Genomic DNA, 230686 nt, shown 5'->3' on the forward strand with positions numbered 1-230686 from the left:
GATGATGTCTGAAAAGATCGTCTCCGTGTTCGGCGTCATATTTGTGACCTCCTACGTGGCAAAATCCTTTGGTCCAACCATCTTTGGCCAAATGGCGTTTTCGACCTCGCTGTTTTCCATGGTGCAGACCGTGGCGATTTTCGGTACGGAAACCATTCTGTTTAAACGTATCAGTAAGAGTGCGCCGAAAGGGCTGCGCCTGATGACCGTAGCGCGCAACATGCGCATGGTTTTGCTGTTGCTCACATCGCTGCCCGTCTTGATTTGGGTCTGGTACAACATGCAGGAAAACTTCCTCGCCTTTGCACTGGCCTCGTTTATCTCTTCGGTTTTCGTGACGCAGGACACCTTCAGTGTCTACAACAATGCGCGCTTAGCGTCGCGACTGAACACCATCGCCAACTCTGTCGGTTTGCTGCTGGGCTTCAGCTTAAGTTTTGCCATTGCCTGGCTGCACCTCAATCCGCTGTGGCTGACCGTATCGATTGTCGCCGTCACGCTGGTGCCGTATGTGATTAAGCGTTTTAACTTTTACCGCGAAAATCAGGACGTGGCGCCGCCGCAGGATAAGCGCAACACCTATCTGCGCTATTTGCTGTATGCCGGATTACCGCTGGCCATCTCCAGCATCTTTATCTCGGTGCAGGTGAAAGCGGCACAGATGTTCCTGGCGGGCATCGCCTCGGCGCGCGATCTCGGGCTGTTTGCCGCCGCCAATACCATTTCGGCCTCCTGGATTTTTATCCCGGTCGCCATCATCACTTCCTGCTTTTCGGAAATCTTCCGCGAGCGTGGAGAAGCCGCCATCAAGCTGACAGCACGGCTTAATGGTTATGTCATGGGTGTTTCATTGTTGTTGTTAGCGGTGATCGCAATGTACGGCGAAAAAATCATCATCGCTTTATATGGTCACGAGTACACACAGTCAGGAAGTCTCATTACGTTGTTGTCGTTAGCGACCTGCTTTTCGGCGATGGGGACCGTAGCGTATCGCTACATGGTCAAAGAAGGCGGGTTTAATTATCTGTTGAAGAAAATTGTTTGCCTGATGGTGATCAGCTTGCCGCTGTCGTGGTGGCTGATCCAGGGCTACGGCATCATGGGTGCCGCATGGAGCGTTTTCATCTCAGAATTGCTGTCTCTTACCGTAATGAATTACTCCTTCAAAAACGGCGTCATCCAAAAAATCCAGGTTTCCTCACTCAACTACAAAACCTACAAATGAGGTCAGATATGCTCAAGTTGAAAGATGAACTCAGAAGAAGCGTGCAGTACTTCATCAAGAAGATGCCCTGGGCATACCAGGATCGTATCTACTATTTTCATAAGTTCCGCAAACTGCCCAATTTGCGTGAGCCGAAAGTGTTTAACGAGAAGGTGCTGTACCGCAAATTCATCCATGGCGATTATCAGATGTATGGTCGTCTGTCGGACAAATATTCGGTGCGCGAATATATCGCCGAGAAAGTGGGCAGCGAATACCTGATCCCGCTGGTGTACGAGACCAGCGATCCCAGCTCTTTGCACACGCTGCCGAGCTGGAAAAATACCGTCATCAAGCCGAATCACGCCTCTAACATGGTGGAGATTTTGCTGGAAGAGCCGGATGCCCTGAAGAAGCAGCAGATTATTAGCGACTGCCATCGCTGGCTGAAGACCGATTTCGCCAACGAAGCGCGCGAGATTCACTATCGCTACATCAAGCCGCGCATTCTGGTGGAGCAGTACATTGGCGATGGTAAATCGGCGCCGATTGACTACAAGTTCCACATGTTCAACAAGCGCGACGGCAGCTTTGAGTATGTGTTGCAGGTAATCTACAACCGCTGCAATCCGCTGTTGTCGATGAACTTTTACGTCAACAACCTCAACGAGGCGTATCATAAAATTCGTGATACCGGTCTGGACGTGACGCCGCAAATGGCCTCGTTGCAGCACGCGTTGGCGTTGAGTAAAAAGCTGGCGAGTGATTTCGATTATGTGCGCGTGGATTGGTACATCGATAAAGAACAGATCTACTTCGGCGAGTTGACCTTTACGCCGGGCGCGGGTTTGGTGACCGGTCTGGATCGCGGGCTCAATCAGATGATGGGTGATATGTGGATTCAGGATCGTCGCGGTACGAAGATACCGGGCATCACGGTGACGGAAGTGACCATTCCGGCCGTATTGAAGAAAATTTAAGTATCACACAGCAAAATAAAAAACCCCGCTTCGGCGGGGTTTTTTATTGGCGGCGATTAAGGCATTGGCCAATCGGTTGGCGTCTGGCTCATCACTTCAATAAAGGCGTTTTTGGAGATTTCCATGAAGTTATGCAGATTCTCCATGCTCAGCGTGATACCGAGCAGGCCGGTGACAAACCAGCAAGACATGCCCACGCCAATACCACCGCACAGCAGCGCCATCACGTGATGACTGTTCTGACGCAGTCGAATTTTCATGGTGCTGGCGAAGAACATCATTACCGCACTCAGGAGTTCCCAGCGCATAACAATTAAACTGGTGGTTAAGGTGGCCATCTGCAAAAACCTCTTAGAATCAGTGATATCCCCGACATTCAATCGACATCACTGGCGGCGAAGAAGGAAGGTCAGGGAAGTCCTTCAGGCCGTCTTACTGAATACAGGAAAGTGTGACTTGGCTCACATTATATCACTCGATTTTAAATTTTGAACAAAATTTATACCGGGTCAGGTAGAAAGATTTTTATCGAACTGGAGGCTGAAGCAGGCAGGAAAAGCGAGGTGCGCCCGCAAGGGGCGCGCAGTAAAGGTTAGCTAACCGGGCAGCACTCGCCGGTTGTACGCTGGGCAAAACTGGTCATGTTGTTGTCTGCACAGTCAAAACTGAGCAAGCGTGGACGCTGAATCATCGCCTGGCGACGCATGGTGTGACGATAAGCGGTAGGCGTTTGTGAGAACTGACGGCGGAACACGCGCGAGAAAGTCTGCTGCGAGTCATAACCGTATTGCATCGCGATATCGAACACCGGACGCTGAGTTTGGCGCAGCGCTTCAGCGGCCAGCGTCAGACGACGTTCGCGAATATAGCCACCCAGCGTTTGTTTCGTGACGGCACGGAACATACGCTGCAGGTGCCATTTTGAGTAACCTGATTTTGCCGCGACTTCATCAATAGACAGCGCTTTATCCAGATTCTGATCGATCCAGTTGGACAGCGAATGAATGATTTCCTGTTGCATCATAGCCTCATCCTTCTGATGTTGTTTGCCTGGTGAGAAATTCGAAGTTTTGCTGGGGTGCGAGTATAATTCCTCAAGTTAACTTGAGGTAAAGGCCCTAAATGAAAAAAGAACGCAATTACCCGAAGCCGGTTTTAACGCCGGGTGAAGTGGCGAAGCGCAGCGGCGTGGCGGTGTCGGCGCTGCACTTCTATGAGACCAAAGGATTGATTTTCAGCTCGCGCAACGGCGGCAATCAACGTCGCTACAGCCGTGACGTGCTGCGTCGCGTGGCCATAATCAAAATTGCGCAACGCATCGGCATTCCGCTGGCGACGGTGAGCGACAGCCTGACACATGTGCCGGCCAATAAGCGCATGTCGACGCAGGAGTGGGACGCGTTGACGCAACACTGGCGCGAGGAGCTGGATAAACGCATCGAAACCCTGACGCGCCTGCGTAACGATCTGGATGGCTGCATTGGCTGCGGCTGTTTATCGATGCGCGATTGCCCGCTACGCAATCCGGGTGACCGCCTGGGCGAGCAAGGTTCGGGTGCGGTGCTACTCGATCCGGAACAAGACGAGCAAAAACGCTGATCGACTATACTTGGCGGAACACTTTTACCGGCAAGGAAACCGTATGATCACCGTTCACCATCTGGAAAACTCCCGCTCGCATCGCGTGTTATGGCTACTGGAAGAGCTCGCGGTGCCTTACCAAATCAAACGCTATCAGCGTGAAAACACTCTGCTGGCACCCGATTCGTTAAAGAAAGTGCATCCGCTGGGTAAATCACCGGTGATTACCGACGGCAATCGCGTGATTGCCGAGTCGGGCGCGATTCTCGAATACCTGCAACTCAAATATGACAGCGAGCATCAGCTGGCGCTGAGCCATGAAGATGAACAGATTCAGGCGCGTTACTGGCTGCATTACGCGGAAGGATCGCTGATGCCGCTGCTGGTAATGAAGCTGGTGTTTGCGCAGTTTGGCAAAAAGCCGGTCCCGTGGCTGCTGCGTCCGGCGGGTATCGCGCTGAGCAAAGGGATTCAGAAAGCCTGGCTGAATAAGCAGCTGGCTTTGCACGGCAGCGTGATTGAAGAGCATCTTACGCAGCATCCATTTTTTGCCGGTTCACGTTTTAGTATCGCCGATGTGCAGATGAGCTTTCCGCTGCTGGCGCTGCAGTTGCGTGGTTCACTGCGCGATATGCCCGCCACCGCCCGCTGGCTGGAAACCATGCAGCAGCGCGCTGCCTGGCAACGTGCAATCCAGCAGGGTGGTGAGATTGAGTTGAGCCGCTAAGTTCAGCCAGGTCGCCATGAATGGCGACCCTACGGGGCGAAAGCCTGGATTTATCCTGTCATGCCCGCGATTAGGAGTTGAAAACCCCATGGCAAACGCCAGATAATCGTTTGCCTTTTTTCAGCGTCCCCCTTTACGACCTGGAATACGCGGCGACGTAAACGTTTGCCTGGATTTTCGTCATGAAAATCCGCCATCAGGGAACAGCAAACGTGCGCCGCGCGGCGACTCACATCACAAAAATATTGAGGAAGAATTATGTCTGGCGAATCGCGCCCGGCCAGTGGAAAACTGGACGCCTGGTTCAATATCTCTGCACGCGGCAGCAGCGTGCATCAGGAAGTCTTGGCGGGTCTGACAACGTTTCTGGCGATGGTGTATTCCGTCATCGTGGTGCCCGGCATGCTGGGCAAAGCGGGCTTCTCGCCAACGGCGGTGTTCGTTGCCACCTGCTTAGTCGCTAGCTTTGGTTCGATTGTCATGGGCTTGTGGGCCAACCTGCCAATGGCGATTGGTTGCGCCATCTCGCTGACAGCCTTCACCGCCTTCAGCCTGGTGCTTGGCCAGCACATCAGTGTGCCGGTGGCGCTTGGCGCAGTGTTCCTGATGGGCTTACTGTTCACGCTGATTTCGGTCACCGGCATCCGTGCGTGGATTCTGCGTAATTTGCCGATGGGCGTGGCGCACGGAACCGGTGTCGGTATCGGCTTGTTCCTGCTGCTGATCGCCGCTGACGGCATTGGTTTGGTGGTGAAAAACCCGGCTGCGGGTTTGCCGGTGGCGCTGGGTCAGTTCGCGTCGTTCCCGGTGATCATGTCGCTGGTCGGCCTGGCAGCGATTTTCGGTCTGGAAAAACGCCGCGTGCCGGGCGGTATTCTGCTGACCATCATCGCCATCTCGATTCTTGGCCTGATTTTCGATCCAGCAGTGACCTACCAAGGCCTGTTCGCCATGCCGAGCCTGAAGGATGCCAACGGGCAATCGGCGATGTTTAGCCTTGATATCATGGGCGCGCTGCAACCTGTGGTGCTGCCAAGCGTGCTGGCGCTGGTGATGACCGCAGTCTTTGATGCCACCGGCACCATTCGCGCGGTAGCAGGCCAGGCGAATCTGCTGGATAAAGAGGGGCAGATCATCAACGGCGGTCGTGCGCTGACCACCGATTCCGTCAGCAGCCTGTTCGCTGGTTTGGTTGGCGCTTCGCCGGCTGCGGTCTACATCGAATCGGCGGCAGGCACGGCGGCGGGCGGTAAAACCGGTCTGACGGCGATTGTGGTGGGTTTGCTGTTCCTGGTAATCCTATTTATGTCACCGCTAGCCTATCTGGTTCCCGCTTATGCGACGGCTCCAGCATTGATGTACGTTGGCCTGCTGATGCTGAGCAACGTGGCAAAAATCGACTTCAACGATTTCGTTGATGCGATGTCCGGCCTGCTGACCGCAGTGTTCATCGTGCTGACCTGCAACATTGTCACCGGCATCATGCTCGGCTTCGCTTCACTGGTGATTGGTCGCCTGTTTGCCGGCGAGTGGCGCAAGCTAAACGTTGGCACCGTGGTGATTGCTGTCGCACTGGTGGCGTTCTATGCCGGTGGCTGGGCCATCTGACCTCAAAGTTGAATAATTCCAGGATTATTCGCTTTCTGCGCCACGCCGCACATCGGGTTGCCCCGCTGTGCGGCGTTTTGTTTTACACTTTCCCACGCAACAACATCGCTTTAATGAAATTGATTCGCCTAAGGAAAGCATGGAAATCTTCTTTACTATTCTCATCATGACGCTGGTGGTTTCACTCTCCAGCGTGGCGGCACGTATTCTGCCGTTTCAAATTCCCCTGCCGCTGGTGCAAATTGCCGCCGGTGCACTGCTCGCGTTTCCCGTCTTCGGCCTGCATGTCGATTTTGATCCGGAGCTGTTCCTCGTGCTGTTCATTCCGCCGCTGCTATTCGCGGATGGCTGGAAAACGCCGATTAATGAGTTCCTGCATCACGGTCGCGAAATCATGGGGCTGGCGCTGGTTCTGGTGCTGATCACCGTGGTCGGGATTGGCTACCTGATTTACTGGCTGGTGCCAGGCATTCCGCTGATTCCCGCCTTTGCGCTGGCGGCGGTGCTGTCGCCAACCGATGCCGTGGCGCTGTCCGGCATTGTCGGTGAAGGGCGCATCCCGAAAAAAATCATGTCGATTGTGCAGGGCGAAGCCCTGATGAACGACGCATCGGGTCTGGTATCGCTGAAGTTTGCCGTCGCGGTGGCGATGGGCACCATGGTGTTTACGTGGGGCGGCGCCAGCGTCGAGTTTCTCAAAGTGGCGGTCGGCGGTTTGGTTGCCGGTGTGGCGATATGCTGGCTGTATGGCCGCTCACTGCGTCTGCTAAGCCGCTGGAGCGGTGATGACCCGGCAACCCAAACCGTGCTGCTGCTGCTGTTACCGTTCGCCTCATACCTGATTGCGGAACACCTTGGCGTGTCGGGCATCCTCGCCGCCGTCGCCGCCGGTATGACCATCACGCGTTCCGGCATTATCCGCCAGGCACCGCTGGCGATGCGTCTGCGTGCGAACAGCGTGTGGCAGATGCTTGAGTTCGTGTTCAACGGCATGGTGTTCCTGATGCTCGGCCTGCAACTGCCCGACATCCTTTCCACCTCGATTGCGCAAGCGCAAGCCGATCCCAACGTCGAACTGTGGATGCTGTTTACCGACGTTCTGTTGGTCTACGCCGCGCTGATGGTAGTGCGTTTCGGTTGGTTGTGGATCATGAAGCGCACCAGTATGCGTCTGCTGAAAAAGAAGCCGCTGGAGTTTACCAACTACTCGCTGCGTGAACTGCTGATTGCCTCTTTTGCCGGGGTACGCGGCGCCATCACGCTGGCCGGTGTGCTGTCGATTCCGCTGTTCCTCAGCAACGGCGATCCGTTCCCAGCGCGCTATGAATTGGTGTTCATCGCCACCGGCGTAATCCTGGTGTCGCTGCTGGTGGGTGTGGTGATCTTGCCGATTCTGCTGCGTGACGTTGAGAGCATCGACAAGGTTGGCCATCGTCGTGAGATTCAGTTCGCACGTGCTGCGATGGCGGGCGTGGCGATTGAGAGCCTGCATAAAATGGAGCAGCGTCTCGAAACCGACACCGAAGAGAACATCGATCCGGAACTGCTGAAAGAGGTCAGTTTGCGCGTGATTGGTAATCTGCGTCGCCGCGCGGAGGGCAAAAACGATATCGAACAGGCGCAATTTGCCGAAAACCTCGAACGTCGTTTCCGCCTCAATGCGCTGCGTGCCGAGCGTGCCGAGGTTTATCATCTGCGCGCCACGCAGGAGATCTCCAACGAGACGATGCAGAAACTGCTGCACGATCTCGATCTGCTGGAAGCGCTGCTGATAGAGAAAGAGGAATAGCAGCAAGCCAAACGTAGGGTCGCCATTCATGGCGACCTATCGACATTAATGCGCTGCGGCCGTTTTCACACCGACAGCCGCGGCGCACTATCCGGCCAATGTTCACGGCAACACTCAATCCACGCCTCGGCGCTGCGCGACAGATAACTGCCTTCCCGCCAAATCAACCCTAAACTCCACTGCAACTCCGATTCCAGCGGCAGCCACAGCAGCGATTGTTTATCCAACCGCTGACAAATGGGCTCCGGCAGAATCGCCAATCCCATGCCCGCCTGCACCATCGCGGCGAGAAAATCCCACTGCGCGCTGCGCAGCGCAATCGTCGGCGTCAGGTTCTGACGTTGAAACGCTTTGCGGATCTGGCGATTCAGCGCGAACTCTTCATTGAGGATCAGCAACGGATGTTCAGCTAACTCCGCCAAACCGACTGTGTGGTGATCGTGCCATTGTTCACTGCGCGGCAGCAGCACGCACAGCGGATGGTGCATCAGCTCCAGCGTATTGAGCGGCAGTTCTGGCTCAATCGGCAGCGCGGTGAGGGCGATATCCAGCGCGCCACTCAGTACCGCTTGCTGCGCCGTCAATCCACCGAACTCGGATATTTTCAGCTGTACGCCCGGATAACGGCGGCGAAAGGCGGAGATCGATCCGGCCATCTGCATGCCGACCATCGGCGGAATACCCAGCCGCAGCTCGCCGGTTTTCAACTGGTTAATGTCGCCCAACTGCGCTTCGAGCTGGTGGAATTCCTGCAGAATCACCAATCCGCGCTGGTAAACCGCCTGGCCGCTATCAGTAAGATGCAGTTTGCGACCTTCACGCAGCAGCAAGGTGCAGCCGAGCTCCTCTTCCAGCTGGCGCAGCATTTTGCTGATAGTCGGCTGCGTCACGAACAGCTTCTCAGCGGCGCGGGTGAAGCTTTGCTGACGCACCACTTCAGTGAAGTAGCGCAGGGCGCGCACGTCCATAAACATTCCTTTTTGGCATAGTTTGAATGATTTTAATTCATTTCTTTCACCGTTTGCGGCGGATTTATACTGGACACCTCAATTCTTCCTCAGGGTGCAAGGCAATGATGGCATTAAGTCCGCGCAGAACGGATCTCCTGCAACGTACGTTTGTTCCGCTGCAGCTGGTGCTGTATGTCGGGTTGTTTATTTTTAGCGACAGGCTGGTGAGTTGGCTGCATCTGCCGCTGCCGGCCAATGTGGTTGGCATGGTGCTGCTGCTGGTGTTAATCATGACGCGCATCGTGCCGCTGCGCTGGGTGAAAGCCGGTGCTAACTGGCTGCTGGCGGAAATGCTGCTGTTCTTTATTCCGGCAGTGGTGGCGGTGGTGAACTACAGCGATTTGCTGCGCAGCGAAGGCTGGCGCATCTGCGTGGTGATTGGCGTCAGTACCTTGCTGGTGCTGGCTTCCACTTCACTGGTGGTCGATCGTTTATACCGCTTCGAACTGGCGCGCGCCGCGCGTAAGCAGGTGCATCATGAATGATCTGTTGATTAGCCTGCTGTGTCTGACGTTCACGCTGCTGGTCTATTACCTCAACAAGATTATCTATCGGCGCTGGCGCACGCTGCTATTGATGCCGCTGGTGTTGACGCCGCTGGTGCTGGTGGCGCTGCTGCTGCTCACTCATGTCAGCTGGAAAAATTACATCGCCGAAAGTCACTGGCTGATTTGGTTGCTCGGTCCGGCCACGCTGGCATTTGCCGTGCCGGTGTATGAGAACCTCGACATCATCAAGCGCCACTGGCTGTCGCTCAGCGTGGGCGTGCTGACGGCCACGCTGGTGGCGGTATGCAGCTCGGTGTGGCTGGCGCGCTTGCTGACGCTGCCGGAAACCATCCAGCGCAGCCTGGCAGTACGCTCGATCACCACGCCGTTTGCGCTGGCAGCCGCGCAGCCGATTGGCGGGCAGCCGGATCTGGTGGCGCTGTTTGTGGTGATCACCGGCGTGTTTGGCATGGCGGTGGGTGATGTACTTTTTCTGCGTATCGCTATCAAACAAGGCGTCGCCAAAGGCGCGGGATTTGGCGCCGCATCACATGGCGCAGGTACCGCGCGCGCTTACCAACTCGGCCAGCAGGAAGGCGTGGTGTCCAGCCTGGTGATGATGCTGTCTGGCGTCGTGACGGTGATTCTGGCGCCGCTGCTGAACCATTTATTATGGGTGTCATAATGCCTTTGTTTTGAGTCATTGCTCATACTGCAACCACATCGCTTTGCTTATTGTTTGCCCGCTTAAACGATAAGGAAGCGAAAAAATGAAAAGTCAGTATTTTGCAATGGGGCTGCTGTTGGCCTCCGCTGGGGTAATCGCTCAGGAAATCGGCGTAAAGGGTGGGAGTGATTTCTTTGCTGCCGCAATCAATAGCCAAAAAACCGCGCCAGGCCTGCAATATGGGATTGAGTATGTGAATGCAAAACATCAGTCAGAATTAGTGGACGCGAATCTGGGGTATGGTGTCGCTATGGGCGCACTGCGTATTGTTCCTCGCGTGGGCTTATTCTGGGCTGAGTTGAACCATGATAAATCCTCCAGCTTCGGGGCAAATGCAGGTATCCGTGCGATGGCTCCGCTGCCGCAAGCTAATCATACCTGGCTCTACCTCGATTTCAGCATGTCGCCAAATGTCGGCAATTATAACCTGGAGCACCTGCATCAGTTTGAGGCGGGAATTTACTACCAACCAGCCCACTGGTTAACGCTAAGTTCCGGTTACCGCTACTTGGGCAGTGGCTTGAGCAGTAATACTACTCATCGTTCGGTTGATGGTCTTTTTCTTGGAGCAGCCTGGCGTTTCTAGTCTTACAAATGGCCCCTCGGGGCCATCTTCCCCCCGCTGTAATCCATTTTTACGTAAAGCTTTCCAAATAATGTTGTCTCTCGTCGCCAGGCTGGTACCCTTGCCGCCGAATTAATTGTCCTTCATGGAGTGGAATCACATGTTAAAGCAACTTGTTACTGGAAGCGTTTTGGGTCTGGCACTGCTGAGCAGCGGCGCGCAGGCAATTGAGGGCAGTGTTGACGTGGGTGAGCATAGCACCAACCTGAACCTTGGCCTCGGCACCACTTCACCTGGCCTGTTCCTGAAAGGCAACTGGCTGCGCAGCGATCACGATGGCAGCACCTACGGCGCGGGCCTCGGCTATAACATCGACGTGGGCGATTTCCGCATTGCACCTACTGCGAAAGCGCTGTTCACCCATCCGGAAGATGGTCGTGATGGCTTCACCGTGGCAGTCGGTGGTGCAGCGCAATACAGCTTCAACAGCATGTGGGGCCTGTACGGCGAATATTACTATGCGCCAGAAGCCTTCTCCGATCGTCTGGATAGCTACCAGGAAGCCTCGGGCGGCCTGAGCTTCACGCCGATCTCTCTGCTGAACCTGCGTGTGGGTTATCAGTACATCGAGCTCAACAATAAAGGCAGCCGCAAAGATAACGTACTGGTCGATGGCCCGTACGTCGGCGCGTCACTGCGTTTCTAATCATCTGAATTAAAATGAAAAATGGCGGCCCAACGGGTCGCCATTTTTGTTTGGGAGCGGTCTGTCCCTCATCCCGGCCTTCTCCCGCAAGCGGGAGAAGGAGAAAAACGCGCCGATCGGTTCCCTCTCCCATTTATGGGAGAGGGTTAGGGTGAGGGGAAGCCAGCACGGACTTAATGCGATTTACCCTGCGAAATCCCAATCCCCGTCTGCGAGCGAATAAACTGCCCACGGAAGCGCGCACGTTCCTGCGCCCCGCGTGCTGAATGGTCGGTAATCGAGAACAGCCAGATGCCGATGAACGCCGCCAGCATTGAGAACAGCGCCGGATACTCATACGGATAAATCGGCTTCTCATGCCCCAACACCTGCACCCAAATCGTCGGGCCAAGGATCATCAGCAGCACCGCAGTAATCAGTCCCAGCCAACCGCCCACCATCGCGCCGCGCGTGGTCAGTTTCGACCAGTACATCGACAGCAAAATGATCGGGAAGTTACAGCTGGCAGCAATCGAGAACGCCAGGCCGACCATGAAAGCAATGTTCTGTTTCTCAAACAGAATCCCCAGCGCAATCGCCACCACGCCCAACACCAGCACGGTGATCTTCGAGATGCGCAGTTCATCGCGTTCCGTCGCCTTACCTTCGCGGATCACGCTGGCATAAAGATCGTGTGAAACCGCCGACGCGCCCGCCAGTGTTAAACCGGCCACCACCGCCAGAATGGTGGCGAAGGCCACCGCCGAGATAAAGCCGAGAAACAGGCTGCCGCCGACCGCATTCGCCAGATGCACCGCCGCCATATTGGTGCCGCCGAGCAATGCGCCGCTGGCGTCTTTGAAGGCGGGATTCGCTCCCACCAGCAAAATCGCGCCGAAGCCGATAATAAAGGTCAGGAAGTAGAAGTAGCCCATAAAGCCGGTGGCCCAGAACACGCTTTTACGCGCTTCACGCGCATCAGCCACGGTGAAGAAGCGCATCAGAATATGCGGCAAACCGGCGGTACCGAACATCAAACCAAGACCTAATGAGAGCGCCGAAATCGGATCTTTCACCAGCCCGCCAGGCTGCATAATCGCCGCGCCTTTTGGGTGCACCGCCATCGCTTCGGTGAACAGCGTATTGAAGCTAAAGCCAACAGCTTTCATCACCATAATCGCCATAAAGCTGGCACCAAACAGCAGCAGCACCGCTTTGATGATCTGCACCCAGGTGGTCGCCAGCATGCCGCCGAACAGCACGTACAGCACCATCAAAATGCCGACCATCACCACCGCGATATGGTAGTCGAGGCCAAACAGCAGCTGGATCAGCTTACCGGCACCCACCATCTGCGCAATCAGATAGAGCGCCACCACCACCAGCGAGCCGCAAGCCGACAGCGTACGGATCGGTTTCTGCGCGAGGCGATAAGAAGCCACATCGGCAAAGGTATAGCGCCCGAGGTTACGCAACCGTTCGGCAATCAAAAACAGGATCATCGGCCAGCCGACGAGGAAGCCGAGCGAGTAGATCAGCCCGTCGTAACCCGAGGTGTAAACCAGAGCAGAAATACCGAGGAAGGAGGCGGCGGACATAAAGTCACCGGCGATGGCGAGGCCATTCTGGAATCCGGTGATATTGCCGCCTGCGGTGTAATAATCGCTGCGTGAGCGGGTACGTTTGGAAGCCCAATACGTGATGCCAAGCGTCGCGGCGACAAACACCACGAACATGATAATGGCTTCATAGTTGGTGGCTTGCCGTTGCACCGCGCCGGTAATGGCATCGGCGGCAAACACGCTGGCGGGCACTACCGCGAGAAATATTGAAAGCAGGCGCTTCATGATTTCACCTCGCTCAGGATCTGTTTGGTCAGACGATCAAACTCGCCGTTGGCGCGCCACACGTAGACGCCGGTCAGCACGAATGACATCACGATTAAACCGACACCAATCGGAATACCGCGCGTGACGTTAGTGCCGGCGTGCAGCGGCGTACCGAGCCAGCCGGGTGCGAAGGCGATCAACAGAATAAAGCCGATGTAGAGCACCAGCATGATCACGCTGAGCAGCAGCGCAAACGCCTGGCGCTTGTGCACCAGCTCATGAAAGCGCGGATTATTCTCGACTTGTTGCCAGACTGCTTCCTGTTCAGGGGTTTCGTTCATCACATTTTCTCCAGAGGCAAGGCAGACAGCAATCTCACAATAAAGTGATTTAACCATCTGAATATTCTAGTTATATAGGTTGTGCGATGGTGAAAAGCATACGGCGTAAGGTAAAGGTGACGGAGAGGAGCCTGCCGGGGACAGGCTGACACTCTCCGTCGGGTCAATGCCGCTTACGGCATTGAGATGGACTGTTTCTCCTCCAGCAATTTCTCTACCACGCCCGGATCGGCCAGCGTAGAGGTATCGCCGAGATTGCTGGTATCGCCCGCAGCGATTTTGCGCAGAATGCGACGCATAATCTTGCCGGAGCGGGTTTTTGGCAGCGAGTCGGTCCAGTGCAGCACATCCGGCGTGGCAATCGGGCCAATCTCTTTACGCACCCAGTTACGCACTTCGGTATACAGCTCTGGCGACGGCTCTTCACCGTGGTTGAGCGTGATATACGCGTAGATCGCCTGGCCTTTGATGCTGTGCGGAATGCCCACCACCGCCGCTTCGGCAATCTTCGGATGCGACACCAGCGCCGACTCAATTTCGGCGGTGCCAAGACGGTGACCGGAAACGTTCAGCACGTCATCGACGCGACCGGTGATCCAGTAATAACCCTCTTCATCACGGCGCGCGCCGTCACCGCTGAAGTAGCGATTTTTGAAGGTGGAGAAGTAGGTTTGCTCGAAACGATCGTGATCGCCATACAGCGTACGCGCCTGGCCTGGCCAGGAATCGACGATCACCAGGTTGCCTTCGGTCGCGCCCTCGAGCGGATTGCCTTCGTTATCCACCAGCGCAGGCTGCACGCCGAAGAACGGTTTGGTGGCGGAACCGGCTTTCAGTTCAGTTGCGCCCGGCAATGGCGTGATCATGAAGCCGCCGGTTTCGGTTTGCCACCAGGTATCGACGATTGGGCAACGGCTGTCGCCAATCTTCTTGTAATACCACTCCCAGGCTTCCGGGTTGATCGGTTCACCCACCGAACCCATGATGCGCAGGCTGCTGCGATCGGTGCCTTCAATCGCTTTATCACCTTCGGCCATCAGCGCGCGAATCGCGGTTGGCGCGGTATACAGCAGCGTCACCTTATGTTTATCCACCACTTCCGCCATGCGGCTCGGCTTCGGCCAGTTCGGCACGCCTTCAAACATCAGCGTGGTTGCGCCGCACGCCAGCGGACCGTATATCAGATAGCTGTGACCGGTGATCCAGCCGACGTCGGCGGTACACCAGTAAACATCATCCGGATGATAATCAAATACGTACTTAAAGGTGCTGGCGGCATACACCAGATAACCGCCGGTTGTGTGCAGCACGCCTTTCGGCTTGCCGGTGGAGCCGGAGGTATAAAGGATAAACAGCGGATGTTCGGCATCAACAGCAACCGGCTGGTGCTGATCGCTGGCCTTCGCCATCAGATCGTGCCACCACAGATCGCGGCCTTCGCGCCAGCCGGTGTCTTTACCGGTGCGCTTAAACACCACCACATTTTTCACCGTGGTGACGTTGGGATTGTTCAGAGCATCATCGACGTTTTTCTTCAGCGGAATGCTGCGACCAGCACGCACGCCTTCATCGGCGGTGATGATCAGTTTGGCGTTGGAATCGACCACGCGTCCAGCAACCGCTTCCGGTGAGAAGCCGCCGAAGATCACCGAGTGCACCGCACCAATGCGCGCACAGGCCAGCATCGCTACGGCCGCTTCGGGCACCATCGGCATATAGATCGCGACCACGTCGCCTTTCTTCACTCCCAGGCTGCCGAGCACATTGGCAAAGCGGCAGACGTCCGCATGCAGTTCGCGGAAACTAATGGTTTTGCTTTCGCTGGCGTCGTCGCCTTCCCAGATGATGGCAGGATGGTCGCCGCGCGTGGCCAAATGGCGATCAAGGCAGTTAGCGGCGAGGTTTAGCTCGCCATCTTCATACCAGCGAATGGAAATATTGCCGGGGGCAAAGGAGGTATTTTTCACTTTGCTGTAAGGCTTAATCCAGTCGAGGATTTTGCCTTGCTCACCCCAAAAGGTGTCGGGATCGTCAACCGATTGTTGATACAGCGCCGCATACTGATCGGCATTAATGAGAGCATTCGCTGCAATGGCAGCGGGTACGGGATGCTTGTGTATTTGGCTCATGGCTGACCTCCTTGAAGATGTTAATCATATGTCAATCAATGGTTAATTGAAGACCGCAACAGGGCTTTGTTTCTGTTTTGTAGTCTGGATCACGACCTGTTATCACCGCCAAATGCCTCACGAACGCAGAGTCAAAACGCCGCGCGATCAGTCCGATTTTCTGCTTTAAGCCTAAGAGATTTCTGGTTCTTCTGTGCAAATAATCAGCAAACGCGCCGGGCCGCTTTTTGCGCAATATTGCATAGCTATGCTGAAAATTATCGAATTAACACTTTTCATAACAGCGAGTTATAGCTGTTAACCTTTGTCAGCATTTTATGCTACTAACCTGAATAAGATTTGCGCTATCACGCCGGGGGTTGCATTTACCGTAGTGAAAATGGTACTTATCTCGGCCCTGTTCAGCAGGTATCAACTCAGACTGCATCACTCCGCAGGCGCAAAATGCCTGCACAGCTGTAACCGACGTAGTCATAAATAACCCTCTATTTTATCGGGCTTTTGCTCACTTCCCTGTGTGACATTTCTCCTGCACCTTCGCAGCAGAGCAAAGGGGTTTTTAACTGAGGAAATAACGCGTTATGAAAGGTTTTAAGTTCACCCTTGCATGGCAAATCCTCGTCGCGCTGATTTTGGGCGTGATTGTGGGAACCGTGCTGCATAATCAGCCCGACGATCGTGAATGGTTAATCACTAACATTCTGACGCCAGCGGGTGACATCTTTATTCATCTGATCAAGATGATTGTGGTACCGATTGTTATCTCCTCACTGATTGTCGGCATTGCTGGCGTGGGTGATGCGAAAAAGCTCGGACGTATTGGTGTCAAAACCATTATCTATTTTGAAGTGATCACCACCCTTGCCATTGTGGTCGGCATCACGCTGGCCAACGTATTCCAACCCGGCAGCGGCATTGATATGTCAACGCTGGCAACGGTGGACATCTCTAAATACGAAGCCACAACCGAAGCCGTTCAGGGCGCACCGCACGGTCTGGTCACCACCATTCTGTCGCTGATCCCGCAGAACATCTTCGCCTCGCTGGTGAAGGGCGACATGCTGCCGATTATCTTCTTCTCGGTGCTGTTTGGGATGGGCTTGTCGGCGTTGCCATCGGAACATCGCGATCCGCTGGTCACGGTATTCCGTTCGATTTCCGAAACCATGTTTAAAGTGACGCACATGATCATGCGTTACGCGCCAGTCGGCGTGTTTGCACTGATTGCGGTCACCATTGCGAACTTCGGTTTTGCTTCGCTCTATCCGCTCGCCAAGCTGGTGCTGCTGGTGTACGTGGCGATTCTGTTCTTTGCTTTCGTGGTGCTCGGCACGGTGGCGCGCTTCTGTAAGCTGCGCATTACTACGCTGATGCGCATTCTGAAAGACGAGCTGATTCTTGCCTATTCCACCTCCAGCTCAGAAACCGTGCTGCCGCGCATCATGCAGAAGATGGAAGCCTACGGTGCGCCGAAAGCCATCACCAGCTTCGTGGTGCCAACCGGTTACTCGTTTAACCTCGACGGTTCAACCCTGTACCAGAGCATCGCGGCGATCTTTATTGCCCAGCTGTATGGCATCGACCTGTCGCTGACCGACGAGATTATTCTGGTACTGACGCTGATGGTGACCTCGAAAGGTATCGCCGGCGTGCCGGGCGTCTCCTTCGTGGTGCTGCTGGCGACGCTGGGCAGCGTGGGCATTCCGCTGGAAGGTCTGGCGTTTATCGCCGGTGTGGATCGCATCATGGACATGGCGCGTACCGCGCTGAACGTGATCGGTAACGCGCTGGCGGTGCTGGTGATTGCGCGCTGGGAAGACCAGTTCGACACCAAACAAGCCGCCGCCTACGAGCAACAGCTGCGCACCCAAAGCGCCAGTTAATAACGTCGTAGGGTCGCGATTAATAGCGACCGCTACGCACTGAAACCCGCTTCGGCGGGTTTTTTTATGCCTGCTGTGGCAAAAGCAAAAAAATCACACGCAGCAGAGGAATTAACAATTCTGTGTGATATATAGTTTTACGAATAAATTATTCTCTCACAGGAGTGTCGCATGCAGATCGATCTCAGCCAGATGATCACCGAAGGTCGTAATCCCGCCAGTCAGAACATCGATGAGCTGTCCACCGAAGCCATGCTGCGGGTGATTAATGATGAAGACAAAAAAGTGGCGCTGGCGGTAGAAGCCATCGTGCCGCAGATTGCGCAGGTGGTGGATGGCATTACCCAAGCCTTCAGCAAAGGCGGTCGCCTGATCTATTGCGGCGCGGGCACGTCGGGTCGTCTGGGGATTCTGGATGCCAGCGAATGTCCGCCGACCTTTGGCACGCCGCGCAGCCAGGTGGTTGGGCTGATTGCCGGCGGCCACACCGCGATTCTGCAGGCGGTAGAAAACGCCGAAGACAATGTGGGGCAGGGCGCGCAGGATCTGCGGGATATCCAGTTCAATGCTAATGATGTGCTGGTCGGCATTGCCGCCAGCGGCCGCACGCCGTATGTGCTGGGCGCGCTGGCGTATGCGCGTCAGCAGGGCGCATTTACTGCGGCGTTAACCTGCAATCCCAACAGCCCGATGTCGCAGGCCGCGGATGTGGCGCTAACGCCGGTGGTGGGCCCGGAAGTGGTTACCGGTTCATCGCGCATGAAGGCCGGAACGGCGCAGAAGCTGGTGCTCAATATGCTCACCACCGGCGCGATGATTCGCAGTGGCAAGGTGTACGGCAATCTGATGGTTGATGTCGAAGCCACTAATCAGAAGCTGGTGCAGCGCCAGGTGAACATCGTCAAACAAGCCACCGACTGTGACGATGCCACCGCGCAGCAGGCGCTGGCGGCGTGTCAGGGACACTGTAAAACCGCGATTGTCATGGTGCTGGCGGGATTAACGGCCGCTGAAGCGAAATCGCTGTTAAGTCAGAATCAGGGCTTTATTCGCAACGCGTTACGTGACGCAGGAGCGCAATGATGGCGGCCATTACTGAAGGTCTGGTGCGCGACATTCTGCAGGCGGTGGGCGGCGCCAGCAACGTGCAGCAGTGCGGCAACTGCATGACGCGTCTGCGTCTGACGCTTAACGATGCCACGCGAGTGGACAGCACCACACTCAAAACGCTGCCGGGCGTGCTGGGCGTGATCGACAGCGATGCGCAGTTGCAGATTGTGCTCGGCCCCGGCAAAGCACAAACCGCAGCGGAGAAGATGCAGGCGCTGCTCAATCAACAAGCGCCAGGCGATCTGCAGGCCATCGCCAGCGCGCAAAAGCAGCAGATGAAGGCGAAACAGACCAGCGCGCTGCACCGTTTTCTCTCCTGCTTTGCCACCATTTTTACGCCGCTGATCCCCGGTTTTATCGGTGCCGGTTTACTGCTGGGTTTTGCCACGCTGATCGAGCAGATCTTTCACCTCAATCAGCCGGGCGATCATGCACGCTGGCTGCTGGATACCGTGGCGTACATGAAGGTGTTCGGCAAAGGGCTGTTTACCTTCCTGAGTATTTTGATCGGCTACAACGCGCAGAAAGCCTTTGGTGGGACCGGCGTCAACGGCGCCATTATCGCCTCGCTGTTTGTACTCGGTTATGTGCCTGACGCCAAAGTTGGCTATTACAGCGGGATGCAGGATTTCTTCGGTATGGTAATTGATCCACGCGGCAATATTATAGGCGTGCTGCTGGCGGCGATATTTGGTGCCTGGATTGAGAAACAGCTGCGAAAAATCATTCCCGATAATCTCGATATGATCCTGACGTCGTTGCTGACGTTATTAATTACCGGTGCGGTGACTTTCCTGGTGATTATGCCGATCGGCGGTGAACTGTTTAAAGGCATGTCATGGTTGTTTATTCATCTCAATAACAATCCATTTGGTTGCGCTATTTTGGCCGGACTGTTTTTGATCGCGGTGATGTTTGGCATTCATCAGGGCTTTATTCCAGTCTATTTCGCGCTGATGGAAACCCAGGGCTTTAACTCGCTTTTTCCCATTCTGGCGATGGCTGGCGCGGGGCAGGTGGGCGCCTCGCTGGCGTTGTGGTGCAAAGCGGACAAACACTCGCTGCTGCGTAAACAGATCAAAGGTGCGATTGTGCCGGGGCTGCTTGGTGTCGGTGAACCGCTGATTTATGGTGTGACGCTGCCGCGCCTGAAGCCGTTTATTACCGCTTGTTTTGGCGGCGCGCTGGGCGGCTTCTTTATCGGGCTGGTGGCGTGGCTGGGATTACCGGTGGGCATGAACACCGTGTTTGGCCCTTCCGGTTTAGTCACGCTGCCACTAATGACGTCATCGCAGGGCATTTTTGCCGGAATGGCGGTGTATCTCGCCGGTCTGATTGTGGCGTGGATTGGCGGGTTTGCCTTTACCTGGTGGGGCGGCACCCGCGATGTGGATTTGAGTTAAGTAAAATGCGGATATCGACCAGGTCGCCATTCATGGCGACCTGGTATAAACGTGATTTCGATCACGCTTTAAGATTCTCTCGTCTCGCTCACCCTGGCACTGCCCCATTAATCCATTAAGTGCCATCTGTAAGTTAAGTGTCAGTAAAAAATAAAGGATTTATTAAGGAGATAGATAACCAGAACTTAAATTTATATTGGTATTATTTATTTTTAAATATTTAATGCACATCGCAACCATTTGTCCGATTTCACAATTAGTTGCCCGAAATTGCTTTTTGCATCGGCAAGCAAAAATGTCTATACCTTAAGCCAATTAATCTATAACAATAATTCCATCCCTTTTTTCGCTGCACCGTATTTCTTCACACAGTTGTTCTCAAATTAGATTGCTACACGGGATTGGTATTCACCTGCCGCTTTATCCCCTCGCGATGAATTTAACGCTGTTGCAATAACAGCGCGGACGCTGCACGCCCATTGGAGGAAGTATGAGGTTTACATTAAATCCTATCGCATTAGGAATGTTGGCGGCGCAATTGCTGGTTTATCCAGCCATGCAAAGTCAGGCTGTTACATTAGGGACTTACACACCACAAAATAATGACAACCAAATAGGTAAAATTACCGTCAGCAGCGGCAATGAAACCCTTACCGGGAATCAGGCGTTCACGGCAGGAACAGATGGCGCAGTCACCACCACGCTCGGACAAGTAGCAATCACCTCGGGATCGCAGTATCTCAATCAGGATCGCCTTGATCCCGGCCCGCAAAACTTTGCCATCACCACGCCCGATGCAGCCACCGGCACCAACAGCACGTTCCAGGTTTACAACTCTGCGAGTCTTGTCGCATTAGCGCCCGTCACCAGCGCCACCAGCGTGCCGGATGTGCAAAACGTCAATAATGGCCAATATATCGACGCGCGTATTGCCGATGTGACAGGTGGCACGCTGGACGTGAATATCGGCCAGGCCAATGCGCTCAGCAGCGCCAGCACCAACAGCTGGACCATGGCAGCCAAGCAGACAGCGCTTTTTGATGTGAGCGGCACCGGCACGGTAAACTGGAACAGCAACAACCGCATTAGCTTCTTCGGCTCAACCGCTACGCCAGACGGCGCAGGCTCGGCCACCAGCAGCTATCAGGTGCAAAATCTCGCCACCTATAACGGGGCCTTCAGCGTGCAGACGCTGGATGGCAACAGCACCAGTTTTAGCGTCACTAACGCCAGCCAACTGCAAAGCTACAATAACTGGCTGATCAGCCAACTTCAGTCAGGCAACCTCGATAAAACGCGCTATCTCACCGAATTCAACAAAGCCGTCACCTTCACCAATGCCAACATTGTTTACAACGTCAGTGCCACACCGCCCGATGAAGTCACGCAACCGATACAAAATCGCATTGTGATTAATGCCAATGGCGCGGGGGCGAAAGTGAATCTGGCGGCGGGTAAAACGCTGGAAGTGGTGGGCGCAACCGGCGGAGCGATTAAAGCTTCGAACGGTGCGCAGGCGGTGATTGATGGCAAGCTGGCGAGCCGAGGCAGCATCACCAATAACGGCACGGCGCTGGTGCTGACCGACAACAGCAGCGGGATTAACAATGGTGTGATTAACGGCGGATTTCTCAACCGTCAGGATGGCACCGGCATTGGTTCGACCGGCTACGGTGCCAACGGCGTAGCCGTGCAAACTGGCAGTACCTTCAACAACAACGGCATCCTCAATTTCGCCACCACCGGCAGCAATTCGCAGTATGGCGTGGCGGGCATCAATCTGGGTGTGTCTTCCAGCGCCAATAACAGCGGCAATATCAACGTCGGCGTTAACGGTTCCAGTGCGCGCGGCACCGCATCCGGCGTATTGCTGACCGATGCCACTTCAAGCTTTACCAATAACGCCAGCGGCAATATCTACATTGGTCGCGGCCCGCAAAACAGCCTGGGTGAGGCGACGGCGGATACCGCGATGAACCAGAGCGGGCTCACCAGCGGTATCGCCTTGGTCGCCAACGGCAACGCGGTCAACGAGGGCAGCATTACCATCGGGACGAAAACGCAAAACGCAGCGGGGATGTCGGCGACAGGTGCTAATAACGCCACCATGATTAATAACGGCACCATCAATGTGAACGGCGCGGCTGCCACCATACCGCGCGAAAACGTCGGCATGCTGGTGACCAACAGTGCGGGCAACATCAATAACGCGGGCACCATCAATCTGAATGGCGTGAACGGCACCGGCCTGAAAGTGCTGGCCACCAATGGCAACACCGCGAGTGCCACCTCAACCGGCACCATTAACGTGGCGGGCGGGGCCGATCCGGCCAGCGGCACGCGCAACTACGGCGTGTGGGTGGAAGGGCAAGGAACGGGCACGGCGCAAGCCACCGTCGATGGCCCGATTAACCTTAGCGGCAATGGCGCGATTGGCGTGCATGCGCGCGGTAATTCCACTGTTACGGTGGATCCGGCTGCCGTACCGACTTTCTCCAATGGCACCAACCAGATTGCCTTCTTCGCCTACGGCCCCAATGCGCTGATCAACGTGCTGGGCAATAATCCGTTTGATGTCACCACGCAGAACTCCAAGCTGTTCCGCGTTGAGCAGGGCGCAGACTTTAACGGCAACGCCTTGTCGCTCACCGCTTCCGGAGCAGGTTCAACAGCGGTGCTCGGCAGCGGGGCGGGCACCGATGTCAACAGTGGTGCGGCGGTGATCAACGTCAGCGGCAGCGGCGCGAATGGCATCACGGTGGAAGGGGGCGCAAATGGCGTGATTAACGCGGCAACCACCATGAACCTCACCGGCAGCAACGCGATTGGCGCGATCGTTGACGGACAAAAACACGATATCTTCGGCAGAAACAGCGGCTCGCCGGTGACCAGCACCAGCCTGAACTCTGCGGCGTCTTTAAATGCTGCGCAGAGTGGATTGACCGGCTATGTGGCGCGTAATCGCGCGCAGCTGACCAACACTGGCGATATCACTTTCACCGGCGCCAATTCAACCGGCATCCGCGTGGAGAGCGGTGCAATCGGCACCAACAGCGGCAACATCAATATCAACGATGGCGGCACCGGCATCGCAGTGAACAGTGGCAGCAGTACCTTTGCCACCACCGCCAATAATACCGGCACCATCAACGTTAACGGCGGCAGCACCACCAACCGCAGTCGCGGCGTTAGCGCCAGCGGCAATCGTGCGGTAGCGAACCTGAATGGTGGGACGTTGAATTTGAACGGCACCGGCGCAATCGGGGCGGAAGCGCTCAACGGCGCGCTGGTGAATATCGCTGCTGGTTCAGCGCCGGTATTCAACAACAGCGACCAGATCGCCTATCACGCGGCGGGCAGCGGATCGCGCATCAGCTCCGCCACCAACGCCTTGGACGTTAACACCAGCGGCTCAACCGGTTATCGCATTGATGACGGCGCAGCGCTAAGTTTCGCCTCTCCAACAACCCTTACCTCCAGCGCCAGTAACAGCACCGGCGCGATCATCTCCGGCAGCGGCAGCAGCCTGAATAGCCGCAACGCCAACTTCACCGCCAGCGGCCAGGGTAGCACGGCAATCCGCGCAGAAGGCGGCGCGAGCGCCACGCTGGACAGCGGCAGCAGCATTAATCTCAGCGGCAGCAACGCGGTCGGCGTGCTGGTGAATAATCTGCGTACCGATCTGAGTAACGCGCTGGATGGCACGTCAGCGGCTACCCGCGTCACCAGCAACGGCAACGTCAGCGGCGCGGGCAATGGTGCGATTGGCTTTGACGTCACCAACGGCGCAGAGTTGGTCAACAACGGCAATGTGAATCTTACCGGCAGCAACAACATCGGTATCCGTTCGCGCGCTGGCAGTACGCTGACCAACAACGGCGTGGTCAACGTGGCCAACGGCACCGGGCTGGATGTCTCCGGCAGCGGCAGCACGCTGGCGAAAGGCGGCACCATTAATGTCGATAACGGTACGGCGGGCGTGCGCATCAGCGATGGCGCGCAGCTGGCTTTAACCGGTAGCGACACGGTGATCACCACGCGCGGCAACGCGCACGGCATCTTGCTGGATAGCGGCGCGACCGCACTCAGCGCCAGCGATGCCACGGTTAACGTGCTGGGCAGCGGCAACGGCATCGAAAACCGCGCCGAACTGAGCAACGTCGGCCTGCGCAATCTCACCATTAATGTCGGCGACGGCAACGGGATTCGCACCGCCGTACCGTTCGATCCGGCTTCAACCGTGACCACCAACGTGAACGGCAGCGGTACCGGTTTGAACATCGCCAACGCCGATGGCTCGACCACCGGCGGCGATCTTACGCTGGGTTCGGGCTATCAATTTAATGTTACCGGCGCGGGCGGCACCGGTATTCGCGCCAACACCACGGGCAATGTCACCACCGCCGCTAATGTGAATATTGATAATGCGGCGGGTGGATCGGCGCTGGTCTCAAGCACCGCAGGCACCATCGTCAATACCGGCAACTTCACCTCCAACAGCCTGACGGCGCCGGTGGTGGATCTGCGTGGTGGTAAAACCATCTTCGAAAACCTCGGCAGCATCATCACCGCCAATCCACAAACCGTGGCGGTGGCGGGCAGCAACGCCGATGACGAAATCCTGCTGACGGAAGGCGCAGTGCAGGGCGATATCAACCCAGGCGGCGGATCGGATCGGTTCCGCTGGACGGGCGGTACGCTCAACGGCAGCCTGACCATGGGCAATGACAACAACAACACCGCTGAAGTGAGCAATGTCGATCTCGGCACCACCTACCATCTCACCAGCGGCACCGGCACCGGTAACACCTTAACCTTCAACCAGATCGATTCACGCGGCGGTAGCTTCAGCGCCGACGATCTCAGCAAAGGGGTCAACCTCGGCAGCGGCTGGAGCACCATCAACTTCGCCAACACCCAATGGACTTTGACCGATAACCTGCAACTGGCGCACAGCACTATCAACGTGGATGCTGACTCTACGCTGTTTGCCGGCGATAACGTGCATCCAACGCTGTCGGGTGGAACGGCGGATTCGCTGGTGGTGAACAACGCCGGTACGCTGGATCTCACCAACGGCGCGGGTTCGCCGGGCAACACGCTGGATATTGCGGGCTCACTGGCATCAAGCGGCGGCCAGCTCAATCTGGTCACCAATCTGAATGAGGGCGGTGCGCTGAGCAACCAGTTCACCGACCATCTCAATGTCACCGGCAATGCCAGCGGTACCACGCTAGTGAATGTGGAGCTTGCCGATGCCAGCACTGGCGCACTGACCGATCTCAATCAAAATGGTGGCGTGGAGGGCAACGAAGGGATCTCGCTGGCACAGGTCGGCGGTAATGCCAGCGCTAACAGCTTCGCGCTGAAAGATGGCTATCTCGGCGCCGGGCCGTGGCAATATCGCCTCTACACCTTCGCGCCGGGCAGTAGCGATCCCAATCAACGCTTAGTCAGCGGCAGCGGCAATAACTATTGGGATTACCGTCTGGCGAACTACTACGTGTGTGAAGATGGCAACAGCTGCCAGCCGACCTTCATCACTGATGCCTTTGGTACGCCGCAAAGCTACGATTCGCGCCCAGCGGTGGTGCCGCAGGTGCCTTCCTATGTGTCGGCACCGGTTGGCCTTGCCTATTACACCTCGGCGATTATCGACGATCTGCATAAGCGCCTCGGCGAACTGCGCCACGAGCAGACGCGTCCGGAAGGCAACGGCGGCGAGATGTTCCTGCGCTACATCGGCTCGAACCTGAAGTACAAGAGCGATAAGAGTTTCCGCGACTTTGGTTATGACTTTGATCTTGATTACAGCGCGGTACAGGTGGGCGGCAATCTGTTGCGCCTCGACGGCGAGCAAGACAGCTTGCGCGGCGGTTTGGCCTATACGCGCGGTAATACACGCATTCGTCCACACGCGGCTGACGGTTACAGCAGCACCACGTTCGACAGCGATAGCCTGGCGTTTTACGGCACCTGGCAGCGTCAAAGCGGTTTCTATCTGGATGGCGTGTTGTCGTTTGACTGGCATCGCGGCGAAACCGACATTGCGCGCACGCAAGAGGTGGCGAAGTTGAAAGGCAACGGCTGGACGGCATCGCTGGAGAGCGGCTATCCGTTCGAGTTGGGCGATGGCTATAAGCTGGAGCCGCAGGCGCAGCTGATGTACATGAAGCTGGATATGGACGACTTCACCGATAAAGACGGCAACAAGGTACGTTACGGCGATTACAACCAAACCATTGGTCGTTTGGGCGCGCGCCTCGATCGCACGTGGACCGACGACAGCAATCGCCAATACACCCCTTATCTGCGCGCTAACTACTACAAAGGTTGGGGCGGAGCGGCGGATACGTCGGTGTCTTCGGTGGATAATCCGGCGTTTGGCGCCACCTTCAGCAGCGGAAAATTTGGTCAGATGTGGGAAGTGGGTGCCGGCGGCACTGCCACCTTGCAGAAGGATGTATCGCTGTACGCCGAGGCGGATTATCGCAAAGAGATTGCGGGCAACGGTGCTAAAGGGTGGCGGTATAACGTGGGGGTTCGCTGGCAATTCTGATTTCCCTGCGCCCTTTGCGCTGCAGGTGCGTTTTAAATTAAAAGATTGATTGGGTTTACTGTAAAACCAGGTTAATAGATGACATCAGTAACCAAAGTGTGAAAGCCGCTGCAAAGCGGCTTTTTTATTGCTTTGAATGTGAAACTGGCGCTAAAGCTCAAGCCGTGCGCTGCCGAAAAGGTAAAAAAGCATAATCGATTTTTCTTTTCGCCTGCGTTTTGCAAGGACACACACATGCGTAATAACCAGCCCGTCACTCAGCGCGAATTCGCGTTTGAGGATGACGCCACTTTGATGTCGACCACCGATCTCAACAGCTATATCACCTACGCCAACGACGCCTTTATTGACGTCAGCGGCTTCAGCCCGGAAGAGGTGAATGGCCAGCCGCATAACATGGTGCGCCATCCGGATATGCCACCGGAAGCCTTTGCTGATATGTGGGCGACGCTCAAGCAGGGCGAGCCGTGGACGGCGCTGGTTAAGAATCGGCGTAAGAATGGCGATCACTATTGGGTGCGCGCTAACGCCATTCCGGTGGTGCGCGAGGGCAAAGTGCAGGGCTTTATGTCGGTGCGCACCAAGCCGTCAGCGGAAGAGGTGCGTCACACCGAAACGCTGTACCGCGACTTCCGCGAAGGGCGCGCCAAAGGACGTCGTTTCCATAAAGGATTGATCGTTGGCACCGGCTGGCGTGCCCTTGGCTCGATCCTGAAAACCCTGCCGCTGCGCTGGCGCATTCGCTCCACTTTATTCACGCTACTGCCGCTTTCCGTGCTGGGTGTTTGGCTGCTTGATGTGACACCGCTGGCGATAGGCTGCTTTGCTGGCGGCATGGCGGGCCTGTTGCTGCTGGCGAGCCTGTGGCTGGAGCAGCAAATTTCACGTCCAATGGAACGCATGTGCCGTCAGGCATTAAGCGTGGCGACCGGCGCCAGCCATAAAGTGGAACAGATCGATCGCGTCGATGAGATTGGCGTCACGCTGCGCGCCATCGGCCAGCTCGGCCTGATGTTCCGCTGGCTGGTGGATGATGTTAGCGGTCAGGCAATTAACGTGCTCAGTGCCAGCGATGCCATCGCGCGCAGCAATGACGAACTCAGCCGCCGCACCGAACAAGCTGCCGCTAACGTGCAGCAAACCGCTGCCACCATGAACGAAATGACCGCCACGGTGAAGAGCAACACCGATACCGCCAAAGAGGTGAATGGCTTATCGGAAAATACCAGTCATGCGGCGATCAAAGGTGGCAAGGTGATGCAGGAGATGGTGGGGATGATGGCGGAAATCGCCGACAGCTCGAAACGTATCGCCAATATCACCAGCGTGATTGACGGCATCGCCTTCCAGACCAATATTCTGGCGCTGAATGCGGCAGTGGAAGCGGCGCGCGCCGGCGAGCAGGGAAAAGGATTCGCGGTGGTGGCCGGTGAAGTGCGCAGCCTCGCGCAGCGCAGCGCCAAAGCCGCCAGCGAAATTAAAAATCTGGTGGAAACCAGCGCCAGCCGCGTCCAATCGGGGAGCGATCACGCTGATGCGGCCGGTCACACCATGCAGGAGATTGTTGATCAGGTGCAGAATGTCACCGCGTTGATCGCGCAGATCAGCGGCGCAACTGCCGAGCAGGCCATCGCGCTAACGCAGGTCAGCACCGCGGTGGAAGATCTCGACGACATCACCCATCAAAACGCTGCACGCGTGGCAGAAGGCGCTGAAGCGTCCGGACGCATGAAGCACCAGGCCAATCGTCTGGTGGAAGCGATCAGCGTGTTTCGTTAACGCATTTCCCGTTCGGCGCGCAGTGCACCGGGCGGTGTGCCGACAATGCGTTTGAATGCGCGGCTAAATGCCGCCAGCGAACCGTAACCTAGGTGGAAGGCGACGCTTTCCACCGCTTCGCCTTCATGCACGATACGTTCCACCGCCAATCGCATACGCAGCTCAGTGAGATAGCGCAGCGGCGTCATGCCGGTTGCGCTCTGAAAACGAGCAGCAAACACCGAACGCGAGCTGCCGGATTCCCGCGCCAGCCGTTCCACCGTCCAGTTTTCACCAGGTTCACGATGCATCGCCGCCATCGCCAGGCTGAGACGCGGATCGCGCAGCGCCTGCACCAATCCGCTGCCTTTGCCACAGCCGTTCTCCACCCAGCCGCGCACAATCTGCGCCGCCACTACATCTGCCAACCGCGACAGAATCCCGGCGAATCCGGCTTTGCGCTGCCGCGTTTCGCGCTCCATCGCATCGAGAATCGGCTGGATTTCCGGGTACTGCGCCAGCAGCGTACTCACCAGCATCACATCCGGCATGGTATGGACCAGCGGCTGCATGCCGCCAAGCTCAAACGCCATGCAGGCGCTGAACAGAATCACATCGCTGTCATCCGGGCAGACGTCTACGCCGTCGCCGATGGCACAGACGCTGTCGCAAATTGGGCGACTGTTAAAAGTCGAAATGGGTTCACAGATTGCCTCTTCGCTGGAAATCAACGCATGTGGTTTGCCGTGCGGGATCAGCAACGCATCGCCCGCCTGCAGCGGATAGATCACGCCCGATGCCGAGCGGATCAGTAACGATCCGCGCCCAACAAAGTGCAGCTGCGCCTTGCCTGGCGCGTCCTCATATTGCAGGCCAAAGGGCGCATGCAGCGCGATTCGCTGGTATTTGACGCCGTACAGGCGCATGCCCATCAGCAATTCACTGGTCAGGTCTTCATAGCGGCTCATGGTAATCTCAGACGAATAATCAAAAAACAAAGTTTCTGCATCATAGATCGTCTGGTGATCCGTCACTATGCTTAACGCTAAATATTTTGTGATGGGGATCACAGATGAGCCTGGATACTGACGTTATCGAAACACCATTAGAAGTGGATAAACCGGCGTGGGGCGCCGTGTTTGCCATGGCCTTTGGCGTGTTCGGCCTGATTACAGCAGAATTTCTGCCGGTCAGTTTACTGACGCCGATTGCTGACACGCTGCACATCAGCGAAGGGCAGGCGGGACAAACCGTTACCGTGACGGCGCTGGTGGCGCTACTCACCAGTCTGGTGATCGGCAACGTGACGCGTCAGCTTGACCGTCGTGTGGTGATGCTGGCCTTTACGCTGCTGCTGATTGCCTCCGCACTGCTGGTGGCCTTTGCTGAGAATCTGCCGATGATTCTGCTGGCCCGCGTGCTGCTGGGCGTGGCAATTGGCGGCTTCTGGACGCTCTCCACGGCCATTACCATGCGTCTGGTGCCGAGTGATCAGGTGCCGCGCGCGCTGTCCATCGTGTTCAGCGGTATTTCGCTGGCGACCATTATTGCTGCGCCGCTCGGCAGCTATCTGGGCGGCATTATTGGCTGGCGTAACATCTTTATGCTGACCGCCGCGCTGGGCGTGCTGGCGCTGTTGTGGCAGTTCTTCACCTTGCCCGCGATGCCGCCGATTAATAAAGCGCGCAGCGGTGGCGTGTTGGATCTGCTGCGTAAAAGCGTGATGCGCTGGGGCATGCTGGCGGTGATCATGATGTTCACCGGCCACTTCGCCTTCTTTACTTACCTGCGTCCGTTCCTCGAAGGCAGCGCGCAGCTCAACGTCAATCAGCTGTCGCTGGTGCTACTGGCGTTTGGCGTGGCGAACTTCTTCGGTACTTCGCTGGCCGGTTATCTGGTGACGCGCAGCGTATCGCTGACGTTAACCGCGATGGCGTTGGTGATGAGCGTGACCGCGCTGCTGCTGGTGAGCTTCGGCGAGGTGTCATGGCTGGTCGCGGCGGGCGTGGCGCTGTGGGGACTGGCGTTTGGTTCGATGCCAACCGGCTGGTCAACGTGGATTTCCCGCGCGGTGCCGGACGATGCCGAATCGGGCGGCGGTTTGCTGGTCGCTACCATCCAGCTGGCAATCACCGCCGGTGCCGCCGCCGGTGGCTGGATGTTTGATCTGCAAGGCGCAGGCGGCGTGTTCCTCGCCAGCGGCGTGCTGATGCTATTAGCCGCCATCACCATCTTCACCCGCGTCCGCCACCACGGTTAACCCGTAGGGTCGCCATTTATGGCGACCTTGCCATCAACCGCATGAATCAAAGGTCGCCATAAATGGCGACCCTACGAAACCTTACCTATCACAGCCATAAATCCTGCCTTTTAATTAAATATCAGATTTTTAACCTTTTGCACAAAGGTTAACCTAAATGTGCTTTTTAGGTTCAAAATATTCGAACAACAACGGCAAATCTCTCCGCTTTTTACTGATCGATTCTGCGCCTATTATATCTCTCAACAAGGCGATGACGCCTTACTCAATCAAACATACATTAAGGAATTGACCATGAAATCTATCAAAACTTTTGCTGCTGTTATCGCTCTGACCGTTCTGCCATTCGCTAGCTTTGCGCAAAGCATCACTGCAACCGCTTCAACGCTGGATGGTGCAGAAGCGCAAATCGCTGCTCAGGCGCACGAAGCTGGTGCTTCCTATAAAGTGACCGAAGCCAATTTCAACAACGGTGTGCACATGACTGCCGAACTGACCAAATAAGTTGCGTTAACGTTCTGTGCTGACAGGGTGCCTTCGGGCGCCCTGGCGGCGTTGGTAACCTGATAAAATCCTGTCACTTTCCCTTCGAAATGATTACTATTCTCAAAAAGTAGCACCCTTCGTCGGCTCGCCTCGGGCTGTCTTTTTAAATATTGGTTGTAATGTCGAGCTTTCACTTCACTGCCATCAGGCGGTGTTTTTGCTATGGAGAAGTTATGAAGACGAATAAAAAATCGTGGGCGCTGCGTCCACTGCTGCTGGCAACGGCGCTGTTCTCGACCTATGCGGTGATGGCGGCAGAATCTCAGCCGCTGAATCAGGTGATCTCAAAAGGCGCTTACGAACTGGCATTCAGCAACAGCGATAACGCGCTGTTCCTCGCCACCGCGCAGAGCACAACCGACAAAAAAGGCGGCACCGTTTATCGTCTCGATCCGCAAGATCTGGCGGTGAAGCAAACCATCAATACCGATCTGCCGACCTTTGGCGCGGCGATTAACCAGAAAACCAACACCCTGTACTTCGGTAACACGCGTGACGGTTCACTGACCGCAGTGGATGCCACCAGCGGCAAAGTGATCAACACGCTGGTGCTGGATGGCCGTCAGCGCAGCGAAACCGTGCGTCCGCTGCAGCCGCGTCAGCTGGCCGTCGATCCAGCAACCGATCGCGTTTACATCACCGGCCTCGGTGAGCAGAGCGTGGTGTGGGTGGTGGATGGCAAAACCCTGAAACTGATCAGCACCGTGCCGAACACCGGCAAAATGGGCACCGGTTTGGCCATCGATTCAGCGGCGCAAAAACTGTATGTCACCAACTCCGACGGCGAACTGGTGACCATTAACACGCGCCTGAATGCGATTGAAAAGCGCCAGAAAATCGATGGCGATAAAGATCACTTTTTCCTGAATATCTCGCTGGATACTCAAGGCCATCGCGCCTTCCTCAGCGACTCAAAACAGTCGCAGGTGCTGGTGCTGGATACCCGTACGCAGCAGGTGATCCACAAGATCGATGTGCCGGAATCGCTGGCGGTGCTGTTCAATGCCGATCGTGATGAGCTGTACGTTACGCACCGCAAAGCGGGCGAAATCAGCATCATCGACGCCAGCAACTACAAAGTGAAACGCACGGTGAAAGCGCCGGGCCTGCCAAACAGCCTGGCGGTTTCCGCCGATGGTAAAACCCTGTTTGTCAGCATCAAGCAGCCGGGTTCACGCAAAGAGCCACCTAAAAATCCCGATAGCGTTTTGCGCATCGAACTCTGATCGGTAGTTTTCTGAAACTGAGAGGCGGCTTATGCCGCCTTTTGCATTTCTGCCCTCTGCGCCGTTTTTATCGCCACACATACGCTACCTTGTAGAGCAACAACACCAATGGAGAGGATGCAATGAGCCAGTTTTTTATGCATGAGAAAAACGATCTGGTTAACGAAGCCATCGAAGGGGTTTTGCTGAGCACGCCGTGGCATAACCTCAGTCGCCTCGATCTCGGTGATGAGATTCGCGTGGTGGTGCGCTCGGACTGGGATAAAAGCAAAGTGGCGCTGATCTCCGGCGGCGGCTCCGGACATGAACCGGCGCATGCCGGGTTTGTCGGCAAAGGCATGCTGACGGCGGCGGTGTGCGGCGATATCTTTGCGTCGCCGAGTGTCGATGCGGTGCTGAACGCCATCGTTAACGTCACCGGCGATGCCGGTTGCCTGCTGATTGTGAAGAACTATACCGGCGATCGCCTCAACTTTGGTCTGGCGGCGGAGAAAGCCAAAAACCTCGGCTACAAGGTTGAGCTGGTGATGGTGCAGGATGATATCGCGCTGCCAGAAAACCCGCAGCCGCGCGGTATCGCGGGCACCGTGCTGGTGCACAAAATCGCGGGCTTTGCGGCAGAGCAGGGACAATCGCTGGATGAGGTGAAAGCGCTGGCGCAGCGGGCGATTGATGCCACATCGTCCATCGGTTTGGCTTTTGCCACTTGCCATGTGCCGGGCGAAAAACGTGATGAACGCGTCGAGCCTGGTCACAGCGAGCTCGGCATGGGCATTCACGGCGAGCCGGGCGTCATCACGTTGGATACGCAAGACAGCCGCAACATCACCAGCATCATGACCGATAAACTGGCGCAGGCGCTGCCGGACGGCAAACAGGCACTGCTGCTGATCAACAATCTCGGTGGTTTCTCGCAGCTTGAACTGGCGCTGCTGACGCGTGAAGTGTTGCAATCGCCGCTGGCGGCGCGCATCACGCATTTGCTGGGTCCGGCAACGCTGGTGAGTGCGCTGGATATGAAGGGTTTCTCACTGACGCTGCTGGCGCTGGAAGAGCCGTTCCTGGAAGCGTTGAACGCGCCGGTTCAGGTGCTGGGTTGGGTGCCGGTGTATGACTTTGCGCCGATCAGCCTGCAACGTGCCGAGAAGATCGGCAGCGTGTTGGATTTTGATGCCTCTGAGAATGCTGAGGTGGCGAAGATTGTCGCAAGCGTCACGCAGACGCTGATCGATCTGGAAAGCGAGCTGAACGCGCTGGATGCCAAAGTGGGCGATGGCGATACCGGTTCAACCTTTGCCGCCGGGGCGAAGAAAATTCAGCGCGGTTTGCAGGAAAAACAGCTGCCGCTGGATGAGCTGCCAACCTTGCTGGCGCTGATTGGCGAGCAGCTGGCCACGGTGATGGGCGGATCGAGCGGCGTATTGATGTCGATTCTGTTCACCAGCGCCGGTCAGCAGCTGGAAGAGGGCAGCGCGCTGCCGCAGGCGCTGATGCACGGGCTGGAACGCATGAAGCATTACGGCGGCGCGCAGCCAGGTCATCGCACTTTAGTGGATGCGCTGCAACCGGCGCTGGAAGCGTTAGTGGCAGGCGAGTCGCTGGCAGCAGCGGCACAAGCGGCGCAGAAAGGCGCTGACGCCACCGCGCAGATGCAGAACGCCAAAGCGGGGCGTTCCGCGTATCTGAATCAGCAGAGTCTGGATGGGGTGAAGGATCCGGGCGCGTACGCGATTGAGAAAGTGTTTGCGGTATTGGCGGGCTAAACAGAGTGCGCCTGGCCCCTCACCCTAACCCTCTCCCGCAAGCGGGAGAGGGAACCGATCGAGCCTATGGCAGCGTCTCCCTCTCCCCGTGGGAGAGGGCATCAGACCGCACCTTACTCCGCCGCTTCGCGCATCATCTCTTCGTGCGGAATATCCTGCAAAATCTGCTCGAAACTGCGCAGACGTTTGTAGATCGACATCAGCGTAATCAGCGTTGACCACGAGGTGATCAAATACTGGAACGACGAACGCACCTGATCAAACACGTTGGTAATCTGGTTCAACAGGCCGAGCGTAATGGTGCCCGCCACAATCGACGGGAACAGCACAAACAGCCCGAACACGTTATCCACCTGCAGATACATAATGCGCGTGATGTTGAAGTACAAATAGTGGAAATAGAGGCGGAAATAGTTCTGACGCACGCGGCTAAACAGCTCATGCACCGTCGGCGGTGAAGCGCGTTCGGGATCGTCTTCGCCGTACACCAGCTCTTTACGATAGGCCGCTTCTACCCGCTGATTACGGAACTCCAGCCCCGGCAGTTTAATCCCCACCAACGCCAGCAGCGCGGTACCAAACAGCGACCACAGCAGCGCGGCAATCACCAATGCATACGGAATGCTGCCGAGAATCGGTACCTCTTTCACATGGTGCGACAGCGTGACCAGCACCGGCAGAAACGCCACCAGCGTCATAATCGCCTGAATAAAGTTGATGCCCCAATCCTGCAACGTACCCGCGAAGCGCATGGTGTCTTCCTGCACACGCTGTGCCGCACCCTCAACCAGACGCAGACGCTGCCAGTTGTGCATGTAGTAATTGTTCATCGCAGTACGCCAGCGGAACACCCAATGGCTGACGAAGAACGAGTTCATCACGCCAATCACCACCGCGATCAGCGCGATACCGAGAAACGCCAGCACTTGCACATAGAACTGGTGGATGGCGACGGAACCGGCTTTGGTCAGTGCCTGCTGAATCATGTCGTAGAACGGGCCATACCAGGCGTTGACGCCCACGCCGACCTGCACCCCAAACCAGGTGACAAAGATGATCAGAATCGATCCCCAAACCGACCAGCGCTGCCACGGATGGTTATCAATCACACGCCAGGTGAGCGCGAAGATGCCGGCAATAATCCAGTAATAGGCGTAAAACCACAGTTGGCTGATATGAATAAAACGGCTGGCATTGGTTGGCAAAGGTTCGTGCATCGCCGCCTGGAGCGCAGGCCAGCGCGCCGGGAAATCACTGAAAAAGCCGAACCAGGCAAAAATTGCTACTAAACTCCAAATCGCAGCTGAGCTGAAAAACAGCGTTGGCCGCGGAAAAAAGGACTTAAACATAGGCACTCCGCTGTTGTGTGTACTCTTTTATACCGCTTCAGACCTCTATCTGTCTGTTGTCGGTTGTATCTGACGATGACAGCTTCGCCGCTGCGATGTAAAGCGACAGCGGCAATTGTTAAGTAATTAGTGCGAATTTGTTTCTAAGAACTAAATTATCCACAGCAATGGTGTTACAATATTTGCACTGTTACCGGTAACAGTGCTGCTGTATCCCTTAAGTTATCAATTAAAAAAACAATACAACGCAACTACTTAACTTTCATGCCGCATTATATGTGGTACTAAGGCAATGTCATGTCAGAACAAAAAAATGGTCACACTCGCAGGGATTTTCTGCTGAGAACCATCACCCTGGCGCCGGCAATGGCGGTGGGCAGTACAGCGATGGGCGCACTGGTGGCACCGATGGCCGCTGGGGCAGCAGAACAAAACGCATCACCACAACAGGCGCGTAGCTACCAGCCCACCTGGTTCACCGCCGAAGAGTTTGCCTTTATCACCGCGGCCGTGGCGCGCCTGATTCCCAACGATGAACGCGGTCCTGGCGCACTTGAAGCTGGCGTGCCGGAGTTTATCGATCGTCAAATGAACACGCCGTATGCCACCGGTAACAACTGGTATATGCAAGGCCCGTTCAATCCCGATCTGCCGAAAGAGTTGGGTTATCAGCTGCCGCTGGTACCGCAGCAGATCTACCGTCTCGGCCTCGCCGATGCCGATGGCTGGAGCAAAAAGCAGCATGGCAAAGTGTTTGCTGAGCTGACGGGCGAGCAGCAAGATGCGCTGCTGACCGCGTTTGAAAGCGGCACGGCCGAATTCCCGCAGCTGCCAGCGAAAACCTTCTTCTCCTTCCTGCTGCAAAACACCCGCGAGGGTTATTTCAGCGATCCGATCCACGGCGGCAACCAGGGCATGGTGGGCTGGAAGCTGATTGGCTTCCCCGGCGCGCGCGCTGACTTTATGGATTGGGTGGAACGCGGTGAACGTTATCCGTTCCCGTCAGTGGATATTCGCGGGGAGAGGACGTAAGCGTGGCAAATGAATTGAAAAAAGTGGATGCGGTCGTCGTCGGTTTCGGCTGGGCGGGCGCCATTATGGCGAAAGAGCTGACTGAAGCAGGCCTGAATGTGGTGGCGCTGGAGCGCGGTCCGCATCGCGATACCTATCCGGATGGATCTTATCCGCAGTCAATTGACGAACTGACCTATAACATCCGCAAAAAGCTGTTCCAGGATCTGTCGAAAAGCACCGTCACCATCCGTCACGATGCCTCGCAAACCGCCGTACCTTATCGCCAGCTGGCGGCGTTCCTGCCTGGCACCGGCACCGGCGGCGCCGGTCTGCACTGGTCAGGCGTGCATTTCCGCGTTGACCCGGTTGAGCTGAACCTGCGTAGCCATTACGAGCAGCGTTACGGTAAAAATTTCATTCCGGAAGGCATGACGATTCAGGATTTCGGCGTCAATTATGACGAGCTGGAACCCTTCTTCGATCAGGCCGAGAAAGTGTTCGGCACCTCGGGCAGCGCCTGGTCAATTAAAGGCAAGCTGCTGGGCAAAGAGAAGGGTGGTAACCCGTACGCGCCCGATCGTTCCAGCGATTTCCCGCTGCCGGCGCAGAAGCGCACCTACTCGGCACAACTGTTCGCGCAAGCGGCGGAATCAGTGGGTTATCACCCTTATGATATGCCGTCGGCCAACACCTCAGGCCCGTACACCAACACTTACGGCGCACAGATGGGCCCGTGCAACTTCTGCGGTTTCTGCAGCGGTTACGCCTGCTACATGTATTCCAAAGCCTCGCCGAACGTCAACATCCTGCCCGCGCTGCGCCAGGAACCGAAGTTCGAGCTGCGCAACAACGCCTACGTGCTGCGCGTTAATCTCACCGACGATAAAAAGCGCGCCACCGGCGTGACCTATCTCGATGGTCAGGGCCGAGAAGTGGTACAACCTGCGGATCTGGTGATTCTGTCGGCATTCCAGTTCCACAACGTGCACCTGATGCTGCTCTCCGGCATCGGCAAGCCGTATAACCCGATTTCCAACGAAGGTGTGGTCGGTCGTAACTTCGCCTATCAGAACATTTCGACGCTGAAAGCGCTGTTCGACAAAAACACCACCACCAACCCGTTTATCGGTGCCGGTGGCGCAGGTGTGGCGGTGGATGATTTCAACGCCGATAACTTCGATCACGGCCCGCACGGCTTTGTTGGCGGTTCGCCATTCTGGGTCAATCAGGCCGGTACCAAGCCGATCTCTGGTTTGCCGACGCCGAAGGGCACGCCAAACTGGGGCAGCCAGTGGAAATCGGCGGTCGCGGATACCTACAACCATCACATCTCGATGGATGCGCACGGCGCGCACCAGTCTTATCGCGCCAACTATCTCGATCTCGATCCTAACTACAAAGATGCCTACGGCCAGCCGCTGCTGCGTATGACCTTTGACTGGCAGGATAACGACATCAAGATGGCGCAGTTCATGATCGGCAAAATGCGCAAAATCACCGAAGCGATGAACCCGAAAATGATCATCGGCGGCGCGAAAGGACCGGGCTCGCACTTCGATACCACCGTGTATCAAACCACGCACATGAGCGGCGGCGCGATCATGGGTGAAGATCCGAAAACCAGCGCAGTGAACCGTTATCTGCAGAGCTGGGATGTGTCGAACGTGTTTGTGCCAGGCGCTTCGGCGTTCCCGCAGGGACTCGGCTACAACCCAACGGGCATGGTCGCCGCGTTGACCTATTGGTCTGCCAAAGCGATTCGTGAACAGTATCTGAAAAACCCCGGCCCGCTGGTACAGGCATAAGGAACACGGCGATGATCAAAAGCATTTTAGCCCTGTTTCTGGGCACGATGACGTTCGCCGCAGTGGCGGACGAAGCAGGTTCGGACGCGCTGGTGAAGCGCGGTGAGTATCTGGCGCGCGCGGGCGACTGCGTGGCCTGTCACAGCACCGAAGGCGGTAAACCCTTTGCCGGTGGACTGCCGATGGCGACGCCGATCGGCACCATTTACTCCACCAACATCACGCCGGACAAAGCCAACGGGATTGGTGATTACAGCTATGACGACTTCCAGAAAGCGGTGCGTCACGGCGTAGCGAAAAACGGCGACACGCTCTATCCGGCGATGCCCTATCCGTCTTACGCGGTGGTCAGCGATGACGACATGAAGGCGCTCTACGCCTACTTCATGCACGGCGTGCAGCCGGTGGCGCAGGCGAACAAAGAGAGCGACATTCCGTGGCCGCTGTCGATGCGTTGGCCATTAGCCATCTGGCGCGGCATCTTTGCGCCGGACGTGAAAGCGTTCCAGCCGGCGGCACAGGAAGATCCGCAATTGGCACGCGGTCGCTATCTGGTGGAAGGTCTCGGTCACTGTGGCGCTTGCCATACGCCGCGTAGCATCACCATGCAGGAAAAAGCGCTCAACAACGGCGAAGGCAACAACTATCTCGCTGGCAGCAGCGCGCCGATTGATGGCTGGACCGCCAGCAACCTGCGTGGCGACAACCGCGATGGCTTAGGTCGCTGGAGCGAAGAGGATCTCAAGCAGTTCCTGCGCTTTGGCCGCAACGATCACACCGCCGTGTTTGGTGGCATGACCGATGTGGTGCAGCACAGCCTGCAGTATCTGAGCGATGACGATATCAGCGCGATTGCTAAGTATCTGAAATCCCTCGGCGCGAAAGATCCAAATCAGGCGGTGTTTAAGCAGGATGATGCGGTGTCTCAGGCGTTGTGGAAAGGTGACGACAGCCAGCCAGGCGCATCGACTTATGTCGATAGCTGCGCGGCGTGCCACAAAACCGACGGCAGCGGCTATCAGCGCTTCTACCCCGCGCTGCGCGGCAATCCGGTGGTGATGGCAGACGATCCGACCTCGCTGATTCACATCGTATTGGTTGGCGGCACTTTACCTGGCGTGAAAGGCGCACCCACGGCGATCACCATGCCGGCGTTCGGCTGGCGCCTGAACGATCAGCAGGTGGCGGATGTGGTGAACTTTATCCGTGGCAGCTGGGGCAATGGCGTGAAGTCGAGCGTGTCGGCGAAAGATGTGGCCGAACTGCGTAAAGACGAAACCGTGCAGCCGAAGCAGGGTAATGCAGATATTAAGGTGTTGGAAGGGCAGTAAAATGGCAGGAGGCCAGTGTGGCCTCCTTTCTACTATTTTTTAGTACTCATCATTTCATTAATGAATAATCCTGTTTCATGGTCATTTTTAAATTCTGTATTGTTTAACCTCCCGCAAAACACATTTCTAAATATTATTTAATTTCTCATTGGTAAATGAATAAAAATTATCGCTTAATTGTCGAAAGACTTGTCTTGTGTATAATTTCTGTTGAGTTTTTTTATTGCTTTCAAGACCTTTCTGTTTTAATACCGAATGTTAATTATTTAAAAATCCTTTTGCTATTGCTGTTTTTCATATTTTCAACGCTTTAATTAAAAGGAATTTTTATGTCAACTGCCTATGATCCTATGTTGCCTGGTTTTGAAAACTGGGTTAATACGCCCTATCAATACTGGAAATCTAATGCTCCCGATGCTAAGGATGGCATCGTCGAGCTCGTTATTAATGGGAAAAAATTCACTTCAAAAATAGACGCTAATGGCGATTGGGAATTTCAGTTGCCACTGCAATTAGCTGAAGGCGGCCATAATCTTTCCATTCGCTATGTTGATCTCGCCGGGAACTATGGCGATGTTTATCAGACACGCATTAATGTCGATCTTAGCGCACCGGATAAGCCGGGTATTACGCGCATTATGGATGATGTTGGGAGCGTTAAGGGGCCCGTAGGAGACAAGGGATTTACTGATGACCGTAAACCGACGATTTCTGGCTATGCCGAGCCAGACAGTATTGTTCGTGTGTACAGCAATGGCTTCTTGTTGGGTAGTGTACAGGCGGCGAAAAATGGCCAGTGGACAATGGAACCTAAATTGCGTGATGGCGAACAGCGCATCTACGTCACCGCTACCGATCGTTTTGGCCAGGTCAGTGAAGATTCTGATGTCTTCACGCTGTTTGTAAATGTACCCACCATCAATAAACCTCAATTGCTGGAGGTGTATGACAATTACGGCCTGGAAACCGGTGTCATCAAACATGGTGAGAGCACGGATGATCTTCGTCCATCATTGCGAGGTAATGCGCCAGTTGGCGCCGAATCCGTTCATATTTATGTCAAAGGAAAACGCGTTGGTATTGCTCCGGTTGAGAATGGAAAGTGGGCTTGGGAAGCAAGCTCAGATGTACTGCACTATGGCAAAAACAGCATTACTCTGCGTTCGCAGAATAGTCGAGGTGAATTAAGCCAGCCAACCGCAGCGTTTGACGTGATTGCAGTTGCCCCCACTACGGTGAAGATTGAGTATGCATGGGATAATTTTGGTGATGCACAGGGTAAACTCGCTTCTGGTGCTGATACCGATGATTTAACCCCAGCCTTTAGTGGCAGTGCTGAAGCTCACAGTATTGTCTACCTTCATGCGCGTCATCAGAATGGCAGTTGGTCCCTCAAAGGCAGTGCCGTAGCCGATGCAAACGGATTCTGGAATATTGAAGTAGCCAAACTGACTAACGGCAATGGCGTCTATGATTTTCAGGCATCCAACTCAACAAGTTATAACGGTAAGAGTGGCGAATTCTCTCTCCAGATCAATACATATGTGCAACCCGTCATTGAATCTGCCTACGACAACAATGGTCTGAAACAGGGCACCATCCAGAATGGTGGCCGAACCGACGACCTGACGCCAACCCTGAAAGGGCATGCCTCTGCGGGCGCGATTGTCTACATTCATGTGAAGTATGAAAGCGGCGCATGGTGGGTAAGCGGCAGTACGAAAGCGGATGCCAAAGGTGAATGGTCATATGATATGCCGCAGTTGCCTTACCACAGCAACTACGATTTCCAGGCATCCGGCAGCACGGTACGCGATCCAAAAGCGTCGACTTTCACGCTGTATGCGGGTCCAGACGCGCAGATTGCGCCGGTCATTGATTACCTCATCGACAACAACGGGCTGAAACAGGGCACTATCCAGAATGGTGGCCGAACCGACGACCTGACGCCAACCCTGAAAGGGCATGCCTCTGCGGGCGCGATTGTCTACATTCATGTGAAGTATGAAAGCGGCGCATGGTGGGTAAGCGGCAGTACGAAAGCGGATGCCAAAGGTGAATGGTCATATGATATGCCGCAGTTGCCTTACCACAGCAACTACGATTTCCAGGCATCCGGCAGCACGGTACGCGATCCAAAAGCGTCGACTTTCACGCTGTATGCGGGTCCAGACGCGCAGATTGCGCCGGTCATTGATACCGCATATGACAACAATGGTAAGCTTCAGGGCACCATCCAGAATGGTGGCCGAACCGACGACCTGACGCCAACCCTGAAAGGGCATGCCTCTGCTGGCGCGATTGTGTACGTTCATACTAAGCATGAAAACGGCAATTGGTGGATAAGTGGTAGCACGAACGCCAACGCCAAAGGAGAGTGGGCATATGATATGCCGCAGTTGACTACCTACGGCACCTACACATTCCAGGTATCCGGCAGTGCGGTACGTGATCCAAGCTCCGCCTTTCTCTCGCTGTATGCAGCGCCTGACAGCAGGATTGTCCCGGTCATTGTTACTGCCCATGACAACAATGGTCTGCTCCAGGGCAATATTGTTAATGGTGGCCGTACTGATGATCTGACGCCAACCCTAAAAGGCTATACATCGGCTAATAGCACCGTCTACATTCATGCCAGACATGACAACGGCAAATGGTGGGTCAGTGGCAGTACCAAAGCTAACGCCAATGGCGAATGGACATTTACTACACCGCAGCTCACCTCCTACGGCACGCACGATTTCCAGGTATCCGGTAGCACGGTACGTGATCCTAACGCGGCTATGTTCACCTTTGACGCTAAACCCGATAGCTTTGCATCCAAAATGAATGAAATTTCATCCGATTACTTAGCTGACTTAATCGCAGCCAGCAACCAAAAATCGGTAGTGAATATGGTCAAAATCAGCTCTGGGAATACGCTCAACATTAATGTCAGTGACATCCTAAGTGCGGGTAGCAAAGATCTCTTTATTCAGGATGGAAAAACGCAATTGGTGGTGAAAGGAAACAAAAATGATGTCATTAAGCTAGATGACTTATTAGGCAATGGCATTGATGAAGGTGATTGGCATCGCCAAAAGGGTAAGGTGTCAGTGGCTGGTTTGAAATATCAGGTATACAGCCACGACGGTTTGGATGTGGAATTGCTGGTACAACAGGGCGTGAAAATCGATCTGATTTAACCACTTCTCATCATGGCGGCCAAGTTGGCCGCCATTTTCTTTAATACTTTTCAAATATTCTCCAAATCCATCCCACGGGTTTTCGGCCCATAAATGCCCACCGAAAGCATCACCATCAACATACTCAGCACGATAAAGGCGATCACGCCCTGGCTGCCGGCATACTGCAAAATAATGCCAATCAAAATACTGCTGAACACCGTCGACAGGCGGCTAAACGAGTAGCAGAAACCCACCGCGCGGGCGCGAATGTGCGTCGGGAAAATCTCGGTCTGATAAGCGTGATAGCTATAGGTCAGCCACGCGTTGCTGTAGGTGATCAGGAAGCCGCAGATGATCATCAGCACCGGATTGGTCATAAACGCAAACAGCGTGCCGAACACCACCGTCATCAGCGATGAAAACACGATCTGCCATTTGTTCTCGAGCTTGTCGGCGTAGCGACTGCAAATCAGCGAGCCGAGCGGGTAGGCCAGCGTAATGAAAAACGCATACAGCAGGCTATGCGTGACGGTCGCGCCTTTGCCCGACAGCAGCGCGGGCAGCCAGTTGCCGAAGCCAAAAAAGCCAATCGCCTGAAAGAAGTTCATCACCACCAGCATCAGCGTGCGCTTGCGATAGGCGGGTGCCCAAATCTCACTGAAACGCCCTTGCTTAGGTTGCTCAGGTGCGAACTGTCCCCCATCCCGGCCTTCCCCCACCAGTGGGGGAAGGGGAGAAGAAATACCACAGCGCTTTTCCATCGCGCTCAAAACCTGATGCGCTTCCTGATGCCGTCCTTGTTGTGCCAGCCAGCGCGCGGATTCCGGCAGATTTTTACGAATCAGCCAGATCACCAGCGAGCAGACCGCACCGGCAATCACCACCCAGCGCCAGCCTTCAAGGCTGAGAATGGTTTGCGGCACCAGCCACCACGACATCAGCGCCACCGCCGGTACCGACAGGAACTGGATAAAGAAGGAGAAGGCGAACGCGCGGCTGCGCAGATGCGCCGGTACCCATTCGGAAAGATAGGTATCGATGGTCACCAGCTCGACGCCAAGGCCAATGCCGACCAGGAAGCGGAACAGGATGATCATCTCCGCGCTTTGCTGGAACGCCATCAGCAGCGAAAACGCGCCGTACCACGCCAGCGCGCACATAAAGGTCAGGCGGCGGCCAAAACGGTCGGCGTAGGGCGCAAGCAAACTCGCGCCGACAAACAGGCCAAGGAAAGTCGCGGAGGCAAATGCCGCCTGATCGGCGACGCCGAACACGCCGGCAGAACCGGTATGAAACACGCCCGCCGCCACCAGGCCGGAGCTGATGTAGCCGGTTTCAAACAGATCGTAGAGCTCAAAGAAGCCGCCCAGCGCCAGTAGCGTGATAAAGCGCCACAGACCGGCAGAAGAGGGCAGCGCATCAATGCGCCCGGCTAAGGTGCGGCGATCCGCACTGATGTGGTCGTTCGCCATCCCTGTCGACGTGATTGTTGTCATTGTTGTGTAAACCTCGGTGTTTGCAGAACCCGCTGACGGCTGAGATGGGTTTTAAAAATAATTAACCGTTAGCAAGCGAAGGAATAGCAGGATAATAAATTCGCTGAGCGTTGCCGAGAGGCGGGACGGTGACATTTTGGCAACATACGTTGCAGTTCACAGAAAAGGAGTCGCCATCCGTGGCGCAGGCTTAGTGCAGGCTCGGATAGACGCCCGGACCGATCGGTAAACCGAGCGCATACCACGCCAGCAGCAGCACAATCCAGGTGGTGAAGAACACCAGCGGATAGGGGAAGATCAGCACGTAATAGGTGCCCAGCTGTGCATCTTTTTGATAGCGCTGCAGAAAGCCGAGGAACAGCGGCAGGAACGGCGACATCGGTGCCAGCGGCAACACCGCAGAATCGGCGATGCGGAAAATCATCTGCGCAAACGCCGGATGGAAGCCCAGCAGCATAAACATCGGCACAAATACCGGTGCCAGAATCGACCAGATGGCTGAGCCGCTGGCGATAAACATGCACAGGAACGCCGAGAGGAACATCAAGCCCATAAACGCCGGTGCACCGCTAATGCCCGCGCTTTCCAGCACATCGGTCAGGCCGATAGCCATGAACTTGCCCATGTTGCTCCAGTTGAAGAAGGCAACAAACTGCGACAGCGGAAACACCATCACAATAAAGCCCGCCATGCTCTTCATCGGATCCACCAGCAGCTGCGGGATATCATCCGCGTGGCGAATCTGCTTTGTCACCGCGCCATAGGCAATCGCTACCACAAAGAAGAACAGGATGATGATCGGCACAATGCCCTGAATAAACGGCGACGGAATGATACCGCCGGTTTTCGGATTGCGCAGCGGCGCGTGTTCCGGCACCACCAGCAGCGCCATCAGCGCGATAAACACCAGCGCGGCGATACCGGCAGCTTTCAGGCCGCGATTCTCCAGCGCAGTGAGCGGCGGCAGGCGATCGTTGTTGCCGCCGTTCCACGCGGGCAGGCGCGGCTCGACAAACTTGTCGGTCAGTAGCGCACCGGCGATGGTCAGCACAATCACCGAGCTGGCCATAAAGTACCAGTTGTCGATCACGCTAACGTGGACGGTATCGCTCACCGCTTTGGCGGCTTCGCTACTGATGCCGGACAGCAGCACATCGGTGGTGACAATCAGCAGGTTGGCGGTAAAACCGGACGCCACGCCGGCAATCGCCGCCATCAATCCCGCCACCGGATGGCGTCCCACCGCGAGGAAGATCAGCGCGCCGAGCGGCGGCATCACCACCAGCGCGGCATCGGACGAAATGTGGCTGAAGAAGGCGATAAACAGCACCATGTAGCTGGCGTAGCGACGACTCACACGCGACGCCATTTTTACCATCAGTGATTGCAGCAGGCCGACTTTTTCCGCCAGGCCCGCACCAATCACCAGCGCCAGAATCGATCCCAACGGCGTAAAGCCGCTGAAGTTTTTGATGATGTTGGGCAGGATCCACTGAATCCCGGCGACGCTTAGCAGGTTGTTTACCCGCACCAGTTCGCCGTTGGCCGGATTTTTCACCGCCACGTCGAGGCTGCTGAGTATGGCGGTGGCCACCATCAGCACCACGATCAAATAGACGAACAGTAAGAATGGATTCGGCACTTTGTTGCCGACGCGTTCAATCCAGCTAAACAGCTTTCCGGGGCTGCGGTTCTCCGTGGTCACTTCCATTGCAGGTCCTCATCTCGTCTTGTTATGTTTGCATGCCCGTTGGGGGCTATATTTTTGTATTTTTTTTGGTATTTCAGTGGTCGCCATGAATGGCGATATGTTTCGTGCGTTCATGGTGATGGTCGCCATGAATGGCGACCCTACGTCGTAGGGTGCGCATTTATGCGCACCGTGTTACGAATCGCACGATTACTTCAACTTCGACGGTGTGACATCCGCTGGAATCGGGCAGACGTAAGGCTGCTCGCGGCGCACGCGCTGGAACTCATCGCGGCAGCGCGCCAGCGCTTCATTATCCTGCAACAAGGTCAGCGCGGTGGCGGCCATCACTTTGGCGGCCAGACACATGCCTTTGTGCGCAATGGACGTGCGGCCCTGCGCCACCAGCTGCCAGGTGTGCAGCGGCGTGCCGAAGGCGAAGCAGGGCGCAAAACACTGCGCGGTGGGCGTCACCCAACTCACATCGCCGACATCGGTTGAGCCGTAAAGGATCTCGCGCGTCACTGCATACGGCGCCACTTCATCCATCAGAATTTTGTCGCCGAGCGCTTCACTCCAGGCAACGCCCGCTTCACCGCCGGTGCGCGCTGCATTGAGACGCGCGTTGCGCAGATCGTCTTTGCTTAGCGTGGATCGCATCTCGGCGGCAAACGCCTGTTCCGCTTCACTGTAATCAGGCAAACCAAACTGATGCAAATAGCGCTCCATCACGCTTTCCAGCGCGCGATTCGGCACGTAATTGGAGCAGGCTTTATCGAAGCGCACCGTCATCTGCGTGTCGGTCATCAGGGCCGCGCCTTTGGCGATGTTGATGACGCGCTGATAGATATCCTGCGCCTGATCGAGCTGCGGCGCGCGAATCAGATACAGCACTTCGGCGTCGGCTTGCACCACATTGGGGGAGACGCCGCCGGCATTGGTCACTGCGTAGTGCAGACGCGCTTCCTGCACGATGTGCTCGCGCAGGAAGTTGGCGCCGGTGTTCATCAGCGTCACCGCATCCAGCGCGCTGCGTCCTAAATGCGGCGAGTTGGCCGCGTGCGCCGCCACGCCTTTGAAGCGGAAGGCGGCCTGAATATTTGCCAGCGTGCTGAGGTTGAACATGCCGCTGAAACCTTCGGGATGCCAGGTCACGGCCGCATCAACATCGTCGAATAAGCCTTCGCGCACCATAAAGGTTTTGCCGGAGCCGCCTTCTTCACCCGGACAGCCGTAGAAGCGCAGCGTGCCGCGTTGGCCATGCTCCGCCCACCAGGCTTTGATGGCGAAAGCGGCAGCCAAACCGGCGGTACCGAGCAGATTGTGGCCGCAGCCGTGGCCGTTGCCGTTTTCCACCAGCGGCTGCGGCGTGGCGCAACCCGATTGCTGACTCAAACCCGCCAGCGCATCGAACTCGCCGAGAATGGCGATCACCGGTTTGCCGCTGCCAATGCTGGCGATAAACGCGGTGTCGATGTTGCCGACGCCGCGCTCAACGCGAAAACCTTCCTGCTCCAGCGCATCGGCCAGCAGCGCGGAAGACTTTGTCTCTTCAAAGCGGGTTTCCGGTACGTCCCAGATGGCATCGCTGAGGGCGGTAAAACGCGGTTGGTTTTGGTTGATGTAGTGATCGATAAATTCGCTGTGGCTCATCGCTGGCCTCCAACCTGCGCTTGATTGAGGGCCAGCGTCGCCAGCGTTTGTACGGCGGTCGCCATGATCGCTTCGTCGAAATCGAACTTCGCGTTGTGATGGCCTGCCGCCAGATCGCAACCGAAAATCACGTAGGAGGATTGGCCGCCGCGCTGCTGCACGCGCTCCAGCATGTAGGTGGCATCTTCCGAGCCCGCCGCCTGCTGTTTGGTATCGATCACCGAGTTGAAAATGCCCAGCGCCTCGGCCTGCTGGTGGATGAATTCCACCCACGCCGGGCTCGGCGTACAGCTGCGTGCGCCGCCCATCAGCTTGACGTCATACTCCACGCCGTACATCGCCGCCGCACCGGCAATCACACGCAGCGCCTGCTGATAGATATCGTCGTTAACCTGATTGCTGACGCCGCGCGTTTCCACCTTCATCAGCGCGCAGTCGGGCACCACGTTGCGTCCGGTTCCGGCTTGCAATACGCCGACGTTAACGCGCGCCACGCCGCCGCTGTGCTGCGGCAGATTGTGCAGCGCCAGCGTAGCCTGCGCCGCAGCCAGCAGGGCGTTGCGACCCTCTTCCGGTTTGCCACCGGCGTGCGCGCCGACGCCGGTGAAATTGACGTCGAGTTTGGTGGTGGCGAGGAAGCTGTCGCTGCCACAGACGATTTCTCCAGCGGGCACGCCAGTACCAAGATGGATGGCGGTGAACAGATCGACATCATCCACCACACCGGCCGCGACCATCGCTTTCGCCCCGCGCACGCCTTCTTCGGCGGGCTGGAAAATGAGTTTGATGGTGCCGCTCAGCTGCGCTTGCATCTCCATCAACACGCCCGCCAGCGCCAGGCCGATAGTGGTGTGGCCGTCGTGGCCGCAGGCGTGCATCATGCCGGGATTGCAGGAGGCAAAGCCTTCGCGCGTTGGCAGATGATCGGCGGCGCGGCTTTCGTTCTGATCGAGCGCATCCATATCCACGCGAAAACCCATCACCGGGCCCGGACGACCGGTTTCCAGCGTGGCGACCACGCCACAAAAACCGCCGGAGAAGTGCTTAATCCACTGCGGCAGCGCGCCTTGCTCCAGCGCGCGTGCTTCCTGCTGCACCAGCACCTCATCAGAGGGCAATCCCATGCGCGAGTCGGCATCGATCACCTCGCGGCCCAGTTTGAGTTGATAACCAAGACGATGCAGCTCTTCAGCCACCAACGTGGCGGTGCGGAACTCCAGCCAGCCCGATTCGGCAAAGTGGTGCAGATCGCGTCGCCAGGCCTGCATCTGCGGGATGCGCGCGTTGACGAGGTCAGAAAGGGTTTTCATCGGCATGTCCTTTGTGTTGGTTTTTTATGCATTCATCCGAATCTACACATTGGTTTTGCCGCGCATAAGATGCGAATATCTTGCTACTGATAAACAACGGTTATCATCAAACTATGTCTGCGAACCTCAAACTTCATCAGCTGCGCGCGTTTGTTGACGTGGCACGTCAGGGCAGTATTCGCGCCGCCAGCCGCTTGTCCGGGCTTTCACAGCCTGCGCTGACCAAAGCGATTCAGGAACTGGAGCTGGCGCTGGGCGCACGCCTGTTCGAGCGGCGACAGCAGGGCGTAACGCTGACCGATATCGGTGATAACTTTTTTCAGCATGCCAGCCTGATACTGGAAGAGTTGCGGGTAGCGCAGGAAGATATTCAGCAGCGGCTGGGATTAGCCGGCGGGCGCGTTAACATCGGCGTGGGCGGCAGTATTGCGCGCACCGTCATGCCGCAGGTGATTAATCAATTTCATCGCGAGTATCCGCTGGTTAAGGTGCGGATTGTTGAAGGTCAGCTGGTTTCGATGGTGCATGAACTGCGCCAGGGCGAACTGGATTTCACCATCAATACCTATGATAAAAATCATCTCGATCAGGAATTGGTGTTTGAACGGCTGATGGAGCGTGATTATCAGGTGGTGATGCGCAAAGGACATCCGATGGCGCACGCGCGCACGCTGGCTGAGTTGCAGCACTGCGACTGGACCATGCCGACGCCGCAGGGAAGCTATTATCGGCTGCTGCACGATCTGTTTGGCGAGCGCGGCATGGCACCGAAAATCGTCGTCACCTGCGAGACCTTTATGGCCTGCACCAGCCTGGTGGCACAGAGCGATTTCGTCAGCATTATTTCGCGCGATGTGATTGAAGACCCGACGCACGGCGGCCAGCTGATCTCCCTCGAGCTCGACGAACCCTTACCGAAAGCCACTTTCTACCTTATCCAGCGCAAAGACACCGCGCTGACACCGATGAGCGCCTACATGGCGCAGCTGTTTCGGCGCTACTGTCAGCAAAGGTAAGAGTGCGGCCTGGCTCGCAACGGTATAAATAATGTGCACTACACTTGCAGGGGACGTTCCCTTTATGGAGTACAGAGCATGCAAGTTACCCCGTATGTTTTTTACAGCGGTCGCTGCGAAGAGGCGATTGCCTTCTACCTCGACGCCACCGACGGCGAGCTTCTGTTCAAGATGACTTATGGCGATATGCCGGATGAAACGCCGGTGGAGGACGAAGGTTGTATCTCGGGCGTGAGCTTTTCGCCGGAGCAGATTATGCATGCCCACCTGCGCATCGGTCAGGGCGAATTGATGATGAGCGATGGCGCACCGCAGGCGGCGTATGGCGGTTTTGCCGTGAGTTTATCCACGCCGGATGAGGCGCAAGGCAAGCGTTGGTTTGAGGCGTTGTCAGCGGGCGGTGAAGTGACGAAAAGCTGGGCACCGACGTTCTGGGCCAATGGCTTTGGCATGTTGACCGATAAGTTCGGCGTACCGTGGATGGTGAATGCGTATAAGCCGCAGATTTGAGTATAGGGTGCGCGCTAGCCCTCACCCAGCCCTCTCCCGCAAGCGGGAGAGAGAGTAGGTAGGGGCACGATCTGTTCCCTCTCCCACTTGTGGGAGAGGGTTAGGGTGAGGGAAACCAACAACTTAGAAGTTGTAACCCACCACCAAATAGTAACCCCAGCCAGTCGATTTCACTTCAAACGGACCGTTACCGAAGTTCACCTCCTGGCCGTCAGCCCACTGGCCGCCGTTGTGGAAATAACGCGCCACGGTTGAAACATGCCAGTGATCGTAGTTCAGCGACAGAATGTGGCTCGATGCAATCGAGTTGCTGGTGCGTGAACGATCGGACTTATCACGCAGATCGGAACCCCAGTCGAAGTTGGTGAAGCCGATGTAGCTCAGCTTGCCGCCCCACAGATCGGTAATCGGCACAAAGTATTTCACCTTGAAGCGGTAACCATCCCAGCTGTTTTCGTTCGCCGCACCGTAGTTTTCCCACTGGTATTTCGCGTAAACGTTCAGCGACAGGCCGATATCGCTGTGCGTATCGATGTCAGTGCCGAGACCCATGTACCAGGTGTTCTGACGGCTATCGCTGTTGCGACCCATGTCATAGATGTAGTTGTTGGCGAAGTACCACTCTTTAAACGGACCAAAGGAGAGATCGGTGCCGGTCAGCTTATCGATGGAGAAACGTGGCTCAATTTCCATGAACATCGGCGAACCGTGGTCGAACACGCCGTTGGCGTTGCTGTTGCCCACGCCGAAGAAGTTGGTCAGATCGAGGTAGCCGTAGAAATCGAACCAATCCTTTTTAGCAAAGGCTTCGTATTCCAGATACACGTCGTTGTTGAACTGGGGTCCAAAACGGGTGTGGTAGCTGCCCACCACGTTCACGCTCTGATGCCACCAGTCAGAAACGTACTGCGGATCGCTGTCTGCCGCTTGTGCCGCACCAGTCCAGCTGCTGGCCAATAAGGCCCCTGCTATCAACGCTTTATATTTCATTATTGTTAACCACATGCTTTTGATCGCCGGGCCGTCGCCGCGATCGGGTGAAATTGATCCCAGGGGATGGGCAGTGAGTTGTCGTATCCGGTCTGTGTCGCCAGATTTTCAAGCTTGCGTAATGTGCCTGTAACAGAGGCATAGAAAATAGATTTTGGTCACGTTTGTCAAAAAGTGTTGCAGTTTGATTCACTGGAAATGTGATCGTTATCACATAAAGACCGTGAGGCGAACGGAACCCCGCAACCGTTTACGTGTCGCGTTCGTCGGGAAAAAGGGGTTGAGAGAATGGTGCGATAGGTTGCATGGTCGCCATGAATGGCGACCCTACGGGTTATGGGAGGGTAACGCGTACCTGCAGGCCGGCAATCTGGCCCTGTTGATCGTGGCGGTTCGACAGCGCAACTTGCATCTGATGCTTTTGCGCCACACTGCGCACAATCGATAAGCCCAAGCCGCTGCCTTGCGCCTGCACGTCCGGCGAACGGGTGAAGCGGTCAAAGGCGCGTTCGATAAAGGATTCCGCCATGCCGGGCCCGTTATCGACAATATCCACCACGGTGTGATTACCGACGCGATGCAGCAGCACATCGACCAGGCTGCCTTCCGGCGTGTGCAGCATCGCATTGCCGATCAGGTTATCAAACAGGCTTCGCAGATCGGAGCGGCTGGCGTGCAGGCGATAATGGGTGGTGCCGTTAAAGCCGATATCAATGCCGCGCTTATCTGCCACCACCATCAACTGCTCAATGCTCTCTTTCAGCAGGTCGTCCAGCTCGATGCTTTCCACCGTGGCGACCACCGATTGATCTTCCTGACGCGAGATATTCAGCAGCTGCGTCACCAGATGGCGCGTGCGCGTTACGCCCGCTTCCAGCTGATCGAACTGGCGGCGGGCTTCTCCGGGTTGAATATGTTGCCGCAGATTCTCCAGCTGCAAGGTCACGGCGGTGACCGGCGTGCGCAGCTCATGCGCCGCATCTTCGAGGAACTGACGCTGCGATGACCAGGCCGCGCGCAGTCTATCCAGCAAGGCGTTGTAAGCTGCCACCAGCGGCAGCACTTCGTCCGGTAAACCATCAGGTGAAACGCTATGCGGATGCAGCGTTTCCTGGGCTGCGATATGGCGCGACGCCACGCGTAAATCACGCGTTATCGCCCGCACCACCAGCCATATCACGATCAGTGAGAGCGGCATCATCAGCACCAACGGAATGATGGCGGAGAGCGCTCGCTTGACCATGATACTTTTCATGTAGCCGATATTATGCAGCACCTGAATATTGCCGATTTCACTGCCCAGCTCGCCGGGCCGCGTGTAAACACGCCATTCGCAGTCGTCGCCACAATCCCCGACTTTCAAATCGGTCCAGCCTTTTTTCAGCTGCAATGGCGCATGCAGGCCCGGCCACGAGCTGGCGCGCAGATGGTTGCTTTCGTCCCACAGCTGAACGATATAGGTGCTTTTGAGTTTCTCTTCATGCATCACCATCGGCATCAGCGCCGGCATGCGTTGGCTGCTGGCCCAGGCATCAGCGATCTTGGCGAGCTGATCGTCCTTCATGGTACCCATCATGTCGCCGTAGCAGTGATAGAAATACCAGGTGACGCCGCCGATCATCGCCAGATGCAGAATCACCAGCGTGGCGAGCAGTTTGTTACGCAGCGAGCGCATAAAGGTGAAAGGTTTCATATTGCCGGTACCCGCCAGCCAAGTCCGCGTACGTTGCGGATCACTTCGTTATCCAGTTTGCGGCGCATACCGTGAATCAGTACATCCACCGCGTTGCTGCTGACCTCTTCGCCCCAGCCGTAAATGCGGTTTTCTAACTGTTCGCGTGAAAGGATGGCGCCGGGCCGCTCCAGCAAGGCGTAGAGCAGGGCATATTCACGTGCGGTGAGCTGTTCGCGCTGGCCTTTATACAACACTTCGCGCGTCATGATGTCGATCTGCACGTCGCCGCTGCCGAGCAGAGAATCTGCCGCACCGTGGCGACGGCGGGTAATGGCGCGCATACGTGCCAGCACCTCTTGCAGATCAAAGGGTTTCAGCAAATAGTCATCCGCGCCGCTGTCCAATCCCTGAATGCGCTGCTGCACGGTATCGCGGGCGGTGAGCACCAGCACCGGCGTCATGTCGCCGCGCGTGCGCGCTCGTCGCAGCACCTGCAAGCCATCTTCACGCGGCAAGCCAAGATCCAGCAACACGCAGGTATAGCCGCCTTCGGCCCAGGCATTGCTGGCATAGACGCCGTCGCGTACCCAATCCACTGACCAACCTGCCGCTTCCAGCGCTTGCTGCAGATTCGCGCCAATCATTTCGTCATCTTCTACCAGCAGCACACGCATGATGCCCTCCAACTCAACTGAACGCAGTGTAGCGACAGATAATTAGGCCAGAATTATACCCGTTTTCCCGCTTGCTAATTCTGCGCTAATTTTCTGCTAATTAAGGGATAAATTTAACGCGCTATTGTGGCGGCACTGGACACATTGCCAACGCAGGAGAATCCCATGAATCAGCGCGAATTTATCCGTAGTTTGCTGGACTGGATAGAGAATAACTTAGGGCACGATCTTCATCTGGATGAAGTAGCACGCCGCTCGGGATACTCCCGCTGGCATCTGCAACGTCTGTTCCGTCAGCACACCGGTTTTTCGCTGGCCGAATACATTCGCCAGCGCCGCTTAACCGAATCGGCATTGACGCTGATTAACAGCGATGAGGCGATTTTGCAGGTGGCGATGAGTTACGGCTTCGATACGCAGCAGGCTTATACTCGCACCTTCAAAAACTACTTCATGGTTACGCCAGGCCAGCTGCGTCGCCAGCGTCGCGTCGAGCCGGATCGTTTATTGTTCCCATTAGCCGTCGCGTAGGGTCGCCATTTATGGCGACCAGGATCGGGGAATTTGTTATAAGCTGCTGTTCTCACTCTCTTAACTGCCAGAGAACATGGACAACAGCGACAATCTCTCCGCCATGATGCTGTTTGCACGCGTAGTGGAACGGCAAAGCTTTAGCGAAGCCGCACGCACCTTAGGCGTCTCCAAATCCCACGTCAGCCGTGAAGTGGCGCGGCTGGAAGTGCGCCTCGGCATCAAGCTGTTGCAGCGCACCACGCGCAAAGTGGTGCTGACGGAGCTCGGCCAGGCTTACTATCCGTTCTGTGTGCGCATGCTGGAAGAGATGCATCGCGCCGACGCCTTTGTGCAGCAGGTGCATCAACTGCCCGCCGGCAACGTGCGCTTGCAGGCGCCGGTCACCTACGGCTGCCAGTGCGTGGTGCCAACGCTAAATGACTTTATCCGCCGCCATATTCACATCAACGTTGATCTCGAACTCACCACTAGCGATGACCCGCAACCCAGCGCCGACGTGGCGATTGTCATCCGCGCACGTGCGCCCGATGCCGCTAACTATCGTGAACTCGCCAGCATTGATTGGGGCTTGTACGCTACGCCGGATTATCTGGCGGCGCATGCGGACATCGATCATCCCGACCGCCTGACGCGCCACGACTTACTGCTGTTTCACGGTCCGGCGCACACCGCCGCGCTGCCATTTCGCCGTGATAAACAGCGGCTGGCGTTGGATGTACATAGCCGTTTCCGCGCTAACAACAGCATGGCGCTGCTCAATGCGGCGCTGGCGGGGACCGGCATCGCTTATCTGCCTGCTTATATGACGCAAGATGCTTTGACGCGCGGCGAAATTCAGCAGGTGCTGCCGGAGTGGCAAATGGATCGCCTGCACAGCTATCTGTTGCTGAAAGAGCAGCCGCAACCCTCTTCGCCGGTGACATTGCTGTGCGATGCCTTAATCAAGGCGCTCGGCATGGCGTAATTGTTGTTATCTGGCAACAATGCTACGCCGCCTGGCAATTATCATAACAACCCTGTTTTCTCTGATTGCTCGCTGTTAGCCTGCTAAAAAAGCAAAAAACAGGGATATCACCATGCAGCAACCTCCACTCGCGTTAGCGCCCGAACAGCAACACTGGAAGCGAAATTTATGTGTCTGCGTGCTGGGTTCGTTCAGCACCATCGTGGCGATGACACTACTGTTGCCGTTTCTGCCGCTCTACGTGCAGCAACTCGGCGTGCAGGAACCGGCGGCGATTGCGCGCTGGTCGGGTGCAGCCTACGGCGCCACCTTCCTCAGCGCCGCCCTGACCGCGCCGCTTTGGGGCAAACTGGCCGATCGCTATGGCCGCAAACTGATGTTGATTCGCGCCAGCCTCGGCATGGCAATTGCGATGTCGCTGATTGGCATGGCCACCGCGCCGTGGCAACTGGTGGCGCTGCGTTTGCTGGCGGGTTTGCTCGGCGGTTACGCCTCGGGATCGACCATTCTGGTGGCGGCGCAAACGCCGAAAGAGCAAACCGGCTGGGCGCTCGGCGTGCTGTCGTCCGGCATCATGGCGGGCAACGTGGTGGGGCCGCTGCTGGGCGGCGTGTTGCCGCCGCTGATTGGTATTCGTCACACCTTTTGGCTGACCGGCGCGGTGATTTTCCTTGCCTTTCTCGCAACTACTTTTCTGCTGAAAGAGGTGCCGCGCTCCTTCGGCAAGAAAACCGTGCAAAGCAGTGCAGCCGATGAGGCACCGCCGAATCTGCCGGTGGTGCGACTGATGTGGCTGTCGGGCATGCTGCTGATTTTCGCCAATATGTCGATTGAGCCGATCATCACGCTGTATATCGGCCAGTTTGTCAGCGGCGATCACGCCATCACCGTCACCGCCGGTTTAGTGATGGCCGCCGCCGCGCTCGGCAGCATTCTCTCCGCACCGCGTCTGGGACGGCTGGCCGATCGCGTTGGGCATGGTCGCGTGCTGATTTACGGATTGATAGCCTGCGCGTTGCTGTTGATCCCGCAGGCTTTTATCAGCGAAGCGTGGCAATTGGTGGTGCTGCGTTTTCTGATGGGCATGGCGCTGGGTGGATTGATGCCGTGCGTCACGGCGCTGATTCGTCACAGCGTGCCGCAGTCGCAGGTGGGTAAGATGCTGGGGTATTCCACTTCGGCGCAGTATGTCGGCCAGGTTTCAGGTCCGCTGTTTGGTGGCTTTGTTGGCGGCGCGTTTGGTATGCGTCCGGTGTTTCTGGCCACCTGCATAATTATGGCGCTGTGCGCGCTGTTAAACGCCCGCGTGCTGCGTAACCGCTAACTCGTAGGGTCGCCATTCATGGCGACCTTCATGATGGGCGCACCGCAAGTTTGTGCGGTTTTTGCAAAGGTCGCCATAAATGGCGACCCTACAAAAAAGCGGGCCTAAGCCCGCTTTATTACTTCAACGCGAAAACTTACTTCGCATCTGGCAGTGCATAAGCAATCACATAATCACCCAGCTTGGTACCAAACGAACCGTGACCACCTGCCGCGATAACAACGTACTGCTTGCCATCCACTTCATAGGTCATCGGCGTAGCCTGGCCGCCCGCTGGCAGTCGTGCTTGCCAGAGCATTTCACCGGTATTGGTATCGAATGCACGCAGATAGTTATCTGCGGTAGCACCAATGAAGAACACGTTACCTGCAGTGGTGATTGGGCCGCCCAGCATTGGCATACCCATTTTGAACGGCAGTGGAACTGGCGCGCTATCGCGAACCGTACCAATGCGTTTTTTCCACACGGTTTCGTTGGTCTTCAGGTCAACCGCTGAGACATAGCCCCACGCCGGTTGTTTACATGGCAGACCAAACGGTGACAGGAACGGATTCAGCTCCACGCCGTACGGTACGCCGTACTGTGGCTGGATGCCGGTTTCAGTACCTGAACCGCCTTTGTCGTCAGCCGGTGGCTCGATCGGGTTGCCCGGACCGCGCGGAACCAGCTTGGAAACAAACGGCAGCGCCATTGGGTTAGCAATCGCAATCTGACGATGTGGATCCACCGCGATACCGCCCCATTCGAACATGCCGAGGTTGCCTGGGAAGACCAGCGTACCTTGCTCAGACGGCGGGGTGAACGGACCTTCATAGCGCAGACGCTTGAAGATCACGCGGCACACCAGCTGGTCGTACATCGTCGCGCCCCACATGTCCTTGTCCGTCAGATTCTGTTTCGGACGGAAGGTCAGTTCGGAGTACGGCTGAGTTGGTGAAACGTGGTCACCTTTGGCGGCGCCCTGTGGAACCGGGGTTTCCGGCGCAGGGACAACCGGCTCGCCGGTGCGACGATCCAGGACAAAGATGTTACCGGTTTTCGCTGGTGCATAAATCACCGGAACGGTTTTGCCATCTTTGGTGGTGATATCGGCCAGCGTCGGCTGCGACGGCAGGTCCATATCCCACAGATCGTGATGCACGGTCTGATACGACCACACCAGCTTACCGGTAGTGGCGTTCAGTGCCAGTACGCTGCTCGCATAACGTTCCTGCTCTGCGGTGCGGTTGCCACCCCAGATATCCGGCGTTGACACACCCATTGGCAGGTAAACGATATCCAGCTTCGGATCGTACACCGCCGGCGCCCATGAGTTCGGTGAATTCATGGTGAAGGTGTGTTCATCCTGTGGAATCGCGTTCGGATCTTTCGCGCCCGGATCGAACACCCACAGCAGTTTACCGGTGTTGACGTCGAAGCCACGGATGGCGCCAGACGGCTCACGGGTTGAGTAGTTATCGGTGACCGCGCCCGCTACCACGATGGTAGTGTCGGTGATGACCGGCGGTGAGGTCGGCTCGTACTGACCTGGGGTCAATACTGGCTGCTTGTGCTGCAGATCCAGTTCACCGTTGTTGCCAAAGGCAGCACAACGTTCACCGGTTTCCGCATCCAGCGCGAACATGCGGCCATCATTTACCGGCAGGTAAATACGGCGTGAGCACAGCGCAGGTTGGGTATTGGCCGCATCAGCTGCAGCAGGGACTTCGTGATAAGAAACGCCACGGCAGGTCACGTGCTGGAAGGTTGGATTCGGCTTCAGGCCCGGATCAAATTTCCACTTCTGCTTACCGGTTTTAGCATCCAGCGCAAACAGAATCTGATGCGGTGAGCACAGATACAGGGTGTCGCGGATTTTGATTGGCGTGACTTCATCGGTGATTTCGCCCGGATCGTTTGGCGTCTTCAAATCGCCGGTCTGGAACTGCCAGGCAACCTGCAGCTCTTTAACGTTACCGGTGTTGATCTGCTTCAGCGGCGAGAAGCGGGTGCCTTGCTGGTCACGTGCATAGGCAGGCCAGTCAGCATCATTGATGTTGCTCAGCGGCTGCGCCTGCGGAGCATTAGAGGCTGCCGCTGGAATTTCACCGTTCAGCTCTTGTGGATCGTGGAACACTGCCCACGCCAGCACCAGCACGCTGGCAAGCAGCGCCACTGACAACAGCGCCAGAGCGCCTTTGCCGGCATTATTCAGACCGCGATACACAAACGGTAGAATCAGCCAGATGCCGAAGATCACCAACACATCGGTACGCGGTGCCAGCGCCCAGAAGTCGAAACCGACTTCCCACACGCCCCACACCAGCGTTGCCAACAGCAGCAATGCGTACAGCAGTAATGCTGAGCCGCTACGGCGCCACAGCAGAATAGCGGTGATCAACATGACCACACCGCCAATAACGTAGTACCAGGAACCACCAATGGCGGCTAACCAAACGCCACCAACCAGCATAAACGCGCCCGTCAGCAGTGCAAAAAGCACTGTGAGAAAACGGATTACGCCAAAAGATGAGGAAGCTTTCCCCATAATATTGACCTCTTTCTTTGCCATTAAAAACTAAAAAGGAAACAACGCGTTGGGTTGCTTCCCGACATAGAGTACGAAATAACGAAACGGTTCGAACGACGCTTTCCATGCGGCGAGATGTTCCCTTTGCGTTAAATTTTATCTTAAAAACGTTAAAGGGTTTGATATTTTTAGTGCTTTGCACGCGTGGAGAGGAAGTAGTGCGACATTTTATGGGGGAATAACGGTGTTATGTCCGGTTAGATCGGGCCATAACACCTAAGAGCAACACTTTGTGTAAACGTTTACCCTTCGAGCAGTATGCTGCTGGTACGTTGCTCTTGCCAGCCGCTCAAATTAAGTTGCGCATAATGTTCAGCAGGCAGCGTTAACTGCTGGGTACGTAATATTACCTCCGCTTCTCTTTCGCGACAGGACTCCAGCAGAAAAGGAAAGCTGAACTTGAGGTAATTATCGTTAAAAAACTCATCGGTCAGCACAATACCGCGAAAAGGAAAGGTGGATATATTCTTCCAGCAAGTGCCGGGTGGTGCCAAATCATATAGCCAAAATGAGAAACGCTCTGCGGCCTGGCGTAATGCACTATCTTGCTGAACTAAGTCGGCATAATCGATCGCCAGTTGTACATTCTCATTCTGCAGGCAGGAATAATTATCCGGCGCCTGTAAAAAGCGCACAAGGTTATTTCCCGTCAACGGGATGATTATTAATTCGGGTGCATCCGGCAACTGGTTATGCAGCGAAATTATGTTGCCTCCATTAAGTGTTGTCGTGCTTTCCGGTTCGCAATGCATAAAAGGTGCTGAATAACACACGCCAGCTAGCGCACCGTCGAAACGGCGAATGCGCTCAGTAACATAAGGATTATAAGATCTGTTTTCCATTTATCTCTGTGAATAAATTAATTGGATGCAACGTCTTAATTATTATAAGAACGGGCGACTGGTGAAATCTTAACCCCGACAATATAAACCCTTTGCTGAATAAAGTTGATCTTTTTTAATTTTCTCTGATAGAGAGATATTAAGTGAAGCGGTAGCGATAATTCGCCATCATCTTATGTGTGTTGATATTTTCAAACTACAACCATCAGCCCGCTAATATTAAGAGCGCTATGCTTAGCTGAATTCTGGATAAGCTTCTGTTTTTAAACAGCACGGCTAGCCATTGCCTGGCTCAACAAGATGTCGCACTCTGTGGCCTGAAAAAATAAAGCGGAAGCCATGATGGGCTTTTCACCAGGTTGGTGCAACGACGCTAACCGATGTAATGATTTAGGATGGGATAAAACTATGGGTTCTCCAGTATCCGCAGCAGAGGATTCATTGCTGCGGCACAGGTCGTTTGTCGCCTTTTGGCTGGCGCGCACCTGTTCATCGTTTGGTTTTCAAATGTTCTCGGTCGCGGTCAGCTGGCAAATCTACGCGCTGACCCACAGTGCGATGGCGCTGGGCATGATCGGTCTGATGCAATTTCTGCCTTCCGTGCTGTTGGCGCTGCCCGCCGGACATCTGGCGGATCAGCTCGATCGTCGCCGCATCGTTTTGCTCGGACAATGCATTGAGTGGCTGGCGCTGCTGGGGCTGGTTGCGCTCACGCTAATGAACTGGGCGGGCAAAATTGAGATTTGGGGATTGGTGTTCCTGATCTCTGTCGCTAAGGCGCTCGAGTGGCCAGCGATTACCTCTATGCTGCCGGCGCTGGTGCCGCCGCCGATTCTGGCTCGCGCCATGGCCGCCAGTTCGGTGGGCGGACAGGCGGCGGTGATTATCGGCCCAACGCTCGGCGGCTTCCTTTATGTCGCCGGTCCGGATGTGGTGTATGGCGTCTCGGCGCTGTTCTATCTGTTCTCCATCGTGCTGGTGAGCCGACTGCGCTATGAGCGGCCGCCACAGGCGCGCTTGCCGATGAATCTGCCGAACCTGTTCGCCGGCGTGCGCTTTATTCGCGATCGCAAAGATGTGCTCGGCGTGATTTCACTCGATCTGTTCGCGGTGCTGTTGGGCGGTGCAACCGCGCTGTTGCCGATATTCGCGCAGGATATTCTGCATACCGGGCCGTGGGGATTGGGCATCCTGCGCGGTGCGCCATCGGTCGGTGCGTTGCTGGTTGGCGTGTGGCTGAGTCGTCATAAGCTGGAAAAGAACGTCGGCATGATCATGTTCGGTTCGGTGGCGGGTTTTGGCGTGGCGACGTTGGTGTTCGCGCTCTCCACCCAGCTTTGGCTTTCGGTGATCGCGCTGGCGGCGCTGGGCGGCTTCGATATGGTCAGCATGGTAATTCGCGGCGCGCTGGTGCAGTTGGATACGCCGGATGACATGCGCGGCCGCGTCAATGCGGTCAACGCCATCTTCATTAATACCTCGAATCAGCTCGGCGAGTTTGAGTCAGGTTTGCTGGCCGCGTGGATGGGCGCAGTGCCCGCAGCGGCAATTGGCGGCATCGGCACGCTGATCGTCGTGGGGGTGTGGATGACGATTTTCCCGCATCTGCGTAAGCGGCAGAAGCTGGAAAACGAAACCGTGGTTTGATGGATTGGCCGTCATGACTTCGTTCGTCCATTTTGACGGTCGCCATGAATGGCGACCCTACGGCGTAAGGTGCGCATTTATGCGCACCGTTTCACAACCCGCAAGATCCCCCAACATCACACGTTGATTGCTTTCCCCAGGCTGGCGTCAAAGGTTTTCCAGCTCTCGGTCATATCCACCACGGTTTTCGATTTTCGCGCTTCATCGATTTTGATCGCGGTAAGTCCCGATTCCAGCGCATCCACCACGGAAACCTTCAGCGGCGTTCCTTGCGTAATGTGTTTCACAATCTCTTCTGCCATCAGCGCATCGGCGCCGTAATGGCCGTCATAAGCGTTGCCGTCATACTCGGTATCCACTTCGCGCTCGCCGGTGCGGGCGTTGTGCACGCGGAAGTAGTTACGCACAAAGTCACCTTCGGCCATGCCATCGGTGCCCATCACGCAGAAGCGGCGGAACTCATCCGGCACGTTAAGGTTGGCGTGGAAGGCGAGGGTGGCGCCACCGGCATACTCAATCAGCGCGGTTTGGTAATCGACGATATCGGCATCGCCGTCAAACACCGCATCGGTGCTCGACCAGCCGCTCGGCTTAACGTGATACACCTCAGACTGCGGCGTTACCGCACCTTTAGGCGCATGCTGCGGCGTGAAGTTTTTGCGTCCGCCGAAGCTGGCAACGCGTACCGGACGCTCGCCGACCAAACCCTGATAGAGATCGATATCGTGGCAGCATTTTTCCAGAATGTACGGGCCAGCGTACTTCTCCAGACGACGCCAGTCGCGCTGGAAGAACGCACCGTGATAAGGCTTGATGTGTTCGGTGGCTTCAATTGAGGTAATTTCGCCGAGGCGATTTTCATCGCGCGCGGTGAGCAGGTCGCGATAGAGCGGCGAGTAGCGCAGCACCAGGCCGACCAGAATGCGCTCGTGACCATATTGCTGCACCAGCTGTGCCATCGCCATAGTCTGCTCTTCGTTGATCACCACTGGCTTCTCGGTAAATACTGTGTAGCCCGCCGCTAAGCCCTGACGAATATGTTCAAGGTGCATAAAGTTCGGCGAACCGACCAGCAGCAGATCAAAGCCGCCGTGTTGCAGCAGCGCATCCACGCTGTCAAACGCGGTGCCCGCATCGATGCCAAAGCTGTGCAGGTTCGGTAATCCTGCCGGAGCGGGATCGACATAACCCACCACGGAAAACGCTGTGTCGGCTTTGTTGAACTCTTTCACCACATGGGAAAGACGAAAGCCCAGACCAATAATGCCCACTTTCATGTTGTACCCCTGAAGCCCGTTGCCTGTAAGCCGCCCGACCCGTCAGGCTGCTGATAATCTGACCGCTAACTTATTACGACAGAAAAACTAATGTCAATCCGTGTGGCGGATCTCAATTGGTGAAAAATTGTTATTCATATGATTTATATCTATTTTAATTAACTATACGGATTGCCTATTTATTTGTTATTGCGATTTAAGTTTTTTTCCCCTATCTTTCGCACATCTATAAGCGTCATACCGTTTCGGGCTGGCAGGAGGAAGCGCGTGCAATCACTAATGCTGGGTATTGATGGCGGTGGCACGCACTGTCGTGGACGCCTGACCGACAGCGCCGGACGGCTGCTGGCGGAAGCCAAAGGCGGTCCTGCTAACGTCTGGTCGCAGTTTGATGCCGCTATAGTTGCCATCGAGCAGGTGATCGACGATCTGTTTGCGCAGGCGAATTTACCCGCTGAAGCGCGCGACCGCACGGTGATCGTCGCCGGGCTGGCGGGCGCGAACGTCGCCTCGGTACAAACCCGCCTCGCCAGCTGGCAGCCACGCTGTCAGGCGCGCTATCTATTTACCGATGTCGAAATCGCCTGTGCCGGTGCGCACGCCGGTGCGCCGGGTGCGGTGTTTATTATTGGCACTGGCAGCCAGGGCGCGGCCTGGGATGGCGCGCACTTCACGCTGCTCGGCGGCTGGGGTTTTGCCTTGTCGGATGCCGGTTCGGGTGCGATTCTCGGCCAGCGCGCGCTGCGGCTGGCGCTGCTGGCACACGAAGAGATTGTGCCCGCCTCGGCGTTAACGCAACGCGTCATGGCAAGCTATCAAAACAGTCCGGAACAACTGCTGATCTGGTCGAAACAGGCGACGCCTGCCGATTGGGGCCGCGTGGTACCTGAGGTCTTCGCTGCCGCGCAGCAGGGCGATGAGCACGGCACAGCGCTGGTGCAGCAATGCGCCGCAGATATCGTGCAGATGGTGCAGCCGCTGCTGGCGCGCAGCCACGGCAAACTGGCCTTAATGGGCGGATTAGCCGAACCCATTCAGGCGTGGCTACCGGCGGATATTGCTGCGCTGCTGGTGCCGCCGCAGGGCGATGCGCTGAGCGGTGCGATTCGCCTCGCCACGCAGTTCAGCCTGACACTTCCTGCTTAACTTCAGATAAAGAGGCTCATGAGCGCTCCCAACGTAACCGCGCGCATTCTGCGGCTGATTGTCGAAAATGCGCCTATTAGTCAATCCGATCTCAAAGTGCGCAGCGGCCTAAGCATGTCGACGGTATCGCAAGCCACTAATCGTTTGCTGACCGGCGGCATTGTGCAGGAGTTGGGGCTGCGTCGCGTCTCGATGGGGCGACCCAAAACGCTGCTTGGCCTCAATCCGGATCACGCCAGCGTGGTGGGGATTCAGCTCAACGCCGAACGTAATCTGATGGTGTTGACCGATCTCAGCGGCAACATCATCGGTGAACAGCAGATTCCTTCTGGCGCGATGACGCCTAAGCAGCTCGGCGATGCGCTGGCGAAGTTTTTGCGCGGCGTTGAAGGCAAAAAGGTTGGGGCGATTGGTCTGGCGCTGTCGGGTTTGGTTGATGCCAGCAACGGCGTTTGCGTGCTGTCACGCGCGTTGGGCTGGGATAACGTGCCGATTGCCCGGCTGCTGGAAGAGCGCTTCTCGCTGCCGGTATTTATTGAAAATGACGCTAACGCGCTGGCGATGGCGGCGCTGGTGTTTGGTCAGCTCGGCCACGCGCAGTCGGCGGTGATTGCAACTTTTGGCAAAGGCATCGGTGCGGGGATTCTGCTCGATCGCCAGCTCTATCGCGGTCGTCACGGCAAAGCGGGTGAGATTGGCGTTTCGCTGCTGGGCGACGGCTCTGAGCGTTTGCTGGAGGATGTGGCATCGTCGCAGGCGATTCTGCAGCGCGTGGCGGCCACCACCAAAGACGAGGCGCCGCACACGCTGCGCGATCTCGATGTGCGTCCAACGCCAGAGGTGCTGAGTGCGCTGGCCGAGGCCGGGCAGCATTTAGGGATGTCGCTGGCGAATCTGTCGGTGGCTTACGATCCGGACGTGGTGTATCTGGCGATGGAGCCGCAAATGGCCTCGCGCATTTTGCTTGATCACATTACGCAGAGTTTCCAGACTTACCGTTTGAAGCTGACGCCGCACATGACGCCGCTGCAATTCCTCACCGAATCCAACCGCATGTGGGCGCAGGGCGCTGCTGGGTTTGCAGTGAATAAGTTGCTGGATTTGTTGGCCGCGCAGGCCGATGAGGATATCGCGTCGTGATTTTGTGCGCGCGTTGAGACGGTCGCCATTTATGGCGACCGCCACCATGAACGCACCGCAACCCTCAACGTAACCGCAAACCCTGCTCATCAAACAACAAACAATGCTCGGCGCGCAGCTGGTAACTCATCCTCTCGCCAATCGCGTGTTCCGCCACGTTGCGCTCTTCAATCACCAGCAGCTTCTCTTCGCCGATATCGAGATAGAGATAATTGGTGTGTCCCAGCATCTCGCTAAACGACAATTCGCCGCTGAAACTCGCGGCATCATCGTTGCTGCTCACCGGCTGGAAATGCTCCGGGCGCATGCCCAGCGTGATTTTCTGCCCTTCGCGGCACGGTGCGGCGATCGGCAGCGTAAGCTGATTGATGCCCAGCGCGGGCACACGTAGCCGCACCGCACCCGGCGCGATCGCCGCCACTTCGGCACTGAGGAAATTCATCTTCGGCGAGCCAATAAATCCGGCGACAAAAAGATTATCGGGATCGCGATACAGCGCCATCGGTGCGCCAACCTGCTCAATACGGCCCTGACGCAGCACCACAATGCGATCCGCCAGCGTCATCGCTTCCAGCTGATCATGCGTCACGTAGATCATGGTGTTGCCCAGCGAGGCATGCAGGCGAGCAATCTCAATGCGCATCTGCAAACGCAGCTCAGCATCGAGGTTCGACAGCGGCTCATCAAACAGGAATATACGCGGATGGCGGATAATCGCGCGGCCAATTGCCACGCGCTGCCGCTGCCCGCCGGACAATGCACGCGGTAAACGGTCAAGGAATTCAGTGAGATGCAGACGTGCCGCCGTCTTTTGTATCGCCTGCTCAATTTCCGCTTTCGGGCGCTTCATCACCTCCAGCGGATAGGCCAGATTGCCGCGCACCGTCATGTTCGGGTAGAGCGCATAGGACTGAAACACCATGGCGATGCCGCGCTCGGTGGCGTGCTGATCGGTCATGTCGGCACCTTCAATCAGCAACTTACCGTCGGTGATCTCCTCCAGCCCGGCAATCATGCGCAGCAGCGTGGATTTCCCGCAGCCGGAAGGGCCGACAAACACCACGAATTCGCCGCTGTTAATGGTGAGATCGATGCCGTGAATCACGTTCACATTCTCGTAGGACTTCTTAACGTTTTGCAGATGCAGGCTGGTCATGCGATGCCTCGAATCAGAGAAGTTGGCCCATATAAATGGCGTTGCTGCGCATAATCGGCGTGAAGCCGAGGCGCTGATAGAAACCGCACACCTGCTCGTTCTGCAGGCTGACGCCGAGGTACACGCCCGGCACGCCTGCGGCACGCAGATCGTTTAGCAGCTGTTCAATCAGCTTGCGCCCCCAGCCGCCTTGTTGTGCGGCTGGCAGCAGATTGATGTGCAGATGCGCAGGCCACTGTGTCACCAGCTGATCCGCCGCCGCATCGGGCTGATGAATCGCTTCCAGCACTTTGCTGTCGAGCGCCGCCTGCGGCGCGTAATCGCGATACTGCTGTTGCAGCTGTGGCCACCAATCGCTATTCAGCTTTGCTTCGAAGGCGCACGTATCGGGCGCGGCGACCGCGTAACCCACCACCTCGCCATGCTGTTCCAGCACATAAGCAAATTCGGGCGCAAAGCGCGCGTAGGGAATGACAAAGCGCAGGCCGGGCAGTGCGGGATCGGAGTAGAGCGCACTGGCATCGGTCCCGGCATTGGCGGTCTCTAAGCAGATGCGCGACAAGGCGGGGAAATCAGCCTCGCTGGCGCGACGAATAACACCTTCAGCCGTCATGGTGGAGCCTCTTGGTCAGGAGATGAACAGATTTTACGGTAAAGAAAGCCGACTTAGTTTTCAAGGTGTAATAATTGCGCTGGCGCACAAAGCTGATGCGAACTATAACCACAATGCATGACGGCGCGCCTGATAAACTCACACGCCACGCCGGTTTACGCGCCAGATGACAACACATTGCCTTTGGCTCTCGCAGCGTAATGATAATAACGATAGGATTTTCATATGCTCTATCAGTGAGTTAAAGCGCTTCACTTGCCTGAGTGATTTATACTGATGCTCAGGCTTTAATCCTCAGTGCCGTCTGGTTTGCGCGCGGAATCGCAGCATGCTCTGCTGTTCCAGTGGCTTTTCTTCTTACTCTTTGCACTGTATCACAGAGCAAAAATTCCGCAGTGGCGATGTTTGACTTTCTTTTGTGCATAAAGTAAGTATGAATTATGTACGTTGTCGCTGCTGAATCAACCTGCCGGGAATCGCAGGTGTCGAGATGAAGGGATGCCAGTCATCTGTTGGAGAAACCGAGCATGATGTGTGATTCAACCAATCGTCCTTCCCGTTTGCAAAGCTCACTGCGCACCGTGTCGCGTCTGGTCTCCGCCGGGATTTTGCTCGGTGCGACCATGGCAGCCGCGCAGGCCGTCACCCTGAATGAGTGGGACATTTACAACTATCCGCAGCAAACCGAAGCGGTGGATGAAGCGGTAAAAGCGTTCCAGCAAAAGAATCCGGGCATTGTGATTCAGCGTTCGGTGCACTCGTTTGAAGACACGCGTATTCCGCTCAAGCTGGCGCTGACCGCCGGTGACGGCCCGCAGATTGCGCAGGTGAATCAGGGCGGCGGCGATATGGGCTCGCTGGTGAAAGACAAGCTGCTGTGGCCGCTGGATGATTACGCCAAAACTTACGGCTGGACCACGCGCTTCCCGGATTCGATCCTGAAGCGTAACCGCTGGTCTGATAAACAAGATTTCGGCAGCGGCAAACTCTACGGCGTGGCAAGCCTCGGCGAGATGGTGGGGTTGTATTACAACAAAGCGCTGCTGGATAAAGCCGGTGTCGCGGTGCCTAAAACCTTGCCTGAACTTGAGCAGGCGATGGAGAAACTCAAAGCCGCCGGCACGCCGCCGATGATGCTGGGCTTACTCGACGGCAACATGGGCCAGCAGCTGCTCAGCACCTTGTGGGAAGCGCAGATTGAGAGCAGCGACCGGAAAAAACTCGACGATCTGATCTACGACGTGGGCGGCACGTTCAAAGACGACAAGCTGGTGAAAGCCGCCAACCTGATGAAGGGCTGGAACGACAAAGGCTATCTGTTCCCCGGCTTCCAGGGCATTGGTCACGATGATGCCGCGACCCTGTTCCAGAATGGTCAGGCAGCGTTCCTGGTCAGTGGAACCTGGTATCTCGGCCAGTTTAAGGACAACAAAGATCTGCACTTCGCCGCGATGCCAGCGGGCGAGGGCGTGCAGCATCCGCTGATGGTGGGCGGCACCGATTTAGCGTTCTCGATCACCAGCACCGCCAAAGACAAAGCGCAGCAGGACGCAGCGGCGAAATTCATCGATTACATCGTCTCGGATGAGATGGCGAACCGCTGGCTGAAAGTGGGCTTCCTGCCGGCCGGCACCAGCAAAAATGCGCAGATTCCGGCGGATAACCCGCTGCTGGCGGAAGCCTATCAGGTGTGGGTGACGCTGAATGACAACGATGGTCTCGGTCATTATCTCGACTGGGCTACGCCAACCATGAACGCCGAGCTGAATCAGAATGTGCAGCTGCTGTTGGCGGGGCGTCAAACTGCCGATCAGATGGTGATCAACTTCGATAATAACTATCAACGTTACCTGAAAACCCTCAAGCACTGATGACGTATGGCCCGGCGTAAGTGGCCGGGCCGCGAACAGGCCCGCAAGCGAGTACGGTTATGCTGAATAAATCTGCCTGGCGCAATGCGCTCTATCTTCTGCCCGCGGTGCTGGTGTATGCGGTGTTTCTGCTGTTGCCGCTGCTGGCCTCGTTAGGGATCAGCTTTACCGAATGGGACGGCACTTCGTGGCCGATTTTCATCGGCATGGGCAACTATCTGCGCATGTTCCAGGATCCGGTGTTCTGGGTGGCGCTTGGCAATAACGCCTTGCTGATGATGTTCTACACGCTGTTTCCGATTGGCGTTGGGCTGCTGTTGTGCAGCTTCCTGTATGAGACGCGCAATAACAAAGAGCGCAGCGTGCTGCGTATCCTCTTCTTCCTGCCGTACATCATGCCGATGGCGGTGCTCGGCGTGGTGTGGCGCTGGCTGTATAACCCGGCGTTTGGTCCTATCGATCAGTTTCTGCGCACCGTCGGTTTGCCGCAGCTGGCGAAGTCGTGGCTGGGCGATTTTACCTGGGCGCTGCCCGCCGTGGGCTTTGTCGCCACCTGGTACTTCTTCGGTTTCTGCTTAGTGCTGTTTATGGCCGGCTTGCAGCGCATGGATCCCTCACTGCTGGAAGCGGCCGATCTCGATGGCTCATCACGCCGCCAGAAATTTATGCGCATCACGCTGCCGTCGCTGCGTCCCGAACTGCGTATCGCGCTGCTGCTGACGGTGATCGCCAGCCTGAAAGCCTTCGATTTGGTCTACGTGATGACACAAGGCGGACCGGGCACGTCAACCATGGTGACCAACATCTTTATGTATAAGCAGGGCTTTGATCTGCACTACTTCGGCTACGCCTCCGCCGTGGCGGTGTTCAGTATGCTGATTGTGTTAATGATCAACGGCTTAATTCATCTTTGTTTACGGGAGCGTCACTGATGCGCGGCACGCCAACTGTCTCACGCGCGCTGATCTGGATTGTCGCGCTGATGACCATTCTGCCGTTTTTAATGGCGCTGATGACCTCGTTCAAAACGCAGATGGAGCTGTTTCAGGGCGTATTCACCTTGCCCTCGTCGCTGAATTTTAAAAACTACGTCACCGCGTGGCAGCAGGGACATTTCAACGTCTACTTCATGAACTCGGTGCTGGTGGTGATTCCGGTGGTGATCTGCAGCATCCTGCTTGGCATTCTGGCGGGATTCGGTTTTGCCTGGCTGAAGATCCCCGGCAAAACGGTGGTTGCCGCGCTGCTGGGCCTTGGCATGGTGCTGCCGAGTGAAGCCTTTATTATTCCCCTCTATCACGAGTTGCGCTGGATGGGCCTCACCAATACCTATCTGGCGCTGATTCTGCCGCAAATTGCCCTATCGCTGCCGTTCACCACGCTGATGATCGCCACCGCGTTGCAGCAGGTGCCGCGCGAGCTGGTGGAAGCGGCGGTGATGGATGGCGCTTCGCGCCGTAAAATTCTCTGGGGTTTGCTGGTGCCAGCAATCTGGCCGACGCTGTCCACGCTGGCGCTGCTGCTGTTTATCTGGACGTGGAACGAGTTCCTTATTCCGTTGATTCTGGTGAATAAAGACGAGCTGCGCACCTTGCCGATCGGCATGATGTTTTTCCAGAACAAAAATACCATCGATATTCCGGTGCTGATGGCGGGCGCGATGATTGTCATTCTGCCGCTGGTGGCGGTGTTCCTGGTGTTCCAGCGCAAATTTATCAGCGGCGTCACCGAAGGCGCGGTGAAATAAACACGTTGTCCACCAGCAAAAGGTTTTGGTCATGCGGCGCGTGCTGCAATAGCGCATCGCCGCTATTCAGGAGAACCGCATGCACGTTTCACTGGCTGATTTCTATCCCATCGCCGATGGCGAAACGCTGGATACTTACTGCTTCCAGCGCGCGCTTAATCATCTGGCATCGCGCGGCGGCGGCACGTTGTCGGTGCCGCCCGGTCGCTATCATCTCGGCACTTTAACGCTGGGTTCCAACATCAATCTGCATCTCGAAGCGGGCGCCACGTTGCTCGCCAGTTCCCGCGTCGAGGATTATCAGCAGCAGTTGGCGCAGAGCCAGGCTGAACTGTCGCAGCATGTGCTGATCTACGCCGTCGGACAGCGCAATATCCGCATCAGTGGTAAAGGCGTGATCGACGGTAACGGCGATGCCTGGTTTGCCGCAGAAAAGGACGATCAGGGATATCGCCTGCCGCGTCCGCAGCGCCCGCGCATCGTGGTGTTTGAGGATTGCGAGCAGGTAACGCTGGAAGATTTCACCATCATTCAGGCACCGATGTGGACGGTACATCTGGTGAGTTGCCGTCATGTGCACGTCGATCACCTCACCATCGATAACAGCATGAGCATGCCGAACACCGATGCGCTGGATATCGACAGCTGTGAAGCGGTGTTTGTCAGTAACAGCTACCTGAGCGCGGCCGATGACGCCATCTGCATCAAAACCACTCAAAAACCCGCGCATCTGCGCCGAGCCGCGCGACAAATCATGATCAGCAACTGCCTGCTGCGTTCTTACAGCTGCGCGTTCAAAATCGGTACCGAAACCTTCGACGACGTGGAAGATGTCACCGTCTCCGGCTGTACCATCTTTGATTCCAATCGCGCAATTGGCTTGCTATCGCGCGATGGCGGCCAGTTCCGCCGTTTACTGTTCAGCAATATCACGCTGGCCTGCCGCCATGCGCCGCCGTGCCATTGGGGTAAAGCCGATGCGCTGTTTGTTTCAGTGCGCGCACGCGATCCGGCGATCGCGCCGGGCAGCATTGAGCAGCTGCAATTCAGCAACGTCAGCGGAGTGATGGAGGGGGCAATTAACCTGCATGCGGAACAACCGGGACAGATTCGTGATGTGATGCTGGCGAATGTGCAGCTGCGGCAAGTGGTGGCGGCAGGCGCGGATCAAGGGCATTACGATGTGCGCCCGCCGTGTAACCCGGAATCGCCAACCGGCATGGGACTCGATAATGCGTACAAACTGGATAGCGCATCGGGCTTAGCGTACGGCGTTGCCGCCTATCCGGATGGCTTGCCGGGCGTGTTTGCGCGCGGTGTGGAGAACCTGCAGTTGCATAACGTGGTAATTGCGCGCCCGCAACCGTTGCCGCACGGTTGGCATGCGGAAACGGTGCAGATTTTGTAGGGTGCGCATTGATGCGCACCTGGATGTTACAGCGCCTGCGCGATAGCCGCGCCCAGCTCCTCGGTTGATGCGCTGCCGCCGAGGTCGCGCGTCAGGCTGTTGCCCGCTGCCAGCGTGCGTTCGATGGCATCTAACACCGCCGCGCCCGCTTCCGCGTAACCGAGATGCTCCAGCATCATTGCGCCACACCAAATCTGGCCAATCGGATTAGCAACGCCTTTACCGGCGATATCGGGCGCCGATCCATGCACCGGCTCAAACAGGCTAGGGAATTTGCCTTCCGGGTTGATGTTGGCTGAAGGCGCGATGCCGATGGTGCCGGTACACGCTGGGCCGAGATCCGACAGGATGTCGCCAAAAAGGTTGCTGGCGACCACCACGTCGAACCAATCCGGATGCAGCACAAAGTTAGCGGTGAGAATATCGATATGATATTTATCGACTTTCACATCAGGATAGCTCGGTGCCATCGCTTCCACACGGCTGTCCCAATACGGCATGGTAATGGCGATGCCGTTGGATTTAGTCGCGGACGTGAGGTGTTTTTTCGGGCGCTTCTGCGCCAGATCGTAGGCAAATTTCAGGATGCGATCGACGCCAACCCGCGTCATTACCGTTTCCTGAATCACCACTTCGCGATCGGTGCCGGGGAACATGGTGCCGCCCACTGACGAATATTCGCCCTCGGTATTTTCACGCACCACGTAGAAATCGATATCGCCGGGCTGACGATTGGCCAGCGGCGCTTTAACGCCCGGCATCAGGCGCACCGGGCGCAGATTGACGTACTGATCAAACTCGCGACGGAACTGCAGCAGCGAGCCCCACAGCGACACGTGATCCGGCACCACATCTGGCCAGCCCACCGCGCCAAAGTAGATGGCATCGAACTGGCTGAGCGTGGCGAACCAGTCATCGGGCAGCATTTTGCCGTGCTGCTGCCAATATTCGGCGCTGGCGAAATCAAACCATTGCCACTCCAGCGCAATATCAAATTTCTTTGCCGCTGCATCCATCACGCGGATGCCTTCAGGCATCACTTCTTTGCCAATGCCATCGCCAGGGATGACGGCGATTTTATAGTTTTTGCCGCTCATAGGGTTTCTCGCAGGTTGCTGTTGATGTTCTGTACGCAGTATAACCATGCATCTGTGGGAAATAATTAGCCTGAGCGATAAGCCAATGTTGAATAAAAGTAGAGAATCGCGCACTTCAACCGATGATCTGGCGTTCTTCGTGCGCGTGGCGGCGCTGGACAGCTTAACCGCCGCCGCACGTGAACTTGGCTTATCGCTTCCGGCAGTGAGCAAGCGCCTGAGCCAGCTGGAGCAGCGCTTAGGCGTGCAGCTGCTCAAGCGCACCACGCGGCGGCTGGAGCTGACGGCGGAGGGCAAACGCTATCTGGAGGGCGCGCGTCCGCTACTGGATCAGCTGGCGGAGCTGGAAGAATCGGTGAGCAGCCAAACCTCGGTGCTGCGTGGCTCGCTCAACATCAACGCCTCTTTCGGCTTTGGACGGCGTCACGTCGCCCCTTGTGTGTCGCGCTTTGCCGCGCTGCATCCCGAATTAGCCATGAGTTTGCAGCTCAGCAGCCAGCCGCTCAATTTTCTCGATGCGCGCGTGGACATCGACATCCGCGTCGGTGAGCCGCCCGATGCGCGACTGATTGCGCGTAAGCTGCGCACCAATCCGCGCGTGCTGTGCTGCTCACCTGCGTACGCCGCGCGCCACGGCATGCCAGCAAGCATCGCCGCGCTGGCGCAGCACAACTGCATTTTATTGCGCCAGTTCGACAGTGATTTCGCGCTGTGGCGCCTGGGCGATGGCACACAGCAGCTGACGCAAAAGGTGCGCGGCAGCTTAATCACCAACGATGGCGAAGTGGCGATGCAGATGGCGCTAGATGGGCATGGCATTCTGCTGCGTTCGTGGTGGGATGCGCAGCACAGCATCAAACGCGGTGAACTGCTGCATGTGCTGCCAGAGTGGAGCGCCGCCGATGGCGACATTTTTGCCGTCTGGCAGCCGCAGCGTCAGCTGCCGGTGCGCATCAGCGCGTTTGTCGATTTCCTGCAGACGGAGTTGTAATTAATAAGTTGATTTTGATTATTTGTAATCATCATTGATGATTTGTGAGCAACTTCAAACAAATCCAGCCCGGTTTACCCTATAAATTGCCCCTATTATGCGTAAATTCATTCTTGTTTGAGCGAAATGAATCATAAGCGTAAGTGGGGTGGCGAAGTGCAGAGACACGCGTTAATAACAACATTGGCCACCTCATCAACGGAACGCGTGAAGCCCAGCGCGTTCCACGACCCTACGTTATCGATGAGGCTGAAATGAAACAATTCTCTACAGAAGGGATGGTGATTATCGTCGGGATTGTCATTGCGTACATCCTGTTCACCACCTGGCTCACCTGGCGCCTGCGCAGTAAAAACAGCGGTGACTTTATGGCCGGCTCCAATGTGATGCCGGCTTTTGTGGTGGGAGTGATGCTGATGTCGGAATACATCGGCGCTAAATCCACCATCGGTACGGCTCAGGCGGCCTTCGAGGATGGCTTTGCCGCGTCATGGTCGGTGATTGGTGCCGCCATCGGTTTCCCGCTGTTTGGTTTTCTGCTGGTCAAACGCATCTACAACACCGGCAAAATCACCATCTCTGCGGCGATCGCTGAACGTTATGGCAACTCGACCAAAAACATTATCTCGCTGATCATGATCTATGCACTGCTGCTGGTTAACGTCGGTAACTACGTGAGCGGTGCGGCGGCGATCTCCACGGTGCTCAACCTCGATCTCACTACCGCAGCGGTGATCACCGCGATCGTCAGTACGTTCTACTTTATGTTCGGCGGCATGAAAGGCATCGCCTGGGTTACGCTGCTGCACAGCGGACTGAAATATATCGGGATTCTGATCATTCTTGGCGTGGCGTTGCACATGACCGGCGGCGTTAGCCCGATGATCAAAGAGATGCCGCATTTCTACTGGACGTGGGATGGCAATGTCGGCGGCAGCACCATCTTCGCCTGGATGATTGGTACCATCGGTTCGATCTTCTGTACGCAGTTTGTGATTCAGGCGATTGCCTCGACCAAAAGTGCCGAGTCCGCCAAACGTGCAACCTGGGTGGCGTTCTTCTTCTGCATGCCGATTGCCATTGCCATCGCGCTGATTGGCGTGGCGGCGAAATATCTGCATCCCGATATCAAAAGTCTCTATGCGTTGCCGGTGTTCCTGCAGGACATGAGCCCGTGGCTGGCGGGGATTGTCACCACCTCATTAGTGGCGTCAATCTTTGTCAGCGTCAGCACCGTAGCGCTGGCGATTGCCTCGCTGGTGGTGAAAGATTTCTACGTGCCCTATCGCAATCCGACGCCGGAGCGCGAGTTCCGCATGACGCGCTGGCTGTCGCTGCTGATCGGTTTCCTGCCGCTGATTTTCGTGTTGTTCGTGCCGGAAGTGTTGAAGCTCTCATTCTTCACCCGCGCCATTCGTCTGTCGATTTCAGTGGTGGCAATCATCGCCTTCTATCTGCCGTTCTTTAAAAGCACGCGCGGCGCTAATGCCGGCCTGATTGGTGCCTGCGTCATGACCTCGGTGTGGTATCTGCTCGGCGATCCTTTTGGTATCAACAACATGTATGTGGCGCTGGTCACGCCTGCGGTGATCATGGTGATTGACCGCCTGATCCCGTCAAGCCAAACCGATGAAAAAAAAGCCCCGAAATCTTCAATGCAAAACAGTGGAGCCTGAAATGAGTGATGTAACCCTTACCGTTGAACGCAGCGGTAACCTCTCTCCGCACGCACAGGATGCGCAACAGCTCACGGCGATGCTGCCTTCGGTCTGCCCGCAGAACCACGCGGCGAATCTGCTGCCGCTGCCCAATGGCGACCTGCTGTGCGTATGGTTTGGTGGCACGCAGGAGGGGATCGCCGATATTTCTGTGTGGTGCTCGCGGCTGGAAAACGGCAGCACGCAGTGGAGCGAGGCGCAAAAGCTGTCTGACGACCCCACGCGATCCGAGCAGAATCCGGTGCTGTTCCTCGATCCCGACCAGGTGCTTTGGCTGCTGTGGACGGCGCAGAAGTCCGGCAATCAGGACACCGCGATTGTGCGCTATCGCCAGTCACGTGATTTCGGCCGCAGCTGGGGCGCTATCGACACTTTGCTCGATCAGCCCGGCACCTTTATTCGCCAGCCGATTGTGGTGCTGCCAAACGGTAACTGGCTGCTGCCGGTGTTTTACTGCCGCACGCAGCCCGGCGTGAAATGGGTGGGTAACGATGATATCAGCGCGGTGAAAATTTCCAGCGATAAAGGCCAAAGCTGGCGCGATGTGGCGGTGCCGGACAGCCTGGGCTGCGTGCATATGAACATTACGCTGCTGCAGGATGGCAGCTTGCTGGCGCTGTATCGCAGCCGTTGGGCTGATTTCATCTATCAAAGCCGTTCGACCGACGGCGGCGAAAGCTGGAGCGCGCCGCTGGCGACTGACCTGCCAAACAACAATTCGTCGATTCAGGTCACGACGCTGCACAACGGCCATCTGGCGCTGGTGTTTAACGCCATGAGCGCCAAAGATGCCAGCGAGCGCCGCTTATCGCTGTATGACGAAATCGAAGATGAAGAGGATGATGGCGATGTGGCGGTGGCGGCTGAGCCGGTGGTGCACAGCGGACGCACCGCATTTTGGGGCGCACCCCGCGCGCCAATGACGCTGGCGATTTCCGCCGATGGCGGCAACAGCTGGCCGTGGCAACGTAATCTCGACGAGGGCGACGGCTATTGCATGACCAATAATTCGCAGCAAAAGCTTAACCGCGAGTTCTCCTATCCGAGCATTAAACAGAGTGACGATGGTGCGCTGCATGTGGCTTACACCTATTTTCGTCAGGCGATTAAATACGTGCGCGTCGATGAACGCTGGGTGAAAGGATGAGCAGGCCGCGACACGCGCTGGTGACGGGCGTCAGCTCTGGCATTGGCGCGGCGATCGCTGACCATCTGTTGCAGCAAGGTTGGCAGGTGACCGGTTTTAGCCGCACACCGGTGCAGAAAGATCATTCGGCGTTCACCTCGGTTAGCGTGGATTTGCTGGATGCCAATCTGCTGAAGCAGGCGCTACTGGCGCTGCCGAAGGTGGATGCGCTGGTGCACGCTGCGGGCATGATGGCGGCTGCGCCGCTTGGTGAGCTGGATGAGGAGCAGAGCGCGCGTTTGTGGTACTTGCACGTGCAGGTGGCACAGATCATGGCGAATGCTTTGCTGCCACAGATGGCGCAGGGCGATCGTATCTTGCTGATTGGCAGCCGCACGTCACGTGGCGCGGCGAATCGCAGCCAGTACGTGAGCACCAAAGCGGCCATGGTGGGCATGGCGCGCAGCTGGGCGGCGGAACTGGCACCCAAAGGCATTACGGTAAATGTGATTGCGCCGGGCGCGACGGAGACGCCCATGCTGCAGCAGCCTGGCCGCACCAGTTCACCGCCAAAGTTGCCGCCGATGGGGCGCTATATCAAGCCAGAGGAAGTGGCGGCGCTGGCGGGATTTGTGCTGTCGCCGGCCGCCGATGCGATTACCGGGCAGGAGTTGGTGATTTGTGGTGGGGCGTCGTTGTAGTTTTTTCCCCTCACCCTAACCCTCTCCCAAAGGGAGAGGGAATTGAATAATGCACCGACTAGCTCCCTCTCCCTGTGGGAGAGGGCTGGGGTGAGGGCAACAAGCCGCACTTACCCGCGCCGCAATCCCGCCACATCCACCTGCCACTGATTCAGCTTGTTATACAGCGCGGTGCGTGAAATCCCTAGCAGCTGCGCGGACTGGCGCAGATTGCCTTTCTGCTCGCGCACCACCTGCATCACATGCTGGCGCTCATTCTCCTGTAGCGAGCTCAATTCGCTGGCGACAGGCGCGTTACGCAGCACCATCTCTTCCGGCAGATCGTGGCGATCAATCTCCAGCCCTTCACACAGATTCACCATGCGCTCGACCAGATTCTCCAGCTCGCGCACGTTGCCGGGCCAGTGCCACGCCTGTAAACAGCTCATCGCCTCGGCGGAGAGTTGCGGCGCAATGCGCTTCAGCCGGGTGCAGAGCGCCTGAATAAAGGTATTCACCAAACCGGGAATATCCTCCTGACGCTCGCGCAGTGGCGGGATCTCCAGCGAAATCACATTCAGGCGATAGTAGAGATCGCGGCGGAACGCGCCTTTCTCTACCGCGTCGAGCAGATTGCAGTGGGTGGCGGCGATGATACGCACGTTAACCTTGATGGGATGCGCCGCGCCGATTCTCACCACTTCGCCTTCCTGCAGCACGCGCAGCAGGCTGGTTTGCGCCTCGAGCGGCATTTCGCCGATCTCATCGAGGAACAAGGTGCCGCCATCCGCCAGCTCAAACTTGCCCGCCGAGCCGCCGCGCCGCGATCCGGTAAACGCGCCGTCGACATAACCAAACAGTTCGCTCTGCACCAAATCACGCGGCAGCGCGCCGCAGTTGAGCGCGATAAACGCTTCCTGCTGGCGTGGGCTGGCGTTGTGAATCGCCTGCGCGAACAGCTCTTTACCGGTGCCGCTTTCGCCGGTTAATAACACGGTGCTGTCGGAGCGACTGCTGGCGCGCGCTTTCTGAATCGCTTGCAGCACGCGCGGCGCGTGCCCGCGAATCATCTCAAAGGTGTAGCTGGCGCCCACGCCCATCACGCGGCGCGTAATGGCGCGGATACGCTGGTTCTCGCGCAGCGACAGCACGCGGCCGCCGTCGGGCGCGGGCATCAGCGAAATCAGGCAGGAAAGGGGATGGACGCCATCCGGCATAAATTGCAGCTCACGATCATTGCAGAACGGCATGGTGAGCAGCGATCCGCCTTGCGGTTGCAGCAGCACATCGATCGGCCCAGCGTGGGGATCGATGCCGCTGAAGATCTGGCGGGCATAGCGATTCAGCGTTTTGATGCGGCCGTGGCGATCGCAGACGATCACGCCCTCATTGAGGGTTTCGAGGATCGACTGCTGCTCGGCCAGCAAGCGGCGTAGCATCAATTGCTGACCGACCGCTTCCGCTGCCGCCTGCACCGTGCCGAGCGTGTGCGCATTGAAGTTGTCGGGCGTGGCGGTCAGCGTGAGTACGCCCAGCAGCTGGCCGGTGGCATCGCGCACCGGCGCGGCGGCGCACTGGCGATGGCGTTTGCGCAGATCGAGCTTCCAGTTTTCGCCGCTCAGCACATATACCAGCCGCTGCTCAATCAGGCAGCGCGCGGTGCAGTTGGTGCCGAGTACCTCTTCGCGCAGGATGCTGCCGACCGGCGTCAGATCCGCGCCGCAGAAATGCAGCGTCACACCTTGCGCATCGGTCAGGTTGATGTGGCCATCCGGGTTATACGCCAGCAGGTTTTCCATGATGCTGCGCGCTGCGAGGATCAACTCGGCGTTGTGCTCAAGGATCGCCGCCAGTTCCGTTGCGGGCGGCGAGACATAGGCAAAGGTGGCGGGATCGATCGCGCGCTGCTGCGATCGCTGCCACGACTGCAAAATGCTGTGCCGCATCCAGCCGGGCTGTTCACCGCGTTCGAAGCTGTGCCAGCCCTGCCACAACAACGTATCCCATTCACCCACCTCCGCGCTGTCCGGCAAGCTGAAGATCGGATCGCTTTCATCTTTAAACGGCAAACGCTCACTGGCACGCATGTGACACTCCTGATGAAGATGGAATGTCCATTTTATTGACATGTGAAGTTGACATGTAAATTTTGTTGCCAGATTGTGAGCTATATCTGTGTTATGCCTCACATAAAGCGGCGGATTGCAGTTGGCATCGCCTTTGCACTACAGATTGCACATCCCTGCGCTCGAAAGAGCACATCTAAAACAAAAAGGAATAGGTCATGACATTTCATCTTAAGCCAGTACGCGTCGGCCTGATTGGCGCCGGACGCATGGGCAGTTTCCACGCGGAAAACCTGGCCTGGCGCGTGCCGGGAGCGATCCTGGCGGCGGTGGCCGATCCGCAACCGGGCGCCGCCGACGCGCTGACCAACAAGCTGGGCGTCGCCCAAGCCTATAGCGATCTGCATGCGCTGCTGCAGGATCCCGACATTGATGCGGTGGCGATTGCCGCACCGGCGCGCACGCACGCCGAATGGGTGATCGCCGCCGCGAATGCCGGCAAGCATGTGTTCTGCGAGAAGCCGATGGCGGTGACGCTAGATGAGGCGGATCGCGCGATTGCTGCCGCGAAAGCGGCTGGCGTGGTGTTGCAGGTCGGTTTTAACCGCCGCTTTGATTCCGGCTTTGCGGCGGCGATCGCCGCGGTGAAAGCGGGTGAGAATGGCACCACGCAGCTGAGCCGATCGCTGACGCGCGATCCCGGCCTGCACGATCCTTCGCGCATCCCGCAGTGGACGATCTTCCTCGAAACGCTGATCCACGATTTTGACACGCTGCTGCATTTCAACCCCGGCGCGAAGCCGGTGGAAGTCTATGCGCTGGCCGATGCGCTGGTGCGTCCGGATTTTAAAGACAAAGGCTTGCTCGATACCTCGGTGGTCACTATTCGCTTTGATAACGGCGCGATTGCCACCGCTGAAGCCAACTTCCAGGCGGTATATGGCTACGACGTGCGTGGCGAAGTGTTCGGCAGCAAAGGCATGTTGCAGGCGGGCCACATCAACGTTAACAACTGCGTGCGCTATCACCAGGATGGCATCGCGATTGAAACCTCACGCATGGATTCCGACCTGCTGCGCGAAGCCTATGTGGCGGAGATGGCGGAATTTGCCCGCTGCATTCGCCGTGGCGAGACGCCGCGCGCTACCGGTGAAGATGCGCGTAACGCGCTGGAGATCGCGCTGGCCTGTATCGACTCGGTGCAGCAGCTGCAGCCGATCAAACTGGGAGGTCGCTAATGGCCTCTTATCAGCTATCGGTTTGTGCCGAAATGGTGTTTCTCGATCTGCCTTTTGTCGAGCGCGTGAAACGCATTCATGAACTGGGCTTTGGCGTCGAAATCTGGGGCTGGGCCGACAAAGATATCGATGCGCTGGCAGCAACCGGCGCGCGTTTCACCTCAATGACCGGCTACCTCAGCGGCAACCTGACCGACGATAACGAGATCCAGCAGCTGCTGCAAAGTGCCGAAGCGTCGCTGGCGGTGGCCGAGCGGCTCAACTGTCCGGCGTTAAACCTGCACGGCACCGGGCTGGATGACAAAGGGTTGCCGGTCAAACCGGTGGAAGTGGTGACCGGCGCGATGTGGCTGAAAGCGGCCGATACGCTGCGCAAAGTGGCGCAGCTGGGCGAGCGCGCCGGACGCGTTTTCACGCTGGAGAACCTTAATTTGCCGGTTGATCATCCCGGCACGCCGTTTGCGCTGGCGGCCGATACGCTGGCGCTGGTGGAAGCGGTTAATAGTCCAGCGCTGAAGATGAACCTCGACCTGTATCACGCGCAGATCGGCGAAGGCAATTTGATCGAACTGATTCGCCGCTGTGGTTCGGCGATTGGTGAGATTCAGGTGGCCGATGTGCCGGGGCGTCAGCAGCCAGGCACCGGCGAGATTAACTATCGCGCCATCGCCCGCGCGCTGCACGATGTCGGCTATCAGGGCACCGTGGCGCTGGAAGGCTGGGCCAGCGGCGAAAGTGTTGCCGCGCTGCAGCAGTTCCGCGATCACTTCACGCTTTAACGGTTCCTCCGCCGGGTATTTGCCTGTTGCCCGGCGTTAACTCGATGAAATAAATAATAATATCTCAACCCTACAGGACTAACCTATGAACATCAGAAATGTGATGCTGTGCCTCTGCGCATTGCTGCTCAGCCTGAGCGCGAGCGCTAAAACCTTCACCGTCGGCGTCGCGCTGGCGAACTTCGATCTCAACTTCGTTTCGATTCTGCGCACCCAGATGCAGGAGGAACTGAAAGCCAATCAGCTCAACAGCCAGTTTGTCGATGCCAAAGGCGATGTGGCGCTGCAGGTGCAACAGGTGGATGATTTTGTTAACCAGGGCGTCGATGCCATCATCCTTAATCCGGTCGATACACAAGGCGTATTGCCGATGATTACCGCAGCGAAAAACGCCGGCATTCCGCTGATCTTCGTCAACCGTAAACCGGAAGTGAAGCTGCCCACCGACATGGCGTATGTCGGTTCTGACTCGGCGTTGGGCGGCGAAATGCAGATGGAAGCGCTGGCGAAGAAGATGAACTACAAAGGCAACGTGGCGATTCTGATGGGGGCGCTGTCGAACGAAGAAGCGCGCGAACGCACCCGCGCGGTGGAAGCGGTGATCGCCAAATATAAAGATATGAAGGTGATTGAGAAGCAGAGCGCCAAATGGCAGCGCAACGAAGCGGTGGATGTGGTGTCGAGCTGGCTGCTGAACCAGCGACCGATTGACGCTATCGCGGCGAATAATGATGAGATGGCGATTGGTGCCATCATGGCGCTCAGTCAGGCGAAGAATGAGAAGATTTTGGTCGCCGGTATCGACGGCACGCCAGATGGTCAGCAGTTCGTGAAGAACGGTAAAATGACGCTGACCATTTTCCAGGATGCAAAAGGGCAGGCGACCGGTGCGGTGCAAGTGACTAAAGCGCTGCTGGAGAAGCAGAAAGTGCAGGCGTTTAACTGGATTCCGTATCAAACCATTACGCCTGAGAACTATGCGCAGTTCGCGGCGAAATAACATTTTTATTTACCAAAACTCTCCTGCTCGCAGGAGAGTTTTACGTTGGAAACCCGATTTATTCCTCCTCCACTTCGCTTTATTTGCCTAACTCTGACTGATAAACTCCGGCTGCAACCAGAATTGTCTCTGGTTAATGATTGCTCAGGCATGATGCATTAACAGAACGCATGCGTTCGACCGGAGAGAAGTGCAGGATGGATAAAGAGATTCTCAACACCATAAATTCTCAGCACCTTTTTCCCGCGCACAGCGACCGGCATATTTTTTTTGGTGTTGATGGTAAATTCATTGGCCACTCGCTGATTACCATCATGTCGATAATCAAGCATGCCAATGATGTTCGTTATCACTTTCATCTTATCTCTTCGGAAATATCTGCAGTTGACACTGTGCGTCTGGAAAAAATATTCGCTGGATCGCCACATGGATTAACGCTGCATCATATTCAGGATGGTTTGTTTAGCGCGTTCCCTACCACAGAGTTATTCACTCGCGCGACCTATTATCGTTTTCTCGCTCCGCTTATCTTGCCGCATGCCGCTAAATTGCTTTATCTCGATGCGGATATGGTTTGTCTGAATTCTCTCGACGAATTATGGCAAATTGCTATGCCATCCGAGGTAATTGCCCTGGTTGTAGGTGAGATTGCAGCACTGCAAGCGCAGTTGGCTGAAAATGTTGGCCTGCGTGGAAAACGCTACTTTAATGCTGGCATGATGCTGATTGATGTTCAAAAGTGGAACCGAGAGCAGGTGAGTGAACGCGCGTTTAATTTGCTTAGCGAAAAGGGAAAGCAGTTCCAGTATCTTGATCAGGATGCGTTAAATACGCTGCTTGAAGATCGTGTGATATTTACGGAAGCTCGCTTTAATACCATTAACATGCTCTCACACGATGATAACGGTTATACGCAGGATGTGCCGAAAAATACCTGCTTATTGCACTACGCGGGTGCCGATAAACCCTGGCAGCGGTGGAATCAACAGCACGTTGGCCATTACTATCGCGATCTTTATCAGATTTCGCCATTAGCCGACGTCTCTTTTGAAACACCGAAAAACGCGCAACAAGCGAAGAGAATGTACAAATTTTTGTTCCGTAGTCATCAATGGATGCCGGCACTCTATTGGCGCATTAAGTATTTTAAAATGAGGTATTTTTGAGTGCAGACTTTACGTTTAAAGCCGCTGTTAACCGAAAGCAATATTTATCAGCTGTGCTTTCTGTTGTTAACCCTGGCATTTGCGACCTCGTTAGTTATCCCCGCATATCCTAAGAAAACATTCTATTTGGTGGGTTATTTAACGCTATTTTTTCTGCTGGCCCAGGGAATAAAAAGAAAATTCGTTCTGGATAAGAGTGCTTTCATCGTCGCCGTTCCCATTCTATTATTGGGCATAGTCAGGGTAATATGGTCGCGCATTTATGCCGATGCCTATTTTAGCGATGTAGTGGATAACTATTTTCAGGGCGGTAAACTTTTCATTATCTCCGCTTTTGTCAGCTATTTTTTCATTGCGTGGCGTCACTGTTTGTCAGCGAAAGTCCTGCGCATTAGCGTGTGCTTGTTAATTTTTGGCTTGCTGCTGACGCTGGGCGCCGGCTGGTACGAACATGCTCAGACGCAGCAACGCATTAAATTACTCACCGATTCAGCCGGTACCGTTTCATACCTGATGACGGCGTTAGCATTAACTGCCCTGTTTATTGTGAATAAGGTGATAGTTCGCCGCCTTAATCAAATTCTGCTGTTCACCGCTATCTTTGTGGTGAATATGCTGCTGATGTTCCTCACTGAGTCACGTGCGGCGGTGTTGGTGCTGCCCGTTTTATACTTGCTCTGTTTTTATCTGGTTCATCGCTGGGCAGGAAAATATTCGCTGGTGATTTTAGTTCTTTGCATTGCGGGGGGGCTGTTCTTCATGCCCAGCTCCATTATGCATCGGTTGGACAACATCCAGAACGAAATAGACAGCTATCAGAAAAATAATGATACCTCAATTGGTGCGCGCTTCTCGATCTGGAAAAGTGGCTATCACAGCGTTTCCTGGTCGCTGCTGGGGCAAAGTCCGGATGACAGAACGGATAAAGCGCGCGTTTATATTAAAACCTATGAACGCGCTAATCCTGAGGCTTATAAAAATGTGATGTATCACTTGCACGATGATTTTTTAGAAACGCTTTCGCTGCAAGGTATCGCGGGTGCTGTCACCCTGATTCTTTTTTATGTGGGTTTAATTGTGGCGGCAATGCGTCGTCGGGCATTGGATGTCGCGCTGCTTCCTGTTTCCATTTTTATATTCGGTTTGACCGATACCGTATGGATACAAAGCAGTTCGGTGTTTATTCTGATGGCATCGATTATTATGAGTTATGCGCTGATGCAGCATAAATTCATAAACCATAAATAGACTTGGTAGGGTCGCCATTTATGGCGACCGCTTTCATCAACGCCTCAAGCCATTCCCCGCAACTTCAACTTCAGAAACTTTTTCTTCAGGCTAAATCTGACCTTACTGTCCATCATAAATGAAGCGAAAGGCACGTTTTCTATCGCCTGCTTCACCACACCTTTTTCATACTCATCACTGATTAATGGGTAAAACTTATGTGCCAGATTGATCCAATGACAAGCGAGCAAGTTACGGTATTTTTTACCCAAAACCGCATCCATCTGTTGCGTGGCTTTGATTAGCATCGATATTTTATTGGCATCCAGCGCGCTGGAGAGGCTTTGCCCTCGTTTAAAATAGAGATAAGGCCCGTACATTGCTAAAAAGATCTTTTCACTGGCTTTCAGGATAGAAGGGAATAAATACGCATCCTCGTAGCAGGTGAAATCGGGAAAGTGATTATCGGTAAATAGCGATCGTTTAATAAACTGGCCGATAAAATGCGCCTGAATATCGCGGTGGATAAGGAATTTTTCAATCACCTGATGCTGCGATAAGGCAGTAACCTGCAAACCGTTCCACTTTAGCGGCTGCGGTTTACTTTCATAAACTTCATTCAGCGGTGCCAGCAGAATATCCGGTTTTTGCGCCTGCAAAAAAGGCACGATGTCAGCAAAAGAGTTCTGAAGAAGCTGATCGTCACCATCCAGCATCGTAACGTAGTCGCCACTGCATTTGCTGACGCCAAAATTTCTTACCTTGCCGATGTTACGGAACATCACGTCGAAGATTTTCACCTGGCTGAATGAGGCGGCAAAAGTGTGCAGCAACTCACTGGTGTTATCTGTGGATGCGTCATTCACCAAAACAATCTCAACCGCATCCTCAATGCCCGTGCAGGCATTTTTAAGGCTGTTTAATGTCTCGGCAATATACTTTTCGCAATTATGAGCCGTGACCAGGACGCTGAGCGTGCAGGGTGAATCCATCATTAGCCTCTATCGGTTAGCAGCTTGTGTGGCGAACAAGTCTATCGTTTTCTGTGCTTAAGGGAATGAAATTGTGTTGCACGGCTTTGGTGATCATCCTCACAACTCCACACCTCATTTATTAGCGCAACTAAACTTTCTCACCGCTTCGCCGATATTTTTCACCACTGAGTCCGTGCGCTTTGCCCCACGATTTTGGGGCTCTACGATCAACTTCTGGTGTGGAAAAATGTCATGATCGCAACGCCCTTGTCAGGCCCGGCGGCTTAGCCGGTGGAGAGGGTTTCGCTCACACTTATCGCCCAGCGCGCGGATAGCCTGGCGGTGTTCCTCCGTTGGGCGCTGCTGGCGTGGCGCGATGTGCGCCCGCTATTGATGGGTGCTGCGGCGGCCGCCAGCGAAGTGGCGCAACTGGCGGCACACATCAATCAGCAAGCCGGTTATCTCACGCTGAGTGCCGATACCCAGCAGAGTGAAACGCTATTCGCGCGCAGCTTCAGCACTACGCTCGGCACCGAGCACGGCACCGTGCAGGTGGAGCATGCGGCACAAACCATGCGCGAGATTCATCGCAGTATTAGTGGGTTATCGCAGCTGGTGACGGAACTGTCGGAGATGAGTGAGCAGCAGAATTTGAGCATTGAGAAGATTCAGCAGAGCATCAATAGCATCGATCACAGCGTGCATCATAACGTGCAGCACGTGGCGGAAACGCTGCAGGTGGCGCAGCAACAGCAGCAGGCTAATGCGTTGAAGCAGGCGATTTCGTTGTTTAGGTTGGGGTAAGTGCGGGCTTTGATAAGGTCGCCATGAATGGCGACCCTACGTCAATTACGCGACGCCATTCACCAGCAGCACGCGGTACTTCGCGCCTTTCAGGCGATGCGCTTTGGCTTCCTGATACGCCGGGCTGAAATACCAGCCTTTCGCCGCTTCAGCATCCGGAAACTCCAGCACCACCACGCCTTCCGCTTCCGGACCTTCCAGCGTTTCCAGCTGGCCATAAAACGCCAGCGGGGTGATCGGGTGATCGCCGCGCGCCTGGCCAGCTTTCTCTGCGTAGGTTGCCAGCTCGTCTTTGTCTAAGGTTTCGTCCTTAATAAACACCACATATGCAGCCATTACTTCTCTCCTCGCGCCTGACGTTTGTCTTCAGTGTTGTTATCGAAATCGGCGGCATCATGGCGCTCCAGCAGCTGATCCTGCGGCTCGGCACCAAAGGCGCGATTCACTTTACGACCACGAATCACCGCCGGACGCTCAGCAATCTCTTTCGCCCAGCGCACCACATTTTTGTACGACTGCGCATCAAGGAATTCGCTGCCGCCATATTGGTTGTTCAGCACCAGATTGCCGTACCACGGCCAGGTGGCGATGTCGGCGATGGTGTATTCATCACCGGCGAGGAAGCGATGGTCGGCCAGCTGGCGATCCAGCACGTCCAGCTGGCGTTTGGCTTCCAGCGTGAAGCGGTTGATGGCGTATTCGATTTTTTCTGGCGCGTAGTGATAGAAGTGACCAAAGCCGCCGCCGAGGTACGGTGCAGAGCCTTGCAGCCAGAACAACCAGTTCAGGGTTTCGGTGCGGCCCGCCAGCGAGGTTGGCAGGAAGTGACCGAACTTCTCGGCCAGATAGAGCAGGATGTTGCCGGATTCGAACACGCGCTGTGGTGGCGTGACGGAATGGTCGCTCAGCGCCGGGATTTTCGAGTTCGGGTTGACATCGACAAATCCGCTGGAGAACTGATCGCCATCGCCAATACGGATCAGCCAGGCATCGTATTCGGCGTCTTTGGCACCGACCGCCAGCAACTCTTCCAGCAGGATGGTAATTTTCTGGCCGTTTGGCGTGCCGAGCGAGTAAAGCTGCAGCGGATGTTTGCCGACCGGCAGGGCTTTCTCGTGCGTCGGCCCGGCGGTTGGACGGTTGGTTTTCGCGCCGTTACCTTTGGCTTCCGGGTCCCAGGTCCAGACTTTCGCGGGCTGATACTGATGTTCCGACATAGTGGTTTCGCCTTGTTGTGTTTGTATTTTTGCTGCTACTGAGTGTAGCAGCGCGTGATACAGGCGATTTAACCGCGCTGGCGGTGCGACGCAAAGTCCGATTATGTAAAGTTCTCTTGCGTAAACAGCATAAAGTCCACTTTACCGGGCTGATAAGTATCGGGAATCTCGCCCTCTTCCAGATGCCGCAGCATCAGCGTTAACGCGAGCTGGGCATGGCGCAGGGTATTTTGATCGAGGGTTAAGGTCAGCACCCGATCCTGCAATAGCCTGCGTGTGGTGCTGTACAACTCGTGCGTGACATACAGCACTTTGCCGTCGAGACGATGCCGCGCCAGCGCTTCGTGCACCTGTGTATTGCCAATGCCGGTGTTATACAACCCGACAATCGGCGGCGAGGCAGCCAGCGTTTTTTCTAGCAGACGGCTGATGCGTTCGCGTTCATCCTGACCGGCAAGAATCTCGCGCAGGCGCAGCTGCGGAAAGCGTTCGGCCAGCACCGCCTGAAACCCCTCAATGCGCAGGCGATGCGCGGCGTAATCGGCGCGTCCGCTCATCAACACCACTTCACCCGGCTGCGACAGCATGCTGCCGAGCATCAAACCGGCGGTGCGTCCGGCTTTGTATTGATCGATGCCGACGTGACACAGCCGCGCGGCATCGGGCAGATCGGCGACCAGGGTGATTACCGGCACGCCACGCGCTTTACAGGCGGCGAGCGCATCGTAGATCAGCGGGTTTTCATGGGCGAAGACGATCAGCGCGTCCATCTTTTTACTGCTGGCGGTAATGTGTGCGGCAAGTTTTTCCGGCGCGTTTTCCGGAATCAGCGTGCGATGCAGACGCAGGCGACGATAACCGAGTTCGTCGGCGAGTTTGGCAAAATCTTGCGCGAGTTGCTGGAAGAAGAAGGAGGCGTTACCGCTGAGCAGCACTTCGATCTGCCACGGATGGCGATGCTCCTCGGGCAGAATGCGTTTCAAACCGGCGTCACGCGCTGCCTGCAGGATTTTTTTGCTCATGGCGGGCGATACGCCGCCGCGATCGTTGAGTACCCGGTCAACCGTGGCGACACCCACGCCCAGTTGTTTTGCCAGCTCGGCCAGCGTCACTGCTTTCATGTTGCGTGCATTCCATCAGAGCGGGCCCTCATCCTAACCTTCTCCCGCCAGCGGGAGAAGGGACTATTTAGTTCCCTCTCCCTGTGGGAGAGGGCTAGGGTGAGGGCATCAGCGCCCACTTAACTAACCCAGCAGCTCACGCTCAATCAGCTCACGGGTTTCCACCGCCTGATACTTCATCTTTTCCGGATAGCCAAACAGCGCCGCCGAGATAATCGACTCGCCGCCGACCTTAAAGGTACGGTTGGCGAAATTCATCTCGCGCAGCGCTTCAAACAGCGCATCGAAATTCACTTCGCCTTCACCGACCGCCACATGCTGGTGGATAGTCGCATCCACGCCAGGCGGGTTAACGATATAGCGGCAGTGTTTGGTATGGTTCATGGTATCGGCGATCAGCATATGCGACAGATCGTCACCGGCGTAATGCAGCATGTTCTTCACATCGCCCACGCCTTTGTCGTAGTAGAAGGTGTGCGGTGCGCTGTAGATGTACTTGACGTTTTCGCTGCGGAACGACTTCACAATGTCTGCGGTTTCGTTGTTCTGCTCGCAGAAATCCCACGGGTGCGCCTGTATCTCGACGCGGATACCTTCACGTTCGATGATCGGCAGCAGCTCTTCCATCGAGCGATAGAACATCTCTTCACAAATTTCCGGCTCGTTGGGATTGCCCGACAGCTCGGTGTTGATCACCTGCACGCCCATTTCGACGGCGATCTCGATCATGCGTTTCCAGTTCTTCACCGCCGCCTGGCGACGCAGTTCATCCGGGCCAGACCAGCGATAAACGGTAATGAATGAGGAGATTTCCAGCCCAGTGGCATTCAGCGCATTTTTGTATTCGCGCATGATTTCACGGCTGGCTTTCGGATGTTTATAGAACGGATTGATCTGCGGGTGCGGCGACTGCTCGATATACTTGTAGCCCCATTCCGCCACCTGATGCACCATGCGCGTAATGCCAAGATCCCTGATTACATCCACATCAAAAGCGATTTTCATTGTTTTCTCCTAAGCGTTAAGCGGTGTGGACTTTGATGATGACCATACGGATCTTTTTCCACGCTTCATCACTTTTTCTGATGCGAAACCATCAGCCTAAACCGCCTTTAATGCGCCAAAAAATATCAAACATTTATTCTGAATGGTATGGAAATGAAATGGGTTATTCCGTTTTTGCGAGGGCGATCAAAATACTGAGAGGTTCTCTATCACCCGATGCCGTTTAATGATGATTTCTGCGTTTGAGGATTGGTGATTTTTAGCGGGTTAGGGCATTATTTTTGATAATTTATTATCATTTTTAATCCGGAAATAGCGTATGAGTAAAATCACCATGACCGCAATTGCCGCCGCTGCCGGTGTTGGCGTGGCGACAGTCGATCGCGTATTGAACCGTCGTGCGCCGGTGCGCGCCGCCACTGAACAGAAGGTGCTGGAAGCAGCCAATCGCCTCGGTTATCGCATCGGCAATGTGCCACTGCTGAGCGGCATCGCGCACGCCTCGAGCGTAACGCTGCGCATGGGCTTTATCCTGCTGTCAAAATCCTACTCGTTCTATCATTCCCTCACTGATGCGCTGCGCCAGCATACGCAGCCGTTTCATCCGGCAGGCAGCGAACCGCTGTTTACCTGGCACGACATCGATGATGTGGAAGCGGTGGTGGCCTCGCTGTATGCGCTGGCCGAGCAGGTGGATGCCATTGGCCTGGTCGCGCTGGATCACCCGCTGATTCGCCATGCGATAGAAAACATATCGCGTCAGGGCGTGCGGGTTTATGCGCTGTTTTCCAACTTTTCGCCGTGCGGCCACGCCGGTTATGTCGGCCTGGATAATCAGAAAGCCGGGCGCACTGCCGCGTGGATTGCCACGCATCTGTTACATCAGCCGGGCTCGGTCGGCGTTCTGGTGGGCGACCATCGCTTTATCTGTCAGGAAAGCAATGAGATCAGTTTCCGCTCCTATCTGCGTGAACAGGACAGCGCGCGGCGCGTGCTGGAGCCGCTGAAGACCAATGAATCGATTGATGGCGGTTACCGTTCCACGCGTCAGTTACTGGAAGAACATGCCGATTTGGCGCTGATCTTCGCGCCGTGTGGCGGCATTGAGGGCGTGATTCACGCCTTGCGCCAGCAGCCGCAGCGCAAGGTGGCGTTAATTTGTCATGGGCCGGTGAAAGAGGGCGAGCTGGCGCTGATTGATGGCACCATCACGGTGATGATCCGCAACCGCATCGACGAAATGGCCATGCGTCTGGCGCAGATGGTGCAGCAGCATCATGCCGAACCGGGCGACCATTTCACCCAGATCATCCTGCCGTTCGATATCGTCACGCGTGAAAACCTGTAAAGCGCGTCATTGCTGGTTTTGATATTTTTTCTATCATTTTAATGATGCGAAATACTATGATCGCTATCAAAAAATGAATGTTTCATGGTTGTTGGTGATGAAATATTTATTTGATACTTGCGCTATCCACTACCGCAAGGAACGATCATGACTATTCATATTGCTAACGCGCCCTGTAGCTGGGGCGTTGATGACCCGAAAAATCCTTTCCTGCCGCCGTGGCAGAAAGTCCTGAGTGAAGCGTCGCAGGCCGGTTATAAAAGCATTGAGCTGGGCCCGTGGACCTATCTGCCGGTTGAACCTGCCGAACTGCGTCAGCAGCTGGAAGCGCACGACCTGTCGCTGGTGGCGGGCACCATTTTTGATGATTTGGTGAGCGAAGCCAATTTCCCGGCGATGGTTGAGCTGACGCACAACATCTGTCGCAACTTGTCTTTGGTGCCAACCGCCAGCAAAACCCATGCGGACAACAAACCTGCGCCTTATCTGGTCATTATCGATTTCGGTAATCCAGAACGCGCCAAATATGCCGGTCAATCCGACAAGGCGCCTCGCCTGTCAGATGAGGAGTGGCAGCGCATGATGCAGCACATCACCACGCTGAGCCAGATTGCCTGGAACGAATACGGCGTGCGCGCGGTGATCCATCCGCATGCCGGCGGCTGCATTGAGTTTGCCGACGAGCTGCAACAGCTGGTGGAAGACATCCCGCACGAGGTTGCCGGTTTGTGCCTCGACACTGGACACTTGTACTACTCCGGCATGGATCCGATTCCTTACCTCAGCCGCTACTGGGATCGCATTGATTATCTGCACTTCAAAGACGTTAACGAGGGGGTATGGCGCGACGTGATTGCACGCGGCGTCGATTTCTTCGCTGCTTGTGCAGAAGGCGTGATGTGCCCGATTGGCAAAGGGGCAATTGATTATCCGGCGGTGCGCGCCTTCCTGGCAGAGCGCAATTATCAGGGCTGGATCACCGTCGAGCAGGAGCGCGACCCGCGCGATGCCGACACCAGCCTGCGTGACGTCACCGCCAGCCTGCACTATTTGCAATCGGTCGGATTCTGAGGAGAACAGCATGATTAACGGCATTAAAGCTCTGGATCGCTCCCTGCGCTGGGGCATGGTTGGCGGCGGCGGCACCAGCCAGATTGGGTATATTCACCGTTCGGCGGCCACACGTGACAACAACTTTACGCTGCTGGCGGGCGCGTTCGATATCAACGCCGAGCGTGGCCGCGCCTTTGGCACCTCGCTGGGGATTGACGCCGAACGCTGCTATGCGGATTACGAAACGATGTTTGCGGCAGAAGCGGCGCGTCCGGACGGCATTGAAGCGGTGTCGATCGCCACGCCTAACAACACGCACTTCACCATCTGCCGCGCCGCGCTCAATGCGGGTTTGCATGTGGTGTGCGAAAAGCCACTGTGTTTCACCGCCGCTGAAGCCGATGAGCTGGAACAGCTGTGCGCTGAGAAGAAGAAAATCATCGGCGTGACCTACGGTTATGCCGGCCATCAGCTGATTCATCAGGCGCGCGAGATGATTGCGGAAGGTTTGCTAGGCGAAATCCGCATCATCAACATGCAGTTCGCACACGGCTTCCATAACGAAGCGGTGGAATTGCAGAACGAAAGCACCAAGTGGCGCGTCGATCCGCGCTTCGTCGGGCCGAGCTATGTGCTGGGCGATTTGGCGACGCATCCGCTGTTTATCGCTGAAACCATGGTGCCGCATCTGCAGGTGAAACGCCTGCTGTGCAGCCGCCAGAGCTTTGTCAAAACCCGTGCGCCGCTGGAGGATAACGCCTTCGTGATGATGGAGTACGACAACGGCGCGGTCGGCACCATGTGGGCATCGGCGGTGAACTGCGGTTCGATGCACGGCCAGAAAGTGCGGGTGATCGGCGAAAAAGCCAGCCTGGAGTGGTGGGACGAACAGCCGAATCAGCTGCGCTATGAAGTGCAGGGCGAGCCGGTGCAGATTCTTGAGCGCGGCATGGGTTATCTGCATCAAAGCGCGCTGGCTGACGATCGCATCGGCGGCGGGCATCCGGAAGGATTGTTTGAAGCCTGGTCCAATCTTTATCGCCGTTTTGCGCTGGCAATGGATGCCACCGATCGTGGCGATCGGGCGTTCCTCAAAGACTTCTGGTATCCAGGCGCGCATGCCGGTTTGATGGGCGTGCGTTGGGTGGAGCAGTGCGTGAAATCTGCCGATGCGGGAGCGGTGTGGGTGGATTGTTAAGATAGGTGCGGTAGTTGGCAAGGTCGCCATTTATGGCGACCTGAAATTCAGTGTGAACGCAAATCGCTGAGGAAGCGCTGTGCGCGCGGGTGCTGCGGTTGGGTGAAGAACTGTTCCGGCTGTGATTTTTCCAGAATCTGTCCCTGATCCATAAACCAGATGGTATCCGCCACTTCACGGGCAAAGTTCATCTCGTGGGTGACGCACATCATCGTCATTCCTTCCTGCGCCAGACCGCGCATCACCGACAACACTTCGCCGACCATCTCTGGATCGAGCGCCGAAGTCGGTTCATCGAACAGCATCACCGGCGGCTTCATCGCCAGCGCGCGGGCAATCGCTACGCGCTGCTGCTGGCCGCCAGACAGCTGCGCCGGATAGGCATCGGCTTTGTGCGCTAAACCGACGCGTTCCAGCAATTCACCGGCCTGACGACGCGCTTCGCTGCGCTTCACGCCCAGCACTTTCATCGGTGACATCATGATGTTTTCGGCTACCGACACATGCGGGAACAGGTTGAAGCTCTGAAACACAAAGCCGATGCGCGTGCGAAGTTGATTGAGGCGCGTGCTGCTGCCGTGAATATCGGTGCCATCAAACACGATCTGACCGTCATCGATCGGCTCCAGTCGGTTAACGGTGCGGATCAGCGTCGATTTTCCCGAGCCGGACGGGCCGCACACCACCACCACTTCGCCGGGATTAATCTCGGCGCTCAGGTTGGTCAGCGCCTGATACGCGCCGTACCATTTGTTGACCTGATTAAACATGATCATCGGTCCCATGCGGTTTCCTTATTGCGAAGAGGTTTTAGTCAGCATCACCGCGGGCGCCACGCTGGGCGTTGGCTGCGGCGGTTGACGACGTTTCTGCGCAATGTGCGCTTCGAGTTTATTGGCCAGCCAGGTGAGGCTGAAGCAGATGATGTAGTAACTCAGCGCCACAATGGCGAACACCTGGAACGGTTTGGTCAGCAGCTGATTGCTCACCTGATTGGCGGCAAAGGTCAGCTCCGGCACGTTAATCACGTAGCCGAGCGTACTGTCTTTGATGATCGACACCAGTTGGCTAACCAGGCTCGGCAAGGTGTTAAACAGCGCCTGCGGCAGAATCACCAGACGCAGGGTTTTCAGGTGGCTCATGCCCAGCGCGCGTGAGGCTTCGTATTGGCCGTGCGGCAGCGCCTGAATGCCACCGCGCACAATCTCGGCGATATAGGCACTCTCATAGATCACCAGCGTACACAGCATGGTGGCGAAACCGCTGATGTTGTGGCCAATCAGCAGCGGCACGCAGAAGTAGGTCCAGAACACCACCATCATCAGCGGGATGCCGCGCAGCAGGTAAACCCAGCCGGTGGCGGGCCAGCTCAGCCAGCGCCACGGCGACAGACGCGCCAGGCCCAGCAGCACACCAATCGGAAACGCCAGCAGCACCGCCAGCACCGAGATCAGCAGCGTACAGAGCACGCCGCCAATCGGACCGTTCGGGTATTGCCCCATCAACAGCAGCATGCCGTTGTCATGCAAAATGGTGAAAATCTCAAACATCGCCATTACCTCGCATAGACGCGCTGGAAGCGGCGGGCCAGCAGTGCGCCAAGGCCCATCAGCAGCAGGGAGAAGAACAGATAGCCCACGGTCGCCACGATGTAGGATTCGAAGGTACGGAACGTTTGGTTCTCAATATCACGCGTCACATAGGTCAGATCCGCCACGCCAATCACCATCGCCAGGCTGGTGTTTTTAAACAGCAGCACCGTGTGGTTGATCACCGCGGGCAGCGCGTTGCGAATGCCCTGCGGCAGAATCACGCCGCGCATGGCGCGCACGTAGCTCATGCCGAGTGCGCGCGCGGCTTCGTTCTGGCCGTCGGGAATGGCGCGCAGGCCGCTGCGGATATCTTCGGAGAAGTACGCCGCCTGACACAGGCCCAGCGCGGTGAGGGAGAACAGGAACTCGGCGTTGTAGTTGTTGATCCACATCTGCAGCGCCTCTGGCAGCAGCGTGGGAATGGCGAAGTACCACATCATCAACTGGATCAGCGTCGGCACATTGCGGTGATAAGAGACATAGGCTTTGACCAGCCCGACCGCGATGCGGTTTTCAGTCAGGCGGATCACCACCAAAAGCAGCGCCAGCACCATTGCCAGCAGCCAGGCACCCAACGCCAGTTCAAGGGTGATCACCGTTCCGTCAACGATCATCTGGCCGTACTGGCCGGTTATCACACTGCTGAAATCGAGAGCCATTCTGTTACCTCATGGTCGCAAATTACGCGCTGTGGTCGCCCGGTCGCATAGTGGAAAGACCACCCGGCACCTGCAGCGTTGGGGTGATTTCGATGTTGCCAATATTCACCGCCAGCGGTGCCGCGAGCGCGAAGGCGACGCAGTCGGCGATATCTTTGGCCTGCGGCAGTTCAAAGCCATCAATGAAGCGGCGGCGCGCCTCTTCGTGATCGCCCGACACGTTGCCGAAGATATCGGTGGCGACGCGGCCCGGACAGATTTCGGTGATGCGCACGCGTGCGCCGTAGCAATCGACGCGCAGCTGGCGCGAAAGGGCATGCACACCGGCTTTGGTGGCGTGATACACCGAGTTGCCGTTGAAGTTGTAGATGGCAGCAATCGAGGTGATGTTGAAGACGTGGCCGCGATCGCGTTTCACCATGCCCGGCACCAGCAAGCGGCATAGATGCAGCACCGCGCGCAGATTGACGTCGACCTGGGTTTCAATCACGTTCTCGTCGGCATCAAGGATCGATCCCGGATGCGACAGGCCTGCGTTGTTGACCAGAATGTCGATTTCGAGATCTTTGCACAGCGCGGTCAGCGCGTTGACGTCGCTGACATCCACCGCGTGCGGAATACAACCGGTACGATCGGCCAGCGCCGCCAGCTGCTCTTTACGGCGCGCCACCGCGTGCACGGTGATGCCCTCTTTGCACAAGCGCTCAACGATCGCTTCACCCATCCCCGCGGATGCGCCGGTTACCAGCGCGGTTTTGTAATCTGAAAATGGCATCTGCCTCTCCTCGTTATGGCGTCTTTTGACTGTATGCAGTTATGCCGCAAGGGCATAAGACATAAAAATTTTGAGGCAATAAGCGCCCCTTATAACCCCGTTCGCCCGCCATTTATGGCGACCGAAACGTCAACACGTCCTCGTCATACTCCACCGCAGACAAATGCTCTGCCGCGAACGACTGCACCGTGCCGCCATCCGGGCTGATCACCGGCACATACAGCGGGCCAACCTGCACCAGCGCCACCACTTCACCGCCCGCGATCTGCTGGCCGGGCGCAACAAAATCCTGCTGGCTATGCGGATGGCGGCGCAGCAGCGTGCCGGGCATCGGTGCGCCAATGCGTTGCGTGATGGAGGGGATTTCAGCGGCGGGAACCGTGGCAGGCGCGGGCGTGGCTGGCGTGGCGGCGAAGGTCAACCGCACCGACCAGTGCTTGCCATCGAGCGCCAGACTGTTCAGCCCGGAGGATTGCATCTTGCGTGCCAGCGCGCGCAGCGTCGGTAGCGGTATTGCGGTTTTATCCATGGAATTCCCGTCAAAGCGAAACACGCCCGCCTGAGCGGGCAAAATCGTAATCTAGCGCGTTCGCAATACGGGCAGTAAGAGGGTTTCGCTTTGCGGTAATAAGCGGGACTTATCCCACTAAGGTCAGTGGATGATTCTCAACGTTGCGGCGCGACATCAGCGACAGCAGGATCGATTTCACCGCTTCGGCCGGCTGTGACAGCGGCAGGTGATCCGACATGCAGAACGAAAGCGACACCTGCACATCCGGATCGACGATCTTCGCCATCCACGCATCGCCGCTTTTCAGCATCGCGCGCGCGGCGGATTCCGGCATGATGGTGGTGCCGAGCCCGGCGCTGAGCGCGGCATTCAGCGTGGTTTGTGACTCGATCTCACATTTCACGCGGTACTGCAGATTGTTGTGTACGAAGGCATCGTCGAGCACTTTGCGCATGATGTTGTAAACGCGCGGCAGGAACAGATCGTATTGCGCCACCTGCGCCAGCGGGATCTCTTTCACCGGTTGCGCGAGGCTGAACGGGCAGACGAAGTAGAGATCCTCTTTCATCAGCGGCATAAAGCGCAGGCCGTGAATGGTGCGGTGATCGTAAATTACCGCCATATCCATGCGGCCATTCATAATCAGCTCGCTAAGCGTGGTGCCGAAGTTTTCATTGAAGTAGAGCACGATGCCGGGATGCTGCTGCTGCACTTCCATCATCAGCGGCAACGCGAGGTTTTGTGCGGCGGTGCCCGGCGCTAAGCCCACTGAGACGCTGCCGCTCAGCGATGCGCCAACCAGCTCAATGGCACTTTGTGCCTGTTCGCACTGGCGCAAAATCGCCTGCGCGTGGGAGTAGAGCGTTTTACCGGCTTCGGTCGGCGTCACGCCGCGCTTGGTACGAATGAGCAGTTGCTGATTCACTTCCCCTTCCAGCGTAGCCAGCTGCTGGCTCAGCGCGGGCTGGGCAATATGCAAAATATCGGCGGCCTGGGTCAGGCTGCCTACATCAACAATTTTAACAAAGTACTTCAGGCGACGAAGATTCATGAACGCTTCCTCCAACAGAACGCATAGCGGGTATCAAGCAAACTTGATGCCAAAATAAGCTTTCGCGAATGAACTCAGACAGGAGGGTAGAGCCACAGTGCCTCCTAAGGCCGATGCTGAGTTGGACAGTTGCCGTGACGGCGAGGGTAAAACAGCGACCTTTGCACTGGTATGGTGCGATTCACTCATTAGATTTGGCGATGATGGGAGTGAGTAAACGGGCGTTGCGCGCTGTTAACCGGCACTCAAAGTAACACTCTATTAACATTGCGTCAGGCGCTGGCGCGTGACCTGCCGCGCATTTCCACATCAGGCTCGCCACCTTTATGGCGAAAGTGTGCGGTCGGTTCAGTCATCGCTTTGTGTTATATCACCACAACAAAGCACTATTAACTGCCGCTTCGGGCAAAAACCTATCCTCTGGTAAACGTCGTGTTTGCAGCTTGCTGCAAGCCGTTCATGCTGACACTGAGCCAGGATAAACCCATGCCCGAGATAGCCAATCGATTAAAGAATGTCACCGTTTCTGCCTCTGTTGCTATGACCCAAAAGGCCCGCGATCTCGCCGCGCAGGGTATTGATGTGGTAGCACTTTCCACCGGTGAACCCGATTTCCCTACGCCACCTCACGCGATTGAAGCCGCTTACGCCGCCGCGCGCGCCGGAGATACGCGCTATCCGCCTACCGACGGCACGCCAGCGCTGCGCAAGGCGATCCAGCTGAAGTTCAAACGCGATAATCAGCTCGATTACGACGTCAGCCAGATCCTCACCGCCGGCGGCGCTAAGCAGATCATCTTTAACGCGATCCTCGCGACCATTAATCCGGGCGATGAAGTGGTGATCCCAACGCCGTCGTGGATCAGCTATGCCGATATCGTCAAATTCGCCGGTGGCGTTCCGGTGGCGCTGCCGTGTGCGCAGGAGAACGGCTTCAAGCCGCTGCCTGTTGATTTAGACGCCGCCATCACCGACAAAACCAAATGGTTGCTGCTCAACTATCCGAGTAATCCCACTGGTTCGGTGGCGAGCAAAGCGGAGCTGCACGCGCTGGGCGAGGTGCTGTTGCGCCATCCGCAGGTGTGGATCATGACCGACGATATCTACGAGCACCTGATTTACGACGATGTGCGCTTTTATACGCTGGCGCAGGTTGAGCCGCGTCTCTATGACCGCGTGCTGACGGTGAACGGTGTGTCGAAAGCTTATTCCATGACCGGCTGGCGTTTGGGCTTCTGCGGCGGCCCGGCACCGTTGATCAAAGCAATGAGCAACGTGAATACGCAGAACAGCGGCGGCGTTTGCACCTTAACCCAGGCCGCGGCGGTGGCGGTGCTGGAAGGCCCGCAGGATCTGTTGCAGGAGCGCGCGCACATCTATCGTCAGCGCCGCGATTACGTGCTGGAGCGCTTGACGTCGATTGACGGCCTGCGCTGCCATAAACCGCAGGGCGCGTTTTATCTGTTTGTGAATATCGCGGGCTACATTGGCAAAACCAGCGCCGGTGGCCGGTTGATCACCAATGATGCCGATTTTGTGCTGGCGCTGATTGAAGAGCAGCACGTGGTGACGGTGCAGGGCGCGGCGTATGGCATGAGCCCGTTTATCCGCTTGTCGTATGCCACGAGCATGGAGCGGTTAGAGACGGGATGCGATCGCATTGCGGCGTTTTGTGGTGGTTGTGTTTGATGTCCCGGTCGCCGTAAATGGCGACCCTACAAAACTTATTATTGCGCGATAACCTCTGCGGCCGGGGCGACCTGATGGCCGCAGGCTTCGATTTCGCTGCGCACAATGGTGGCGAGCGCCAGCGAACCTGGCGTGTCGCTGTGAACCAGAATCGAGCGCGCACGCACCGCAATCTCTTCACCTTCAATCGTCGTTACCGTGCCGTGCTGCAAAAACTGGCGCACGCGGGCGCGCAACGCGGCTTCCTCTTTGATCACCGCACCGGCAATGCCGCGCGGCACTAAACGGCCTTGTGCGTCATAGGCGCGATCCGCCAGAAACAGCGTCAGCGTCTTCAGGCCAGCGGCCTGCGCGGCGGCTTCGATGATGGTATCGGGCTGGGCGAAGATGATCAGATCGCTATTGATGCGCGCCACCAATTCCATCACCTGTTGCGCCAGCACGGCATCGCGGTTGACGATGTTGCCCATCGCGGCGTGGAAACTGAAGTGGGAAACGTGGGTGCCTTCCGCGCGGGCAATCGCCGTGAGCGCGCCGAGCTGATAGGCCACCTGTTGGCAAATCTCTTTGGCGCTAAACGGCAGTTCGCGGCGGCCAAAACCCTGACGATCCGGCAAGCCAGGATGCGCACCAATCCCCACGCCATGTGCCTTCGCCAGCCGCACCATGTTGCTCATGATCGCTGGATCGCCGGCGTGGAAACCGCAGGCGATATTAGCCGATGACACCACTTTCATCAGCGCGGCGTCATCACACAGCTGGTAAACGCCAAAGCCTTCACCCATATCGGAATTCACATCTATCTTCATGTCTGGTTCCTTGTGCGGATTAAACGGTAAGCGCTTTACGCAGTGGCTGGCAGCTAAGGCGCAGGCGGCTCAGCCAGCGCGTGACTTCCTGTTCGATGGCGATCGCTTCACGCACATCGCATTGGATCAGCTGGATCGACTGGCCCGGCAGCACTTGCCCAAGCCGCCACAGATCCTGTTCGATCACGCCCGCGATCTTCGGATAGCCGCCAGCGGTGTTGGCATCGCTCAGCTGGATGATCGGTTCGCCGCCCGGCGGCACCTGCACAATGCCGGGGATCAGCCCGTACGATCGCATCTCAACGGTCTCTGACGGGAAGATCGGATCGCCTGAAAGCCGATAGCCGGTACGATTGCTTTGATTCGATACCTGCCACGACTGCTGCCAGAAACGCGCGGCATCGGCGGCAAACAGCGGGTATTCGCCGGAGGGAATGGCACGCAGCTGAATGTCTCCGGCGCTGTTGCGGGGAAAACAGGCGTGTAATGCGCTGTCTGGCGGTTCGATGCCGATGCCGCTGTGGGGAAGTGCCGGGCTGCAACTGTCGCCGAGCGCCAGCCGATCGCCACGCTGTAGCGGACGTCCTTCAACGCCGCCGAAGCCGCCGCGCAGCGCGGTACTGCGCGAGCCGAGCACCAGCGGCACATCGATGCCGCCCGCAATGCACACATAGCCACGGGCGCCGCTGCGTGGATAACGCAGTTCCAGCACTTGACCGGCCCGCACGCTGCAGCCCCACCACGGCGGCAGCGGCGTGCCATCCAGCGTGGCGCGGCAATCGGCACCGGTCACCGCGATGCTGCTTTTTTGCAAAAAACGCAGGCGAAACGGAAACAGCTGCACTTCAATCGCCGCTGCATTTTCGTCGTTGCCGAGCAGAAGATTACCAGCACGCAGCGCCAGCGGATCCATCGCGCCGCTCACCGACACCCCCATGTGGCGATAATTGAAGCGACCTAAATCCTGCACCGTGTTCAGCGCACCGCTCTGTTCGATCTCAATCACAGCTCAATCCTCTGCGGCAGAAAACGGATGCGATCGCCCGGTGCCATCAGCGCGGGCGATGCGGCCAGCGGGTCAAACACCACCAGCTCGGCAAAACCAATCGCGTTCCAGCCGTTCGGGCCGGTCAGCGCTGAGACGCCCGCCTGCGCGCCGCCGATGGTGACGGTGCCTTTCAGCATGCTGAGCGACGGCACTTTCTTGCGCGGCGTTGCGAGTAGCGGATCCAACCCATGCAGATAACCGAAGCCTGGCGCGCTGCCCAGCGCAAATACGGTGTATTCACTTTGATGATGCAGGCGCACCACGTCGCGCGGGCTTAAGCCGGTATGGCGACAGACCGCCTCGAGATCGGTGGCGTGTTCACCGCCGTAATGCACCGGGATTTCAATCAGTTTGCCCTGCGGACTGATCGCCTGCGCCTGATCCCAGGCAGCATGCAGCTGCATGCGCACGGCGTTTTCATCGGCTGGGATATGGCGGAACAGCACCAGCAGATTGGTGACGCCGGGGATCAGCGCTTCAATGGCTTCGTCGGCATGCAGCAGGCGCGCCAGCGACCAGATGCGCCGCTGCGCCGGGAGATCGAAACCGCCCGGCGCTTCCACCAACCACGCGCGTGCGCCGATGGTGGAGAGCTTAATATCAGAGGAGCAAGCCAGCGCGGGGGCGCTGGCGGGCGGGAGTGCAGAGTGCGACTTCACGGGCATGGTTATTCCAGCGGTTCAAATTTCAGACTGGAGAGCGGCTGTACGCGCTCTTCGCGCACCATTTTGTATTCGGTGTTGGGCCCAATCCATTTATCCCAGATTTTGTCGATGGTGCCGTCATCGTCCATCGCCTTCAGGCTGCTGTTGACGCTGGCCAGCAGTGCCGGTTCATCACGCTTCATGCCAACACCAATCGGCTCCAGCGCCATCGGCTCTTTGATCATCGCCAGATTGATGCCGTCTTTTTTCGCCTGCGAAATGGTTTTGATGCCGGTCATGGTGTTGGTGACGAAGCCGACCGATTTGTTCTGCTCCAGCGCAAGGAACGCGGAGGCTGAATCCTGGAAGGTCACCGCTTTGCCGCCTTTAATGTGGATCGACTGTTCAGAGGTGGTGCCTTTGGTAGCGCTGATGCGTTTGCCCTGGAAATAGCTCAGCGGCTTATCGGCCAACGGTGCTTTCACCAGCAGCATCTCTTTGGCGACGTAATAGGGATCGCTGAACTGAATCTGGTTGCCGCGAGTTTTGGTATAGGCAAGGTTAGCGATCAGCACGTCGGCGCGGCCAGTGGCAATCACCGCAATACGCGCTTCCACCGAGGTGGGCACCAGTGTCAGTTTGACGTTCATCTGCTTCGCCAGCGCGTTGCACAGATCGATATCCATGCCCGCCAGCTGACGCGTTTTCGGATCCGGGGAAGAGAAGGGCGGCACGTCCGAATAGACCGCACACTTCAGCTCGCCGCTGGATTTGATGTTCGCCATCATGTCTGCATGAGCAGCCGAAATAGCCAGCAGCGGCAGCAGTGCCAGCCCGATGGTGGTACGTCTTTTCATGGTCATGTGAACTTCCTCAATGATGAATACCACGGCGTCACCGGGACGGAGCGCCTGATTTCTCGCTTTTCTGGACTATATCGGCTTTGTTTTCAGACGAAAAAGAGGGAAACCCTGTCGTGCAATAGCAAAAAAATATGGCTACGCGGCGCATAAGTTCTTTCTATTCGGGCAGAGCAAAAAAGTGTTATCCAGCGCACACTTTTCTCGCCAGGCTGGTCGCATATCCTCTCGGCAGTCCCGCCGATTGCATGTGGTAGAGAGAAGTGAAAAAGCATGAATGCCCGATTAGGCGTGTTATTGAAGATAGTGGCCGCGCTGTGCGCCACCTTGATGCTGGCGTGTGTGAAGGGATTGAACGGCGCCATTCCCACTGGCGAAGTGATATTTTTCCGCAGTTTTATCGCGCTGTTTCCGCTGCTGATTTGGCTGAAAATGCAGGGCAACGTGCTGGAAAATCTCAAGACGCGTAACCTGTTTGGTCACTTCATTCGTGGCTTCTCCGGTACCGGCGGCATGTATTTTAACTATCTGGCGCTGGTGTATATCTCACTCGCTGATGCGACGGCGTTAAGCTATGCCGCGCCGCTGTTTACCGTGATTCTGGCGGCAATGCTGTTGAAAGAGCGGGTGCGGGTTTCGCGCTGGATCGCGGTGGTGGTGGGATTATCCGGCATTCTGATCATGCTCTCTTCCAGCCTGAGCGCCAGCGGCGCGCTGTTTTCTCAGGGTGCCAGCAACGCGACGGCGAGCCTTGGCGTGGCATTTGCGCTGATTGCGGCGCTGTGTTCCGCGACCTCTAACGTACAAATTCGCTTCCTCAACGGCATCGAAAAGCCGGGCGCGATTGTGTTCTATTTCTCTGTAATGACGACCCTTATTGGCCTGGCGACGGCGCTGTTTGGCTGGAGCAAACCGAGCGCGTTACAGCTGTTGTTGCTGGTGGGCTGTGGCCTGTTTGGCGGTCTGGCACAGATTCTGGTGACGCTTAGCCTGCGTTACGCCGATGCCTCACTGCTGGCACCGTTCGATTACACCACGCTGGTGTGGTCGATGCTGATTGGCTATCTGTTCCTGAACAGCCTGCCGGGCAGCACCACCTTGCTGGGCGCATCGATTGTGGCGCTGGCCGGGATATTTGCGGTGTGGCGTGAAAATCGGCAGCGTAAGTTGGCGATGGTGAGTAGCACGCCGTAGGGGCGTCATTTATGGCGACCTGGTGCGCATGAATGCGCACCTTACGACGGCGAAAGATTAGCGGAACACATCATCAATGATTTCAACCTGCTTGGTGCGCAGCGTCTCATCCAGCCAGCCGCGTTCCAGCGCGCCGGTTTTCGCCAGTTCGAAGTTGTGTTCATCAACAATGAGATACGCCTGCGCCGCTTCGAGAATGCGCGCGGCATCCTGACGTGGAATCACAATCACACCATCCGCATCACCCAGCACGATATCACCCGGCGAAACGTGAATTTTGCCGCAGGCAATCGGCACGTTGATCTCGCCGGGACCGTCTTTGAACGGGCCACCCGGCGTGTGACCGGCGGCGTAGATGGGGAAGTCCATGCGTGACAGCCCTTCGATGTCGCGGACCGGTCCGTCCAGCACAATGCCTTCCATACCACGCTGTCTGGCATAGGTCGCCATCACTTCACCCATCAGCGACTGGCTGCGATCGCCTTCGTTCGACAGAATAATCACATCGTTTCGACCTGCCATATCCAGCGCTTTATGCAGCATTAGATTGTCGCCGGAACGCGCTTTAACTGTCACTGCCAGGCCACACATGATCGGTTGGCGCGGCGCGGTTTTCAGGCTGATCTCTGCCGACAAAGCGGGCAAGCGGCTCATGCAATCCGCTACCACCGCCGCCGGTAAACGGCGAAATGCTTCCAGCAGCGGTTCGGCATCGGCGGGACGGCGTAAATAGATTCGGTTTCCTGCGCTCATGGTTATTTTCCTGTAGGGGGTAATTTAATTAATCGAATCGTGTTTCTGAATAAATAATTAAATATGAAAGTAAGTGATTTTATTTTTCGTTTTGAACAGTCATTACTTCAATGATTAGGGCGTTAGGCTAACAAGCTGAATCAGCAGGTTATTACTGGGATGAGATTAAGCTTACGCGATTGCGCAGGTGTTACGTATGGGATGTTACGGCTAACCGAGACAGGATCACGAATTAATATGTAAAATAGATTTAACTCACTGATAATTAATTTTATTGGATTTTATTATGGGGGAATAGATTAAAAGTATTAGCTAGGGATAAATAAATTGGTATCGATCAATGCTGAATAATCAACGTGTAGGGAAGGAAAGGAGGCAGTGGTTGAGATTAGCAAACGCAGAAAAGCAAAAACCCAGCCATAAGCTGGGTTTTCAGAATGTTGGTGCCCGGACGCGGAATCGAACCACGGACACGGGGATTTTCAATCCCCTTGCTGAGAGTTTAAGGTGGATTCTGGGCGGGAAAATGAGTCGTTAAACGGGTTTTTACATAGTTGACGAGATGCATGTTCGAACTTACTTCGGATGTGCAAAATGAAAATACTTCCCGTAATTTCCACCAAAGGTGGAGAAGGCAAATCTACGCAAGCCGCAAACCTCTGTGGCTTCCTCGCTGATGCAGGACTGAAGACGCTTTTAATCGATGGTGACTTCGGCCAGCCTACTGCCAGCAGCATCTATCAACTCACCTATGAAGCGCCGTGCGGCATCTACGAACTTCTGATGCAGTCGGTCGATCTCAGTGAATCCAACAACATAATCTCCAACAGCTTCATCCCCAATCTCGATGTCATCATCTCCAACGACCCGCAAGCCCACTTGCTGACTGCCATGCTGCACGCGCCGGATGGTCGGCTGCGGATGCGCAACGTGCTGCAGCATCCGCTGTTCAATGAGTACGACGTCATCATCATTGATTCACAGGGCGCGCGTTCGGTGATGTTGGAGCTTATTGCGCTCGCTGCCACCGACACCACCATTGGCATAGTGAAGCCAGTGCTGCCCGATATCCGTGAATTTCTGCGCGGTGCCATAGCGATGTTCGAGCAGCTGCGATCGCTCTCCTCATACGGCATCGCGCTTCCGGCGATTCGCATTCTGGTGAATTGCATGGATTACACCTCGCTGGCCAAAACCACACTCGGGCAACTGGAGACGATTGTCAGCGAAGGGAAATATAGTCCCTACGCCGATGAGATCTCCGTGTCGTTGCTGAACACCCAAATCTACGATCTCGACATCTATAAAGCAGGCCACTTTGCTGGCGAGCCTGCGCACCGGCTTGAAACGCAGACCCGCCGCAAAAGCGATTCGGCGTTGCAAACTATGCACAACCTGGCATGTGAATTGTTCCCTGAATGGCGCAATCAGTTTGGTGCGCTTCTTTCACGCTCGGTGAAGGAGGTGAATCATGTCTAAGTCCAGCAATTATCCAATCGAAATGCCGCATTCCATCGATGCTGAGCAGGCAGTGCTGGGCGCGCTGATGCTTGATAACGATCGCTGGGATGATGTCGTCACGCTTATTCAACGCGAAGACTTCTTCTCCGGCCCACATCGCTCGATTTTCAAAGGGATCGACGAGCTGGCCAAAGGCAACAGCCCGTTCGACTTGATCACGCTCAGCGAACTGCTGGAACGACACAACCTTATCGATCAGTGTGGTGGATTTGCTTACCTCGCCGAGCTGAGCAAAAACACCCCGAGCGCCGCCAACATCCTCGCCTACGCCAGGATAATTGCCGAAAAAAGCCAGCTGCGTCAGTTGTATGTGCTTGGCAACCAACTTACGCGCGATGTGCAGCTTCCCAACGCCACCGCCAACAACATTACCGAGGTCGCCGAAAGCCAGCTGTTCCAGCTTGCCGAGAAAGGCCATGCGCGCCAACACCAGGAAATCACTGTTCTCGATGGCATGTCGCAATTGCTTACCCGGCTAGAGGAGACCACCGGCGGCAATGGCATCACCGGCACACCGTCGGGTTTTAGAGAGCTCGACCAGATGACCTGTGGCTTGCAGGCGGGCGATTTAATTCTGCTGGCCGCGCGTCCTTCAATGGGCAAGACGGCGCTGGCTTTAGCGATGTGCGAAGCGGCACTGGATGCGCTGGAGAGTAATTTAGTCTTCTGCTTCAGCCTGGAAATGCCCGCTGAGCAGCTGATGATGCGGCTGGTTGCGATGCTGGGCCAGGTTGAATTGAATTTGCTGCGCAGCGGCCAGCTCGATGATGAATGCTGGGCCAGAATAAGTATGGCAATGGAGCGCGTCACCGCCTGGAAAGATCGGTTGATTATCGATGAAAACAGCGATCAGACTCCGGCACTGTTACGTGCCCGCGCGCGACGTTATATACGCAAATACGGACAACCGAGTCTGATTCTGGTTGATTACCTGCAGCTGATGCGCGCGCCTGAGCAGGAGAACCGCACGCAGGAGATTTCAGAGATCTCGCGCTGCCTGAAAGCGCTGGCCAAAGAACTGAAATGTCCGCTGGTCGCGTTATCCCAGCTCAATCGCCAGGTTGAATCGCGCCCCAATAAGCGGCCAAACAACGGCGATCTGCGTGACTCTGGCGCGCTGGAACAAGACGCCGATCTGATTCTCTTCATCTATCGCGATGAAGTTTACAACGAGAACTCCACTGAAAAAGGCATTGCCGAAATCATCATCGGCAAGCAACGTCAGGGCCCCATCGGCACGGTTAAAACCGCTTACGATGGCCGCTACACACGCTTTTCTAATACTGAAAACAACTCCTATCACTTTGGTTATGGGAGGGCTCAGGCATGACAGCGATGGCAAAACAGCGCACAACCGATCTGACCGATGCGCTTTTAAAGCGCGGTCGTCAGGCTGAGGCAACATTAACCGTGGCAACACCCGATGCGCCTGGCAGCGAAATGCCAATGGTGCTGACGTTAGATCAGTTACGCCCCAACCCAGATAACCCACGGACCAGCCGCAATCCCCGGTTCGACGATATTAAGGCATCGATTCGCGCGCGTGGCCTCGATACCGTACCGAAAGTCACGCTCGATCCCGACAATCCCGGCTCTTACATCTTCAGTGACGGCGGCAACACGCGTTACCAGGCGCTGAGTGAGCTCTGGGCAGAGACGCATAGTGAACATTTCTACCGCGTGCATTGCCTGTTCAAACCGTGGCCGGGGCGCATCAAATGCGTGATTGGTCATCTGGCAGAAAACGAGCTGCGGGGTGAACTGAGCTTTATCGAGAAAGCGATCGGCATCCGCAATGCCCGCCAAATCATTGAAGATGAATCGGGCAAAGCGGTTTCCCTGCGTGAGCTGGCAACGGCGCTGACAGATCAAGGCTATCCAGTTAGTTACTCCAGCCTGAGCCGCATGGACAGCTGCGTCCGTCATCTCTATCCGCATTTACCGGCGCTGCTGGAGTCCGGTCTTGGCCGCCCGCAAATCAATGCGTTGTTGGTACTGCGCAGCGATGCCGAGAAGTTGTGGAATCACTATGCGGCTGAAGCAAAACCGGATGTGACGTTTGAGAACGTGATGACTAAGGTATGCCCGCATTTCAATTCGCCGGAGAGCTGGTCGCTGGAGATGTTCCGCGACGAGTTTATTGGCGAGCTAGTCAGCGCGTTGCCGCATCCATCGCTCAACTACGACCGCTGGCTAATTGAACTTGATCCCAGTGAACAAAACCGTCGCCAGCTGTTTGGCGAACCCGAACCGGTTGCACCGCAGCTACAGCAGCAAAACCAACAGTCTGAACCGGAAACAGCACCGCGCGCGCCTGCGCCGGTTCGCAAGCCAACTCCACCACCTATCACGCCAGGTGTTGCCAGTGGCAACACTCAATCAGCTGCACCAGATTTCTGGTCCATCCCCACTCTGCAGGACGATGCCGATCACCTGCGCAATATCGCTTTTCGCCTTGCCTTTGAACTGGCCGATTCGGACAGCGATGGCGAAGCCGTCATACCGGATAACAGCGCGGCTTCTGCTGGCTATCGCATTGACGAAGAGCTCAGCGCCTCGCCGATTTCATGCCTGCTTTCCTCGCTGGCTGGCGGCGCATGCGATGAAGACTCACCTGATCTGATGCGCGAGCTGCTGATCGGCAGCAGCGATGCCGAACCGCGCTTTAATGATGACCTTACCCAAACTTTCATGAAGTTAATCCGCACGTTGCGGCGGCTACGCGAGCTGCAGCGCCAGAGCTGAGCGGCATGTTTAGTCGATTGAGATTACTGAAAACCGGAGATCACGATGATGAGTAACAGCTTGTCTCAGGCCACCAACGGCCTGCTTACCCAGTTAGTGATGGAACTCAAGTCAGGCTACATCCGCCGCTGCGAAGCGTTGGGTTTGATGCCAGAGGAAATGCAGATGCTTCATGGCCTCACCATTGAAGATTTGCACTACCTGATGAACAGCCCGGTATCGGTGCTGACCTTCCGCATCCACCACGAAAACCTGTCGCTGATGCTACAGCAGGCACGGCGTGAGCAAAGACGCCTGCAGCGCATCGATCGCGCGCTGGCGCTCAACGGCTCTATCGAGTTGATGCAGCACTACTTCGGCCTTTCTACAGTTGAAGTCGCCGCACGCCGCCGCATGGCCGGTATCGAAGTGCGCAAGGGGCGCGGCGTGGTGCTCAACGACGAGGACAACGCCGAGATCTGGCGCAAGTGGCAGAAAGCCAGCATTGACGATCCCGACAGCGCTGATGGCCTCGACGTGATGATGCTGTGCGCCGAGCAGATGGACTTGTCGCTCACCGCTATCTGGCACGCCGTTCATGGCTGGCACAGCAACAAAAAGCCTGAGCCCGCAGCCATGCGGAAGATGGCATGAGTCAACGCAACCAGACGCTGACGGAAGGACTTGTCGCGCCGGTCAACGTGCCAGAGCCCTGCCGCCGTAAAGCGGTGAGGCAACTGACGCTGTTCCGGTGCGGCAAGAACAACTTCACGCGCATCAAAGCGAATGGAGCGGACTATCTCAAAATCGACATTGGTCTGTTCTGGCGGCTGTTGAGCAAAAACAGTGGCAAAGACTGGGAGCTGATGACGCATGAGAGATACAGCAAGGCGATCTGGAAATAGCGAGTGTTGTCACTCTGTATCCCTGGCGGCGTGCAGCAATAACAGCATTCACCCGATGGCACGTAGCGATCGGCGGCAAAAGGAAATGACATGAATCTCCCCTCTGACAGCTTAATCGCTTTCACGATGGAAAAAATGCAGGCGCGCCTGGCGGAAAAGTCCAGTGACGATGGCGTCTCGCAGCTGCGCAGCGGTTTGCTCTATCTCGGCAATGTGCAGGATGCTTATCCGCGCCAGCTGCTGCTTGATACGCGGCTCTCACCGCTCGATAAAATGGCGTGGATGATGATCAGGCTGTACGCGCAGCAAAATCACGGCGCAGTATTCCCCAGCTATGACGAGCTGCAGCTGCAGCTCGCTTCCCCACATAAAGGCAAGGCGTCGCGCGAAACAGTCAGCCGCGTGCTGATGATGTTGCGGCTCACCGGCTGGCTCAGCCTGTGCAAGCGCGTTCGTGACGATCAAGGTCGCGTGCGCGGCAATATCTATGCGCAACACGATGAACCGCTCACCTGCTGTGATGCTGAAATCATGGACCCGGCGTGGCTCGATACCGTCGCTGAAGCGTGCCGCAGCGGCAATAAAACCATCAAGCAAACCGCGCTGCAGGTTCTGGATGAAATCAAAAATGACCCACAGATGCGCCACTGCAAAAGCCATATTAGCCAGATCGAAAGTCGTCTGGCCAAGCCACAAACGCCGCAGGAAATGGCCGCAGCCAAGAAGCCTATTTCCCCGGATTCGGTTTCCGAACCGGGTATAAAAACACCGAGTTCGGAAGCCGGACCCAGTATACCGGCGCATGCAAATTCACTGAGTTCGGTTTCCGAACCCTCGCTGATATCAAGGCTTCGGCCCGGAGTTCGGAATCCGAACGGTAACGTACGTTGTTTTACACAAGGTGTGAAAAAAAACACGTATACACCGGCTGCGCCAACATCGGAACTCATCCCCGAACGCTACCGGCAGCGTTTCAGCCAGGAAGATCTCGCCATGCTTGAGCAACGGCTGGCCGCGTTGCCCGCTGAGCAGTCCCAGCAGCTGCTTCACCAACTTGGCCAGAATCTCGATGCCGGTTCAATTCAGAACCCGACTGGCTGGATGCTGGCGATTATCAAAAAAGCGAGAACCGGCCAGTTCACTCACGTTGCAGACCCTTCGCCTGTCGCCGTACCGACTAAACCGGCACAACCGGAACCGACGGCTAGGGCAACCAGCTCTGTCGCTGACATCGCTGAGATCGTGCAATCGATACGGCAACGCCTGAACAGCTAGTGAGCCAGATAACTGGCAGTTGTGTGAATGGTTTTACGATAGATGTTGCCTTAACGCTCCTGAAAACTGGCGCAGCATCATCAACTATATGGAGTGGGAAATGGCTGAAGAAAAGAACGAAACCGATACGGCCAAAGCAGGCGCGTTACGCTCCTCTTTGACCATTGAACTGCACTCGCATTATGCGATTCGATTGTGGGAAGGCCGCCGACGCCAACCTGATGACCTGCGCGAACGTGGCAGACCACAAATCCTCAGCATGCCGCGCGTGATTCAGCGCGCTGGTTTGATGAGCCGTGACGCCGAAGGTGATAATCCTTATGCAGATATGGCGCTGTTAAAGCTGGAGAACGCGCTGGATCTGGCGACCACTGAGATCCAGAAGTTGGTCGATGAGCTGGAAGCGACGCTTAAAGCCATCCCTGCGCGGATCTCACTGACGGATGTATCGTCGGTGTCGCCGCTCAATATTGGCGTCTTCAGCCGCACGCCGCTGGGTTATCGCTGCGTCTGGCTGTTGGTTGGTTACGATCAACTGGCAATGAAGGTGTTCCAGGCATCCCATTACGGGCTGATCAGCGGAAAAGAGCGCGATGAAATGCTCAGCAATGGCGGCCATCTGGTGCGCAAGGTGTATGGCGTCGCACAGCACTATCGTTCGTTCGCTGTGACGCGCGCCGATCTGGAACAGAAGACAGTGATTGCCAGCGAAGCCGTCAAGCTGTTGGGTGACGTTGATCTGGATGTTATGGCGGGAAAAATGCTCTCTACCTTCTCACCGAACCTGAAAAAGCTGGCGGAAAATAGTGAAGCTTCTGAATAACTTTCCGGCGCTTCAGCAAAGCCTTTTATGTCCTCAGCGATGCTGATAAGGTTAACAGGCTTCGATGTAGCACCCCGTGACTGCGGGATGGTTGGATGTCTTTTACGGGGACAGAAATCATCAGTCCGGCAGGCAAATCACCGCACATCCGATTTGGTCTGTAAGGCGCACGCCCTCCGTGAAAACCGCGCCGGAGCTTCAACTCCCGGAGTAACGAATACACCATCGGTCTGCGTGCAGGCCCTGAGCGCTGGCAATTGCTGGCGCTTTTTTATTTTCATATCCGCAAAACGACTTTATCGCTGACATCCGCTTTTAGCGGCAGGACACTGGAACGGCATTATTGTTGTTGTCTCAACAACCAGCCAATGTTTCAGCAACCTGAGAGAAACGCTTACGCGGTTGCCATCTAAAACTTCATGACCTGAGAGAAGTGCTGCTTTTGCAGTGGTCGATCCGCTCAACCTCTTAATGCGGATATCACCTGTGTGATGAGGTTCTTTGCACTGACCAGCCAGCGCGGCATAGCTATCCGCGCTTCCTGACGGAAAGCATTTATCCGTCAGGGATGAATGTTTCTCCGTCATTATTTCCCACTCCTGGAGTAAACATCATGACTGCTACCACTACTAACAACGCTACAAACAATGCCAACACGACTTCTACCAAACCTGAATACTTCAATCTCAACATCAAGGGCCTGGGTTATCTGAGCAACATTCGCAGAATAGAAACCCTCACTGGCAGCTTCCTCAGCGTGGTGATTAATGCGCTGAGCGGCCCCACTGATAACCCTACCTATGTGCGCTTTGATGCCACTGTCGCCGGTAAGGACGCAACGGACCTTATAAGCCGCTGCCAGAAAGCCTTAGACGAGGAGCAGAAGGTGCTGCTTGGGTTTACTCTCAGCAACCTGACGTCTGACATTTTCACGCTTAACAAAGGTGATCATGCAGGCGAACAGCGGGTTAGCCTGAAAGCCAGACTGATTAAGGTCGATTGGATCAAGATTGGTCAGTCGATGGTTTACAAAGCGGAGAAAAGTGAATCAGTGCCTCCAAAGCCCACCTCAAGCGATAAGTCGTACGTGAATAACTCATTTTGACCAAAAGCCCCTAATCTTAGGGGCTTTTCATTTACGGATTACTATTTACTATGAAGACATATTAATTTATTTTATGTGAATGATGCTTTTATATGTTGAATTGAAACCATGAGCCCTCACGCTAGAAAATTAGCTTATGATAGAATTTCTCACTGCTTTGCAGTTATGTATGCTGATTTGCAACAGCATCAAAATGTTAATGATTTGTCGCTTAATATTCATTCTGAGAATTTTTTCAGAGATGTTTTTAACAAGATTTATGGCGCTAAATTTGAAAACGCTAATTTTTCTAAACAAAACTCAGATTGCATTGATTTGATTGACATAGTGAATGAAAAGCTAGTTCAAATAACATCCACAACAACTAGTGAGAAAATTCATAAAACATTAGAAATTTTATCTAACCCGGCCTATAAAAATTATTCAATTCAAGTTTATTATCTCTTGGATAAACCTGATTTTAATTCACGGACAGTAGAAAGAGTTAACACTGAATACGGTCTTGATGTAAACGGCATTCTGGTTAGTAGAAATGATATATTAACCACGGTAAATAACCTCAAAACCGAAGATATTATATCGTTAGCAGATGAGTATTTTAATCCTACGGTCATTCAATACACTCTTGATTCAGTGCTTCAAATTGTTTGCCGCCAGTTAATAAACGATGTGGGTTATATCTCTGGAAATAACTACCTAACTGACTTGGAGTTGATGGAGCCTAAGTCCAAGGTGGAATTGAATAAAATATCCATCATGATTGGTAGTAATATTTACTCATCGTTAAAATTCACTACAATAATCGATGAGCTTGATGATAATGAACGTATAAATTTAGAGAATTTGATAGTTCATGAAATATATCGTACATACCTTATACAATTCCTAGTCATATATAAAAGTAAAAGAGAACTGAAAACCTTCTCCCTCGATGAGCTACATGCTCTTTGTGCCAAGCATTCTGTAGATCTTACCCAAGTAGTTATCAATACCCATAATCATATTAAAGACAAATTGATAATCAAAGACTATAATGCGGTTAGTATGGCATGGATAATTTTATCATATTTCTTCGAACTCTGTGATATCGGAAGGAAGGTTACAGATGATATTACCCAACAAAGTAATTAAACCTAATGAATCCTTATTGTATCTTTCATCAAGGATTCTACCAAAAGTAACTCCTGTTGGGATTGGTTTTGATGAGCTTTATGATTCGGTTAATTTGTCATTGACTCCTCGAATTGGTGTGGAGAAATTCATCTTATGTTTGAATTTCTTGTATATAATTGGAAAGTTGGAAGTGCAAAATGAAATTGTTAAAGCTAAGCTCTGACAATCCGAAATTCAATGAGATTGTTTTTCAGGATGGTTTGAATATTGTCGCGGGCATTCAAACTTCAAATATTAAAACAAAAACCTATAATGGTATTGGTAAGAGTTTTTCACTAAATCTAGTTCATTTAATGCTAGGTTCGGAGCTCAAGAAAAAAACAATAAAAGAAAAAAAGACGCATGAGTTCTTGACCAAATATGGGGCATTTGACTTATGGTTTGAACATAGAGATAAAATCTATCATGTCAAAAAAGATTTCGCTAACAACAATTATCACTTGAACGATATCAAGCTAAGTTCAAAGGAATTCAAATTAGAACTCGACCGAATATTTATTCCAATTACTGCAATAAATCAGGTGAGCTTTAGGCAAGCATTTAATTGTTTTGCGAGGCGATTTGGAGAAAAGTATTATATTGATGCACATACTCAGCAAGGGATGCCACTAACTGATTTCTATCAAAGATTCGTCAATCTTTGGCTTCTAGATTTTGGCACAGATTTAGTTATTGAAAAAAACAACATTAAGTCTGAGTTAGAAAAAACATCTAAGGCTCGCAAGGCTTTAGAGGACGCTAAAGATAAAGAGCACCTTGATAGCGTTAAGGATTTAAAAGACCTTCTTGTGAAATTAAAAACTAGTAAAGAAAGGTTTGAGATCGGCCCTCAATATGATGAATTAGAAAACTCTGCAGACACCCTTACACTGCTTCTTCATGAAAAGAGAATTTCTCTCTCTTCATTGCGCTCTCAAATTGGAAAAAGAAAGATTAGTGCAAAGAGAATTAAAAATGTTGAGATAGACTCTGGAGATATAAAAAGAATATATGAAGAAGCCAATTTTTTCTTTCCTGAATTAGTGCATGTGCGGTTTGAGAATGCAGCGAAATTTCATGAAAAATTAACTAAAAGCCGCTTAGACAGAATTAACAGCGAAGTATCTAATTTTGAAAAGGAAGCGGAAGAGATTAAGAAAGAGATTAGTAAGATTGAAAAAAATAGAGATGAAATCTTAAGTATTCTCAATGACCTCAGTGCTTTTGAGGAGTACGATTCAATTAACGAAGCAATTATAGTGGGGAATAAGCAAATTGAGAACCATGAAAAATTTACAAAAGTCATTGATGAGTTAAAAACAAAAGAATCTGACCTAACGGTTTCAAATGCTGAAGTAAATAATCTGGGCAGGCATTACGTCAACGAAAATAAGCCGAAAATTGAAGATATTGAAAATAAGTTTAGGTCTATAGTTAAAACATTTTACGCAGGTCAAGGTGGTAATCTAAAGATAGACATGTCGAAAGACGCAAAATATCTATTTGATCTTGATATTCACATTCCTCGGGATGCATCCCAAGGCGTTAATGAAGTGAAAATCTTTTGCTACGACCTGCTGCTACATAGACTGAATCCTCATCTATTTAACTTCTTGGCACATGATGGATGTATTTTTTCTGAACTAGATCCTAGGCAAAAGGCCATGATGTTCAAAAATATCATCAGCGAAATTAATAGCTCAGGCTTACAATATTTCATAAACATGGGTCAATCATCAATTGACGAAATACTGACATCTGAAATATTAGATGCTGAAGAAAAGAAAATAATAAAAAACTCCATTCGCCTGGAACTTTATGATAACAATTCTTCCTCTTGGTTATTTGGCGAGGCATTCGGGTAATACATTGAAGTTGTGGCTAGTAGAAACTGGCCACCACAATAATTTTAATAACTGAACGGATGTTCATTTAATCATATTACCCACCTTTGTTGCCGCTAGAATATTCTTACGAAAAATTTTCAGTAGCGCATTCAAAAAGGTGGGGCATGCAAAATCCAAAAATTAATGTCGTAATGCTTTCTTTCGGGATAGTGTTTTCAGCATCATCATCTAGTCCCCCTCAAAAAACAATGACTGATTTTATTCAGTTAGAGTCTGGAACGTCACAATCTCAAATTTCAGCTGTGGAATATCAGCGTTACAACTCACTAAAAAATGGATTGCGTGGTATCCAATCCCCTAATCTAGATCCCTTAAGCACTTTAGGTATTGAAGCCCGTAACGACGCCGAACGCCGCCACTACGCCGAACTCTGGGTAAAACAGGAATACGAGCGCACCGAAAAAGAGCTTAAATTCCAGCGCGAAGTTGATGCAGCCTGGAAGCGGCTAATGCCCAACATGCTACCAGTGAATATGGGCAACGCCGCAGGTATCGCGCATGATTCAGGTGGCCGACTCGCGCTGTTCGTGCGCGAAGCAGATTGCCAGCGGTGCGATGCCCGACTCTCCGCCGTTCTCGCCGATAAACGTCCCGTTGATATCTATCTTGTCGATAGTGAAGGCAGCGATCAGAAACTCCGCAACTGGGCGCAGCAACACCGCATTCCCGCCGAACAAGTCCGCGAACGACGCATCACCCTGAACCACGATGGAGGCCGCTGGATGCGCTATGGCAACGGCATCATGCCGGTTCTTCTCCAGCAGGGGGAAAGCGGATGGCATATCGCAGCGTTCTAACCGTCGCGTTGTTGCTGAGTGCCGCCAGCTCTGTGGCGTCAACCAGCATGCAAAGCGTGCCGTCGGGTTATCAGAGAGTCGCACTGCAGCACGGCGTTCCTGCAGAATCGCTTTACTCACTGGCGCTTGCTGAGTCGTCACGCAAACTGCCACACGGTACGCGCCCGTGGCCCTGGACAATCAACGTCGCGGGTAAAGGCTACCGCTATGAAAGCAGACAAGCTGCCTGGCAGGCGCTGCAACAGTTCATGAAAATCCATTCGCTCAAGAGAATCGATGTCGGCATCGCGCAGGTCAACCTTGGCTGGAATGGCCATCGCTTCAGCTCAACATGGAATGCGTTTGACCCGTATATCAACCTGAACGCTGCTGCACGCATTCTTCGCGAGTGCTGGGAACGCAGCCCCGGCAGTTGGTTGAAAGCAGCTGGCTGCTATCACCATCCGGCTGGCGGCAAACCTGCAGCACGCTATCGGCAGATTGTCAGCCAAAAGCTGGCTTCACTAACGCCTGCTCAATTTCGCCCAATCGCAACACAGGCACCCGCCAACCTCGCGAGTAACCAAACACCTTCAACCGAAATCATCTGGACAGAACCCCGGAGGCAGCAATGAATAAATTGATGCTGGCTGGCGCCATCGCCGCGTTGCCATTTCTCTCACATGCAAAACTCAACGTTATCGCTGATCTCGGCGGCCAATCAGCAGCGCCGTTCTATGAAGGCATTAACGCTGAACCTCAGCCGCAACAGCAATCAATCCAACCTGATTACAGTGAAGGTTCAGTGTTGCCAGTGGCAACACCTGAACTCACTCCCGGCATCATTGAGCCACGCGCGTTGAAGCTGCCAGGAATTGGTGCGCTGTTTCTGGTTGGCGATGATGCTCAATCGCAAGAATGGCTATCACGTAACGCTGAACTACTCAGCCGTCGTGGTGCGGTTGGGATGGTGGTTAACGTCAGCAGCTCGGCATCCTTGCAGCAGCTGCGTCAGATTGTGCCTGCTCTGCAGCTCGCACCGGTATCAGGTAGAGATCTGGCGCGCCGCCTTGAGTTGGTACATTACCCCGTGCTGATCACCGAACATTCGCTGAGCCAACAGGTTCCAGCTCAGTGATGGGATTCGTCGGATTGCATGGAATGCCCCATGCAGCGCTGATGATCCTTCCTCTGTTCTTCATCCTTTTTCTGGCCCTGCTGCGCGCTTACTGGTGCTGGCGCAATCTGCATCACTTGGCACGCAGCACGTCTGAATCCTGCCAAAAGTGAGTCACTTCTATGAGCGATCGCTATGTTATTGAAGCACTACTGCGTCCTGCAGTTGAGTTCAACACCACGCTGGTAGCCGCCACCGCCAGCTATGTCTGCGTGGCTGCTCCCTGGGCTGTCGCGCTGTCGCCATCGGTGAGTTATGTCACTGCTACCGGCTTTGCGGTGCTTGCCGCCTTACGCGCCCGTCAGGGATGTCAGGTGATCAGGTATCGCAGAAATCTGCGCCGTTTACCGCGCTATGTGATGACCAGCCGCCAGGTTCCAGTAAGCAATCACCGGCTGTTTCTGGGCAAAGGCTTTCTCTGGCAGCAAAAACACACTCAGCGCCTGCTTGATACGCGTCGGCCAGAAGTTGAAAAGTATGTGCAGCCAGCGAAGGTCTATCAGTACGCGCGCAGACTTGAGCGAGCGTGCGAACATTCTTTGCCCTGGCTGTCATCGATGATTGCAGCTGATACGCCGCTGAACCCGGTTCGCCCGCTGCCACCGGTTGGCGGCAATCCGGCGCTGCATGGTATTGAGCCGAATGAGCGCGATGTGTCTATGGATCTTCGCGAACGAGTTGGCCACACGTTAGTGGTTGGCACCACACGCGTGGGCAAAACACGGCTGGAAGAGTTGCTGGTCACGCAGGATATCCGGCGCGGCAATATCACCATTGTCTTCGACCCCAAAGGTGATGCTGATTTGCTAAAACGCATGTGGGCTGAAGCGCACCGCGCCGGTCGTCAGGATGACTTCCACGTTTTCCATCTTGGCTGGCCAGAGATCTCAGCGCGGTATAACGCGGTTGGCCGCTTCGGGCGCGTGTCGGAAGTGGCTTCGCGCATTGCCGGTCAATTAGGCGCGGAAGGCAACAGCGCCGCATTTCGTGAGTTCGCATGGCGATTCGTTAACATCGTAACCCGCGCGCTGGTAGCGCTTGGCCAGCGGCCTGATTACTCGCTGATTCTTCGTTACGTCACAAACATCGGTGAGCTCTATCAGCGCTACGTGGAACATTTGGTTGATAAGCATCTGCCGGAGCTGCGCAGCAAAATTGAGAATGGCAGCAATGTGCTTAAGGAAAAAGATCTGCCACGCAATATGCAGGGGCAGTCAAACGCCACGCGCATTTGGGCAATGGAGCTGGCGCTGAGTTCTGAAGCCGGTAAAAAGCTCTACGATCCCATTCTGGAAGGTCTTCGCTCAGCTGTACGTTACGATCGAACCTACTTCGATAAAATCGTCGCCTCATTGCTGCCGCTACTGGAAAAACTCACCACCGGCAAAACGGCGGCGCTGCTCTCGCCTGACTATGAAGACCTCGACGATCCGCGCCCGATTTTCGACTGGCAACAGGTGATTCGCCAGCGCGGCATCGTTTATGTCGGGCTGGATGCGCTCTCTGACAGTGAAGTTGGTGCTGCCGTTGGCAATAGCATGTTTGCTGATTTGGTGAGTATCGCGGGGCATATCTATAAGCACGGAATTAACGATGGCCTGCCAGAGAATGGCGACGGCAAGCTGCCGATTAGCCTGCACTGCGATGAGTTCAATGAACTGATGGGCGATGAGTTCATTCCACTTATTAACAAAGGCGGCGGCGCGGGCATCGAGGTGACGGCGTACACCCAAACGATTTCTGACATCGAGGCGCGTATTGGCAGTAGCGCCAAAGCCGCGCAGGTCACGGGCAACTTCAACACGCTGATCATGCTGCGCGTGCGTGAGAACCGCACCGCCGAGCTGCTCACTAGCCAGTTGCCTGAAGTAGATGTGTATTCCAAGACACTGGTTTCTGGGTACACCGATATCACAAACCAAGAACAAGGCACTGATTTCACCTCGAACACGCAGGACCGCGTGAGCATGGTGAAAACGCCGATGCTCACTCCAGCTGACATCATTAATCTGCCTAAAGGTCAGGCGTTCGCGCTGCTGGAAGGCGGCCAGCTGTGGAAGATTCGCATGCCGCTGCCCGCTGCTGATAAATCCGATTTAATGCCGGAAAGCCTGCAGAAGATCGCTGCTGAGATGCGCCGCAATTACCGCACTAGTGAAGCCTGGTGGTCTGGCGCTGCAGGCGCAGAACCGCCGGGAGGTGAATGATGCCACCACCAAACACAACGGTACCGCCAGCACGTGTTCAGCAGCCTAAAGAACATGGCTTTCTGTTTAATCTGCTATGGGGATGGCCGTGGAAGCTGATCGGCATGCTACTGGCTTCGCTGTTTTTTAGCCTGGTAATGGAGTACATCGGCATTGCATTCTTCTGGCCAGAGCAAGGTGCGGCTCATAGCCAGCAGGTGATGCAGATCGAGAGCGGCTATCTCTCAACTGAGTTCACACGTAGCCTGCTGCTGTCACAGCCCACGGTAACGGTCACTGCCTGGGTAACACAGGTTTATCAGTGGCTGGTTGTCGATAGTGGTTTGCAGGGATGGCTCGCACAGCAAAATCAGGCAATGGAAAGCGGCGGGAATGCCGTTGCTGCCGGATTGAGTGCCGGTAGCCGCTGGCTGGCATCGGCATTGCAGGAATATTTGCTGGCTACAGTGTATGTCGCTGTGGTGACGCTGATTCGAGTGACGATTCTGATGTTGTCCATACCGCTGTTTCTGATGGTGGTGCTGGTTGCGGTGGTTGATGGTCTGGGGCGGCGAGATTTACGGCGCTATGGGGCGGCATATGAATCCAGCTTTGTTTATCACCACGCCAAACGCTTCGTTAAACCCGCGTTCTATGTACCCTGCATGGTGTATCTGTCATGGCCATCGGCTGTTTACCCAAATCTGCTTTTGCTACCTGCCGCGCTGATGCTGGGCATGGCGCTGGCGGTGCTAACAGCTTCATTCAAGAAGTATTTGTAAGCTGGACGACAGCGTGCAAAGCTCGACTTTGTGCGCTGTCGTCAGCAGGCAAGCCGCGAAAGCGGTGCGGCAGACTAATTTATGAAATCTAAAGTAAAGTGGAAATTATGGAAGATAAAACCTTCGCTTCAAATATTTTGTTGAAACCCATTAACTTTTTCATTCAGTATAAAATATTATTATCAGTGATAGTCCCCTTATCTTATTTTATGTTTTTCGGTTTATTTTTTGGTAGAGTTGATTTTTTTGATTTTATTTTTAAAGATGTGACCTTGCTGATATTAATAACGGCTTTTGCAATATTAATTGCACTGGTGTCAATCGGATTATTTTCGGCGAGTTGTGCGATGCTAGTTGGGGGGATTCCAATACCTAAATATGATTCCAGTGTATTGTATTCCAGGAAGGGGATAGCCAACATTCCAACTGTATCTTTAGCTATAAATTTATTATTCTATCAAGCTATTTTTCTAGAAAAAGAATTTGGAATGCTATCTGGTTATCTATCATGTTTTTTATTACTATTAGCTCTTATCTTCGTAAGTACATATTTTTCGTTAAAAAGAACTTTAAGATATTGTGAGGCGTGGGTTTGCTATACAAAGATTAAAAAAGTCGAGGATAAAAAACCCTTAAAATGGGGAGCTACTGTTATCAGCGCCAAAGCAGCTTTCTTTTTACTATTTACTCTTGTCATAATGCATGATTACTATGAATCATGGAGTTGGTCAGTTTACATAACTTTTATCATCCTGATAATTTGTCTTCATATACCTGCTACTGCCACCTTTGCGTTACAAACAAGAAATCAAACTAAAAAAGAACGTGTTCAGGCTTTCTTTTTTTCAGTCATGGTGTCATTTATAATAATTGTATATATTTTCCCAAGTCTCATCGCCAAAGTGATACCTGTGGCAATTAACTTTTCAGGTAGAGGCGACTGGAATGTCAGTGAATATTCCATTGATGTCGAAAAGTTTCCTAAAAGCTATCTAAGTTCGACGTACTGGGGAAACAACGGTCTAAAGAAAAGTGGTGAAACAATCAAAGTGAAAGCTATTATGCTTTTGAAAGCTAATGACCGCGTAATTCTTTGCCCACAACAAATAAAATCACCACTTGATAAATCCTTTGAGGTTGGTTTTATATGGAGAGACACATCATTGAAAATTGCAGCCAGTAAGAAAGTTAAAGAGATTGTCGCAAGCTGTCCATCCTTAAAATATTCTGATTTACAGAAAACAATAAATATTTGACTGAGAAAATTATTAATACATTTTAATAACTGGATAGACAAAGCACCTTAAGCTTTTAACCATTTAAGGTGCAGAAATGAGTAATTTAAAATCTAACCTACAGATAGCACTGCCTTTTCTTTTGTTTGGTGCATTGTCTTTTTCCGCCGCAGCGTCAGAACTCGACGAACTAGCAACCACCCAACGCCTACTAGACCAAGTCCAGCTCTCCCTCGACCGCGCCCGCACCGTAGCTACGCAGTCCGATCCCAATAACCGCCGCCGTTATCTGTTCGACTACAAGAAAGCCAACGAAGACCTTAACACCATGCGTGCTGGCATCGACCGCTACACGCAGCCTTCGCGTGCGCAGCCGCTGGATTACGGCAAGGTCAGTGGCGGTTACACGCGAGGCCGTCCGCTATGGCGATGACTGCGGCGCAGATCAACGCGTTTAAAACGGCATCCGGCAACATCGATATTAGCGTTCTGTATCTGGTGTCCGTTGGGCTACTACTGTGCGTGCTGTTTCTCTGGGCAGCGTGGGCGGCGGTGGATGTCTGGCATGGCTGGGCAAATACCAAAGTCAGGGATGCCGCACTTGCCCGATTTGTTATCCGTTCTGTGGCTTTACTGATCGTCTGCATCTGGATGTTCGCCAGTTAACGCAGACATTTTCGAAGTGCCTTTATCCGTCAAAGAGGAATGTTTCATGAAATCAAAGTTTGTTCGCTTGTCTCGCTTTAAAGACCGCCAGGTCATGCGTCTGGGCTCCGGGCTGATTCTTGCCTGGCTGTCCTGCAAACCGGCACTGGCCGACCTGCCATCCGTTGAAGCACCGGAATCCAGCGGCGGCACAGGATTGATGGGCCAGATCAAAGGCTATGCGCAGGACTTCATTGTCTTCGCCGGTCTGCTGGTCTGTGCGGTGGCATTTATCAACGTCGCAACCAGCGCGGTGCATACATTCGTTGAAGTGCGTAACGAGCGCGCCACCTGGACCAAGTTTGGCTCCATCGTCGCAACGGGTGTTGTGCTGCTGGTCGCGACTATCTGGCTGCTCGGTCAGTCTGCTGAAATCATTCTGTAAGGGGATAAGCATGCAGACCATCCGTTTCCTGCCCGATCGACTGAATGCCGAACCTGTCGTGTTTCGCGGTTTCACCACGCCGGAATTGGGGCTGGCGGCATTGATTGGATTAGCGGTTGGAGGCGTGGTGTGTCTGCCGTTTTTTCCACTGGTTGGCTGGGTCATCATCCCGACCGGGATGCTGCTCATGCCGCTGCTACTCATTGCGTTTGGCGGGCGCTGGATGGCCCGCCTTAAACGCGGCAAGCCAGAAAACTACATCTGGCAGCGGCTGGAGGAGAAGAAGCGCCGGATGGGCTACGGCGATCGCTCTCTCATCATCAGCTCACACAGCTGGTCTCTGCGCCGTACACCGAAGGGAGCCGGAAAATGAGCCAGTTCCGCAATGCCATTCAACGCAGCGATCAGCACATCAAATCGCTGCGCATCGCCTGCGCTTTCCTCATTTTGTTGGTGCTAATCACGTCATCCGGTTGGATGCTCGCGCCACGCAGCATGACCATTCATAACCCGCCAGATTTACGCACCGGCAGCACGCGCCCCTGGTGGGAAGTGCCGCCATCATCGGTTTACGCCTTTGCCTTCTATATCTTCCAGCAGCTTAATGCCTGGCCGAAAAATGGTGAGGTGGATTATCCCGCCAAAATTCGCGCGCTGTCGCCGTACCTGACACCGGGCTGTAAAGACTTTCTGGAACGAGATGCCACCGAGCGTACCAACCGCAACGAGCTGATTGACCGCGTGCGCGTGGTGTACGAAATCCCCGAGCGCGGCTACAGCACCAAAAGCGTCACAGTTCGCGATCGTGACAACTGGGTCGCGCGACTGGATTTAGTGGCCGACGAGTATTTCCATACTGAGCCGGTTAAGCGCGCGATGGTGCGCTACCCGATGAAGGTCACGCGCTGGAATGGCGATCCCGAAACCAATCAGTTTGGTCTGGCGCTGGATTGCTACGACGGCGTGCCGCAGCGTCTGGAGGCCGCACCACCTGAACCTAAGCCTGAGCACAAGGGGATGTTTTGATGAATACGCTCACCAGATTGCATGTTGCCTGCAGGCTGATGTTCGCAGTGTTGCCAGTGGCAACACTTACGCCGAATCCGGTTCAGGCAGTTGAATTGATGAAGTGGGAGCGCATCCCGCTGCAGGTCACTCTAAAGGTTGGCCAGGAGCGCGTGGTATTCGTCGATAAAAACGTTCGTGTCGGTATTGCGCCTGCGCTAAAGGGCAAACTGCGCGTGCAGAGCACGGGCGGCGCAGTTTACCTGAAAGCGAACGAAGCGTTTTCCCAGACCCGAGTCCAGCTGCAGGATGTGGAGAACGGCGAGATCATCATGCTCGATGTCACCGCAGGCGCGAAAGGTTCAGCCGAACCGGTAAAGCTGGTTTATGAAGCTGGCGACAGCGAGGCCGATGCCAGTCCTGAGCAAGCTGCAGCCGCCAAAGAAGAGAAGAAAGTCAGCTATTCCGCGCCGCTGCCGGTGCTGCTCACGCGTTACGCGTCGCAGCGATTGTATGCACCATTGCGCACGGTTGAGCCAGTTCCCGGCGTGCGTTCGCTGCCGCTGCATCTACCCAGCCGCATTACCACGCTTTACCCCGCTGAGCCGTTAGAGATCCAGCCTATCGCCGCATGGGCGGTGCAAAGTCAGAACGTGGTGGCGTTTCGCGTGCGCAACATGACCAGTCGTAAAATCGTTCTCGATCCCCGCTCGCTGCAGGGCAAGTTTGTCTCCGCCACTTTCCAGCACCGTTTCCTCGGTTTAGTCGGCACGCCTGAAGACACCACCATGCTTTATCTGGTGATGGATTCGCGTCCCGAAAACGCACTGATTCCTGAAGCGAAGGTGAGCCGCAAAGCGCGAGGTAAACACCATGCAGATTAAATCGAACACGCTGGTCAAAGTGTTGGTGCCGGTCTTCCTGCTCGCGGGCGTCGCGGTGGGCATGAAAAGTTGCAGCATCAAAAACGAGACGGAAAAAACCAGCGCCACGCCAGAAAAGCCCAAAGCGCTGGCCGATCTGACGCCTGCAGAGCTCAAAGCGCTGGGCGTCGAGGGCGATACGCCGGAAGACACGCTGCGCACGCTGGTTGGCACACTGAAAACCATTCGCGGTAAACAGGAAACGTTGGACCGCCAGAACCTCAACCTGGTGAAAGAGAACGACCGCCTGCGCACGCGTAATCAGAACGTTGCTGGCCAGGTTAATGAAGCCGTGGCGAATTACCAGAAACTCGCCGAAGACCGCCGCCAGCAGCTGCAACAGGAACAGCAAACCCTGACCAGCAAAGTACAGGAGCTGAGCAACCAGCTGGCCAAGCGCATGGCGTCTGATAAGCAGGATCAGAACAACAGCGATATTCCACTGGGGCTCGGTTTGGATGATGTTGCCAGTGGCAACACTAACGATGGCGTGATGTGGGTTTCACCCAGCGACCAGCGCAGCGGCGGCACGGACGCGGGTTCAGCTCCCGCCGACGGCAAAGCGGCAATTGGTGGATTCCCGACATCGTTCCTCGGCGATAACGCGCTGAGTAAGAGTAAAAGCAATTACGAGCAGAAGGTGAAAGGCTACTCCAACAGCCAGAAAGAAGAGGAAAGCACCGAGCCGGTTTATACGCTGCCGGAAAACTCCACACTGATTGGCAGCAAAGGCATGACCGCGCTGCTGGGTCGCGTGCCGATTAATGGCACCGTCACCGATCCTTATCCGTTCAAAGTGCTGATTGGCCGCGACAACCTGACGGCCAACGGCATCGAGCTGCCCGACGTGGAAGGCGCGATTGTCTCCGGCACCGCGTCAGGCGACTGGACGCTTTCCTGCGTGCGCGGTCAGGTGAACTCGATCACTTTCGTCTTCAGCGATGGCCGGGTGCGGACGCTGCCGCGCCCGGATAACAACGGTAAGAGCAACGGCCAGGATGGTGGCAAAAAGCAGGACGGCGGCATTGGCTGGATCTCGGATGAGGCCGGTATTCCCTGTATCAGCGGCACGCGTAAATCCAACGCATCAACTTACCTGCCAACCCTCTTCGCACTTTCCGGCGCTGCCGCTGCCGGTGAAGCGCTCAACGAAAATCAGCGTACAGGGCAAACCAACGCTTACGGCGGCGTGACCTCCACGCTCACCGGTGATGCCGGACAGGCCGCGATGGGCAAAGCGATTGCCGGTGGCGTCGGTGATGTTTCCGAATGGGTGAAACAGCGTTATGGCCAGACCTTCGATGCAGTGTATGTGCCACCCGGCGCGAATCTGGCCGTTCACATCACGCAGCAGCTGGCGATCGATTACGAAGATAAAGGCCGCAAGGTGCGTTACGACTTCAGCGTGCCGGGTAATTCCGCGCGCATCGGACTGGACTAAGGGGATAGCGAATGAACAGAGCATTTATGCCGGTCGCGTTCGCCGCGCTGGTTTCAGTCATTTCAGGCTGCAGCACATCGAAAGATGAAATGCTGCCAGCGGGCGACAGCAACATGCTGGAGCTGTGGCAAGGCAAAGGCGCGAACGGTTCGGCTCAGCGCGGTGCGCAGGGACGTGAAGCGCTGCGCCGCCCGCTGAGTGAAACGGAAGATCAGCGTGCCGACAAACTCGACCATTCCTACAGCCGCACGCAGGAAAGCGAGATCACGCAGCAGTTCCCGCGCCTGCCAAATCCCGACATGGTGATGTACGTGTTTCCGCATCTTGCCGGTGGTAACTCGCCGGTTCCCGGTTACAGCACGGTATTCCCGTTTTACAGCCAGGTGCAGTACGCCTTGCCGGGTGAGCGCACGGAGGATCTGTAATGAAATTTTCCCTGTTTAAAAAGCCCGCCTCTGAAGCCAGCAACATCTCTGAAAGCAGCCAGCCGCAGCCACTTCCGCGCCCTGGTAAAATGACGGTGCAGGATGAAGCCGCGCTATATCACGCTAAACCTTCCATCATTGATTACCTGCCGTGGGCCGAATATCTGCCAGAAGATAAATGCCTGCTGCTTGATGACGGCGTTTCGGTCGGCGCGGTTTATACCATCACGCCGATTTCATCCGAGGGGCGCACCGCCGCGCGCCTCGAGGAAATCCGCGATCAGGTGGAAGATGCGCTGCAGGACAGTCTGGAAGAAGACGACATCTCGCCGTGGGTGGTGCAGTTCTTTTGCCAGGATGAAGACGATCCATCGCCCTATCTGAACACGGTCAAAGAGTACGTAAAACCCTGGGCGCGCGGCACGGAATTTACCAACGCCTGGCTGGGTGAAACTGAGCGTCATTTGCGGGACATCGCCATTCCTACGGGTTTGTTTCGCGACACGCTGGTCACTGGCCAGCCGTGGCGCGGGCAGCAGCGCCGCACGCGTATGGTGATTTATCGCTGGGTGCCAGGTGCCGCCAAGGGTGTGAAAGATGTTCACGCGCTGCCACCCGTCACCATGCTGAATCAGGTTTGTGACCGGCTGGCGGCATCACTTGGCGCATCAGGCGTTGCCTGTCAGCGCCAGACCGGCGCACAAATTCATGAATGGCTGCTGCGCCTGTTCAATCCCGAGCCGCAGCACGGCCTGAGCAAAGAAGCGTTTTATGCCGCTGCGAAGCATCATGATGCGCAAGCTGGCGAGCTGCCGATGACTAACGATTTTGCCGAAACGCTGTGGTACACGCCGCCGCGTTCAGACGTGGAAAATGGCGTGTGGTGGTTCGACGACAAGCCGCATCGCGCCATTGCCATTGAGCGTCTGCGCCGCCCGCCCGAGCCAGGCATGCTGACTGGCGAAATGGCGCGCGGCGAGCACATTAACGCGCTAATGGATCTGCTGCCTGAAGGCACTGTAGTTTCACTGACCATCGTTTCCCAGCCGCAAGACGTGCTGGAAAACGACTTCATCAAGCTGGCCAAAAACGCCGTGGGTGAAAACACCGAATCCGGGCGCGTGCGCGAGGATGTGCGCGAAGTGAAAGAGTATCTTGGCCGCCGTCACAAGCTTTATCGCGGCGCGCTGACTTTCATGCTGCGCGGCAACGATCTGGCAGACCTCAACCGACGCCAGCAAAACATGTCGGCGGTCCTGCTGACTGCTGGCCTGCAGCCGGTTCGACCGGAATATAACGTATCGCCGTTGAACACCTGGCTGCGCGCGCTGCCGATGTGCTTCAATCCTCAGAAAGATCGCCGCCACTGGTACACGCGCCTGACGTGGGTGCAGCATCTGGCGGGTTTGCTGCCGGTGACTGGCCGCGCCACCGGCAGCGGTCATCCCGGATTCAGCTTCTTCAATCGCGGCGGCGAACCGCTGACGTTTGACCCGATGAATAAACAGGATCGCACGCAGAACGCCCATATGCTGCTGTTCGGGCCAACCGGTGCGGGTAAGTCGGCCACGCTGTGTGCGACGCTTTCCCAGCTGATGGCCATTCACCGCCCACGTCTGTTTATTGCTGAAGCCGGTAACTCGTTTGGCCTGTATGCCGACTACTGTGAAAGCCTTGGCCTGACAGTGAATAAAATCAGCATCCGTCCCGGCTGCGGCGTCAGCCTGGCGCTGTTCGCCGATGCGCATCAGCTGCTCGACCTCAAGCCTGAACAGCTACAACTTAACGAAGCCGATATCCCTGACGCGGATGAAGACGACGGTGATGAACAGCGCGACATCCTTGGAGAAATGGAAATTGCCGCGCGCATGATGATTACCGGCGGCGAAAAGCGAGAAGAGGAACGGTTAACGCGCTCTGACCGTGGCCTGATCCGCGAGGCCATCATGATGGCGGCGCAAACCAGCTACGACGAATCGCGCCAGATGATTGCTGAAGATCTGCAGACCGCGCTATTTGCCATCGCGCGTGATAACAGCTTGGATAGCAGCGGCCAGCCACTGTTGACTGAGCGCCGCCGTGCGCGTGCTGATGAGATGGCCGGTGCGATGTCGATGTTTACCAGCGGCTTTGAAGGCGAGCTGTTCAACCGTCCTGGCACACCTTGGCCGGAAGCCGATGTCACGCTTATCGATTTAGGTACGCTGGCCCGTGAGAACTATGGCGCGCAGATGGCGCTAGCGATGGTTTCACTGGTGAACACCATCAACAACATTGCCGAACGCGATCAGTATCTCGACCGCGAAATCGTCTTCGCCATTGATGAAGCGCACATCACCACCACCAATCCGCTGCTGTCACCGTACATGACCAAAGTGGTCAAGATGTGGCGTAAGCTTGGTGCCTGGCTGTGGATGGCGACGCAGAATCTGGCGGATTACCCGGACATCGCCGAGAAGATGCTGAACATGGCTGAATGGTGGCTGTGTCTGACGATGCCGCCTGATGAAGTGGAGCAAATCGCACGCTTTAAGAAGCTGAGCGATGAGCAAAAATCGGTGCTGCTTTCCGCCAGTAAGCTGCCGCGCTGCTATACCGAAGGCGTGGTGCTGTCCAAGAAAACCGAAGCGCTGTTCCGGGCCGTGCCGCCCAGCCTCTACCTCGCTCTCGGCATGACCGAGAAAGAGGAAAAAGCCGAACGCCGCAAACTGATGAAGCTGCATAACTGCAGTGAGCTGGAAGCTGCAGTGATCGTTGCGCGCCAGCTTGATGCGGCACGCGGCCTCAAGTCAGCCGCCGCTTAAACCGGGAGCTTTATGCTGGAACTCAAATATCCCATTCCCCGCATTACCACCACGATTTCCCTCAAGGCGGCGCGCACACTGTTCACGCTGATGCCGCAGGGAGAACCGGAAATTCTCGCCAGCGATCTGGCGCTGCTCGACAAATTGTGTGATGAAATCCGTTCGCGCGTAAATCCGCCCGTAAAAATCACCAGCCATCCACAGCGCGTTGGTAGTCATTCCTGCCTCGCGCTGCACTTCAAAGGCAAGCTGTGCAGCTCGATTGATCTGCTGATTACAGTGAATAGCCATCTTAGTTGGCCAACGGAAGATGACTATCACCACCCGCGCTGGTACATGACCGTTGTAGACGCCGCCGATCTGCTGTATCTCCAGCTTTATCTGGCGCATAAACTTTCAGCAAATCACACGAAATGACGCCTGTTTCAGAGCACTCTCGCTTGTGAAGTCGTGCCAAAATTTGCATAGTCTGCACCGTCCCCGACCCAAAGGTTACACCTACCTGGCGTAGTTGTTCTGCACCCCTTCGGGCCGGGGGCATTTAATCCCGCTGTCCGACACAGAGTTGTTTGCTGTACTCAACTCCCATCCGGCGCACCGTTATGGCTTCTCTCATTTTGTGGAGTAAGTCTGATGAAGTCGCTGATCCCACTCTTTTTCCTTTGCTCAATATCTCCCGGTTTTGCCGCCATCACCGTGTTCACTACGGCTGGCCATCCGGCCATTAATGCTGATGCCGATACGCGAATGGTGTTTCTCGATGCGCCTGATCGTCAGCAGAATGCGATATTTGGACAGCTCAGCAGTGAATCCGCAACAGCTGCGCAGGATGCCAAAAGCGGCCTGCAGCGCATGAGCGCGGATCAACAGCAGCAGTTGGTGGAAGCCTGGCGCGGCGTTATCGCGGCGTGGAAGTTGGGAATTGAAAAATACCCGGCGGTGGTCTTCGATGATGTGGACGTGGTGTATGGCACAACCGATGTGGACCTGGCGGAAAACATCCGGGCACAAGGTGGCCACCCATGACGCGCGCGAAGCTGGCCACTACCGCGCTGCTGTTCGCCGCGATGCAACCGGCAGCCGAATCCGCGATCACCAGCGCGCAGATCATCGCCAGCGCGGTGTCGCCGTCCTGCATCAGCTGGCGAGTCAGCGGCATCTGTTACTGGCTGTTCTGCACACCGTGGGGCTGCAAGGTGCGCACATCGGTTAAAGTGACACACTTTATCCCGGAAGCAGTGGTTTCAACGTATGCCCAACCCGGTGCGAATCCCTGGAAGGAAATGGCGTTCGTCAGTCAGACGGCTGGCGGGCTCGAAAACGGCATGTACGGCGTACCAGCCGGTGGCGGTAATGAGGAACTGAAAGCGCCGGGTAAACGTAAAACCAATCTGCACTTCAAATACGCTGATGCAATTGGCCATCCGGCTACTTCGCTGATTGGCGGCAGCATCTCCGGCTACTCCTGCGAGAGCGCAGCGACGCCACTGAATCCCTACTTACTCAGCACGCTCGATACACTGGCATGGCGTAGCGGCATACCTGAATCGCTTTACCCGGAAGCGCTGGTGCCAGGCATGCGCGAAATCGGCAGCCAGGCAACGGCCAACATGTGGGGGAACGTCTATCCGCGATCGGGCTTCGTCACGCAGACCGACGACGATAAAGCCGCCGCCGTGGTGGCGCAGCGCGTCGCCGACATCATCACCCGCACCGGCCAACCGCACGTCTATCAAACCCTCAAAGGTAATCCGTCTCCCGGCTACTGGCCACCCGGTCCGGTCGAAGAGAACACCGGCTTTAAGAATCACAAATGGCAGCGGCTCTCACCGCAGCTCAGCGAAACCTGCGCCGTGTTTCCGGATGGTGACTTCACTGCAGCCGTTGATGGCAATCAAGCCTTCGCGCTATGGCAGCCCTACAGCTGCTGCAAGCGTCGCGGCCAGACCTTCCTGTACAGCACCAATTTTGGAGGTGAATCATGATCGCGCGCATCTGGTCTACGGCGTATGCGTTGCTGATCGCAACCAGCGCTCAGGCGTTTGATGTTTCACTGCCGCAGGTTCAGGACAGCAGCATGGGTTATGGCAAAAGCGCCAGCGGCGCGGTATCCGATAAGCTGTTTTACACCCTCGGCGGCGGCTCGGTGATATCGCAACCGGCGACACGCAGCAACATGCGTAAGCTGGGTCTGGATGTCGGCTGGAGCTCAGATCTGCAGTGCGGCAACTTCGACCTGAAAACCACTGTCGGCAATCAGCTCAATGGGATGACTAACGGTTTCAAAAATCTGATGGGTGATGTGGTTCAGGGGGCAACCGGCGCGGTGGCCAGTTTGCCCGCGATGGTGATCCAGCGCGCTAATCCCGGCTTATATGAAATGCTCACCAACGGTGTGCTGCAGGCCAATGTGGCATTCGACAAAGCTCAGCTCAATTGCCAGAACATGGCGAAGCGCATGGTGGATTTCTCCGACTCCAGCAAGTGGACGCAGCAGGCCGCGATGGACGAGTACAAAAAGCTGGTGAATAGCGGAGATGCGGATGCGATACGTGTTAACGATGCCGGTGAAAAAGTGACGGGCGAATCCGGCAGCAACTGGGTTGGTGGTGAAAAGCGCGGCGGTCGTGGCCAGCGCGCGATTCGCCCAACGCATGATCTTGCTGCAGCTGGCTACAACATGATGAATAATCTGCCGGTCAACAGCACCGGCAGCGTCAGCAGCGACAGCTGCACGGGTGGCAGCTGCGGTAAGTTCTCCAGCTCTGAAGAAGCAGCGGCTGCAGTGGTAAAAGTGCTGGGCGATCGCTCGATTCGCACCTGCAAAGACGCCGCGCAATGCACCGATGGCGACATCGATCAGCAACCAGGCGCCAGTGTAGCCGGAACCGGCTTTTCACCGATGCTGGAAGAAGCCACGCGCATCAACGGCGAGCAGTTGGTGAAGCTGGTTAATGGCGCGGAGAAGCCCAACGCCGAGAACCTGGCAAAACTGCGCACCGGCAGCCTGGCGATCACCAGCGGCGTGATCAAAGCGCTGCAGCGTGACCCGGACAACGCGGCGTTGGTTGGCCGTCTGGCGGGTGAACTGGCGATGGCCGACACGGTTGAAACCGCGTTGCTGATGCGTCGGATGATTGTGACCGGCCAATCGGAACCGAATGCAGCGGCAATGCCTGAAGCGCTGCAGGAAGGCGATCGCCGCGTTGAATCGCTCGATCGGGAAATCAATGCGCTCAAGAATGAAATGGAACTGAAACGCGAACTCGCGCGCAACTCCGTGCTGACCATCATCGACCGTGAAAACAATCGCGCCACAACGAACCCGCAGCGCCAGCCGCATGAAAACACCGATTCGCGCTTCAACCAGCTTTCCGCACCATCCGGGGAGGAGTGAGATGCGTAAATTCCTGAAGGTTCTCGCCTGCATGGTGTCGTTCACTGCGATTTTTTGTGTAGTGATTGCGACGGTAATGTCAGCCAGCGAGTCACCGGATGCACCGGCAATGTTGATGCGCTGGTTTGAGAAAAAATGGGTGCTCTGGCTGGCGTGGCGGCTGATTATCTATGCAGTAACGGCTTACTTCACCTTCCAATGCTGGCAGCGCAAGAAATCAGATCCCGTGTGGCGGCGCGCCATTCTGCGCATTGGTGGCATTGGCGCGCTCTATATCGCCATTATGGAATGGGTGCTTTATGCCTCAACGGGAGGCCACTGATGACGACGAATAGCTATCTGGAATTTTTCCTCACCCTGCTGGGCTGGATCATCAACAACGGCATCTGGAATCTACTGATCGCCACCGGGCTTTTCGCGCTGCCGCTGGTATTCAAAGTGGTGGGGATCTGGCTCAAGGTACGCGAAGAAGGCGATGACGAGGGCAACAAAGGCAAGTTGTCGCTGCCGCGCATCGAGAACGCGCTCTATAGCGCGTTTTTTGTGATGCTGGTTTGCTGTCTTCCTATCATCAACGTCAGCCTCGACAGCATTCAATACGATGAATCCCGCTCCAAGAGCTGCGGCACCTGGACACCAAAAGCGCCAGATGAAAGCGGCTATTCGACGATCATCAGCAGCATGGACGGGCAAACGGCAGCAGCGCCAATTTGGTGGGTGCTGATGCACAAACTGTCCAAAGGCATTACTCAGGCAGCTGTGGCCACCATTCCCTGCCGCCCGGATTTACGCCAGCTGCGCTTTGAAGTGCAGCACACCCGCATCAGCAATCCGGCGCTTGCCGCCGAGCTGCAGGACTTTACCAACGATTGCTATGCGCTGGCGCTTTACCTCTGGAAGCAACAGGATCAGGGGCAAACGAAAGAGGAAGACGCGCTGCGCGATGTTGAATGGCTGGGCAGCAGCACATTTTTGAACGGCAGCGGCTATTACGATCAGCTGCAATCCAAGACACCGCGCGCATCATTCCCGTGGAACGAGAGCCGTGACAGCGGCAGACCGGACACCGGGCGCGGTGGCTATCCAACATGCCGCGAATGGTGGTCCAGCGCCGATACAGGGCTTGAGGCACGCGTAGTCGCTCAGGCATCACCGGGCATGTGGTTGCGCATGTCTGCCGCGCTAAAAATGATGGGCAAGAACAACGCTGAATATAAAGAGAGCATTGTTCGCCGCCTGGTGAGCCCGGAGAGTTTGACCGTTTCACAGAATGGCCGCACCTATGCCGGTTATGGTGGCAATGCCGATTTCACGCTGGATAACTCCGCCAGCCGCATTGGCGGGATTGCGGGAATGTCATTGGGCAGTCTGGCTGCGTTCCCGGCGTTTGATGCGATGCGGCAGGCATTACCGATGGTGCAGGCGCTATTATTAATGGCGATCTACGTAATGCTTCCATTGATATTGGCGTTTGGCAGTTATGAGTTCAAAACCGTTATTACTGTCAGCTTTGTGGTGTTTGCGCTTAATTTCCTGACGTTTTGGTGGGAACTGGCGCGCTGGCTCGACAGCTGGTTGATGGAGGCACTATATAGCTCTGATACGCATAGCCGCTGGAATGCTGCTGGGTTTCAGAATAGCTCTGACGATTTGATTATGAACTTTGTTATGGGGGCGATGTTTATTGTGCTACCTGCGCTGTGGATGGCGGCGTTTTCATGGGCAGGAATAAGAATTGGTGAAATAGCACGAATGGCAGGTGATGGTGCATCAAGTGTGAAAAGTGCGGCTGGTAGTGCTGGAGAAAAAGCAGCTTCGGCTACCACAGCTAGGGTAGGAAAATAGGGAATAATAAAGATTGAAGATTTCACAACGTTAATTTATATTTTAGCATTAAATTAATTAAAAGGATTCATTTCAATTATGAATGAAAAATTTAGTCTCTTAAGAAAAAAAATAAAAAAATCCCAGGGTTTAGTTATGAATGCAATAATTAAGGATCATCAATCCGCGATCTGTATTCTTTGCGGGGCTAACGAAGATATAACAAAAGAACATGTTTTACCTCAATGGTCGTTTGATGGCAATCCCGAAAAATTTCTGGTTAACAATCTCAATAATCAACCGGCGAGCTATATAAAAACAACAGTTCCAGCATGTAAAACTTGCAATTCAAATTTACTAGGGGCATTTGAAGATTACTTAAAAAGACTTTTTTTAGAAAAGGATGGCGATCAGTTTAATTCAAATGATGTAGATTGTGTTATCTGGTGGCTACAATACATAGCCTTTAAATTACAATTGAAAGATTTAAGGTCGAATTTTTTACGTTACAAAGGAAAAGATTTCATCCCTTATTTATCAACAATACCTATAGCAATGTTTTGGGGTGACATTGATACTACACCATTCAAAGTTTTCAATATAATAAGAAGATCAAGGAGGGCTTTGTTCACTAAAAATAAGCAAGGGAAATTTAATTCGTTGCTGATATTTTCAACGAAAAATGAGTCTTTTTATTTTTTTCACAAGGTTGATGAGTTCATATTCATTGAACTCCCTCAAGTGAAAAAAGCTTTCTTCTTATTTTTAACTAAAGAATTCTCTGATCATAAAGTGGCACATGCAGAATGCATGGAAATCATAAAAAAGGTGTATGAAGACTAACTCTAATGAAAGGTGGTTCTACGACCCGTTGGAGCCGTCAGAACCATTGGAACCATTGGAACCATAGTTATGTTCACTTTCTGAAGGCTCTTCGTTATATGGAATGCAGGAAGAAGAAAATACATTAACGCCACAAATTATAGCCCCAACCACCAAAGAAATAGCAATGGAGAACACTCCTCCAAAAATAATGCATGTAGATAATATAATAATTAGAGCTAGCAACAATGATTTAGCTAAATTAGGTGCAATTCTGAATGTTTTCCCAATATTCAGAATAAGAGAATTTAAAGCAGCCGTGAACCTTCGCGCTATCTCATGCGCCTGACCGTGATGTGATTTTTTGGTTTTATTCATTGAACCTCTCATATCATCATTTCCAACTAGTCGCCCCTCAACAAGGGTTTGTGCTGAGCCTATCAATTTGATTTAAGTTTGACCATTTTTGCCAAAATTGCTAGTGTTTTAACCGTTGCCATAGTTGTTTACGCAACCAACAAAGCCCTCATGACCTGAAAGGGGCACCCCAGCGGCGGTCATCAGCGAAAGTTTCAGCAGCCTGTGAGAAACGCCATTTGGCGGCTGCATCCGGGATAACCGGCAAAGCTACTCAACCTTTGCAAGTAGCGGGCAAAAGCAACGTCCAAGGTTTCCACTACATCACTACGGTTCAATCAACTTCATCCCATCGATACGAGCTACAGCGCACGGCCAGTTTTCGTGATCGTTTCCTCCATTTGGAACATTTGGCGACGAACGAACCTCGCAAATACAGGCAGAAGTTGCGCGACGTCACTTGCGTTGGCGCGTAGCAACGACCAAGTGACGCGCGCAGCGCGTATACGTCAACACCACGTAATACGGCCTTCTGCGACGACGCTTACCGTCTGACCAACACGTAGTCCGTTATTACAATCATCAACCACCCCAATATGCAGTGAACGTTGGCAACTTATCTGAGGAGGAAATCAACGCGATATCAAGGCGACGTCAGCGAACCTGACGGACGGAGGCGTCCTGAGAAATCAGGAACCGGCATTAGCCGCGATCAGCTCTGAGAGCTGTGGAGACCTCGCAACAACTCAACATTTCGCCGCCCCGATGCACAGATATCCGCTGAGACGCAGGAAGCGCAACTTGAAACCGTGCCGTCGGGGTAGAGATGTTTTTTTGGAGAATGTATGTCGCGAGGAAACAAGCAGTTCAGTAAACAGCTGGTGACGCTGGCCAGGCAATCTGGAGGCAGTTTCAAAACCGTTGCCGATCGTTCGCGCATCGCAGCACGGCTGGCTGAGCAGATGCTGAAACTCAACATCCAGATCAGGGACGTGAACCATATCAAGACCTATCACATCGAGCATTACGTTCGAAGCCGCCTGGCGGATGATATTTCAAAACGCACACTGCAGAACGAAATGGCAGCGCTGCGCGCGATTCTAAACACTGCTGGCAGAACTAAACTGGCCGATCCAAAGCATGAGAAGTTGAGTAATGATGCGCTCAACCTGTCTGGTGCCAGTCGAGCAGGGTCAAAGACGGCCATTACGGACGAGCGCTTTCACGAGGCGCTCGCCCTCGTACGGAGTAAAGACGAAGGTGTCGCATTGGCGATGGAGATTGCGCGTTATCTCGGATTGCGAACGGAGGAAGCGGTTCAGTCGGCGAAGTCACTCAAGACTTGGCAGCAAGCGCTGGCGCGCGGGGATGAGCGGTTACGCGTTGTGTTCGGTACTAAAGGCGGCAGACCGAGAGATACAACGGTCGTCAGGCGCGATGAACTGGTGCGCAGCTTGAATGCAGCAGTTGCATATTCTGCAAAACATGGAGGCAAATTGGTTGATAAAGCAGGGCTGAAGAGCGCGATCGATCGCTACCGAAATGTGTCTAAGGATGCTGGGCTTACGGGCAAAGAAGCGCCGCATAGCCTGAGATATGCTTATTCGCGCGAGGCTACAGATTGGCATATGAAAAACGGCCTCAGCAGGAAAGAGGCTGAGGCAATGGTTTCAATGGATTTGGGGCATGGTGATGGAAGAGGAGCGTATGTTTACAAGGTTTACTTAACTTAATTACATTCTCAAATTGATAACTATAGATTCTGGAAATCCAATTTGACTGTAGCACATAGTTTCAGTAATAAAATAATCCTTGTCCAATATTTCGAGTATTTCATCCTTGCTGAACTTAGACATCTTCATTAACCTATCAACTAAAAAATCAAACCAATCCTCGTTTAACATATTTATATAAGCATTGACCTCGGAATTAACCTGTAAACTTTCCTCCTTATCAATTAAATCTGAAAAAGCAAAACCTCTGATCACATCAGATGTATATGACATCCTCATAAATAATGAAATCAAAAGTCGAAGATTAACATGCGAGTATGAATTAGGAATAACGCTTGGGAATTGGTAAAATCTATATATTAATCTACTAACAAAAACTGAGGAGTCAATAGATACAACTGGCAATAGTGTTCCTATTACGCTAATTGCACCACTAACCAAAAAACCATTAGCCACTGAAGCATGCGATCCACTTAGAGCAGAAGTTAAACATGCACTTAAAATCACGATTGGGGGCACTCTTGCTATATGCCTCAGTTTCCATGTGTCAACTTTTTCCCCTCCAATTATTAGCCATCCGTTTTCCATATCACCACCGTGATCACCGTGACAATCAAGAATCACAATATGTCCATCATAATCATTTAATGCTTGAGTGAACTCCTCGAAATTTTTCACATCAACAATTTTAAGATCTAGATCAGGCATGCTCTTCGCGAACACATCTAATCCTTGCTCTAAATCATGTTTTAGAGGATCATCTATTTCAAAAGACCTAATAACCAAAGTCTTTTTCAGTTCTGATTCATTGATTGAGATTCTTGGGAAGTATGCGCAATTCTGTAACAATACATTTCCAGGTGTGGAGTTAATTCGAGATATTTCATGGGACAGCATTATTGGTAACTTACCTAACTCTAATCGCAACCAATCTAAAGGAACATCACTAACTAATGTTAATTCATTATAGTTATTTAAAATAAACCTTCTTAATTTACTGCCTAGCATTCTTTTTATTGTTGTATTGAATGCCTTTGCCTTTTTAATGAAAAGTTCATTTTTAATCCCATTATTACGAGCTAAAGACTCAAGTTTTTTTAAGTCACTGCTTAGATGATTCAATGCGTTTGGCAACCTTATCGAAGGGGATTTTTTACTTGAGCTAAGAAGCGATATTGCCGCTGTGGTTAATCTCATCTCATTTTGCCTCATCCTCGTCAGGTAACCAACTTTTGGATTTTTCAACAACTCTTTTAAGCCAGAATGGTTACCTTTATGATGTAGCCTTATTCCAGAGTATTCAGGATTTAGCAGCACCCCTCTAATTAAAAAAACCTTTTCTATTTCATTGAGTTCACCTTCAATCTCTGACCATAATTCATCGTTATTTTTATTGAATATAGAGAACATGCCTGGAGTGTAAATAATAAGCTCTGAAGGAAGGTTGATGTCTTCTTTTTCTAAGCATTCATTATATGAATGTATACTGTTAATCATCAAGTTAATAAACTCTCTTTTACTGCTCCCTCCTTTTATTACTTTAGGTTTATCCAGTACATATCCAAGAGACTCAATTAACAACTCATTGGAATAGGTAGTATTATTAGTAGTGGAGCTTAAATTTATGGTGTTAAAAGAAACTTTCCTTCTACTCAATTTTGATGATATCTTTCGCTCGCCAGTTTTCTTTATTATATTATTTTCCGCATCCTTGAAGCGAGAAAACAAGAGCTTATCAAAGGAATAAATGGAGGTGACATCTTTTTGATGTATATCAGCTTTTTTCACATTGCAGCATATTATTGGCTTGACTTTAAACCCCTTAGATATATCCCTAGCCAGCTTATAATAATTTGAAGTGCAGAATATTATTATGAAAGGGTAGTCTTTGAATTTCTCAAGTGAGTCTAATTTGTCATGGGAAAGTAAAAATATAAGATTATGTTCCGTTAAAACGTTCTCATTATCGCTAGATCGCTCAAAGATTTCAGAGATATTCTTTGGTGTTTTATTTATGAGGAAAATGGTTTCAATAATTCTAGGATCCATAAGACCCGAATCATAACCTTGGAAGAAAGTTTGTTCCCCGTTTGTGGGCATAATGACTAATTTGATAACTGCACCAAGCTTCTGAATTAACTCCATTTGAAGTCACCTCCTTAATGTTGATAATTTCAACTCTTGCTTTACAATAGATCTTGCTTAGATATGCTTCACGGACCTGAAAGAAGCGCCAATCGGCGGTCCCAATACTCGCACACCTTTAGAGCGGGTGCCATCCACGATGGTGAAGGTTCTCTCATCACACCGCCGCAAGGCTCGCATTACCCACCCTGACGGGGATTTACCCCCGTTAGCGGATAAATCCCCATTCAAACAATCTGGAGGATTTATCCATGGGCTATGTTCACTCATATCACCAAGTGAAGTCTGTACCCAACGATCAATGGCTGCTGTTGACCACTATGGTCGCCAACGTCTTTTTGCTTGCTCAAAACCGCTACGTACCCGGTTTTTTAGATCCAATGGTCATTTGCACTGCTGACGGCAAATATCCGTTACTTAAACCTAGTGAACTGCTCGTTGAAGGACTCGATGGCCAACCGGCGATCTCGTTTAACGGTGAAGAACGCCTGGACGCGTCATATGAAACTTTTCACCTTGGCCAGCATTCATCGGGCTGCGGTTTCTGTAAAACCACATTCCTTTGGAAACCATGCCGTCCATACGACTTCATGGTCAAAGCAACGTTACTAATTGCACATCGCTTCTGTCCGGGTTGCAACAACATAAACTCAGACGGCACGCTGGATGAGTGGGCCAACGTTCAGGTTTGGCTAACGCTCAACTTGGGCGGTAAGTGGCCAATCCCTGATTCCATCACACAACAAGACGAATAATTTCGTTTTCAATTCACCTAACACCCTGTGGCGTATTTCTTCGCCATCAGGGGAAGAGATGCGCCTTTCGAGGAGTATCTTATGCCTACCAAACGCAAACCCCGTAAATCCCAAACCAATCACGTTGATCTATACCAGCAGGTGACTGACAGAATCGTCGGTTCCATCGAGCGAGGTGTCTTGCCCTGGCGCAAGCCTTGGCGCGACAGTCAGAGATCATCAGAGTCACCTATACCATCCAACGCTGCGACTCATCGACGCTACAATGGCGTGAACATCATGCTGCTGTGGCTCTCGGCTGAGGAGCAAGGCTTTCAATCCAACCGCTGGCTAACATGGAAGCAGGCACAGGCGCTTGGCGGCCATGTTCGCAAGGGTGAGAAATCGACCATCGCAGTTTTCTTCAAGCCGTTTGAAGTAGAATCTACAGACAAGGCTGGCCAGAAGCGTGTAAACGCACAAGGGGAAACAGTGATGGAACAACGCATCATGCTGCGCAGCATCCCGCTGTTCAATGTGCAGCAGTGTGATGATTTGCCCGAGTCCTTATCAGTACCAACCGTCGCACTCGACTACCAGGAGGATGACGAGTTAGATGCTGATACACATGGGCAGATGATTGAAATCCTCAATGCAACCGGCGTTAAGATCACTTCACTTGAGCAGAACCGCGCGTATTACAATTCTGCAGCTGATCAAATTGTGTTGCCGAAAACGTCGCAGTTCTTTACCAGTGCAGATTACTGGTCAACTCTGCTGCATGAGCTGGTGCATTCAAGTGGGCATCACAAGCGCTTGAACCGTGAAGGCATTACTTCGACAACGCGTAAATTTGGTGATCCCATCTATGCGTTTGAGGAGCTGATTGCTGAACTGGGTAGTGCTTTTCTCTGCGCGCAGCTTGGTGTGTATGGCGAAGTGCAGCACGACAGCTATATCGATCATTGGTTGAAGATATTGAAGTCGGACAAGAAGGCGCTGTTCCGCGCTTGTCGTCAGGCTCGCGAGGCATCGGAATATTTGCTTCAGCCCCTTGGCGAACAAGTTGAAGAAGACGCAGCCTGAAACCAAACCATCCTCTTCTGAGGATGGTTTCTTTTTTTTGGGCGGCAATTTAATCGCATTTTCCAAAAATGATTTTAGGCTGTGATTACTTGCAGTCTGGAACGATAGTGCCTCCGATCTGGAGGTGAAACATGTTCCCAAAACTACAAAATAGATTCAGACGCAGCACCTTTCAGCCATCGTTGCCGGTTAAACGAGAAGACTACTTCACACCGCAAAACCATCAGCTGCTGCTGGGCACGCCATCGCGCCAGGCTCTGCTTAAGAAAATCTGGCAGAACTCGTTGCTGTCCAAATCCGCCTATGACGAATTTTGCCTGCAACCGCTTCAAACTTTGGCCGACCGTTATCAAAATTTGCCTGCAGTGCGTATCGCGGACTGGAATATCGAAGGTGGATTACTGGATCTCACTCTGCAGCTAATCGTTACCACGCTGCAGTTATCGAAAGGCATGGTGTTTCCTGCCAGTGCTGCACCTGAAGATCAGGCCGCGCAGTCCAGCCATTGGAACTGCGTCGTATTTTGGCTGGCTCTTTACCGGCACGTTCCCGAGTTACTTTGCATTGAAGCTGAACTGGAAGATGGCCAAATCTGGTATCCACTATCGAACGCGCCGGGTATGCAATATCGCTTCAAAGTGAACCCGCAACCCGAATTACCAACAAAAGACAACATTATCCGGCTGGCATTTGCTGCCTCAATGTTGCCTAAAAGCGCGATAAATTGGATGGAAAAACTGCCCAATGTGAGAGATTGCCTGTTTCTTGAACTGGCCGGAATTAATTCCGCAGAAAAGCAGGTCCATTTATTACTGAATAAAGCGCAACTGAATTCAGTGCCACGTGAATTACATTCCGTAGAAATAGTTCAGGAAAATGGGTCAGATTCATATGCGGAAAAAGTTAATGATCAACCCGCAGAAATCCCCGTGGAATGGTATAGCGAGACTACTCATGACGAATACATTAATCAGGGTGATGTTATTGAAAGTGGCTATTTAGCTACTGCTGAAATAGAAAATAGCCGCTACAGCTCTGAAAATATCGATCATGGTTCTGATATAGATAAGTTTTACATCCAGAATGGTAGTCAAGTTAGTGCGAATAATTCTGATAATGCACAAAACCAAGCCTACGGATCTTCTGAAAGTGATGAAAAATACGTCAACAAAGTTTACCTAACGCAGCGGCGTGATCCAGAATCGATCCCCGTCACACCTGAGAACACCTCACAGATTTCTAAGAAACAGATTGGCGAGGCGTTTTGGTCCTGGCTGGTTGAGGGTCTCGAAAAAGGAACGATAGCGTGCAATGAAGCAGATTCACGCGTGCAACTGGTCGCTGGTTTTGTTTTCCTGCTTGTACCGGGCATATTTTATCGATATCTGAAGCAAACCGGTCAGTCTGCTGATGAACGTGAAAACGTTCAGGCAGGGTTTGAAAGACTTAACCGACATCGGCGTAACAACGGCAAGCGTTTTACGTTTGCCACTCTCTACAACAGTGCCGACCGTAACGGCCCTTATAAACGTGTGAAAGGCTATCTGGTCAAATCCACGATGATCATCCGTAGTTCTGATGTGCCGGATGATAGTCAGTTCCTCGTGGTTCCCTGACGCTTTTCTGGAAGGTGTATGGAGGAGAGCTGCTGCCCAAAGGGTGGTATTTTAATTGCTGATCGAAGGAAAGGTTATGAGTCAGGTTGATAGCGATACAAGCTGGGATTCGTTGTTGGATGAATATTTTTTCGTAAAATTTCTTCGCCCCCATACGGAGTGGAGTTACCGAAAAGTAGTCAATGGTTTTAGGAAATATTATGGGCTTGATAGAACGCTCAGTGAGATAACTCGGCGCGATGTTCAGGAATGGCGACGGCATGTTATTAATGTGGAAGGTTCATCTGCCGTCACCTGGAATAACAAAGTAGCTCACATGCGTGCCATCATTAATTATGCCATGAAAGCGAACCTCATCCCTCAAACTGAAAACCCGTTTAATGAGGTTTTAGTCCGGGCTGATAACAAGCGTAAAAAAACATTATCTAAAACGCAGCTGACCCGTGTCTATCTTTTAATGCAGCAGCATGTTGATTTAGACACTGATCTTTCAATAGCTGAGATGAAGCGCTGTGCATTGCATCCGGCATGGTTCTGGACCACAGTTTTGGACACTTTGCGCTATACCGGCATGCGCATAAATCAATTGATGCATGTGAGGTTGATGGATATTAATCTTGAAGAAAACTGGATCGAGCTGCGCCTCGACGGCAGTAAAACGCACAGAGAGTGGCGTGTTCCAATTGTTGGTCCATTAAAACCTCAGCTGCAAATACTGATTAAGCGGGCAATTGAAAATGGTGCCGAATCAATTAGCGCTATTTTTGATGTTAATAGGTTCTTAGGTACTGAGAAAGATAGAGAAAATCTACCGCCGGTTGCCACACTACAGCCGGTAAAATCATTTTTTCGACGATTATCTAAAGAGTGCGGCTTTGCTGTTTCTCCCCATCGTTTCAGGCATACATTAGCGACTGAGCTTATGAAATCACCTGATCGAAATTTACAGATGGTTAAAGGATTGTTAGGGCATAGGAGTATTACCACGACGATGGGATATATCGATATTAATTTGGACGTGACATGTAGAACGCTGGAGTCTGAATTGGGTTTATATTTAGACAAGCATTCAATCAGATAAAAACTTTAGGCGCATTATACAATAAGTAATGCGCCTATTTATCTTTGGATTAAAAATTAAACTAATAGCCTGAATCGTCCATTTTGAACTCAAAAAATCGTTCGTGAATACTACTGCATTGCCTGGGATGGTATTGTTGGCTACTTCGTAATTTTATTCCGCTCTCGACGAAAACCCAATTAAATCAACGCCAACTCCCATTTTATTACATTATTAGAGCGGATTTACCATTTTGAAGTACACTTCAATTTACTAATCTGTATATGAAAATTAAGTGGTAGACGTTCATAAGTTATTAATCCTCCCAACGTGAACAATACACACATCATCACTTTATAGTGATGTACGTATACCCGCTGTACCAAAATGACGCTTTTTAACCTACCACTCCGGCTCGAAAGGCTACAAACCATTTGACGGGCTTAATTCTGTTGTAGCCAGCGCTGAACGCCCTTTGATGCAGAGTCAATTGCGCCTGCCAGATAGCCTGAGAACTGCGGCGACCATTCACTGGCAATACCCGTTATCTCGCCAGTCCATTCTCCCCTGGCGGGCAGTTGCTCAGGCACTGCGTGCCCGGCTTCCTGCAGGAGATCAAATTCCGTTGCAGTAAACGGATCGGCCGACCAGTCTTTTATATACTCAGCCTCAGGCTCTGCCGCATCCTGGCCAAATAAACGCACAAGTTGCTCCCGGCAGAGTCCTTTGAGCACAGCTTCAGTGACGGTCCGCCTCGATTTTGCCGGTACGCCAATAAAACCAAAAAGCACTATTTTACCCGAATCTGGCTCGGATACGTCGTGGATCTCAACCATTGGCCCCACGCGGCTCCCTGCATTCCCTGAAAGCTGTCGTGCATGCAAAAAGTCTGTTTTATATACAGCGACATATTTCGCATGGGGAGCCATCCATGTCGGGGTTTTCCGCCAGTTTGAAAGCAGTCGTTCCGGCATCGCCGGTTTGAAATCTATTTCAGCTGCCAGGGCAGGAGGCAAAGCGAGGAAAACATGCTCACCGTAAAACACGGCTTTATTACTGCCTTCTGACCGGGTATGGACCTGCACTTCCTTACCGGACCGGGAAACAGCCACCACCTGATGGCCGGTTTTAATCTTCTCAACCGGGATCTGATTTTTGAGTGCCGCCGTCAGCGCCTGCATTCCTCCCTTCAGCCTGAAAGACGCCGGGGAGCTCTCCCATGCCGGGTAGCGTTCGGGGGGAGTATTCAACTGGCGTTCGTAGAGCATGTCACCCGGACGGCCATGCGCTATTGTCGAAAGGTTGAGCCGATCAATCAGGTGCGCGAAGTCCGGCTGAATATCAGGCCAGAACCACGCTGCCCCCATATCTACAGGAAAACCTGCGGAGGTGCCCGCCAGTTCCAGGCCTGACAGCACGCGGCCGCCCGTTCTGTCACGGGCTTCAAGTATTGCATAATCCACGCCCGCTTTTTCAAGAAGCGTGGCGGCATAAAGGCCGCTTATGCCCGCACCAATAATAACAACGCTCTGCTTCAAAATGTCGCTCCGGTAAAGGTTATCGGGCTGAGATGTCCCGTTTTCAGATAAAAAAGTGCACCAGAGGCGGTGGCCATCAGAGCAGGCATATCGCCCGGTGGAAACCGCAGCCAGCTTCCTGCCTCATAGCACCCTTCCGGCGCGCCAAGTTGCCCTTTCAGAAGAAGGAGTTCTGCACCACCAACAAGCGGCGCCCAGAAGACTCGCTCGCCCGGAGCAAGCTTCTGGAGCAGAACGGTTTCAGAAGGACCGGAGAATAAGGAGCAGATTTGTCTTTGCGGCTGACCGTGCCAGTTAGCAGCCTCCTGCGTATTTATCCTGACCGGCTGGCGTTCATCGGCAGACATCTGACGCAGCTTGACGAAAATGGTTGTGCCGTCGCGGCTTGAGGGTTGGTGAGACGAACCGTCCGGACTGCGCAGATAACAGCCTGCAGAGTAATCGACACCGTTTTCGGTAAAAGTCCCGTCGAGCACCAGAATCTCTTCTCCGCCGGGATGGCTGTGTGCGGGAAATTCGGATCCGGGCGCGTACCTGACAAGGCTTGTTGCGCGCGCCTTCTCATGACCAATCCGGTCAAGCATTATGCGTTCAACGCCGGGCTGGGGTGAAGGTACCCACTGATAATCATCCGGAGTAATTATCGCACGCTGCGAAAAATCAGAATTCAGTAACATCATAGTTAGTGATTAGACGGCCCCATAAAGAGCCGTCTGCAGGCCTATTTGTTTGGCAGGTTATCGTACACATCCAGAGCACGCGCGGTATACGTCAGCGCTGCGCCGGTGTTCAGGTTAATGGCAACAGACAGCGCTTCGGCGATCTCTTCACGCGTCGCACCGTGCTTAACCGCAGCGTCCACGTGTACGGCCAGGCAGCCGTCACAGCGGGTGGTCACGGCTACGGCCAGCGCAATAAGCTCATGAGTTTTAGAGTCAAGGTGCTTGTTTTCAGATGCACCCTTATCCATCAGCTGAAAGCCTTTCATAAACTCAGGCTGCAGTTTGGCAAATTTACCGATGGTGGCGAGCAGACCACTGCGATATTCGTTCCAGTTTAAGAACATTCAAAACTCCGGTTTATTGTCTCAGGAATCATTAATTACATGACGTCGTAAATACATCCGTTTTAACAACCGGCCTGTAGTCACTGTCGTTGAAGGCGATTATCAGTAAGCCTGACAGCATCAACAAATCAGATAATCTTGCGGAGCAGAGAAGAAATTCTATGTCGTAGCTTGTCGAGAAATAACCATTACGCGCCCGGGATGACTGCCGAGGCGGCGTAATGCCTAAGGGGGACAGTTTATGAACGATCTAAGACGACATCCTGAAGAAGCCAGTCATGAAAAACTTTTACTTCATCACGCATGACTTTTTGCTGCGGGGTGACCAGATAATAGGACCATCTGAGCGGCCACCGATGGTCGGGATGCAGCTGAACCAGCTGCCCTGTTTCGATAAGGTTCTTCACCAGAGCATACCGGACAATAGCTACCCCCCTGCCGCTCAGGGCCGACAGGATGACTGCGGAGGTGGAATTAATATGCAGCCCGCTTTCCAGCGCTTCGGGTGCACCGACCGCCACCAGTACATCATCCCATGACGGAAAATCCGCCCCCGGATGCGGCGTGTCATCGTGTATAAGTTTTTGCGTGGCGAGCCATTCACTGCAGGCCATTTTCCCGGGTGGCATCAGACGCGGGCTGCAGACCAGCACGGCTTCTTCATCCATCAGCCAGGTTTTATTCACGCTTGGCCAGTCGCCCTGACCGCAGCGAATACCGATATCCGCTTCCCCGTGTGATACGTCCATCAGTTTTTCGGTGACGTTAAGCCGCAGATCGATACTTTCGTTAGCTTCTGAAAATCGGTTCAGGCGATCCATCAGCCAGTTCATCACCAGTACCTGAGATGCCGTCACCACCACCACCGAGCGCGACCGGCGACCGCGAAGCTTGTTTAGTCCGGTTTCAAGTTTGTCGAGTCCCTGCGTGATGTCCTGTAGCGCCTCCTGCGCTTCGTCAACCAGCGTCAGCCGCTCTTTTCCTGAGCGGGTGCGGTGAAGAAGCGGGTGCCCTACCCAGTCTTCCAGCGAGCGTACCAGCTGGCCAACTGCAGCGGGCGTAACGCCCAGCTCCTGTGCCGCGCCGGTAAAGCTGCCGTGCCTGGCGGTGGCTTCAAAAGCGTGCAGCCATTTAAGTCGGTTTAGCGATCGCATTATGGGCATCCTGATTCATAATTTTCCTCAGTATACGCCAGCGAGAAAGATTTTCTTTCCTGAGTCGCAATTTCTTCTCAGTCGTCAATCATACGCCCGGGTGGCATTCTGATTTCACACGATGAGGAGCACGCCTTTTCATTAATGACAACCATATGAATTCAAAGAGGTTAGCGATGAACGCATCTTTTGCTGGTAAAAAACTGTTAGTGGTCGGCGGTACAAGCGGTATGGGCTTCGAAACGGCGAAGCTGGTTCTGAAAAACGGTGGAAGCGTTGTGCTGGTTGGCAATCGTCAGGACAAAGCCGAGCAGGCCCGCCAGGCGCTGGCTGCGGACGGTCAGGTCTCCATCATCGTTGCCGACCTGATGAAAGAAGAAGGTATGCAGCACGTTGTTAATACTATCAATGCTGAACATAAAGATATCAGCCTGCTGGTGAATGCAGCCGGTGTGTTCTTCCCTAAACCTTTCGTCGACAATGAGATGTCCGACTACGACATGTATATGGACATTAACCGCGCGACCTTCTTCATTACCCGCGACGTGGTACGCAATATGGTCGAGGGCGGTATCAAAGGTTCAATCGTCAATATCGGTTCAATGTGGGCCCAGCAGGCTATTGGTGCTACTCCTTCTGCTGCATATTCGATGGCTAAAGCCGGTCTGCACGCGTTGACTAAAAACCTGGCCATTGAGCTCGGCGGAAACGGCATTCGTGTTAATGCGGTTTCTCCGGCCGTCGTACACACACCAATTTACGAAGGCTTCATTCCAAAAGACGATGTGAAGAATGTGATGAATAGCTTTGACAGCTTCCACCCGATCGGTCGCGTGGGTACGCCGGTCGATATCGCGGAAACCGTTGCCTTCCTGCTTTCTGACAAAACTGGCTGGGTCACCGGTGCTATCTGGGATATCGATGGCGGCGTGATGGCTGGCCGTAACGCCTGATGACCATGCCGCACGCGCTTACCCGCGTGCGGCACTGGAGTAATTATGCAAATCCAGACTGCGCATTATGACCTTGTCTCCACCTGGCAGGGTGGCATGGCCAGCCGGACGCTCTGCCAGTGCCTTTCCTCAGACAACGATCCGCCTGCACTGCAAAGTCACGTTATCGATTCCGATGAACCGGTTTCGCTGGGTGGCGAAGGGCTGGCTCCTGACCCTCAGGAGCTAATCCTTGCTGCGTTTAATGCCTGCATGATGGCTTCTTTTATTCAGGAAGCCAGAGCTGAGGGTTTCGTCCTTACCCATCTTGCAATACACACTGACGGGCACCTTCCGAAGAGTATACCGGCATTCGGCGGCAGAGCTGCGGAGGATGCTTCCGGCAGGCTTAAGTATGTCATCCACGTAAGCGGTGACGGCACGGTACATCAGCTTGAAGGGATTCATCAGCGAGTGATTAACGCTTCCCTGAACCGGTGGTTACTGGCCCAGAATATGCTGATCGAAGGTGACTTAGTACAGTGCTGACGCGGCTGGAGCGTTCTGCACATCTGTCTGGTGATAAAGAGACAGTGGAACCCGTTGCAACCGTTGTCGCCTGTAACAGGCGTGTCTCGTTTTCTTATCGTCCTCGCCATCTGATAATCCCCATTATTAACGGTGCAATTAATGAACAAAAAATATCGCGCTATGCAGATCGTTGCTCCCGGAGTGCTGGAAATGACAGAGCGGCCGATACCCGCGCCCGGTCCGGATGAGGTGCTCATCAGGATTGAAGCGTGCGGAGTATGCGGTGCCGATCTCCGGGACGCGGAAAAAGCGCCGCAGGAGGGCCAGCCGGGCCGTATACCGGGTCATGAAATCGTCGGATTTATTGCCCGGAAGGGGGACAGCGTGCCCGATATCTGGCAAACCGGTCAGCGGGTAGGAATCGGGCGACTGGGCGGGTACTGTCAGCACTGCAGGCCCTGCCGCAGCGGACTGTTTCATCTCTGTGAAAACCAACTGACGCCGGGTCTCAGCTGCGATGGCGGCTACGCAGAGTACGTTGTCATGCGCCATACCGCGCTGATAGCCATACCCTCAGCGCTCTCTTCCGTGAATGCCGCACCCATCCTTTGCGCCGGTACCGCTACTTTCAACGCGCTGCGTAATTCTGGCGCCAGGGCAGGCGACCGGGTGGTGGTTCTCGGAATGGGGGGGCTTGGCCACATGGCCGTTCAGTACGCCTGTAAAATGGGTTTGGAGGTGACTGTGATTGCGCGGGGGAGTGAAAAAGAGCGAGCGGCCTTTGAGCTGGGTGCGCATCACTACATTGATGCACTCGAGGAAAACGCACCAGAGCGCCTGAAAAACAACGGGGGTGTGGATTTTATTGTGGCAACGGCACCGGCTTCAGATACGGTTTCAACCCTCCTGTCCGCCCTGGCCCCACGGGGAAAAGCGATACTGCTGGGTACCGGACAAACGCCGCTGCAGATCACGCCTGGTATGATGATCGGCGCTGAACGTACCCTGACAGGATCCTTCGTCAGCACACCAGTGCAGACTGAGCGCGCACTGCAGTTCAGCCACCTCTTTCAGGCTTTACCCGTTACAGAACCGCTGACCTTTGAGCGTGCAAACGAGGCTCTCAACAGACTCAGGATGGGTCAGGTCCGCTACCGGATAGTACTCACCATGAATCAGGATAATTAATCACATGTCCGCAGAACATTTCCTGCCTGTAGCAGAGCAGAAAAATAATATTATTCGTCTATCGGCCGCTCAGGCTCTCGCTGGCGCTAACTCGGTGGTCTTCTACGCCACGGGCGCCATTGTCGGCAACACTATTGCTCCCAGCGGCGCGCTGGCAACGTTGCCCATCACCATGTTTGTTATAGGAATGGCGGCCTGCATCCTGCCATTAGGCGCACTGGCGCGAAAGAAGGGTCGTAAGGCCGCATTCATGGTCGGCACCGGAGCGGGCGTTATTACCGGCCTGGCTGCTGCCCTCGCCGTCGTCGTTGGCTCATTCCTGTTATTTTGCATTGCTGCATTTTTGGGTGGTGCATATGCAGCCGTTGCGCTCAGCTTTCGTTTTGCCGCTACGGATGGCGTCACGCCCGAACGCCGCGCCCGGGCTCTGTCGCTGGTTATGGGGGGCGGAGTAATTGCTGGTGTGGTTGGTCCTATGCTGGTTTCAGGAACGATGCACCTCTGGTCGCCTCATACCTTCGCCGTCACATTTCTCGCTCAGGCTATCGTAGCCGTCATTTCGGCATTCATACTCAAAGGCGTCAAAACTGCGGAACCGGTCGGTGCGATAAAAACGGATGGACGGCCTTTACGCGAAATTGTTCGTCAGCCTGGATTTGCCAGAACAGTGTTCAGCGGTGCGGTAACCTATATGGTGATGAACTTCCTGATGACGGCAGCACCACTCTCGATGCATATGCACGGCATTTCTCAGCAGGCGTCCAATCTCGGCATCCAGTGGCATGTTATTGCCATGTACGGTCCGGGTTTTTTCACCGGCAAATTAATTCACCGCTTTGGCGCCATGCGTATTGCCGCTGCGGGTCTGCTTATCACTGGATGCTCTGTCCTGATCGGCCTCGGTGGAACCGATATTTTCCACTACTGGCTTTCGCTGATTCTGCTGGGTCTGGGCTGGAATTTTGGCTTCACCGGCGCATCGGCGAAGATCATTGAATATCACAGTCCCGATGAGAAAACCCAGGTCCAGTCCCTGAACGATTTTGTGGTGTTCGGGGTGATGATCGTTGGATCATTTTCTTCAGGTGCTCTGCTCAGTCTTTACGGCTGGAACGCCGTGCTGTGGGGATCCTTAATTCCCATCGGGCTAGCATTTTTAGCTATTGTTAACGAGTTGCGGGCAAAACAGCAGAATAAATTCAGCTTCTGAGGCAGTTTTATCTGCTGCCTGGAAGCAAGTTATGTTGATGTAAAAGGTATCTAAAGCCCAAAGTCCAGAAGCATGATTTTGGGCATACTTGTCTCTTGTTCATTTTACCCACATTAAAGGAGGCAAGAAGCCTCCTTTATAAGGTAATGGCTTAATCAGGATTGAATTTTTAAATTTCTTCCTGCGCAGACACCAAAAATAACCATAACTAAAGAAAGAAGCACGCCAATATACAGGACTTCTGACCAGTTCCCGGTTAATGTATGTATTCTGCCCGCAACGGCAGGACCAAAAGCACCTATTAAAAAGTTAACGCATTGGGCCATGCCAGATAGTGAGGCGGCCTGCTGAGGGTTGGTACTTCTCAGTCCGATAAACATCAGGGACAGTATAAGAGCTCCCCCGCTCCCCATACCAAACATAAATGCCCATGCATAAGAAAGATCAGGAATCAAAGCGAATCCAAGCAGCGCTACGCACTGGAAGAGGCATAATACAGCTGCAATAAATTTCTGATCTTTTCTTTTGGCAACTATTGATCCCAGTACCAGGCCCGGCAATATCGAAGCGCACTGCATGAAACCATGTATTGATCCTGCAGTTTCTTTAGAATTTCCCACATCGGTTAAAACGGAGGGGAGCCAAGTCACAATTGCGTAAAATATTATTGAGTTGAGGGACATAAATATAGTGACCTGCCAGGCCAGCCATGAACTCCAAACGCTTTTTCCTTTCTTCATCGGCGTAGCCACGGCGCCAGCCTGCTTACCAGATTTATTTAGTCTGCTATACAGCAGTGCTAAGCCCAGAACAGGAAAAATTAATGTGCACGCCAGAGCTACTTGCCACCCGAATCTGTTCATTAAAGGTATTGCAGTTGCTGAAGTCACAGCAGCAGAAACCCCGATCGCCACACCATACTTACCCGTTATATTGGCAACTTTATCTGAAAAATCGCGCTTTACCATCCCAGGGAGCAGAACGTTACCAACGGCAATGCTAACGCCTATAAGTAACGTACCGCTATAAAGCTGCCACTCCTGCCCCATAGAGCGAAGAATAATCCCTGACACCATGATTAAGAGTGCAAAAAATATAGTTTTTTCAAATCCAAATACTCTGGCAAGGTTTCCAGCAAACGGAGCGATCAGCCCTAATGCTACTAATGGCAACGTTGTTAAAAAGCCAGCCATTGTTGTAGTGAGATTAAATTGCGACTGTAAGGTTTGAATCAAAGGTCCTACACCTAATATAGGTGCACGTAATGTTGTAGCAATTACAAGGATTACAGCGGTAAGCAATACAGGATGTACCATGCCTGACGGGACATCTAATTTGGTTTTCATGATTGGTCTCATTTCCAAGTTTGAAAACTAAAGATAGCTTTTTGGATATTTGTAGGATATAGATATTATGACTACTTATACCTAAAAAAGGACAATATTGTTCATGATCCATCCAATTATGCCGCTGGAATGGAATTTCGATGAAGCGGAGACTTTCGGTCCTGTGGCTGGCATGAAAATCCAAGCTTCTGATAAAGAGGGATTTCCTTTACATAAACATCCTCAGGGGCAGCTTGTCATATCCTTAAAAGGAGCGGTGTCATGTGAAGTTGCTCACGAGTTATGGGCCGTTCCGCCACAATGTGGCGTTTGGATCCCCTCTAATACTCCTCACAGTATAAGCACGACTTCTGAAGCTAAATTATGCATGTTATACATCAGGCCAGAATCATCAACTTTGCCCGATAAATGCTGCACAATTGCAATTTCCCCACTTGTGCGTGAACTTATTTTAGATATTACAGATCAACCCTCAGAATATTCAGAAAACAGCTTAACTTATCGCAAAGCTTCAATTCTTCTGGAAGAACTCGCCACAATGCCTGTGGAGAATTTTTGCCTGCCCATTTCTGATGATCCAAGGCTATATAAAATGTTAAAAACCCTCGCGGATAATCCCGATGACCGTCGCACGCTTTCTGCTTGGAGTAGCACGCTTGCAATGAGCCACAGAACACTTGCAAGGTTAATAGTAAAGGAAACAGGCCTGCATTTGGTAGATGGCGGCAGCAACTTCATCTGGTAATTGCGTTGAGACAACTTGCCGCAGGAGAGTCGGTCCAAAATGTAGCTGGCCAATTAGGTTATGATTCGGTCAATGCATTTATCACTATGTTTAAGAAATTCACAGGAAAGTCGCCGGGTAAATACTTTCAATGAACGATTTCATCCTCGTCTGTTATAAAACATCCTCATACCATCACCCGATTTTACAAGCGTTAATAGCGCAAATGATACTTGGAGGAATGAGAATATGAGCATCTTCTGCTAACCAAAATAGAGGATAAGAGCGTCTGATGAGAATGGGCCAATAAACCTTACGCTAAATACTATAAGCCATTGAGTGACTGCATTCATGTTTTTCGTTGGCTCGACGAAAAATAACTATGCTGGCTGATGCTGCCGATGAAGGTATAATATCATTAAAAAAATTACCTTCTGACTTTAATTAATAAAAACTTTTTAATATCAATGTATAATATCACCCGCAAAAATGCTTGCGGGTGATATTTATTCTACATTTAAAACTTATAAGTCAGAGATGCAAAGATCGACCTTCCTGTACCATACGCTCCCTGATCATAAAAACCCAGAACGCTGTAATATTGTTTATCAAACAAATTGGCAATATTAACCTGCGCAGTTAGTGCGTCACTAATATCGTAACGAGCATATAAATCTACTAATGAGTATGACCCTTGGTTAATTCGGACATCCTTATCGTTGTAGCTGATGTCAGTATAAGTTCTGTTCTGCCACCTCAGACCACCACCTACGCTAAGTCTGTTGTTAAAGGTAGCCGGTTTATACGAGGTAAAAGCTTTAACCGTTGTGCGAGGTAACTGCGTATTGATGCTGCTGTTGTCGGCAGTGTCCATGACGTAACGTGTATAACCTAAACTAACATCCCATCCTGGCATCAGGGTACCGTTCGTTTCAATTTCGAATCCTTTGCTAATGGCTTTATTAGATGCAACATAAGCCTGATCCGAAGAGTTATTTACATAATTCGAACCATCAGCAACGGCAATGTTAGATTGTTCAGTGCGGAAAATGGTGAATGATGACGTGAATTTATCGTCCAGCGTTGACGCTTTAACTCCTGCTTCATAGTTTTTGCCATCCAGCGGCTTAAGGTATGAGCCATCTTGATTACGATATGTCTGAGGGCTAAAAATACCAGAATAGCTGGTATATAACGAATAGTAATCGTTGATATCATAAACAATGCCCGCGTAAGGTGTTACCTTACTTTGCGTAGTGCTATCTGAACCAGTTGTTCTCCAGTCAGTGAAACGTCCACCTAAAATAAGCTTGGTCTGATCTGTTAGATTTAGTCTGCTGGTTGCATACAAGCTGCGTTGATAAATACTCTCAGTGCCCTCATCATGGTAGGGTCCCCAATCAGGCTCAGCGACATCACCATTAAATGAATAGATATTTTCAACAATGATTTTTTTTCGATCGGTTCCGTATGAGTGATTTCTTTGACGACTAGCACTGGTCCCAATAACTAATTCGTGTTCTCTATTAAAGAGTTCAAACGGGCCCTTAGCATACGCATCAGCTGAATAAACCCTGCGAGACGAAAGATATTTAGCTGAAGTATAAGTTACGTTTCCTGTTGACGCATCAGGTGAATCACTAAACGACGCAAGTTTCTCATCTGCTTTAGTTTCTGAATAAGAGCTGTTTAACTTGAATTCCCATCCGTTATCAAAGAAATGATCAAGAGAAATAAAAACGCGGTTATTGGTTGATAGCCAGTGCGTCCAGTCTGGGGCGGTGTTAAATGATCGAGGCCAGTTTATACGATTCCCCGCAGAATCAAGATAGGACCATCCTCCCCATGTCGAGGCACCAGGCTTAGATTTCTGATAATCATATCCGATACTCAGTACAGTATTCGTACCCAAATTGGCATCGATCACACCGTAAAAAAGCTGATTTTTTTTATTGTATCTATCTAATTGTGAGTCTGCATCCTGGAGGGTTGTGATGAAACGCCCCCGAATATCGCCATCTTCAGATAATGGAGTGCTGACATCTAAGGTAGTGCGATATTGATTCCATGATCCGACACCTGCACTTACTGAGCCAGTAAACTCTCTGCTTACAGCATGTTTTCTTACCATATTCACAGTTGCGGAAGGGTTTCCCGTGCCTGTAAGCAAGCCATTTGCTCCTCTGACAACTTCCACACGATCATAAATGGATAGGTCCATATTTGTATCGAGATATGAACTTATTGAGCCTGTTGTAGTAGGCAATCCATCATAGGAAAGATTATCAATACGATATCCACGCGACCAGTAAGTATAACGTTCAGAATCATAACTGCTTTCAGATATTCCTGTCGTATTTTTAAGGGCATCACCAATTGATTGCATGTTCTGATCTTGTATACGTGCAGGTGTTATAATTGAAACTGATTGTGGCGTTTCTTTAATGGATAAATCCAGTTTTGTTGCGGCCGTAGACTTGTCAACCGTGTAGTTTCCCGAAGATTCTCCAGTAACAGTTAAAGTATCGTTACTATTTTCCGCATAAGTATAGGAGCCAAATGAAATCAGGCTTAATACACACGAGGCTTTGATTAAATTACAATTTATAGCTATTATTCTTCTCAACGCTAAATTCCTTATGATTTATAGCAAGCATAAATATTTTGCACATTCTTAAATGTGATATTTAACTAAAGCATCACCTACATATAATTTAATTAATATTTAGTTTTTGCATGGCTGCAATATAAATATTTATTCATTCTCAATTAAATTTCAGGTGCGCTCTGGAGCACACTTTTCGCTTAAAAACAAATGATAATCATTCCCATAATCTATTTATTGGAAGCGATTCCTGATGTCGCGTTATCGACAAACTATATCGATAACGCGACAAATCAGCAGCCTGAAGCTGAGAAATGACTGAAGGTTCATTCAAGAGGTGTTGTTTTTTGGGGCACACTTGTACCCGACAAATAGGTAATTGAAGTGAAGGACGTCGCACGTGCATTCATCGTACAGCTTAATTTAGTACTTCATCTTCCTCATTAGTGATTAATGATTTCAGACGTATGGTGCAGAGCGTCATAGTAAAAATAACGCGCTGCACCCATTCAATTAACTCTGTCCCGGATAAGATAGGTAGCTCATTCCGGTGATCCATTCAGGCACGGATTCATACGCCACATAATCTGGTCGCGCGCCTTTCATTGCCCCCATAAGTGCAACCCAATTGAGTGCTTCGTGTCCTCCATGACCACCGCGTTCTTCCACCTCTGCGTAGGTCAAAGCACGCATGTATTCAACATCACCAGCTTCAAAACGCTCAAGCATTTCCCGGTCCCACTCTTCATTGACAAGTGGGTGACTTTTGCCGAGTGGCCATTCCATTTTGCTCATCATATCGATTTCATACTGCGCAAAATCAGTATAAAGAGAAGGATCGTTGACCAAGGCTTCTTTACCGATGGTTTGATAGACTTTCATGCGTTGCAGCAGTTCGTCATCTTCCGGTGCGCCTTCAGTCCAAACTGGCGGCCAGTGCGACAATCCACCTGTTGCCAGGAAATGAACATGGTAGTCATCTGGCAGCGAATCAACTATCTCACGGACTTTAAGGCCCAGGTCATAAGCACGTGAATAAGGCATCAGCGGAGGTGAGAACACATTGATATAGACTGGTACGACGGGAATATTGAACTCAGGATTAATAAAATGAAGTGGCATCATGAGATTGTTACCATACTCAATGGCACCCATCCGTGTTGCTTCAAAACCGCCATGGATAAGCTTTTCGAGCAGTGTCGTTGCTATTTCTGCGTTACTGGCAATACTATGCTGCTTATCAAACTTTAAAGCTTCCATCATATATTCGGCTGGACCAATGTTGGCATCACTAATTGGCACAGCCAACGTTGGCATTAAATTACGGAAGTTGTTTTCGAAATGGTCATCAAGAAAGGCGATGATGAGATTAGGTTTAGTATCATCGATGCATTTTTTTAAACGGCCATGAATATCTGCGAGTCTTTGGCGTTGTTCAACAGATGGAGCATCTGCCCAGCCTAGAGCACCTGGTACATGGGACATGCTGATAGCACTAACAATCTTAGCCATTTTGTTACCTCAATAATTTAGTGTTTTCCGCTATCGGAAATGAACGTCGGAAAGAGCCCTTTTCCACATTAAGCGGAAAAGGCTCATTATTAAATTAAGAACAACAACCCTAAGAGACTTAATTTAATCAGAAAACATTACCAACTAGACTATCGTATTAGTCAGCTCACCAATTTCCCTCATCGACACAGTGACTTCATCACCCTTCGATAAATATTTAGGCGGATTGAAACCCAAGCCAACACCGGCAGGTGTTCCAGTGGCAATGACATCACCAGGTAATAAAGTAATGTTTTGCCCAATTGTTTTAATCAACTCAGGAATGTTGAAAATTAAGTCGGAAATAGAAGCTTCCTGGCGTTTTTCACCGTTAACTGTGCAAACAATCTTTTGCTCAGAAGGATGCCCGAATTCATCCGCTGTTATAATCACAGGGCCCATTGGACAGAAGCCATCAATACCTTTGCCAAGAATCCATTGGCTGTGCTGTTTTTGCAAGTGACGTGAAGTTAAATCATTCACCAGCGTATAGCCAAAGACATATGACATTGGATCATCTGACTCTTTCACACGCCCTTTCTTACCCAGGACTACTGCCAGTTCCGCTTCGTAATCTATAGTGTTGTAAGGATCCAGAGTACTATCAATACTGTCACCGGGTCCGCTGATCGAGGTAGACGGTTTGGTAAAGATAATCGGATGCGATGGCACATTTCCAGCTGCAGCGCTTGAGTCGTAACCGCTGTTACCAAACTCTTCTGCATGGGCATAATAATTTTTCCCGACACAGAAAATATTACGGCGGGTTTCGGGAATGGGCGCAAGCAACGTAACATCGCTCAGGTTAATGTCTGCCGAATGATTTCTTTCACTACAAAGCTCAAGTTCTACCTTCAGCTCTGAATATCGCTCGATGAGCACATTCATATCATTGGTTTTGACAATGCCTGATATGTCTACAATTTTTCCGCTTTTATTGATAAGGCCAATCTTTTTTTCACCTGACAGAATATAAGTCAACAGTTTCATACATCACCTTTTAATAAAAACATTTTAATCACGAGCACGCGCTATCGCTTCGACTTCAAGCAGAAAATCTTCTTTTACCAAGCGGTCCACTACCAATAAAGTATTTGGTGCATAATCAGAGGTTGCAAAGACTTTAGGAAAGAGTTCTTTTCGTTTCAACATAAACTTTTCAATATGCTGAGAAGCAACCAAATACGTTGTAAATTTAGCGATATCATTAAAATCACATCCTACTGCTTTAAGTACATCACTCAGGTTTTTGAAGACCTGATCAAATTGCGCGTCAAAATCGCCTTTTCCCACCACGCTTCCGTCCAAGCCAACGGACAGCTGTCCGGAAATAAAATAGAGATCGCCTGCACGGACTTTCGTCAGACTGGAATATAATCCCTGTGCGGGGCTGATGTTTTCAGGGTTAAGATATTCAACTTTATCAGTCACAATATAATCCTTCATTTCTAGGGTTTAATTAACAACTCAAAAATGGGCAACAGAACTCCCTCAGGGTAATATCCTGTAAGATTCAATTGCACACTTTGCTACAAAGATTCAGAGCCGGTATTTAATGAAAATTACCATCAAAACACTAATTAATTTTCTGTGCCCCGGCGACGTAAACGGTCAAGGACTACAGCCAGAATGATGACTATTCCTACCGCAAGTGTCTGGTAATAGGCCGATACACCAATCATGTTCATTACATTCGACAATAGCGTGAGAACCACGACACCGGTGATTACCTGCCTGATATTGCCTGCCCCGCCAGCAAGCGCGACGCCGCCTAATACCACTGCTGCAAGTGATTGCAATGTCAGGTTAGCTGCTGCGATAGGCTGCGCTGAACTTGTCCAGGCAGTAAGCACAATTGCGCCAGTACCGGCACAGAATCCGCTCACCATGTAAACCAAGACTGTTACGAAGCGCACGTTAATGCCTGATTTTGATGCCGCCGACACGTTCGATCCGATTGCATATACATAGCGGCCAAACAGCGTAAATTTCAGCAACACCGCGACCATTACCGTTAGCGCGACCGCTATCCATACCAACATTGGCAGGCCTAATAATGTGTCGTAGCCAACAGCCTGAACATAGGCAGCAGGAACATCATAAATCGGCACACCACCCGATAAAATCAGCGCGATAGCTTGCGCCACCGAGAGCATGCCAAGTGTTATCACCAAAGGGGACGTTTTGAAGAAAGCGATAATAAAACCCGATACCGCTCCGGTCATCGTTCCGGTAATCAACATGGCCAGTAAACCTGCTGCTACTCCGTACTGATTCATGATCATGACACCCGCGACACCGGCAAGAGACATCGCTGACGATAAAGAGAGATCGAGACCACCTCTTATTACTGCCACAGCCTGACCAAGCGAAATAATCAATAAAGGCGCCAGCTGGCATGCAAGATTGACCGCATTACTCACGGTAAAGAAGCGCGGCTGGATGAAGCCAGCGACTGCCGCAGTCAACACCACCAGGAGAGGAAGCATCCAGTCAGAAAGTGAAAAATATCTATTTTTCATCATCTTTTCTGTAGATATAAAGCCCATTTCTTTGCTTGTAGTCATGACACAAACTCCTGTTCATTCTCTGAATGAAAGCGGGTTGTAACCACGGTTTCTTTCTGGCCCACGACATCTGCAATGATGGAAGCTTTGTCATTTTCATCCGGGGCAGAGTAAGTTTTTACAATGCTGCCGTGAAACATGGTCCACACTGTATCGCTTAACATCATGGTTTCGGCCAGGTCACTTGAAAGCATCAATACAGAAACACCTGATGATGCAAGCGCACGAATTCGTTGATGAATTTCATGCTTCGCATCAATATCTACTCCTGCCGTGGGCTCTTCCAGCACCAGAATTTTTTGGGCACAGGCCATGGCTCTAGTGAGCAGAACCTTCTGCTGATTACCACCGCTGAGGCTGGTTAGCAGATCCTGCTTACTGCCATACTTGACGCCGGATTGCTTCAATAGCTCATCCGATTTCAACTCAGTCTGACGCGTATTTAACATGCCGCAGCGGGTATATTTTTTTAGCTGCGTTATCATGAGATTTTCACTGATGGTCAATGATGCATAAACGCAATTGCTCGCTCTGCCTGCAGGAAGCCACGCGACCCCGTGACGTAAGGCTTCAGAGACACCGCTCGGCTTCCAGCGCTGACCTTCCATCCGGAAGGAAATGCCGTCATGCGCCTTACCGGGTATGAAACCAACCAGCTGCTGCAGCAAAACGTCTCCACCACAGCCGACTACCCCGTAGATGCCGACAATCTCTCCCCGCCCGATAGTGAATACCCCACGACCGCCACTGGCTTTAGGTACATTTTCGATATCAATAAGAGGTGCATAAGTGTTGCATCCTCTTCCATGAATAAAAAGGTTTTCAGGCTTCTTACCGGTCAAACGCGTCACAATTAAGTCGCCGGTGATATCACTGTCCATCGGAAATGCATCAACGACCTGGCCATTACGCATAATGGTGACGCGATCGCTTACTGCAACAACGTCATCAATGTGATGTGTAACCAGCACAGAGGCGATACCAGCAGTACGTAATCTTCTCAGCACGTTAAAAAAGTTTTCTTTTTCCACCGCGCCAAGCATAGCTGTGGGCTCGTCAAAGATAATGACGCGTGGGTGGGACATGAGAGACTTACCGATCTCAATGAGCTGCTGAATGGCAACCGGGTATGCACTAACCGGACGTTCAATATCCAGCTCATCCAGGCCCAGCTGGGAAAGTACTTCACGCACTCTTTTCGTTTCTACCTGCCTGCGTGTCAGGGAAAGCAGGGTTTTCCCGTTCTCAGAACCCAACCACAGGTTGGCCCGAACTGACAAGCTCGGCGCGAGAGATAATTCCTGATAAACCATCACTACGCCCGCATGACGGGCTTCGCGGGAACTGCTAAATGCAACTTGCTCATCGGCATACCAGATAACGCCTTCATCAGCTGAATACAGCCCGCTGATGATTTTGCCGATCGTTGATTTTCCTGCACCGTTTTCACCTAAAACACAATGTATTTCACCCGCCTGAAACTGAATTGAGACATTTTTCAGCGCCTGCGTTGCACCGAAGCGCTTACTTAAGCCACTAACTCGCAACAGTGGTGATGGCGCGTTGCTCTCCGATACAATGTCCGTCTGAATCTTCTGCATGATGAATTCCTCAAAACGTGCTATTGCATGGACGGGATTTTCCAGTCTTCAGGAACGATTTCATATGTCTCAAACGGATGTGTCGAGACATTGGCTTTATCAATGACTTTGTTGGGTACATTGAAGTGGGGATAGCTGAGGCCGTCTGTTCCAGACGCTGCAAGGTCAGGCATCGGTTTATTTTCCATAGCCCGTATAGCGTACTGCACGATCAGGCGTCCCATAATGATGCCCGGCTCAGACACTACGGCCAGTAATCTTCCGTCTTTGATCATCGGCGCCGCACTCTTAACCATCGCGGAGCTCACTACCGGCGCCTGACGGTTTTGCTGGCGCACCGCCTGCGCGGCCCCCATGCCCAGTGTTATTTGCGGTGTATAAATAAAATTGATATTTGGGTTGCGCAACAGTAGATCAGAAGCCTTGGTTAACCCTTCTTGAAGATCGATATTACCGCCAAAACCCGTTTCAACTAATTCAACTGGAGTAGCGCACTTCTTAGCTTCTGCTTTGAAACCTTCATAACGCAATCGAACCCACTCAGCCCCTGCGGGGCCGGGGATCATAGCCACATTTTTAGATTTCTCTGGCGATTTACAGACTGCATCCGCCATCAGACTGCCGATGTGGGTATCATCCTGAAGCACCCCGAAATCAATGTTCTTACTGTTCACGGGAATGCCTACAGCGGCCACTTTCATGCCACTGGACTTCAATGACTTGATAATAGGATCAAACCCATTAAATGCCGCCGGTGCCAGAACGGCTACATCAGTACCCATGCTCTTAAACGCTTCGAGTTGGGCAAACTGTTCACGGACATTGCCGTAGGCTCCAGCAACAGATACCTGGACGACATCGACACCGGTACGTTTTGCTTCGTCGGTAATACCGTAAATAATCCCTTTATAAAAATCATCGTTAAGATGAACAACGGTGACACCCAGTTTAAAGGGCTTATCCGCTTTCATTTCAGGAATTATTCCAACCAGACGATCTTCTTCTGCATGTGCTGCAAAACTAAAAATAATTGATGCCAGTAAACAGGAAGATTTTAACGGTAACGCTTTTTCATTGAATCTCGAAAGCCAGCTCATTTTAATTCCCTCGTTCAATACTTATAAAGGCCAGGTTATTAACTTCTGGGGAAAAACCTGTGTAATGAAAGAATGACTTAATATCTAACCAGAACTTTTATCGATTCTGTTAAAGCAAAATTCGCCTTTTTTACAGACATAACAAGTCAATCATCTTCCAATTGAAAGAGACTTGTTACTAATTGAGTTCAATAAAGGCGTCCGATGCCGTTATAACCTCCTACTTCTAGATGCAGTGAATTAAAAAAGTTGTTTCACTGCAGCCATAAAAGCATCATTCCTCTCCAACACCACTGAGTGAGAGCAATTATTCAGAATCTGTAAATCAGCATATCTGATATTTTTTGCAAGTATCTCAGAACTACTTGCAGGAAAAGGAATATCATCACGTCCATGTAGCATAATTACCGGGCATTCAATTGCCGCGAGCGTCTCTTTGCTAAGAGTTGTTTTTTCTACATATTGTTGCGGTTCGCCGGTGAACATTTCATCAAAGTATTCCGCATATCCTTCCTGGAACACAACGGGTTCGCGCGCGCTTATGTAGTCATTATCGATAACTGATTTATCGTGGATAAGGGTACTAAGTGTTGAAATGAGTTCATCGCGATTTTTTGGGCAGCGCCAGATTCGCTGCGTTGCTTCAGACGCTTTAAAAGGTGCACCAATCGCGCCAGTCGTCAATACGGCCTTAACGCGGGAGTCGCTTGCGGCAACATTTAGCGCAATAGCAGCAGAAATTGAATGACCAATTAATCCTAATTCATTCACACCGATGACATCGATCATGGCTTTAGCCTGTCGAATCCACATTTCAAAATCGAAATAGGGTTTTTCAGCTTTACGATCGCTAATGCCAAAGCCAATAAGATCAAGAGCGTATACATTAAAATTCTCGCCTAATGGTTCGAGAATACGTCCCCAGTTACCCAAACTGGATGCTCCAGGTCCTGAACCATGTATGAGTAATAATGTTTTTCTGCCTGCTGAACCCTTGCCAATATCAGCGTAATAGTAGCCTGCTTCAATTCCTTCAAATTCAAACGAGGATTTCTTCACTGTCACGTACATAAAAACTCCTGGCGTGCTCATGTGGGTCTGAAATCAATAATACGCAACAAAAATGATTTATGAAGAAGAAAATGGATTTTTTGTGACATCATAGATATTTCGTATGAATATCCTTCTTACAGATGCTGTGCTATTATGTAATCAAAAGCGTTGAAATTTTACCCAAGCTTATGAAAATAGTGAATATTCCTGGAGAGGGATTATGAAAAGCTCAAAAGAAGGAAAATCGTTAAACGAGACGATTTATGCATCTCTACGTGAGTTGATCCTTACGGGACAGCTCATTCCGGGTAAGAAACTCAAAATCTCTGAACTCGCAGGTCGCTTTGACGTTAGTCTCAATGTGGTGCGTGAAGCACTAAACAGATTGACCGGAGAACTTTTAGTAGAGGTGGCTCCGCAGCAGGGATTCAGCGTGCGAGGCCTTTATCAGGACGAGCTTATCGATCTCACTGAGCAAAGGGTCACGTTTGAAAGTATTGCGCTGCGTAAGGCAATTGCTTCCGGTGACATTGAGTGGCAGGGACGTCTAATCGCTTCCAATCATCGTCTGATTCACACACCGCAAACACTGCCCGAAAGCCCGGACAAGCTCAATCCCGACTGGCATAGCCGGCATGAGGATTTCAACTTTATCATGATGGAGAACTGTGGCAGTAAATGGCTGTTCCTCATGATTAAACAACTCGCAGAAGCTTACCTGATTTATCAGCGCGTCCTGCTACCGGTTGTTCCTGACCAGGGGGAGCGCAATACAGACCATAACGAACTGCTCCAGGCCATACTTGATGGTGATGCAGAAGGTGCAGTATCTATCCTCACTGAACACCTTAACCAAACCCGGGACGTGATGCTAAACGTTTTAAACGTTACAGCGCCTTCTGGTATTGGCAGACGAATCACTCATTAAAAGATGTTGAACATGGATAAACAGCAAACCCGACAGCTCCGAGCGGTACATGTCAGCCACGTGAGCGATATTAACCCGCGTATGAAACGCATCTGTCTTACCGGTGAATCTGTTGCAGCATTCGCAGAAGTGCTACCGGCGGCATGGGTAAAAGTATTTTTTACTCCACCTAATGAACCTGAAGGACCGGGGCGCGCCTATACTATTCGACGTATGTGTCCTGTAATCAATGAGTTGGTTCTGGACTTTGTTCAACACGGTGAAGGCCCAGCGGCCAGCTGGAGCCGATCTGCTAAGGAAGGCGATATCATCAGAATCGCTGGTCCTCGTGAAGGTATCGCTTTAAAAGGCATCCAGTCATTGCTCTTGTTTGGCGATGAAACGGCAATACCGGGAATTTTTGGGATCATCGAAGCGTTAGACGAAAACGTCACTGTTCAGGTTTTCATTGTGAAAGAGACAGAGGCTTCTTATGCTCCGCCTCATACCCTCGCTGCTTTATCGCTGAATTGGCTCAAAGGTGATGAGGATTTGGCAGCTCAGGTTACATCCTGGATTCAGAACAACAGCCCTGATCATGTTTGGGGAGCTGGCGAGCACAGTGTGGTCATCCCGCTGCGAAAACATCTTTTTCAGACATTTGGCCGAAGCAGGAAAGACACGACTATTACAGCTTACTGGAAATCAGGTGAAGCTGATCACCGTGATAACGCTGAGTAATCTCGCATCATTTGCTTTTTAACCATACACCCAACAGCACTGCCCCAAAATCATCGGGCCAGTGCTGTTTTTGTTATGTTTCTCTTTGCATTAACCCTGAATCTGATTCATTTTCCCCTTCACAGCTGCACAGATCCGCTTTAACCCCTCGGTCAAAACGCTACGCGGGCAGGCCGGATTAAGTCTGATAAACGCATCGGCATTGTCGACAAAACCGTTTCCGGAAACCACCAGGACATTGGCCTCGTTTATGAAGAAATTGCCCAGTGCCTTGCCTTTCAGCCCTAAAGCAGAACAGTCAATCCACATCAGATAAGTGCCTTCGCAGTCAATCATCTTCAATAAAGGCGCATGTTCCTGTAGATAACATTCGGCAAAATCAATGTTGCTTCTGATATAGGTGCGCACTTCATCCAGCCACTGATGGCCTTCTTTATAGGCTGCCGTAAAACCAATCATGCCAAAAATATTGGGCCGTTTACTGTCGCGCGACAAACAGTCCAGTTCAAACTTTTTTCTGAGTTCGGGATTCGCAATCACATTAACCGAGATCTGCAGACCCGCCATGTTGAAGGTTTTGGTTGGAGACATGCAGGTTATCGTGTTTTGCAGTAATGCCTCACTTAATGAGGCGATGCTTATGTGCTGCCTGTTGCCAAATATCATGTCGCAATGAACTTCGTCGGAAACAATTACAACATTATTTCTAAGGCAAATTTCGCCTATACGAAGCAGCTCATCTTCTGTGAGCACCCGACAGGTTGGATTATGTGGATTGCATAATATAAGCATTTTCGCCCGGGGGGATTGAGCTTTGACTTCCAGATCGTCAAAATCGATGCTGTATTTCCCATCGCGGTATAACATTGGGTTATGCGCTGGAACTCTTCCGTTAGAAACGGTAAGTTCGGTAAACAACGAAAACGCAGGCGTTTGAAAGATCACTTCATCGCCAGGTTCTGTTAGCACCCGCACGGCACCACCAATTCCAGCAATCACGCCTGGTGTATAGCTAATCCATTCGCGCTCGATATCCCAGCGATAATGCTTCTTAGACCACTCGATAAACGGATCGAAATAATCACCAGCTGGCTGCACATATCCATAAAGGCTAAAGTTTGCGGCGTTTGTGACCGCCTTAACAACAGGTTCGGCTGTACGAAAATCCATATCAGCCAGACCCAGCGCAACAGTATTGCTGTCTTTACAATCTCGCAATTTATAAGCGGATGTATTCCGGCGGTCGATAACCTCATCAAAATTACTGCTCATGCTTATTCCTCTTAACTATGTGAAATCTCTTTTAAGCCACTTCCCTGCTGATCATTAACTTCTTCAAATTCTTCATCTGAATATTTAGTAAGACTTATGCCGCATAAGCCATAAACAAGCTCAAGCACAATCATGGTGATGTTGAAAAACATGAATGGGATAATAGCGATAAGCGGGACACCCAACGTTGCAGCGATAAACGTACCGTTCAGGCTCCACGGCACCATCATGCTCAAACAATCAGTGAAGTTACTGACTGCGCGTGAGGCGTTTTCTGGGCGGTAACGAAATTTTTTATATAAAGGTGCCATCAGAGTGGCATTCATAATCATTGAAAAATAATTCGCTGCTACAAGTGATGAACACACCGCACATCCGGCAAATGTTGACGTAATTAATCCGACGCGTGAATGAATTACGTTGCTCATCGAATCAATGATTTTTCCCAGGATACCGCTGCCTTTGAGAATGCCGCCCATGCCTAATGCAGCAACAACGACGCCTATCAACTCCAGCATGCTGGAAATGCCACCGCGGTTGAGGATGGGATCAAGAAATTTATTGCCTGTTTCTATGCTGACACCGGTGGCGAGAAAATTACCGACCTCAGAAAATGAATGGCCCTGGTAGAATACGGATATAAACGATCCGACGAAACAGCCAACCATAATTGCGGCTACAGCCGATTGTTTACAGGCCAGTAAACCAATAACAACAGCCAGAGGTATGAGTGTAATCCAGCCGATATTGAAGGTACTCGCAAGTGACGACAGCATGTTATTGGTTGCCTGAACATCCATTGAAGCATCAGAAAAATAGAAACCTACAACTGTGTACAGTGCTGCCGATATGATAACGCCAGGAACCGCAACGCTTACCATGTGTTTTAAATGTTTCATTAATGGCACGCCAGCGATAGTGGAAGTCAGCAGCGGCGTATCTGCCACTGGCGAAACCAGATTTCCTACACATGAGCCTGATACGACTGCCCCGGCAACAATGCCTGGTGAAATACCCATTCCCATGCCAATCCCCATCATAGCGACACCAACCGTACTGACGGTTCCCCAGTTTGTACCCAGTGGCAGAGAAATGAGCATGGAGATCAGGAAAGCAACTACCAGAAAATATTTAGGAGAAATTAATTCTAAACCCCAGTAAATGAGTGTTGGGACCGTACCCGCACTGATCCAGACGGCTATCATGCAACCAATAGCCAACAACAGGGCAAATAATCCTGCACCGACTTTAATCATTTCATATACGTCTTTCTCAATCTCTTTAGGGGAATAACCTAACTTCCACGCAAAAGGGACCAGAATAAGCCATGAGAAAAACAATGTCGTTACAATAGGAATGCCGAGTAAACTCATTGATGCCACAATGAATAAGATCAATATTACGATAGTCATCAACGCGAAATTCAGTGATGGCTGTTTTTTAGGCTGCGCCTTTATATCCTCTGCTATTTCCATCGTCTTGGCCCTTCATTTGAGTAGGTTAATATGTCCAAATCAATGAGACATAAGCGGTCGTAACGCCAATATATGCATTTTTTTTGATGATTATTCATGGCGGCTTCATGCCAGTTCCAGGTAATGAATTACATTTTTGAAATACTCATAATGTTGATATGAATTGATAATCGCTACTTTTTATAAGCGATAACCTCGATCTCAACCTTTGCATTTTTCGGCAATTTTGCAGCTTCTATACACGACCTGGCGGGCGCTGCTGAGCCTGAAAAGTACGAACTATATACCTCATTGAATTCAGCGAAGTCAGCTATATCAGCAAGAAAACACGTAGTTTTAAGCACGGTACTAAGCGATGCTCCACTCTTTTCAAGGACTGCTTTGACGTTTTCAAGCGATTGTATTGTCTGTTCTTTGATACCACCTTCCGGGAACAGCATGGTTTCAGGTATCAGTGGTAGTTGCCCTGAAGTAAATACCAGATCACCGAACATAATCCCCTGCGAATAGGGACCTATAGCTTCAGGAGCATTTGAGGTGGCAATAGCTTCTTTTTGATTCATTATGTGTTCTCACTGTTATTAAGTTTAAATTCACGCAGGTATTTATAAACTGCATTTTTTGAAATACTTAACTTCTCTGCCACAATATTTGCCGACTCTTTAAGTTCAAATATTCCGCTTTCATAGAGATTGTAAACAATAGCGCGAGTACGCAATTTTTTATTAATTCTTTGATCATTATCAACCTCACTTATCGCTCTGCAGGTTGATTCATTAATTAGCTCTTGAGGATTTGAACTGAAATTTTCAGGTAGTAATCCATTGAGTATATGGTCAGGCATTAACGTTTTAACCAGTTCAGGAAAGGGAACTGAAACGTTAATATTCACACAAAAAAGACCGATAGGTTTTTGACTTTCACCTGCTACTACACAAGTTGTCGATTTAAGTAATTTACCTTCTCTGTTGCGCGTGAAATAGCTGCGAGAATTCACCTCACCCGTCTGATTAAACTGCCTGAGCATTTTCAAACCCATATCAGTGATCGGCGAGCCCACCTCACGATTGGTATGGTGCCCATTTACGATCTTCACCACCGAAGCATCAAGACTTTCAAATGAGTGCAATACCACTTCACAGTGAGATCCAATAAGGTCTGCGACCATGTCAGCAAGCCGAAAGTAGGATGTCATGTGTTCATGATCCTTTTCGGTAAAAGCCATACTGCGCTGTATCTCGTTGTCATCAATATTCATAAATAACCATAAAATGGATTTTATTTGATTTTATGGATTATAAATAACACACAAAAAAGCAACATAAACATACTTAAAACTTATGACACCAATCACATCATTTTTAATAAAGACATTAAAATCAATTATTTATATAATTTTGGTTAAAACTTATCGTTTTAAAAGTGGACTTTTGTTTACTTTGTCTATGTCAAAAATTCCCCTTTTGTTCACCTTGGGAGAAGGCGTCGGACTGATTTACAGGGTTGATGAATGAAGTGGGCACAGTGAGAAATAACAAAGAGCGTTGGGAAGAGCTTTGTTGGAGAACCTCGAAAAGGTACGCCGGAGGGAAAAAGGGCACCATCAGGTACCCTTCAATTTATCCAGCAATCACGCGAGCTCTGTTTTAGCGGGCAGGAAGATAGCCATAAGCCCAACCAAGGGCAGGAAGGCGCAGATTTTGAAAACAGTAGCAATGCCAGCGTAATCAGCCACGACGCCAAGGCCTGCTGCGCCTAGGCCGCCCATGCCGAAAGCGAAGCCGAAGAACAAGCCGGAGATCATTCCAATCCGTCCTGGCACCAGTTCCTGTGCAAATACCAGAATTGCCGAAAACGCAGAAGACAGTACCAGACCGATAATGATGGAAAAAAGACATGTCATTTCGAGGTTCAGCCAGGGTAATGCCAGGCTGAATGGAGCAGTTCCCAGGATTGAACACCAGATAACTTTTTTACGTCCAAAGCGATCACCAATCGGCCCGCCGATGACCGTTCCTGCAGCAGCGGCGAAAAGAAAAGCAAATAGATATAGCTGTGCGCTCTGAACAGACAGTCCAAATTTCTCGATTAGATAAAATGTGTAGTAACTGCTGAGGCTGGCTGTATAAACAAATTTAGAAAAGATCAGTACCAGTAGTACGCTGATGCCGATGATCACTTTTCTACGTGGAAGAGAGGACACAGCCCGAGCTGTTATCGACTTAGATGCAGCTGCATGCTGTGCAGCGTACCAGCGGCTCACCTGTAACAGAATGACTATCGCCAGCATGGCGGCCAGCACAAACCATGCGACATGTCCTCTTCCATAAGGGGCGACAACCACCGCTGCCAGCAGTGGACCTAAAGCACTTCCCAGGTTACCACCAACCTGGAAAAGCGATTGTGCCAGCCCGTGCCTGCCGCCCGACGCCATTCTGGCCACACGAGAGGATTCAGGATGGAAAACAGATGATCCTGTTCCCACTAATGCTGCGGCAATCAACAGCGCCGGGTACGACTCAGCCAAAGCCAGCATCACTAAGCCCAGTAAAGTGAAACCCATACCCACCGGCAGCGAACGTGGCTGCGGATGTTTATCGGTAAACATCCCAATTAGTGGCTGGAATAAAGATGATGTCACCTGAAAAGTTAAAGTGATCAATCCAATTTGCACAAAGCTCAGTGAGAATTCTGGTTGTAGCAACGGGTAAAGCGCCAGAATCAGCGACTGGATCATATCGTTAAGAAGGTGTGCAGCGCTAATAGCACCCAATACACCAAATGATGTGCGAGGCAAAGCCAATGATTTTGCCGTGACAGACTTGTTGTAACTCATTTTTTAACCCCAAAAAATATTATCTGAACCCTGATTTCCGAAAAATAAAACGCAGAAAGCCCGGCATATGCCGGGCCTTTATCTGGCTGTAATGACTTATAAAATGTTGCCCGCGGCATACCGTTAGTCGGACCCTTTTTTGGACATGATCGCAAATACCAGATTCACCGCGACTAATACGATTGCTCCAAGCAATACGAATGCCAACTTGAGCCCCGTAAAATGCGCGGCATAACCAATCAGCGCTGGCCCCATTAATACGCCCAGGTATCCCAGGATACTGGCTGATGCAATGGCAAGCGAAGCTGGCATAGATTTTTGTCTGCCTGCAAGAGAGAACAGCACCGGCACAACGTTACCTGCAGCAAATCCGGCCAGAGCCATCGAAGCGAGTACTGCATAGAAGGACTGCACTTCAGCGGTGAGGAAAATGCCTGCAGCAGTGATAAGAACACCTGACAGAAGCATAGTTTTCTCGCCAAGCAGTGTAACGATGCGGTCACCAACAAAGCGGCTTAGAGCCATTGCTATCGCGAATACCACATATCCGATACCTGAAACATTCGCCGCGACCTGCTTAACCTGAATCAGCAAAATTGCGCCCCAGTCCAGCATCGCACCCTCCGCCAGGAAGATGATCATTGCCAGCACGCCAATTGCAACCACCTTACCGCGTGGAATGACGAACAACGGATGTTCTTCTTCTGAACGGGTATTCAGGAAGCCACGTGCAGCGAGTGATATACATACAAGGATCAGTGCTGCCGCCATTGCTGCCGCAAAGACGATATGCAGGCCTGTAGCAATCAGGAGGGTGACGAAGCTCGCGCCCGCCAGGCCACCAATACTGTAAAATCCATGGAAGCCAGACATTAAAGGCTTGCCAGCTGCATTTTGCACTTCAGTGCCATGGATATTGGCAGCTACGTCAATCGCACCGATTGAGCATCCGAACAGCAGTAAAGTCAGTCCCAGGGTCAACGGGGTCGAAACATGCGCCAGCAATGGCAACGCAATAATCAGGCCCAGCGCTCCTGCAATAATGATCTTTTTACTGCCGATTTTTCCTGCAAGTCCACCTGCAGTAGGCATGCCAATTACAGCGCCTAACCCCAGACAAAGTAATACCGTACCCAGCATCGCTGAATCTGCATTAATACGTTGCTGCGCAAACGGAACCAAAGGTGCCCAGCATGAGAGGCCAAATCCCGCGATGAAAAATGCTATACGCGTTGACCACTTCGCTCTGCTTAAATTAAGCTGCTTTTGCTCAGCTCCGGATGAAACGGCCGACTTCTGGCCGTTCCATGAAACATCTGACTGACTCATAATTTAATTACCCATGATTAAAATTCTTTCGTATAAGTATGATACTCATGGATGCATTGGTGTGATTCATCTATAATGACCAAATATGTCGATAACACGCCACATTGTTAAAAACCCAGATGATGCAGAGTCCGCAGTTGTTGGCCAGTCGGAAAGTTCGGCGCCCTATACCAGCGATTTGCATAGCCATCAGCGTCATCAACTGATTTTTGCTACCCGTGGGGTGGTACATATGGTGACGTCTGAAGGAGAGTGGATACTGCCTACCAGCCGAGCTTTATGGATTAGTGGCGGCACAAAACATGCATTAACGGTTAAGCGGCCATCGCACATCAGCATCTTGTATATAAAATCTGAAATTAATCCGTTCCCTGACTCAGAACGCTGCCGGGTTGTTGAGGTTTCGCCTTTAGTACGTGAACTGATATCCGCCTGCGCTAATCATCCATGGGATTACAAACCAGACTCGCCTGAGTCACGTCTGGCAAATGTGTTAATTGATCAGATCAGATTGCTGAGTAATTCCCCCCTTGATCTTATGATGCCTACAGATGAGCGAGCCCTGCGTGTGGTAGATATTCTTAAGCGCGACCCAGGCAACCGCTCCACATTACATGAACTGGCAAGAGAGGCTGGTGCCAGCGGTCGAACGATTGAACGTCTGTTCACGCGAGATACTCACATGTCATTTGGTGCGTGGCGGCTTCGCCATCGAATGCTGTATGCCGTTGAAAGGCTCGCTTATGGTGAAAACGTTACCCGGGTAGCACTGGAAGCCGGTTACGAATCTTCATCGAGTTTTATCGCGTCCTTCCGCTCTATGTTTGGCACCACGCCTTCGCGCTATTTTGGTTAAATGAAAGCGGTTAAGCGCGCCTGATTAGCCATAAAAAGAACGGTACCCCGACTAACGCAGCAACCAGACCAGCCGGAAGCTGAAAAGGAAAAATGAGCATTCTTCCTAACCAGTCTGACCCAACCATTAGGGCGCTACCGGCTACGGCAGATATTACCAGTTGAGCTGATGCACTTCGGTAACCGAGCGCCCGTGCTGTATGGGGGGCCATTAAGCCAACAAAGCTGAGTGGTCCGACTATGAAAGTGGAGGTTGCAGTGAGAACTGCAGCAACACACATTATGGATAGCCTGCTTGCTGTTAGTGGCATGCCTGCTGATCTGGCTATCGACTCGCCTAACGGCAGCAGCGTAAGCCACCTTCTTAATAAAGGGGTAATAAGACCCAGCGCAGCGGCAACAGCTAAAGCTGACCACGCTTTTGACGCTGAAATACCATATGTCGATCCCGCAAACCAGGTAAGTAGTGTCGATACACGTGGATCACCGCCAGCCAGCATTAACATTAACAACGCCATAAAAGCTGCATTCAGTGCCATACCTGCCAGCATCATCCTTTGAGCAGAAAAATTACGGTAACCAGCAAGGGTTGTAACGGTGAATAAGGTGATGACAGACCCGAGGCAACCCGCAGGTAAAAGCCAGCCGCTCAGATCTCCGGGAACGAGCATAATAACTATCACCAGACCTGCCGCAGCCCCTGTGCTCACACCGACAACTTCCGGACTGGCTATTGGATTACCGGTTAAACGCTGGATCAGGCAGCCAGCAAGACCAAGCATTGCTCCTGCAGCTAACGCGGCAACGACACGTGGAAGCCTGAAATCCAAGGTTGCTTGTTTAGACCATTGCCAGCCTGAACTGTATTGCCCTAAATACAAAGCAAGCGTTATCAGAAGAAGCAGTACAGTTATCCCGACAGCAAGCCCGGTGCTTAATTTTCTTTTCTTCTCAGGAAAATCACCCGTAACGGCCGTCTTTGACTGCATGTTTTCTCTCAGGCGTGGTAATAACCATAATAGCGCCGGCGCACCAAGAAGAGCCGTAACGGTGCCGGTCGGCACTTCTCGCCAGATTAGCGACAACAGAATGACCGCTTGATCTGAAATAAATAAAAGCAGTGCACCGACGAAAGGCGCAGCAACAATCAAATGGTTCAAGCGTCGCGCACCGAATAAGCGTGCAATAAGTGGGGAAAACAATCCGATAAAACCAATGATCCCCGAGGTTGTAACCATTGCCGCAGTAAGACAAACAGCGATGAATAAAGAAACGAAGCGCACAGCATGCAGGCGCAGACCAAGATTCCGGGAAATGGAATCGTCCATGCCGAGTAGCGTAAGAGGCCTCATCAACAGGAAAGACAGTAGGAAAAACATCAGCAATTGCGGCATAAGTTTGACTACATTTCCCCAGCCGTTTTGTGTCAGTGATCCCGTGCCCCATAAAAGCACACTCTGCAGTCTCTCATGAAAGTAGAGCCCGATAAGCTGAGAGACAGCGCTACAATAGAGTGTCATGACGAGCCCCACCAGAATGAGTGATACCGGCGAAAGCCTTTTACCTCGAATGACGATGGCCACCAAAATTCCCATGGCCATGGCACCATAAAGCGCACCTGAATAGGGGGTAATTAGTTGACCACCCCACAATGTGGCGAGCGTCATTCCAAGTTGAGCACCGTTCGCAACTCCCAATGTGGAGGGTTCAGCCAGCGGGTTTTGTAGCACCTGCTGAAACAAAAGCCCAGCCAGGCCGAGGCCTGCGCCAGTGAGTAACGACATGACTATTCGAGGTAACAGGGTATCGTGAAAGAGAACCTGTGAAATCACGTTGTTATCAGGGGCGATCAGTCCCGAAAGCCAGACATGCACCGGTAACACATTGCTGAGGTTAAACCCTGCCAGCAACAACGCTACAGCCAGGGATAATGAGATGATGCTTATACGCTGGGTTTTCATATTTTGTTCAGAAGACTTTTGAGAAGATGGCAGAAGCGCAAAGCAGTAAGCGGTCCTCCGTAGTACCAGAGCCCAGGCACCCTATGAAATTGTCCGGAGCGAACAAATGGCATAGCTTTCCAGAGTGCAGTTGAGGCCAACTCATTCATGACGGCTTCATCGTTTTGCTCTGTAAAACAAATAACATCGGTATGAACTATCGAAGCAAGTCGCTCAATACTGACAACCGCGCTTCCCCAGAAGTTGGTTTCGCCCTGCCATCCCCCCGGAATCTCTGCCCCTGTCATAACATCCATAAAAAGGCTGTTTTCGCCAAAAACCAGCGCATGTCTTGCGTCAACCAACGCCATGAAAAGCAGAGGACGCTTGATTTTGTCTGCTGCGGCCAGGCGTAATGATGCTATGTCCCGTTCCAGCCAGGCCAGCACTTCACGTGCAGTCTTTTCTTTACCGATTTTTGCAGCCAGAGACAGCAGCGCAGTGCAGGTAGTTGAAAGCGGATGACCATTTTTATCACTGAATGCAATGGCCATCGATGGGGCGATAGCGTCGTAGAGTGTTGGCGGTGGGCCATACCCTTCTGCATAAACGATCAGAGCCGGCTTGAGTGCAGCCATCAGTTCGAGGTTAGGCTCGGTACGTAAACCCAGCTCAGTCACATCTTCTGACAACACCGGCTGCTGAACGAGGGACCGGTAATTGGCAGCTTCAGCCACAGCAAGTGGCATTACACCTAAGGTAAGTAACATCTCCAATGGTAGCCACTCTGTAGCCACAATTCCTGAATCTGTGTGCGGTGAACTGGTTACCATTTGAGCGTCGACAAATGGAGAGAACATTGTCGTAACAGCGAGCATACGCAGCATATGACGCCGGCCAGGATCAATTGAAGTGGATATTACTTTTTTACTGGACATAACTGACCGGGTGCCCTTTACTCGGGTGCAAGAAAGTTCCCATCAATATTCCATAGATCCCTTTCAAAACTTCAGTCTGCATAAGTTCATGTGGAGCGCCCTGTGCAATAATTCCTCCTTTTCTGAGGGCAACAAGGTGGTGACAATAGCGAGCCGCCATATTGATATCATGCAGCACCGCGATGACGGTTACTCCCTTAGCGGATGACAATTGCCTGAGCAATGTAAGCACTTCTATTTGATGACCCACATCAAGCGCAGAGGTAGGTTCATCAAGTAAAAGACAACGCGTATCCTGTGCAATAGCCATTGCAATCCATGCTCGCTGCCGTTCACCCCCTGACAGGGAGTCCACATATCGATCAGAGAGGTTGTTCAACCCTGCTGCAGTTAAAGCGTCATTAACTATAGCCCGGTCTGTCGCTTTAAAACGGCCCAGAGCTCCATGCCAGGGGTAGCGACCAAGAGATACTATCTCATATACAGTCATACCCTCAGCTGCGGGTAGCTGTTGCGGGACATAAGCTACCTGACGAGCAAAATCGGAGGATGACCAGGACTCCAGAGGTTTCCCGTTTAGCAGTAGCATTCCTGAGGTTGGCTTATGATGGCGGCCTAACAACTTAAGCAGGGTCGATTTGCCGGACCCATTGTGACCAATAAGACCTGTGAACGCCCCCACAGGAAATGACAATCTTGAACCATGAAAAAGTGGTTTTCCTGATATAGAAAACTCAGCGTCGCAAACATTAAAACAAGCAGAAGACATTCGACACATTTCCATTTAAATCATTGTGGATTATCAGCCTCCCTTCAACTTTGTGTGAGGGGATCGCATATCCGGAATGGTTTTTAAAGGCAGGATATGGGCATACCCTCTTCCGAAATCACATGTTCCTAATCACACTCGTCGGAATAAAGTAGAACGAATGGAGAATGATTATAAGAATGGTTTTTATTTACCGAGTGGAGTGGATTTTCGATCTATTTAACTAATGAAGTTACCCACAAATCCCAACTTATACTGTAATCAATTAATTATTATACAGATAACGCTATTGCGACAATGTATGTAGATAACACGACAATGAATGTGTTGCATTAAACTTGGCTTAAACCAACTTAATCCCAATAGGACACGGCCAGAACAAAATTAATTCTATGTGTACTGCCCCTCAACATCGCTTAAGCGACAATGTATAGCTTTAAGACGACTAATTGCATGGCTGAAAAAAAATATTAATAATCATAAATTCAATTAGTTACCACATAGAGTTGGTAAATATATAATTTTGAACATTAACTCTGAGATGTTGAATATAAACAGGAGGCGGCTTATTATCTGCCATTCACCGTGCAGGTGAACTCTCAGTTCGGCACATATTTTCAGAGAAACCGTCAGGTTCTTAACTATAAATAGCTAATTGAGATGAATTCATACACAACTCTCTTCAAATACACATACCCGATCCGGGGATGTCTACACACTTTAGTTCCCAGGCAAGAATAATTTCTGCAGTTGCACACTTAATTTTGATACGAATCGAGACAGAGATGATTTTCTTTCACATCTGTTAAAGATTTTATCTTCAAATCTTTTATTCACATCCTAGTTATGTGTCAGTTTTTAATGCTTAGCATGTAACTAACAGGATAATAACTTAAATATTTATAGAGTATAAAATGACAGAACTTAATTTGAATTATAACCATTACGAAAATAATAAAAGCAAAAAAATCATTATAAGCGGCGCAGGTATCGCTGGTTCAACTCTAGCCTTCTGGCTAAGCAAAATGGGACATAAAGTTACTGTGGTTGAACGTGCCCAGACTATGCGTCTATCAGGTCAAACCGTTGATATTAGAGATGAGGGATGTGAGGTAGTATCCCGTATGGGAATAATGGATGAAATTCATAGCCTAATGACGCGTGAAGAAGGTTTGCGATTCGTAGATAGCAGTAATCAGATACAGGCTGAATACCCTAGCGCGGGTGGAAAAAAATCGTTCGTTACCGACATTGAGATTCTGAGAGCTGATCTGTCAAAGCTTCTTATGAGAAAAACAGAAGATAATGTTGAATATGTTTTTGGTGATAACATTACAGATATCAGTGAAAACAAGAACGGAGTTGACGTAAGTTTTGAACACTCTCAAATTAGATCTTTTGATTTGTTATTGATTGCAGAGGGAATGAGGTCTCGTACCCGTAAAATTGTATTTGGTGAGGTCCCTGTAAAACATATCGGACTTTATACTGCATATTTTGCTATACCCTATGAGCCTCAAGATGGAACCTGGGTACGCTGGAGCAATTGCCAAGGGGGCAAATCAATTTTACTACGCCCTGATCAAGGAAAAACGACTCGCGCTTATCTCTATGTTCGTAGCGACGAGCGAGGTATAGATCTTAAGGGACGATCAGCAGTCAATGATTTTATCAAACGTAAGTTCAAAGATGATAATTGGGAAGCTCCACGTATTCTTGCGGAACTTAACAAATCAGATGACATCTTCTTTGAAGATCTTGGTCAAATAAAAATGCCGGCTTGGTCTAAAGGTCGTGTTGCTGTTGTTGGTGATGCTGCTTACTGTGCTACACCTGTAAGCGGAATGGGAACAACACTTGCAATCGTAGGTGCTTACATCCTTGCTCAGGAATTGAATCGAAATAGTAATTATCAAATGGCGTTCGAAATTTATGAAAACAGGATGCGGCCTTATGCTGAAAAAGCTCAAAAGATTAATCCCTGGACAATAAGGTTGGAACAACCCTCTACTCGTTTAGGAATTAGCTTTTTTTATAAATGGAAGCGTTTAGAAAGGACTTCAATAATGCAATTTTTTATGAGACCTTTCACACCCAAACCGGAACCTGAAACTTTCCTTGATTGAATTGATAAAAATAGTAATAAAATCAATTTCACCAAAAAAAGAATGATTTAAAGTTAATAGCAGCACCTGCATAAGGTGTTGCTGACATGCCCCATGATTAGATACAGCGCTCACTTAGTAATGTCAGATCCTTGACCCTGAGCCCGAATATGTTCCATGCATAATCAGGAATAACCGGCTTCAGGTTGGTTGCTTATTCTGGCAACCGGAAGATTTTTAATACATGACCGTATAACGTTTTGAAGGCGCGAGTCGGTAAATAGAATCATGAACAAATGACTGGCTTGGCTAAGGATTTTTTACTAAGCGAACAGGTGCATACTACAACGTGGAGCGTAAAAGGGATGGCTTGAGAAAATGTAAGGCTCATTTTGATGGGCGGCATCAATGGCAATCGCTGGAAGGGGGTAAGTAAATCTAACGAAACTTGAGGTTTTGTTGACAGATGCGACAATGATTGCAATTATTTACGCCAACGAGAAAAGGGCATCAGCTCGAACTGATACCCTTTCTTGAAGATTTTTATGTTCAATGTTGGATGATGCATCTGTCAATGCAGTCACCGTTGCTTTGAACACCATCTTCGTTTAGACACCCGTTAGAGATCTCACTTCTAACCAGTGTGCTTCGATGTATGGTGCCCGGACGCGGAATCGAACCACGGACACGGGGATTTTCAATCCCCTGCTCTACCGACTGAGCTATCCGGGCAACGGGGCGCATTAAACCCTAATGGCTTATCGTCGTCAACGGCTTTCGTCAAAAAAGCGCTGCAATCGTGATTGATTGCTTGCTTTTCAGACAAGATGGATAAAAAGGCTACGCCAGCGCACCATTTTTGCGGCACAGCGCGATGCCGAGTACATCTTCCGCCAGGCGGCGCGCCGTCGCCACATCCTGTACGTTACGTTTCACCAGCAGTTTGCTCAGGCAACCTTCCAGAATCAGCTCCATCTGATCGGCCACCATGGTGGGATTATCCAGCGCTAAATCGACCAGAATTTCATGGGTGAATTGCCAGGAACTGCGCTTTTGCTGTTCTGCTAACTGATGCACCGGCTGATCGGGTTGCGGATAGAAACTGCAGGCGGCGATAAACAGGCAGCCGGGAAAGCGGCCTTTGCTGACGTGTTCACTCAGCACTTCGTAGCGGGCTAACAGCTTTTGTTCCGCGCTGAGATGTTCATTGAGCTGCACCTGGCGACGCCAGCTGTCAATCTGCTGGCCGTGATAGCGCAGTGCGTCGTACAGCAAGGCATCACGATCGGGCCAGAAACGCGTCAGCTGTTCGGCTTCAAGACCGGTTTCGCCAGCCAGTTGGCTCAGGGAAGTGGTGGCGGCCAGACCGCTCTGTTCGAGCACATTCAACGCATGCTCGAGTATTTGTTCACGTTGCAAGTGACTCTCCTCTGGAATGCGGGCCCGCTCGCGGACGCGCGGGCAGTGTTCTGCTGACAGTGTCGTTTAACGTGACACATTCTGCAAATGCGCACGGAAATCGGCGGCGTTGAGGAAGCCGGTGACGCGCGAATCAGGGATCTCTTTGCCATGCGCATCGAAGAACAGAATGGTCGGCAAACCTAAAACCTGCAGATGCTGTAACAGCGCGTTGTCCTGCGCGTTATTGGCGGTGACATTGGCTTGCAGCAATTGCACCTGACTTAATGCGTTACGCACACCTTCATCGCTGAAGGTGTATTTCTCGAACTCTTTGCAGGCCACACACCAGTCGGCGTAGAGATCGATCATGGTGATACGGCCTTGCGCCTGCTGCAGCGCGCTGTCGAGCTGCTCGCTGCTGGTGATGGTTTGGAACGGCAGATGCGCCACGGCTTGCGCGCTGTTGCTGCTGCCAAACGCCCAATCCTGTAACGGGCGAGCACTCACTATCGCGGCGGCGAGCATGATGATTTGCAGCACACGCCATTTACCGCTGGCGCGCAGGCTAAGGCTGAATGCCCAGGCAAAAAACGCCACGCCGAGCAGGCTCCACAAACGGATGCCCCACAGATCGCCAATCACGCGTTCCAGCAGGAATACCGGCAGCGCCAGAATCACAAAGCCAAAACCTTCTTTGACGATTTGCATCCACGGTCCGCTTTTTGGCAGCAGTTTGTTGCCAAACAGGGTCACGGCAATCAGCGGCAGGCCCATGCCGAAGGCATACAGCCACAGCGTGCCGGCGCCGGCCCACAGATTACCGCTCTGCGCGATATACAGCAGAATGGCGCTGAGTGGTGCAGTGGTGCAGGGCGAGCAGATTAATCCGGCCAATGCACCCATCATAAATACGCCGGGCAGCGATCCACCTTGCTGGCGATTGCTCCACAGCGTGAGTCGCGTTTGCAGGCTGGCAGGCAATTGCAGCGAGAACAGGTCAAACATCGACAGCGCCAGCACGATAAATAGTGCCGACAAGCCCATTAACACGTAAGGATGCTGCAGCGCCGCCTGGAAGCGTAATCCCGCCGCGGCGACCACCATGCCGAGCACGGTGTACGTCAATGCCATACCTTGCACATACACCATCGCCAGCGCGAACAATCGCCCCATCGAATAGCGGCGCGGGCCACCTAAAATGATGCTGGAGATCAGCGGATACATCGGCAATACGCACGGCGTGAAAGCGACGCCAATACCAATCAGCAGCGCCCACAGCGGTGAAAACGGCAGCGGCGTGCTGTTTCTAGCGGGCTGCGCGCTGACTGCGGGCGCATCCTGATTGGCGGCAACCGCGCTCAGCGGTACGGCGCGGGTTTCAGGCGGATAGCAGAAACCGGCGGCGGCGCAGCCTTGATAGGTGACGGTAATGCTCGCGCCAGCATCGGCCTGACTCAGCGTGATCGGCAGTTGCAGATCCTGCGGATAGATTTCACTTTTGCCGTAGAACTCATCTTCATGCGGCTGGCCCGGCGGCAGCGTGAGTGGAGCAATTTGCGCTTTTTGCGGCGTAACGTGGATTTGCTGGCGATAGAGATAGTAGCCATCCTTCACTTTCCAGCTGAGCGTCAACTGATTGCCCTGCTGCGAGAAATCGAAGCCAAAAGCCTGATCAACCGGCACAAAACGGCTGTTGTTGTTCGGGGAGAAGAGTGAGGCTTGTGCCGAAAGGCAGAAAACCAGCGCCAGGCAAAAGCCGGCAAGGCGAAAGAGTCGTGCAGCCATAGCGAATAAATGAGCTCCGGTGGCGAATAGGCCGCGATAATAGCATGACCGCTTCGCCACGAGGTTTTCAGGATGTAACGGCGCTACAAAATCAGGCTGCCAAACAGGAAGCCAAACGCCACCGAGAAGGCAATCGCCAACACGCCGGGAATAATAAAGGAGTGGTTAAACACAAACTTACCGATACGGGTTGATCCGGTGTCATCCATTTCGACGGCGGCCAACAGCGTAGGATAGGTCGGCAGCACGAACAGCGCGGAAACCGCCGCAAAGGAGGCGACGGCGGCCAGCGGCGACACGCCCAGCATCAACGCGGCAGGCATTAACGCTTTGGTGGTGGCGGCCTGCGAATAGAGCAGCGTGGCGGCGAAGAACAGCACCAGCGCCAGCATCCACGGATAACCTTGCAGCATGTCACCGGCTAACGCCTGAATGTCGTTGAGGTGTGCTTTAACGAAGGTATCGCCCAGCCACGCAACGCCCATCACGCAGATACAGGCGCTCATGCCTGATTTAAAGGTGCTGGCGCTAAGGATTTCACCGGTATCGATTTTGCAGGTCAGGCAAATTAGCGTGGCAACGGTCAGCATAAACACCACGATAGCTTCGTTGCGCGGCAGCACCGGATTGGTGATCAGGCCAACGCTGTCGCTAATCGCGGTGGCGTAGAGCACCACGGCGGCGATGCCGATCAGGAAGAGGAAGACAGCACGCTTCGCGCCTGGTTTGATGTCATAAACCTGCTCACCGCGCAGTTTCACTTCTCCTTTTGCTAAACGCGCCTGGTAAACCTCATCATCCTTGAGTTCTTTGCCGAGGAAACTGGTGATGATAGCGGCGCAGAAGATTGCTGCCATGGTAGAGGGAATCGCGACGCCTAACAGCGCCAGATAACTTACGCCACGCGGTTCAAGAATGGAGGCGAAAAACACCACTGCCGCAGAAAGCGGCGACGCGGTGATGGCAATCTGCGAGGCGACGACCGCAATCGACAGCGGACGTGAAGGGCGTACGCCTTGCTCTTTCGCCACTTCAGCAATCACCGGCAAGGTGGAGAACGCGGTGTGACCGGTACCGGCCAGCAGCGTCATGATGTAGGTGACCAGCGGCGCAAGGAAGGTGACATAGCGTGGATGACGGCGCAGTAGGCGCTCGGCCAATCCCACCAGATAGTCGAGACCGCCAGCGATCTGCATCGCGGCAATCGCGGCAATCACCGCCATGATAATTTCGATCACATCGAAGGGGATCGCGCCAGGTTTTAAGCCGCAAATCAGCGTCAACGCCAGCACACCTAAACCGCCCGCGAAACCGATGCCGATGCCGCCAAGACGCGCACCGAGCCAGATCGCCAGCAGGACAATAACCAACTCCACTACTACCATTCGTTCCACTCCCTGAGCCGCAGAGAAATCCCGACTCTTAAAGTTGTAGCCGCCAAAATGAAAAAAGCACGCCGCATTGTATACGGGCGTGCTTTTGGCAACTTGATCCGGAACGGATTACTGTTCGTTTTCGTCGGTGTAACGTTTGGCTTTATATACCGGATGCATCAGGTTCTGAATGGAGAAAATATCGTCCAGTTCGGTTTCCGTCAGCAGGCCGCGCTCCAGCACCACTTCACGTACGCTCTTGCCAGTTTCGGCACAAATCTTACCGACGATATCGCCGTTGTGATGGCCGATGTACGGGTTGAGATAAGTGACGATACCAATCGAGTTGAACACGTAAGCTTCACACACCGCTTTGTTGGCGGTGATGCCGTTGACGCATTTTTCCAGCAGGTTGAAGCAGGCGTTCGTCAGGATGCTGATCGATTCGAACAGCGCCTGGCCAATCACCGGCTCCATTACGTTGAGCTGCAGCTGACCGGCTTCTGACGCCATGGTGACGGTGATGTCATTGCCGATCACTTTGAAGCACACCTGATTCACCACTTCTGGCACCACAGGATTCACTTTGGCGGGCATGATTGATGAACCGGCCTGCAGTTCTGGCAGGTTGATCTCATTCAGGCCGGCGCGCGGACCGGAAGAGAGCAGGCGCAGGTCGTTACAGATTTTCGACAGTTTCACCGCCAGACGTTTCAGCGCTGAGTGCACCATCACGTATGCGCCGCAGTCGGAAGTGGCTTCAATCAAATCTTCTGCAGGCACCACCGGCAGATTACTCACTTCCGCCAGACGCTGTACCGCCAGCTGCTGGTAGCCATCTGGCGTGTTGAGACGGGTACCGATGGCGGTCGCGCCAAGGTTCACTTCCAGCAGCAGTTCGGCGGTGCGCAGAATGCTGCGGGTCTCTTCATTCAGCAGCACGTTAAACGCGTGGAACTCCTGGCCAAGCGTCATTGGCACCGCATCCTGCAGCTGGGTACGACCCATTTTCAGGATGTTTTCGAACTCAACCGCTTTACGCTGGAAGCCTTCGCTCAGCTGATTGATACCGTCGAGCAGTTTCAGGATCGAAGCGTACACCGCGATACGGAAACCGGTAGGATAAGCGTCGTTGGTGGACTGACACTTGTTCACGTGATCGTTGGGATTGAGGTACTGATATTCACCTTTCTGATGGCCCATCAGCTCCAGACCGATGTTGGCCAGCACTTCATTGGTGTTCATGTTGACCGAGGTGCCCGCGCCGCCCTGATAGACGTCAACCGGGAACTGATCCATGCATTTACCGTTATTCAGCACTTCATCACAGGCCTGAATAATGGTGTTGGCGATATTGCGGGGAATGGTCTGCAACTCTTTGTTGGCGAGCGCGGCTGCTTTCTTCACCATCACCATACCGCGGACAAACTCCGGTATGTCGCTGATTTTACTGTTACTAATATAGAAGTTTTCAATCGCACGCAGAGTATGAACACCGTAGTAAGCGTCTGCCGGAACTTCGCGCATGCCTAACAGGTCTTCTTCGATACGAATGTTGTTCGCCATGATTACCTTCTTATTATTGCTGCCTGGTTACTGCCGGGCGTCCGGATGGACGGGCGGCAATTAACGTGCAGGTGAAGCGATTATATTGTCGTGGAATGTCAGCGCCGACATATTATCCATCTTCGCGCTGACGGGCACGATCATATTCTGATGTTACAGAATTGTTTGTGCACAGATCACTTTACGGGCTTTTGCAGGCCCAGCGGTAATAACGATATGTGATGTACTTCGCAATTTTAAGTCAGTGGGAAAAAAATGGCAGGATCGGTTGAAAATGCCGGTGCAAATGCCCATCTCTATCAATACGGTCCTACAGACCCTCCCTTTCTGCTGCCTGGCAATTTGCGGGGCAGCTCCAACTCACAGGAGAATTCGGTGCGCTGGTTACCGTTAGTGATTTTTTTTGTTTTGGCCTGGATTGAGATCTCAATCTTCATTCAGGTCGCACATGCGCTGGGCGTGCTGCTCACCATGCTGCTGGTGATCTTCACCTCGTGTATTGGTGTGTCGCTGGTGAAAAATCAGGGCATGAAGAACTTCCGGCTGATGCAGGAGAAGCTGGCGCGTAACGAAAGCCCGGCGGCGGAGATGACCAAAAGCGTTTCGCTGATTATCTCCGGCTTCCTGCTGCTGTTGCCGGGTTTCTTCACCGACTTCCTTGGTTTACTGCTGCTGTTGCCGCCGGTGCAAAAACATCTGACCCTGAAGTTGATGCCGCATCTGCGCATGTGGCGCGGACCGGGCGCTGGTCCGGATGCCGGTTTCACCGTGGACGGTGAATACGAGCGAAAAGATCAGGACCGAATTGGTCGCGATAAAGACCAATAAACTCATCAAGGCGGCGCAAGCCGCCTTTTTGCTGCATTTTTCGCCATCTGTTGCAAAAACGAAAATATTTATATTTTTTGCCCTTGAATCCCCACTTATTGCCCCTATCTCTTCCAGCACGAGGCTGGAAGCCCTGCTGTCCGGCTCAACCCCAAAAATGAATGATTGGACTTTCTAAAGGAGAGCTATCAAATGAAAATTCGTCCATTGCACGATCGCGTTATCGTCAAGCGTAAAGAAGTCGAAGCTAAATCAGCGGGCGGCATCGTGCTGACCGGTTCAGCTGCCGGTAAATCTACCCGCGGTGAAGTCCTGGCTGTTGGCAAAGGCCGCATCCTGGAAAACGGTGAAGTTAAGCCACTGGACGTAAAAGTGGGTGATCTGGTGATTTTCAGCGAAGGCTACGGTGCTAAAACCGAGAAAATCGACAACGAAGAAGTTCTGATCATCTCCGAAAGCGACATCCTTGCAGTAGTTGAAGCGTAATTTACGCGTAATTCACTGAACGAAACGAATTTAAGGGATATTTGAAATGGCAGCTAAAGACGTAAAATTCGGTAATGACGCACGCGTAAAAATGCTGCGTGGCGTAAACGTACTGGCAGATGCAGTAAAAGTTACCCTGGGCCCGAAAGGCCGTAACGTGGTTCTGGATAAATCTTTTGGTGCACCGACCATCACTAAAGATGGTGTTTCTGTTGCGCGTGAAATCGAGCTGGAAGACAAGTTCGAAAACATGGGCGCACAGATGGTGAAAGAAGTGGCCTCTAAAGCGAACGACGCAGCAGGCGACGGCACCACCACCGCAACCGTTCTGGCTCAGGCAATCATCACCGAAGGCCTGAAAGCAGTGGCTGCGGGCATGAACCCGATGGATCTGAAGCGCGGTATCGATAAAGCCGTTATCGCTGCCGTTGAAGAACTGAAAACCCTGTCTGTACCTTGCCAGGATTCACGCGCTATCGCACAGGTTGGTACCATCTCTGCTAACTCCGACGAAACCGTGGGTACTCTGATCGCTGACGCGATGGACAAAGTGGGCAAAGAAGGCGTTATCACCGTTGAAGAAGGCACCGGCCTGCAAGACGAGCTGGACGTGGTTGAAGGTATGCAGTTTGATCGCGGCTACCTGTCTCCTTACTTCATCAACAAGCCAGAAACAGGCGCAGTTGAGCTGGAAACCCCTTTCATCCTGCTGGCTGACAAGAAAATCTCCAACATCCGCGAAATGCTGCCCGTGCTGGAAGCCGTTGCGAAAGCCGGTAAGCCACTGCTGATCATTGCAGAAGACGTGGAAGGTGAAGCACTGGCAACGCTGGTGGTGAACACCATGCGCGGCATCGTGAAAGTGGCTGCGGTTAAAGCACCTGGCTTCGGCGACCGTCGTAAAGCCATGCTGCAGGATATCGCTATCCTGACCGGCGGTACCGTGATCTCTGAAGAGATCGGTATGGAGCTGGAGAAAGCTACCCTGGAAGATCTGGGTCAGGCAAAACGCGTAGTGATCAACAAAGACACCACCACCATCATCGATGGCGTGGGCGATCAAGGCGCTATCTCTGGCCGCGTAACGCAGATTCGTCAGCAGATCGAAGAAGCGACCTCTGATTACGACAAAGAGAAACTGCAGGAGCGCGTAGCGAAACTGGCAGGCGGCGTTGCCGTTCTGAAAGTGGGCGCAGCCACTGAAGTTGAAATGAAAGAGAAGAAAGCACGCGTTGAAGATGCTCTGCACGCGACCCGTGCTGCAGTAGAAGAAGGCGTAGTTGCTGGTGGTGGTGTGGCGCTGGTTCGCGTTGCAGCGAAAATCGCCGCATCTGGCCTGAAAGGCGATAACGAAGATCAGAACGTGGGTATCAAAGTTGCGCTGCGCGCAATGGAAGCACCACTACGTCAGATCGTGTCTAACGCCGGCGAAGAGCCTTCAGTTGTTGCTAACAACGTGAAAGCGGGCGACGGTAACTACGGTTACAACGCGCAGACCGAAGAGTACGGCAACATGATCGACTTCGGTATTCTGGACCCAACCAAAGTGACCCGTTCTGCGCTGCAGTACGCTTCATCTGTTGCGGGCCTGATGATCACCACCGAAGCGATGGTGACCGATCTGCCTAAAAACGATGCACCTGATTTAGGTGGCGCTGGCGGTATGGGTGGCATGGGCGGAATGGGCGGCATGATGTAATTGCCCCTGACTGCTTAAGTCATCTGGAAAACCCCCGATCGGAAACGGTCGGGGGTTTTTCTTTTGCTGGGGAACAAGGTATAAGTAAGGGCGCAATACTTCGGCTTTACGGGTTTAGGGCAATGAATGTTCAGAAAAAAAGTGCGCTTTTCTGCTACGCTGCCGCCCGACACTGATGATAATAAATGGGGATTACAATGCGGATTAACCTCTTGCTCGGTCTGGCAGTCGGAACTTTACTGCTGGCGGGCTGTAGCAGCTCCAATCAACTGAGTGCTGGCGGCGAACGCGTGACCTTCACCGACCAACAACCCGCAAGTCAATGTCAGCTGCTGGGAACGCTCACCGGCTCCCAGAGCAACTGGCTGAGCGGTTCAGGCGGTGAAGGCAGTTCACTGCGTGGCGCAGCGAACGACCTGCGCAACCGCGCGGCAGAAATGGGCGGTAACGTGATTTATGGCGCCACCAGCCCGACGCAGAATCTGCTGTCCGCTTTCGCGCCGCTCGACAGCAAAATGACCGGACAGGTGTATAAGTGCCCGTAAGTTGCAATCGTAAAAAAAGCCGCTAATGCGGCTTTTTTTATTCCTGACGCAGCTGTAAATCCAGCGGCGTCTTGCTGGGCTCGCCGCCAATCTCGCGCGCCAGTTTTGGCACCATATAACCGGACACCATCGCCAGCAGCTGGCGCACTATCATGCGTGCTTCTTCATCGGAAACAAAGAAGTGCGCCGCGCCTTGCACCTTATCCAGCACATGCAGGTAGTAGGGCAGAATGCCGGCATCAAACAGCGCATTGCTGAGATCCGCCAGCGTCTGCGCATCATCATTCACATCACGCAGCAACACGCTCTGATTAAGCAGCGTAACACCCGCACGCTTCAGCATCTGCATGCCGAAACGCAGCTCGTCATCAATTTCCTGCGCGTGGTTGATGTGGCTCACCATCAACACCTGCAGACGCGTGTCGGCCAAAATCTGACACAAGCCTTCAGTGATTCGCGCCGGGATTACCACCGGCAAGCGGGTGTGAATGCGCAGGCGTTTGAGGTGCGGGATTTTTTCCAGCGCGTCCACCAGCCATGCCAGCTCATGATCTTTCGCCATCAGCGGATCGCCGCCGGAGAAGATGATCTCATCCAGTTCCGGATGCGTGGCAATGTAATAAATCGCCGCCTGCCAGTTGCGCTTGTTGCCTTGGTTATCCTGGTAGGGGAAATGACGGCGGAAACAGTAGCGGCAGTTGACCGCACAGCCGCCTTTTACCAGCAGCAGCGCACGGTTTCTATACTTATGCAGTAAACCCGGCACCACGCTGCTTTGTTCATCCAGCGGATCGGTGCTATAACCTGGCGCATCAATAAATTCCTGACGGCTGGTGAGCACTTGCAGCAGTAGCGGGTCCGTCGCATCGCCTTTTTTCATGCGTGCGATGAAGGCGCGCGGTACGCGCAGGGCGAAAAGCTTGCGTGCATCAGCGCCTGCAGCCAGATCAGCATGCTGATCAAGAGATAAAAGTTGCAGTAATTCAGCAGGTTCGGTGACAACATCAGCTAGTTGCTGCAACCAATCTTCTCTGACGGGGGGATTTAGGGTTACAATGTGTGCCATTTTTTTGGCTATTTACCAGTTCAATATTTACAGAGGGCCTTTATGGCGACTTATCTTAGCAACGATTTCCGTCCCGGTCTTAAAATCATGTTCGAAGGCGAGCCATATGCCATCGAAGCCAGTGAGTTCGTTAAGCCGGGTAAAGGCCAGGCATTTGCGCGCGTAAAAATGCGTCGTCTGCTGACCGGTTCTCGCGTTGAGAAGACCTTCAAATCTACTGACTCTGCCGAAGGCGCAGACGTTCGTGATATGACGCTGCAATACTCTTACAACGACGGCGACTTCTACTACTTCATGCATCCGGAATCTTTCGAGCAGTATCAGATCGAATCTAAAGTGCTGGATGACGTGACCAAGTGGCTGCAGGACAATGCAGATTGTATCGTTACCCTGTGGAACGATAAAGCGATCGCTGTTCAGCCACCGAACTTCATCGAAGCGGAAGTCATCGAAACCGATCCAGGCCTGAAGGGTGATACCGCAGGTACCGGCGGCAAGCCCGCTACGCTGTCGACTGGCGCGGTCATCAAAGTGCCACTGTTCGTACAGATTGGCGAAGTGGTAAAAGTGGATACCCGCTCTGGCGAATACGTTTCTCGCGTAAAATAATCGTCAAATCAGGCGCATCATTGATGCGCCTTTTTTCTCTCTGTGTGTTTCCCTTCTCTTTTTTCACCCGCCCAATCCGCAGTTTTACAGATCAAGACTATGCTTTAAGAGCTGTACTTTTACTGCAACCAAAAAGGATATGGCTATGTTAAAGAAAAGTATTGTCGCGATTTTTTCCGTGCTGGTGCTCTCATCCGTTCTGACCGCCTGTAATACCACCCGTGGTGTTGGCGAAGACGTTCAGGCGGGCGGGAAAGCGATTCAGCGCAGCGCACAGTAAGCTATTCCGGTGTGAAAGCGACTTTCGCACCGGTTCTCTCTATTTCTGCTCTACCCAAATCAATTCATCCACCGGGAATCCGGCACGTCTGGCCTGTTCAACCAAACGCTGTTTTACACTCTCATCCAGCTGCGGCGTACGCGACAGAATCCACAAGTAGCTACGATTCGGCCCGCATATCAGCGCATAGCGATAGTCAGGATCCAGCGCAATCACGTTGTAACCGCCATAAAACGGGCCAAAGAACGACACTTTCAGCGAGGCACGCTGTTTATCGCCGGTGAAGTAGGCTTTGCCCACGCTCTCCTGCCAGCGCTGTTTCTGCGGATTGTAGCCACGGTTGATCACCTTCAAGCCGCCGTCCTCGCGCGGACTATAATTAGCGGTAACCTGTTGTAATCCGCGCTCAAAGCGGTGATCGAGGCGGGCGATTTCATACCACTGGCCGAGATAGCGCTGACTGTCGAAACCTTCTACCACCGTGACGCCTTTGGGCGGCGTGGTCGTACAGGCAACGGAGAGAAAGGCGCTCAGGCTGGCGAGCAGGGTTTTCCATGGGGACATTGTGGGATTCCTTTACGATTTTAATAGGTTAAGTATAGCTGCCCGATACCAAATTGCTGCCTGCGCCCGCTGTCGTTGTTTGCTTTCGGCAATGCGGGTAGACTTCCACCCCTTATCTGTATGAGGAGTCATCAACATGAGCGAAACGGCAAGCTGGCAGCCGAGCGCATCCATTGCCAATTTGTTGAAACGCGCCGCTATTATGGCGGAAATACGTCGTTTCTTTGCCGATCGCGGCGTGCTGGAGGTCGATACCCCGGCGATGAGCCAGGCGACCATTACTGACATCCATCTGGTGCCGTTCCAGACGCGTTTTGTTGGGCCCGGCGCTGCCGAAGGGCGCGATCTGTGGCTGATGACCAGTCCGGAATATCACATGAAGCGCCTGCTGGCGGCCGGCAGTGGCCCGATCTACCAGATGGGTCGCAGCTTCCGTAATGAGGAAGCGGGTCGTCACCACAATCCCGAGTTCACCATGCTGGAGTGGTATCGTCCGCACTATGACATGTACCGTCTGATGAACGAAGTGGACGATTTGATGCAGCAGGTGCTGGAGTGCGATAGCGCGGAATCGCTGTCGTATCAGCAGGCGTTTATCCGCCATCTGGAAGTGGATCCGCTGTCGGCCGATAAAGCACAGCTGCGCGAAGTGGCGGAGAAGCTGGGCGAGGGCGAGCTGGCGAATCGTGAAGAAGACCGCGATACGCTGCTGCAACTGCTGTTTATGCTGGGCGTTGAACCGAAGATTGGTAATGATAAGCCGTGCTTCGTCTACCACTTCCCGGCAACACAGGCCGCGCTGGCGGAGATCAGTACCGAAGATCACCGTGTCGCCGAGCGTTTCGAGGTCTATTACAAAGGGATTGAGCTGGCGAACGGTTTCCGTGAGTTAACCGATAGCCGTGAGCAGCGTCAGCGCTTTGAACAGGACAATCGTCGTCGTGCTGCGCGTGGCCTGCCGCAACATCCTATTGATACCAATCTGCTGGATGCGCTGGCACACGGAATGCCTGCTTGCTCAGGCGTGGCGTTGGGCGTGGATCGTTTGATCATGCTGGCACTGAAGGCCAGCTCGCTGAGCGAAGTGATCGCCTTCCCGGTTGATCGCAGCTAAATTATCAGGGCGCGCAAGCGCCCTTATGGCGTGGTGGTGGCGGGCGCGGTGACTTCAGGGAATTCCTGAATCGTCACCGGCAAGGTCATTTTCTTTTCATTACGCAAAATCTGCACGTCAATCACCGAGCCCGGACGAATTTCTGCCACCTGATCCATGGTTTCCTGCGCCGAGAGCGCAGGTTTTCCATTCACTTCAAGCAGCACGTCATTGGCTTGAATGCCAGCGCTATCGGCAGGCCCGCCCGGCGTGACGTCGTTAACGATGATGCCCTGAACGCGATCGAGATTATTGCCCTGGCCATGTAGCGGCGGCAGTTCGCGCCCCCTAATGCCGATATAGCCGCGAATCACCCGACCATCACGAATCAGCTTATCCATGATTTTGCTCGCCAGCGCGGTGGGAATGGCGAAGCCAATCCCTTCCGGGGTTTCGCCATCGCTGCTTTTATCAAACGTCAGGGTATTAATGCCCATCAGTTCGCCCAGCGAGTTAATCAATGCGCCGCCCGAGTTGCCCTGATTGATCGAGGCATCGGTCTGCAGGAAATTTTGTCGTCCGGATGAGCTTAAGCCCACGCGTCCGGTGGCGCTGATAATGCCTTGCGTCACGGTTTGACCGAGGTTGTACGGGTTACCGATCGCCATCACCACATCGCCGATGTGCGCGATGCGTTTGGCGTTGATGGGGATAACCGGCAAGTTGGAGGCGCTGATTTTCAACACCGCTAAATCGGTCATGGCATCGGAACCCACTAAGTTGGCTTCGAAGAAGCGTCCATCCTGCAGCGCGACGATGATTTGATCGGCGTTATTAATCACATGTTTATTCGTGAGGATGTAGCCTTTGCCGTTCATGATCACGCCGGAGCCGAGCGTGGTGATGCCGCGATTATTGTTGCCGTGGGCGCTGCGGTTATAGACGTTGACGACTGCGGGCACGGCGCGTCGCACACCCTGATTAAAACTAACGGGTGCTTCATCGTCGCTGTTGTCATGTTCAAAGGTGATGTTGCTGCCCATACGTAACGCAGGGATCGCGACAAGCAGTAAGCCAGCCACGATCAGGCCCATCACCACAGAACGCAAAAGTTTAAGAAACATGGTGTTATTTCAAGCCAGGTGAGATCGCAGGGCAGAATAGCATGAGAAAGGCGGACAAACACCTGCTTGTCCGCCTGATGCGAGGATTATCGCAGAAGCAGGTAAATACTCTCTTCGCCGCGCACCACGTTCAGTGCCAGCACCGGCGGTTTGCCTTCCAGCACTTTGCGCATTTCAGCAATAGAAGCGACGCGATTGCGGTTCACGCCGATGATCACATCGTCTTTCTGCAAACCCACTTGCTCCGCTGGCGTGCCTTTTTCGATGGCATCGACTTTCACGCCTTTGTCACCGGTTTTGGTCGCGCCATCGCTCAGCGTTGCGCCTTGCAGGGCCGGGGACATCAACTGCGCGCTGGCGGTGGTTTGCGCGCTCTGTTCCAGCGTGACGGTGACATTGACCAATTTGCCTTCACGCAGCAGGCCAATTTTCACGTCCTGGCCCGGCGGCGTGGTGCCGACTTTCACACGCAGCTCAGCAAAGCTGGTGATCGGCTTATCATTGATGGAGGTAATAATATCGCCGGCTTTAATGCCCGCTTTCTCGGCGGCTGACTTCGGCAGCACTTCAGAAACAAAGGCACCGCGCTGCGCATCCACATTGAACGCTTTGGCGATATCGGCGGTCATTTCCGTGCCTTTAATGCCGAGCTGACCGCGCTTCACTTCGCCGAACTGAATCAGCTGCTGCGCCAGGTTCATCGCCATGTTGGCCGGTATGGCGAAGCCGATGCCGATGTTGCCGCCGCTTGACGCCAGAATCGCGGTGTTGATACCAATCAACTCGCCATTCAGGTTCACCAGCGCACCGCCGGAGTTACCGCGGTTAATCGCGGCATCGGTCTGAATAAAGTTCTCCAGACCTTCCAGATTCAGGCCGCTTCGGCCCAGCGCAGAGATGATGCCTGATGTGGCCGTTTGACCCAGACCAAATGGATTTCCGATGGCCACGGCAAAATCACCCACTTTTAACGAATCGGAATCGGCGATTTTTATCTGCGTGAGATTTTTCGCGCCTTCAACCTGAATCAAGGCGATGTCGGTTTGTTCATCGTGACCGATTAACTTAGCGTCATATTCGTTGCCGTCACCCAGCTGCACGCTGATTTTGTCGGCGTTGCTGACAACATGATTGTTAGTAAGGATGTAGCCTTTAGCGGCATCGATGATCACGCCGGAGCCCAGACCTTCAAAGGGTTGAGGCTGAGATTGGCCCGGAGCCTGACCAAAAAAGCGCTTCAGCGGTTCAGGAATCTCCTGCGCCTGCTGGCCGCTGTCGGTACCTTCAACACGCACGCTCACTACTGCGGGCAGAACTTTTTCCAGCATCGGTGCCAGGCTTGGCAATGCTTGTCCCTGAATCTGGGCGGGAAGAGTCGCCAGCGCACTCGGTGCCGCAGCCAAACTCATCCCGATACCCAAGGCTAATGCGCTTAACAGACGTGCTTGTTTTTTCATTGCTACAACGCTCTCGCTGCGAAAGGGATAAAAGAAGTGTGACAGTAGTTTGTGGTTTGTGTTCGAAAACAAAAAGGGCACAGCCAAGCTGTGCCCCAAAAGGATTAATTACGCGGTGCGCGGTCGCTGCCACGTAACAGGCCGGATGCGCCTTCAGAATAATCACGCGGCATCTGTACCGGCGCCTGATCGTTATCCGCTTCGGCTTCCGTCAGCTGGTAGGCAAACGGATTTTTTTCGCCCGGCAGGTTTGGCAGCAGGTCGTTAGATCCTTTCGCCATGTGCTGATACAGCTGGCGGTAATCATGTGCCATGTTGTCCAGCAGCTCGGCGCTGCGGGCGAAGTGGTTGGTGAGCTCTTCGCGGTAATCCGCCAACTCAGCCTTCGATTTTTCCAATTCATACTGCATGCTACGCTGCTCGCGCAGCTTCTTGTTGCCAAAACGCATGACGACTGCGCCGACAATAATGCCAATCACTAACCCAATCAGCCCGTATTCCCAGGTCATAATGACTCCCGTGTAATTTCCGTTGTTTCGTAGGGCATTGCTTCTGTTGCAACATCAACTTCAATAGCAGCCACTATACCCAATAATCTATTGGAAGTGGAACTATCGGGCTGCATCGCTTAGTGTAGAGCGGCCTAATTTTCGTCAACCGACCCGTGAATCGGACTTTTTCAGGGATTCTGAGAGAACCATGCAAACCTCATCTCCGCTTGCACGCTACGAGCAGGCGCTGTCGCAGGGCGAATTCCGCCCGGATGACGTACAACGAGAAGCGATTACCCGCTTAGATACTATCCAGCAAGGATTGATTGCCCGCCAGCAACAGGTTGAACCGGCTGCCAAAGGTCTGTTTGGCCGCTTGTCTAAGATGATCAATAAAGAAAAAAACACCCATGAAGCGCCCGTGCGCGGCCTCTATATGTGGGGCGGTGTAGGACGCGGTAAAACCTGGGTAATGGATCTGTTTTTTCAGTCAATTCCTGGTGATCGTAAGCTGCGCCTGCATTTCCACCGCTTTATGCTGCGTGTCCATCAGGAACTGACGCAGCTGCAAGGCCACAGCGATCCGCTGCTGATTGTCGCCGATCGCTTTAAAGCGGAAACTGACATTCTCTGCTTCGATGAGTTTTTTGTCTCAGATATCACCGACGCCATGCTGCTGGGCACGCTTATGGAAGCGCTGTTTGCGCGCGGCATCTCGCTGGTAGCCACCTCGAACATTCCGCCGGATGAGCTCTATCGCAACGGCCTGCAGCGCCCGCGTTTCCTGCCTGCCATCGAACAAATCAAGCGTCATTGTGACGTGATGAACGTGGACGCCGGTATCGATTACCGCTTGCGCACCTTAACCTCGGCGCATTTATGGAACTTCCCGCTCAACGATGCCACGCACAGCGAAATGGAGCGCATGTTCCGTGCGTTGTCAGGCAAAGTGCGTGAAGACGCGCCGGTGCTGGAGATTAACCACCGCCAGATGCCGACGCTCGGTGTGCATGAAGGCGTGCTGGCGATCAATTTCCTGACGCTGTGCGGCGAAGGGCGCAGTCAGCATGACTATATTGAGCTCTCGCGCCGTTTTCACAGCGTCTTGCTGTATGATGTGCCGGTGATGATTTATAAGACCGAAGATCAGGCGCGCCGCTTCCTGGCGCTGATCGATGAGTTCTACGAACGCCATGTGAAACTGGTGGTCGCGGCGGAAACATCACTGTTTGAAATTTATCAGGGCACACGCTTGAAGTTTGAGTATCAGCGCTGCTTGTCGCGTTTGCAGGAGATGCAGAGCGAAGAGTATTTGCGTCTGCCGCATCTGCCCTGATGACGTGGCATAAATCGTAGGTTTTAGATGCAAAAAGGTTCGATCTTTGAGTTCGACTTCTCTATAATCTTGCGACCCCACGTTACAGCATCGGTTTTCTTTCCCAAGAACTCGATGTGATCCGGTAACTCACTTGAAGGGGTGGCTTGCTGGGCAAAATGGTCGTGTGAGCCTCAATCGTTTACTTAGCGTTTGGGATTTCACCAACGTGTAACTTTTTATTTGGGTAAGCTTTTCAATGAAAACTTTTACAGCTAAACCAGAAACCGTACAGCGTGACTGGTATGTTGTTGACGCAACGGGCAAAACCTTGGGTCGCCTGGCGACTGAACTGGCGCGCCGTCTGCGTGGTAAGCACAAAGCGGAATACACTCCGCACGTTGATACCGGTGATTACATCATCGTTCTGAACGCAGAAAAAGTTGCTGTAACCGGCAACAAGCGTACTGACAAGATTTACTATCACCACACTGGCCACATCGGTGGTATCAAGCAAGCGACCTTTGCAGAGATGATCGAGCGCCGTCCTGAGCGTGTGATTGAAATCGCGGTTAAAGGCATGCTGCCGAAAGGCCCACTGGGTCGTGCTATGTACCGTAAACTGAAAGTTTACGCAGGCAACGAGCACAACCACGCGGCGCAGCAACCGCAAGTTCTTGACATTTAATCGGGATTATAGGCAATGGCTGAAACTCAAAACTACGGCACTGGTCGCCGCAAAAGCTCTGCCGCTCGCGTCTTTATCAAGCCGGGTAGCGGTAACATCGTAATTAACCAGCGCTCTTTGGAGCAATACTTCGGTCGCGAGACTGCACGCATGGTCGTGCGTCAGCCGCTGGAGCTGGTTGATATGGTTGGTAAATTTGACCTGTACATCACTGTTAAAGGTGGTGGTATTTCTGGTCAGGCTGGTGCGATCCGTCACGGTATCACACGCGCTCTGATGGAGTACGACGAGTCTCTGCGTTCTGAACTGCGTAAAGCGGGCTTCGTTACCCGTGATGCACGTGAAGTTGAACGTAAGAAAGTCGGCCTGCGTAAAGCACGTCGTCGTCCGCAGTTCTCCAAGCGTTAATTGTTTGCTGCTTCGGCAGCGGCAGTTGGCTCAAAAAACCCGCTTCGGCGGGTTTTTTATTATCTGCATTTATGATTTTTTCCCACAAAAAACGCGAGCTCTACCCGCATTTTGCCCGCAAATCATCACGCCCGCCCCACAAGCTGCTTAAAATCTGGTAAACTCACTGTCACTTTGCGCCTGCGAGACGCAGCGTTGTGCTTGTCGTTCCTGTCGGGAAGGCCGGTCGATGCGACTAACGCTGACGGTAGGCGAATCTGATGAGCCGGTGAGTCGCCGCGTGGTTGGCTATTCGCAGTATCTTTTTGTGAACAAACTTGGAGGTTTTCATGGCTGTCGCTGCCAACAAACGTTCGGTAATGACGCTGTTTTCTGGTCCGACTGACATTTTCAGCCATCAAGTACGTATCGTACTGGCTGAGAAGGGCGTCAGCGTGGAGATCGAGCAGGTTGAAACGGATAACCTGCCGCAGGATCTGATTGACCTCAACCCGTATCGCACCGTACCGACGCTGGTCGACCGTGAACTGACGCTGTATGAATCACGCATCATCATGGAATACCTCGATGAGCGTTTCCCGCATCCACCGCTGATGCCGGTTTATCCGGTCGCGCGCGGTGAAAGCCGTCTGATGATGCACCGCATTGAGCAGGATTGGTACAGCCTGATGCGCACCATCGAAACCGCCAACGGTGCAGAAGCCGACGCAGCGCGCAAGCAGCTGCGTGAAGAGCTGCTGGCGATTGCGCCACTGTTCGCACGCACACCGTTCTTCATGAGCGAAGAGTTCAGCCTGGTGGATTGCTATCTGGCGCCACTGCTGTGGCGTCTGCCGCAGATGGGTGTTGATCTGTCTGGCGCGGGTTCAAAAGAGCTGAAAGGCTATATGACGCGCGTGTTTGAACGTGACTCTTTCCTTGCGTCACTGACGGAAGCAGAACGTGAAATGCGCCTGCAAGCTCGGGGCTAATGTATGGAAATGTCGCAACTAACGGCGCGTCGTCCTTACTTGTTGCGGGCGTTCTACGACTGGTTGCTGGATAATCAGTTGACGCCGCATCTGGTGGTCGACATCAATCTGCCTGGTGTGCAGGTGCCGCTGGAATATGCGCGTGATGGACAGATCGTTCTGAACATCGCGCCGCGTGCGGTAGGCAATCTTGACCTCGCCAATGATGAAGTGCGTTTCAACGCACGTTTCGGTGGCGTACCACGTCAGGTTTCTGTGCCAATGGCTGCGGTTTTGGCGATTTATGCCCGTGAAAACGGCGCTGGCACCATGTTCGAGCCGGAACCGGCTTATGAGGTGGCGACGGACGAGCAGGATGGTAGCGGTCAGGAAGAGACGATGATGTCTGTGATTGATGGCGATCGTCCGGATGATGCGACTGACGACGATCACTCGCCAGATGATGAGCCGCCGCCGCGTGGCGGACGACCTTCACTGCGTGTGGTGAAGTAAAACGTGCAATAAAAAACGGGCCGATTGGCCCGTTTTTTTATGCCTGCGCGTCTTAGTAGACGTCGCGCAGGTAGCGTTTATCTTTCTTCAGCTGATCAACGTAAGCCGCCGCACGCTCGCTGGACAAGCCACCGAACTGACGAACCACTTCATACAGCGCGGCATCAACGTCTTTTGCCATGCGTGATGCATCGCCACACACGTAGAAGTACGCGCCATCCTGCAGCCAGGCGTACAGCTCAGCGCCTTTCTCCAGCATGCGATTTTGCACGTAGATCTTCTCTTCCTGATCGCGCGAGAAGGCCAGATCCAGATTAGTCAGCAGACCTTTCTCCTGCCATGCCTGCAGCTCTTCTTCGTAGATGTAATCATGTGCCTGATGTTGGTCACCGAAGAACAGCCAGTTTTTACCTTCTGCGCCAGTTGCCTGACGTTCCTGCAGGAAAGCGCGGAATGGGGCGATACCGGTGCCTGGTCCAACCATGATCAGCGGCGCATTGCCGTTTGACGGCACGCGGAACGCTTTGTTGGGCGAGATAAAGATCGCCGGCTTTTCGCCTCGACGTACACGTTCAGCCAGATAGGTTGAACACACGCCTTTGCGCTCGCGGCCGCCGCTGTGATAGCGCACGGAAGCGATGGTCAGATGCACCTGATTTGGATGGGCTTTTGAGCTCGACGAGATGGAGTAGGCGCGATGCTGCAACGGACGCAGCATGGCAACGAATTCCGGCACCGACAGGCTGCGCGTCAGCTCAAGCTGCAGCAGATCCAGCGTATCTTTGCCCCACAGCCAAACGGCAAGGGTATCTTTGTCGTCGTGTTGCAACACGTGACGCAGTTCCTGGTTAGTAGTGTTCTGGCCAACCCATTCAATCAGTTTGCGTGACGGCTCGGAAATTTCGAACTGATAAGTCAGCAGATCGCCAAGGTTGCGGTCAAAGCCAGGTACCGGCGTTTCGTAATCGGCTTTCAGCTGAGTCAGCAGCAGTGAAACCAGCGACGCGTCATTCACCGGGATTACACCCAGCGCATCGCCCGCTTCATATTTCAGACCGCTGTCGGTGAGATCAAACTCAAAGTGACGAATATCTTTCGCTGACTCTTCAGCCGACAGGCGCTTATTGGTCGCCAATGCGGCCGCATAAGGATTTTGCTTATTGCTGCCCGGAATGACAGGTGCTTCTGGCGCGCTTTCTAATGCATTACCGCTGCTGCCCGCACTGGCGGCGAATTGCGGCATTGCCGTGCCAATCCATTCGCTGGATGGCTCTTCGAAGTCGATATCGCAGTCGATACGATCGGCGACGCGTTTGGCACCGAGCTGCTCCAGACGCATATCGATGAATTTACCTGCCTGGCAGAAACCGTCGTAGCCGGTATCGCCAATTGCCAATACCGCAAAGTGCATCTGCTCCAGACGCGGCGCGGTGCTGGCTGAAATTGCGTTCCAGAACAGCTGAGCGTTATCCGGCATTTCGCCTTCGCCGTAAGTCGAGGTGACAATCAGCACGTGACGCATGGTAGCGAACACATCCAGATCCACTTCGCCCAGCGCCTGCACCACTGGCACCAAACCTTTGGCGCGTGCGGCTTTAGCGGCCGTTTGCGACAGCGCTTCAGCGTTACCGGTCTGTGAACCGAACAGGATATGCAGCTGCGTATTGGTGCTGGCACCCGCAGCCGGTGCGCTCTGCTTGTCTTCTAATACCAGCAGGCGCGAATGGAGACCGGCGAGGAAGCCCGCCAGCCAGTATTTCTGCTCACCGTTAAACGGTGCATCTTCAGGAATGTAAGGAATTTTCATCGGTAAGGCACTCAATCCTGTTCAATCAAAATATAAAAACTAAATTACACATGTTCAGTAGCACTGTAATCAGGAAAGTTTTCCGACTGCAGCTGCGATTTCTGGCAATGCCGCACGCGCAAACAGCTCTTCAAAATCAGGCAGATGGCCCAGTACTTCACGGTTGCAGGCATCCTGATAAATGATCCAGCCGTATGTCGCCAGGCTGTCCATGGAGCGAATGTTGCGCTGCGTTAATGCTGCTTTGTAATCTGCCATACGTTTAGCGGCGATCAGGCTTGCCAGTTCGTCATCGCTGTAGCTCTCAATCGCCGAGCGTGCATGACGTTGCAGACGGCTTATCAAGGTGAAATCTTCGGTCATCAGCAGATTGCGTACCGCTTTTTCCACCGCCGGATCTTCCACCGCCGTGCCTTTCGGCAGTTTGCCCAGCGCCAGCTGCTGCGCGAGGCTGAGAACGGTGTAGTTGTTCAGCAGAACAAACATCTCCAGCGTATCGGTCGCGCCGTAAGCCGGAACCGCGCCATTGGCAATGGTTTTACCGTCACGCCAGGCCGATTTGAATTTCGTCACCTGATGCGCAGCCAGCGACGTTGACAGCTCTTCAAGCAAGTCTTTGCGTGATTTGGCTTTCAGGATCTCGGTGCCATCCTGATACAGCAGCAGCGAACGCGGCATCACATACACAAAGTGATGGCACTCGGTTTCCCAGTTATCCAGCAGCCAGGCCGCGCGTGGCGATTGGGTCGCTTCCAGATGCCAGTTCAGCATGGTTAGCACCGCTTGTTTGTGCACCTGCGCCATTTCATCTTCATCGGCGATGGAGCCAAACAGCACTGAATCACCTGCCGCGTGCGCAGCCAGCGATCCATACGGATCATACTGGTAAGCGAAACCGCCGCTCATGCCGTTGCCGAAGCCTTTACCGAAGGTGCCAAGGTTGAGGATGGCGCCGTTGGTCATGTATTCGCAGCAGAAATCACCAACGCCTTCAACTACCGCGGTAGCGCCGGAGTTACGCACGGCGAAGCGGTCACCCGCCTGGCCCTGAACGAACAGTCGACCGCCGGTCGCGCCAAACAGCGCGAAGTTACCGATCAACACGTTGCCATCGCTGTCCTGTGCGCCGCCGCCTGGTGACATCACCACCAGTTCGCCGCCGCACTGGCCTTTGCCAACGCCGTCGTTACAGGTGCCGTAATGCTTCATTTGCATGCCGTCGTTGCAGAACGCGCCGAACGACTGGCCAGCAGAACCGCTGGTATTAATCTGCACGCTACGCGGCGCCAGATAGTGACGACCGCGATCGTCTTTCATTACCGCTGGCAGAGCTGCCAGTTGATCTTTAGGTAACTCATGGTTCAGCATGCGCTCGATATCGATCGCCAACTGACCGCCCACGCTCTTGTTACGGTTGTTCAGGGTGATGCCCGCGCCCAGCGCGATTTCACGGCTTGCCGCGCCAACCAGCTGCGTTTTCAGCTCGTTTACCCAGCCATCATCCAGTTCAAAGTCTTTTTCCAGATACACCGGCTTAGCAATTTTCTGCTCTGGCACCACGGTCAACATCGCGCGCAGATCCAGTTTGCCGACTTCCAGCGGGTGATCCATCAAGTGCAGCAGATCCGAACGGCCACGCGCTTCACGCAGGGAACGCAGACCAAGGCGGGCGAGGAACTCACGCACTTCCTGCGCCACGTTGATGAAGTACTGCGCCAGCTGACGCGGATCACCATCAAAGGCTTCGGCGTTGGTGGTTAAACCGGCCGGGCATTTGACGTTACAGTTTTTCGCCATCACGCATTTCAACATCATCAGCGCGGTGGTGCCGAACTCGAAGCTGTCGCCACCGAGCAGGGCAGATTTGATCACATCGCTGCCGGTCTGCTGCGCGCCGGAGCAGCGCAGCTGCACTTTGTCGCGCAGGCCGTTAGCACACAGCGCCTGATGCACTTCGGCGATACCAATTTCCGCGACGCGGCCGGTATATTTCAGGCTGGTAACGGAAGCTGCGCCGGTGCCGCCGGTATTACCCGCGACGTTAATCACATCCGCGCCGGCTTTCGCCACGCCGACGGCGATGGTGCCAATACCTTCAGATGAAACCAGTTTGACGATGACGCGCACGCGCGCGGCTTTACAGTCGTGGATCAGCTGTGCCAAATCCTCGATTGAGTAAGTGTCGTGGTGCGGTGGCGGTGAAACCAGCTCAACACCCGGCGTACCGCCACGCGCGGCGGCAATCTCAACGGTCACTTTCGGTGCCGGCAACTGACCGCCTTCACCGGGCTTCGCGCCCTGACCGATTTTGATCTCCAGCTCTTCGAGCATCGGGTCAGCCAGATAAGCCGCCCACACGCCGAAACGACCGGATGCCAACTGCTTGATACGTGACGCACGGATGGTGCCGTGACGTGAATAGTGCTCGCCACCTTCACCGCAGTTACTCATGCCGCCAACCATGTTGGTACCGTGCGCGACAGCTTCGTGCGCAGGCGCAACCAGCGCACCGTGGCTCATCGCACCGGAAGCAAAGGTGCGGGTGATTTCATGTGCCGGTTGAATCTCTTCCAGCGGCAGCGATGGCAGCGCGGTGAAGATCAGCGACAGATAATCAGCGGCTTTGCCGTAAGCGGTGATGTGCAGTACGCCATCCGCCACGCTGCTGCTTTCGATATCGTCGGTAAAACGGGTTTTCAGCGCACGCGCCAGCGCTTCCAGGCGCTCGTTCTCTGGTTTCAAGCCCGCAATCGCATCGATCAGACGCAGCTCAAATTGATTCAGGCTGCCGTTCACCGCTTCACACTTCAGGCCACGCGTAGCGAAGCCGTTGTTCACCAGCGAGTAGCGGCCCAGTTTGCGGCCGAATTCGGCTTCGCTATCAACGTGGGTCAAATCGCACGGCAGCGCAAGGATGTCGCGCAGCGCCGCTGGACGACGTTTACGCTCGGCATGCATCAGGCCGGAGAACTGACGGTAATCGGGCGTGATGGCAAAGGTGTCGATCACATCATTCGGGATGCGCTCAAAGCTGCTGTCTTTAAAGGCTTCTGCTTTGATGTTGAACGCGTTATCCAGTTTGGCCAGCGTCATCAAACGAATAAAGTTGTCCTCTTCGCGCTCTTTGTTAGCAAAGCGAATCGGCTGTTCCGTCATATCGATAAAGGTACGTACCGCGATGGTGCCGTACGAGTGGCCCGCGCCTTCAGCACGCTCTTTGAACAGGCCGAGCAACGGCACTTCCGCTTCGCCCTGAATTTTCAACGCGCTCTGATGCCAGTCAACTGCCATTTGAGCGATTGCCGGGAAGCCCGCGCCGCCCACTGGGGTTTTGATATTCGGGAAATATTTCTTCAATACCGGATCGTCGGTATTGAGGAAGTTCGGCTCGAAGAATTCGCCGCAGCTGTAGCTCTCAACGGTACACAGGCCGACTTTACCCATGGTTTTCATCAGCGCTTTTTCGGCTGCTTTGGCATAGCGTTTAAAGGCTTTATTGCCTTCTTCGCCTTCACCGAATTTCTCTTCCGCACGCATCTGCACGCCGAGTGGGTAAACGGCAGAAGCACCGAAGCCCAGCGTCGCCGCGATGTGGTGTGAAGAGATGCTTTGACCACTTTCGACCACCAGCGAAACATCCAGACGCAAACCTTCCTGCACTAAGCGCTGGTTGATCGCCGACACCATCAGCAGCATCGGAATCGCTGCGTGCGTTGAGGAGATATGACGATCGGTGATCACCGCTATGCCGCCTTGCTGGCGTGCGAAATCCACCACCTGCTGGGCTAAGTCATCAATGGCTTTTTCCAGCGCGTTGGCGTTGGCCGCACGGCTGACGATATCTTTGCCGACCACCGGCTCATACAGCATCTCGAAGCGCGCATAAGGTGCGACGGTTTGCTCGCGCAGGCGCAGCATGTCGAGGTGCGTAAGAATTGGCGTCGGAACAATGATTTGCTGACCTTTACTGCGGCCGAGATGCGGTTTCGCACCCAGAGCAACGCGCAGCGTCATGCCGTCCGCTTCACGAATCGAATCGAGCGGCGGGTTGGTGACTTGTGCAAATCGCTGTGAGAAGTAGTGCGCCATGCCGCCTTCGTGATCGGACAGGCCATTGATGGCGTTGCCGTAACCCATTGCTGAGATCTTCTCAGCGCCGGTTTGCAGCATCGGGTCCATCATGAATTTGAAGCTTTCCTGGTTGTAGTAGTAGGCGACAAAACGTTGATAAGTTTTGAGGTCTCCACGATAACGCAGCGGCGAGCCGAGTTGCTCCGCCTGAATTTCCGGCAGGTCGGCGAGATCGATACGCGCTTTGCTCAGCAGCGACAGGTAATCTTTTTCGGCCGCCAGTTTCTCCAGCGCTTCAACCGTGGTGTAAGAGCGTTTCTCTTTGTGATCGTAATAGAGCATGCCGCCCGCTTCGATGCGGCCACGACGCAGGACGCTTTCCGGTGGGAAGGCGATCTGGCCCGCTTCAGACATCGCACCGATGTATTCCGCAGTTTCAACGGAACGCAGCGGACGCAGACCGAGGCGGTCAAGACGCGCACCGATCACTTCACCGTTACCGAAGATCAGCGCAGCTGGACCATCGTTCTTCTCTTCATATAAAGAGAAGTACTCGAGCATGGCGCGCACTTCGTTAGAGAGTGACGTATCGTTCTCCCACGCCGGCGGCATCATCGAAACCACGGCGTTAATCAGGTCGAGATTATCTTCCATCAAACGGCTGTGGATGCTCTGGTCGAGACGTGAGCTGTCTGACTGACCTTTTGGACGCACAATTTTTTTACCGCGCGCCAGCATCAGTGCCGCTTCAGCGATGCGGTTTTTACGGTCGGTATTCAGCTCGCCGTTGTGCGCCATTAAGCGGAACGGCTGCGCCATGGTGGTGTGCGGATCGGTGTTAGTCGAGAAACGGGTATGGAAGAACAGCCCGCGGACCTGATGGTCCTCATCGGTCAAATCTTTGAAGTACGGGATCACTTCGTTGGAGTTCAGGCGTGCTTTAAATACCTGCGTGCGCGAAGAGAGCGACAGCGGATAGAGGCCGCCGAATTCGCTTTCGGTAAAGGCGCGTGCTTCGATATCCAGCAGCGCGCGATAAATCTGGCGCTCGAATTCGAGTTGTTCCGTTACTTCCTGCGGCGCGGCAAAAATCCACTGCACAATCGGCAGCTGGAATTGCAGGGCGGCCGGGCGCGTCACGCTGCCGTCGAGCGGCATATCGCGTTTCACTAAGATCGGGAAGTTATGCGCCGCCAGCGTTTCTTCGACCAGACGCTCGGCGTTAGCACGCAGCTCTGCGTCTTTTGGCACGAAGAAGTTACCCACGCCAAAACGGCCAGCTTCCAGCGCCAGACCGGTAACCTTGCGGAAGAAGTTCAGGGAGAGATCGACGTTCACACCCGCGCCATCGCCGACGCCTTCGGCAGACATGCCGCCACGGTGCGGGACTGTGCATAGCGCGCTATGGGCCATGCGCAGAATCTCATGCGTCTGCTCGCCGTCCTTACGGGTAATGAAACCTACACCACAGCTGTCACTTCCGGCTGATGGGTCATACAAACCATAGGGATTCGGTTTTTGCGTGGACATTGAGAGTCTCCTTAAACTTCTTTTGACATTACCTGCATTATTTCGCGTACCGCAGCGTGACAATTTAAGTCAGCGCGGCGGTATCAATTCTTGTGCCGCTCAGTAAAGAGCGGGCGTCGCAGCACCGAGCAAGGGCTCTTAAGACACTGTTGTCACGTCCTTAATGAGCTGCTCTTTTTATTCCGGTCTCTTTCGGGAGATAGCTTGCATCCAGAGGGAGGCTTCTTGCTGCATAGATATGCCGAGACACAGGCCCACCAGGAAAGCTTCCAGTGGAATTCCAACTTATCGGGAAAGCGAACTCAGGTCAAATAGCCAGCTTTGTTGCGGGTAATCCGCTTTCTTATCGCTTAATTAAATGATTATTAAGGTTTTATTGCGTAAATTTATGTCAATCTCCCGCTACGCATTCCCTCAGGAAGTGTGAGCCGTCTCACTGTGACCCAGCCCTCTAATATCCAAACAATGCTGGCAGGAAGGGTTACAACAGCATTTAATTCTGTTGGGGGCAGTTGATACACAGCATGTATCTGTTTTTCTTATGGCGTCATATTTGAATCAAAATGGGGCTGCCATTAGTAAAATTAATTACGCGCGGCGTGCTTAATAAATCACTTAAGTTGAATGGGTATGCAATAAATAGGTGCAACCATCAGGGCAAATGGCTGCCAGGGTGCTGATTAGCACAGGATGTTGAGAAAAGGCCCGCAAAAGCGCGGCCCTCCAGATTATTCAGTTGGCAGAATTAGTCAAGCGCTTTGCGCATATAGAAGGGAACGTCGGCGAAATCGCGCTACGATGCACCATTACAGGGCATAATCGGCGCGATATGGGCGGGTGAAGCGGGGCAGCGCAGCGATAATTACGCTATCATGAGCCAGATTTCGTTCAGGGAGCTCGTAATGAAACAGATTCGTCTTTTAGCGCAGTACTACGTTGATTTGATGGTCAAACTCGGCCTGGTACGCTTTTCGCTGCTGTTAGCCTCGGCGCTGGTCGTACTGGCGATGGTGGTGCAGATGGCCGTCACCATGGTGTTGCGCGGACATGTGGAAAGCATCGACGTTGTCCGCTCCATCTTCTTCGGTCTGTTGATTACGCCCTGGGCAGTCTATTTCCTCTCGGTGGTGGTCGATCAGCTGGAAGAGTCGCGCCAACGCCTGTCAAAACTGGTGGATAAGCTGGAAGAGATGCGTACGCGCGATCTTGAGCTTAATCAGCAGATGAAGGAGACCATCACCCAGCTTAATCAGGAAATTAACGATCGTATTAAAGCTGAGCAGGCGCGTGAGCAGGTGATGGATAAGCTGCGCGAAGAGATGGCACGACGCGAGCAGGCGCAAATCGAGCTGGAACAGCAATCCTCCTTCCTGCGCTCTTTCCTGGATGCATCACCGGATTTGGTGTTCTACCGCAACATTGATAAGCAGTTCTCCGGCTGTAACCGCGCCATGGAACTGCTAACCGGCATGAGCGAAAAGCAGCTGATTGGCCTGACTCCGCGCGATATCTACGATGACGAAGCCGCCACTAAAGTGCTGGAAACCGATGAGAAGGTGTTCCGCCACAATGTATCGCTGACGTACGAACAGTGGCTGCAATATCCCGATGGGCGCAAAGCCTGTTTCGAAATCCGCAAAGTGCCCTATTACGATCGCGTGGGTAAACGCAGTGGCCTGATGGGCTTTGGCCGCGATATTACCGAGCGTAAGCGCTATCAGGACGCGCTGGAGAACGCCAGCCGTGAGAAGACCACCTTTATTTCAACTATCAGCCACGAGCTGCGTACGCCGCTGAATGGCATCGTTGGGCTGAGTCGCATCCTGCTGGATACCGACCTCAATCAGGAGCAACTCAAGTACCTCAAAACCATTCACGTTTCAGCCATCACGCTGGGCAACATCTTCAATGATGTGATCGAAGTGGACAAAATCGAGCGCCGCAAAGTCCAGCTGGATAATCAGCCGCTGGATTTCACCGGCTTTCTCGCCGATCTGGAAAACCTCTCCGGTCTGCTGGCGCAGCCAAAAGGGCTGAAGTTTGTCATGGCGCCAGAGCTGCCGCTGCCGCATAAAATCTCGGCGGATGGTACGCGCTTGCGTCAGATTCTGTGGAACCTGATTGGCAACGCCGTGAAATTTACCCAGCAGGGCGAGATTGTGGTGCGCGTCGCCTATCGTCAGGATGAAACGCTGCACTTTGAAGTGCAGGATTCCGGTATGGGCATTCCGCAGGAAGAGCAGGACAAGATCTTCGCGATGTATTACCAGGTGAAAGATCAGCACGGTGGCAAACCGGCGACGGGCACCGGCATCGGTTTGGCGGTCTCGCGTCGTCTGGCACAGGCGATGGGCGGCGATATCAGCGTCAGTAGCGTCGCGGGGCAGGGTTCCTGCTTTACCGTCGAGATCAACGCGCCACGCGTCGCTGAGGAAGTGGAAGACGACAATCTGGATGACAGCATGCCATTGCCGGCGCTGCACGTGTTGTTGGTGGAAGATATCGAGCTCAACGTCATTGTAGCGCGTTCGGTGCTGGAGAAGCTGGGCTGCAGCGTCGACGTCGCGATGACCGGAACGGATGCGCTGGCGATGTTTGATCCGCAGGAGTTCGATCTGGTGCTGCTCGATATTCAGCTACCGGATATGACCGGCCTCGACGTGTCGCGTGCCATCCATCAGCGTTATGCAGATGTGGCGCTGCCGCCGCTGGTGGCATTGACCGCCAACGTCCTGAAAGACAAAAAAGAGTATCTCGATGCCGGCATGGATGATGTGTTGAGCAAACCGCTTGCCGTGCCAGCGCTGACGGCGGTGATCAAGAAGTTCTGGGATTATCAGCCGGAACAGGAAGAGATTGCCGTCGATTCATCAGACGCACAGTCGCGTACGCTGTTAGATGTGACGATGCTGGAGCAATACATTGAGCTGGTTGGCCCAGGATTGATTACCCAAAGCCTCACTATGTTTGAGCAGATGATGCCGGGTTATCTCGACGTGCTGGATTCCAACATGATGGCACGCGATCAAAAAGGCATAGCTGAAGAAGGGCACAAGATCAAAGGTGCAGCAGGTTCGGTTGGCTTACTGCATTTGCAGCAGCTAGCGAAACAGATTCAGTCGCCAGAATTGCCAGCGTGGTGGGACAATGTGCAAGAGTGGGTCGACGAATTAAAACAGGAATGGCTCAAAGACGTGAACGTTTTACGCGAATGGGTCGCTGAGCGGGAAAAATTACAGGACGTTAGAAAAAAATGACCCCAGTCGAAACTGGGGTGCGCGAATACTGCGCCAACACCAGGGAAATGGGTACTGTTGCTATTATTAGAAATCGAATAAGAAAGCAACAGTTCGGTATTGGTTAACGCTTCAAAATCACCTTAACAAATTCGCCAATGCTTGCGACAAGATTCATTAAATTGTGTGATGTTGAGCAGCGATTAAATACAGAAAACATTAATTTGCTGACACAGTCAAGCAAGGAATTAATTTCTTTGCCATATTGCACCTTTTTTGACCAAATGTTCTGCTTTTAGCCTGGTTTTGCTTCAGTGAGCCACAGGAAAATCCGGGTGGAAGCATGGAAAATCTGATTCTGACAAAAAATTGAGGTTAAGTGAGATTAACACTCTGATGTTTATAGATAAAAACAGATTTTTCGACGGCTTATCCAAAACGTTTTGGAAACCTTAAACGGAAAGTTCCAGTTTATAGCTTATTGAATAATGTAAACCAAACGTGCGGTAAATCGCTTTACCATCCGTGAGGTCGAATGTACGCGGGATCGTACAGATTTGGTGGCATTTTTCAGAATGGTCTCTGTTATCAATGAACATGTTCGAACAACAGTAAAATTGATAGTTAAGTATCATGAAAGCATTTGCGTGAGCGATATCACATTCAGTTAAGTGTTCAAGCATGCAGCATTTGATCTATATATCGTTATGGAACCGATTCCTTTTTGGCGGAAGTGCTTGATGTGATTGGCTCTAATAGAGGAACACTGATTACAATGGCAACAATTTTCCAGACGTCTTTACCTGTCTGAGGGTAAAATTTAGTGGTTAATCGTTGGTATTCGCTATTGTGACTTGGGTGATTGATTAATACAGGGAACTGGTAAGAGAAAATTGCATGAGCAAGAGTAAAGGGACACTGGGAAAACGTATTAAAGTGCTGATTGCTAAAGTGCTGCTGGCCTGGCTTGGCATCTGGTTAGCGGGTATTTTGCTGTTTGCATTTTTACCGGTACCGTTCTCGGCGGTGATGGTGGAACGGCAAATCGGCGCCTGGTTTACCGGGCGTTTTGATTATGTGGCGCACTCGGATTGGGTCGGCATGGACGAGATCTCGCCATGGATGGCATTAGCGGTTATCGCCTCTGAAGATCAAAAGTTCCCTGAGCATTGGGGCTTTGATGTTGATGCTATCCAGTCAGTGCTGGATAACGATGGCAATGAGCGCATGCGCGGCGCTTCAACCCTTTCGCAGCAGACGGCGAAAAACCTGTTGCTGTGGGATGGTCGCAGCTGGTTGCGTAAAGGGCTGGAAGCAGGATTAACGGTGGGAATCGAAACCGTATGGACTAAGCGGCGTATCCTGACGGTTTATCTCAATATCGCAGAATTTGGCGACGGCGTGTTTGGCGTGGAAGAGGCTTCACAGCGCTATTTCCACAAACCCGCCAGCCGTCTGACGATGTCTGAAGCGGCATTACTGGCAGCGGTTCTGCCCAATCCGATCCGTTTCCGCGCTGATGCGCCTTCAGGCTACACGCGGCAGCGCCAGCAGTGGATTATGCGGCAGATGCGCCAGTTGGGCGGCGAAGGTTTCCTCAACCGATACAAGCTGCATTGATAGGTTTAATCTTCGTCAAAGCCCGCTTCAAACAGTTCTATAACCGCTGCCAGCGCCTGCTCTTCCTGCGGGCCGCTGGCTTCAATCTCAATATGGCCGCCTTTCGCTGAGTCGAGCATCAGCAGCGCAATCACGCTGCTGGCTTCGGCTTCGGTGCCCGATTCGTTACGCAGCAACACTTCAGCATCAAAACTCTGCACCAGCTCGAACAGCTTCATTGCCGGGCGCGCGTGCATGCCCAGCTTGTTACGTATTTCAACGGTTTGCTTCACGGTCATGATTTACGTTTTTCCAGAGTGCGATGACGAGACTGCACGTTTTTACCGCGTGAACGGAAATAATCCGCCAATTGTTCAGCGATATACACTGAGCGGTGCTTCCCGCCAGTACAGCCGATGGCGACGGTGAGATAGCTGCGGTTGTTGGTTTCCAGCATCGGCAGCCACAGTTCCAGGTAGCTGCGCGTTTGATAGATAAAGTTATGTACTTCGGTGTGGCGATCGAGGAAGGCGGCAACCGGACGATCCAGGCCGGTCATCGGACGCAGTTTGGGATCCCAATGCGGGTTCGGCAGGAAGCGCACATCGAAGACATAATCGGCGTCGATTGGAATGCCGTGTTTGAAGCCGAATGACTCAAACACCATGGTGAGTTCACGCTCGCGCTTGCCCAGCAGGCGCGTGCGCAGCATCTCCGCTAATTCATGAACCGACATCTCGGAGGTATCGATAATCAGATCGGCGCGTGAGCGCAGCGGCTCCAGCAGATCATTCTCTTCATCGATAGCACTCTCCAGCGACAGATTTTTGCTGGAGAGCGGATGCAGACGACGCGTATCGCTGTAGCGGCGAATCAGCGTGTTGCGATCGGTATCGAGAAACAGCAGTTGCGGCGAGAAGGTATCAGGCAGATTGTTGAGCGCGGCTTCAAAGACTTCCGGTGATTCCGGCATGTTGCGCACGTCAATGCTGACCGCCGCAGAGATATTGCGTTCGGTTAAGGTATTCGCCAGCTCCGGCAGCAAAACCACCGGCAAGCTGTCGACACAGTAAAAGCCCATATCTTCAAGGGCACGCAGCGCGACTGATTTTCCTGAGCCTGACCGACCGCTAACGATCATCAGCACCATCACATTTCTCCCGTTTTAAACCGGCGAACAGGCCGGTAAAAGTGTTTCTCGCTTAAGAGTGTGCTTCCTGAGCTTCTGTGATAATGGCGTAGAGCTCTTCGTCGCTCTGTGCCGCACGCAAACGACGACAGACGGTTTTATCCGCCAGACGTTTGGCAACCAGCGAAAGCGTGTGCAAGTGGGTTTTACACTGGTCTGCAGGTACCAGCAGGGCAAACAGCAGGTCAACCGGCTGATTGTCTACCGCATCAAAAGCGATAGGCTGATCGAGGCTGATAAACACGCCGACAGCGCGTAATGTGTCCTCCTCCAGCTTGCCATGTGGAATGGCAATGCCGTTGCCAATACCGGTACTGCCCATACGTTCGCGGGTCAGGATGGCTTCGAAAAGCGTCTGGTGCGGCAGATTGAGCTGCTTCGCTGCCAGCTCGCTGATAATTTCCAGCGCGCGTTTTTTACTCTGGCAGTGTACGCCGCTACGGGTACAGTCCAGTGAAAGGACCGAGCTCAATTCCAGTGTTAGATCGTTGTTCATCATCGTTTCACTTGCGAGTTCACATAGCCGCGAGGTTCAGGCGATTGATTTCATTGCCGTTCGCCCGCTGGCGCTTGCGCAGATGACAAAACGGGGCGGTAATATCCGCCCCATTAAGCTCTAAGTGCCGAATCAGTCAGCACTCTGCAAGCGTGAAGGTTAGTGTTTTTTCAGTTTGTCTTTGTGTTTGGTCAGCTGACGGGAAAGCTTGTCGATTAACCCGTCGATGGCCGCGTACATGTCTTCCGCTTCCGATGTGGCGTGCAGCTCCCCGCCGTTGACGTGCAGTGTTGCATCCGCAATCTGCGTCACCTTCTCAACCTTCAGAACAATATAAACCTGATTGATACGATCAAAATAGTGTTCCAGTTTGGCAAATTTGGTATTTACAAATTCACGCAGAGGTTCGGTAATCTCAACATTAAGTCCGGTAAGGTTTAGCTGCATAGGTCTTCCTTCTTCGTTCGGTCAAACCAGCTGTTTACGCTGGTTTGATGGCGGTATAGATAAAGACTCGCGATATTTAGCAACCGTACGTCGCGCTACCATGATGCCCTGTTCGGATAACATGGAGGTCAGTTTGCTGTCGCTCAAGGGTTTTGCGGGGTTTTCCGCCGAGATCAATTTTTTCACTAATGCACGAATCGCCGTAGACGAGGCTTCGCCGCCGCCCTCGGTGTTGACGTGACTGGAGAAAAAATACTTCAGTTCAAAGATGCCACGCGGGCTGTGTAAATACTTTTGCGTGGTCACGCGGGAAATAGTGGATTCGTGCATATCAACAGCCTGAGCGATATCCGCCAGCACCATCGGACGCATGTACTCCTCACCCTGCTCAAAAAATGCCTGCTGCTGTTCAACGATACAGCGTGTCACTTTCAGCAGCGTGTCGTTACGGCTCTCCAGGCTCTTAATCAGCCACTTGGCTTCCTGTAAGTTGCTACGAATATACTGATTATCGCTTTCATTACGGCCAGCTCCGCCCATCGCAGCATACTGCTGATTGATTTTCAGGCGCGGCATGCTGTCGGAATTGAGTTCAACTGTCCAGCGCTTGCTGATTTTACGCACCAGCACATCGGGAATGACATATTCCGGTTCGCTGGTATTGATTGACTGGCCAGGGCGCGGATCCAGTGACTGAATCAGCAACATCGCCTCCTTCAGCACCTCTTCCTTCAGACGGGTTACGCGCATCAGGCTGCGGAAATCATGGTTGGCCAGCAGATCAAGATGTTCGCTCACAATCAGGCGCGCTTCCGCCAGCATGGGCGTGGCGGCATCATATTGCGACAGCTGGACTAACAGGCAATCACGCAAATCACGGGCACCAACGCCGACTGGATCAAAACGCTGCACGCGCTTAAGCACGGCTTCAACTTCTTCCAGCGTCAGCTCTTCATCGCCAATACTGTCATAAATATCTTGTAAGTTGACGGTGAGATAGCCGGTGTCGTCAATGGCATCAACAATGGATGTGGCGATGGCGCGATCGGTATCAGTGAACGGCGTTAACTCCACTTGCCACATAAGATAATCCTGCAGCGATTGCGTGGTTTCGCCCTGATAGATTGGCAGTTCGTCATCCTGGTAATCGGTGCCGGTGCCTGACGGCGTGCCCGCCGTGTAGATTTCGTCCCAGGTGGCGTCGAGCGGGAGATCTTCAGGCATGTCTTTCTGTTCAAGTGCTTCACGTGTGTCTAATGAATCACTCTCTTGTTCCTGAAATTCTCGCGCGTCGATTTCTTCGTGCAGATCGGTTTGTTCAAGCAGCGGATTGCTTTCCAGCGCCAGTTGGAGTTCTTGCTGGAGTTCAAGCGTAGAGAGTTGCAGCAAGCGAATGGCTTGCTGCAACTGTGGAGTCATCGCCAGCTGTTGGCTGAGCCTGAGTTGCAAACCTTGCTTCATAATTCGGTTAGAATTTCCTAAGCAAACGTAGGGTGTTACGACACCTTATCAGAGTCTGAACTCTTCGCCCAAATAAACACGCTTAACCTGCTCATCTACAAGAATTTCATCAGGCGTGCCATGGGCAATTAAATGACCCTGGCTAACGATATACGCGCGTTCACACACCGCGAGGGTTTCACGCACGTTGTGGTCGGTAATCAGCACGCCAAGGCCGCTGTCACGCAGATGCTCGATGATTTTTTTGATGTCGATAACCGAAATCGGGTCAACACCGGCAAAAGGCTCATCCAGCAGGATGAATTTCGGATTAGCCGCCAGCGCGCGGGCAATTTCCACACGACGGCGTTCACCACCCGACAGCGCCTGGCCCATGCTGTCGCGCAGATGGCCGATATGGAACTCTTCCATCAGCTCGTTGGCACGATCCTGACGCTGCTCTTCTGTCAGATCATCACGGATCTGCAGCACCGCCATCAGGTTGTCGTACACGCTCAGGCGGCGGAAGATCGAGGCTTCCTGCGGCAGATAGCCGATACCGCGACGGGCACGCGCATGCAGCGGCAGGATGCTGATGTCTTCATCATCAATCACAATGCGGCCCGCATCGCGTGGCACAATTCCGACCACCATGTAAAAAGTGGTGGTTTTACCGGCACCGTTTGGGCCCAGCAGGCCGACAATCTCGCCGGATTTTACCTGCAGGCTAACATCTTCCACCACGCGGCGGCCTTTGTAGGCTTTCGCCAGGTTCTCAGCGATTAGTGTTGCCATAGCAATCAGTTACTCTTTTTAGGGCTCGCGGACGAACCGTTTTTGTCCTGCAGCTGCGACGGAACCAGAACGGTGGTCACGCGCTTGCTGTCACCCTGGCTGAACGCCTGCATCTTCTGCTCTTTCACCAGGTAAGTGATGCGGTCGCCTTTGATGTTGCTGTCCTGCTGCTGAATGAAGGCATTACCGGTCAGCTCAACAAAATCGTTCGCCAGTTCATAATGCAGTTTACTGGCGTGGCCTTGCACCGGCTTGCCGTTATCCTGCATTTGATAGAAGGTCGCTGGCGTGCCGTAAGCATCAACAATGGTTTTCTTGCTATCGCCGCCCGGACGGGTGACGACCACTTTATCGGCGGTAATCTTGATGGAACCCTGGGTCACAATCACGTTGCCGGTAAAGGTCGCGACGTTGCCCTGCAGGTCCAGCGCCTGGTTGACGGAGTCAATATTCACCGGCTTGTCTGAGTCGCCAGTTAATGCCAGCGCAGGCAGGCTCGTTGCCAGCAGCGTACCCACCAGCAATAACTTAAGGCTATTTTTGTTCATTTTGAATTTCATAGGAAGTTTTGACCTTTTCAAGCAGCTCTGCGTGTTTCGTCCGTAAATTGCCGCGCATTTTCATGCCAGTGGAATTAAAACTGCGGCCAAAAAGGGTGACTTGATCGTCAGATGTCACATCCTGGGTGACCAAATTAACCTGAGCGTTATCGGTAAGGATGCGCTCAAGCTGTGAATCCTGGGTCAAGGTATTGACGACAACGTTGCCATAAAGATAAAGCATACGATCTTTAGTCAGCTTTGCCTTATCGGCGCGCACCGACCATGTCGCGACTTTGTTTACGTCATAGGTGGTCATCACCGGATTATCGAACCAACTTATCTCATCGGCAGCAAAGTAGGTGACTTTATCGGAGACCAGCTTATAGCCCAGCGCGCCTGTTGGGTTATACACCACCGTGTTCGATTTCTCGCTGGTGTAGGTTGGCGCTTGATCGTTGGTTGCTACCGGCGTTCGGTCGTCATCCTGGTTGGTGAGATTCCAGCCGATCAGCACTAAGGCGATCAAGGCCAGGATCAGCGTCATCCAACGCCTGCTCTTACTCATATTGATTGCCCTTTGGCATCCTCAAATTGGTTCTGCGCCATCAAGATCAGATCGCACAACTCACGTACCGCGCCGCGGCCACCGGCAATGCGGGTCACATAATGCGCGCGCGGCAGTAAAATCGGGTGGGCATCGGCAACGGCCACGCTCAAACCCGCCTGCGCCATCACCGGCCAGTCGATCAGGTCATCGCCAATGTAGGCGACCTGCTCTGCGGTCAATGACAGTTTATCCAGGAGTTCCCGCCAGGCCAAAAGCTTATCCGATTGTCCCTGGTAAAGATGCGTAATGCCGAGCGTCTTACAGCGATCTTCCAGCAGTTTTGCTTTGCGGCCGGTAATAATAGCCACTTCAACGCCGGAGGTCAGCAGGCAACGCACGCCATAACCATCGCGCACGTTAAAAGCTTTCAACTCTTCACCGCTGTTACCCATGTAAATCACGCCATCCGACATCACGCCATCAACGTCACAAATCAGCAGGCTAATCTTCGCAGCACGCGCCATGACTTCCGCGCTCACCGGACCGTAGCACGTCTCGACCATTGCTGTTTCAGCACTCATTGTTTCTTCCTGTTCAGACTACGCCAGCGCGCAGCATGTCATGCATATGTACCACACCGAGCAGGCGATCGTCATCGGCCACCAGCAGGGCGGTGATGTTTTTGTTTTGCATCAGATTAAGGGCATCGACCGCGAGCATATTCGGGCGCACGCGAATACCGCCGCTGGTCATCACTTCCTGAATGGTGGCTTTCTGGAAATCGATGCCCATATCGAACACGCGGCGCAAGTCACCATCGGTGAAGATGCCTTCGATTTTCATCAGGTCATCGACAATCACCGTTAAACCAAGATTCTTGCGGGTAATTTCCAGCAGCGCATCACGCATCGACGCATCACGGCTGACGTGCGGAATTTCATCGCCGCTGTGCATGATATCGCTGACGTGCAGCAGCAGTTTGCGGCCCAGCGCACCGCCGGGATGCGACAGCGCAAAATCTTCCTGGGTAAATCCGCGCGCTTCCAGCAACGCCACGGCCAGCGCATCACCCATGACTAAGGTCGCGGTGGTGCTGGTGGTCGGCGCCAGGCCGAGCGGACAGGCTTCCTGCGGCACTTTCACGCACAGATGCACATCCGCGGCGCGGCCCATCGCGCTGTCCGGACGCCCGGTAATACAGATCAGCTGCACCTTCTGGCGCTTTAACACCGGCACCAACGCCAGGATTTCGCCGGATTCACCGCTATTGGAAATCGCGATCACCACGTCATTGGTGCTGACCATGCCGAGATCGCCGTGGCTGGCTTCACCGGGATGCACAAAGAAAGAGGGCGTACCGGTGCTGGCAAAAGTCGCGGCCATCTTTTTACCGATATGTCCGGATTTTCCCATGCCCATCACCACCACTTTGCCTCGGCAGGCAAAGATCATCGCGCAAGCGCGATCGAAATCATCATTAATATATTGATCAAGCTGCTCCAGCCCTTCGCGTTCGATGCGCAGCACCGCTTTACCTGCTTGCTGAAAATCGAAATCCGGTTGCTGATGTGACATGGTCAGTCCGTCCTTAATAGCTTGTGATAAGCATGGGGCTGAGCCACAGCCACAGCACCCACGCGATAAAACCACCTAATAATAGTGTGCCTGCGATACGGCCAATACGGCGTTTGCGCAGCAGGCAGAGCAGGGCGAACAGCACGCTCACTGCCAGCATCACCCAGTAATCACGTGCGAAGGCATGCGCATCAACGCTGCCGGGATGAATCAGCGCTGGTAGGCCGAGCACAATCGCCAGATTGAAAATGTTGGCGCCGATCAGGTTACCGATAGCGATATCGTCCTCACCTTTCAGCGCGCCGGCCACAACGGTAGCCAGTTCGGGTAAGCTGGTGCCGACGGCAATCAGCGTCAGGCCCATCACCAGTTCGCTCACACCGAAGTAGTCGGCAAAGACGGTGGCGTTGTCGATCACCATCCGCGTTGACATCGGCAGAATAATTAGCGCGACTGCCAGCCACAGAAAGGCCACGGTGTTGCCAGCTTCGTCGCGCGGCAGTTCGGCCAGCTGTTCACGGGTGAGCGTGTCGTTATTGTCACGTTCAGCGCGGCGAGCAATGCGGATCACCACCAGCAGATAACCCAGCGCGATCAGTAGCAGCGCAACGCCATCAAGACGGCTCAGATGATTATCAAACAGCATGATGCCGCTGAGCAGTGAGACTAGCAGCATTAATGGCAGTTCGCGCCGAATCAGATTGGAGTGTACTGTCAATGGGTGGAGCAACGCTGCGCCACCCAGAATCAAGAGAATGTTGGTGATGTTCGAGCCCAGCGCGGTGCCAACCGCTAAATCCATCTGTCCATGCTGTGCGGCCGAAAATGAGACAATTAATTCCGGCAATGATGTGCCAATGCTCACCACCGTCATGCCTATGATCAGTGGTGGGATGCCAAAGGATCGACAGAGGATCGCGGCGCTAAATACCAGACGGTCGGCGCCGTAAACCAGTAAAATCAATCCGATAAACAGCAAGGCAGAGGCTACGAACATTAAAAATCCTTGATGGATGGAGGTGTCGGCGAACCTTGTCCGACAGGTAAAAACATTCTGCACACACTAACAGGCGCTGATTTTGACTGTCTGAGAGGCAAAAGTAAATTTTAAGGCCGTTTTCGCCACACTAAGTGGGTAAGTTTCTGTAAAACTATCGTGCATTCGAGGCGACCAGGCTACCATCCACCGTTTTGATAGCGCCCGATCCGCATAAAGAGGTAAAGATGATCCAGCAGCAAACGAATCTGGTTGAGGTTCGTGGCGTCAGTTTCACGCGCGGAGATCGTACAATCTTTGACGATATCTCGTTAACGGTACCCGCCGGTAAAGTCACCGCGATCATGGGGCCGTCCGGAATTGGTAAAACCACGCTTTTACGTCTGATTGGCGGGCAATTACAGCCCGATAAAGGCGAGATTTGGTTCCGCGATCAGAATATCCCGACGCTTTCCCGCACGAAATTGTACGAAGCTCGTAAAAAAATGAGCATGCTGTTTCAGTCAGGCGCGCTGTTTACCGATCTCAACGTGTATGAAAACGTTGCCTGGCCATTACGTGAACATACGCAGTTGCCGCCAGAACTGTTGCACAGCACCGTATTGATGAAGCTGGAAGCGGTGGGTTTGCGTGGTGCTGCGAAACTGATGCCTGCCGAACTCTCCGGCGGTATGGCGCGCCGTGCGGCGCTGGCGCGTGCTATCGCGCTGGAACCGGAACTGATCATGTTCGATGAGCCTTTTGTCGGCCAGGATCCTATCACCATGGGCGTGCTGGTGAAATTAATTGACGAACTTAATCATGCTTTGGGCCTGACCTGCATTGTGGTTTCACACGATGTGCCTGAGGTATTGAGCATTGCCGATCATGCCTATATTGTTGCCGGACAAAAAATTATTGCTCAGGGCAGCGCGCCGGAACTGCGGGAAAATCCCGATCCGCGTGTGCGCCAGTTTATCGAGGGTCATGCGGATGGTCCGGTGCCGTTTCGCTTTGCCGCTGGCGATTATCTCAGCGACTTGACCCGCTCAGGGAGAACGTAAACTGATGTTGTTACAGGCGCTAGCGTCATTTGGACGTCAGGGAATTAATACCTGTGCCGCTTTTGGCCGCGCAGGCCTCATGCTCTTTCATGCGCTGGTGGGTAAGCCGGCGTTTCGTCGCCATGCGCCGCTGCTGGTAAAACAGCTCTACAGCGTGGGCGTATTATCGTTGCTGATCATTGTGGTGTCCGGCCTGTTTATTGGCATGGTGCTGGGTCTGCAAGGCTATCTGGTGCTGACCACCTACAATGCTGAAACCAGCCTTGGCATGCTGGTGGCGCTCTCGCTGCTGCGTGAACTCGGTCCGGTAGTGACGGCATTGCTGTTTGCCGGCCGGGCAGGTTCAGCGTTAACCGCAGAAATCGGGCTGATGAAAGCCACTGAACAGCTCTCGAGCATGGAGATGATGGCCGTCGATCCGTTACGTCGCGTGGTATCACCGCGCTTCTGGGCCGGCTTTATCAGCATGCCGCTACTGGCGCTGATCTTTACCGCCGTCGGTATTGCCGGTGGCGCGCTGGTGGGGGTGAGCTGGAAAGGGATCGATCCGGGTTTCTTCTGGTCGGCGATGCAGAACGCGGTGGATTTCCGCACTGATGTCGTTAACTGCATGATCAAAAGCGCGGTCTTTGCCGTTACGGTAACCTGGATTGCGCTCTTTAATGGCTATGATGCCATCCCGACCTCGGAAGGGATCAGTCGGGCGACGACGCGTACCGTGGTGCATGCTTCACTGGCGGTACTCGGTTTGGATTTTGTGCTGACAGCACTGATGTTTGGGAATTGATGCAATGCAAAGCAAGAAAAACGAAATCTGGGTTGGCGTCTTCATGCTGGCTGCGCTGCTGGCGCTGTTATTCCTCGCTCTTCGCGTCGCCGATCTTAAAACAATCGGCACCGAACCGACGTGGAAGATGTATGCCACCTTCGATAATATTGGCGGACTCAAAGTCAGTTCTCCGGTAAAAATTGGCGGCGTGTTAATTGGCCGTGTATCAGATATCGCGCTTGATGAGAAAACCCTTTCTCCGCGTGTGACCATGGATATCAGCGATAAATTCGCCAATAAGATTCCAGACACCAGCTCATTAGCCATCCGCACCCAAGGTCTGCTGGGTGAGCAGTTCCTGGCGTTGAATTTAGGTTTTGACGATCCTGAACTTGGCTCCTCGATGCTGAAAGATGGCGGCACGCTGCGTGACACCAAATCGGCACTGGTGCTGGAAGACCTCATCGGTCAATTCCTCTATAAGAGCGGCGATAACAAACCCAACGACAAATCCCAGGGTGCGGAGAGCGCACCAGCAGCACCTGCAACAACGGAATAACCAACGAGGTAAAACATGATGTTTAGACGCTTACTGATGATTGCCGTGTTGGCAATCGCACCGCTGGCAGCCAACGCCGCAGCGGATCAAACTAATCCTTACAAGCTGATGAACGAAGCGGCGGAAAAGACCTTCACCCGTCTGAAAAACGAACAGCCGAAGATTAAGCAGGATCCGAACTATCTGCGCGAAGTGGTGCGTCAGGAACTGATGCCTTATGTACAGGTAAAATATGCCGGTGCGTTAGTTCTTGGTCGCTATTATCGCGATGCGACACCGGCGCAACGCGATGCCTATTTTGCCGCGTTCGGTGATTATCTGGCGCAGGCGTACGGCCAGGCGCTGGCGCTGTATAACGGTCAAACTTACCAAATCCAGCCGGAACAGCCGATTGGCGATGCCAATATCGTAGCGATTCGCGTCACCATTATCGATCCGAATGGTCGTCCGCCGGTGCGCCTCGATTTCCAGTGGCGCAAGAACAGCCAGACCGGCAACTGGCAGGCGTATGACATGGTGGCCGAAGGCATCAGCATGATCACCACGAAACAGAATGAGTGGGGCGATCTGTTGCGCACCAAAGGCATTGATGGCTTGACGGCTCAGCTGAAAGTCTATGCAGCACAGCCGATCACCCTGGATAAAAAGCAATAATGAGTGAACCGTTACGCTGGCAGCGTACTGCCAGCACGCTGGCTTTAAGCGGCAAATTAGATCGTGATACTTTGCTGACCTTGTGGCAGGAACGTGACACTGCGGTGGCGGATATCACCACCATCGACGTTGCCGGGCTGGAAAGGGTGGATTCTGCGGGTTTAGCGCTGTTGGTGCATCTGCGTGAAATCGCGCGAGCCCATGGCAGCGCGCCACTTTTCTCTGGCATCTCCGATAAACTTCAGTCACTGATCACGCTGTATAACCTGCAGCAGATTATTGTTTCTGCGGAAAAAATCGCCTGATCTGCGGATGTCGATGCTAAGCCCCTGATTTTTTCAGGGGCTTTTGCGTATTTAAGAGTCAGGCGCTTTCCTCTAAGATGGCAGCCTTATTATTATTAAGTGAAGTAACGAGCGATGGAAAATAGTGAAGTTCAGGCCGTGCTGATGCAGGCGCTGGCATTAGAAGAAGTACACGTACTTAGCAACGATGGCAGCCATTTTCAGGTCATCGCAGTGGGCGAAATGTTCGCCGAACTGAGCCGCGTGAAGAAGCAGCAGGCTGTGTACGCGCCGCTGATGGAATATATTGCGGATAATCGTATTCATGCGGTTTCCATCAAAACTTATACCCCAGCCGAGTGGGCGCGCGACCGTAAACTCAACGGTTTCTGAGTGCCTCACCGGTTGTTTTATTGATAGATAATTGAGAGCCGTGTTAATGGACAAATTTCGTGTGCAAGGCCCCACTCGTTTAAGTGGTGAAGTGACCATTTCCGGGGCGAAGAATGCTGCGTTGCCGATTCTGTTTGCTGCGCTGCTGGCTGAAGAGCCGGTAGAGATTCAGAACGTACCGAAGCTGCGTGATATCGATACCACCATGAAGCTGCTGAATCTGCTGGGTGCGCGCGTTGAGCGCAATGGTTCGGTCCACGTTGATGCTCGCGAAGTTAATGTTTTCAGTGCGCCATACGATTTAGTGAAAACCATGCGTGCTTCGATCTGGGCGCTGGGTCCGCTGGTGGCGCGTTTTGGTCAGGGCCAGGTTTCACTGCCGGGCGGTTGCGCCATCGGTGCGCGTCCGGTTGATCTGCACATTACTGGTCTGGAACAGCTGGGTGCGGAAATTAAGCTGGAAGAAGGCTACGTTAAAGCTTCGGTGAATGGCCGCCTGAAAGGCGCGCACATCGTGATGGATAAAGTGTCTGTTGGCGCTACCGTCACCATCATGAGCGCGGCGACGCTGGCTACCGGCATCACCATTATTGAGAATGCCGCGCGTGAGCCGGAGATTGTCGATACGGCAAACTTCCTCAACACGCTGGGCGCGAAAATCACGGGTGCGGGCACAGATAAAATCACCATCGAAGGTGTTGAGCGTCTGGGCGGCGGCGTATATCGCGTTCTGCCAGATCGTATCGAAACCGGTACTTTCCTGGTCGCTGCAGCGATTTCACGTGGCAAAGTTGTTTGCCACAACACTAAGCCAGATACGCTGGATGCGGTGTTGTCTAAACTGCGTGAGGCGGGTGCAGAGATCGAAGTGGGCGAAGATTGGATCAGCCTGGATATGCACGGCAAGCGCCCAAAAGCGGTGAATATCCGTACGGCGCCGCATCCAGGCTTCCCAACTGACATGCAGGCGCAGTTCACGCTGCTCAACCTGGTGGCAGAAGGAACCGGTGTGATTACCGAAACCATCTTCGAAAACCGCTTCATGCATATCCCTGAACTGATTCGTATGGGCGCGCATGCGGAAATCGAAAGCAACACCGCGATTTGTCATGGCGTTGAAACCTTGTCGGGTGCGCAGGTGATGGCCACCGATCTGCGTGCATCAGCGAGCCTGGTGCTGGCGGGTTGTATTGCAGAAGGCACCACGCTAGTTGATCGTATCTATCACATCGACCGTGGCTATGAGCACATCGAAGACAAGTTGAAAGCGATGGGTGCAAATATCGAGCGCGTAAGCGGCGAATAATTTTTACCTTTGCGCATTAAAAAACCAGTCACGGTAACGCGGCTGGTTTTTTTTCATCTGCAGTATGGTCAGATCTTTTTACGATCTTTGGGCGATCGTATGCGCTTTTTGCGATCCTTCAGCAGACCGGTAAAAGGATCATAATATCGGCTCGGCCAGATCTCTGCCGGATGCACCTTAATCGCATTGGCAATTAGCCATTCGCCTTTGGGCCAGGGGCGCGACAGCGCATTGGCCAAAGTTGACGAGCTAAGCCCTGATTCCCGTGACAGCGCTGCCAGTGATGTGCCTTTCTTACGTAATGCAGCAATGATATCTGCCGGGTGCCAATCCACTTTCCTTGGGTACATAACTTTCTTCTCCGTGTCCGTGTTATTACTTCATCTCCGCTGAAAAAGCTTTCCCGTCGCAGAGATATCTGGAAAAAACCCGCATTTTTATAGCAAATGTTTCCAGTTAATTTCCAGTAAATGTTTGAACGGCGCACGAAACTGCGTCGCTTTTCGCAAAAGTGATGCAAGCGATGTAAGTAAAGGGGAGAAGAGTGAGAAAGGAAACGGGACCAATTCAGGCCCCGTTAAAATCAGAAGTCGCGTTGTACGGACATGTGCGCCAGCGCTTCAAGTGCGCTGCGCCACGGGCTTTCAGGTAATACTTGCAGTGCTGAGATAGCTTTATCCGCCTCTTCTTCAGCACGTTTACGCGTCCACTCCAGCGAGCCAGTTTGTTGCATCGCTGCCAGCACCGGTTCCAGCAGATGACGACCGTTGCCTTCTTCAATCGCTTTGCGGATCATCTGCGCTTGCTCAGGCGTTCCATTGTGCATCGCGTGCAGCAGCGGCAGCGTCGGTTTGCCTTCGCTCAGGTCGTCACCGGTATTTTTACCCAGTGTTTCGCCATCCGCGCTGTAATCCAGCAAATCATCAATTAACTGGAAAGCGGTACCAAGATAGCGACCATAATCCTGCAGTGCTTTTTCCTGCGCTGGCGACGCATCAGCTAAAATCGCCGATGCTTGCGAAGCTGCTTCGAACAGGCGGGCGGTTTTGCTGTAGATCACCCGCATGTAGCTCTCTTCAGTGATGTCGGGATCGTTGCAGTTCATTAACTGCAGCACTTCCCCTTCAGCGATCACGTTGACCGCTTCCGACATCAGCGCCAGGATCTTTAAGGATCCCATGCTGGTCATCATCTGGAATGAGCGCGTATAGATAAAATCGCCCACCAGCACGCTAGCCGCATTACCAAACGCGGCGTTCGCGGTGGCTTTGCCACGGCGCATATCGGATTCATCCACCACATCATCGTGCAGCAGCGTCGCCGTATGGATAAATTCGATCAGCGCCGCATTGGTGATGTGCAACGATCCCTGATAATTCAGCGCGCGTGCCGACAGCACAGCGATCATCGGACGGATGCGTTTGCCCCCGCCGCTGATAATGTAATAGCCCAACTGGTTAATCAGTGAGACTTCTGAATTCAGCTGCTCGAGGATGGTCTGGTTGACGGCCGCCATGTCCTGCGCGGTTAATTCATTAATCTGTTCTAAGTTCATTCGTCTTTTCAGCTTTACTCGTTTTTTGCATGGTAAGCGCTTTAAACAGCGTGAGTTCAGTAATCTGTTACTGATTGTACTTGAAAAATCGGGTTGCGAAACGTTTGCATTCGCCTTGCGCTTTTTTTCTGCAAGAGTGTGCAAAGTGCTCTTGTCTTCTGCTGGAGTATTGCGTAGAATTCGCGCCCTATTGTGAATATTTATCGCGCCGCCTGATGAACAAGAAAGGCACGCGCAGAAGCGGAGTTTTATATGTACGCGGTTTTCCAAAGTGGTGGTAAACAACACCGAGTAAGCGAAGGTCAGACCGTTCGCCTGGAAAAGCTGGACATCGCAACCGGTGAAACCATTGAGTTTGACCAGGTTCTGATGATCGCAAATGGCGAAGACGTGAAAATCGGCGCGCCACTGGTTTCAGGCGGTGTGATCAAGGCAGAAGTTGTGGCTCACGGTCGTGGCGAGAAAATTAAAATCGTTAAGTTTCGTCGTCGTAAACACTACCGTAAGCAAGCTGGTCACCGTCAGTGGTTCACAGATGTGAAAATCACTGTGATCGGCGCGTAAGAGGAGATCTGACAAATGGCACATAAGAAGGCTGGTGGCTCGACCCGTAACGGTCGCGACTCCAACGCAAAACGTCTGGGTGTAAAACGTTTCGGTGGCGAATCTGTTCTGGCAGGTAGCATCATCGTTCGTCAGCGTGGCACCAAATTCCACGCAGGTAGCAACGTAGGTTGTGGTCGTGACCACACCCTGTTTGCCACCGCAGACGGCAAAGTAAAATTCGAGATTAAAGGCCCGAACAACCGTAAATATATCAGCATCGTTGCTGAGTAAGGTTGTCGTGCTGCAGACGTCTACCGTCTGAATACACGAATGAAAGGCCCCGCAGCTTTGCGGGGCTTTTTACATTCTGCTACTGAGCTTGCTGGATAACAGTTACGCTTTAGCACAGTTGTTGTACAATTTATGTACTCCTGGCTTTGCCAGTCTTGTATTATCCGCCGTCGGTCAGCGCAGAAGACCCTGGCGGACCCGTTTGCGGCCTGCAAGCTGCCGTGAACGACAGCGTGACGGAGAAATAAAATGAAGTTTGTAGATGAAGCGACGATCCTTGCGGTCGCGGGTGATGGCGGCAACGGTTGCGTAAGCTTCCGCCGTGAAAAATATATTCCAAGAGGCGGCCCGGATGGCGGCGACGGCGGCGACGGCGGCGACGTATATTTGTTGGCGGATGAAAACCTCAACACCCTGATCGATTATCGCTTTGAAAAGTCTTTCCGTGCCGAACGTGGCCAGAATGGCCAAAGCCGTGATTGCACCGGTAAACGTGGTAAAGACATCATCGTTAAAGTGCCGGTCGGTACCCGTGTCATTGACCAAGGTACAGGCGAAACGCTGGGCGACATGACGCGTCATGAGCAGAAGCTGATGGTGGCGAAAGGCGGCTGGCATGGCCTGGGCAACACGCGCTTTAAATCCTCGGTTAACCGTTCCCCGCGTCAAAAAACCATGGGAACACCGGGCGAGAAGCGTGACCTACAACTGGAACTGATGCTGCTGGCTGACGTTGGTATGCTGGGTCTGCCGAATGCCGGTAAATCGACCTTTATTCGCTCGGTTTCCGCGGCGAAACCAAAAGTTGCGGATTATCCGTTTACTACGCTGGTGCCAAGCCTTGGCGTGGTGCGTATGGACAACGAAAAGAGTTTTGTTGTCGCTGATATTCCTGGCCTGATTGAAGGCGCAGCGGATGGCGCAGGTTTGGGTATTCGCTTCCTGAAGCACCTTGAGCGCTGCCGCGTGCTGCTGCACCTGATCGATCTTGCCCCTATCGATGAATCTGATCCGGTAGAAAATGCCCGCATCATTCTCGGCGAGTTGGAGAAGTACAGCGATAAACTGTTCCAGAAGCCGCGTTGGTTAGTGTTCAACAAATGTGACCTGCTGAGCCGCGAAGAAGCGGAAAGCCGTGCCAAAGCGGTAGTGGAAGCATTAGGCTGGGAAGAAAAATATTACCTAATCTCTGCGGCTAGCCATGATGGCGTGAAAGATCTTTGCTGGGATGTGATGAGCTTTATCATCGAAAATCCAAAAGAAGCCGAAGAAGAAGCTAAAGAGCCAGAGAAAGTGGCCTTCATGTGGGATGATTATCACCGTGAAGCCATGGAAACGGCGCAGGAAGTGGAAGAAGACGACGATTGGGATGACGACTGGGACGAAGAAGACGACGAAGGCGTCGAAATCATTTACCAGCGTTAATCGCACAAAAAAGCGGCCAGAAGGCCGCTTTTTTTATCTCTTAACCCAGCACCGCCACCGTCAATCTTGAGGTGCAGCACAGCTGATCGCGGGTATTACGAATCTCAATCTGCCAGCTTTGATTACGCGCACCAAGGTGTAGCGGGCGACAAATGCCACGCACTTCACCGCTGCTTACCGCGCGATGGTGGCTGGCACTCACCTCAATGCCCACCACGCTTTTGCCGTCTTCGATGCTGAGATAACCGGCGATCGATCCCATCGACTCCGCCAGTACCACCGAAGCACCGCCGTGCAGCAAGCCAAACGGCTGCTGCGTGCGGGCATCCACCGGCATGGTGGCTTCGAGGTAATCTTCACCAATGGTGGTAAACACAATTCCAAGGTGTGCCACCAGCGAGTTCTCACCCATCTTATTCAGCGTTTCAAGATCGACCGATCGTTTCCAGATTGCCATCACTTAGGATCCCAGCGTTGCGCCACCGTCGACCACAATATCCTGCAGTA

Annotated in this window: 211 protein-coding genes and 1 tRNA gene (2 of these 212 only partly in view); 122 read left to right on the plus strand and 90 right to left on the minus strand. The window is 53.3% G+C overall.

Annotation, left to right across the window (positions count from 1 at the left end; translation table 11 throughout):
- Together AC6I8A_RS01795 and AC6I8A_RS01800 are read left to right on the plus strand one after the other, a co-directional pair.
- Positions 1-1225, plus strand: partial view of an oligosaccharide flippase family protein gene (locus tag AC6I8A_RS01795; protein WP_497817926.1) — the 3' portion only. Its footprint begins 32 nt before the window's first position; the window shows 1225 of its 1257 coding nt (coding positions 33-1257); the start codon falls outside the window, past its left edge; the stop codon is at positions 1223-1225.
- A gap of 8 nt (positions 1226-1233) precedes the next feature.
- A complete protein-coding gene (locus tag AC6I8A_RS01800) occupies positions 1234-2184 on the plus strand; it encodes an ATP-grasp fold amidoligase family protein (protein ID WP_008109972.1) in 951 nt (316 codons plus the stop codon).
- A 56-nt stretch (positions 2185-2240) separates the two neighbouring features.
- Here AC6I8A_RS01800 and AC6I8A_RS01805 read toward each other — a convergent pair whose 3' ends face one another.
- Together AC6I8A_RS01805 and soxS are read right to left on the minus strand one after the other, a co-directional pair.
- Positions 2241-2522, minus strand: a complete 282-nt coding sequence (locus tag AC6I8A_RS01805) for a YjcB family protein (protein ID WP_008109973.1) — start codon at positions 2520-2522, stop codon at positions 2241-2243.
- A 254-nt stretch (positions 2523-2776) separates the two neighbouring features.
- Positions 2777-3208 carry a superoxide response transcriptional regulator SoxS gene (gene soxS, locus AC6I8A_RS01810; RefSeq protein WP_036649992.1) on the minus strand — a complete coding sequence of 144 codons (432 nt, stop codon included), beginning with the start codon at positions 3206-3208 and terminating at the stop codon, positions 2777-2779.
- 98 nt (positions 3209-3306) lie between these two features.
- Between soxS and soxR the strand changes: the two genes are divergently transcribed.
- The 4 genes from soxR (at position 3307) to AC6I8A_RS01830 (ending at position 7889) form a co-directional block, all read left to right on the plus strand.
- A complete protein-coding gene (soxR, locus tag AC6I8A_RS01815; protein ID WP_008109977.1) occupies positions 3307-3783 on the plus strand; it encodes a redox-sensitive transcriptional activator SoxR in 477 nt (158 codons plus the stop codon).
- Between the two features lie 43 nt (positions 3784-3826).
- Positions 3827-4492 (plus strand): glutathione S-transferase family protein, encoded by a 666-nt coding sequence (locus tag AC6I8A_RS01820; protein ID WP_293791886.1) that lies wholly within the window; start codon positions 3827-3829, stop codon positions 4490-4492.
- Positions 4493-4750: 258 nt separating this feature from the next.
- Positions 4751-6100 carry an NCS2 family permease gene (locus tag AC6I8A_RS01825; protein WP_293791885.1) on the plus strand — a complete coding sequence of 450 codons (1350 nt, stop codon included), beginning with the start codon at positions 4751-4753 and terminating at the stop codon, positions 6098-6100.
- 139 nt (positions 6101-6239) lie between these two features.
- On the plus strand, positions 6240-7889 hold the full coding sequence (locus AC6I8A_RS01830; RefSeq protein WP_256698164.1) for a Na+/H+ antiporter: 1650 nt from the start codon (positions 6240-6242) through the stop codon (positions 7887-7889).
- 65 nt (positions 7890-7954) lie between these two features.
- Here the strand turns inward: AC6I8A_RS01830 and AC6I8A_RS01835 are convergent, their stop codons facing one another.
- Complete coding sequence (locus tag AC6I8A_RS01835; RefSeq protein ID WP_479486498.1) at positions 7955-8857, minus strand: LysR family transcriptional regulator; 903 nt, start codon at positions 8855-8857, stop codon at positions 7955-7957.
- 104 nt (positions 8858-8961) lie between these two features.
- Between AC6I8A_RS01835 and AC6I8A_RS01840 the strand changes: the two genes are divergently transcribed.
- The 4 genes from AC6I8A_RS01840 (at position 8962) to AC6I8A_RS01855 (ending at position 11385) form a co-directional block, all read left to right on the plus strand.
- Positions 8962-9384 (plus strand): CidA/LrgA family protein, encoded by a 423-nt coding sequence (locus tag AC6I8A_RS01840; RefSeq protein WP_256698167.1) that lies wholly within the window; start codon positions 8962-8964, stop codon positions 9382-9384.
- Complete coding sequence (locus AC6I8A_RS01845) at positions 9377-10072, plus strand: LrgB family protein (protein ID WP_256698168.1); 696 nt, start codon at positions 9377-9379, stop codon at positions 10070-10072. The genes AC6I8A_RS01840 and AC6I8A_RS01845 overlap by 8 nt, the downstream gene beginning before the upstream one ends.
- An 85-nt stretch (positions 10073-10157) precedes the next feature.
- Positions 10158-10700, plus strand: a complete 543-nt coding sequence (locus tag AC6I8A_RS01850) for a YfaZ family outer membrane protein (protein ID WP_479486499.1) — start codon at positions 10158-10160, stop codon at positions 10698-10700.
- A 139-nt stretch (positions 10701-10839) separates the two neighbouring features.
- Positions 10840-11385, plus strand: a complete 546-nt coding sequence (locus tag AC6I8A_RS01855; protein WP_008109987.1) for a YfaZ family outer membrane protein — start codon at positions 10840-10842, stop codon at positions 11383-11385.
- Between the two features lie 173 nt (positions 11386-11558).
- Here AC6I8A_RS01855 and actP read toward each other — a convergent pair whose 3' ends face one another.
- The 3 genes from actP to acs all read right to left on the minus strand — a co-directional run bounded on the left by actP (position 11559) and on the right by acs (position 15663).
- On the minus strand, positions 11559-13211 hold the full coding sequence (gene actP / locus AC6I8A_RS01860; protein WP_265300686.1) for a cation/acetate symporter ActP: 1653 nt from the start codon (positions 13209-13211) through the stop codon (positions 11559-11561).
- The gene (locus AC6I8A_RS01865; RefSeq protein WP_256698171.1) at positions 13208-13534 is read right to left on the minus strand and encodes a DUF485 domain-containing protein; all 327 of its coding nucleotides are present in this window, start codon (positions 13532-13534) and stop codon (positions 13208-13210) included. The genes actP and AC6I8A_RS01865 overlap by 4 nt, the downstream gene beginning before the upstream one ends.
- A 173-nt stretch (positions 13535-13707) precedes the next feature.
- A complete protein-coding gene (acs, locus tag AC6I8A_RS01870) occupies positions 13708-15663 on the minus strand; it encodes an acetate--CoA ligase (protein WP_265300689.1) in 1956 nt (651 codons plus the stop codon).
- 581 nt (positions 15664-16244) lie between these two features.
- Between acs and gltP the strand changes: the two genes are divergently transcribed.
- The 5 genes from gltP to AC6I8A_RS01895 all read left to right on the plus strand — a co-directional run bounded on the left by gltP (position 16245) and on the right by AC6I8A_RS01895 (position 28397).
- A complete protein-coding gene (gene gltP / locus AC6I8A_RS01875) occupies positions 16245-17546 on the plus strand; it encodes a glutamate/aspartate:proton symporter GltP (protein ID WP_007888562.1) in 1302 nt (433 codons plus the stop codon).
- 171 nt (positions 17547-17717) lie between these two features.
- Positions 17718-18629 carry an N-acetylmuramic acid 6-phosphate etherase gene (gene murQ, locus AC6I8A_RS01880; protein WP_497817927.1) on the plus strand — a complete coding sequence of 304 codons (912 nt, stop codon included), beginning with the start codon at positions 17718-17720 and terminating at the stop codon, positions 18627-18629.
- Positions 18629-20059 carry a PTS N-acetylmuramic acid transporter subunit IIBC gene (murP, locus tag AC6I8A_RS01885; RefSeq protein ID WP_497818928.1) on the plus strand — a complete coding sequence of 477 codons (1431 nt, stop codon included), beginning with the start codon at positions 18629-18631 and terminating at the stop codon, positions 20057-20059. The genes murQ and murP overlap by 1 nt, the downstream gene beginning before the upstream one ends.
- A gap of 490 nt (positions 20060-20549) precedes the next feature.
- Complete coding sequence (locus tag AC6I8A_RS01890; protein WP_497817928.1) at positions 20550-26618, plus strand: autotransporter outer membrane beta-barrel domain-containing protein; 6069 nt, start codon at positions 20550-20552, stop codon at positions 26616-26618.
- A 234-nt stretch (positions 26619-26852) separates the two neighbouring features.
- The gene (locus AC6I8A_RS01895; protein ID WP_265300697.1) at positions 26853-28397 is read left to right on the plus strand and encodes a methyl-accepting chemotaxis protein; all 1545 of its coding nucleotides are present in this window, start codon (positions 26853-26855) and stop codon (positions 28395-28397) included.
- Here the strand turns inward: AC6I8A_RS01895 and AC6I8A_RS01900 are convergent.
- Positions 28394-29344 carry an AraC family transcriptional regulator gene (locus AC6I8A_RS01900; protein ID WP_008105638.1) on the minus strand — a complete coding sequence of 317 codons (951 nt, stop codon included), beginning with the start codon at positions 29342-29344 and terminating at the stop codon, positions 28394-28396. The genes AC6I8A_RS01895 and AC6I8A_RS01900 overlap by 4 nt on opposite strands.
- A 104-nt stretch (positions 29345-29448) precedes the next feature.
- On the opposite strand from AC6I8A_RS01900, the gene AC6I8A_RS01905 reads away from it, so the two are divergent.
- From AC6I8A_RS01905 to AC6I8A_RS01920, 4 genes are all read left to right on the plus strand, one after another.
- Complete coding sequence (locus tag AC6I8A_RS01905) at positions 29449-30636, plus strand: MFS transporter (RefSeq protein ID WP_256698176.1); 1188 nt, start codon at positions 29449-29451, stop codon at positions 30634-30636.
- Between the two features lie 294 nt (positions 30637-30930).
- A complete protein-coding gene (locus AC6I8A_RS01910) occupies positions 30931-31140 on the plus strand; it encodes a YdgH/BhsA/McbA family protein (RefSeq protein ID WP_008105630.1) in 210 nt (69 codons plus the stop codon).
- A gap of 215 nt (positions 31141-31355) precedes the next feature.
- Positions 31356-32408 (plus strand): 7-bladed beta-propeller protein YncE, encoded by a 1053-nt coding sequence (gene yncE, locus AC6I8A_RS01915; protein ID WP_497817929.1) that lies wholly within the window; start codon positions 31356-31358, stop codon positions 32406-32408.
- Between the two features lie 122 nt (positions 32409-32530).
- Complete coding sequence (locus AC6I8A_RS01920; protein WP_497817930.1) at positions 32531-34171, plus strand: dihydroxyacetone kinase subunit DhaK; 1641 nt, start codon at positions 32531-32533, stop codon at positions 34169-34171.
- 113 nt (positions 34172-34284) lie between these two features.
- On the opposite strand, the gene sbmA is transcribed toward AC6I8A_RS01920, so the two are convergent.
- Positions 34285-35520: a peptide antibiotic transporter SbmA gene (gene sbmA / locus AC6I8A_RS01925; RefSeq protein WP_312181596.1), complete on the minus strand. Its 1236-nt coding sequence runs from the start codon at positions 35518-35520 to the stop codon at positions 34285-34287.
- Positions 35521-35817: 297 nt separating this feature from the next.
- Here sbmA and AC6I8A_RS01930 point away from each other — a divergent pair, with 297 nt between their 5' ends.
- The 4 genes from AC6I8A_RS01930 to AC6I8A_RS01945 all read left to right on the plus strand — a co-directional run bounded on the left by AC6I8A_RS01930 (position 35818) and on the right by AC6I8A_RS01945 (position 42855).
- Entirely contained in the window at positions 35818-36552 is a 735-nt protein-coding gene (locus tag AC6I8A_RS01930) for a gluconate 2-dehydrogenase subunit 3 family protein (RefSeq protein ID WP_101762365.1), read from the plus strand.
- 2 nt (positions 36553-36554) lie between these two features.
- Positions 36555-38339 (plus strand): GMC family oxidoreductase, encoded by a 1785-nt coding sequence (locus AC6I8A_RS01935; protein WP_256698180.1) that lies wholly within the window; start codon positions 36555-36557, stop codon positions 38337-38339.
- Positions 38340-38350: 11 nt separating this feature from the next.
- Positions 38351-39670 carry a c-type cytochrome gene (locus tag AC6I8A_RS01940; RefSeq protein ID WP_436332714.1) on the plus strand — a complete coding sequence of 440 codons (1320 nt, stop codon included), beginning with the start codon at positions 38351-38353 and terminating at the stop codon, positions 39668-39670.
- A gap of 329 nt (positions 39671-39999) precedes the next feature.
- Positions 40000-42855, plus strand: coding sequence for an Ig-like domain-containing protein (locus AC6I8A_RS01945; protein ID WP_265300713.1), 2856 nt, complete (start codon positions 40000-40002; stop codon positions 42853-42855).
- A gap of 50 nt (positions 42856-42905) precedes the next feature.
- On the opposite strand, the gene AC6I8A_RS01950 is transcribed toward AC6I8A_RS01945, so the two are convergent.
- The 4 genes from AC6I8A_RS01950 to AC6I8A_RS01965 all read right to left on the minus strand — a co-directional run bounded on the left by AC6I8A_RS01950 (position 42906) and on the right by AC6I8A_RS01965 (position 48986).
- Positions 42906-44333, minus strand: a complete 1428-nt coding sequence (locus AC6I8A_RS01950; protein WP_256698184.1) for an MFS transporter — start codon at positions 44331-44333, stop codon at positions 42906-42908.
- A 190-nt stretch (positions 44334-44523) separates the two neighbouring features.
- Positions 44524-46044 (minus strand): p-aminobenzoyl-glutamate transporter, encoded by a 1521-nt coding sequence (abgT, locus tag AC6I8A_RS01955; protein WP_256698186.1) that lies wholly within the window; start codon positions 46042-46044, stop codon positions 44524-44526.
- Positions 46045-46233: 189 nt separating this feature from the next.
- Positions 46234-47676, minus strand: coding sequence for a M20 family metallopeptidase (locus tag AC6I8A_RS01960; protein ID WP_497817931.1), 1443 nt, complete (start codon positions 47674-47676; stop codon positions 46234-46236).
- A complete protein-coding gene (locus tag AC6I8A_RS01965; protein WP_497817932.1) occupies positions 47673-48986 on the minus strand; it encodes an amidohydrolase in 1314 nt (437 codons plus the stop codon). Before AC6I8A_RS01965 ends, AC6I8A_RS01960 begins: the two co-directional genes overlap by 4 nt.
- A gap of 113 nt (positions 48987-49099) precedes the next feature.
- Here AC6I8A_RS01965 and AC6I8A_RS01970 point away from each other — a divergent pair, with 113 nt between their 5' ends.
- Entirely contained in the window at positions 49100-50002 is a 903-nt protein-coding gene (locus AC6I8A_RS01970; protein WP_497817933.1) for a LysR family transcriptional regulator, read from the plus strand.
- A gap of 78 nt (positions 50003-50080) precedes the next feature.
- On the plus strand, positions 50081-50512 hold the full coding sequence (gene yjdN / locus AC6I8A_RS01975; protein WP_137384991.1) for a VOC family metalloprotein YjdN: 432 nt from the start codon (positions 50081-50083) through the stop codon (positions 50510-50512).
- Between the two features lie 123 nt (positions 50513-50635).
- Here yjdN and AC6I8A_RS01980 read toward each other — a convergent pair whose 3' ends face one another.
- From AC6I8A_RS01980 to AC6I8A_RS01990, 3 genes are all read right to left on the minus strand, one after another.
- Complete coding sequence (locus tag AC6I8A_RS01980; protein ID WP_008105602.1) at positions 50636-51502, minus strand: nucleoside-specific channel-forming protein Tsx; 867 nt, start codon at positions 51500-51502, stop codon at positions 50636-50638.
- Between the two features lie 334 nt (positions 51503-51836).
- Complete coding sequence (locus AC6I8A_RS01985) at positions 51837-53195, minus strand: sensor histidine kinase (protein WP_265300728.1); 1359 nt, start codon at positions 53193-53195, stop codon at positions 51837-51839.
- Positions 53192-53851, minus strand: a complete 660-nt coding sequence (locus tag AC6I8A_RS01990) for a response regulator (RefSeq protein ID WP_008105599.1) — start codon at positions 53849-53851, stop codon at positions 53192-53194. Before AC6I8A_RS01990 ends, AC6I8A_RS01985 begins: the two co-directional genes overlap by 4 nt.
- A 165-nt stretch (positions 53852-54016) precedes the next feature.
- Here AC6I8A_RS01990 and AC6I8A_RS01995 point away from each other — a divergent pair, with 165 nt between their 5' ends.
- From AC6I8A_RS01995 to AC6I8A_RS02005, 3 genes are all read left to right on the plus strand, one after another.
- The gene (locus AC6I8A_RS01995; RefSeq protein WP_008105596.1) at positions 54017-54382 is read left to right on the plus strand and encodes a helix-turn-helix domain-containing protein; all 366 of its coding nucleotides are present in this window, start codon (positions 54017-54019) and stop codon (positions 54380-54382) included.
- Positions 54383-54458: 76 nt separating this feature from the next.
- The gene (locus AC6I8A_RS02000) at positions 54459-55349 is read left to right on the plus strand and encodes a LysR family transcriptional regulator (protein WP_293792040.1); all 891 of its coding nucleotides are present in this window, start codon (positions 54459-54461) and stop codon (positions 55347-55349) included.
- 112 nt (positions 55350-55461) lie between these two features.
- Entirely contained in the window at positions 55462-56673 is a 1212-nt protein-coding gene (locus tag AC6I8A_RS02005; RefSeq protein WP_479490241.1) for an MFS transporter, read from the plus strand.
- Between the two features lie 136 nt (positions 56674-56809).
- On the opposite strand, the gene AC6I8A_RS02010 is transcribed toward AC6I8A_RS02005, so the two are convergent.
- Both AC6I8A_RS02010 and AC6I8A_RS02015 read right to left on the minus strand, forming a co-directional pair.
- The gene (locus AC6I8A_RS02010; RefSeq protein WP_256698192.1) at positions 56810-59200 is read right to left on the minus strand and encodes a glucose/quinate/shikimate family membrane-bound PQQ-dependent dehydrogenase; all 2391 of its coding nucleotides are present in this window, start codon (positions 59198-59200) and stop codon (positions 56810-56812) included.
- A 284-nt stretch (positions 59201-59484) separates the two neighbouring features.
- Entirely contained in the window at positions 59485-60084 is a 600-nt protein-coding gene (locus AC6I8A_RS02015; RefSeq protein WP_479490240.1) for a hypothetical protein, read from the minus strand.
- Positions 60085-60492: 408 nt separating this feature from the next.
- Here AC6I8A_RS02015 and AC6I8A_RS02020 point away from each other — a divergent pair, with 408 nt between their 5' ends.
- Positions 60493-61731, plus strand: coding sequence for an MFS transporter (locus AC6I8A_RS02020; RefSeq protein ID WP_256698195.1), 1239 nt, complete (start codon positions 60493-60495; stop codon positions 61729-61731).
- Between the two features lie 116 nt (positions 61732-61847).
- Here AC6I8A_RS02020 and AC6I8A_RS02025 read toward each other — a convergent pair whose 3' ends face one another.
- Positions 61848-63008, minus strand: coding sequence for a Gfo/Idh/MocA family protein (locus tag AC6I8A_RS02025; RefSeq protein ID WP_497817934.1), 1161 nt, complete (start codon positions 63006-63008; stop codon positions 61848-61850).
- 267 nt (positions 63009-63275) lie between these two features.
- Here AC6I8A_RS02025 and AC6I8A_RS02030 point away from each other — a divergent pair, with 267 nt between their 5' ends.
- Together AC6I8A_RS02030 and AC6I8A_RS02035 are read left to right on the plus strand one after the other, a co-directional pair.
- Positions 63276-64154: a glucosamine kinase nucleotide-binding domain-containing protein gene (locus AC6I8A_RS02030; protein WP_497817935.1), complete on the plus strand. Its 879-nt coding sequence runs from the start codon at positions 63276-63278 to the stop codon at positions 64152-64154.
- A gap of 18 nt (positions 64155-64172) precedes the next feature.
- A complete protein-coding gene (locus tag AC6I8A_RS02035; RefSeq protein WP_256698198.1) occupies positions 64173-65294 on the plus strand; it encodes an ROK family transcriptional regulator in 1122 nt (373 codons plus the stop codon).
- A gap of 64 nt (positions 65295-65358) precedes the next feature.
- Here AC6I8A_RS02035 and AC6I8A_RS02040 read toward each other — a convergent pair whose 3' ends face one another.
- On the minus strand, positions 65359-66450 hold the full coding sequence (locus tag AC6I8A_RS02040) for an ABC transporter ATP-binding protein (RefSeq protein ID WP_256698199.1): 1092 nt from the start codon (positions 66448-66450) through the stop codon (positions 65359-65361).
- Between the two features lie 13 nt (positions 66451-66463).
- The gene (locus tag AC6I8A_RS02045) at positions 66464-67063 is read right to left on the minus strand and encodes a GNAT family N-acetyltransferase (RefSeq protein WP_497817936.1); all 600 of its coding nucleotides are present in this window, start codon (positions 67061-67063) and stop codon (positions 66464-66466) included.
- Between the two features lie 527 nt (positions 67064-67590).
- Here AC6I8A_RS02045 and AC6I8A_RS02050 point away from each other — a divergent pair.
- The 4 genes from AC6I8A_RS02050 (at position 67591) to AC6I8A_RS02065 (ending at position 72089) form a co-directional block, all read left to right on the plus strand.
- Entirely contained in the window at positions 67591-68934 is a 1344-nt protein-coding gene (locus AC6I8A_RS02050) for an ABC transporter substrate-binding protein (RefSeq protein WP_008105576.1), read from the plus strand.
- Between the two features lie 59 nt (positions 68935-68993).
- Positions 68994-69866, plus strand: coding sequence for a carbohydrate ABC transporter permease (locus tag AC6I8A_RS02055; protein ID WP_497817937.1), 873 nt, complete (start codon positions 68994-68996; stop codon positions 69864-69866).
- A complete protein-coding gene (locus AC6I8A_RS02060) occupies positions 69866-70681 on the plus strand; it encodes a carbohydrate ABC transporter permease (protein ID WP_256698201.1) in 816 nt (271 codons plus the stop codon). The genes AC6I8A_RS02055 and AC6I8A_RS02060 overlap by 1 nt, the downstream gene beginning before the upstream one ends.
- A 79-nt stretch (positions 70682-70760) precedes the next feature.
- Positions 70761-72089 carry a glycoside hydrolase family 28 protein gene (locus AC6I8A_RS02065; protein WP_312181632.1) on the plus strand — a complete coding sequence of 443 codons (1329 nt, stop codon included), beginning with the start codon at positions 70761-70763 and terminating at the stop codon, positions 72087-72089.
- Between the two features lie 26 nt (positions 72090-72115).
- Here AC6I8A_RS02065 and AC6I8A_RS02070 read toward each other — a convergent pair whose 3' ends face one another.
- The gene (locus tag AC6I8A_RS02070) at positions 72116-73186 is read right to left on the minus strand and encodes a tartrate dehydrogenase (RefSeq protein WP_256698203.1); all 1071 of its coding nucleotides are present in this window, start codon (positions 73184-73186) and stop codon (positions 72116-72118) included.
- 85 nt (positions 73187-73271) lie between these two features.
- On the opposite strand from AC6I8A_RS02070, the gene AC6I8A_RS02075 reads away from it, so the two are divergent.
- From AC6I8A_RS02075 to AC6I8A_RS02090, 4 genes are all read left to right on the plus strand, one after another.
- Positions 73272-74177 carry a LysR family transcriptional regulator gene (locus AC6I8A_RS02075; protein ID WP_179452016.1) on the plus strand — a complete coding sequence of 302 codons (906 nt, stop codon included), beginning with the start codon at positions 73272-73274 and terminating at the stop codon, positions 74175-74177.
- Between the two features lie 254 nt (positions 74178-74431).
- Positions 74432-75853, plus strand: a complete 1422-nt coding sequence (locus tag AC6I8A_RS02080; RefSeq protein WP_154154614.1) for a sodium:solute symporter family protein — start codon at positions 74432-74434, stop codon at positions 75851-75853.
- 1 nt (position 75854) lies between these two features.
- On the plus strand, positions 75855-77042 hold the full coding sequence (locus AC6I8A_RS02085; RefSeq protein WP_256698204.1) for a sialidase family protein: 1188 nt from the start codon (positions 75855-75857) through the stop codon (positions 77040-77042).
- Entirely contained in the window at positions 77039-77722 is a 684-nt protein-coding gene (locus AC6I8A_RS02090) for an SDR family NAD(P)-dependent oxidoreductase (protein ID WP_256698205.1), read from the plus strand. The genes AC6I8A_RS02085 and AC6I8A_RS02090 overlap by 4 nt, the downstream gene beginning before the upstream one ends.
- 110 nt (positions 77723-77832) lie before the next feature.
- Here the strand turns inward: AC6I8A_RS02090 and AC6I8A_RS02095 are convergent, their stop codons facing one another.
- Entirely contained in the window at positions 77833-79788 is a 1956-nt protein-coding gene (locus tag AC6I8A_RS02095; protein ID WP_256698207.1) for a sigma-54-dependent Fis family transcriptional regulator, read from the minus strand.
- Between the two features lie 197 nt (positions 79789-79985).
- Here AC6I8A_RS02095 and AC6I8A_RS02100 point away from each other — a divergent pair, with 197 nt between their 5' ends.
- From AC6I8A_RS02100 to AC6I8A_RS02120, 5 genes are all read left to right on the plus strand, one after another.
- Positions 79986-81005: a Gfo/Idh/MocA family oxidoreductase gene (locus tag AC6I8A_RS02100; RefSeq protein ID WP_436332629.1), complete on the plus strand. Its 1020-nt coding sequence runs from the start codon at positions 79986-79988 to the stop codon at positions 81003-81005.
- The gene (locus AC6I8A_RS02105; RefSeq protein WP_436332628.1) at positions 81005-81784 is read left to right on the plus strand and encodes a TIM barrel protein; all 780 of its coding nucleotides are present in this window, start codon (positions 81005-81007) and stop codon (positions 81782-81784) included. Before AC6I8A_RS02100 ends, AC6I8A_RS02105 begins: the two co-directional genes overlap by 1 nt.
- Before the next feature lie 85 nt (positions 81785-81869).
- Complete coding sequence (locus AC6I8A_RS02110) at positions 81870-82784, plus strand: substrate-binding domain-containing protein (protein WP_265300757.1); 915 nt, start codon at positions 81870-81872, stop codon at positions 82782-82784.
- 197 nt (positions 82785-82981) lie between these two features.
- Complete coding sequence (locus AC6I8A_RS02115) at positions 82982-83950, plus strand: glycosyltransferase family 8 protein (protein WP_436332626.1); 969 nt, start codon at positions 82982-82984, stop codon at positions 83948-83950.
- Positions 83951-85198 carry an O-antigen ligase family protein gene (locus AC6I8A_RS02120; protein ID WP_312181649.1) on the plus strand — a complete coding sequence of 416 codons (1248 nt, stop codon included), beginning with the start codon at positions 83951-83953 and terminating at the stop codon, positions 85196-85198.
- 44 nt (positions 85199-85242) lie between these two features.
- Here AC6I8A_RS02120 and AC6I8A_RS02125 read toward each other — a convergent pair whose 3' ends face one another.
- Complete coding sequence (locus tag AC6I8A_RS02125; RefSeq protein WP_497817938.1) at positions 85243-86172, minus strand: glycosyltransferase family 2 protein; 930 nt, start codon at positions 86170-86172, stop codon at positions 85243-85245.
- 270 nt (positions 86173-86442) lie between these two features.
- Here AC6I8A_RS02125 and AC6I8A_RS02130 point away from each other — a divergent pair, with 270 nt between their 5' ends.
- Positions 86443-86955 (plus strand): hypothetical protein, encoded by a 513-nt coding sequence (locus tag AC6I8A_RS02130; RefSeq protein WP_497817939.1) that lies wholly within the window; start codon positions 86443-86445, stop codon positions 86953-86955.
- A gap of 45 nt (positions 86956-87000) precedes the next feature.
- On the opposite strand, the gene AC6I8A_RS02135 is transcribed toward AC6I8A_RS02130, so the two are convergent.
- From AC6I8A_RS02135 to AC6I8A_RS02150, 4 genes are all read right to left on the minus strand, one after another.
- A complete protein-coding gene (locus tag AC6I8A_RS02135; RefSeq protein WP_265300767.1) occupies positions 87001-87291 on the minus strand; it encodes a DUF1330 domain-containing protein in 291 nt (96 codons plus the stop codon).
- On the minus strand, positions 87291-88172 hold the full coding sequence (gene yghU, locus AC6I8A_RS02140) for a glutathione-dependent disulfide-bond oxidoreductase (RefSeq protein ID WP_256698219.1): 882 nt from the start codon (positions 88170-88172) through the stop codon (positions 87291-87293). The genes AC6I8A_RS02135 and yghU overlap by 1 nt, the downstream gene beginning before the upstream one ends.
- 101 nt (positions 88173-88273) lie before the next feature.
- Complete coding sequence (locus AC6I8A_RS02145; protein ID WP_008106937.1) at positions 88274-89293, minus strand: LacI family DNA-binding transcriptional regulator; 1020 nt, start codon at positions 89291-89293, stop codon at positions 88274-88276.
- Positions 89294-89416: 123 nt separating this feature from the next.
- Positions 89417-90298 carry a sugar phosphate isomerase/epimerase family protein gene (locus AC6I8A_RS02150; protein WP_256698220.1) on the minus strand — a complete coding sequence of 294 codons (882 nt, stop codon included), beginning with the start codon at positions 90296-90298 and terminating at the stop codon, positions 89417-89419.
- Positions 90299-90617: 319 nt separating this feature from the next.
- Here AC6I8A_RS02150 and AC6I8A_RS02155 point away from each other — a divergent pair, with 319 nt between their 5' ends.
- The 3 genes from AC6I8A_RS02155 (at position 90618) to AC6I8A_RS02165 (ending at position 93897) form a co-directional block, all read left to right on the plus strand.
- Positions 90618-91646: a LacI family DNA-binding transcriptional regulator gene (locus AC6I8A_RS02155; RefSeq protein WP_256698221.1), complete on the plus strand. Its 1029-nt coding sequence runs from the start codon at positions 90618-90620 to the stop codon at positions 91644-91646.
- Between the two features lie 147 nt (positions 91647-91793).
- A complete protein-coding gene (locus AC6I8A_RS02160; RefSeq protein WP_497817940.1) occupies positions 91794-92717 on the plus strand; it encodes a TIM barrel protein in 924 nt (307 codons plus the stop codon).
- 10 nt (positions 92718-92727) lie between these two features.
- Positions 92728-93897, plus strand: a complete 1170-nt coding sequence (locus AC6I8A_RS02165; RefSeq protein ID WP_293791994.1) for a Gfo/Idh/MocA family protein — start codon at positions 92728-92730, stop codon at positions 93895-93897.
- Positions 93898-93944: 47 nt separating this feature from the next.
- On the opposite strand, the gene AC6I8A_RS02170 is transcribed toward AC6I8A_RS02165, so the two are convergent.
- The 6 genes from AC6I8A_RS02170 to nac all read right to left on the minus strand — a co-directional run bounded on the left by AC6I8A_RS02170 (position 93945) and on the right by nac (position 98485).
- Positions 93945-94682: an amino acid ABC transporter ATP-binding protein gene (locus AC6I8A_RS02170; protein ID WP_008106948.1), complete on the minus strand. Its 738-nt coding sequence runs from the start codon at positions 94680-94682 to the stop codon at positions 93945-93947.
- A 9-nt stretch (positions 94683-94691) separates the two neighbouring features.
- Entirely contained in the window at positions 94692-95447 is a 756-nt protein-coding gene (locus AC6I8A_RS02175; RefSeq protein ID WP_154193197.1) for an amino acid ABC transporter permease, read from the minus strand.
- A 5-nt stretch (positions 95448-95452) separates the two neighbouring features.
- Positions 95453-96148 carry an amino acid ABC transporter permease gene (locus AC6I8A_RS02180; protein ID WP_154182578.1) on the minus strand — a complete coding sequence of 232 codons (696 nt, stop codon included), beginning with the start codon at positions 96146-96148 and terminating at the stop codon, positions 95453-95455.
- Between the two features lie 22 nt (positions 96149-96170).
- The gene (locus AC6I8A_RS02185) at positions 96171-96923 is read right to left on the minus strand and encodes an SDR family oxidoreductase (RefSeq protein WP_008106954.1); all 753 of its coding nucleotides are present in this window, start codon (positions 96921-96923) and stop codon (positions 96171-96173) included.
- Positions 96924-97035: 112 nt separating this feature from the next.
- Positions 97036-97452 (minus strand): biotin/lipoyl-containing protein, encoded by a 417-nt coding sequence (locus AC6I8A_RS02190; protein ID WP_497817941.1) that lies wholly within the window; start codon positions 97450-97452, stop codon positions 97036-97038.
- Positions 97453-97561: 109 nt separating this feature from the next.
- Positions 97562-98485 (minus strand): nitrogen assimilation transcriptional regulator NAC, encoded by a 924-nt coding sequence (nac, locus tag AC6I8A_RS02195; RefSeq protein ID WP_049851333.1) that lies wholly within the window; start codon positions 98483-98485, stop codon positions 97562-97564.
- Between the two features lie 486 nt (positions 98486-98971).
- Between nac and AC6I8A_RS02200 the strand changes: the two genes are divergently transcribed.
- Positions 98972-100174, plus strand: a complete 1203-nt coding sequence (locus AC6I8A_RS02200) for a pyridoxal phosphate-dependent aminotransferase (RefSeq protein ID WP_256698227.1) — start codon at positions 98972-98974, stop codon at positions 100172-100174.
- Between the two features lie 38 nt (positions 100175-100212).
- On the opposite strand, the gene AC6I8A_RS02205 is transcribed toward AC6I8A_RS02200, so the two are convergent.
- From AC6I8A_RS02205 to AC6I8A_RS02220, 4 genes are read right to left on the minus strand one after another with little or no spacing between them, the layout of a single operon-like run.
- Positions 100213-100983, minus strand: coding sequence for a 5-oxoprolinase subunit PxpA (locus tag AC6I8A_RS02205; RefSeq protein WP_497817942.1), 771 nt, complete (start codon positions 100981-100983; stop codon positions 100213-100215).
- Positions 100984-101002: 19 nt separating this feature from the next.
- Positions 101003-101989, minus strand: coding sequence for a 5-oxoprolinase subunit C family protein (locus AC6I8A_RS02210; RefSeq protein WP_256698230.1), 987 nt, complete (start codon positions 101987-101989; stop codon positions 101003-101005).
- On the minus strand, positions 101986-102696 hold the full coding sequence (pxpB, locus tag AC6I8A_RS02215) for a 5-oxoprolinase subunit PxpB (protein WP_497817943.1): 711 nt from the start codon (positions 102694-102696) through the stop codon (positions 101986-101988). Before pxpB ends, AC6I8A_RS02210 begins: the two co-directional genes overlap by 4 nt.
- Positions 102697-102698: 2 nt before the next feature.
- Positions 102699-103538, minus strand: coding sequence for a transporter substrate-binding domain-containing protein (locus AC6I8A_RS02220; protein ID WP_497817944.1), 840 nt, complete (start codon positions 103536-103538; stop codon positions 102699-102701).
- A gap of 270 nt (positions 103539-103808) precedes the next feature.
- On the opposite strand from AC6I8A_RS02220, the gene AC6I8A_RS02225 reads away from it, so the two are divergent.
- Entirely contained in the window at positions 103809-104729 is a 921-nt protein-coding gene (locus tag AC6I8A_RS02225) for a DMT family transporter (RefSeq protein WP_256698233.1), read from the plus strand.
- A gap of 57 nt (positions 104730-104786) precedes the next feature.
- Here the strand turns inward: AC6I8A_RS02225 and AC6I8A_RS02230 are convergent, their stop codons facing one another.
- On the minus strand, positions 104787-105482 hold the full coding sequence (locus AC6I8A_RS02230; RefSeq protein WP_256698235.1) for an RraA family protein: 696 nt from the start codon (positions 105480-105482) through the stop codon (positions 104787-104789).
- A 594-nt stretch (positions 105483-106076) separates the two neighbouring features.
- Here AC6I8A_RS02230 and AC6I8A_RS02235 point away from each other — a divergent pair.
- The 7 genes from AC6I8A_RS02235 to AC6I8A_RS02265 all read left to right on the plus strand — a co-directional run bounded on the left by AC6I8A_RS02235 (position 106077) and on the right by AC6I8A_RS02265 (position 112730).
- Positions 106077-106961, plus strand: coding sequence for a ParA family protein (locus AC6I8A_RS02235; RefSeq protein WP_497817945.1), 885 nt, complete (start codon positions 106077-106079; stop codon positions 106959-106961).
- Positions 106954-108333: an SPI-7-type island replicative DNA helicase gene (dnaB-PI, locus tag AC6I8A_RS02240; protein WP_497817946.1), complete on the plus strand. Its 1380-nt coding sequence runs from the start codon at positions 106954-106956 to the stop codon at positions 108331-108333. The genes AC6I8A_RS02235 and dnaB-PI overlap by 8 nt, the downstream gene beginning before the upstream one ends.
- Positions 108330-109748 carry a ParB family protein gene (locus AC6I8A_RS02245; protein ID WP_497817947.1) on the plus strand — a complete coding sequence of 473 codons (1419 nt, stop codon included), beginning with the start codon at positions 108330-108332 and terminating at the stop codon, positions 109746-109748. The genes dnaB-PI and AC6I8A_RS02245 overlap by 4 nt, the downstream gene beginning before the upstream one ends.
- Before the next feature lie 48 nt (positions 109749-109796).
- Positions 109797-110381 (plus strand): DUF2857 domain-containing protein, encoded by a 585-nt coding sequence (locus AC6I8A_RS02250; protein ID WP_091003683.1) that lies wholly within the window; start codon positions 109797-109799, stop codon positions 110379-110381.
- The gene (locus AC6I8A_RS02255; RefSeq protein WP_064737819.1) at positions 110378-110632 is read left to right on the plus strand and encodes a ParE family toxin-like protein; all 255 of its coding nucleotides are present in this window, start codon (positions 110378-110380) and stop codon (positions 110630-110632) included. Before AC6I8A_RS02250 ends, AC6I8A_RS02255 begins: the two co-directional genes overlap by 4 nt.
- A 90-nt stretch (positions 110633-110722) precedes the next feature.
- Entirely contained in the window at positions 110723-111907 is a 1185-nt protein-coding gene (locus AC6I8A_RS02260; protein ID WP_497817948.1) for an STY4528 family pathogenicity island replication protein, read from the plus strand.
- A gap of 100 nt (positions 111908-112007) precedes the next feature.
- Positions 112008-112730, plus strand: a complete 723-nt coding sequence (locus tag AC6I8A_RS02265) for a PFL_4669 family integrating conjugative element protein (RefSeq protein WP_497817949.1) — start codon at positions 112008-112010, stop codon at positions 112728-112730.
- A 296-nt stretch (positions 112731-113026) separates the two neighbouring features.
- Here AC6I8A_RS02265 and AC6I8A_RS02270 read toward each other — a convergent pair whose 3' ends face one another.
- On the minus strand, positions 113027-113317 hold the full coding sequence (locus tag AC6I8A_RS02270; protein ID WP_497817950.1) for a hypothetical protein: 291 nt from the start codon (positions 113315-113317) through the stop codon (positions 113027-113029).
- A 26-nt stretch (positions 113318-113343) separates the two neighbouring features.
- On the opposite strand from AC6I8A_RS02270, the gene AC6I8A_RS02275 reads away from it, so the two are divergent.
- The 26 genes from AC6I8A_RS02275 to AC6I8A_RS02400 all read left to right on the plus strand — a co-directional run bounded on the left by AC6I8A_RS02275 (position 113344) and on the right by AC6I8A_RS02400 (position 136802).
- On the plus strand, positions 113344-113835 hold the full coding sequence (locus AC6I8A_RS02275; protein ID WP_497817951.1) for an STY4534 family ICE replication protein: 492 nt from the start codon (positions 113344-113346) through the stop codon (positions 113833-113835).
- A gap of 108 nt (positions 113836-113943) precedes the next feature.
- On the plus strand, positions 113944-114966 hold the full coding sequence (locus AC6I8A_RS02280) for an SMEK domain-containing protein (protein WP_497817952.1): 1023 nt from the start codon (positions 113944-113946) through the stop codon (positions 114964-114966).
- The gene (locus tag AC6I8A_RS02285) at positions 114941-115171 is read left to right on the plus strand and encodes an ABC-three component system middle component 6 (protein WP_497817953.1); all 231 of its coding nucleotides are present in this window, start codon (positions 114941-114943) and stop codon (positions 115169-115171) included. Before AC6I8A_RS02280 ends, AC6I8A_RS02285 begins: the two co-directional genes overlap by 26 nt.
- Positions 115146-116852 (plus strand): DUF2326 domain-containing protein, encoded by a 1707-nt coding sequence (locus AC6I8A_RS02290; protein ID WP_497817954.1) that lies wholly within the window; start codon positions 115146-115148, stop codon positions 116850-116852. Before AC6I8A_RS02285 ends, AC6I8A_RS02290 begins: the two co-directional genes overlap by 26 nt.
- Positions 116853-117082: 230 nt before the next feature.
- The gene (locus AC6I8A_RS02295) at positions 117083-117691 is read left to right on the plus strand and encodes a TIGR03759 family integrating conjugative element protein (RefSeq protein ID WP_497818929.1); all 609 of its coding nucleotides are present in this window, start codon (positions 117083-117085) and stop codon (positions 117689-117691) included.
- Positions 117670-118305, plus strand: coding sequence for a transglycosylase SLT domain-containing protein (locus AC6I8A_RS02300; RefSeq protein WP_497817955.1), 636 nt, complete (start codon positions 117670-117672; stop codon positions 118303-118305). The genes AC6I8A_RS02295 and AC6I8A_RS02300 overlap by 22 nt, the downstream gene beginning before the upstream one ends.
- Positions 118302-118808, plus strand: coding sequence for an integrating conjugative element protein (locus AC6I8A_RS02305; RefSeq protein ID WP_497817956.1), 507 nt, complete (start codon positions 118302-118304; stop codon positions 118806-118808). Before AC6I8A_RS02300 ends, AC6I8A_RS02305 begins: the two co-directional genes overlap by 4 nt.
- 161 nt (positions 118809-118969) lie before the next feature.
- Positions 118970-121054 (plus strand): type IV conjugative transfer system coupling protein TraD, encoded by a 2085-nt coding sequence (gene traD / locus AC6I8A_RS02310; RefSeq protein WP_497817957.1) that lies wholly within the window; start codon positions 118970-118972, stop codon positions 121052-121054.
- A complete protein-coding gene (locus AC6I8A_RS02315) occupies positions 121054-121815 on the plus strand; it encodes a TIGR03747 family integrating conjugative element membrane protein (protein WP_497818930.1) in 762 nt (253 codons plus the stop codon). The genes traD and AC6I8A_RS02315 overlap by 1 nt, the downstream gene beginning before the upstream one ends.
- Before the next feature lie 107 nt (positions 121816-121922).
- A complete protein-coding gene (locus AC6I8A_RS02320; RefSeq protein ID WP_497817958.1) occupies positions 121923-123071 on the plus strand; it encodes a hypothetical protein in 1149 nt (382 codons plus the stop codon).
- A 76-nt stretch (positions 123072-123147) separates the two neighbouring features.
- Positions 123148-123483 carry an integrative conjugative element protein, RAQPRD family gene (locus tag AC6I8A_RS02325; RefSeq protein WP_497817959.1) on the plus strand — a complete coding sequence of 112 codons (336 nt, stop codon included), beginning with the start codon at positions 123148-123150 and terminating at the stop codon, positions 123481-123483.
- The gene (locus tag AC6I8A_RS02330) at positions 123474-123716 is read left to right on the plus strand and encodes a TIGR03758 family integrating conjugative element protein (RefSeq protein WP_008107119.1); all 243 of its coding nucleotides are present in this window, start codon (positions 123474-123476) and stop codon (positions 123714-123716) included. Before AC6I8A_RS02325 ends, AC6I8A_RS02330 begins: the two co-directional genes overlap by 10 nt.
- Positions 123717-123762: 46 nt before the next feature.
- Entirely contained in the window at positions 123763-124140 is a 378-nt protein-coding gene (locus AC6I8A_RS02335; protein ID WP_175501691.1) for a TIGR03745 family integrating conjugative element membrane protein, read from the plus strand.
- A gap of 10 nt (positions 124141-124150) precedes the next feature.
- Positions 124151-124513, plus strand: a complete 363-nt coding sequence (locus AC6I8A_RS02340; protein ID WP_034892368.1) for a TIGR03750 family conjugal transfer protein — start codon at positions 124151-124153, stop codon at positions 124511-124513.
- Positions 124510-125166 (plus strand): PFL_4703 family integrating conjugative element protein, encoded by a 657-nt coding sequence (locus AC6I8A_RS02345; protein ID WP_497817960.1) that lies wholly within the window; start codon positions 124510-124512, stop codon positions 125164-125166. Before AC6I8A_RS02340 ends, AC6I8A_RS02345 begins: the two co-directional genes overlap by 4 nt.
- Positions 125166-126029 (plus strand): TIGR03749 family integrating conjugative element protein, encoded by an 864-nt coding sequence (locus tag AC6I8A_RS02350; RefSeq protein ID WP_497817961.1) that lies wholly within the window; start codon positions 125166-125168, stop codon positions 126027-126029. The genes AC6I8A_RS02345 and AC6I8A_RS02350 overlap by 1 nt, the downstream gene beginning before the upstream one ends.
- Positions 126019-127509: a TIGR03752 family integrating conjugative element protein gene (locus AC6I8A_RS02355; protein WP_497817962.1), complete on the plus strand. Its 1491-nt coding sequence runs from the start codon at positions 126019-126021 to the stop codon at positions 127507-127509. Before AC6I8A_RS02350 ends, AC6I8A_RS02355 begins: the two co-directional genes overlap by 11 nt.
- A gap of 11 nt (positions 127510-127520) precedes the next feature.
- Positions 127521-127934 carry a TIGR03751 family conjugal transfer lipoprotein gene (locus AC6I8A_RS02360; RefSeq protein ID WP_497817963.1) on the plus strand — a complete coding sequence of 138 codons (414 nt, stop codon included), beginning with the start codon at positions 127521-127523 and terminating at the stop codon, positions 127932-127934.
- The gene (locus tag AC6I8A_RS02365) at positions 127934-130738 is read left to right on the plus strand and encodes a conjugative transfer ATPase (protein ID WP_497817964.1); all 2805 of its coding nucleotides are present in this window, start codon (positions 127934-127936) and stop codon (positions 130736-130738) included. Before AC6I8A_RS02360 ends, AC6I8A_RS02365 begins: the two co-directional genes overlap by 1 nt.
- 12 nt (positions 130739-130750) lie before the next feature.
- Positions 130751-131155 (plus strand): hypothetical protein, encoded by a 405-nt coding sequence (locus AC6I8A_RS02370; protein ID WP_497817965.1) that lies wholly within the window; start codon positions 130751-130753, stop codon positions 131153-131155.
- A gap of 216 nt (positions 131156-131371) precedes the next feature.
- The gene (locus AC6I8A_RS02375) at positions 131372-131764 is read left to right on the plus strand and encodes a TIGR03757 family integrating conjugative element protein (protein WP_497817966.1); all 393 of its coding nucleotides are present in this window, start codon (positions 131372-131374) and stop codon (positions 131762-131764) included.
- Positions 131761-132723, plus strand: coding sequence for a TIGR03756 family integrating conjugative element protein (locus AC6I8A_RS02380; RefSeq protein WP_497817967.1), 963 nt, complete (start codon positions 131761-131763; stop codon positions 132721-132723). The genes AC6I8A_RS02375 and AC6I8A_RS02380 overlap by 4 nt, the downstream gene beginning before the upstream one ends.
- Positions 132720-134135, plus strand: coding sequence for an integrating conjugative element protein (locus AC6I8A_RS02385; protein WP_497817968.1), 1416 nt, complete (start codon positions 132720-132722; stop codon positions 134133-134135). Before AC6I8A_RS02380 ends, AC6I8A_RS02385 begins: the two co-directional genes overlap by 4 nt.
- Before the next feature lies 1 nt (position 134136).
- Entirely contained in the window at positions 134137-134457 is a 321-nt protein-coding gene (locus tag AC6I8A_RS02390) for a hypothetical protein (protein ID WP_497817969.1), read from the plus strand.
- Positions 134457-135980, plus strand: a complete 1524-nt coding sequence (locus AC6I8A_RS02395) for a conjugal transfer protein TraG N-terminal domain-containing protein (RefSeq protein ID WP_497817970.1) — start codon at positions 134457-134459, stop codon at positions 135978-135980. Before AC6I8A_RS02390 ends, AC6I8A_RS02395 begins: the two co-directional genes overlap by 1 nt.
- A 78-nt stretch (positions 135981-136058) precedes the next feature.
- On the plus strand, positions 136059-136802 hold the full coding sequence (locus tag AC6I8A_RS02400) for a hypothetical protein (RefSeq protein ID WP_497817971.1): 744 nt from the start codon (positions 136059-136061) through the stop codon (positions 136800-136802).
- A gap of 18 nt (positions 136803-136820) precedes the next feature.
- Here AC6I8A_RS02400 and AC6I8A_RS02405 read toward each other — a convergent pair whose 3' ends face one another.
- Positions 136821-137159 carry a hypothetical protein gene (locus AC6I8A_RS02405; protein ID WP_497817972.1) on the minus strand — a complete coding sequence of 113 codons (339 nt, stop codon included), beginning with the start codon at positions 137157-137159 and terminating at the stop codon, positions 136821-136823.
- 824 nt (positions 137160-137983) lie between these two features.
- Between AC6I8A_RS02405 and AC6I8A_RS02410 the strand changes: the two genes are divergently transcribed.
- Positions 137984-138871 carry an integrase domain-containing protein gene (locus AC6I8A_RS02410; protein WP_497817973.1) on the plus strand — a complete coding sequence of 296 codons (888 nt, stop codon included), beginning with the start codon at positions 137984-137986 and terminating at the stop codon, positions 138869-138871.
- Here AC6I8A_RS02410 and AC6I8A_RS02415 read toward each other — a convergent pair whose 3' ends face one another.
- Entirely contained in the window at positions 138872-141016 is a 2145-nt protein-coding gene (locus AC6I8A_RS02415; protein ID WP_497817974.1) for a CHAT domain-containing protein, read from the minus strand.
- A gap of 251 nt (positions 141017-141267) precedes the next feature.
- On the opposite strand from AC6I8A_RS02415, the gene AC6I8A_RS02420 reads away from it, so the two are divergent.
- From AC6I8A_RS02420 to AC6I8A_RS02435, 4 genes are all read left to right on the plus strand, one after another.
- Positions 141268-141771, plus strand: coding sequence for a hypothetical protein (locus tag AC6I8A_RS02420; protein ID WP_497817975.1), 504 nt, complete (start codon positions 141268-141270; stop codon positions 141769-141771).
- An 81-nt stretch (positions 141772-141852) separates the two neighbouring features.
- A complete protein-coding gene (locus tag AC6I8A_RS02425) occupies positions 141853-142836 on the plus strand; it encodes an ArdC family protein (RefSeq protein ID WP_497817976.1) in 984 nt (327 codons plus the stop codon).
- 131 nt (positions 142837-142967) lie between these two features.
- Positions 142968-144452 carry a TraI domain-containing protein gene (locus AC6I8A_RS02430; protein ID WP_497817977.1) on the plus strand — a complete coding sequence of 495 codons (1485 nt, stop codon included), beginning with the start codon at positions 142968-142970 and terminating at the stop codon, positions 144450-144452.
- 76 nt (positions 144453-144528) lie between these two features.
- Entirely contained in the window at positions 144529-145533 is a 1005-nt protein-coding gene (locus AC6I8A_RS02435; RefSeq protein WP_497817978.1) for a tyrosine-type recombinase/integrase, read from the plus strand.
- Positions 145534-145955: 422 nt separating this feature from the next.
- Here AC6I8A_RS02435 and AC6I8A_RS02440 read toward each other — a convergent pair whose 3' ends face one another.
- From AC6I8A_RS02440 to AC6I8A_RS02455, 4 genes are all read right to left on the minus strand, one after another.
- Positions 145956-147050: a flavin monoamine oxidase family protein gene (locus tag AC6I8A_RS02440; protein WP_497817979.1), complete on the minus strand. Its 1095-nt coding sequence runs from the start codon at positions 147048-147050 to the stop codon at positions 145956-145958.
- Positions 147047-147730: a cupin domain-containing protein gene (locus tag AC6I8A_RS02445; RefSeq protein ID WP_497817980.1), complete on the minus strand. Its 684-nt coding sequence runs from the start codon at positions 147728-147730 to the stop codon at positions 147047-147049. The genes AC6I8A_RS02440 and AC6I8A_RS02445 overlap by 4 nt, the downstream gene beginning before the upstream one ends.
- A gap of 41 nt (positions 147731-147771) precedes the next feature.
- On the minus strand, positions 147772-148116 hold the full coding sequence (locus tag AC6I8A_RS02450; RefSeq protein ID WP_497817981.1) for a carboxymuconolactone decarboxylase family protein: 345 nt from the start codon (positions 148114-148116) through the stop codon (positions 147772-147774).
- Positions 148117-148355: 239 nt separating this feature from the next.
- Positions 148356-149270, minus strand: coding sequence for a LysR substrate-binding domain-containing protein (locus AC6I8A_RS02455; RefSeq protein WP_497817982.1), 915 nt, complete (start codon positions 149268-149270; stop codon positions 148356-148358).
- A gap of 176 nt (positions 149271-149446) precedes the next feature.
- Here AC6I8A_RS02455 and AC6I8A_RS02460 point away from each other — a divergent pair, with 176 nt between their 5' ends.
- From AC6I8A_RS02460 to AC6I8A_RS02475, 4 genes are all read left to right on the plus strand, one after another.
- Positions 149447-150223 carry an SDR family NAD(P)-dependent oxidoreductase gene (locus AC6I8A_RS02460; protein ID WP_497817983.1) on the plus strand — a complete coding sequence of 259 codons (777 nt, stop codon included), beginning with the start codon at positions 149447-149449 and terminating at the stop codon, positions 150221-150223.
- Positions 150224-150268: 45 nt separating this feature from the next.
- Complete coding sequence (locus tag AC6I8A_RS02465; protein ID WP_058959237.1) at positions 150269-150751, plus strand: OsmC family protein; 483 nt, start codon at positions 150269-150271, stop codon at positions 150749-150751.
- A 141-nt stretch (positions 150752-150892) separates the two neighbouring features.
- The gene (locus AC6I8A_RS02470; RefSeq protein WP_497817984.1) at positions 150893-151921 is read left to right on the plus strand and encodes an alcohol dehydrogenase catalytic domain-containing protein; all 1029 of its coding nucleotides are present in this window, start codon (positions 150893-150895) and stop codon (positions 151919-151921) included.
- 4 nt (positions 151922-151925) lie between these two features.
- On the plus strand, positions 151926-153131 hold the full coding sequence (locus AC6I8A_RS02475) for an MFS transporter (protein WP_497817985.1): 1206 nt from the start codon (positions 151926-151928) through the stop codon (positions 153129-153131).
- A gap of 155 nt (positions 153132-153286) precedes the next feature.
- Here AC6I8A_RS02475 and AC6I8A_RS02480 read toward each other — a convergent pair whose 3' ends face one another.
- The gene (locus tag AC6I8A_RS02480; protein WP_497817986.1) at positions 153287-154477 is read right to left on the minus strand and encodes an MFS transporter; all 1191 of its coding nucleotides are present in this window, start codon (positions 154475-154477) and stop codon (positions 153287-153289) included.
- Positions 154478-154580: 103 nt separating this feature from the next.
- On the opposite strand from AC6I8A_RS02480, the gene AC6I8A_RS02485 reads away from it, so the two are divergent.
- Both AC6I8A_RS02485 and AC6I8A_RS02490 read left to right on the plus strand, forming a co-directional pair.
- Positions 154581-155222, plus strand: coding sequence for an AraC family ligand binding domain-containing protein (locus tag AC6I8A_RS02485; protein ID WP_497817987.1), 642 nt, complete (start codon positions 154581-154583; stop codon positions 155220-155222).
- Positions 155223-155227: 5 nt separating this feature from the next.
- Positions 155228-155356 carry a helix-turn-helix domain-containing protein gene (locus tag AC6I8A_RS02490; protein WP_497817988.1) on the plus strand — a complete coding sequence of 43 codons (129 nt, stop codon included), beginning with the start codon at positions 155228-155230 and terminating at the stop codon, positions 155354-155356.
- A 362-nt stretch (positions 155357-155718) separates the two neighbouring features.
- On the opposite strand, the gene fhuE is transcribed toward AC6I8A_RS02490, so the two are convergent.
- The 8 genes from fhuE to AC6I8A_RS02530 form a co-directional block, all read right to left on the minus strand.
- On the minus strand, positions 155719-157827 hold the full coding sequence (fhuE, locus tag AC6I8A_RS02495; RefSeq protein ID WP_497817989.1) for a ferric-rhodotorulic acid/ferric-coprogen receptor FhuE: 2109 nt from the start codon (positions 157825-157827) through the stop codon (positions 155719-155721).
- A gap of 492 nt (positions 157828-158319) precedes the next feature.
- Positions 158320-159318 (minus strand): DODA-type extradiol aromatic ring-opening family dioxygenase, encoded by a 999-nt coding sequence (locus AC6I8A_RS02500; RefSeq protein WP_058959231.1) that lies wholly within the window; start codon positions 159316-159318, stop codon positions 158320-158322.
- A 144-nt stretch (positions 159319-159462) separates the two neighbouring features.
- The gene (locus AC6I8A_RS02505; RefSeq protein WP_058959230.1) at positions 159463-160347 is read right to left on the minus strand and encodes a fumarylacetoacetate hydrolase family protein; all 885 of its coding nucleotides are present in this window, start codon (positions 160345-160347) and stop codon (positions 159463-159465) included.
- Between the two features lie 24 nt (positions 160348-160371).
- Positions 160372-160788 (minus strand): RidA family protein, encoded by a 417-nt coding sequence (locus AC6I8A_RS02510; RefSeq protein ID WP_153012250.1) that lies wholly within the window; start codon positions 160786-160788, stop codon positions 160372-160374.
- 149 nt (positions 160789-160937) lie between these two features.
- Positions 160938-161924 (minus strand): ABC transporter permease, encoded by a 987-nt coding sequence (locus AC6I8A_RS02515; protein WP_497817990.1) that lies wholly within the window; start codon positions 161922-161924, stop codon positions 160938-160940.
- Positions 161921-163525, minus strand: coding sequence for a sugar ABC transporter ATP-binding protein (locus AC6I8A_RS02520; protein ID WP_497817991.1), 1605 nt, complete (start codon positions 163523-163525; stop codon positions 161921-161923). Before AC6I8A_RS02520 ends, AC6I8A_RS02515 begins: the two co-directional genes overlap by 4 nt.
- Before the next feature lie 20 nt (positions 163526-163545).
- Positions 163546-164622 carry a substrate-binding domain-containing protein gene (locus AC6I8A_RS02525; RefSeq protein ID WP_497817992.1) on the minus strand — a complete coding sequence of 359 codons (1077 nt, stop codon included), beginning with the start codon at positions 164620-164622 and terminating at the stop codon, positions 163546-163548.
- A 240-nt stretch (positions 164623-164862) separates the two neighbouring features.
- Entirely contained in the window at positions 164863-165693 is an 831-nt protein-coding gene (locus AC6I8A_RS02530; RefSeq protein WP_497817993.1) for an alpha/beta fold hydrolase, read from the minus strand.
- A gap of 202 nt (positions 165694-165895) precedes the next feature.
- Between AC6I8A_RS02530 and AC6I8A_RS02535 the strand changes: the two genes are divergently transcribed.
- Positions 165896-166603: a GntR family transcriptional regulator gene (locus AC6I8A_RS02535; RefSeq protein ID WP_497817994.1), complete on the plus strand. Its 708-nt coding sequence runs from the start codon at positions 165896-165898 to the stop codon at positions 166601-166603.
- 12 nt (positions 166604-166615) lie between these two features.
- A complete protein-coding gene (locus tag AC6I8A_RS02540; RefSeq protein ID WP_497817995.1) occupies positions 166616-167323 on the plus strand; it encodes a siderophore-interacting protein in 708 nt (235 codons plus the stop codon).
- 90 nt (positions 167324-167413) lie between these two features.
- Here AC6I8A_RS02540 and AC6I8A_RS02545 read toward each other — a convergent pair whose 3' ends face one another.
- From AC6I8A_RS02545 to AC6I8A_RS02570, 6 genes are all read right to left on the minus strand, one after another.
- Positions 167414-168595, minus strand: coding sequence for a MalY/PatB family protein (locus AC6I8A_RS02545; RefSeq protein ID WP_497817996.1), 1182 nt, complete (start codon positions 168593-168595; stop codon positions 167414-167416).
- Between the two features lie 11 nt (positions 168596-168606).
- Positions 168607-170070: a Na+/H+ antiporter NhaC family protein gene (locus AC6I8A_RS02550; protein ID WP_497817997.1), complete on the minus strand. Its 1464-nt coding sequence runs from the start codon at positions 170068-170070 to the stop codon at positions 168607-168609.
- Positions 170071-170243: 173 nt separating this feature from the next.
- Complete coding sequence (locus AC6I8A_RS02555) at positions 170244-170633, minus strand: RidA family protein (RefSeq protein ID WP_497817998.1); 390 nt, start codon at positions 170631-170633, stop codon at positions 170244-170246.
- Positions 170633-171328, minus strand: a complete 696-nt coding sequence (locus AC6I8A_RS02560; protein ID WP_058959220.1) for a helix-turn-helix transcriptional regulator — start codon at positions 171326-171328, stop codon at positions 170633-170635. Before AC6I8A_RS02560 ends, AC6I8A_RS02555 begins: the two co-directional genes overlap by 1 nt.
- A 372-nt stretch (positions 171329-171700) precedes the next feature.
- On the minus strand, positions 171701-172906 hold the full coding sequence (locus AC6I8A_RS02565) for an MFS transporter (protein ID WP_497817999.1): 1206 nt from the start codon (positions 172904-172906) through the stop codon (positions 171701-171703).
- A 123-nt stretch (positions 172907-173029) separates the two neighbouring features.
- The gene (locus tag AC6I8A_RS02570) at positions 173030-174235 is read right to left on the minus strand and encodes an MFS transporter (protein WP_497818000.1); all 1206 of its coding nucleotides are present in this window, start codon (positions 174233-174235) and stop codon (positions 173030-173032) included.
- 85 nt (positions 174236-174320) lie between these two features.
- On the opposite strand from AC6I8A_RS02570, the gene AC6I8A_RS02575 reads away from it, so the two are divergent.
- On the plus strand, positions 174321-175091 hold the full coding sequence (locus tag AC6I8A_RS02575) for an AraC family ligand binding domain-containing protein (RefSeq protein ID WP_497818001.1): 771 nt from the start codon (positions 174321-174323) through the stop codon (positions 175089-175091).
- 10 nt (positions 175092-175101) lie between these two features.
- Here the strand turns inward: AC6I8A_RS02575 and fhuB are convergent, their stop codons facing one another.
- The 3 genes from fhuB to AC6I8A_RS02590 are packed head-to-tail and all read right to left on the minus strand — an operon-like array spanning position 175102 to position 178737.
- Positions 175102-177051 carry a Fe(3+)-hydroxamate ABC transporter permease FhuB gene (gene fhuB, locus AC6I8A_RS02580; RefSeq protein ID WP_497818002.1) on the minus strand — a complete coding sequence of 650 codons (1950 nt, stop codon included), beginning with the start codon at positions 177049-177051 and terminating at the stop codon, positions 175102-175104.
- Positions 177048-177968 (minus strand): Fe(3+)-hydroxamate ABC transporter substrate-binding protein FhuD, encoded by a 921-nt coding sequence (fhuD, locus tag AC6I8A_RS02585; protein ID WP_497818003.1) that lies wholly within the window; start codon positions 177966-177968, stop codon positions 177048-177050. The genes fhuB and fhuD overlap by 4 nt, the downstream gene beginning before the upstream one ends.
- A complete protein-coding gene (locus AC6I8A_RS02590) occupies positions 177958-178737 on the minus strand; it encodes an ATP-binding cassette domain-containing protein (protein ID WP_374754028.1) in 780 nt (259 codons plus the stop codon). Before AC6I8A_RS02590 ends, fhuD begins: the two co-directional genes overlap by 11 nt.
- 914 nt (positions 178738-179651) lie before the next feature.
- On the opposite strand from AC6I8A_RS02590, the gene AC6I8A_RS02595 reads away from it, so the two are divergent.
- Entirely contained in the window at positions 179652-180863 is a 1212-nt protein-coding gene (locus AC6I8A_RS02595; protein ID WP_497818004.1) for an FAD-dependent monooxygenase, read from the plus strand.
- Between the two features lie 635 nt (positions 180864-181498).
- On the opposite strand, the gene AC6I8A_RS02600 is transcribed toward AC6I8A_RS02595, so the two are convergent.
- The 5 genes from AC6I8A_RS02600 to aspA all read right to left on the minus strand — a co-directional run bounded on the left by AC6I8A_RS02600 (position 181499) and on the right by aspA (position 186967).
- A tRNA-Phe gene (locus AC6I8A_RS02600) sits at positions 181499-181574 on the minus strand.
- A gap of 108 nt (positions 181575-181682) precedes the next feature.
- Entirely contained in the window at positions 181683-182261 is a 579-nt protein-coding gene (dicD, locus tag AC6I8A_RS02605; protein ID WP_008104431.1) for a division control transcriptional repressor DicD, read from the minus strand.
- A 66-nt stretch (positions 182262-182327) separates the two neighbouring features.
- Positions 182328-184028, minus strand: coding sequence for a protein-disulfide reductase DsbD (locus AC6I8A_RS02610; RefSeq protein WP_497818005.1), 1701 nt, complete (start codon positions 184026-184028; stop codon positions 182328-182330).
- A gap of 83 nt (positions 184029-184111) precedes the next feature.
- The gene (locus AC6I8A_RS02615; RefSeq protein WP_256698239.1) at positions 184112-185413 is read right to left on the minus strand and encodes an anaerobic C4-dicarboxylate transporter; all 1302 of its coding nucleotides are present in this window, start codon (positions 185411-185413) and stop codon (positions 184112-184114) included.
- Positions 185414-185530: 117 nt separating this feature from the next.
- Positions 185531-186967: an aspartate ammonia-lyase gene (gene aspA, locus AC6I8A_RS02620; protein ID WP_008104424.1), complete on the minus strand. Its 1437-nt coding sequence runs from the start codon at positions 186965-186967 to the stop codon at positions 185531-185533.
- Between the two features lie 375 nt (positions 186968-187342).
- Between aspA and AC6I8A_RS02625 the strand changes: the two genes are divergently transcribed.
- The 4 genes from AC6I8A_RS02625 (at position 187343) to AC6I8A_RS02640 (ending at position 190525) form a co-directional block, all read left to right on the plus strand.
- The gene (locus AC6I8A_RS02625) at positions 187343-187795 is read left to right on the plus strand and encodes an FxsA family protein (RefSeq protein WP_293796314.1); all 453 of its coding nucleotides are present in this window, start codon (positions 187343-187345) and stop codon (positions 187793-187795) included.
- 192 nt (positions 187796-187987) lie between these two features.
- The gene (locus AC6I8A_RS02630) at positions 187988-188281 is read left to right on the plus strand and encodes a co-chaperone GroES (RefSeq protein ID WP_008104420.1); all 294 of its coding nucleotides are present in this window, start codon (positions 187988-187990) and stop codon (positions 188279-188281) included.
- Positions 188282-188327: 46 nt separating this feature from the next.
- Positions 188328-189980, plus strand: a complete 1653-nt coding sequence (groL, locus tag AC6I8A_RS02635; protein WP_256698241.1) for a chaperonin GroEL — start codon at positions 188328-188330, stop codon at positions 189978-189980.
- Between the two features lie 197 nt (positions 189981-190177).
- On the plus strand, positions 190178-190525 hold the full coding sequence (locus AC6I8A_RS02640; protein ID WP_061718298.1) for a DUF4156 domain-containing protein: 348 nt from the start codon (positions 190178-190180) through the stop codon (positions 190523-190525).
- A 37-nt stretch (positions 190526-190562) separates the two neighbouring features.
- Here the strand turns inward: AC6I8A_RS02640 and epmB are convergent, their stop codons facing one another.
- Positions 190563-191591 carry an EF-P beta-lysylation protein EpmB gene (gene epmB / locus AC6I8A_RS02645; RefSeq protein ID WP_497818006.1) on the minus strand — a complete coding sequence of 343 codons (1029 nt, stop codon included), beginning with the start codon at positions 191589-191591 and terminating at the stop codon, positions 190563-190565.
- Between the two features lie 42 nt (positions 191592-191633).
- Here epmB and efp point away from each other — a divergent pair, with 42 nt between their 5' ends.
- Together efp and AC6I8A_RS02655 are read left to right on the plus strand one after the other, a co-directional pair.
- Positions 191634-192200: an elongation factor P gene (gene efp, locus AC6I8A_RS02650; RefSeq protein ID WP_034826669.1), complete on the plus strand. Its 567-nt coding sequence runs from the start codon at positions 191634-191636 to the stop codon at positions 192198-192200.
- 145 nt (positions 192201-192345) lie between these two features.
- On the plus strand, positions 192346-192480 hold the full coding sequence (locus AC6I8A_RS02655) for an entericidin A/B family lipoprotein (protein ID WP_008104408.1): 135 nt from the start codon (positions 192346-192348) through the stop codon (positions 192478-192480).
- A 39-nt stretch (positions 192481-192519) separates the two neighbouring features.
- Here the strand turns inward: AC6I8A_RS02655 and AC6I8A_RS02660 are convergent, their stop codons facing one another.
- Positions 192520-193044: a lipocalin family protein gene (locus AC6I8A_RS02660; RefSeq protein ID WP_256698244.1), complete on the minus strand. Its 525-nt coding sequence runs from the start codon at positions 193042-193044 to the stop codon at positions 192520-192522.
- 136 nt (positions 193045-193180) lie between these two features.
- Between AC6I8A_RS02660 and epmA the strand changes: the two genes are divergently transcribed.
- Positions 193181-194158, plus strand: a complete 978-nt coding sequence (gene epmA, locus AC6I8A_RS02665) for an elongation factor P--(R)-beta-lysine ligase (RefSeq protein WP_256698245.1) — start codon at positions 193181-193183, stop codon at positions 194156-194158.
- A 23-nt stretch (positions 194159-194181) separates the two neighbouring features.
- Here epmA and degS read toward each other — a convergent pair whose 3' ends face one another.
- From degS to zapG, 3 genes are all read right to left on the minus strand, one after another.
- The gene (degS, locus tag AC6I8A_RS02670) at positions 194182-195261 is read right to left on the minus strand and encodes an outer membrane-stress sensor serine endopeptidase DegS (protein ID WP_256698247.1); all 1080 of its coding nucleotides are present in this window, start codon (positions 195259-195261) and stop codon (positions 194182-194184) included.
- 86 nt (positions 195262-195347) lie between these two features.
- On the minus strand, positions 195348-196718 hold the full coding sequence (degQ, locus tag AC6I8A_RS02675) for a serine endoprotease DegQ (protein ID WP_256698248.1): 1371 nt from the start codon (positions 196716-196718) through the stop codon (positions 195348-195350).
- 104 nt (positions 196719-196822) lie between these two features.
- Complete coding sequence (gene zapG, locus AC6I8A_RS02680; RefSeq protein ID WP_064737767.1) at positions 196823-197227, minus strand: Z-ring associated protein ZapG; 405 nt, start codon at positions 197225-197227, stop codon at positions 196823-196825.
- A gap of 190 nt (positions 197228-197417) precedes the next feature.
- Here zapG and zapE point away from each other — a divergent pair, with 190 nt between their 5' ends.
- From zapE to sspB, 5 genes are all read left to right on the plus strand, one after another.
- Positions 197418-198545, plus strand: a complete 1128-nt coding sequence (gene zapE / locus AC6I8A_RS02685; RefSeq protein WP_256698249.1) for a cell division protein ZapE — start codon at positions 197418-197420, stop codon at positions 198543-198545.
- Positions 198546-198783: 238 nt separating this feature from the next.
- Positions 198784-199212, plus strand: a complete 429-nt coding sequence (rplM, locus tag AC6I8A_RS02690; protein WP_007886599.1) for a 50S ribosomal protein L13 — start codon at positions 198784-198786, stop codon at positions 199210-199212.
- A gap of 15 nt (positions 199213-199227) precedes the next feature.
- Positions 199228-199620, plus strand: coding sequence for a 30S ribosomal protein S9 (gene rpsI / locus AC6I8A_RS02695; RefSeq protein WP_007886600.1), 393 nt, complete (start codon positions 199228-199230; stop codon positions 199618-199620).
- Between the two features lie 329 nt (positions 199621-199949).
- On the plus strand, positions 199950-200591 hold the full coding sequence (gene sspA / locus AC6I8A_RS02700) for a stringent starvation protein SspA (RefSeq protein ID WP_008104394.1): 642 nt from the start codon (positions 199950-199952) through the stop codon (positions 200589-200591).
- A gap of 3 nt (positions 200592-200594) precedes the next feature.
- A complete protein-coding gene (gene sspB / locus AC6I8A_RS02705) occupies positions 200595-201083 on the plus strand; it encodes a ClpXP protease specificity-enhancing factor (RefSeq protein WP_256698250.1) in 489 nt (162 codons plus the stop codon).
- A 52-nt stretch (positions 201084-201135) separates the two neighbouring features.
- Here the strand turns inward: sspB and AC6I8A_RS02710 are convergent, their stop codons facing one another.
- The gene (locus AC6I8A_RS02710) at positions 201136-202890 is read right to left on the minus strand and encodes a sulfite reductase subunit alpha (protein WP_265300825.1); all 1755 of its coding nucleotides are present in this window, start codon (positions 202888-202890) and stop codon (positions 201136-201138) included.
- Between the two features lie 69 nt (positions 202891-202959).
- Entirely contained in the window at positions 202960-208491 is a 5532-nt protein-coding gene (locus AC6I8A_RS02715; protein WP_256698251.1) for a glutamate synthase-related protein, read from the minus strand.
- Positions 208492-209393: 902 nt separating this feature from the next.
- Between AC6I8A_RS02715 and arcB the strand changes: the two genes are divergently transcribed.
- Together arcB and mtgA are read left to right on the plus strand one after the other, a co-directional pair.
- On the plus strand, positions 209394-211748 hold the full coding sequence (arcB, locus tag AC6I8A_RS02720; protein ID WP_265300826.1) for an aerobic respiration two-component sensor histidine kinase ArcB: 2355 nt from the start codon (positions 209394-209396) through the stop codon (positions 211746-211748).
- 876 nt (positions 211749-212624) lie between these two features.
- Positions 212625-213347 carry a monofunctional biosynthetic peptidoglycan transglycosylase gene (mtgA, locus tag AC6I8A_RS02725; protein ID WP_256698254.1) on the plus strand — a complete coding sequence of 241 codons (723 nt, stop codon included), beginning with the start codon at positions 212625-212627 and terminating at the stop codon, positions 213345-213347.
- Between the two features lie 5 nt (positions 213348-213352).
- Here mtgA and npr read toward each other — a convergent pair whose 3' ends face one another.
- The 11 genes from npr to AC6I8A_RS02780 all read right to left on the minus strand — a co-directional run bounded on the left by npr (position 213353) and on the right by AC6I8A_RS02780 (position 221354).
- On the minus strand, positions 213353-213625 hold the full coding sequence (npr, locus tag AC6I8A_RS02730) for a PTS phosphocarrier protein NPr (protein ID WP_008104379.1): 273 nt from the start codon (positions 213623-213625) through the stop codon (positions 213353-213355).
- Positions 213622-214476: an RNase adapter RapZ gene (rapZ, locus tag AC6I8A_RS02735; protein ID WP_497818007.1), complete on the minus strand. Its 855-nt coding sequence runs from the start codon at positions 214474-214476 to the stop codon at positions 213622-213624. Before rapZ ends, npr begins: the two co-directional genes overlap by 4 nt.
- Before the next feature lie 52 nt (positions 214477-214528).
- Positions 214529-215011, minus strand: a complete 483-nt coding sequence (ptsN, locus tag AC6I8A_RS02740) for a PTS IIA-like nitrogen regulatory protein PtsN (RefSeq protein ID WP_175501705.1) — start codon at positions 215009-215011, stop codon at positions 214529-214531.
- A gap of 159 nt (positions 215012-215170) precedes the next feature.
- Positions 215171-215458, minus strand: coding sequence for a ribosome hibernation promoting factor (gene hpf / locus AC6I8A_RS02745; RefSeq protein ID WP_008104375.1), 288 nt, complete (start codon positions 215456-215458; stop codon positions 215171-215173).
- A gap of 21 nt (positions 215459-215479) precedes the next feature.
- On the minus strand, positions 215480-216919 hold the full coding sequence (gene rpoN / locus AC6I8A_RS02750) for an RNA polymerase factor sigma-54 (RefSeq protein WP_293796293.1): 1440 nt from the start codon (positions 216917-216919) through the stop codon (positions 215480-215482).
- A 48-nt stretch (positions 216920-216967) separates the two neighbouring features.
- The gene (lptB, locus tag AC6I8A_RS02755; RefSeq protein ID WP_008104371.1) at positions 216968-217693 is read right to left on the minus strand and encodes an LPS export ABC transporter ATP-binding protein; all 726 of its coding nucleotides are present in this window, start codon (positions 217691-217693) and stop codon (positions 216968-216970) included.
- A 5-nt stretch (positions 217694-217698) separates the two neighbouring features.
- Entirely contained in the window at positions 217699-218253 is a 555-nt protein-coding gene (gene lptA / locus AC6I8A_RS02760) for a lipopolysaccharide ABC transporter substrate-binding protein LptA (protein ID WP_256698258.1), read from the minus strand.
- A complete protein-coding gene (lptC, locus tag AC6I8A_RS02765; protein WP_036648345.1) occupies positions 218228-218800 on the minus strand; it encodes an LPS export ABC transporter periplasmic protein LptC in 573 nt (190 codons plus the stop codon). Before lptC ends, lptA begins: the two co-directional genes overlap by 26 nt.
- Positions 218797-219363 carry a 3-deoxy-manno-octulosonate-8-phosphatase KdsC gene (kdsC, locus tag AC6I8A_RS02770; protein ID WP_436332615.1) on the minus strand — a complete coding sequence of 189 codons (567 nt, stop codon included), beginning with the start codon at positions 219361-219363 and terminating at the stop codon, positions 218797-218799. Before kdsC ends, lptC begins: the two co-directional genes overlap by 4 nt.
- 13 nt (positions 219364-219376) lie before the next feature.
- A complete protein-coding gene (gene kdsD / locus AC6I8A_RS02775) occupies positions 219377-220357 on the minus strand; it encodes an arabinose-5-phosphate isomerase KdsD (protein WP_101762279.1) in 981 nt (326 codons plus the stop codon).
- 13 nt (positions 220358-220370) lie between these two features.
- On the minus strand, positions 220371-221354 hold the full coding sequence (locus AC6I8A_RS02780; RefSeq protein ID WP_008104362.1) for a calcium/sodium antiporter: 984 nt from the start codon (positions 221352-221354) through the stop codon (positions 220371-220373).
- A 227-nt stretch (positions 221355-221581) separates the two neighbouring features.
- On the opposite strand from AC6I8A_RS02780, the gene mlaF reads away from it, so the two are divergent.
- From mlaF to murA, 7 genes are all read left to right on the plus strand, one after another.
- The gene (gene mlaF / locus AC6I8A_RS02785; RefSeq protein ID WP_008104360.1) at positions 221582-222397 is read left to right on the plus strand and encodes a phospholipid ABC transporter ATP-binding protein MlaF; all 816 of its coding nucleotides are present in this window, start codon (positions 221582-221584) and stop codon (positions 222395-222397) included.
- A 4-nt stretch (positions 222398-222401) separates the two neighbouring features.
- Positions 222402-223184: a lipid asymmetry maintenance ABC transporter permease subunit MlaE gene (gene mlaE, locus AC6I8A_RS02790; RefSeq protein WP_007886633.1), complete on the plus strand. Its 783-nt coding sequence runs from the start codon at positions 222402-222404 to the stop codon at positions 223182-223184.
- A gap of 4 nt (positions 223185-223188) precedes the next feature.
- Entirely contained in the window at positions 223189-223725 is a 537-nt protein-coding gene (mlaD, locus tag AC6I8A_RS02795) for an outer membrane lipid asymmetry maintenance protein MlaD (RefSeq protein ID WP_256698261.1), read from the plus strand.
- An 18-nt stretch (positions 223726-223743) separates the two neighbouring features.
- Positions 223744-224379, plus strand: a complete 636-nt coding sequence (gene mlaC, locus AC6I8A_RS02800) for a phospholipid-binding protein MlaC (RefSeq protein ID WP_256698472.1) — start codon at positions 223744-223746, stop codon at positions 224377-224379.
- Positions 224379-224684 carry a lipid asymmetry maintenance protein MlaB gene (gene mlaB, locus AC6I8A_RS02805; protein WP_265300830.1) on the plus strand — a complete coding sequence of 102 codons (306 nt, stop codon included), beginning with the start codon at positions 224379-224381 and terminating at the stop codon, positions 224682-224684. The genes mlaC and mlaB overlap by 1 nt, the downstream gene beginning before the upstream one ends.
- A 114-nt stretch (positions 224685-224798) precedes the next feature.
- On the plus strand, positions 224799-225056 hold the full coding sequence (ibaG, locus tag AC6I8A_RS02810; RefSeq protein ID WP_265300831.1) for a BolA family iron metabolism protein IbaG: 258 nt from the start codon (positions 224799-224801) through the stop codon (positions 225054-225056).
- A gap of 46 nt (positions 225057-225102) precedes the next feature.
- Entirely contained in the window at positions 225103-226362 is a 1260-nt protein-coding gene (murA, locus tag AC6I8A_RS02815; protein ID WP_008104349.1) for a UDP-N-acetylglucosamine 1-carboxyvinyltransferase, read from the plus strand.
- Positions 226363-226430: 68 nt separating this feature from the next.
- On the opposite strand, the gene AC6I8A_RS02820 is transcribed toward murA, so the two are convergent.
- Entirely contained in the window at positions 226431-226712 is a 282-nt protein-coding gene (locus AC6I8A_RS02820; protein ID WP_008104347.1) for a helix-turn-helix domain-containing protein, read from the minus strand.
- 233 nt (positions 226713-226945) lie between these two features.
- Entirely contained in the window at positions 226946-227917 is a 972-nt protein-coding gene (gene ispB / locus AC6I8A_RS02825) for an octaprenyl diphosphate synthase (RefSeq protein ID WP_008104346.1), read from the minus strand.
- Between the two features lie 252 nt (positions 227918-228169).
- Here ispB and rplU point away from each other — a divergent pair, with 252 nt between their 5' ends.
- The 3 genes from rplU (at position 228170) to cgtA (ending at position 230179) form a co-directional block, all read left to right on the plus strand.
- Positions 228170-228481, plus strand: coding sequence for a 50S ribosomal protein L21 (gene rplU, locus AC6I8A_RS02830; protein WP_007886644.1), 312 nt, complete (start codon positions 228170-228172; stop codon positions 228479-228481).
- Positions 228482-228496: 15 nt separating this feature from the next.
- The gene (gene rpmA, locus AC6I8A_RS02835) at positions 228497-228754 is read left to right on the plus strand and encodes a 50S ribosomal protein L27 (protein WP_007886647.1); all 258 of its coding nucleotides are present in this window, start codon (positions 228497-228499) and stop codon (positions 228752-228754) included.
- Positions 228755-229003: 249 nt separating this feature from the next.
- Entirely contained in the window at positions 229004-230179 is a 1176-nt protein-coding gene (gene cgtA, locus AC6I8A_RS02840; protein WP_008104343.1) for an Obg family GTPase CgtA, read from the plus strand.
- Between the two features lie 40 nt (positions 230180-230219).
- Here the strand turns inward: cgtA and AC6I8A_RS02845 are convergent, their stop codons facing one another.
- Positions 230220-230636: a hotdog fold thioesterase gene (locus tag AC6I8A_RS02845; RefSeq protein WP_497818008.1), complete on the minus strand. Its 417-nt coding sequence runs from the start codon at positions 230634-230636 to the stop codon at positions 230220-230222.
- Between the two features lie 3 nt (positions 230637-230639).
- Positions 230640-230686: the 3' portion of a 2,3-dihydro-2,3-dihydroxybenzoate dehydrogenase gene (gene dhbA, locus AC6I8A_RS02850; RefSeq protein WP_497818009.1), read on the minus strand. Its footprint extends 712 nt past the window's final position; only the last 47 of its 759 coding nucleotides appear in the window; its start codon lies beyond the right edge, outside the window; the stop codon is at positions 230640-230642.

It is taken from the genome of Pantoea sp. X-Soil-ISGK-275 (assembly GCF_059730795.1).

What these genes read in the sequence shown, in the direction of transcription:
- AC6I8A_RS02115 (WP_436332626.1), top strand. Translation starts at nt 82,982, where the DNA reads ATGGATAAAGAGATTCTCAACACCATAAATTCTCAGCACCTTTTTCCC.
- AC6I8A_RS02235 (WP_497817945.1), top strand. Translation starts at nt 106,077, where the DNA reads ATGAAAATACTTCCCGTAATTTCCACCAAAGGTGGAGAAGGCAAATCT.
- AC6I8A_RS02035 (WP_256698198.1), top strand. Translation starts at nt 64,173, where the DNA reads ATGAGCGCTCCCAACGTAACCGCGCGCATTCTGCGGCTGATTGTCGAA.
- AC6I8A_RS02455 (WP_497817982.1), bottom strand. Translation starts at nt 149,270, where the DNA reads ATGCGATCGCTAAACCGACTTAAATGGCTGCACGCTTTTGAAGCCACC.
- ibaG (WP_265300831.1), top strand. Translation starts at nt 224,799, where the DNA reads ATGGAAAATAGTGAAGTTCAGGCCGTGCTGATGCAGGCGCTGGCATTA.
- AC6I8A_RS02185 (WP_008106954.1), bottom strand. Translation starts at nt 96,923, where the DNA reads ATGCCATTTTCAGATTACAAAACCGCGCTGGTAACCGGCGCATCCGCG.
- AC6I8A_RS02250 (WP_091003683.1), top strand. Translation starts at nt 109,797, where the DNA reads ATGAGTAACAGCTTGTCTCAGGCCACCAACGGCCTGCTTACCCAGTTA.
- AC6I8A_RS01850 (WP_479486499.1), top strand. Translation starts at nt 10,158, where the DNA reads ATGAAAAGTCAGTATTTTGCAATGGGGCTGCTGTTGGCCTCCGCTGGG.
- gltP (WP_007888562.1), top strand. Translation starts at nt 16,245, where the DNA reads ATGAAAGGTTTTAAGTTCACCCTTGCATGGCAAATCCTCGTCGCGCTG.
- AC6I8A_RS02610 (WP_497818005.1), bottom strand. Translation starts at nt 184,028, where the DNA reads ATGGCTGCACGACTCTTTCGCCTTGCCGGCTTTTGCCTGGCGCTGGTT.
- AC6I8A_RS02290 (WP_497817954.1), top strand. Translation starts at nt 115,146, where the DNA reads ATGAAATTGTTAAAGCTAAGCTCTGACAATCCGAAATTCAATGAGATT.
- AC6I8A_RS02010 (WP_256698192.1), bottom strand. Translation starts at nt 59,200, where the DNA reads ATGGGGAAAGCTTCCTCATCTTTTGGCGTAATCCGTTTTCTCACAGTG.
- AC6I8A_RS02175 (WP_154193197.1), bottom strand. Translation starts at nt 95,447, where the DNA reads ATGTTTGAGATTTTCACCATTTTGCATGACAACGGCATGCTGCTGTTG.
- AC6I8A_RS02365 (WP_497817964.1), top strand. Translation starts at nt 127,934, where the DNA reads ATGAAATTTTCCCTGTTTAAAAAGCCCGCCTCTGAAGCCAGCAACATC.
- AC6I8A_RS02450 (WP_497817981.1), bottom strand. Translation starts at nt 148,116, where the DNA reads ATGTTCTTAAACTGGAACGAATATCGCAGTGGTCTGCTCGCCACCATC.
- AC6I8A_RS01970 (WP_497817933.1), top strand. Translation starts at nt 49,100, where the DNA reads ATGTCTGCGAACCTCAAACTTCATCAGCTGCGCGCGTTTGTTGACGTG.
- rapZ (WP_497818007.1), bottom strand. Translation starts at nt 214,476, where the DNA reads ATGGTGCTGATGATCGTTAGCGGTCGGTCAGGCTCAGGAAAATCAGTC.
- AC6I8A_RS02070 (WP_256698203.1), bottom strand. Translation starts at nt 73,186, where the DNA reads ATGAGCGGCAAAAACTATAAAATCGCCGTCATCCCTGGCGATGGCATT.
- AC6I8A_RS02595 (WP_497818004.1), top strand. Translation starts at nt 179,652, where the DNA reads ATGACAGAACTTAATTTGAATTATAACCATTACGAAAATAATAAAAGC.
- AC6I8A_RS02220 (WP_497817944.1), bottom strand. Translation starts at nt 103,538, where the DNA reads ATGACCATGAAAAGACGTACCACCATCGGGCTGGCACTGCTGCCGCTG.
- AC6I8A_RS02270 (WP_497817950.1), bottom strand. Translation starts at nt 113,317, where the DNA reads ATGACGGAGAAACATTCATCCCTGACGGATAAATGCTTTCCGTCAGGA.
- AC6I8A_RS02395 (WP_497817970.1), top strand. Translation starts at nt 134,457, where the DNA reads ATGACGACGAATAGCTATCTGGAATTTTTCCTCACCCTGCTGGGCTGG.
- AC6I8A_RS02340 (WP_034892368.1), top strand. Translation starts at nt 124,151, where the DNA reads ATGCAGACCATCCGTTTCCTGCCCGATCGACTGAATGCCGAACCTGTC.
- AC6I8A_RS02075 (WP_179452016.1), top strand. Translation starts at nt 73,272, where the DNA reads ATGTTGAATAAAAGTAGAGAATCGCGCACTTCAACCGATGATCTGGCG.
- AC6I8A_RS02480 (WP_497817986.1), bottom strand. Translation starts at nt 154,477, where the DNA reads ATGAAAACCAAATTAGATGTCCCGTCAGGCATGGTACATCCTGTATTG.
- AC6I8A_RS02570 (WP_497818000.1), bottom strand. Translation starts at nt 174,235, where the DNA reads ATGAGTCAGTCAGATGTTTCATGGAACGGCCAGAAGTCGGCCGTTTCA.
- fhuD (WP_497818003.1), bottom strand. Translation starts at nt 177,968, where the DNA reads ATGTCCAGTAAAAAAGTAATATCCACTTCAATTGATCCTGGCCGGCGT.
- AC6I8A_RS02550 (WP_497817997.1), bottom strand. Translation starts at nt 170,070, where the DNA reads ATGGAAATAGCAGAGGATATAAAGGCGCAGCCTAAAAAACAGCCATCA.
- AC6I8A_RS01940 (WP_436332714.1), top strand. Translation starts at nt 38,351, where the DNA reads ATGATCAAAAGCATTTTAGCCCTGTTTCTGGGCACGATGACGTTCGCC.
- AC6I8A_RS01825 (WP_293791885.1), top strand. Translation starts at nt 4,751, where the DNA reads ATGTCTGGCGAATCGCGCCCGGCCAGTGGAAAACTGGACGCCTGGTTC.
- epmA (WP_256698245.1), top strand. Translation starts at nt 193,181, where the DNA reads ATGAGCGAAACGGCAAGCTGGCAGCCGAGCGCATCCATTGCCAATTTG.
- rpsI (WP_007886600.1), top strand. Translation starts at nt 199,228, where the DNA reads ATGGCTGAAACTCAAAACTACGGCACTGGTCGCCGCAAAAGCTCTGCC.
- AC6I8A_RS02420 (WP_497817975.1), top strand. Translation starts at nt 141,268, where the DNA reads ATGGGCTATGTTCACTCATATCACCAAGTGAAGTCTGTACCCAACGAT.
- AC6I8A_RS01990 (WP_008105599.1), bottom strand. Translation starts at nt 53,851, where the DNA reads ATGCGTGTGCTGCTGGTAGAAGATGACGAAATGATTGGCGCGAATCTG.
- yghU (WP_256698219.1), bottom strand. Translation starts at nt 88,172, where the DNA reads ATGTCGGAACATCAGTATCAGCCCGCGAAAGTCTGGACCTGGGACCCG.
- AC6I8A_RS02360 (WP_497817963.1), top strand. Translation starts at nt 127,521, where the DNA reads ATGAACAGAGCATTTATGCCGGTCGCGTTCGCCGCGCTGGTTTCAGTC.
- AC6I8A_RS01895 (WP_265300697.1), top strand. Translation starts at nt 26,853, where the DNA reads ATGCGTAATAACCAGCCCGTCACTCAGCGCGAATTCGCGTTTGAGGAT.
- AC6I8A_RS02330 (WP_008107119.1), top strand. Translation starts at nt 123,474, where the DNA reads ATGGCGATGACTGCGGCGCAGATCAACGCGTTTAAAACGGCATCCGGC.
- AC6I8A_RS02385 (WP_497817968.1), top strand. Translation starts at nt 132,720, where the DNA reads ATGATCGCGCGCATCTGGTCTACGGCGTATGCGTTGCTGATCGCAACC.
- AC6I8A_RS02015 (WP_479490240.1), bottom strand. Translation starts at nt 60,084, where the DNA reads ATGGAAAACAGATCTTATAATCCTTATGTTACTGAGCGCATTCGCCGT.
- efp (WP_034826669.1), top strand. Translation starts at nt 191,634, where the DNA reads ATGGCGACTTATCTTAGCAACGATTTCCGTCCCGGTCTTAAAATCATG.
- lptB (WP_008104371.1), bottom strand. Translation starts at nt 217,693, where the DNA reads ATGGCAACACTAATCGCTGAGAACCTGGCGAAAGCCTACAAAGGCCGC.
- AC6I8A_RS02615 (WP_256698239.1), bottom strand. Translation starts at nt 185,413, where the DNA reads ATGGTAGTAGTGGAGTTGGTTATTGTCCTGCTGGCGATCTGGCTCGGT.
- AC6I8A_RS01800 (WP_008109972.1), top strand. Translation starts at nt 1,234, where the DNA reads ATGCTCAAGTTGAAAGATGAACTCAGAAGAAGCGTGCAGTACTTCATC.
- AC6I8A_RS02430 (WP_497817977.1), top strand. Translation starts at nt 142,968, where the DNA reads ATGTTCCCAAAACTACAAAATAGATTCAGACGCAGCACCTTTCAGCCA.
- AC6I8A_RS02005 (WP_479490241.1), top strand. Translation starts at nt 55,462, where the DNA reads ATGCAGCAACCTCCACTCGCGTTAGCGCCCGAACAGCAACACTGGAAG.
- murQ (WP_497817927.1), top strand. Translation starts at nt 17,718, where the DNA reads ATGCAGATCGATCTCAGCCAGATGATCACCGAAGGTCGTAATCCCGCC.
- AC6I8A_RS02230 (WP_256698235.1), bottom strand. Translation starts at nt 105,482, where the DNA reads ATGAGCGCAGGAAACCGAATCTATTTACGCCGTCCCGCCGATGCCGAA.
- AC6I8A_RS02555 (WP_497817998.1), bottom strand. Translation starts at nt 170,633, where the DNA reads ATGAATCAAAAAGAAGCTATTGCCACCTCAAATGCTCCTGAAGCTATA.
- AC6I8A_RS01805 (WP_008109973.1), bottom strand. Translation starts at nt 2,522, where the DNA reads ATGGCCACCTTAACCACCAGTTTAATTGTTATGCGCTGGGAACTCCTG.
- AC6I8A_RS01890 (WP_497817928.1), top strand. Translation starts at nt 20,550, where the DNA reads ATGAGGTTTACATTAAATCCTATCGCATTAGGAATGTTGGCGGCGCAA.
- AC6I8A_RS02055 (WP_497817937.1), top strand. Translation starts at nt 68,994, where the DNA reads ATGCTGAATAAATCTGCCTGGCGCAATGCGCTCTATCTTCTGCCCGCG.
- cgtA (WP_008104343.1), top strand. Translation starts at nt 229,004, where the DNA reads ATGAAGTTTGTAGATGAAGCGACGATCCTTGCGGTCGCGGGTGATGGC.
- AC6I8A_RS01830 (WP_256698164.1), top strand. Translation starts at nt 6,240, where the DNA reads ATGGAAATCTTCTTTACTATTCTCATCATGACGCTGGTGGTTTCACTC.
- fhuB (WP_497818002.1), bottom strand. Translation starts at nt 177,051, where the DNA reads ATGAAAACCCAGCGTATAAGCATCATCTCATTATCCCTGGCTGTAGCG.
- AC6I8A_RS02655 (WP_008104408.1), top strand. Translation starts at nt 192,346, where the DNA reads ATGTTAAAGAAAAGTATTGTCGCGATTTTTTCCGTGCTGGTGCTCTCA.
- ptsN (WP_175501705.1), bottom strand. Translation starts at nt 215,011, where the DNA reads ATGAACAACGATCTAACACTGGAATTGAGCTCGGTCCTTTCACTGGAC.
- sbmA (WP_312181596.1), bottom strand. Translation starts at nt 35,520, where the DNA reads ATGTTTAAGTCCTTTTTTCCGCGGCCAACGCTGTTTTTCAGCTCAGCT.
- AC6I8A_RS02045 (WP_497817936.1), bottom strand. Translation starts at nt 67,063, where the DNA reads ATGACGGCTGAAGGTGTTATTCGTCGCGCCAGCGAGGCTGATTTCCCC.
- AC6I8A_RS02630 (WP_008104420.1), top strand. Translation starts at nt 187,988, where the DNA reads ATGAAAATTCGTCCATTGCACGATCGCGTTATCGTCAAGCGTAAAGAA.
- epmB (WP_497818006.1), bottom strand. Translation starts at nt 191,591, where the DNA reads ATGGCACACATTGTAACCCTAAATCCCCCCGTCAGAGAAGATTGGTTG.
- AC6I8A_RS01930 (WP_101762365.1), top strand. Translation starts at nt 35,818, where the DNA reads ATGTCAGAACAAAAAAATGGTCACACTCGCAGGGATTTTCTGCTGAGA.
- AC6I8A_RS02515 (WP_497817990.1), bottom strand. Translation starts at nt 161,924, where the DNA reads ATGACTACAAGCAAAGAAATGGGCTTTATATCTACAGAAAAGATGATG.
- AC6I8A_RS02445 (WP_497817980.1), bottom strand. Translation starts at nt 147,730, where the DNA reads ATGATGTTACTGAATTCTGATTTTTCGCAGCGTGCGATAATTACTCCG.
- yncE (WP_497817929.1), top strand. Translation starts at nt 31,356, where the DNA reads ATGAAGACGAATAAAAAATCGTGGGCGCTGCGTCCACTGCTGCTGGCA.
- rpmA (WP_007886647.1), top strand. Translation starts at nt 228,497, where the DNA reads ATGGCACATAAGAAGGCTGGTGGCTCGACCCGTAACGGTCGCGACTCC.
- AC6I8A_RS02710 (WP_265300825.1), bottom strand. Translation starts at nt 202,890, where the DNA reads ATGAAAATTCCTTACATTCCTGAAGATGCACCGTTTAACGGTGAGCAG.
- AC6I8A_RS02105 (WP_436332628.1), top strand. Translation starts at nt 81,005, where the DNA reads ATGGCCTCTTATCAGCTATCGGTTTGTGCCGAAATGGTGTTTCTCGAT.
- AC6I8A_RS02320 (WP_497817958.1), top strand. Translation starts at nt 121,923, where the DNA reads ATGGAAGATAAAACCTTCGCTTCAAATATTTTGTTGAAACCCATTAAC.
- AC6I8A_RS02255 (WP_064737819.1), top strand. Translation starts at nt 110,378, where the DNA reads ATGAGTCAACGCAACCAGACGCTGACGGAAGGACTTGTCGCGCCGGTC.
- AC6I8A_RS02275 (WP_497817951.1), top strand. Translation starts at nt 113,344, where the DNA reads ATGACTGCTACCACTACTAACAACGCTACAAACAATGCCAACACGACT.
- AC6I8A_RS01835 (WP_479486498.1), bottom strand. Translation starts at nt 8,857, where the DNA reads ATGGACGTGCGCGCCCTGCGCTACTTCACTGAAGTGGTGCGTCAGCAA.
- AC6I8A_RS02470 (WP_497817984.1), top strand. Translation starts at nt 150,893, where the DNA reads ATGAACAAAAAATATCGCGCTATGCAGATCGTTGCTCCCGGAGTGCTG.
- AC6I8A_RS02565 (WP_497817999.1), bottom strand. Translation starts at nt 172,906, where the DNA reads ATGAGTTACAACAAGTCTGTCACGGCAAAATCATTGGCTTTGCCTCGC.
- AC6I8A_RS02315 (WP_497818930.1), top strand. Translation starts at nt 121,054, where the DNA reads ATGCCACCACCAAACACAACGGTACCGCCAGCACGTGTTCAGCAGCCT.
- degS (WP_256698247.1), bottom strand. Translation starts at nt 195,261, where the DNA reads ATGTTTCTTAAACTTTTGCGTTCTGTGGTGATGGGCCTGATCGTGGCT.
- lptC (WP_036648345.1), bottom strand. Translation starts at nt 218,800, where the DNA reads ATGAGTAAGAGCAGGCGTTGGATGACGCTGATCCTGGCCTTGATCGCC.
- AC6I8A_RS02225 (WP_256698233.1), top strand. Translation starts at nt 103,809, where the DNA reads ATGAATGCCCGATTAGGCGTGTTATTGAAGATAGTGGCCGCGCTGTGC.
- AC6I8A_RS02305 (WP_497817956.1), top strand. Translation starts at nt 118,302, where the DNA reads ATGAATAAATTGATGCTGGCTGGCGCCATCGCCGCGTTGCCATTTCTC.
- murP (WP_497818928.1), top strand. Translation starts at nt 18,629, where the DNA reads ATGGCGGCCATTACTGAAGGTCTGGTGCGCGACATTCTGCAGGCGGTG.
- AC6I8A_RS02500 (WP_058959231.1), bottom strand. Translation starts at nt 159,318, where the DNA reads ATGGCTAAGATTGTTAGTGCTATCAGCATGTCCCATGTACCAGGTGCT.
- AC6I8A_RS02410 (WP_497817973.1), top strand. Translation starts at nt 137,984, where the DNA reads ATGTCGCGAGGAAACAAGCAGTTCAGTAAACAGCTGGTGACGCTGGCC.
- AC6I8A_RS02525 (WP_497817992.1), bottom strand. Translation starts at nt 164,622, where the DNA reads ATGAGCTGGCTTTCGAGATTCAATGAAAAAGCGTTACCGTTAAAATCT.
- AC6I8A_RS02000 (WP_293792040.1), top strand. Translation starts at nt 54,459, where the DNA reads ATGGACAACAGCGACAATCTCTCCGCCATGATGCTGTTTGCACGCGTA.
- AC6I8A_RS02190 (WP_497817941.1), bottom strand. Translation starts at nt 97,452, where the DNA reads ATGGATAAAACCGCAATACCGCTACCGACGCTGCGCGCGCTGGCACGC.
- AC6I8A_RS02845 (WP_497818008.1), bottom strand. Translation starts at nt 230,636, where the DNA reads ATGGCAATCTGGAAACGATCGGTCGATCTTGAAACGCTGAATAAGATG.
- AC6I8A_RS02060 (WP_256698201.1), top strand. Translation starts at nt 69,866, where the DNA reads ATGCGCGGCACGCCAACTGTCTCACGCGCGCTGATCTGGATTGTCGCG.
- AC6I8A_RS01965 (WP_497817932.1), bottom strand. Translation starts at nt 48,986, where the DNA reads ATGAAAACCCTTTCTGACCTCGTCAACGCGCGCATCCCGCAGATGCAG.
- AC6I8A_RS01855 (WP_008109987.1), top strand. Translation starts at nt 10,840, where the DNA reads ATGTTAAAGCAACTTGTTACTGGAAGCGTTTTGGGTCTGGCACTGCTG.
- AC6I8A_RS02715 (WP_256698251.1), bottom strand. Translation starts at nt 208,491, where the DNA reads ATGTCCACGCAAAAACCGAATCCCTATGGTTTGTATGACCCATCAGCC.
- AC6I8A_RS02400 (WP_497817971.1), top strand. Translation starts at nt 136,059, where the DNA reads ATGAATGAAAAATTTAGTCTCTTAAGAAAAAAAATAAAAAAATCCCAG.
- AC6I8A_RS02125 (WP_497817938.1), bottom strand. Translation starts at nt 86,172, where the DNA reads ATGATGGATTCACCCTGCACGCTCAGCGTCCTGGTCACGGCTCATAAT.
- AC6I8A_RS02300 (WP_497817955.1), top strand. Translation starts at nt 117,670, where the DNA reads ATGGCATATCGCAGCGTTCTAACCGTCGCGTTGTTGCTGAGTGCCGCC.
- AC6I8A_RS02335 (WP_175501691.1), top strand. Translation starts at nt 123,763, where the DNA reads ATGAAATCAAAGTTTGTTCGCTTGTCTCGCTTTAAAGACCGCCAGGTC.
- AC6I8A_RS02530 (WP_497817993.1), bottom strand. Translation starts at nt 165,693, where the DNA reads ATGTACGTGACAGTGAAGAAATCCTCGTTTGAATTTGAAGGAATTGAA.
- AC6I8A_RS01820 (WP_293791886.1), top strand. Translation starts at nt 3,827, where the DNA reads ATGATCACCGTTCACCATCTGGAAAACTCCCGCTCGCATCGCGTGTTA.
- AC6I8A_RS02245 (WP_497817947.1), top strand. Translation starts at nt 108,330, where the DNA reads ATGACAGCGATGGCAAAACAGCGCACAACCGATCTGACCGATGCGCTT.
- mlaF (WP_008104360.1), top strand. Translation starts at nt 221,582, where the DNA reads ATGATCCAGCAGCAAACGAATCTGGTTGAGGTTCGTGGCGTCAGTTTC.
- AC6I8A_RS01900 (WP_008105638.1), bottom strand. Translation starts at nt 29,344, where the DNA reads ATGAGCCGCTATGAAGACCTGACCAGTGAATTGCTGATGGGCATGCGC.
- AC6I8A_RS02020 (WP_256698195.1), top strand. Translation starts at nt 60,493, where the DNA reads ATGGGTTCTCCAGTATCCGCAGCAGAGGATTCATTGCTGCGGCACAGG.
- AC6I8A_RS02535 (WP_497817994.1), top strand. Translation starts at nt 165,896, where the DNA reads ATGAAAAGCTCAAAAGAAGGAAAATCGTTAAACGAGACGATTTATGCA.
- AC6I8A_RS02135 (WP_265300767.1), bottom strand. Translation starts at nt 87,291, where the DNA reads ATGGCTGCATATGTGGTGTTTATTAAGGACGAAACCTTAGACAAAGAC.
- AC6I8A_RS02025 (WP_497817934.1), bottom strand. Translation starts at nt 63,008, where the DNA reads ATGAAAGTGGGCATTATTGGTCTGGGCTTTCGTCTTTCCCATGTGGTG.
- dnaB-PI (WP_497817946.1), top strand. Translation starts at nt 106,954, where the DNA reads ATGTCTAAGTCCAGCAATTATCCAATCGAAATGCCGCATTCCATCGAT.
- AC6I8A_RS02165 (WP_293791994.1), top strand. Translation starts at nt 92,728, where the DNA reads ATGATTAACGGCATTAAAGCTCTGGATCGCTCCCTGCGCTGGGGCATG.
- mlaB (WP_265300830.1), top strand. Translation starts at nt 224,379, where the DNA reads ATGAGTGAACCGTTACGCTGGCAGCGTACTGCCAGCACGCTGGCTTTA.
- AC6I8A_RS01960 (WP_497817931.1), bottom strand. Translation starts at nt 47,676, where the DNA reads ATGAGCCACAGCGAATTTATCGATCACTACATCAACCAAAACCAACCG.
- rplU (WP_007886644.1), top strand. Translation starts at nt 228,170, where the DNA reads ATGTACGCGGTTTTCCAAAGTGGTGGTAAACAACACCGAGTAAGCGAA.
- sspA (WP_008104394.1), top strand. Translation starts at nt 199,950, where the DNA reads ATGGCTGTCGCTGCCAACAAACGTTCGGTAATGACGCTGTTTTCTGGT.
- ispB (WP_008104346.1), bottom strand. Translation starts at nt 227,917, where the DNA reads ATGAACTTAGAACAGATTAATGAATTAACCGCGCAGGACATGGCGGCC.
- AC6I8A_RS02390 (WP_497817969.1), top strand. Translation starts at nt 134,137, where the DNA reads ATGCGTAAATTCCTGAAGGTTCTCGCCTGCATGGTGTCGTTCACTGCG.
- AC6I8A_RS02425 (WP_497817976.1), top strand. Translation starts at nt 141,853, where the DNA reads ATGCCTACCAAACGCAAACCCCGTAAATCCCAAACCAATCACGTTGAT.
- lptA (WP_256698258.1), bottom strand. Translation starts at nt 218,253, where the DNA reads ATGAAATTCAAAATGAACAAAAATAGCCTTAAGTTATTGCTGGTGGGT.
- AC6I8A_RS02375 (WP_497817966.1), top strand. Translation starts at nt 131,372, where the DNA reads ATGAAGTCGCTGATCCCACTCTTTTTCCTTTGCTCAATATCTCCCGGT.
- AC6I8A_RS02110 (WP_265300757.1), top strand. Translation starts at nt 81,870, where the DNA reads ATGAACATCAGAAATGTGATGCTGTGCCTCTGCGCATTGCTGCTCAGC.
- AC6I8A_RS02415 (WP_497817974.1), bottom strand. Translation starts at nt 141,016, where the DNA reads ATGGAGTTAATTCAGAAGCTTGGTGCAGTTATCAAATTAGTCATTATG.
- AC6I8A_RS02465 (WP_058959237.1), top strand. Translation starts at nt 150,269, where the DNA reads ATGCAAATCCAGACTGCGCATTATGACCTTGTCTCCACCTGGCAGGGT.
- AC6I8A_RS02355 (WP_497817962.1), top strand. Translation starts at nt 126,019, where the DNA reads ATGCAGATTAAATCGAACACGCTGGTCAAAGTGTTGGTGCCGGTCTTC.
- AC6I8A_RS02545 (WP_497817996.1), bottom strand. Translation starts at nt 168,595, where the DNA reads ATGAGCAGTAATTTTGATGAGGTTATCGACCGCCGGAATACATCCGCT.
- AC6I8A_RS02370 (WP_497817965.1), top strand. Translation starts at nt 130,751, where the DNA reads ATGCTGGAACTCAAATATCCCATTCCCCGCATTACCACCACGATTTCC.
- AC6I8A_RS02040 (WP_256698199.1), bottom strand. Translation starts at nt 66,450, where the DNA reads ATGACCAGCCTGCATCTGCAAAACGTTAAGAAGTCCTACGAGAATGTG.
- AC6I8A_RS02050 (WP_008105576.1), top strand. Translation starts at nt 67,591, where the DNA reads ATGATGTGTGATTCAACCAATCGTCCTTCCCGTTTGCAAAGCTCACTG.
- AC6I8A_RS02380 (WP_497817967.1), top strand. Translation starts at nt 131,761, where the DNA reads ATGACGCGCGCGAAGCTGGCCACTACCGCGCTGCTGTTCGCCGCGATG.
- AC6I8A_RS02820 (WP_008104347.1), bottom strand. Translation starts at nt 226,712, where the DNA reads ATGTACCCAAGGAAAGTGGATTGGCACCCGGCAGATATCATTGCTGCA.
- mlaE (WP_007886633.1), top strand. Translation starts at nt 222,402, where the DNA reads ATGTTGTTACAGGCGCTAGCGTCATTTGGACGTCAGGGAATTAATACC.
- AC6I8A_RS02435 (WP_497817978.1), top strand. Translation starts at nt 144,529, where the DNA reads ATGAGTCAGGTTGATAGCGATACAAGCTGGGATTCGTTGTTGGATGAA.
- AC6I8A_RS02590 (WP_374754028.1), bottom strand. Translation starts at nt 178,737, where the DNA reads ATGTCTTCTGCTTGTTTTAATGTTTGCGACGCTGAGTTTTCTATATCA.
- AC6I8A_RS01980 (WP_008105602.1), bottom strand. Translation starts at nt 51,502, where the DNA reads ATGAAATATAAAGCGTTGATAGCAGGGGCCTTATTGGCCAGCAGCTGG.
- AC6I8A_RS02350 (WP_497817961.1), top strand. Translation starts at nt 125,166, where the DNA reads ATGAATACGCTCACCAGATTGCATGTTGCCTGCAGGCTGATGTTCGCA.
- AC6I8A_RS02100 (WP_436332629.1), top strand. Translation starts at nt 79,986, where the DNA reads ATGACATTTCATCTTAAGCCAGTACGCGTCGGCCTGATTGGCGCCGGA.
- AC6I8A_RS02080 (WP_154154614.1), top strand. Translation starts at nt 74,432, where the DNA reads ATGAAACAATTCTCTACAGAAGGGATGGTGATTATCGTCGGGATTGTC.
- groL (WP_256698241.1), top strand. Translation starts at nt 188,328, where the DNA reads ATGGCAGCTAAAGACGTAAAATTCGGTAATGACGCACGCGTAAAAATG.
- hpf (WP_008104375.1), bottom strand. Translation starts at nt 215,458, where the DNA reads ATGCAGCTAAACCTTACCGGACTTAATGTTGAGATTACCGAACCTCTG.
- aspA (WP_008104424.1), bottom strand. Translation starts at nt 186,967, where the DNA reads ATGGCGAACAACATTCGTATCGAAGAAGACCTGTTAGGCATGCGCGAA.
- AC6I8A_RS01995 (WP_008105596.1), top strand. Translation starts at nt 54,017, where the DNA reads ATGAATCAGCGCGAATTTATCCGTAGTTTGCTGGACTGGATAGAGAAT.
- AC6I8A_RS02460 (WP_497817983.1), top strand. Translation starts at nt 149,447, where the DNA reads ATGAACGCATCTTTTGCTGGTAAAAAACTGTTAGTGGTCGGCGGTACA.
- AC6I8A_RS02085 (WP_256698204.1), top strand. Translation starts at nt 75,855, where the DNA reads ATGAGTGATGTAACCCTTACCGTTGAACGCAGCGGTAACCTCTCTCCG.
- AC6I8A_RS02295 (WP_497818929.1), top strand. Translation starts at nt 117,083, where the DNA reads ATGACTGATTTTATTCAGTTAGAGTCTGGAACGTCACAATCTCAAATT.
- AC6I8A_RS02640 (WP_061718298.1), top strand. Translation starts at nt 190,178, where the DNA reads ATGCGGATTAACCTCTTGCTCGGTCTGGCAGTCGGAACTTTACTGCTG.
- AC6I8A_RS01905 (WP_256698176.1), top strand. Translation starts at nt 29,449, where the DNA reads ATGAGCCTGGATACTGACGTTATCGAAACACCATTAGAAGTGGATAAA.
- AC6I8A_RS02345 (WP_497817960.1), top strand. Translation starts at nt 124,510, where the DNA reads ATGAGCCAGTTCCGCAATGCCATTCAACGCAGCGATCAGCACATCAAA.
- AC6I8A_RS01920 (WP_497817930.1), top strand. Translation starts at nt 32,531, where the DNA reads ATGAGCCAGTTTTTTATGCATGAGAAAAACGATCTGGTTAACGAAGCC.
- AC6I8A_RS02180 (WP_154182578.1), bottom strand. Translation starts at nt 96,148, where the DNA reads ATGGCTCTCGATTTCAGCAGTGTGATAACCGGCCAGTACGGCCAGATG.
- AC6I8A_RS02150 (WP_256698220.1), bottom strand. Translation starts at nt 90,298, where the DNA reads ATGAAAATCGCTTTTGATGTGGATGTAATCAGGGATCTTGGCATTACG.
- rplM (WP_007886599.1), top strand. Translation starts at nt 198,784, where the DNA reads ATGAAAACTTTTACAGCTAAACCAGAAACCGTACAGCGTGACTGGTAT.
- AC6I8A_RS02540 (WP_497817995.1), top strand. Translation starts at nt 166,616, where the DNA reads ATGGATAAACAGCAAACCCGACAGCTCCGAGCGGTACATGTCAGCCAC.
- AC6I8A_RS02780 (WP_008104362.1), bottom strand. Translation starts at nt 221,354, where the DNA reads ATGTTCGTAGCCTCTGCCTTGCTGTTTATCGGATTGATTTTACTGGTT.
- AC6I8A_RS01910 (WP_008105630.1), top strand. Translation starts at nt 30,931, where the DNA reads ATGAAATCTATCAAAACTTTTGCTGCTGTTATCGCTCTGACCGTTCTG.
- zapG (WP_064737767.1), bottom strand. Translation starts at nt 197,227, where the DNA reads ATGACCTGGGAATACGGGCTGATTGGGTTAGTGATTGGCATTATTGTC.
- AC6I8A_RS02145 (WP_008106937.1), bottom strand. Translation starts at nt 89,293, where the DNA reads ATGAAAGCAGTGACGCTGGCCGAGCTGGCAAAACAACTGGGCGTGGGT.
- rpoN (WP_293796293.1), bottom strand. Translation starts at nt 216,919, where the DNA reads ATGAAGCAAGGTTTGCAACTCAGGCTCAGCCAACAGCTGGCGATGACT.
- AC6I8A_RS02160 (WP_497817940.1), top strand. Translation starts at nt 91,794, where the DNA reads ATGACTATTCATATTGCTAACGCGCCCTGTAGCTGGGGCGTTGATGAC.
- AC6I8A_RS02155 (WP_256698221.1), top strand. Translation starts at nt 90,618, where the DNA reads ATGAGTAAAATCACCATGACCGCAATTGCCGCCGCTGCCGGTGTTGGC.
- AC6I8A_RS02520 (WP_497817991.1), bottom strand. Translation starts at nt 163,525, where the DNA reads ATGCAGAAGATTCAGACGGACATTGTATCGGAGAGCAACGCGCCATCA.
- npr (WP_008104379.1), bottom strand. Translation starts at nt 213,625, where the DNA reads ATGACCGTGAAGCAAACCGTTGAAATACGTAACAAGCTGGGCATGCAC.
- AC6I8A_RS01950 (WP_256698184.1), bottom strand. Translation starts at nt 44,333, where the DNA reads ATGACAACAATCACGTCGACAGGGATGGCGAACGACCACATCAGTGCG.
- AC6I8A_RS02560 (WP_058959220.1), bottom strand. Translation starts at nt 171,328, where the DNA reads ATGAATATTGATGACAACGAGATACAGCGCAGTATGGCTTTTACCGAA.
- soxR (WP_008109977.1), top strand. Translation starts at nt 3,307, where the DNA reads ATGAAAAAAGAACGCAATTACCCGAAGCCGGTTTTAACGCCGGGTGAA.
- kdsD (WP_101762279.1), bottom strand. Translation starts at nt 220,357, where the DNA reads ATGTCACATCAGCAACCGGATTTCGATTTTCAGCAAGCAGGTAAAGCG.
- AC6I8A_RS01945 (WP_265300713.1), top strand. Translation starts at nt 40,000, where the DNA reads ATGTCAACTGCCTATGATCCTATGTTGCCTGGTTTTGAAAACTGGGTT.
- soxS (WP_036649992.1), bottom strand. Translation starts at nt 3,208, where the DNA reads ATGATGCAACAGGAAATCATTCATTCGCTGTCCAACTGGATCGATCAG.
- AC6I8A_RS02260 (WP_497817948.1), top strand. Translation starts at nt 110,723, where the DNA reads ATGAATCTCCCCTCTGACAGCTTAATCGCTTTCACGATGGAAAAAATG.
- sspB (WP_256698250.1), top strand. Translation starts at nt 200,595, where the DNA reads ATGGAAATGTCGCAACTAACGGCGCGTCGTCCTTACTTGTTGCGGGCG.
- AC6I8A_RS02205 (WP_497817942.1), bottom strand. Translation starts at nt 100,983, where the DNA reads ATGAAGATAGATGTGAATTCCGATATGGGTGAAGGCTTTGGCGTTTAC.
- degQ (WP_256698248.1), bottom strand. Translation starts at nt 196,718, where the DNA reads ATGAAAAAACAAGCACGTCTGTTAAGCGCATTAGCCTTGGGTATCGGG.
- AC6I8A_RS02200 (WP_256698227.1), top strand. Translation starts at nt 98,972, where the DNA reads ATGCCCGAGATAGCCAATCGATTAAAGAATGTCACCGTTTCTGCCTCT.
- AC6I8A_RS01845 (WP_256698168.1), top strand. Translation starts at nt 9,377, where the DNA reads ATGAATGATCTGTTGATTAGCCTGCTGTGTCTGACGTTCACGCTGCTG.
- AC6I8A_RS02170 (WP_008106948.1), bottom strand. Translation starts at nt 94,682, where the DNA reads ATGGGACCGATGATCATGTTTAATCAGGTCAACAAATGGTACGGCGCG.
- arcB (WP_265300826.1), top strand. Translation starts at nt 209,394, where the DNA reads ATGAAACAGATTCGTCTTTTAGCGCAGTACTACGTTGATTTGATGGTC.
- AC6I8A_RS02505 (WP_058959230.1), bottom strand. Translation starts at nt 160,347, where the DNA reads ATGAAACTGTTGACTTATATTCTGTCAGGTGAAAAAAAGATTGGCCTT.
- AC6I8A_RS02285 (WP_497817953.1), top strand. Translation starts at nt 114,941, where the DNA reads ATGATATTACCCAACAAAGTAATTAAACCTAATGAATCCTTATTGTAT.
- AC6I8A_RS01985 (WP_265300728.1), bottom strand. Translation starts at nt 53,195, where the DNA reads ATGAAACCTTTCACCTTTATGCGCTCGCTGCGTAACAAACTGCTCGCC.
- traD (WP_497817957.1), top strand. Translation starts at nt 118,970, where the DNA reads ATGAGCGATCGCTATGTTATTGAAGCACTACTGCGTCCTGCAGTTGAG.
- AC6I8A_RS02280 (WP_497817952.1), top strand. Translation starts at nt 113,944, where the DNA reads ATGAGCCCTCACGCTAGAAAATTAGCTTATGATAGAATTTCTCACTGC.
- mlaD (WP_256698261.1), top strand. Translation starts at nt 223,189, where the DNA reads ATGCAAAGCAAGAAAAACGAAATCTGGGTTGGCGTCTTCATGCTGGCT.
- pxpB (WP_497817943.1), bottom strand. Translation starts at nt 102,696, where the DNA reads ATGCCCGTGAAGTCGCACTCTGCACTCCCGCCCGCCAGCGCCCCCGCG.
- AC6I8A_RS02485 (WP_497817987.1), top strand. Translation starts at nt 154,581, where the DNA reads ATGATCCATCCAATTATGCCGCTGGAATGGAATTTCGATGAAGCGGAG.
- nac (WP_049851333.1), bottom strand. Translation starts at nt 98,485, where the DNA reads ATGAATCTTCGTCGCCTGAAGTACTTTGTTAAAATTGTTGATGTAGGC.
- actP (WP_265300686.1), bottom strand. Translation starts at nt 13,211, where the DNA reads ATGAAGCGCCTGCTTTCAATATTTCTCGCGGTAGTGCCCGCCAGCGTG.
- zapE (WP_256698249.1), top strand. Translation starts at nt 197,418, where the DNA reads ATGCAAACCTCATCTCCGCTTGCACGCTACGAGCAGGCGCTGTCGCAG.
- AC6I8A_RS02065 (WP_312181632.1), top strand. Translation starts at nt 70,761, where the DNA reads ATGCACGTTTCACTGGCTGATTTCTATCCCATCGCCGATGGCGAAACG.
- abgT (WP_256698186.1), bottom strand. Translation starts at nt 46,044, where the DNA reads ATGGAAGTGACCACGGAGAACCGCAGCCCCGGAAAGCTGTTTAGCTGG.
- AC6I8A_RS01840 (WP_256698167.1), top strand. Translation starts at nt 8,962, where the DNA reads ATGATGGCATTAAGTCCGCGCAGAACGGATCTCCTGCAACGTACGTTT.
- AC6I8A_RS02265 (WP_497817949.1), top strand. Translation starts at nt 112,008, where the DNA reads ATGGCTGAAGAAAAGAACGAAACCGATACGGCCAAAGCAGGCGCGTTA.
- AC6I8A_RS02090 (WP_256698205.1), top strand. Translation starts at nt 77,039, where the DNA reads ATGAGCAGGCCGCGACACGCGCTGGTGACGGGCGTCAGCTCTGGCATT.
- AC6I8A_RS02575 (WP_497818001.1), top strand. Translation starts at nt 174,321, where the DNA reads ATGTCGATAACACGCCACATTGTTAAAAACCCAGATGATGCAGAGTCC.
- mlaC (WP_256698472.1), top strand. Translation starts at nt 223,744, where the DNA reads ATGTTTAGACGCTTACTGATGATTGCCGTGTTGGCAATCGCACCGCTG.
- acs (WP_265300689.1), bottom strand. Translation starts at nt 15,663, where the DNA reads ATGAGCCAAATACACAAGCATCCCGTACCCGCTGCCATTGCAGCGAAT.
- kdsC (WP_436332615.1), bottom strand. Translation starts at nt 219,363, where the DNA reads ATGAGTGCTGAAACAGCAATGGTCGAGACGTGCTACGGTCCGGTGAGC.
- AC6I8A_RS02405 (WP_497817972.1), bottom strand. Translation starts at nt 137,159, where the DNA reads ATGAATAAAACCAAAAAATCACATCACGGTCAGGCGCATGAGATAGCG.
- AC6I8A_RS02325 (WP_497817959.1), top strand. Translation starts at nt 123,148, where the DNA reads ATGAGTAATTTAAAATCTAACCTACAGATAGCACTGCCTTTTCTTTTG.
- murA (WP_008104349.1), top strand. Translation starts at nt 225,103, where the DNA reads ATGGACAAATTTCGTGTGCAAGGCCCCACTCGTTTAAGTGGTGAAGTG.
- AC6I8A_RS02095 (WP_256698207.1), bottom strand. Translation starts at nt 79,788, where the DNA reads ATGCGTGCCAGTGAGCGTTTGCCGTTTAAAGATGAAAGCGATCCGATC.
- yjdN (WP_137384991.1), top strand. Translation starts at nt 50,081, where the DNA reads ATGCAAGTTACCCCGTATGTTTTTTACAGCGGTCGCTGCGAAGAGGCG.
- AC6I8A_RS02660 (WP_256698244.1), bottom strand. Translation starts at nt 193,044, where the DNA reads ATGTCCCCATGGAAAACCCTGCTCGCCAGCCTGAGCGCCTTTCTCTCC.
- AC6I8A_RS01865 (WP_256698171.1), bottom strand. Translation starts at nt 13,534, where the DNA reads ATGAACGAAACCCCTGAACAGGAAGCAGTCTGGCAACAAGTCGAGAAT.
- AC6I8A_RS02475 (WP_497817985.1), top strand. Translation starts at nt 151,926, where the DNA reads ATGTCCGCAGAACATTTCCTGCCTGTAGCAGAGCAGAAAAATAATATT.
- mtgA (WP_256698254.1), top strand. Translation starts at nt 212,625, where the DNA reads ATGAGCAAGAGTAAAGGGACACTGGGAAAACGTATTAAAGTGCTGATT.